Source organism: Aquimarina rhabdastrellae, from assembly GCA_947387485.1.
Taxonomy (GTDB): Bacteria; Bacteroidota; Bacteroidia; order Flavobacteriales; family Flavobacteriaceae; genus Aquimarina.
Map to the genome: position 1 here is coordinate 461,373 of CANDNT010000001.1, position 230,686 is coordinate 692,058.

Genomic DNA, 230,686 nt, shown 5'->3' on the forward strand with positions numbered 1-230,686 from the left:
TCTTTAATTTAATTCCAAATGGATTTTCAAAGTCTTTCCCCATTAAAATCAATCCTCCTCTAGGTCCTCTTAAAGTTTTATGTGTAGTTGTTGTTACTACATGACAATGTGGTATTGGGTCAGAAATTAATCCTTTTGCTATTAATCCAGCAGGATGCGCAATATCTGCCATCAAAATTGCACCTACGCTATCTGCGATTTCTCTAAAACGTTTATAATCGATATCACGTGAATACGCAGACGCTCCAGCAATAATCATTTTAGGTTGCTCTGCTGTAGCTACTTCTTGAATCTTATCATAATTTAACATTCCTGTTTCTTCTTCTACACCGTAGAATACAGGATTATATAATTTACCAGAAAAGTTTACAGGTGATCCATGAGTTAAGTGTCCTCCATGAGATAAATCAAATCCTAAAATCTTATCTCCAGGTTTTAAACATGCTGCAAAAACAGCTGTATTTGCTTGAGATCCCGAGTGAGGTTGCACATTTGCATATGCTGCTCCAAAAAGTTCTTTGGCTCTATCTATAGCAAGTTGCTCAACTTCGTCTACCACATAACATCCACCATAATATCTTTTACCAGGGTAACCTTCTGCATATTTATTTGTTAATACAGAGCCAGCAGCTTCCATTACTTGTTCACTAACAAAGTTTTCTGAAGCAATCAACTCTAATCCATTTATTTGGCGTTCTTTTTCCTCTTGAATTAAATCAAATATAAGTTCGTCGCGTTGCATTTTTTTCTTTTTTATAATATCGAAGATTCAAAAATAGGAAATCCATTCATTAAATGAGTTGAAAAATTATATATTTGATAGGAATATTTTATCCATTAATTATTAAAAATAGTTCAATGCCCATAACAGCCAATAATCCCGATAGAAAAACCTGGATTGAAACACCTGAGCATACTGATTTCCCTATACAAAACATTCCGTTTGGAGTTTTCCTTACTAGAGACGATATTATTACTATAGGTACACGTATAGGTGATACTGCAATTGATCTAGGAGCACTTCATCAATTAGGTTATTTTGAAGGTATTCCTCTTACTGATGATATTTTCCTTCAAGATTCCTTAAACGACTTCATTTCTGATGGTAAAAAGACCTGGAGATTAGTTCGTAATAGAATAGCCGATATATTTGATAATACAAATCCTAGTTTAAGAGATAATGAAGACCATCGTAAAGTAGTTCTCTTCTCTTTAGACGAAATCGAGATGCAGTTACCTGTTCAAGTAGGTGATTATACAGATTTTTATAGTAGTAAAGAACACGCTACTAATGTAGGTACGATGTTTAGAGATCCAGAAAATGCTTTATTACCTAACTGGTTACACATTCCTGTAGCATATCACGGTCGTAGTAGTTCTATTATTCCTTCTGGAATTCCTGTTCATCGCCCTCAAGGTCAAAAATTACCTAACGGTGCAACAGAACCTATTTTTGGACCATCTCGTTTAGTTGATTTTGAATTAGAAATGGCTTTTATTACTACAGATGCAAACCATTTAGGAGAACCTATTCCTATAGAAGAAGCCGAAGATTATATTTTTGGTCTAGTTCTTTTTAATGATTGGAGTGCTCGTGATATTCAAAAATGGGAATATGTCCCTTTAGGGCCATTCTTAGCCAAAAACTTTGCTTCTTCGATCTCTTGTTGGATTGTTACTTTGGATGCTTTAGAACCATATCGTACAGAAAGCCCTAAGCCTATCAAACCTGTATTACCTTATTTACAATATGAAGGAAAAAAGAGCTTTGATATCAACTTAGAAGTTAGTATTCAACCTGAAGGAAAAGCTGAAACTGTTGTTTCTACATCTAATTTCAAACATATGTATTGGAATATGGCACAACAATTAGCACATCATACTGTTAATGGTTGTCCTGTTAACTCTGGTGATATGATGGGTAGCGGTACTATTTCTGGTCCTACACCTGATTCTTATGGTTCTATGCTAGAATTATCATGGAGAGGTGAAAAACCTGTAAAGTTAAATGAAGGTGGTGATCGTAAATTTATCGAAGATAATGATACAGTAATCATTCGTGGTCATTGTGAGAAAAATGGTGTACGCATAGGTTTTGGAGAAGTATCTACAAAACTGCTTCCTATCTTTAAAAAATAAAACTATTGTTTTAGATCATATTAAGATTAAACCTTGAACATTAATTGTTCAAGGTTTTTTTATTTAATTTTGGCATCGTAATTGAATCATGAGTATGACTATTACTCATAAGCCCAAATTTTATGAAAAAACAACTACTCCTATTTTATATTTCTATTTGCTTTTTAGTTTCTTGTAGTAGCGTAAAACAAACTGAAAAGGCTTTAAATACAGGGAACTATGACGAAGCTATTGCTATTGCTATTCAAAAACTACGTACTAATAAGGCCAAAAAGAACAAGCAACCTTATATTCAAATGTTAGAACAGGCTTATGCAAAAGTTGTAACTCGTGATATAGATCATATCACTTATCTTAAAAAAGAGGGTAATAATGCTAATCTTGAGCGTATCTATAATGCCTATCTAAAATTACAACATCGTCAAGAACAAATTAAACCTTTACTACCACTACATTTAATTGAGCAAAATAGAAATGCTAATTTTAAAATGGTAAATTATACTCAAGATCTTCTTGATACTAAAAAGGCTTTGTCTACTTATTTATACAATAATGCATTATCCGTATTAAATAATGCTCGCAATAAAAATGATTATCGCTTGGCTTATGATGATTTTAAATATTTGGATAATATCACACCTAACTATAAAGATGTTCGCCAATTAATTGACGAAGCTCATTATAAGGGTACTGACTTTGTTATTGTAGCCATGAGTAATCAAACGGATATGATTATTCCTGAGCGATTAGAAAGTGATTTACTTAATTTTAGTACATATGGGCTTAATGATCTATGGACTGTTTATCATAGTCAAGAAGCTCCACAAACATCTTATGATTATCGCATGAACGTAGATTTACGTGAAATCAACATATCTCCCGAGCGTATTAGAGAGCGCTATCTAGAAAAAGAGAAAGTGATCAAAGATGGTTGGGAATATCTACTAGATGAAAATGGTGACCCTGTACTAGATGAAAATGGTAAGAAAATAAAAGTTGACAAAACAAAAAAGGTGTATTGTGAATACTTTGAATTTATTCAATCCAAAGCGGTTAATGTAGTAGGTAATGTGAATTACATTAATCTGCGTTCTCAACAATTACTAGATAATTTCCCATTAGCTAGTGAATTTGTCTTTGAACATACTTATGCTAATCATCGTGGAGATAAACGTGCATTAGATAAAGATTTATTACAGTTTATAACGTTAAGAGAAGTTCCTTTTCCTAGTAATGAGCAAATGGTTTATGATACTGCCGAAGATTTAAAAGCTAAATTAAAACATATTATTACTACCTATCAATTTAATAAGTAGTATAAATTATCACAATGGATTTATTTAATACCGACATACCCAGAAACTTATTACATCAAGATGGTATTGTACAGTATTATGGTCCTATTGTTTCAAAACAACAAGCCGATTCGTATTTACATCACTTATTAAATACTATTGAATGGAAAAATGATGAAGCTATTGTTTTTGGCAAACGTATCATTACTAAACGTAAAGTAGCATGGTATGGTAGTAAACCTTTTTCATATACCTATTCTAATGTTACAAAACATGCTTTACCATGGACTCCTACACTTCTAGAATTAAAAACTCTTATAGAAGAAAAAACAGGAGAAACATTTAACTCTTGCCTTTTAAATCTATATCACAATGGTTCTGAAGGTATGGCTTGGCATAGTGATGCCGAAAAAGATTTAAAAAAAGATGGTACTATAGCTTCACTAAGTTTTGGAGCGGTTAGGAAGTTCTCTTTTAAACATAAACAATCAAAAGCTACTGTTTCAACGATCTTAGATCATGGTAGTTTACTTATCATGGCTGGAACAACACAAACGCATTGGTTACATAGGTTACCTCCTACCAAAAAAGTATTGACTCCGAGAGTTAATCTTACTTTTAGAACGATTGTTTGATCATTAAATATATATATATAAAAGTTTTAATTATAAAAAAGGGATGCAAATGCATCCCTTTTCAATTTATATTTTGTTCTTATCTCTTAAACGTTAAATAAGAAATGCATTACATCTCCATCACTCACCACATAAGCTTTACCTTCAACACTTAGTTTCCCAGCTTCTTTTACTTTGGCTTCGCTTCCATATTCAATATAATCATCATATTTGATTACTTCTGCTCTAATAAATCCTTTCTCAAAGTCTGTGTGAATTACTCCTGCTGCTTGTGGTGCCGTAGAACCTATATTAATAGTCCATGCTCTTACTTCTTTCACTCCTGCTGTAAAATAAGTTTGTTGGTTCAATAATTTATAAGCTGCACGAATTAGCACAGAAGATCCTGGCTCTTCTAATCCCATATCTTGTAAGAACATTTGACGCTCTTCATAATCTTCTAACTCAGTAATATCTGCTTCTGTACCTACTGCTAATACAATAACTTCTGCATTCTCGTTTGCTACATTAGCTTTTACCTGTTCTACATAATCGTTACCAGAAACAGCCGATCCTTCGTCTACATTACATACATATAATACTGGTTTATCTGTAATAAATTGTAATGGTTTTACAAAAGCTTCATGATCATCTTCAGATACTTCTACTGCTCTAACAGAAACTCCAGACTCTAATCCTTCTTTCAGCTTTAATAAAACTTCTTGTTCTTTTATCGCTTCTTTATTTCCAGTTTTTGCAGCTCTCTTTACTTTTTCTAGTTTTTTATCTACCGTTTCTAGATCTTTTAATTGAAGTTCTATATCGATAGTTTCTTTATCTCTTATTGGGTCTACTGATCCATCTACATGCACTACATTGTCATTATCAAAACAACGTAATACATGAATAATCGCATCAGTTTCACGAATATTTCCTAAAAATTGGTTTCCTAAACCTTCACCTTTACTCGCTCCTTTTACTAACCCTGCAATATCAACAATTTCTACAGTAGCAGGAATCACGCGTTCTGGATTAACTAATTCTTCAAGTTTTTTTAATCTAGGGTCTGGTACATTTACTACTCCTATATTAGGTTCGATAGTACAAAAGGGAAAATTTGCACTCTGTGCTTTTGCATTTGATAAACAATTAAAAAGGGTGGATTTTCCTACATTTGGTAATCCTACAATTCCTGCTTTCATAATCTATAATATTGTGATACTTGCACTAAGTTATTCGTGTCTTGTTCTTTTTTTCAAGCTGCAAAGATACTTTTTATGTATGAGCTACAAAAATAGATTTTAAGTATCCTTACTGTCTCTTAAAAATATCTAGATCGATAGTATATCTGAGATACGTAATAACTCTTTATTTATCGTATGTTCTCCTTTTAATCCTGTTTCAAAATCGCATGTAGCAACTTCGTTATTAAGCAGTCCTACCATAAGGTTTTTCTTTCCGTCTAATAACAATTCTACTGCTTTTACACACAATCTACTTGCTAGCGTACGATCAAAACAAGTAGGCGTTCCTCCTCTTTGCATATGCCCTAAAACGGTAACACGTACGTCATAATCTGGTAAATTCTCGGTTACATAATCGGCTAATTCATATACGTTTTTACCTATTTTATCTCCTTCACTAACTACTACTATACTAGAAGATTTCCCAGAACGTTTACTACGTTTTAAGGATTCTAGTAAGCGATCTAATCCCAAATCTTCTTCTGGGATCAATATTTCTTCAGCCCCAGCTCCTACACCACTGTTAAGTGCTATAAAACCTGCATCACGCCCCATTACCTCAACAAAGAATAATCTATTGTGAGAACTTGCTGTATCTCTAATTTTATCAATTGCAGTTACTACTGTGTTTAATGCAGTATCATATCCTATAGTAAAATTAGTTCCTGCGATATCATTATCTATTGTTCCTGGTACTCCTATCACAGGAATATCATGCTCTTCACTAAAAATTTGCCCTCCTGTAAATGTTCCATCTCCTCCAATCAATACCATAGCATCTACACCAGCTTCTTTTAAACTATCGGCTGCACGTTGTCTTCCTTCTTTTGTACGAAATTCTTGTGATCTGGCAGATTTTAAGATAGTCCCTCCTCTACTGATTATATTTTGAACACTACGAGCATTCATCGTGATATAATCACCTTCAATCATTCCTTGATATCCTCTATAAAATCCCACACATCTAATGTGATAATATGCGCAAGTACGCACCACGGCTCTAATAGCAGCGTTCATACCAGGAGCATCTCCACCAGAAGTAATAACTCCTATTGTTTTTATTTTTTTTGCCATATATTTCTTTACTTATCGTAAAACTATCAAAGTTTTATAATATAATACTACTTCTTATTTTAAATAACTGGAATATGCTAATTGTCTTTAGGTCCAAAATTGATAAATGGTGTATCTTTTAATAGTGAATCCTTTGCTTTTATTTTGGCCGAATCAATTTTTTCTTCTTTTGCTTTTTCCTTTGCTTTCTTTTTCTTGGATTTAAAAACTTTATCCATTAATTCTCCAAAGTTATCAAAGTCTACAGAGTATGATAATCCTGCTCCTTGTTTATATCCTTCATTTTCTCCTATATACTGAATATCATTTTCTCTATTAAATATTTTTCCTCTTAATGTTCCCTCTTCATTAAATAAATATTCTACTTCTACATTACCTACGACTACAGATTCACTAACTCCTCCTACCGGAACCCCTACACGTCCATTAATCAAAATTCTATTATTGATTTGTGTAGATATGGTTACCCCAAATCTATCTGCTGTCTCTTGATCTTGTACTCGATCTCCTTGCACATAGTTTAATCCTATCTGAAATTTATCGTCTTCTCCAGAGAAAATTCCGTTTACCAAACTCGAAGCACGTTCTACTAAGTTTCCTGTAATTGCATTTTGCCCTACAGTAAGATCACTATAAAATTGTCCTTGAGTTAATAAGGATAAGGCTTGTAATTCTCTTCTTGACCTGTCATCCAACTGGTATTGAATTTCACTTTCGACTACCGAACTTAAATTAGGAAATTCAATCTGGAAGTTAAGATCTGGTTGAATTAACTCTCCTTCTAATTGTACTACTACTTCTACAGGAACTTTTCTATTTACAGAAGCATTTTCTAATAATACTGCTGGATTTGCTTCAGTTTTATATATTGCGCTCAAATCTAATACTGCTCTAGTAGGGCTACCATCCCAGTTAATACTTCCTCCAGATCGTACGCTAAATACTTTTTCTAACAGTCCTCTATACCTAAAATTGTAAACACCTTCATATGCCACAAAATCCCCCCACATATTAAATTTACCATTGGTGTTAATTTCCATCAATAATGTACCTGCTCCTCTTCCTTTAAGAGAACTTCCTGTTTCTTTATCTATCACTATTTCAACTTCGGCATCTTCGTCTACATCTAATTCAAATTGTAATTCTAACCCTTTAATTTCTTCTAATATGATTTCTTTTCCAGCTAATCTAGCTGCTTTTTCTTGAGGACTCAAAAAGTGTATAAAAGTATTATCTCCTAAACTTTCGGTATCGTTAAGCGGAATTTTAAAAACGGTTCCTTCTTCTGTCTCTGCATTTACATTAATCACTAACTCATCTGTAGGGCCTTTAATTGTTGCTTCACCACTAATAAACCCTGTTCCATAATACAAAGACTCTTCACTCTCTTGAGTATCTAAAATCATAAAATCTTCTCCGCTGATTTTAAGTCCCATATACCATTTAGAGAAACCTTCGTGTCTTATATCTCCACCTAAAAGTCCTTGAGTTCCATTCTTAGTATCTGTAAGCCTAATATCATCAAAAATAAATCGTTGATCTTTTAAGAGTACTTGTGCTGGCTTTCCAAAATTGTAATCCACATTTAAATATGGAATTTTGAGTCCTGCCCCGTCTAGTGCTAAAACTCCATCCATATCTGGGTTTGAATAATCTCCAGTGATTTTTACATCTCCTGAGACATATCCTCTCAAATCTTCTAATACGATTCCGCCTAAATCACTAAATCCTGAGATATCAAAACTATTTAAAGTAACATCTAGGTCTATCTTTTTTTGGTTATCACTTACATCTACATAACCATTTGCAGATAGTTTTTTTGTGATACCATGAATCAATTCTGTATTGACGCTGTATTGTGTTAAAGATTCACTCCCAGTAACATTTACATTTAATGTACCTAAAGGGGATTCATTTACTTTTAAATCATTGATTGTTATTGTTGAGCTAGGAAAATATCCATTCTCGTCTTGCAATACTTTTAATTCTCCTTCAACGATTCCGTATATATCAAGGTTTTCTATACTTGGCGTAATTTTATGTAAATCTACTCCTTTAAAAAGCCCTTTTATATCTTTATAATTCTTGCCTTTTAAAATTCCTTCTACTCTTACTTCTTCATCTTTATAATTAAAGGTAATTGGTTTTATTATAACATCATTAAAGTCATTCTCAAATATGATCTTATTATTCTCTTGATCATTATTAGCATTAGCAAACCATGTATAATTTTTAAATGTCAGATCAGATTTGCGAATTCCTAGCACAGACCTATTATCTTCGTTAATAGTATGATATATACTTAAATCGTATTTATCTCTATTGAGTTTACCTCCTTTAAATTCGGAGTGCATGAATAAGGTGTCTCTCAATGTCACATTAATCAAGCTAAAATCTGCTATATCATACACACCAGATTTAATACTATCAACAGCCACATACGTATTAAATAATGGGTTTTTATTATCTATCTGTACATCTATTTTATGTAAGATATTTTTAAAGGCTTTTATTTGAGGGGACTTAAAAGTTAATTTAAATTCTGATTCGTCACTTTCTACTTTTCCTCTTACAAATGTATTAGGTGCTAATTCTATTTCTGGAAAAAAGACTTCTACAATCTTATTATATACATTAAAATTAAATTCCATTAATTGGTTATCTGTAAACTCTGTAGCTTCAAAGTTTGTATATAAGCTTCCTATCGAATTGCGGAATAAATGATACACATTTTTAAACTTAAAAACTCCTTTTACATAACCATCTATAATATCTGGACTGTTTACTTTTATAGTTCTAACATTATCTTCAGAGAAACTTGATATTACATCAAAATCTTCAAAATAATAATTCCCATTTTGGTTTTTGTATAAGGTTTTAGAGAAAGATATGGTTCCGTATGCATCGTCTAATGATGATCCTTTAACATTCATTATCACATCTCCTTCAAACAAAGAAATACTATCACGTTCTACAAGGTTTAACGCATTTAAATTGGCATAATCTACATTGGCAGTAAAATCATAGTTATCTACTGTTTCTGACAAATCTGCTATACCATTGAATAAAAATTTAAGATTAGGATCGTCACATGTAAGTTTACCATCAAAAACTTCATCCTTCAGATTTCCTAATACTTTTATATTAGTATAATTATATTCATTAAACTCAAGTTTGTCTATAAACCCTTCTAATTTAGTATCTAAGCTATTTAATGTAAATCCTTTTCCGTCAACATCTAAGTTAAAGGTGGATTTTCCTAAAATCTCTTTTCCTGATAATGCTCCTAGATTAAAATCATTAACGATAAGGTTACCATTATACAAGACATTTTCTCCTTGATCTATATCACTCATTAAGACAAAGGCAGATGCCCTTCCAAGTCTAGAATGAATATCCATATCAATATCTACAGTTGTTGTTGTCACTTCTGCATTACCAGAAAACCTTACATTTCCTAATTGGTATAATTGCTTTGGTAATGAATTCCCAAGTACTTTTGGCATTAGATTTACCAAATCATAATAGTTGGTAGTTAAGTTAGAGAAATCACCTTCTAATTTAAATAAACTAGCATCCTTAATCACATTTCTAATAATCACATCTCCTTCTATGATAGATCTATCAAGTCCTTCTATATGCAGGTTTTTTAATTTGAAATTATTTAAGGTTCCTATCAATTCTGTATGACGTACTTCTAAATCATGCCCTTTTCCAAAACCTTTATAAAAAGGATATAAATCATTAGTAGAAACTTCAGCTTTGTCAAATATAGCATCGATTTGAACTTTATTTTCAAAATCACTAAAATCTCCTGGTTTAAAACTAAAATTAATTTCTCCTTCGATATTTGAACTTGGAGTCAAGAGTTGTAGCTCTTTAAAAAGCATTTCTTTAGCTGTAATTTTGAATTTGGTTTTCAAATTAGATACAGATAGGTTCCTATGATCATTAAAAGCTAATACATTAGTCTGTATAGAAAAATCTTCTCCATCAAGCAAAATCGATTCTGCATCAATAGTTATATCTTTTAATAATAGTATATCTGAGGTTTTTAAATTCTCATTAATAAAATTATAGCGTCCCTTTGTTAAATCTAAATGAGATGCTGTAAGTATAAATGGGGTTGTTGATTTAGGTTTCTTTTGTTTACTATTAAACTTTCGTATAAAAGTCATTAGATTATCACTAGATTCTTCTTTATAAACTTTCATATTCATAAAAAAATCTTCTATAGTAACATCTCCTAATTCGGCTTTTCCGCTATTAATTTTTCTAAGATTCAATACCGAGGTCTCAATACTACCTGCATAGATTAGCGTATCTTGGTGATGGTCTCTTATTAAAACTCCTCCCAAATCAACTGTTCCTGTAAATCCTAAACTTATTTTATCTACTTGAATTTCTACACCAAATTCATCTTGAAGATAATTGGTAACTTTTTTACCAATAAAAGTCTGCACACCAGACAGTGAAAACAACAATATGAGTAATAAAAATAGTAGTAGAATCCCTACTATTATTCTCAACAATATTTTCTTTAGTTTTTTGATACGCTTTATTGTTTTAACTTTGCTGACAATATTAACAATTTCTATGCCCTTTTCCACGTAATGGACAAACAAAATGTTTATATCTTAGGTATTGAGTCTTCTTGTGATGATACAGCAGCAGCTGTATTATGCAACGGAAGGATATTATCAAATGTTGTAGCTACTCAAAAAATACACGAACAATACGGTGGTGTAGTTCCAGAATTAGCTTCTAGAGCACATCAACAAAACATTGTTCCTGTAATTGATCAAGCTTTAAAACAAGCCGGAATACAAAAAGAAGATCTTAGTGCTATTGCTTTTACACGAGGGCCTGGTTTAATGGGTTCGTTATTGGTAGGGACATCTTTTGCAAAATCTCTTGCTTTAGCTCTAGACATTCCGCTGATTGATGTAAACCATATGCAAGCTCATATTTTAGCTCATTTTATAGAAGAAGATGGTTATGATGTTCCTGAATTTCCTTTCTTAGCTATGACTATAAGTGGTGGTCATACTCAAATTGTTAAAGTAACTGATCATTTTGAAATGGAAGTTATAGGAGAAACCATTGATGATGCTGTAGGTGAAGCTTATGATAAAAGTGCAAAAATATTGGGTATGCCTTATCCAGGTGGTCCTTTAATAGATAAACATGCACAAAAAGGAAATCCTAAAGCTTTTCCTTTTACAAAGCCTAGAGTACAGGGGCTTAATTTTAGTTTTAGTGGACTAAAAACTGCTATTCTTTATTTTGTTCAAAAACAGACAAAAGAAAATCCTGATTTTATAAAAGAAAACCTAGAGGATATCTGTGCTTCTATCCAATATACTATTATTAATATTCTAATTGATAAACTAAAAAAAGCTAGCAAAGAAACAGGCATTAAATCTATTGCAATTGGTGGTGGTGTTTCTGCTAATTCTGGTATTAGAAAAGCGCTTAAAGAAGGTGAATATAAATACGGTTGGAAAACCTTTGTTCCTAAATTTGAATATACCACAGATAATGCTGGAATGATTGCAATTGTGGGTTATTTAAAATATCTTAAAAAAGACTTTACTGATATGGATATTATTGCAAAAGCTCGTATAAAATTCTAATTCCTATACTATGCAGCTTTTTTATAATTCTTCATTAACTACAGAAACTACAGAGCTTGTCTTTTCTAGAGAAGAAAGTAAACATATTACCAAGGTTTTAAGAAAACGTGAAGGTGATCTGCTTTCTGTAACTAATGGTAAAGGTGATTTATTTAGTGGTGAAATTACTTTTTCTTCACCTAACAAATGTATTGCAACGATAAATCATATTAAAACTACTCAAGCAAGGCCTTATCACGTACACTTAGTTGTTGCTCCTACAAAAATGAATGATCGTTATGAATGGTTTCTCGAAAAAGCAACAGAAATAGGTATTGATGAGGTTACTCCTATTATTTGTGATCACAGTGAACGTAAAGTAATTAAAGAAGAACGTTTTGAACGTATTTTGTTAAGTGCGATGAAACAATCTTTACAATTACATTTACCTAAATTAAACTCTGCTATTTCTTTTTCTGATTTTATTTCTAAGCAGCAACAAGGTCAACTCTTTATAGCACATTGTGAAGAAACATCTAAGCGCTCGTTTAAAGACACACTAAAAAAGAATACTGATGTAACTATACTTATTGGTCCAGAAGGTGATTTTTCTTCTAAAGAAATCGAAATTGCTTTATCTAGTAATTTTATTCCTGTAACTCTAGGTAATACGCGTTTACGTACAGAAACTGCTGCTATTGTTGCTGCACATAGTATAGCTTATAGTAATGAATAACGGATCATAAAAGTTATATACGAACTATTTGACTCATCTACTAAAACATTTTATACTGCTACATTTAATGCTTTAGATTTATTGAGGTTTAAATCAAAATAATTGTTCTTGATTTTGAATAACTTTATAATAAAATAGGGTCTGAATGTAGATTCAAACCCTATATCTGTAAAAATAGTACATCAAACTTACCAGAATGATCTTGTTTACAATATTGTAGCTGTGGCTCCCATTGTTTTTAAATCATCATCTTGCGTATAAGCAATAACAGATAATTTATCAGTAGTCTTAACCCATGATGGAATTGCTATTGAAGCTTCTCCGTTTTCATTAGGTGTAACGACTACTCTATTCGCTACAATATTGGTATTTTTTAAAGTACGATTTCTATTTTCACCTCTTATTATTTTTGTAATTCGTTCATTAATCACTAATGCTAATGTTAATCGATTTGGTTTTTCTCCTTCTACATTGTAACTCAATACTATTTCGCCTTTTTCTTTTTTAACATTAGCTAATTGGATACTATTGGTCGTAGTAGTTGTCTCATATTTACGAATTGTATTATAAACTTTACTTTTATTTGATCCTACTAAGTGTTCACTCCCATTAACTACCAGTTGTGGTGTATAAATAGATCTGCTATAAAATTCGTTTGCATATTCATTTTGATATAAAGTAAAACGTTCACTACTAAAAGGATCTTTCCATCCTAATCGATTCCAATAATCTACATGATATGACAAAACATAAACTTCTTTATCTTTATTCTTCTCTTTTATTTCATCAAGAAGTGCGTCTGCAGGCGGACAACTACTACATCCTTGTGATGTAAATAACTCCAAAACTATAACTCCTTTATTATCTTGCGCTTGTGCAATAATCGTAGTAATTAAGGTTAAGATAAGTAAAAGCTTCTTCTTCATCTATTGTTTTTTTAATTACTTTTAAACTTTCATTGGTTTAGACAGCGTATCATGAATAAACTTACATATACTATAATTTTTTGCTTGTTCTTTTGGATTTCAAATGCTCAAGAAATAGCTGTTTTACAATATAAAGGTGGTGGTGATTGGTACAGTAATCCTACTGCGCTACCAAATTTGATTCGATTTTGTAATCAACATATAAATACTCGTATCAAAGAAACTCCACAAACAGTTACGCCATCAAGTATTGATCTTTTTCAATATCCTTATGTGCACATGACTGGTCATGGTAATGTTTTTTTTACAGATGAAGATATCGACAACTTAAGGAATTATCTTCTTAGTGGAGGTTTTTTACACATTGATGATAATTATGGTATGAAACCCTATCTTGAAAAAGAATTGGTTAAATTATTTCCAGATAAAAGACTCACAGAACTTCCTGCAAATCATCCTATTTTCACAGAAGGTTTTTCATTTCCTAAAGGCTTACCAAAAATTCATGAACATGATGGTAAACGTCCACAGGCATTTGGTATTTTTGATGAAGATCGCCTTGTATTACTCTTTACCTTTGAAAGTGATTTAGGCGATGGATGGGAAAATCCTGAAGTTCACAATGATCCTGCTTCGGTAAGACTTCTTGCACTGCAAATGGGTGCAAATATTATAAAATACGCATTTGAGCACTAGTCCCTTAAGTATGAGTACACAGTTACATCACGAAAACACTGCTTTTACAAAAACACAGTTTCCATTGATTTTAGTTTGTAATCAAGTAGCTTCTCCAGCTAATATTGGAAGTATTTTTAGACTTGCTGATAGTTTTGGTATACAAAAAATATTTTTCTGTGGTACCGATATTACTATTGGTGGTAAACGTATGGAACGTACTGCAAGAGCTACACATAAATATGTTTCTTATGAAGTAAAGGAATCTATTCAAGATGTTATAATTACCTTAAAAAAAGAAGCTTATAGTTTAATTGCTCTTGAGATTACAGATGATAGCATTCCTATTGATCAAATGGACTTTACTTCATTAGAAAAAATCGCATTAATCATAGGCGAAGAAAGTTTAGGTGTCGCTCCAGAAATTTTAAATCAAATGCAATGCAATACTCATATAACCATGCACGGTAATAATAGTAGTATGAATGTTGCTGCAGCAACTAGTATTGCTGTCTATGAAATCACTAAACAGTGGACGCCGAGATTAAATAAAAAATAGCTTAACTTTGAACTTATAATTTTTAATCAAATGATGAATTCAAAAACAATAGCTTATGGTATTTTAAGAGCTGTAGCCATCATTATTGGTATTCTAGGCTTGATATGGTTTTTATATAAAATCCAATCTGTGTTATTATACATCGCTTTTGCTGCAGTAATTTCTTTAATGGGAAGGCCTCTTGTATTCTTTTTTAAACGTAAATTGAAATTTGGCAATACTCTTGCTGTGATTATTGCTTTACTTCTCACCATAGCTATTTTCTTTGGAATATTTACATTGTTTATTCCTATTATAAGCGAACAAGGACAACTAATAGGTGAAATCAATATAGACCTCATAAAAAGTCAATTAGATCAATTAAATACCGAGATAAGCGATTATTTTAATATTGAAAAGTTAAGTTTTATTGAACTCATTAAACAAACCGATTTAACACAATACTTTGATTTAAAAATTATTCCTAATATCATCAATAATTTTGTTGGTGGATTTGGCTCTTTACTTATTGGTTTATTTTCAGTTCTCTTTATCTCTTTTTTCTTATTAAAAGATAGTCTATTATTAGAACGAAGCTTATTAGTTTTTGCAAAAAAAGGAGAAGAGAAAAAGTTTTCTAGAGTTTTTACTAAAATCAAAGATTTACTTTCAAGATATTTCACTGGTTTATTACTTCAGGTATTTATCCTATTTGTTTTATACACTATTTTATTTTTAATTTTTGGTGTACACAACGCTGTGGCAGTAGCTTTAATTGCTGCAATTTTTAATTTGATACCGTATGTAGGACCTCTATTTGGAGGTATTCTCGTTTTAATTCTTGCAACAACAAGTCATTTGGGTGCAGATTTTTCGACTGTGATTCTCCCTAAACTCTCTTATATTCTAATTGGATATTTTATTATTCAGTTAATTGATAACTTCTTTAATCAACCTTTTATTTTTGGAAATAGTGTTAAATCCCATCCGCTAGAAATTTTCTTAGCTATTTTAATTGGTGGATTATTATTTGGTATTGGAGGAATGATCACCGCTGTGCCTTTTTATACTGCTATCAAGGTTATTGCCAAAGAGTTTTTATCAGAATACAAGATTGTTAAACAATTAACCAAAGGATTATAATTGAATACAGCTATTTTTGATACTGCTGTTCAAGATTTTATCATTGAACACTCAGAAAAGAAGACGGATTTATCTAAGTTAATTCTGGCAGGTAGTCCATTTAAAAATATTTCTATACAAGAGTTAGCGCAACAAATTCAAAGTAGAATTAAAGCTAAACATAAGCTACCTACTTGGTATCAAAAAAAGAATATTTATTATCCTCCTACGTTAAACTTAGAACAAACTTCATCTGAAGTTACCGCAGCTTATAAAAGTAGTTTAATCTCTGGGGAACATCTTATTGATCTCACTGGTGGCTTTGGTATTGATGATTATTATTTTTCAAAATCATTTAACACTGTAATACATTGTGAACTTAATACTGATCTTAGTTCTATTGTAAAACAAAATCTAGCTCCTCTAGAAATATTCAATATAACAACAGTTTCTGGAGATAGTTTAGAAACCTTACAGCAACAAAAAACTGTTGATTGGATTTTTATCGATCCTTCTCGTAGACATGAAGCAAAAGGAAAAGTTTTCTTTCTTGAAGATTGTTTACCTAATGTACCAGCAAATCTTGAAGTTTACTATTCTCACAGTAAAAATATAATGATAAAAACCTCTCCTCTATTAGATTTAGATGCTGGGATAAAATCGTTAAATGGGGTAAAAGAAATTCACTGTATAGCTGTTAAAAATGAAGTAAAAGAACTTTTATGGATTCTAGAGAAAGAGTATGAAGGCAATACACTTATAAAGACTGTAAATCTTATTTCCGATACAAAAAAAGAAGAGTTTTCTTTTACAAGAAATGATGCCACACAAAATACTCAAATAACTTATACTTTACCTCAACAATATTTATACGAACCTAATGCTGCTATCTTAAAAAGTGGTGGTTTTTTAAATGTTGCAAAACAATTGGGCATCCCTAAATTACATCCTCATTCTCATCTCTACACTTCTCATGAACTTAGTTCTTTTCCTGGTAGAACTTTTATAATTGAAAGCTATTTACCTTATCAAAAATCAGCTTTAAAAAAATTAAATATTACCAAAGCAAATATTACAACTCGCAACTTTCCTGAAAGTGTTGCTCAGTTACGTAAAAAATTTAAAATCAAAGATGGTGGTTCATTATATATTTTCTTTACTACCGACTATCAAAACAATAAGATTGTTATTATTTGTAATAAATCAACTCAAATCTAATGAAATTTTAACCTTACTTGTAAGACATTCAATTTTATACAGGTAAAAGTTGTTTAAATCACATCTTTTCATCAATTTTGATAGTAGAAATGAATTATTTTGATGTAGGTAAAATAGTATTTTATAGTTAATCTCTACTAGTTTCATTTTGATGCCTAATGTTCCTTGTTAATTATAAATAATTCCCCCCCTATTATATACATTTTTTCTCAAAACTTACTTTGAGTCTTCCTTAGTATATCATTTTATTGCAATGAAATGATTCCTTTCTGTTTATAAATTCTAACTTATAAAAACAGCAATGAAATTTTTAACAAGAAACTTGTTAATGCTACTCTTGGCATTAATAACGCAGCTATCGTTTGCGCAAGAAAAAACAATCAATGGTAAAATAACCGATGATAAAGGGGTAGCATTACCAGGGGTGAACATCATCGTAAAAGGAACATCTATAGGTGCTCAATCTGATTTTAACGGTCTGTATACAATCACAGCACAAGAAGGCAATACTTTGGTATTTAGCTACCTTGGTTTTGCAGATCAAGAAATATCAGTAAGTGCATCAAATACTATAGATGTTCAAATGCAAGCTCAAGCATCAGAATTAGAAACTGTAGTAGTAACTGCATTAGGTATATCTCGTGAAAAAAAATCGCTTGGATATTCTACTCAAGAAGTTTCTGGTGATGATGTAAGTACCGTAAAAACCGCTAATTTTGTAAACTCATTATCAGGGAAAGCTTCTGGTCTTCAAATTAAGAGAAATACAAATTTAGGAGGTTCTACAAATATTGTTATAAGAGGTAATGCATCTTTGACTGGAAACAATCAAGCATTATTCATTATTGATGGTATTCCTGTAGGAAATACCAATACAAATTCTAGATCTCAAGAACAAGCAGGTACAGGTTATGACTATGGTAATGCCGCTTCAGATCTTAATCCCGATGATATTGAGTCTATCAATATACTAAAAGGTGCTGCCGCATCTGCTTTATATGGTGCAAGAGCGGCAAATGGTGTAATCATTATTACTACAAAAAAAGGTGGTAAAGATCCTGGAATAGGAATTACTGTTAATACAGGAATTACAATTGGTTCGATTGATAAATCAACTTTCCCTAAATATCAATCCCAATACGGTGGTGGTTACGGTCCTTATTATGGTCCTGATGAAGATAGTTATCTGGACCAAATTGATATTGACGGTGATGGTAATCTAGATTTTGTTACACCGCTTACAGAAGATGGTTCTTATGGTGCTGCTTTTAATCCTAATCTTTTAGTTTATCAATGGGATGCTTTCTATCCAGAATCTCCCAATTATTTAACTGCTACTCCATGGGTAAATGCAGCCAATGGTCCAATTGAGTTTTTTGAAACACCTGTTACTTATAATAATTCTATCTCTTTATCAAAGGGATTTGAAAATGGAAGTTTCCGCATGGGAATCACAAAATTTGATCAAGAAGGATTATTACCTAATAGTAAACTTAATCGAAAAAGCTTTTCTTTAAACGCTTCGTATAATCTTACTGATAAAATTACTGTAAGTGGTTTTGGAAACTATATTAAAACAGATACAAAAGGGCGTAACTCTACTGGTTATAATGATAATATTATGGGAATGTTTAGACAATTTTGGCAAACAAATGTTGATATAAACCAGCAAAGAGATGCTTATTTTTCTACAGGTAGAAATATTACATGGAACCCTAGTAGTTACGAAAATCCTGTTCCTATTTTTTGGGATAACCCATATTGGACACGTTATGAAAATTATCAAACAGACGAACGTAGTCGCTTTATAGGTAATGTTTCTCTAAATTATAAAATCAATGATTGGTTAGATGTTTTGGGGCGTATTACTATTGATTCATATACAGAATTACAAGAAGAACGCAGAGCTATTGGTAGTGTTCCTACTCGTTTTGGTATAGGTACAGATTCTGAAAGTGATGGTAGTATAGGTAGAATCGCAGTAGGTTCTGGGTATTCTAGAAAAGACATCGTTTTTACAGAGAATAATTATGATTTAATGCTTAATTATGATAAAGATCTATCTGAAAAATTAAATCTAAAAGGAGTTGTTGGTGTTAATATTAGACGTAATGATATTAGAACACTATTTGCTTCTACTAATGGAGGTTTAAATATTCCTAATATATATGCAATTCAAAATACCGCATCTCCATTATTATATCCTCTAGAGCGTGTTGGTAAAATAGGTATTGATGGAGTTTATGGTAGTGCTTCTTTGGGGTATGATAACTTCTTATTCTTAGATGCTACTTTAAGACGAGATCGAGTTTCTACTTTATCTACATCAGAAAGTTCATTTTATTATCCTTCTGTTTCAGGTAGTTTTGTGTTTTCTAAAATATTACAAAATGATTACATCTCTTTTGGTAAAGTTCGTTTAAATTATGCCGAGGTTGGAAATAGTCCAGAATTTGATAAAATTAATGATAGTTATGCTATCAATACAGCTTATAATGGTGCTAGTGCTAGTATCAAAGGAACAAAAAACAATCCAGATTTAAAATCTGAAAGAACTGCCAGTATAGAAGCTGGTTTAGAAATGGCTTTCTTAAAAAATAAACGTGTAGGTTTTGATTTATCATATTATAAAAACAATACTGATAATCAAATTATCCCTTTACGTGTTTCTACCGCAACAGGTTATAATTTTAAATTAATTAATGCTGGTGAAATCGAAAATCGTGGTATTGAACTTTCTTTATTTGGTAAAGTAATCGATAATAGCAATTTTAAGTGGAACATTAATCTTAACTGGAGTAAAAATACCAACGAAGTACTTTCGTTATATACAGATGCTAATGGTAACCAAATCACAAATTATCAACTAGGAAGTTTTCAAGGTGGGGTAACGATCAATGCTACTGTGGGACAACCTTATGGTACTATTCAAGGAACGGATTTCACTTATATTAACGGACAAAGAGTTGTTGATCCTTCTAATGGTCAATATATAAGATCTTCTACTTCTGATAAAGTAATCGGGAATATCAATCCTGATTGGAATGGTGGTATCAATAATAAATTCACTTATAAAGATATATCTTTTAGCTTCTTAATTGATATTCAAAAAGGTGGTAGTATTTTCTCTTTGGATCAATATTATGGTTTAGCTACTGGACTATATGAGGAAACTGCCTTTATAAATGATCTAGGTAATCCTGTTAGAAATACAATCGCTGATGGTGGTGGTTTTATAAATCCTGGGGTTAATCCTGATGGAAGTGTAAATACATCTAGAATTAGAGCAGATCGTTTTGGAGCATGGGGATATCGTAGAGGTTTACCTAATAGCGCTTTTGTCTATGATGCTAGTTATGTAAAATTAAGAGAGGTTGTCTTATCTTATAATTTACCTCAAAAGCTTTTAGCTAAGACTTTTGTTAAAAATGCAAACTTTAGTATCGTAGGATCAAATCTATGGATCATTGATAAAAACTTACCTCATGCAGATCCTGAATCAGGTTTAGGTTCAGGTAACTTACAGGGATACTCTATAGGTTCTTTACCTTCTACAAGAGATTTTGCTTTCAATCTTAAATTACAATTTTAAAATCGAATTCTTTATGAAAAAGTTCATATATATATTCACTATTATTCTTAGTGTTTCTTGTTCTTCAGATATAGAAGAACTTAATGTTAATGTAAAAGATCCAGCGGTTGTTCCTGGAGATGCTCTTTTTACTAGTGCACAAAAAGCACTTGTTGATCAAATGGTAAGCACTAATGTAAATATTAATATTTACAGACTTATCATGCAACAATGGACTCAAACTACTTATACTGACGAAAGTAATTATGATCTAGTAACTCGTACCATTCCTCAAGAACATTGGGATGTAATGTATAGAGATGTTTTAATCGATTTAAAAGATGCATATCGTATTATCGAAGAAACTCCTTTATTGACAACAGAAGATCCTGATGTAAAAACTAATAAATTGGCTATTATCGAAGTTTTAAATGTGTATACTTTTGCTGTTTTGGTTGATACCTTTGGTAATGTTCCTTATTCTGAAGCTTTGGATATAGATAATTTACTTCCTGTTTATGATGATGGTCTTACAATTTATCAAGATTTAATTACACGATTAAACAACGCGATTAATAGTATTGAAATATCAAAAGGTAGTTTTGATGTTCCTCAAGACAATATGTATCAAGGAGATACTTTTAAATGGTTTAAATTTGCCAATTCTTTAAAATTAAGATTAGGTATTACGCTTGCTGATATAGCTTCAGAAACTACTTTGGCTAGCACTACTATCGAAAGTGCAGCACCTAATGTTTTTGATAGTAATGCAGATAATGCAGCTTTAAATTATTTAAGTTCGACTCCTAATACAAATCCTTTATATGTAGATCTAGTTTTAAGTGGTCGAAAAGATTTTATACCTGCAAGTACTATTGTTGATCAAATGAATACCTTTAATGACCCTAGACGTCAATTTTATTTTACTCCATTATCAGATGGAACCTATCAAGGTGGAACGCCTGGTGCTTCTAATTCATATAGTAACTACTCTCATATAAGCGAATTAATTGCTAATGATCCTACGTTTGAAGGAACATTAATGGATTATGCAGAGGTATCTTTTCTATTGGCTGAAGCTAGCGAAAGAGGTTTTAATGTAGGTGGTACTGCCGAAACATATTATAATCAAGCAATTACTGCTTCTATATTATATTGGGGTGGATCAGCTACAGATGCTTCAAACTATTTAGCTCAACCAGAAGTTGCTTACAGTACAGCTAACGGAGATTGGAAAGAAAAAATTGGTATACAAAAATGGATAGGATTATATAATAGAGGATTTGCTGCTTGGAATTCATGGAAATTATTGGATTATCCAGTATTAGAAGCTCCTGCTGATCCAGTTTCGGAAACACCTGTTCGTTTTACATTTCCTATTGTTGAACAGACTCTAAATGGGGATAGTTATAATGCTGCCTCTACTGCTATTGGTGGTGATGCTGTAACTACTAAATTATTCTGGGACCTTAACTAGATGTTATTATTTTATAAAAACACAAAACGGCTTAAATTAATTTAAGCCGTTTTTTATTCTTCCCAGTTCATTTTCTTTACAAAAATCTGGTGTTCTATTGCATGAATAACCAGTCCTGCAATATTCTTTGAGCCTGTCTTTAATAATAAATTATTACGATGTCCTTCAACTGTTCGTGGGCTTATAAATAATTGTTCTGCTATCTCTTGAGTTGTTTTTTGTTCACAGATTAAATGTAAAATTTCTCGCTCTCTTTTCGTTAGATAGTCTTTATCAAAGTTACTTTTACTTTTGTTGTTTTTTAAAGCATCTTCTTCTATGATTTTCATTACTTTTTCATCATAATAAAAACCTTTTAATGCTACTTGATTAATTGTATGAATAACATCTTTGGGGGTTGCATTTTTCGCCAAATACGCAACCGCTCCTTGTTGAATCATATTTATAATAAAAGGTTTACTATAGTAACTTGTTAGCGCTATAATTTTAATATTAGGAAATTCTTTATGGATAACCTTCGTTGCTTCTACTCCATTAAGATCTGGCATTTTTAAATCCATCAAAATTACATCTGGTAAATTTTTACTTTGCTGTAATTGTTTAATGATATCATTTCCATTCTCTGCTTGAATACATATCTCTATATTGCTTTCTTTATTTAAAATAAAAGAAATACCCTGCCTAAACAACGTTTCGTCATCTGCTATCGCTAATCGAATAGAATTCATTTTATTATATTTTGCTGTATATTAAACTTCTAATTCCAACATTCATCTTCTCCGTTACCTATTTTAATTGTAAATTTTGTTCCTTTATTAATCTTACTGGTATAGTCTAGTTCTCCATCTAATATATCTACTCTACTTTGAATATTTTTTAGTCCTAATCCAACTTTATCTTCTAAGACTTCTTCATCAAAACCTTTTCCGTTATCCTCAAAAGAAATACATAAATTATCTTCTTCACTAACTACGATTAATCTCATTTGGGTAGCTTCTCCATGTCGTATAGCATTATTTATAAATTCTTGAACTATTCTAAAGATATGCAATTCTTTGGTCTTAGTAAATGTACTTAAGTATTTAATACTTCTTTGAATGGTGACTTTTTTACTATTTTCAAACTCATCACATAATTCTTCTAAAGCAGCTTCTAATCCAAATTTATCCAAAATAGGCGGTAATAAATTATGTGCTAAACGCCTAGAACTTTCTAATGTAAGTGTAGTAATATTCAAAATATGTTGCAAAGTATCTTCTTGTTCTTTATCAGTAAGATTACCATCTATTAATACATTAGTACTTAAACTTACTACATTAAGTTTTGAGCTTATTGCATCATGTAAATCTTGAGCAATACGTTCTCTTTCTTGCTCTTGTGTTTCAATAGTCGCTTGTAAAATCTTTTTTTGATGAGCTAATGCCAAATTAGCTTTATCTAACTCTGTCGCTATTATTTTTTTACGCGAAAAGAAAAAAAACAAAACCAATGCTACAGCCATAAATAATAATACGAATATGGCTATAATGATAATTAAGATGATTTGGGAATCTTCTTGTAATAATTCTTTCTCCATTCTATAAAAATTAGGATTTGATATAGTATATATAAAATACCATTTACTTTTAACAATAAAAAATATGTTTTTGTTGGAATTTTAACATCAAAAACTAAATTTCCTGAAGCAAAAATTAACGTACTACAAATTAGATATAAAAAGATTCCAATATTTACTATTAAAAACTCTGGAGTTCTTTTATGCAAAGATTGATAAAAATAGATAATAGAATAAACAATTAAAATAGATTGTGTAATTGTTATACCTAGTGCATTATAAATACTAAAAAGCTTTATATCAGAGAAATACTGATATACCAGAAAAAACATTACTAGACAGCTTACAAAATAGATTAATCTATTTTGTAATAATTCAAAATAAAATATTGATAAAAAAATAAATTGTATTATTAAAAAAACATTAGATAAGAATAAATTATTTTTATTTAAAATTTGTGCAAAAACTACAGTAAAAATTTCAATTAACAATATTAAAATTAGATATCTTGAATATATTTTAAAAGCCTTACTTTTTTGAGGTAAGGCTTTTAAATATAATACAGTATTAATTGCCAATAAAAAAATACCTAAATAAGCAATAATAAAAAAAATCATATTTCTTTACTCATTTAGAGGACTTTCTGGATCACAAGCAGGAGGACATGGTACAGAAAAATCAAAAATTTTCCCTCCTTCTCCTATAGTTTCATCATCATAACCAGCTATCATATCTTTGTAAGTACCGTTTACTAGTTTAGTTCCTACAATCATTAACTTTTCTTCTGGTTTAAGTTTATTATTTACTATTTTATTTTGTACTCCAGTATAGGCTCTAATAAATTCTTTCCCACCTCTATCTTCTTTAGCTTTTAATATGCTTTCTAAAGGTATGTTTAAAATACCCATCTCATCCAAAACTTCTAAAAGGTCTTCGACTGGAATTAAAAAGGCATTACATTTATTATATTTATTATAACTTGATTCTTCTTCATTCCATTCTCTTGACCATTCTTGAGCTGTTTCTAATGAAATTGTGTTTGTGATTGTTTCTTTTAATGTGTCGTTGTTACTCATTTTAATGTTTTTTAAATTACTAATTTGTCATTTATTAGTTTTCAAGATGTTAATCAAATGACTACAGCAACAATATTTTATTTTAAATAGGAATTATTAAATAGAGATTTTTTATTTTTAGTTACTGGTATTTTTTGAGCTTTTAGTCTTTTAACTCTAGTCTTATATACCCATATGGTTAATAGACTAAAACTAATTATTATATAAAAATATTCCATTTCTTAGTTTTAAAGATACTTCTTAAAAGTAGAAAAAAACGCGGTATTTTCGCACAAATACTATTAAAAAATATTTTATACTAGCATTTCATCGTATTATTCTGATTAAATAAATAAAAATTATTATTTAAATAAACAGAATTAATTTTAGCTAAAAGCTTTATTCTCTTGAATCAATAAACGTAATAGGTTTTCTACTCATTTCTGGAAACTTTTTCTTTCGTAATTCTTTTATTGTCAAAATTTCTAGATCTGGTACAACTCTTAGATTAGCTCTAAAATGTTCTTTGAGTTTTTTATGTAATGCTAGAGGAAAAGTGTCTGGTATATGTATAATAAGTTTATCTGTTCCTAAATCTCCTGTAGTAACTTCTATAATATATTCATTTAATGCTTCAAAACTGGATAAAACTTCAATAACACTTTGAGGATATAGTGTAGTTCCTTTGTACTTTATCATATGTTTTTTTCGCCCTAAAACTGGACTTAAACGCATCGTTGTTCGTTCACATATACACGCTTCTCTATGTACTTTTACAATATCTCCTGTAGTATACCTTAACAAAGGCATTGCTTTTACATCTAGTGTAGTTATGGTTAACTCCCCTGCTTCTCCATCTTTAACCGGTTGTCCATCATCATCGATCACTTCAGTTATGATTAATTCAGGATGGTGATGTCCTCCTCGATGAGCTTTACATTCTGTAAATGCTGTACTCATCTCTGTTGATGCATACGTAGAATATAATTCTATATCCCATTTATCTTTGATACGCTGTCCTAATGTATTTAAATTAAAATCCTGATCTCGAAGTGGTTCACCTATACATATAGCTGCTTTTACCGATGAGTTTTTATAATCTATATCATTAGCCTCGGCATAGGCTATCATTTTTAATAAAAACGAAGGTACAGCTATTAAATATGTAGTGTCAAAACGCTTAATCGAATCCCATTGTAATTCTGGTATTCCTGATCCAACTCTCACCATCGCTGCTCCCAATTTTTTAGTTCCTAAAAAATAAGCTAATCCAGCCATAAACCTACGATCAAGTGTTGTTGTCAATTGTACAACATCATCTTGTGTTACTCCTGCACCAGCAAAAGATATAGCTTCATTATATGCTAAACGATCAAGATCTGCATCTGTAAGCGCAAAGGTCACTGGTTTTCCTAATGTCCCTGAGGTTGTTACATAATCAACAATTTCATTTTTTGGCACACATAAAAAATCATCGTTATAATGCTGTAAATCTTCTTTGGTCGTAATAGGTATCTGTTGAAGATCATCTATAGTTTTTATAGTAGTTATATCTATATTATGAGTCTTAAACAAACGTTGATAATATGGTGAGTTAGCCTGCAAGTATTGTAAATGTTCTTGTAGCTTTTGTTCTTGTAGTTTTGTTATTTCTTCTCTTGATACCGTTTCGATCGATGGAATCATCTGCATGCTCTTTTAAATTCTTCTATAACACTTTTTAATTTTCTTCTGTAAGTTTTCTACATCTGGTTGTGTTGTAACTTCGCGTTTAAGTGCTTTTTTATATGCTATAATAGCCTTTTTATATATCTTTCTTGAATAGTAATAATCACCTATTACTTTATAAGTTTCCCAATAATTAGGATTTAGTTTTTCAAACTCAAAAATTGCTTTTTCAGTTATATTTTCTTTTTTATCGATAGCTTTTTGAATAGCTCTACTTTGTTTCCTAAATGCTTCGTAATTTTTATATGCTTTTGAGGTTACAAAAGTATCTTTAGGAATATTCAGGTTTGTTTTTGCTAATACTGAGTGCTTCTTCTTTTGGGTATTAAATTCATCAAAAACTTTATTTAAATCATAGGCTACAAATTCTCCTAATTGATATGGATTGCTTGATACCCAGACTTGTTTTTGTTCTGGTTTAAATACAATGCCATGATGCGCTAATAACTGGTTTAAAGCTTTTTCATTTCCATACCCAATAAACTTATCTTTAAGTCCTTCTCTATTGCGTAATATTTCAACAGCTCTTTTAACATCTACTTTATCATTAGTGTTTAAAAGTTCTGTCATTCGTTCGTATCTGTATTGCGAATGGCTTTCTAATATAGCTGCTGCATTACGTTCATCTTCTTTATAAGCTTTACTCTGAAAATGATTAGCACATATCAATTGTTCTTGATTAGGAACTTCGTAAACTCCAAAATTTTCTGGAGCTACTTCTATAAGTACAGCTTTTTTATCTTTTGCACTACCTACCATTATAGCTTCAGATACAAAAACTTGGCGTTTTTGTGCAATTGCAACTGCTTCTTCTATAGTCGATGCATATTGTAATATTTCTCTTGCTAAAAGCGAAATGGGTGTTTTGGCTACTAATGGAATTTTAGATTTTCCTGCATTGATCGTTACAGTAAGTCCTTCTATATTCATTCCTGAAACTACTCCTATCATTCCCGGCCAGGTATAAGACATAAACTTATGTCCTTTATCAGGTTTTACAAATGCTATTATTTTTTCTTTCGCGAAAGCATCTCCTGCATAAAAATCAAAATTTCGCCCTATAGTTAAACTACCATCTACGGTTTTATTTCCCCATACAGCAAATGAAGAACAACCAACCAAAGCTAAATCCTGTAAAGCATGCCCTATATCATGTGCTCCATGTAAATACAACATTCTTAAATAATCCTCTGCGATATAATCATAGGTATCTGCTCCAAATCTAGAAAGTCCAAAAATTTCGGTTTTATATTCTTCTTTTACATGTAAGTACATTTTTCTGTTATACCATGCTAAGAATTTTCTCAATAATTTCTGTTTAGTTTTTGAAGGTACAATTTCGCTTACTTTTGATAAAAAAATGTCTTCTTGTTTTTGAGCTAACTCTTGCGTGAGTTTTCCTGTTGCTAATCCTATTTCTAATGGATCACCTTCTACATATAGTTCCCATAAACCCTGTGCATTTTTGGTTAAGTAATTATTTGCAACTTGAAATGTAGAATCGTTATGACGAATGCGTTCTGGTACTTCTTGTGTATACTGAGTAATATCTGGTCTATCTTTTATAGATTTTGATATACCGCAAGCAAGAAATAACTGGCATAGCAGTATGCTATATAGTAGGTTTATTATTGATTTTTTAATTTTAAGCATAAGTATTTTTACTTTAGCCTTTTATTGGTTCTTTTTAATGCGAGTTTTTCTTTATAATTAAGCCATTTATCTCCCGAAACATTACGCATTAAATTATCAAAATGCCTCATGATAAATACATTATAAAGCATGGTAGCAACATTTTTGGGTCTACGAGGTAAGGCTCTCAAGGTCATAGAAAATCCTCCATCCAGATATTTTATATAATGCCAATAACGACTAGGCATGTATAAGGCATCACCGTGTTTCATATCTGCTTGTATACCTTCTGCGTATTGCAATGCTGGATATTTCTCAAAATCGGGATTATCCATATCTATTTTATCAATATTATGAATAGAAAACGGTACTTTATATAAATATTTGGTTTGCTCTGGCGAAAAAAGTGTTACACTTTTATGTCCTTGAAAATGGATGTGTAAATTATCTGGTAAATCAATGTCATAGTGCATAAAAACTTTTGATTTTCCTCCTCCAAAAAACAATGCTGGTAAGCGTTTAAAAAACTTTAATCCTATTTCTGGATATTCAAAATCATCGAGTAGTTCTGGCATGCTGTCCAAAATATTATAAAAAAACATACGTAGATCTGTAGGTTTTGTTTTTAATATTTCGATATATTCTGCCAATTTCATCTCTTTTACAGGGGCATATACACTCTCTTTACCTTTGGCTGGTTCATTATTGTATAAAGGAACCACCTGATCTCCTGATCGCTCTTGAACATAGTCTAGATTCCATTTTTTAAAAGCACCCCAATCTTTGGTCAATTCTTCTATTAAAACAGGTCGTTGGGGTTTATAATATTTTTCTATAAACTCTTCTTTGGTAATATTCTTTACTCGATCAACTGGTACTGTTTTAAATTGCCCCATGATTTATGCTTTTGTGATTTGTTCTCTTTCTTTTTCTGATGCCAAAATCTTCTTTAATAAATGCTCTTTCCCCACAATTTCTGAGCATGTTAATACTGCACTAATCGTCACTCCCAAAATACCGTGCATATTTAACCCTTGTCCTGTAAAAAACAAATTACTAATCTTTGTTCTTGGTGATAAAAACGAACGCATAGGATTGTCAGCATCTTTTTTAAACCCATACATTCCACCTTTATAACATCCTATATAATCTCTATAAGATAAAGGTGTAGATGTGTGTATTGATTTAATATGTTTTCTAATTTCAGGGAATTTCTTTTCTAATTCGATTAGGTATGCTTCTACTCTTTCTTGTTTAAAACGTTCATAATCCGCTCCTCTTTCCGTTTCATTTACCACAGTATTAAACGTATCTTCCCATTGTGCTACATCTTCATAATGCATATATGCAATCGATGTTAAATTATCTGCATATCCTGGATTTTTGGTATCTTCAGCCATAGAGATTAAATACGCTTCTGGCCAACTTTCTTCTGTATACTGGTCACTTAACCATACTCTATCAATACTTTTTGAATGATAGTAGTTTTTATTTAAATATTTGAAAGTTTTTTCTTTAAAAACCAAATAGATACTAAATGCCGAAATTACACTTTCTGTTTTTTGTATTCTATTATAATACAAGTTTCTAAAGTGCTCTTTCCCTATCATTGATAAGGTTAACTTAGGGTCTACATTTGAAATAAAACAATCTGCTGTAAAACGATCTCCTTTTACTGTACTTACTGCTTTTACATTTTTTTCTTCTATTTCAAATTGATTTACTTCTTGATATTTTAAAACTGTTCCTCCTAACTCTCGCAGACGCTTAATTAATAATTTGGCGATTTGACTTCCGCCATTTATACATCTCCAAGAACTTTCTATATATGAATTGATAGATAATGCATGAACATAAAAAGGTGTTTTTTCTGGATCTCCTGCATATAATAAGTTTGATCCTGCCAATACAGCTCTTAACTTTTCGTTCTTCGTCACACTATCTATAAATTCTTTCGCTTTAAGCGTTAATAGGTCGGTCCCATCATAACTATTACCAAATTCGAGGTTGTATAACGGAAAACGATAACACGTATCTCTAACTTTATTTACATAGCGCTGAATTCCTTCTTCTTCTTCTGGAAAGTATTGTACTAATTGTTTTACAAAATTATCGTAGCCTTGAGCATGCGGATATTCTATTTCATCTCCATCAAAGGTAATTACATCATATGCATCCATATCCATTCGGCTCAATTTGAGATCATCCATAATACCTAAGTACTGGAAATATCGATGTAAATTTTGTCCTTTATCTAATCCTCCTATGTAATGTACCCCAGTATCAAAAATACTTTTATCTCTAACAAATGTTTGTAGATTTCCTCCAAATTGATTGTTCTTTTCTAGAACACATACACGTTTTCCTTCTTTGGCCAAAATATTTGCAGAAACCAATCCTCCTAGCCCACTACCAATTATTAATACATCATAATGATTTCCCATATTAAATTCTATTCAAAACAACAATTTGATCTTCGTTATAGTGTAGTTCAAAACCATTTGGTTTTGATATGTTTTTCCCATTAGTTTTTATGATAATACGATCTACTTCTAACGATAGTAAACTTTCTAAATCTAGAGTTGTATCATCTTCTGCCAAATCTAATAAAAGTACATTAAACTTAATAGTTTCTATTGCTGTATTTTCTATATACGTTATTTTATTCCTTATTGTCGAAAAACAGTGTTGTGCTACATTTAACCTTTCTTTTTCTCTTATATATCCATACATCTTGGCATATGGTTTATACAAGCTTAAATGTATTAATTGTTGCCCGTGGTCATTACCGTAATACAACACTTTATCTTCTGTATCTACAAATGAAGCTATCTTATAATTAATATGTTTTTGATTTAAAATCTGCTTTTTAACCGCACTATAACACGTTTTATATTTATAGTTATTTAATAATGTCGTTTGATAATAGGTTACATGTTCGAGCTCATTTTGTAAATCTTGATATGCTTTTTTAAAGTATTTGCTAATCTGCTTTGTTCGTTTTGCATACCCTTCTCCATAGGTTGTATCTCCTGCTGCTATTCTTGGTAATATTTTAACGTGTATCTTTCCATTTTCTATAATAAAATCACCTTTAGGAGAAACATTAGAGTTCCCATGTATTAATACAGGTACTATATCTAATCCTAATTCTTCTGCCAGAAAAAATGATCCTTTATGAAATCTCGCCATTTTTGCAGTTTCTGTTCGGGTTCCTTCTGGAAATGCTATTAGAGAATATCCTTGTTCTACTTTTTCTTTAAGATGAGTTACCCCTTTATCTATTCCTGAAGAAACTGGATAAAAACCTGCCAAACGCACTGCTTTTCCATATATTTTTGAATTATATACAGCATCTTTTACTAAAAATATCAATTTAGGATGTAACATTCCTATCGTAAGTATATCCAAAAATGATGCATGATTAGCTATAATAATACATTGTTTATCAAAAGTTTCTCCTATTGTATTCTCTATTTTTTTACTTACAAATGGATTAGTATACAATACAGCTTTCATTAATTTGGAAACCAGCATGTGAAAAACTCCCATCTTTTTCTTTTTCTCTATCGGAATCCATGGAATGATTAACGCACTTATAGTTGATACTAAAAAGCTTCCATCTATAAAGAAATTAAAACTAAATAAGGAATGTATTGTTTGCCTTAATTTTAAAGGAGATAGTCCTTTTTTTGATCTATTGGTAATACAAACTCTAAAAAGAATAGGTTGTATTGTGTATACGACTAATACTGCTGCAAAAATCCCTATAAGAGAAACTATCGAAATAGATTTTAATGCTGGATGCTTTGCAAAAATTAAAACTCCTACACCTAGAATTGTCGTTATGACTGATAGTATAATAGATGTTTTATATGTTGTGAGTTCTTTTTTACCATAAGTATATTCTTTTATTAATCCATTGGTAATAAATATACTGTAGTCCACTCCTAATCCAAATATAAATGTCGAGATGATAATATTAAAAATATTAAAATCAATAGCCAGCATTTTCATCATTCCTAATGTAATGATCCATGTAATTGCAATAGGCAATGCTGTTATTATTGTTAATACCAAGTTTCTGTATAACAGTAACAAAATCAATAATACGGCTATCATAGAATAACCTATTAATGTGTCAAAATCATTTTTTAAATTTCCTAAAAATGTTTCGTTTAATTTTTTACGATCTATTACTATTCTATTTTTATTGGTATCAAGATCTGTTGTAATTTGCGTTGCTTGATCATGATTAACTTTTACTGCAGACATTACTGTTACAAAGTCATCTTCTATAGTAAGGTATTCATTAAGATGAAGTGTTTCTAAGTCTCCATAATCATCAAAATCTATTGTTTTTTTTGCAGTAGTTAATGTGGTATAAAAAGCAGAAAACGTTTTAGGTTTAAATCCTATTTCACTTCCTTTTGCTATTAATTGTGTGATCACATCATTTTTACGTTCTTCATTCCAAAAAGAATTCCATTTAGCAATTCGTTCTAATTGTTTTTCTTTTGAAAAAACAACTCCTCCCAAAGAACTGTAATTAATTATATTTCCTTTTTCTTTATGAACTTGTAATTCTTGATGTAATTCGTTTGTGTATCCTAAAGCTTCATCTAGTGTTTCTCCATAAGAAACCATGTAGATGGTTTTTGCACTATTATTAGTGATTCTATCTAACTTTTGTTCTGCTTCAACCAATGATTTTGGTTGATAATTCATAGTATTTAAATCACTATTAAATCCAACTTTTTTAAATAAAAACAGCCCTATTATAAAAAGTCCTATAACTCCTATTATCAATGGCTTATTTTTATCATAATTAATACCTGCAATGGTATCTATTACAGTTGTTGAATTGGCTTCTTTAGTCTTGAATCGATAAGCTTGCGGAATTATTATCAAAGCAAATACAGATGCTGTAACAACACTTATCGCTGCAAAAATCCCTAGATCTTTTAATGCTTCTGATTTTACAAAGATTAAACATAAGAAAGCTGTTGCTGTAGTTAAACTACTCATTAAAATGGGCAATGCTACATCTCTATATAACTCTTTTACATTATTATTTTTCTTAAAATGTGTAAGAATATGTAATGAATAATCTAAGGTTACCCCTAGTAATACCGAGCCTATTCCTAACGAAATTGATGAAATCTTTTGTTTAATTATATATAACGATGCTATCGCTACTAGTGCTCCCAATATAGTGGGTATAAAAATTAATATAGGTACAGTAATTTTCTTATAAAATACAACTAATATTATGAGTAGTATACTCATAGCTATGGTTACTGTAGTCTGGATATCTGTCTTAATCTGCTTTGCATTTGCAACAGCATAAAGTGTAGATCCAAAAATACTAGCAGATACACTTTCTTTGTATTTTGTATTTAATTCTTTTTTTATTTTTTCTAGTTGCTCTACAAAATAGGTATTCTTATCTGTTTCGTTGGTTGCTTGTGCTGTTGTTAAAAATAATATGACATTTTTATGATCTTTCGTAATTAAAAAACCATTGTGTAATTCAAACTCATCACCTAATTGTAATTGTGCTAGCTTTTGTAATCCTAAACTAGTAAGTTGTAAAGGATCTTTTACTATAAATCTCTTAGTAATTACTCCAGCTGGAGATAAAATGGCTTTGTAACTATAATTTATAGCTTTTTGAATTGAATCTGTCTGTATTTTTTGCTCTATGATTTTATAATCCTCATCGGTTAAAAATAAAGGTAGATTATCATAAACAAAATCATATATATCTATGACTTTTTCATCATCGATTTGTCCTTGAACATCTTTAACATACGTCGATAATTCTTTTTCTATTCTATTTACAAAGTCTTGTGCATAGTTTACTAAACTATCTGCATTTGCTTCTCCTTTGGTTTCTATATTAACAACAATCTTATCTGCAAAAGATACTGTATTTAATACTCGCTGTGTTACTTCAGATTTTTCGTTATTAGGAATTAGCTGTGTAATATCTTCTTCAAATCGTATGTGTTGCGCTAGAATTGCTATTCCTACAATAAAAGCTAAAATTAACGGCCATGCTATTAACCTGTACGTTTTTATTATGTTATATATCTTGAAAAAAATGTTTGACATATTTAATTCTTATTCCATTATTTTTTTGAAGCCTTACTCTTGAAATACACAAAAGAAAGTCCTCCTACAAAAAGAGATACAGCTGTAGCCAGTATAAAACTTCCTATTATATATTGTCCTAATCCAGTCAATACATCTTTGCTATTACGAATATCCTCAATATTCAAAGTCAAATCTGGTTCTTTTCCTAAGGCAATAGCTCCTATCATGCTACTAAAATATACTATAAAAGGTATTACAGGTGGTATACTAATATTTGAGTATACAAATGCAATTACTTTATTAAGTCTTAATGCTGTTGCCAAAGCCAAAACTGTGACTGTTTGAAATCCCCATAGCGGAATAATCCCTATAAATAAGCCTAACATAATAGCCGCTGTTTTTTTAGATGGACTATCATTACTCTTTAGTACATTTTCTTTCCAATAGCGTTTAACCCCCTTATCTTTTATCTTATAGAATAAATTACGTGGCCCATAAAATAAGATCGTTAAGGTTACCAACCATGTATTTAAAATACTAATGCGAGTAAAATCTTTGAATGGTCTAAAATGTGTTACTCTTTCATTCTCATCATATAAAACTTCAATAGGAACATTGCGAACTTCTACACGGTTCCATGCTAGTTTTACGATAACCTCAATTTCTAACTCAAATTTTGTAGTATATAAATTGAGTTTTTCTATTTCTTTAATAGGATATAATCGATATCCAGATTGCGTATCATCTAATTTGATACCTGTTTCTACATAATACCAAAAATTAGAAAATTTATTTCCAAAACTACTCTTATTAGGTACTGTAGGATCATCCATCTTTCTGGATCCTATTAATAATAATGGTTTATCGGGATTTTGTTTTTCTAAAGCTTCTAAAAAGACAGGTAAATCTTTTGGATAATGTTGTCCATCACTATCTATAGTTATCGCATAATCATAACCTAATTCTGAAGCTTTTTTAAATGCTACTCTTAATGCTACTCCTTTTCCTTTATTCTCAGAAAAGGTAATCAACTCTATTCTATTTTTATATTGTGATAAAATTTGAGGAGTCTCGTCTGTGGCTCCATCATTAACTACTATCACATTATTAGTATATGACAATACGCCATCTAAAACTCTGGTCAAAGTTTTTTGATTGTTATACGTCGGTATAATTACACAACAGTTTAACTGCTTAAAAGTTTCTGAAAAAGTATTAGTTAGGTTCACTTACTTGATTTTTGCCCAACAAAAATAACATATTCCTTGATATAGCTATCCTTATACTTATCTTTTAAAGTAATTCTAATTATGGCTATAATTAAAATTACAAAAGCCCTAATAAAAAAGATTATTAGGGCTTTTATACTATTTATGGAATTCTCTATTATCTCAATTTAACTTCCTTATTTTCAAAAGACGTTATTTCAATACTTTGAGTTTTTCCGTTTGACTTATAATAGAGTTTTAATTTATCTCTATTGATATCTATCGTTTTATCTATACTTTCTATAAGTAATGTATATGCTCCTGCTTTGGTTATAGACTGCATAGTTTTTGAGCGATTTTGAGTCATCAATCCGATATTAAGATCTTGACCATTAAAATTTTCGTTCTCAATTTTATTTTCATCAAAAACTAAAACCATATCCTCACCAACCTCAAAAGATATTGCATATTGCATATAAGGTTGTTGTGTTCTAATACCTGGTATCACAGTTTCTTTATAAACCGAAGTTAGCCTTAATTGACTTTTACAAGAACTACACATTACTAAAAGAGCTATAGCTAAAATTTGAATACCTTTCATAATTATTATTTAACGATAGCTTTTTTCACAACTTTTTTACCGCCATTTTCTACATTAACAAAGTACATCCCTGAAGCCACATTTGATAAATCAATTCCTAATGTAGTTTCCGAAGTTTTAAAATGTTTTATCACTCCACCTATCAAGTTGTATATAGTAATCGTAGATTCTCCTGATAAATCTTTTAATTTTAGTGTAAACTTTCCTTTTGATGGGTTAGGATATATACTTAGTACATCAGTTTCAAATTCATTAATAGATAATGCCTGTTGATTAACCGATACTTCCCAAACTCCTCTTCCGTAGGTTGCCACTCTTAATTTTTCTGTAGCATAATGTATTTCTATATCGTTAACAATTACGTTTGGCAATCCAGATCCATATCTTTTCCATTCTGTATCATCATCATTACTATGAAAAACACCTATATCCGATCCTACAAAAATATCTCCATTACCTCCAGTAAGATAAGCCACTTTGTTTATAGGAAAATTAGGTAAGTTTCTACTTATATTCTCCCAGTTACTTCCTCCATCTGTAGACTTATATACTTTTTGACCATTGTTATATCCACCATAACAAATATAAATCTCATTTGGATTTGTAGGATGAATTGCTACGTTTTTAATTCTTCCTCCTGATGGCTGGTTTATTGTACTCCATGATGTACCTCCGTTTGTAGTACGATGTAATCTTGACGATGCTGTTCTCGCTCCATCTATCACATATAATATTTGATTATTAGATGGTGCTATAGCAATTGCTTCTATAGATCCAGATGCTGGAGAATTTAAATTAATCCATGAATTTCCAGAGTTATTTGATTTGTAAATATCTCCAAATCCTCCATAAATCGTATTAGGATTATTAGGGTCTATTTCTAATGGCCAAACAAAAGCAGCTCCTCCTGGTGTTGATAATCTAGATGGGCCGGTGGCAAAGCCATCTGTTGTTCTTTGAATTGTTCCAAATTGACTACAAGTCCATGCGATATCAGAGTTACTATAGTTCCATAAAGCTTCTACTCCATCTGATCCATAATGTCTATTTATCCATTGATTACCATCATAATGTGTTATGTCATTATCTTGAGCGCCTGCTAATAAAAAGTTTGCATTTTGGGGAGTTCCTGCTACTTTATAATATTGTGTAATTGCTAATCCAGCAGATAAATCTGTCCATGCATTATTGGTAGTTATATCTCCTTTAAATAAACCTCCATCATTTGCAGAAAAGAGTACATCTCCATTTCCTGGCATGAATTTTAAATCATGGTGATCAGAATGCACATAAAAATATGGATTACCTTGAGTCCAATATCCATCTAAATATCGTTCCCAACTATTACCACCATTTGTAGATCTCCATCCATGAACTCCACCAACAATTATTAAATTTTTATTGTTAGGAGATATTGCTAACGTTTGATTATATCCTCCCTGAGTAGAAATACCCGAAATATTAGACATCGGAGTCCAATTGCCTCCTCCATTTGTAGATTTAAATAAAGAACCATTTCTAGTCATTACTACAATAAAATCTTCGTCTGCAGCAGTAGTTGCTATATCTAACCTTCCTGAGTTTGATATACCCGAAGATGAATTTGTCCAAGTCTCTCCATTATCTGTCGAAATGAAAAATCTACTATTAGATAAACTTGAAGCGAATAACGTTGTTGTACTTCCTTCTTTATATACGATATCATTAAATGCTCCAGATCTTTTTTCATTCCATGTATTACCACCATCAGTTGATTTATAAATCCCTGAACTAGTAGTTGCAAAAATCGTATTTACATTGCTAGGATCGATTAATAAATGTGATATGGTACTTCTATTTGCTACATTTAATTCTAATCCAGTCATGTTCCATGAGCTCCCTTTATCTGTAGATTTTAGTACCCCTATAGAACCATTTTGTCTTCCATCTGCATCTCCTGTTGCCAAATAAATTATATTAGGGTTTGATGGATCAACCACAATATCTGACACTCCTAGATTAGGTACAACATCTCCCTTAGGTATCCATGAATTACCTCCATCTGTAGAGTTCCATACTCCTCCACCTGGTGATCCTACCCAAATTTCGTTTGTATCGTTGGGGTTGAACGCTACAACATTAAGCCTTCCTAATCCTGCATAAAAAGAGGCTACGGATTCAGGAATTGCTGTAGGTCCAATTAGTGTCCATTCTGCAGCTGATTTTACTGTATTATTTTGTTCAAACTGCTTCCAATCTTGGTATGCTTTTCTAGCATCTGGAAAAGTTCCGTCATTATTAACACGACTTCTCCAGTAATATGACCATCGCTCAAATTGCTTTACAGCTCTTTGATCTTCTCTATTGGAACTTTTTTTAAGTTCATCAATTCGATCTCGTTCGGCTTCAAGGATTTCAAAATAATTTTTGTTACTATGCCTCCAATCTTGAGCTATACCAGATATAGAAGCAACCATAAGCCCTAGTAAAAGGGGTAAGTGCTTTTTTTTCATGTGATTTAGGTTAATTAGTGTTAAGTCTTAGGCTAGTAACGTCTCTTCTTTTAGTTTATTAACCTAAAATTCAAAACTTTACAAAAAATTAACATACAATCACTTAATTATTTTCAAAGTATGCAGCAATATATACTTTGATTTGCTCTGAAGAATTTTGTAGATTTTGTTCGATATATAACTTATCTTCTTTTATATTCTTTTTATATCTCGTGATTCGAGGGGCATTTTCCTGTACACTTAATCTCACGAATCTAATTTCTATATCGTTAGGGTGTTTTGCGACAACTTCCTCAATAAGTTTTGCACCTTCTTTAAAGAACTTAATTTTATCTTTTCTAGTTTTAGCAAACTTTGCTTTAAGTGTTAATGCCGCTCCATAATATACTTTTAATAATGCTTCGTTTTCTTTTATTACTGCATCTTTCGTTATAGCATACAGCTCTTCAGTTTTTTCAGCATTAAGATGAGCTACCTTATATAACTCTCTTATCTGAGTTTTATCTACTTGCTGAAAAGAACATATACTGCAAAAAAGAATTATTAAAAGTTTCATTACCTATATTTTTTTAAATGTAGTTACTACTTTTAAAGCTACAGTATCACCATAAGAACATACATTCTTTACTTTGATACTATCTTCTTTATCTGTAAATTCATTTTTTATAGTAAGAATTGGAGTTTCTTCAGGATTAATCACTGCCATAAACTTTACATTAGAAGCTTTGGTCATCAATAATGAAGTCTGCAAGCGTTCTTCTGTAAGTTCTTTTATTATTTGAAGCATACACACTCCTGGTGTTATTGGCTTATTAGGAAAATGGCCTTTAAACACATCATTTTCTGGATTTAATTTAATCACAGTTGTTTGTATATTACCTTCAATTTTTTCTGATTGCTTTTGATAAAAGTCTGTGATTAACATCTTTATTTTTTTAATAGGTGTAATTTCATTCTTAATTTGATTCCGTGATGCTGAATTGTAATTTCTTCTGCTACATTTTCATCAATCTTATCAAAGAGTATACTAAACTTTTCTTTTCGTTTAGTCGTTTGTTTGATACTATCTAATCGATTTTTAGAATCGTCGTAAAAATAGTAATTAAATCTTTTATCTGCTTTTGTTTTTACAATCCTTTCTGCTTTTGTCTCAAAAGCTTTAATTGGATCCAAAGTTTCATCTATTAACGCTTTAAAATCTTTTTTGAAAATATTAATAATGATCTTTTTATCTAAATCTTTTAGAATGTAATGAACTTTAAAATCCTCTTTATTAAATTCAAAATCAAATATCGTTCCGCCAAATTGTGTTGTAAACACTGCACGATGTAGTCCTTCTTTAATTTTTTTTATAATTAAAATTCCACTAAAATTCTGATTATATACCGCTATATCTGTTTTATATACATAATCAAACGCTGCATTTGCAAAATACGGATTTGTATATGTTACTTTTATCCCTATAGCATCTTCTTCTTGTGCATATTCAATAGGTTTACAACTACAAAACCCTAAAAGAACAACTAAATTAATGAGTAAATATCTCATCTGAAATAGGTTTGTCTATTTGTACATTTTCATATATAGTTAATGTATAATCTCCTGATTCCTCTATAGTCTTAATACTCAATGCCCAATGAGTTTTTTTACTATATACAGTCTCAAGTGAATTAAACATCTTCTTTAATCTTGGATCTTTGGGTATTGCTTTAACTATATATTCTTTTGGTGTTTCAAAAAACGACAAATCAAATCTAGTATCATCAAACATTTTTCCATTTGTCATTTCTTTTAATAATTTATTGAGTTCTTTAAACATCTTATTAGATTGAAGGTCTATTTTAGTTTTCTTTCCTTCATCATTAATAAATAGTTTTTCATCTTTATAAATTACATTATAACTATAAGGTTCTGTATAGCCCCACCTTAATTTATCTGGATATTTAATATATAATTTACCTCTACTCTCAATATCATTTGATAGGAAATCAATATGTTTTATTTGTATAAAATCGGCTGTAGCAGTTTTAAACTTTTTTGCTATATTCTCTACAGCTTCTTTAAATTCTGCTATATCTTTTGCAGCCATAGCCTTCTCTTGTGCTTGAATACTCAAAGCACTACACCATAATACACAAAATAATATTATTTTTTTCATATCCCTCTTAGTTATTTTTTATGTCTCCCGCTACTTGATAAGCTTCTATACCTAATAAAGTAGCAACATCTACAGTTTCAAAACTATGTTTTTTTAAATATACCAACAACTGTTCCAATGTTTCTCTTGTTTTAATTTGAGTATCATGAAGTAGTATTATATCACCAGATGTCAAGTTTTTTGTAATACGCTTTAAAACTTTTGTTGTTGACTTTGTCGATGTATCAAAAGATCTTTTATTCCACCCTATAACTTTATGTTTTGTAATTTTTAAGGCTCTAGCTATGTCTGGATTTGTTACTCCATAAGGAGGTCTAAACAATTGTGGTTTTTTACTAATAATACTTGCTATTGCATGATCAGTATCCAGAATTTCTTTCGAAAATTTCTTTGTATTATATAAATCTATAGTCTTGCTATGAGAATAGGTATGATTGCCTATAAGATGCCCTTCTTCTTCTATTTTTTTTAAGATATCAGGATATTTTTCGATTTGTTTTCCTATACAAAAGAAAGTAGCTTTTGCATTATACGCTTTAAGCAATTCAAGTATAGCTACTGTATTCTCATGAGGACCATCATCAAATGTTATCGCAATTGCTTTTTTTTGATATTTATCTGCTTTACAGTAACTCTTTACAAAATACTGCGAATCTATATTACATACTCCATAAACAGTAATCATTAACCATGGTACTATTACTATACTTATCATCCACCAAGAAGTTACTCCTATAAATCCTAACGAGATAAGGAGTATTAGTATACTAATACTTATGCCATTAACTAATTTTCTGATTAACATTTACGTAATAAGGCTATACTATGATTCTCTCCTCTGTAATGATTATATATCAATATATTCTTATGCTCTTGACTTTTTTTGTCATTTAATCTTAAAACATCTGGTACATTTTTATATTCAAATATTTTAGTACCAATCCAATAAGCAAATGCAGATGCTGTATGATATTCTCCTATCAAGTGTTTATAATATAATTGCTCTGTATCTTTAAATAACGTCTGCTGTAACTCTTGATAGTAATGATCAAAAGAATGATCCCCATTATTTCCTAGTACTATGGCATCAATAGCAGTTATTTCCAAATCATTTCTAGCTATAAATTCTAGAATATCTTTTTTAATTTCTTCAACAGATGCACTATACTTAATTTCTACATCTACGATCTCGGCTATATTATTAGTAGTATCCTCATTACCAATTACCATAAAGGTTGCTCCCTCTGATGCTATAGTTCCTGTTGTTGTAGAGGATAATAATTCTAAGTTATGTATTTCTTCTTTTTTTACATCTCCATTAAGTATATGAAATCTAGAAGAAGTTTTTGCGATCTCATCAATACCTCCAACCATAATATTACTATTAGGCTGTTCATCTAGCATTAATTGCGCATCAATAATAGCAGATTCAAAAGATACTGCAGATTGTACATAGGTAACATTATATGCTTTACATTTTAATCCTAAAGCTATTTGTCCTCCTACCGTATTATGCGTTGATTGTATAAATAATGTTGGTGTTAAATATTGTTCATCATCATATAATATTTTTTCAAGAAACTTTTCAGAATCTTGTCTACACCCCATTCCTGTACCTGTAATTATAGCATCAGGTTGTTCTATATTAGCTTGTTTTAATGCCATTTGAGAAGCTGTTACTCCCATCTTTACTGCTTTTGACATACGTCTCATTGCAGCTGGCTTTATAAATTCCTTATAATTGGGATCACTAGCTCTAAAAATAGATTCTTGATATGATATAATTTCTTCTAGAAATTGATCTTCTACTGTTGTGGGTTGTGCTGTTATACTCGCAATTCCCTTGATATAACATTTGCTCATGCCTTAGTAAATATTAATGTAGAACAATTACCTCCAAAACCAAATGAGTTTGATAAAATCACATTAAGCTCTTTTTCTAGACATGTTGTTTGCGGTGTCATATCTAGTGCTTCTATTGGTGTTTTAAAGTTAAGATTCGGAAAAACCATATTCTCTTGCAATGATAGTAATGAGAATACTGCTTCTACAGATGCGGCGGCTGCCAAAGTATGACCAGTAAAAGCTTTGGTTGAACTAAATACAGGAATATTTTCTTTTCCAAAAATTCGAAGCATTGCTGTCCCTTCAGACATATCGTTATTAGGTGTCGCAGTACCATGAACATTTACATAATCAATAGCATCTGGTGTTATCTCTGCTATATCTAAAGCTTCTTTCATAGCTAGATATGCACCTTCTCCTTCTGCCGAAGAAGCCGTTTGATGAAAGGCATCATTTGCATTTGCCCATCCACTTACATAGCCTAATACTTTTTTATTTTCTTTCTTAACGATTTTATCACTTTCTAAAACAATATAAGCTGCTGCTTCACCTAAGTTTAAACCTTTTCTATTTTCGTCAAAAGGAGTACACGCTTCATCAGACAAAATCATCAAGGTACCAAATCCATTAATCGTGAACTTAGACATACCATCTGTACCTCCTACGATAACACGATCTAATTTACCTGCTTTGATCATTCTAGCACCTAACATAATAGCATTAGCTGCCGAAGAACATGCTGTACTTATCGTTGTAACATAACCTCTAATACCCAAATGTCTTGCTATATCACCTGTAGTCGCCCCTGCATGTTGCGTTGCTATATATTTACGAAACTCTGGAGATTCTTGATACGTGGTATAATATCGTTCTGTCATATCCATTCCGCCTACACTAGTTCCTGAAATGAATCCTGTACGATATGCATCTATATCATCAATAGAAGCTTGTACTATAGCTTCTCTAGCTGCTATAATTCCTAACATCGAAGTACGTGACAGGTTATTGTCTTTTGCTAATCCTATTTGGGTTTCTAGTTCGGCATTACTTTTTTTGATTTCGCCCACCATAATAGCATCACGATGTCTTGTCTCGATTAAATCTAATCTTGTAATCCCTGGTTTTGCAGCTCGCAATGAACTCAAATTCTCTGCTACAGTATTTCCTATAGAAGAAATGATTCCCATTCCCGTTATGGCAATTCCTTTGCTCATTTGCTTAAAAAGTTATAGACCATTATCGTGATAATGGTCTAATGATTTACGTTATTTGATCTTTATTTTGTACGGTGTTTTGTAATGTAATCAGCCATTACTTGAACCGATTGAAATATTGCTTTTCCTTCTTTAGGATCTGTAAGCTTGATACCGTATTCTTTTTCTAATAATACAATTAATTCTAATGCATCAATAGAATCTAAGCCTAATCCGTCTCCAAACAATGGATCATTATTATCTATATCGCTTACTTCTATATCTTCTAAACTTAATTGGTCAATAATTTTTTCTTTAAGCTCTTCTACTAATTCTGCCATAATCGTTGTTATATATATCTGTTAATTCTCTTATCGTAATTTGTTTTCCTTCTTCTCTGGTTAAGTAAGTCAAAAATACGTCATATTTGTTACTATCCAAATCCACCCATCCACATATCACTTTTGTTGCTTTTTGAGTGTCCAAAAGCATCTGTGAATAGTTCATTATAAACGAACTATCAAACTTTTCGTTTACAAAAAATGCATTCTCACTTTTAAATTTATGTTTTATACTTATTTCTCCTAAAGCTATATTAGGTAGTGTATACACGAAAATAGCTGGTGACGGAAAATAATTTTCTGGATCATTTATAGTTTCTTGATGTTTTCTATCGGTAACTAAACTAGATGCTTTATTAGCAAAAACTAATGCTGTATCTTCATCTATTTCTTCATTCATCAATAGTATTTCTGAAGCTAAAAAACTAAACTTACACAGTTCGTCCATCTTATAAAATTTTGGATACTTAAGTTCTAGTTTTTTATAAATTCCTTTTGCAAAATCTTTTAGGTTATCTGAAGTTTCATCTTCGTGATATACTTCTCCATTTTTATAAACAGCTTCATTCTTTATTGCACAATAATGCTTTATGTAATATTTCTTTTCCATTAGCTATTTATTTTTTCTAAAATCAAAGCCACATTACATCCTCCAAAACCTGACGCTGTATTTAGCACACGTTGTAATGGCATTATTTTATTCTCTTTTAAAACTGTTACAGGTTCAGAAACTCCTAGTTCATCAAATCCTTTTGAAGCAAACACTTCGTTATTTAATAGACAATGTCTTGCTATAATAGTTTCGATTAAAGCAGATGCTCCTAGTGTATGTCCATAATACCCCTTAAAACTGTTTAATGGTACTTTTAATAAATTTGCTCTACTAAATGCAATTGACTCCATCTCATCATTAAAAGGAGTGGCTGTTCCATGTGCCGAGATATAATCTATAGCTTCACTTTCTATATTGGCTTCTTTTAATGCTTTGGTAATACTTAAAAACAATCCTTCTCCAGTACGTGATGGTCCAGAAATATGATTAGCATCATTTACCGAGGCATCTCCTGTCAATACTACATTGGTTTCTTCTATTTTATTTGAAGATACCCAAAGCGCTGCCGCAGCTTCTCCTAAACTTACTCCTGTTCTATTTTTGCTAAAAGGTTTACAAGGCTGATCACTTACTGCTTGAAAAGAGAAAAATCCAGAAAGTGTAAATGCTGTTAAAACATCTCCTCCTATCACTATCACATCATCATATTGTTCTGCTTGAATCATTCGCTTAGCTACAGCAACTGCAAGACCTCCAGAAATACATGCATTTGATAGTATTATAGGCGTATTCTTTAATGTAAAATACGATTCGATAGTATTAGACAAACTAGTTAAATACGCATTTTCTGATTGCATATCTATAGCCAACTGATCTACATTACCTTTTGTAGTCGCTATAATTACTCCTGTTTTGTGAATATCTAAACTCGGATTTTTTTCTAATAACTTTTTAACTGCTAGCAACATCATTTGTTCTAAGCGAGTATAAGCTAAAAGATCATATTGTAGACTTAATTCCTCAAGTTTATCATCTGCTATTTTTGCACCATAAAAAGATGTTCTATGCAAATTAGTATCGTCTTGTTCAGTAATACCTGATATATTATTTCTGAGTTTAGCTATATTCTCTTCAGAAGTAAACCCTAAGGGAGATATAATCACATCAGAATTTAAATATGCTCTTCTCATAATAATCCTACTTTACGTTTCCAATCTTCAAAGAATTTAGGCAATGTAAGTGACATATTTCCTTCGTCATCAACAAATACCTGTATTGTTTCTCCTATACACACCAATTCTTTGTGTTGGTTATAAATTTTATATCTAAAAATCATTTTTGCAGCTGGAGTATCAACAAAAGTTGTTTCTACAATTGCAATATCTCCATATGCTAATGGTTTTTTATGTTCGCATACCGATTTTATTATAGGCGTTGAAAATCCATTAGCTTTTACATCTAAATAAGAAATTTCGTGTGCTCTACCAAAAGCTTCTCTTCCGTCCTCAAAATAGGTAATATATACTCCATGCCAAACTATACGTAATGGATCACAATCATTAAAACGTACACGCACATCATAGGTGTTCTTAATTTGGGTTTCAACCCCAGTATCAGACATTCTTCTTCTTCTCATAATAAACGATTGCTATACTCATAGTTAGCACAAAAAAGCCAACTAATAATCCTAATTCTCCTATTATATCACTTAATTTACCAGCTCTAATAAAACAATTATAAAAGGCTTCTAACCCCCAATTCATAGGCGAAATCTTAGCTACAACTTGCATGGCTTCTGGCATTGCAAAAACAGGTACCCATACGCCTCCTATTGCTGCTAAAATCACTACTAAAACTGCTCCAAAAGGTGCTGCTTGCTCGTGAGTAGTAAATACTGTCCCTAATAATAACCCTAAACCTACAGCTGCCATTCCAGAAGCCATAGTAACAGCATATAAAACTCCCAAATTAGATCCTATTTGTAATGTAGGTAATCCTAAATATGGAAAAATATACATTCCTATACCTAGAATAATGGTAAACTGTAGTATACTCACTAATACATACAATATGGCTTTTGCCAAAATAATTGTTTGGTATTTAATAGGTGTTGTTTGTAATCTTACAAAAGTACCTTGTCCTTTTTCTTTAACGATATTGAGAGATAAAGGTAATATCATAAAGAAAATAGCAAATAACGTCCATGCTGGTACATTGTGTTGTACAGAATTAGGCATTACTTCGTTCCCTGCTAATGAAGGATTAATCTCTTGATATGTTACTAATTTTTGTTTGTTTAAAGAAGTCATATGTGCCGACTCTCCTAATTCTTTTTCAAATGCTTTATAAATAGATTGTGTCTCTATTTGAGATATTAGTTTATCTACAGCAAAAGCAACTGAGCTTCTAAACGTTTCTTGTGTAACCGGATCAAAATAAAACTTAATCACCTTAGGTTTGATTTGTTGTTCTACTCTGGTTGTTAGTTCTTTTGATTCTTCTGTAACACTGCCTTCAAAATCACTAAGAATTTTATTAATATTTTCTGATATCTGCTTATCTAAATCTGAAGATAATTTCTCTGGTATAACTACTGCTAATTGGTAAGCTCCTGCTGCAACTAATTTCTCTGCTTTAGCTTCAGTAATAGTTTCTTCTTCTTGAGTAGTTATAGGATTTAAAAAAGGAATTTCTTCAAAGTTCTTTTTGATTTCATCAGATAAACTTCCCTTATCATTATCGACCAATATAATATCTATACTACTACCTCCTCCTACTTTTTTAAAGGTAGTATCTTGTAATAAAGTAATCGTGATGACCAAGATAATAGGCATTATAAATAATATACCTAATCCCCCTATATCTCTAGTAAGTAATAAGGTTTCTTTTTTTATGGAAGCTATGAGTTTATGCATAATCTCTAAACTCCTTTCCTGTTAATTCTACAAATACATCTTCAAGGTTTCTAGCATCTTGAACTTCTGCTATCAACTTGTCGGGACTACCTGAGACAATAATTTCTCCCTTATCAATAATTCCAACTCTTGTACACAGTTCTTGTGCTTCTCTTAAATGATGTGATGTATAAATGATTGTAGTTCCCGACTGATTTAATGCTTCTAGTTTTTGTGTAATCGCTTTTTTTGACTGCACATCTACTCCCACAGTTGGTTCGTCTAGAAATAATATTTCTGGTTGATGTAGGATTGCTGCAATTAAGTTAACCCTACGTTTCATCCCCCCAGAAAAAGTTCTAATTTTTTTATCTGCAAATTGTGCTAATCCTAGTGCTTCAAGGTGTGTAATTACTTTGCTCTTTAATTCTTGTTTGGCAATGCCGTACATTCCTCCAAAATACATCAAATTCTCTCTAGCGGTCAAACTAGGATACAAAGCGTATTCTTGAGGCACTACTCCTATTAGTTTTCGCAATTCATCTTTTTTTGAAGCATATGTTTTATCATTGATAAAAACCTCTCCATTTGTAGCAGATAAGAGTCCGCATAAAATCGATATCAATGTTGTTTTTCCGGCTCCATTAGGCCCCAATAAACCAAAAATCTCTCCTTTTTGAATTGTTAAAGAAACTCCTTTAAGCGATTTAAAATCTGCTCCTTTATATTGTTTTTCTAAATTATGTACTTTAATAACATCCATAATCTAGCGTATCGCTTTTTTAAGTGCTATATAAAATGTTTTTTCAGCATCTGCTATATGTTCAAGCTTATCTGCTATTTTATTATATGCATCTGTTTCTTTACTTCTGTTTTTATATAATCTTGATGCTTCTACAGCAAAATCTCTCCACTGATCTCCTATTGCCGTAAGCTCTTTTGATAACTCGATCAATTTAGGTTCTTCTAATATACCCGCTGCTTCTTGTAAAAAAGCTGCATATATAAAACGAAATCCTCCTCCACCTGTTCCTATTTCTTCTTGCATACGAACCAATTGCCCTAAATAATGATTCGTTTTTTTAACACCTACTTTCTGAGGCCATTTACGAATCTTTTTGGCTACAAACTTGATCCCTTTCACTCCTACAAAAGGAACTGGAGCTAACATATCTTTACAAGTGTGTTTAATCCCTTTGCGAATCGCTTTTTTAAGATCAAAAGTTTTAGGTAATGCTACTGGATAATAGATATGTCCTTTTGGTGCTAAAGCTCCTTTGGCAAATCTAACTTTTTCTAATTCTTTTGCTGTAAGCTTAGTAACGCCAGGCATTACTGGATCGCTTACTAAATATTGCTCGTCTTCTTTTCCATAAACCACAAGGTTATGTGCATTGAAATGAAAACGATATTCATCTGGAAAATAAGGTAAATTATAGACTCCTACTTGCAATCCTACTGGATTGTTTTTGGCTAATTCTTGATCTAATGTAGCTTGAGCTTTTTCTTTAGATGAAAATTTAATTCTTTTTATTTTAAATCCTAATCGTTTACTTACTCTAGAGAAAATAAACCCTGGCATAGGTCTATAACTAAATGCAGGTGCATAATTAACTTTTAAGAAAGGTATATAGACAAAAAATAATCCTGATCCTATCCCAAAAGCCATAGGTTCACTTAACGGTAAACCATGAAAGTTTAATAAATTTGATACTACTCCATTTTCACAATGAGCAGATTGATTATGCTTAAAATCTATTTTCAAAATTTAGGATGTTTTAATTCGCTTACAGAAATCTCAAAAACTTCTGCATAGCGTTGTAATGTTTTAGCACTTAATCGTTGAAAAGGTTTTGCTTTTAAATGACGCTTAACTCTCCATTGCCATATACCTACATAACTAGCCAAAGTAGGAATATCCATACGGTGTTCTTCCATGAAGTATGCTATAGGACTTTGTATTCCGTTTTTGATATTTGCTATGGCTTGTGCTTTTCTTTCTTCAATGTGTTCTAATGATTTATCCAAAACTATCGTCTTAGTCTCCCATCCAGAACTCAATGCTTTATCGTATTTACCATCTTTATCTACAGCATATATGACTTCTTTCATTTCTGTATCAGAGAAACAGCTTTCGTCTTGAGGTACTTCTTCTTTCTTCATATATACAATATTTAAGTAGTATTTACTTCTTTGTTAAGGATCTACTATTATTGTTTTCATTTCTGAATTGGCCAATAGTTTTCCTTCACTATTTTTTACTTCAATTTTTACGAGAGAAACATTCATGATCTCAGCAATAATATCGACTGTAGTTGTGATTTCTTCTCCTATAGCAGGTAGGTCAAAAACCTCGGCATATTTAATAGAACCTAAAAACCCTGTTTTAGGTTTATTATCTTTTCCTGCATTGCGATAGCCTCTATATCCTCTATGTAATGCTATACTTTGAGCCATATTTTCTATGAGACCTCCTTCTGTAAAATGAGTAGCATTAGCCATAGGGTTATCTGCATGAACCTTAAAACCCGAAATCACCTTATCGTCTGCATAATACAGTAATTTATCGATCATCACAAAAGGGTCTTTTTGCGGAATTAGCTTTTTAATAAAAGCTATATCTAGTATTTCTTCTTGCAATAAATTTTCCATTAGCATACCGTCATTAAAAAATAGAAATATGAGAATCTACCGCTCTCTGGAATTGCAGCTAATAGTTTATCTCCTTTTTTAAGTTTACCTGATTTACGCAATTCATCTATAATCAAATAGATGGATGCAGCTCCTACATTTCCTACATCTCTTAAATTTGTAAACCATTTTTCTTTAGGAATTGCTATTCCTTTGTCTATCATTTCATCATATAGTCTATCTCCAAAATAGAACGATGATAAATGGGGTAAAAAATAATCAATGTCATCTACATTTAAATTATACGTAGTCATTGCATCTTTCATACTTTCTACTCCTTTTATAGCTATATTCTCATCCAATATTTTCACATCTTGTTTTAGTGAAAATATGGATTGTTCTAACCATTCTTCGGGAGTGTAATCTGTCCACGGTTTAATGGATCCATCTTCAAGCTTCTCACCTCCAGCATACATACACGTTTCTAACTCATATGCATAAGAATACGCTTTCATCCATTCAATTTTAAGAGGACATTCCCCTTTAGGTTCACTTTCTAATAAAAAAGCACCTGCTCCATCTGATAACATCCATCTTAAAAAATCCTTTTTAAATCCAATTACAGGTGTTTCTTCAAGGTTTTTTAAATGTTTTACTTCTTCTATATATTTATGAGAGGTCATCCAGCTAGATGATCTTTCTGATCCTGTACATACTGCATTATTCTTGTCATCAGACTTAATCGCCATATAGGCATATTTTAATGCATTTACACCAGAACAACAAACACCTGCTGCCGTATTCAATTCTATACTCTTACTATCCAATAATCCATGAACCATAGCTGCATGAGATGGTAATAGATTATCTGGACCAGAAGTCCCACATGATAATAGTTCTATATCATTTTCTTTAAAATCCTTATCGCATAAATTTGCTATTGCTTCTTTAGTTATTTGTGCATTATTATGCGTTACATTATTGTCTTTGTCTAATGCATAATATCGAGTTTTTATCCCGTTATTTCTAAGCACTATTCGTCTTGCTCTAGATGGTTTATCATCTATGAGTCCTAATTTATTCTCCATATCTTCATTAGATATAGGATCATTAGGTAGAAAATGTGCTGTTCGTGTTATGTAGACATTCTTCATATAAGGATTCTTATCTCAGTCTTATTGATTGATAATATTTTATGTTCTTTTTTATGTATCTATACATTGGTAAATACGTTATCAAAAATAGTATAAACACTATAGGCATTATTAACCATATTGCAACTACCAAATATCGTCTAAAGATAGCTAATAATACTTTTCTTTTTGGTGGTGATTTTTCACCAGCTTTATAAATTATACTTGCCCACTTTTTAAAGATGCGATTTCCTCCTTGATCAGATCGAATTAAAAAAGGTTTTACTCGTACTCCATCAGAAGCAACTATATCTTCTTGCATTCCTTCATAATCACCTTTTTTAACATAATCTTTAATGATCTCTCCAAACTTACTAGCTTCATCAATATCTTTGTCTGATACTCCCGGTTTAGGAAAAACACCTAGATATTTGTTCTTTTTCCCTCTAAGCATCCAATGTACGATAGTAATCACACTTATGTGATTGATATTTCTATCGACAAAAGCAATATTACCTACTAATTTAGCTTGAGCATCTGCCAACAGTTTTTTTACTTTTTCTTGCGCTAATATCCACATATTACGCGAAGCATTAACTGTAATTACAGGTGTGTTTGCTATTAATTGTCTCCCTTCTTCACTTTTCAAAAAAGAATTAAACGGAATAGATGGTGTTAAATACCATACAGTATATCCTAGAATGATTAAATCGTATTTCTTTTTCTTTATTGTTGCTGGAAGTGCCTGATTTGGTTTAGGAATCTGTAAAAAAGTTTCTGGAAAAACTTCAAAAAACTCTTCTTTTTTCCATGGGAAATCATAAGCTTTTTCGGGTGTAATAGGTTGAAAAGTAACTGTTATAGTCTCATCATTTATCAACGGAGTCATCATATTGTTTAATATCTCTGTTAATTGTCCTGTTTGACTATAGTATAATACTAAAACATTGCACATAGTTTTAAGATTTTAAGTCATTCCAATAATCATAAAAATTAAACCATTGTAATGGATATTTTCCTATCATAATCTCTAAGTTTCTTATGTATTCCATAAGTACTTTACTAGGTTTATATTCCATATCTTCACGTGGTTCTCTAGCATAAAAATGATAATGACTAGAGGTTTCTTTCATGATATATAAGAACAATATAGGTAGTTTCTTTCTAGCTGCCAATTTATATGGGCCAGAAGGAAATTTTACTGGTTTTCCTAAAAAATCTTTTTCAATAAATTGTACACCTTCTACATACCTGTCTGCTGCAAAAATAATGACTTCATTATTTTCTAAGACATCATTCATCTCAAATATATGAGACATATCATCTTTAATGACAATAAATTTTAGTGTTGCTCCATGAGAAGTAGCTCCTGTAAATTTTTGTAGTTCTTCACTTTCTTGATCTGTAACTAAAAGATTTACTGTAGCTTCGTTTTTAAATTCAGCTTTTTCAAAAAAGAATCTAGCTACATTAAAGTTTCCTAAATGTGCGCTAAATAATATACCTCCTTTTCCTTTACCAAATAGTTCATCTATCTTATCAATACCGTCAAAATCAAAAGTAAATTGATCTTTATATCCTGCTGATATAGCAAATCGATCTATCAACGTTTGACCAAAACAATAATAATTTTTATAAATGCTTATAATTGTTTTAAAAAGAGAATAGCCTAGTCTCTTTCTAAAATAATAATAACTGGTTCTAGTTGTTGAAAAAGAAAATAATAGATAATATGAGGATACAAAGATCAGTACAAAATATGCTGATTTTACTCCTAATTTCTCTATTAAAAAAGCGAATATTTTATAGCCTAATGGTGTTCCTTTAGACTTCCCCTCCCACTGTTGTGCCATCTATTAAAGATTAGCTATTCACTTTATTCTCGATAAGGTCATAGAAATTTTGGAAGTTTTCAACTCCGACAAAATCCTCACCTACAAGTTTTACTCCAAAAGTAGCTTCTATAGCTACCACCAAATCAACATAATCTAAACTATCTAAATCTAAAGTTTCTTTTAAATTAGCTTCTGGGCTTATTTCTTCTATCTCTACTTCAAATTCTTCTACTAAAAACTCGTTTACTTTTTCTATTATTAGGTTAGATTCCATGTGTTATTAATTCGTAATTATTTTCCTCTTATACTTTTTTTACAACGATTGCTGAATTTGTCCCTCCAAATCCAAATGAATTCGATAAAAATGCGTTAATCTCGTGTGCTGTAGTTTCTTTTGCTATATTCAATTTAGCCGAATCTTCATCTGCTTCTTCTAGATTGATATTAGGTGCTACAAATGAATTATTCATCATAATCATTGAGTATATAATCTCACTAGCTCCTGCCATCCAGCATTCATGCCCTGTCATCGATTTTGTTGAACTTACAAATGGTTTTGATGCTCCAAAAACTTCATCTATAGCCTTTGCTTCATTTGCATCTCCTATAGGTGTAGATGTAGCATGAGCATTTACATATTGTATTTCGTCTGCTTTCATCTCAGCCTGATCAATAGCTCTTTTCATCGCTCTTGCAGGTCCTTCTTGATTAGGGGTAGAAATATGTTCTCCATTTGATGAAAATCCATATCCTACTATTTCTCCTAATATAGTAGCTCCTCTAGCTATAGCACTTTCATATGTTTCTAAAAACACTGCTGCACCACCTCCACTAGGAACTAACCCATCTCTATTTTTATCAAAAGGTCTTGATGCTTTAGTAGGATCATTTTCATTAGTAGAAAATACTCCTAATCCATCAAAACTTGCAAAAGCATACTTATTAATTTCTTGAGCTCCTCCACAAATCGCATAATCTTGTAATCCTTGTTTGATTAAAAGGTATGCCATTCCTATAGAATGTGATCCACTAGCACACGCTGCACTTATGGTAAAATTAACTCCTTTAAGCTTAAATACAGTCGACAAATTCATAGTTACTGTAGAATTCATCGATTTAAATACAGCTCCAGATCCTACTAGGGTTGTATCTTTTTTGGCTCTGATCTTATCTATTGATTCCATCACAGACTCCGCAGTACTATCATTACCAAATAGTACACCAATTTCTTTGGTATCTAAAAATTCTTGATCAATTCCTGCTTGTTCAAACGCTTCTTTTGCTGCTATATACGCGTATTCTGATTCTGAACCAAAACTAATGCGTTGTCTTCTACTAAGTTCTTTTTTAAGATTAGGTTTAGGTACAGCTCCTGTAAGTGCAGAACGGTATCCAAACTCTTTTCGAGTTGGATCATAAATTATTCCAGAGGTTCCGTTATACAAAGATTTTTTAACCTCTTCTACATTAGTACCTATACATGAATAGATTCCCATTCCTGTAATTACGACTCTTCTCATATAACTATCTAAGAATAAATTCCTCCGTTAATATTAATTACTTCTCCTGTTATATATGATGCCTTTTTTGAGGCTAAGAAAGCTACTAAATCAGCTACTTCTTCTGCTTCACCAAATCGGTTAACCGGAATCATACGTTTTAGTTCTTTTTCATCCATCTCTGCAGTCATATCTGTTTTAATAAATCCTGGAGCAACTGCATTAACGGTTATCTTTCGTTTTGCTATTTCTTGTGCCAGAGCTTTTGTCGCTGCGACTAAAGCACCCTTGGCAGCCGAATAATTAGTTTGCCCTGCTGTTCCTTTTACTCCAGAAACAGAAACCAAATTAATAATTCTTCCATAGCGATTGGTTAACATTTTTTGTACTAAATGATTTGTTACATTATAAAAACCATTTAAACTTATATTTAAAACATCATGCCAATCTTCTGGTTTCATCCACATAAACAATCCGTCTCTTGTAATCCCAGCGTTATTGATTATTACTTCTATAGTAGCATCTGGATTAGCTTCAGACCATTGATCTAATACTTTATGAGTTTCTTCTTGATTAGCTACATTAAATTTTAATAATGTGCATGATCCTCCTTCAGCTTCGATTAACGTTTTTGTTTCGTTTGCCGCATCATCATTTGATTGATAATTCACTAGTATAGGATATTCAAGTTCTTTGGCTAATTTTATAGCTACTGCTCTACCTATTCCTCTAGAACCACCTGTAACAAGAGCGTATTTCATTGATTTTTGATTGTTTATATTTTTATCTATAATCTTTTTCTAAAACTACAAGAGAGCTAAAATAGACTTTTATTACTTATCTTAAAAAAAACTCTCTGTAATTTGTTATTTTATTATAGTATTATCTATTCGACATTCACAAATTTATGGGCATACTTATACCACTTATCATTTAAAATTGAACCGTCAGTTTTAAGAAATCCCCAGTCTTTATAAGGAGAGTTTATTCTGGTCAATTTTGAACTAAAACCATTATTTGCATTAACATGAAAACCTAAATCGGCACGTGATACTACATAAATAGCTTTTGTTATTTCTTTTCCTTCAAGATTAACAAATCCCCATAATTCATTATTACTGTTTCTATAGGGTAATAATCCTTCATTACTTACATAAGCAATATCAAAATATTTATGATCTATAATAAGATTTCCTTTAACATCTATTAATCCCCATCCTCTTTTATATACTCCAGCATAACCATTTAACGAGGCTCTACCTTTTTTATATTGAGGTGTGATTACCCACTCACCTTTATTATTAATAAAACCTACTTTGCCTTTAACTACTGCTGGAGCAATTCCATTTATTTCTCTAAAATCCCATAACTTACTTACATCTTTTAGATACATAAACTCATTCTTTGCATTAACTAAGCCAAAATCTCCATCTTGAGTAATTACTCTAGCTACTCCATTGTAAAAGTTTCCTACTTCTTTGTATTTAACTTCAACTATAATAGTACCTTTATTATCAATAACACCCCATTTATCATCAAAAGTTTTTACTCTCGCATAACCATTCTTGAAACTTCTTATAATTCCATATTTAGGTTCTACTACAAACTTTCCATTTTTATCAATTACTCCTACACCTTTTTCTGTTCTCATCAAAGCAACACCATCTTTAGAAAATGGATATCGTTTTACACCTTCTGGCATAGTAAGTTTTTCTCCTTTTATATTGATATAAAACCAATCCTTTTTGATATGTACAAATCCTATACCGCTTTTAAAAGCTTTACCTCCATCAAACTGAGGTTTAATAATCCATTTACCAGATTTGTCAATATACCCCCATTTTTTATTCTCTTTGGATAAGACTAAAGCTAGCCCTTCAGAAAAACTTTTTGCATCTTTAAATTGAGGTTCAATTTCATACGTTCCTTGAGTATTGATATAGCCAAAAAGCTTTTTCTCTTTTACAGCTGCCAATTCCTGGGCTTGTATTAGCGTATTGACCCCTATTAAAATAATACTTAATAGAATAGTCTTTATTTTCATGATTGACGAGATTATAGAATGAAGCTTATTAATAAGCCTCATTCTCTTTTAAATAGTCTTTTACTTTCTGTACAAAAGGGTAAGTAATATAATCTTCTGTAAATGGAGGTACAATTGCCTTAATATCTTTTAATAATCTTTGAGTTCGTGAAGAAAGTTTATCTCCAAAATCAAGATATTCTAAAGCTTGTACTATTGTCATCAATTCTATAGCCAAAACTTCAAAAGTATTCTCTATTACAGTTTTGGTAATATTTGCAGCATTAGTTCCCATACTTACGATATCTTGATTATCGTTATTATTAGGTATACTATGCACATACATAGGATTTGACAATGTTTGATTCTCTGCTGTTGTAGAAACTGCTGTAAATTGTACACCTTGCATTCCAAAATTGAATCCTAACTTTCCTAGGTTTACAAATGGAGGCAAGATATCATTAATTTTAGCATTTAATAAGTAGTTCAATTGACGTTCTGCCAGCATTGACATTTTTGTAACTACTAACTTTAATTTATCCATTTCTAAAGAAACATAATCTCCATGGAAATTTCCTCCATGATAAACATGTTTAGTCGAAACATCTATTATAGGATTGTCGTTTGCAGAGTTTAATTCTTCTATCAATATTCTTCCTACATGATTTATAGTATCATGTACTGGTCCTAGAATTTGAGGTACACATCTTAAAGAATAGTACTCTTGTACTTTTTCTTTAAAATAAGTATCGTTTTGATTACCTGAATATAAATGTTCATTACGATCTCTAGTTAACTCACTATCTTCTAGGTGAGCTCTCATTCTTTTGGCAACTTGTTGTTGTCCTATATGTAGCTTACTATGATTTAATTCTATTGATAAGTGATCATCATAAGCTTGTACTATCTCGTTTATTACTGAAGAACAACAGATTGACCAGTCTAACAATTTTTGAGCATTGATAACATTAACAATACCTATACCTGTCATTGCAGAAGTACCATTAATTAAAGCTAAACCTTCTCTAATCTTTATTTCAATAGGTTTAATATCTAGTTCTTCAAAAACTTCTTTGGTAGCTCTTCTCTCTCCTTTATAAAATACTTCTCCTTCTCCTATTAATACTAATGCTAAGTGTGCCAACTGAACCAAATCACCACTAGCTCCTACACCACCGTGTTCAAATATTAACGGAATTACATCATGATTAATAAGCTCTTTTAATGCGTTTACTACTGTAGTATTAACTCCTGATTTCCCTAAAGAAAGGGTATTCATTCTCGCTAGCATTAATGCTTTTACATAAGCTGGCTCTATAGGTTTACCTGTACCCGAAGAATGACTTCTTATCAAGTTAAACTGTAAGGCTATTTGATCTTCTTCGTCAATTTTATACTGAGCCATAGGACCAAAACCTGTATTTACTCCATAAATGACTTTATTTTTTGAGAATTCTTCTAAAAATTTATAGCTCTCTTCTACTCTATCTATAATTGACTGATCAATGGTAAGCTTTTCATTATTAAATATAACACGAACAAAATCGTTTATCTCCAGCTTATTTTTTACTGTTAGCATTTTTAATTTAAGTAGTTTTTCTTCAATATTTCTTAAAATATTAAACTTTAGTGATTATTTTTACGGACAAATGTAACGTATTTACCTTATCTTTTAAAATTATGAAAAAAGAAATTGTTGATATACTTGTTATCGGAGCGGGTCCATCTGGTAGTGTAAGCTCTGCATACTTAAATAAAAACGGTATCAACGTTAAGGTTGTAGAAAAATCAAAATTTCCTAGATATCAAATAGGAGAAAGTTTAATTCCTAGATGTATGGATAACTTTGAAGAAGCGGGGCTATTAGAAGCTTTAAAACTTCAAGATTATCAAGTAAAAAGTGGTGCTCGATTCATTAGAGGTGAAAAAGACAAAGGTGTTTTTGACTTTGGTAAAAAACATGGTGAAGGATGGGATTGGACATGGCAAGTACCTAGAGATCATTTTGATAATGTCTTGATTACTGAAGCTCAAAAGCAAGGTGTTCAAGTTGATTTTGAAACTGAAGTTATCGATATACAATTTAACGGTACAGATTCTATTACTACTGTAAAAAACGCTCAAGGAGAATTAAAAGAAATCGAAGCTAAATTTGTTATTGATTCTAGTGGTTATGGCCGTGTAGTAGCTAGTAAACTTGGATTAGAAGCTCCTTCTCAATTAGCAGAACATGGTTCTATATTCACTCAAATTAAAGATGTACGAAGACCTGAAGGTAGTGAAGGTACTTTAATTACTTTTGAAGTACTAGCTCCAGAAGTTTGGTTTTGGTACATTCCTTTCTCAAACGGAAATACAAGTGTAGGTTTTGTAGGTCCTATGGAATGGATTAATTCTTTTGAAGGTTCTACTACAGCAATCTTTGAAGAAATGCTAAAAAAAGCTACACATTATTACGATCAATTTAAAGATTTACCTTTATTATTTGAACCTTATAAAGTTGAAAACATTGCTAAAAATGTAACTAAATTATATGGTGATGGTTTCGTTCTTACTGGAAACAGTGCTGAGTTCTTAGATCCTATCTTTTCTTCTGGTGTTTCTTTTGCCACAGAATCTGGAATCTTAGCTGCAAAATTAGCTTTAAAACAAGCGCAAGGTGAAGATGTAGATTGGCAAGTTGATTTTGTTGATTATATTAAGAAAGGTGTTGATGTTTTTACTTCTTATGTAAAAGAATGGTATAATGGCAACTTACAAGAAATAATCTTTCACGATAAAGAAAACGTAGAAATCAAAAAACAAATTTGTGCTGTTCTTGCAGGTTACGTTTGGGATAACACCAATCCTTTTGTTAAAAAACATAATCGCCTTATTCGTAACGTAGCACAATTAGTTGCCATGGAAAAAACGATGGACCCTGCTGATTCTTAAAAGAATACTATAATTTATATATAACAAAAAAAAGCTTAATCTAGTGGATTAAGCTTTTTTTCAATATATCTATTTCTTTTATTTTTTAACGGATACTTTCACTAAAAAATCTTTACCTTCACCATCATATCCTTCTATTACCATCTCTGAATCGGATAATCTAACAATATCACTAGTTCTTATTTTTTCTATTTGAGTTCCTTTAAATTTACGTGTATTAAAAATGGATTCTTTTTCTACGTTTCCTGTTTTATCATCTATAATATACGCAGTTAAATAACCTCCCGATCTATCCAAATGCAAATGAGGAACTTGCCCATCTATTAAGTTCATATTTTTAACATTATCTAAAAACAATAAATAATGTTTATCTTGATACGATAGATAAGAAAATGACATTCCTCCTTCTCCTCTATTGGCTCCAGATTGTCTTTTAGGTAATCGTTTCATCCAAATCACACCATTATCTTTATTAATTTTAGCAGCAAAAATATCTTTATAAAAAAAATGCACTGAACCATTTACTGAACTATTTGTAGAATAAACTTCTTCACCTAAAATAACTAAATCTCCATCAGCATCTATAACTATTTTGCTTAATCCAAGATTCAAAAAACCTAATGTATTTTTTCTATTGTACTTTTTTCTATTTTTACTATCTATCCAAGTTTTATTCTTATCAAAAACGTCAGAAGAAAGTTTGAAACTTTTAAAATCTTCAATACCATTTTCATTTAATTTAACAATTCCTATTGCTGTAGTACCTATCGCTTCATCTTCTATTACCTTGTTCTTATCTTTTAATGATCCTAAAACATAGATATTAGAAGCTTCATCTTCATAAAAATTCAAGTTAGCTATATATTCTTCTTTACTATCTATTTCATAAATTTTCACTTCTTCACTTCCTTCTTTTAGAATCAATATTTTATGATAAAAAGAGATTTCTTTTTTATGTTCTCCATTATTTCTAATTGATACTATTGCGTAGAAATTATTATTTGCATCAATCATAATATCTTGTTCAAACTGATCCCTATATGAAAAAGGCATTACTACATCTTGTTCTCTTAAAACGGTTAATTCTTTATCAAAAACATGTATTCTTTTTAAATTTCTTTTATCTTTCTTATCTTTATTTTTTATTCCGTAGAAAATTAAAAATTTTGATTCATCCTCAGTAATTTCATAAGCATATCTATCTCTTCTTATTTTTCCTTCATTTTTTATAATCACTTTTGATTCTTCTATACTCAAAGTTTCTAAAGAGATCATCTGAATCTCTAAACTTTCAATTTTATTCTTTTTATCCCATTTATTATAAAATAAAACTATTTTATCGCCCAACTGCTTAATTCTATCAATTCGTTTATCAAAAAATTTTTTCTCAATGACGCTTTCTTCAATTTTCAATGTTTCTGAATTATATTTATTCAATATTAAATCATCATCTTTTCTATTGAAAACAACAATTTTACCCTCATATTCAAAAACATTTTTAAAATTCCTTGCTGTTTTATCATATCCTTCTCCAACTTGAATTTCAAAACTTTTTGAAAATTCTACTTCTTTCTCTTGCGCAATTATTGATATTGAACATACCAATAGTACAGTCATTAATAATTTATGTAATGATTGATTCATATTATATGGTTTAATTAATTATTTTAATAGTTAAGTTTTCTCCTTCTGTATCAAACCGTATTGATGTTTTAGTTCTTTAATTACAGATTAAGAATTGTTTTTATAGTTTTTATACTATATATATTTAAAATTGAAATACTATATAGTAGCTATATTCCTTAATATAGTTTCAGAAGAGATTTTCAGGTAAGTGTTTGATCTTAATGTTTTTTTTTATGATGATTTTTTAAAGTGTCAAAGATATCATTTTCTACTTTATACCACTAGCTATTATATTAAATGATCTCGATTCATTAATTTAAAATACTATGCAAGCATAATATTTTAAAAGATTATTGTAAATTTAGCCTATACAAAACAGAAAAATCATGAGTTATACAGATAAAATGCTTCGTGATGGAGCTCTTGAAGGAAAAAATATTGTTGTTACCGGTGGTGGTAGTGGTCTAGGAAAATCTATGACACGATATTTTTTGGAACTAGGCGCAAAAGTTGCCATTACTTCTCGTAATCTAGAAAAACTTGAAAAAACTGCTAAAGAACTTGAAGAAGAAACAGGAGGAACATGTATTCCGTTACAATGCGATGTAAGACATTATGACCAAGTTGAAGCCATGAGAGACAAAGCTCTTGAAGCTTTAGGTAAAATTGATGTATTATTAAATAATGCTGCAGGAAACTTTATCTCTCCTACAGAACGTTTATCTGCAAATGCTTTTGACACTATTATAGATATTGTATTAAAAGGAACTAAGAATTGTACCTTAGCTTTTGGAAAACATTGGATCGATACTAAGCAAACAAATACTAGTGTATTAAACATTGTTACTACTTATGCATGGACAGGTTCTGCATATGTAGTACCTAGTGCTACTGCAAAAGCAGGTGTTTTGGCAATGACTCGTTCTCTTGCTGTAGAATGGGCAAAATACGGAATGCGTTTTAACGCTATAGCTCCTGGTCCATTCCCTACAAAAGGTGCATGGGATCGTTTATTACCTGGAGAATTAAAAGAAAAATTCGATTTAGCAAAAAAAGTACCTTTAAAACGTGTAGGAGATCATCAAGAATTAGCAAATATGGCAGCTTACTTAGTATCAGATTTCTCGGCTTATGTTAATGGTGAAGTTATCACTATAGATGGTGGGGAATGGTTAAAAGGTGCTGGTCAATTTAATCTTCTAGATCAAATTCCTGAAGAAATGTGGGATATGCTAGAAATGATGATTCGAGCGAAAAAAGGAAAATAATTATTCAAATATGAATAAGTTTTTTTAATAAAAATACACTGTTAACCCGCTAAAAGAGACTATAAAAACAACTATAGTCTCTTTTTTATAACAAACTGTTAATACTTTTCATTTTTATAATGTATAATTAATTGTATTTTTACCTCTTAAATCCAAATCTTCCTCTATGGGTAAAATTATAGCAATCGCCAATCAAAAAGGTGGTGTTGGAAAAACAACCACTTCAGTTAATTTAGCAGCATCTCTAGGAGTACTAGAGAAAAAAGTTCTAATTATCGATGCCGACCCCCAGGCAAACGCAACATCTGGATTAGGGATTGACGTAGAAAGTGTAGAAAAAGGTACTTACCAAATATTGGAGCATACCGTTAAGCCTTCAGAGGCTATTTTGGAAACAACATCTCCTAATGTAGATATTATACCTGCACATATAGACTTGGTTGCCATTGAAATCGAATTGGTAGATAAAGAAAATAGAGAGTATATGTTAAAAACAGCTCTAGAAGAAGTTATCGATACGTATGATTATATACTTATTGACTGTGCTCCTTCTTTAGGGTTATTAACACTTAATGCTTTAACCGCAGCAAATTCTGTTGCCATTCCTATTCAATGTGAGTATTTTGCATTAGAAGGTTTAGGTAAACTTTTAAATACTATCAAAGGTGTTCAAAAAGTGCATAATAAAGAATTAGATATTGAAGGTTTATTACTTACAATGTATGATTCTCGTTTACGCCTTTCTAACCAAGTTGTTGAAGAAGTACAAAAGCACTTTAACGAGATGGTATTTAAAACGATTATTCAACGTAATATTCGTTTGAGTGAAGCACCTAGTTATGGAGAAAGTATTATTAATTATGATGCTGCTAGTAAAGGTGCTAGTAATTACTTAAGTTTGGCACAAGAAATTATAACAAAAAATAGTTAGTACGAAATAATCATATGGCGAAAGCAGTTAAAAAGCAAGCACTAGGAAGAGGATTATCTGCATTATTAAAGGATCCGGAAAATGATATTAAATCTGCCGATGATAAAAATGCAGATAAAGTTGTAGGGAATATTATCGAATTAGAACTTGATAGTATTGAAGTTAACCCCTTTCAGCCTCGTACCAGCTTTAATGAAGAAGCGTTACAGCAATTAGCAACTTCTATCAAAGAATTAGGAGTTATACAACCTATTACTGTACGTAAATTAGATTTTAATAAATATCAATTAGTAAGTGGAGAGCGCCGTTATAGAGCTTCAAAATTACTTGGACTTAAAACAGTTCCTGCTTATATAAGAATAGCAAACGATAATGAGTCATTAACTATGGCTCTTGTCGAGAATATTCAACGTCAAGATTTAGATCCTATTGAGGTTGCTTTATCTTATCAACGTTTAATTGACGAAATTCAACTTACACAAGAACAATTAAGTGATCGTGTAGGTAAAAAACGTTCTACTATTGCCAATTACCTTCGTTTATTAAAACTTGATCCTATTATCCAGACTGGAATGCGAGATGGTTTTATTTCTATGGGGCACGGTAGAGCTCTTATCAATATTGATGATACTCAAGTACAACTTGAAATATATGAAAAGGTATTGAGTAATGGTTTATCAGTAAGAGATACAGAAAACCTTGTTAGAGCGTTAAATAGTGACGAAAAAATAAAAACACCTATTGGTAAAAAATCTGGTACTCCAGAATATATAAAAGATGGATTAAAGGATTTTGCAGAATACTTTGGTGCAAAAATTGATGTAAAGGTTTCTAGTCGAGGAAGCGGAAAATTAATTATTCCTTTTGCTTCTGAAGAAGACTTTAAACGTTTAAAGAAATTAATTAGTAGTGAAAATTAAATCGTATTACATCCTATTTATCGCTGTATTTTTTTCGATCACACTTTCTGCACAAGAAAATGAGGATTTAAAAATTACTACCGAAGATGTTGCTGTAAAAAGCAATAAAAAAATAAGACCTTATAACCCTTTAGCTCCATCCAAAGCAGCTTTTTATTCTGCTGTATTGCCTGGGCTTGGTCAAGCATACAATAAACAGTATTGGAAAATACCTCTTGTTTATGGTGCTCTGGGTGCTGGTGCTTATTTCTATATCGAAAACACTAATAATTATAACGAAATAAGAGATATTTATAAACGTCGTCTTGCTGGTTTTAGAGACGATCGTTTTATTGCTTCAGATGGAACCGAATTGGTTACCGAAGAAGGATTAATATCTTTACAAAGGCGTTATAAAAGAGATCAAGAACTATCTGTATTAGTTACAGTTGGTCTTTATGTACTTAATATTGTTGATGCAAACGTTGCTGCACATTTACAACAATACAATATTAGTAAAGATTTATCTCTAAAACCGCAAATCCAATTTGATCAGTTTGATTACAAACCTAATTATGGATTAACGCTTAACTTTAACTTTTAATCTTATTACCTCTTAGACTTTAAAAAATGAAAATTGCATTATTAGGCTACGGAAAAATGGGTAAAACCATAGAAAAAATTGCTCTTGAACGAGGGCATTCAATCGTACTTAAAATTGATAGAGATCAAAAAGACTATGATGTTTCTGAAGCTGATGTTGCAATTGATTTTAGTATTCCTTCTGCTGCTGTAGCTAATTTAACACGTTGTTTTAATGCTGGAGTTCCTGTTATATCAGGTACTACAGGTTGGTTAGATCACTACGATGAGATGGTTGCATTGTGTAAAGAAAAAGATGGAAGTTTTATTTATGCTTCTAATTTTAGTCTAGGTGTCAATTTATTTTTTGAACTTAATAAAAAATTGGCTGCCATGATGAATCCATTAGATAACTATGATGTTGCTATGGAGGAAATACATCATACACAAAAATTAGATGCTCCTAGTGGTACTGCTATTACCTTGGCCGAAGGAATTATTGAAAACAGTAATCACGACGCATGGGCTTTGGATAACGATACAGCAAATGCTATTCCTATCGTAGCCAAACGTATTGAAAATGTACCTGGAACACATACTGTAACTTATGCCTCAGAAGTTGATCGTATCGATATAACTCATACAGCTCATAACCGTAATGGTTTTGCATTAGGAGCTGTTGTAGCTGCAGAATGGATTCAAGATAAAAAAGGAGTTTTCTCTATGAAGGATGTATTAGGCCTGTAACATATTTTAATTGTAACGGTTTATAGAAATAAGATACTTATTATAAAAAATATATCGAATGACACTTACAGAATGGTTAATATTTTTCCTTGTAATACAAGTAATTCATTGCTTAGGAACTTGGAAATTATATGTAAAAGCAGGTAGAAAAGCTTGGGAAGCTGCAGTTCCTGTATATAATGCTGTTATCCTTACAAAAATCATTAATCGACCATGGTGGTGGACAATTTTATTGTTTATTCCAGTTATTAATGTAATTATGTTTCCTGTTTTTTGGGTAGAAACTATTAGAAGTTTTGGAAAGAACTCTACAACAGATACTTTCTTAGTTATACTTACTCTAGGGTTTTATATTTATTATATCAATTATACACAAGATGTTACTTATATTCAAGATCGTGATTTAAAACCTAAAACTAGTACTGGAGAATGGGTTAGTTCTATTGTTTTTGCAGTAGTTGCAGCAACAATTGTGCATACTTATTTTATGCAACCTTACACCATTCCTACTCCATCTCTTGAACGTACTTTATTAGTAGGAGATTATCTTTTTGTAAGTAAATTTCATTATGGAGCTCGTACTCCTATGACAGCAGTATCATTTCCTATGGTACATGATACTATACCTGTAATAAAAACTAAATCTTATTTAAGTCGTCCTCAATATCCATATTTTAGATTACCTGGGTTTCAGGATATCAAAAGAAATGATATTGTAGTATTTAGTTGGCCTACAGATACTGTATCTAAGTTTTATGTACAAACTGATAAGAATTATTATAAACCTATCGATAAAAAATCAAACTATGTAAAGCGTTGTGTTGGATTACCTGGAGATACGTTATCAGTTGTTGACGGTTATGTACATATTAATGGAAAGAAAAACGATCTACCAGATCGTGCTAAACTTCAATTCTCATATGATGTAGTTTCAAAAGGTCAAGGTTTTAATCCTAGATTCTTAAAAGAGCGTTACAAAATCAGTGAAAAGATTTATAGAACTGGAGAAAATACTTATGTATTCCTTTCCATCTCTGATGAAGCTTTAGAAAAGTTCAAGAAACATCCTAATGTAGCCAAAATCACACGTCGTATTGCTGCTAAAGGGGTTACAGATGGTTCTTTCCCTCAGCATAAAAATTACGACTGGAATGTAGATAATTTTGGTCCTTTATACATACCTAAAGCAGGAACTTCTACACCTATTACCATAGAAAATATTCCTTTATACAAACGATTAATTGAAGTTTATGAAGGTTCTGAAATAGGAATTGCTAATAAAATTACAACAAACGGTAATCAAGTTTTATTAAATGGTGAACCTATCACTAGTTATACTTTCAAACAAGATTACTATTGGATGATGGGAGATAATAGACATGATTCTCTTGATGCTAGAGCTTTTGGTTTTACTCCATTTAATCATGTTGTAGGTAAACCTGTATTTATCTGGATGAGTCTTGATCCTAGTGCAAGCGGATTTAATAAAATTCGTTGGGAACGTTTATTTACTACAGTTAGTGGTAGTGGTGAACCTAAATCTTATCTATATTTTTTCTTGGCAGCTTTAGCCATTTGGATTGGATACAGTCAATATCGTAAACGTAAAAAAGCAGCTTAATACTGCTTTTTTTCACTATAAATTTAAGTACTTTGAAATCTATTGTATTACACCCTACTTATTTTGGTTCTATAGCTCAATATGTAGCTATGACTAATGCAGATGAAATCATTTTTGAGAATGAAGATAATTACCAAAAACAAACCTATAGAAATCGTATGTATGTTTATGGTGCTAATGGTAAATTATTACTTAATATTCCTATTAGACATAAAGGGAAAGGTTCTCGTCAAAAATATAAAGATGTTCGTATAGAGAATGATTTTCAATGGCAAAAGCTCCATTGGAAATCGTTAGAAACAGCTTATCGTACGTCTCCTTTTTTTGAGTATTATGAAGATGAATTAAGACCTCTTTTTGAAAAGAAGAAGGAATTTTTATTAGATTTTAATTACGAGTGTATGCAGGTTATTCTTGATTGCTTACAACTTGAAGTATCGTATACCAAAACACAAGAATATGCTATTGAAATAGCATCACCACATACTGATTTAAGACCTATTGTTAATGCCAAACATCTTACGTTTGAATTAGAAAAATATACTCAGGTGTTTGATACTAAACACGGTTTTTTAACTGATCTGTGTATACTAGACCTCTTATTTAATGAAGGGACTAATGCTCTTCCTTATCTAGAAAAGCAATCGATAACATTATAATGAAAAAGCGAATCTTAATTGATTCGCTTTTTTATTTATTGCTTCCATGACAAACACGTAATACTACTTGTTTATATTCTCTAAATATCATCTACTTTTATGATTATTTCAAAATTACGGAAGCATGACTTACAAATCAATTTGGAATACTTCATATTCAAATTCTTCTCAACTCACAAAACCCACCAATATAGTTCAGTTACTTAGTGAACAAGACATTACTACAATTAAATCTTTACTTAAAGATGTCATTCTTTCATTCATCAAAAGCAAAGAACATCACTTAGGTTTAAAAATTTTTATAGATAAAACTTTACGAAATGACGCTATTTCAAGAATTATCGACTCACCTCCTTCTAAGGATTGTTCTCTAGAAGATTGGTCTCAACAATTATTTAAAGATGAAAAATTTGGCATGGTATTAAATGCTTTAGAAACTTACGATAATTCTTTTTCGGAAAAAGCTGCTAACATTGTACAACCACTATTACAAAAAGCAGGTTTACCTTTAGGAGGACTATCCTTTCTATGTTTTATCGGTAATTATGGTTTTACTCCTTTTGGTATACATAAAGAAGCTTCTGGTGAAGAAGGTTTTTTATTTCATCTAGGACCTGAAGTTAAACAATTTTATACATGGGATGATCCCAATTATAATAAGATTAAACATAATACTCAAGTTTTTCATGATGTAGAAGGTATGCTTCCTACTGCAACCTGTTATGAATTGGCACCAGGAGATGCTATGTTTATTCCTCATCAAGTTTTTCATATAGCTAATTCTTCTGAATTCTCTATTAGCTTTGTTATGGATTATGTGAAGCCTTCAAAAGATAAATTAGATAATCTACTTGCTCAAAAAGTAGTTGAAATGTCATTAAAAACCTCTTCTTCTTATGTAGAGACAATACCCTTAGAAGCATCATCATCTTCGTGGAGTTCGTATATTGACTCAAATCAATTTCAACATAAAATAAATCTTGCTTTACAACATCACATTTATTCTTTAAAAAGTAATGCTGGTCTTATTAACCCTTCTGTTCTTAATACCAAAATAAGCTTTCCTTCTCCTCCTTTTACAATTAAAGGGAAATCTACATTTCCTATATTCTATATGCAAAGTACTATTAACATTATTACTTTATTTATGAGAGGACATAGCTTTAATTATAAAAATGTTCCACAGTTGATTAAGTTAATTTCAAAATTAAATACTGGAGAACAAATTCCTTATGAAGAATTACTTAGTAGTTTATCAAATACCTATGAATTATCAGAGATTTTTGGTTTAATAGATGATCTTTTACGAACAGAAACAATTACAGTAATTTAATAATAAGAAAAGCCATCTAATATAGATGGCTTTTGATTTTAATGCTATACGCTATGTCTAGCTTAATAATTTCTCTAATTCTTTATAACTCATTTCTTCTTGAGTTCCTTCTGTCATATTCTTTACTGTAAACGAGTTTTTCTCTATTTCTGAAGTTCCTGCCAAAATAACAAATGGAATATTACGCTTATTAGCGTGCCCCATTTGTTTCTTCATTTTTGCCGAACTAGGATACAATTCAGCAGTTATACCATTAGTACGTAATGCTCTTACCGCTTTCATACAATACATAGCTTCTTCATCTCCAAAATTGATAAACAAAGCTTTTGTATTAGGGGCTACTGTTTCTGGAAATAATTCTAGTTCTTCTATAACTAGATAAATTCTATCTAAACCAAACGAAATTCCAATTCCGCTCATATTCTTTAATCCAAAAACTCCAGTAAGATCATCATAACGTCCTCCTCCACCTATAGACCCCATTTTCACTCCTTCTGGTGCTCCTACTTCAAAAATAGCTCCAGTATAGTAATTAAGTCCACGAGCCAGCGTTACATCAAGATCTAAAGTAGCAGTTTGTAATGGCATTTCTGAAACTGCATTTAAAATAAATTGCAATTCTTCTACGCCTTTTAGTCCTTCTTCAGAACTAGCTAACAATGTTTTTAACTGTTCAATCTTTGTTGAAGCATCTCCATCAAAATTAAATAACGGCTGCACTTTAGCTATAGCTTCTTCAGAGATTCCTTTATTAAGCATTTCTTTCTTTACTCCATCCTCTCCTATTTTATCCAACTTGTCTAGCGCTACTGTAAAATCGATAAGCTTATCACTAGCCCCAATAACTTCTGCTATACCTGATAAGATTTTACGATTGTTCATTTTTATGGTTACACCTTCTAATTTTAGTTGTGTAAAAACTGCATCATATAACTGAACAAATTCTACTTCTTGCCATAAAGAATTACTTCCTACTACATCTGCATCACATTGATAAAACTCTCTAAAACGTCCTTTTTGAGGTCTATCTGCTCTCCATACAGGTTGAATTTGATATCTTTTAAATGGAAACTCTAATTCGTTTTGATGTTGCACTACATATCTAGCAAATGGTACGGTTAGATCATACTTTAGTGCTTTCTCTGATAATGAATTAGAAAATTTTGCCAAGTTTCCTTCTGCCAAAGCTGATAAATCTGCTTTTTTAACTTTATCTCCACTATTTAGGATTTTGAAAATCAATCGGTCTCCTTCTTCTCCATATTTTCCTAATAAAGTATCGCTATTTTCAAAACTTGGTGTCTCTATAGGATGAAAACCAAACAATTGAAATTGTTCTTTAATGGTATTCATAATATACGAGCGCTTTGCCACCTCTACTGGTGAAAAATCTCGTGTTCCTTGAGGGATTTTCGGTTTCTGTGCCATATCTTTAATTAAGACTGCAAATATCGAAAAAAGAGCTAAAATTCTTATGGATTCTCTTTACTTTTATAAGCACACATAAAAATTTATTTTTTTAAGTAACTTTTATATCATTTTTGAGTCTTATACATAAATTATTAATCTGAGCTATTATGTTTTCTCTCTTTCGCGAAAATGTTCGTATTGCATTTGATTCTATAAAGGGTCAAGTTTTACGTACTTCTCTTACTGTTTTTATTATTGCCATTGGTATTGCTGCTTTAGTAGGTATTTTAACTGCTGTAGGAGGTTTAGAGAGTACTATTTCTGGAGATTTTGCTTCTATGGGAGCAAATACTTTTTCGCTACAGCGTTATCAATTTAGAACAGTACAAAGAGGGCAACGAGAAAAAATTAACCCTAAGATTAGTTATCGCAACGCAAAAGAATTTAATGAACGTTTTCAATTCCCTACAGCTCAAACATCTATCGCTTTTACAGGAACTCGAACTGCAGAAATTAAATATGAAAGTGAAAAAACAGATCCCGAAGTTAGAGTTTTAGGTATCAATGAAAATTACCTTGATAACTCGGGTATCGAAGTTGAAAACGGACGTAATTTCACCTTTTTTGATGTTAAAAATAATAATCATGTTTGTATTATAGGTTCTGATCTAGCTAACGGAATTTTAAAAAACGTCAATCCTATTAATAAAACAATCAGCATACGTGGTGTTAAGTTTAAGGTTATCGGAGTTTTAAAAAGCAAAGGATCTACTTTTGGAAACAATCAAGATCTTAGAGTCATGATTCCATTACAAGTAGCTCGTTCTATATACACACTGGCGAATATCAATTATAATATTAGCGTTAAGGTTGCCGATAAAGCCTATCTTGAAGGTGCTCAAGATGAAGCTATCATTACTTTTAGAAACATACGAGGATTAAGCCCTGTAGAGAAGAATAATTTTGGGATGGAACGCAGTGATGATTTATTAAATCGTATTGCTAATATTACACAGTACTTATATTTTGCAGCATGGATCATTAGTATCATTACCATTTTTGGTTCTTCAATAGCTTTAATGAATATCATGCTCGTTTCTGTAACCGAAAGGACACGAGAGATAGGTATTCGTAAATCATTAGGTGCAAAGCGTAATACTATCGCTTTTCAGTTCTTTATGGAGACTTTAATTATCGGGCAAATTGGTGGTGTAGTAGGAATTGCCTTAGGTATACTTTTTGGAAGTATTGTAGGTGCTGCTGCTAATTTTGTGTTTACAATGCCTTGGGAAGCCATTATTTGGGCTACTGTAATCACTATCATCGTTGCTATTATTGCTGGTAGCTATCCAGCATTAAAAGCTTCTAAACAAGATCCTATCGAATCTCTTAGATATGAATAGATAATATCTATTTATCCTAAAACATTATATAAAAAATAAAGGCTAGTGTACTAACAAATAACACTAGCCTTTTTCGTGGGTATATATAAATAAAAAACTAACTCTACTTTATATTATAAATCACTATTGAATAAAACATGTTACATATTGATCTAATAGTAACTTAAAGGTTATTCTAAGATATCTTCATTAAAAACATAATCTTTATAATTAACCTTAAATAAGATACTGTAAAGAGATGGTATAAAAAGTAAGGTTATCATTGTTCCAAATAATAATCCTATCATAATACTTACAGACATTCCTTCCCACATTTCTCCTCCACTTAAATACAACGGAATCAATCCTAAAATTGTAGTAAATGTGGCTAATAAAATAGGTCTAAATCGCTGTAAACATGCTGCTATGACTGCATCTTGAACATTACGTTTTAATGTTTCCTGCTCTATCTCTATCCTGTCAATTAGTACAATTGCATTATTAATAACAATACCCGCCAAAGAAATTACTCCTAAAAATGGCATAAACCCAAAAGGTTCTCTAAATACTAATAATCCAATAATAACACCTATTAACGCCAACGGTATAGTAAGTGTTACCATAGCCATTTTTCTAAAAGAATTAAATTGAATAATCAATAGCAATAATATTATAAATCCAGAAAGTGGTAATTTTGCTATTACTGATCCCATACTGTCTTTGGTTTGTTCTGCATCTCCTCCTAAAGTATAATAATATCCATCTGGCCAATCTCTTACTTGCTCCTCTAGCCACGGTGTCACTTCATTCATTATCAATGAAGCATTTCCTCCATCTCTCAACTCACTAGAAACGTTAATAGTTCTATCTATATCCAGTCGTTTTATTTTTGCGTATTGCCATTCTGGAATTATAGTTGCTACCTGTAATAATGGAACACTTTTTCCAGAATTTTGAGCATAAATGTTTAAAGACTCTAATGAGGCTAATGATTGTTGCTGTACAGCATCACTACGCATTAATATAGGAATTGATTTATCGTCTTCTCGATATTCTCCTGTTTGAAATCCATCTAGTACAGTTTGAAGAGATGTCGCTATATCTTGATTACTAACACCTGCTAACTGTGCTCTATTTTGATCAATCTTTACTAAAAACTTTTTACTCTTAGGTCCCCAATCGTCTTTGATATTCTTGGTACCTTGTACCTGTGCTAGCTTAGTTTTTATTGTTCCTGCAATTTCGGATAACACATCGGGATCTTCTCCTGATACTTTTATTTCGATAGGTGTTCCTCCACCACCACTACTAAGTGAACTTACTTTTATATCTGCGTTAGGAAAATTATTAAAACTAAATTTATCCAATTTGTTAATCATTTGATTATTCATAACAAAAGAAGATGTATTAACTAATATATGTGCATAACTAGAATTTGCCTCATCCTGAGAATAACCTAAATCATAAGATTCTGGCCCTTGTCCTATATATGATGACCAATCTACAATTCCTCCTGATGCTACAGCATCAACTTGAAGTGAATCTGCCATATATTGTTCAATTTCTTTAACAATTGCTGTCGTTCTTTCTATCTTAGTTCCTTCAGGTAAATTGATATCTACTGTAATCATGTTACGAGCACTATCTGGAAAGAATACAAACTCAATATATCTGAAACAATATATAGAAACTGCAAATAAAAATGTAATTCCTCCTATGACACTCCACTTATGTGCTAATGCTCCTAATATTAAATTTTTATACCCTTTCTTTAATGTCCCAATAATTCTATCTATAAGAGAAGGCTTTCGTTCTGCTTTGGGAGTTACTTTTAAAAATAAATAACAGAATAAGGTAATTACAGTTAGAGCTATAATCCATGATGACAGTAGTGCTATTGTAATTACCACGAATATTGGCCCTACAATTTCTCCCATTACAGTAGGTGATAAATAAAACGCTAAAAATGCTGCAGATGTTGTTAATGTTGAAATCAACAGAGGCATCCATAATTCTGCAAAAGCCTCTATAGCTGCAGTTTTCTTTTCTATACCTTGCTCAAGTTTTACAATTATTGTTTCTGCTACCACAATAGCATTATCGACCAGTAATCCTAACGCCATAATTAATGCCGCCAATGTTACCTGATTTAATCCCATATTAATCACTCCCATAATCATAAGTGTCATTATGATTACTATAGGAATCAAACTAGCGATGACAAAACCTGTACGCATTCCTAGAAATACAAGCATTACCAACAGTACTATAACTATAGATTGTATAAGATTACTCACAAAGTTATTTACCTCATGATTTATAAAATCATCTAAAGAAGATACTCTTGTTAGCTCTAAACCTACAGGTAATTTCTTTTTCCATTGGTTTACAATAACATTTACTTCTTCTCCTAATGCTATTACATTTGCATTTTCTTTAAGATTTATATGTAATGAAATTGCGTCTTTACCATTTACTCTTACCTTTTGATTAGGTGGATCTATATAAGCTTTACGTATAGTCGTAATATCACCTAATTCTATAAGCTGTGTACCACTAGTTCCTACAGGAATTAACATTCTTCTAATATCATCAACTGTATTAAAATTCCCTGTTGGTTCTAGAATAATGCGTTCATCTCCTACATTAATTTCCCCTCCAGAATTTAAGATATTAGTCGCTGCAATTGTTTGTTGTAGCTTTGATGCCGACAGTCCATATTCTTTTAATCGAGTATTATCAAACTCAACAAAAACACGTTCATCCTGTACTCCTCCTAGAACTACTTTTGCGGCATTAGGTAATTTAATAAGATCATCTTTAATATCATCTGCAAACTCTTTCATTTCTGCATATGAATATCCATCTGATGTTAATCCTACTACAATTCCATATACATCACCTATTCCATCATCATTCAATCTAGGTCTAACATTAGAAGGTAACCCTCTTATTCCGTCTAATTTTCTACGCAATCTATCCCATACTGCTTGCATTTTTGCTTTGGGTACCTCATCTTTAAGTGTTACGGATACTACAGATAATCCTGTTCTTGAATTACTTGTTATTTTCTTTAATTCGGGTAATTCTTGTGCTACTTTTTCAATTTTATCCGTTACTAATAGTTCAACCCTATTAGGACTTGCTCCAGGAAACTCGGTAACTATACTTGCTACACGAATCGTGAAAGGAGGCATACTATCTCTTGAAAGTCCAGAATACATCACAATACCTAATAGTACTATTGTAACCAAGACCATGATAGTGATTCTATTTTTTTCTATAGAAAACTTTGCTAAATTCATAAATCAACTGGTTTTGTATCCTTTATAGTTTAACTTCTTGACCATCTAATAATGTTTGTAACCCCGCTGTTGCAATTTTTTGCCCTTCGGTTAATCCAGATAATACTTCAAATCCTTCTTGAGTCAATTCTCCTAATGTTATATATTGCTTTTTTACTGTTGCAGTATTTTCTATATCATTAATCACAAATACAAAACGGCCTTTACTATCTTCTCCTACAGCGTTTGTAGGAATGACCATGCGTTTATCATTTATTTTCTTATTCCTAAAATCAAAGGTCACATTAGCAGACATTCCGCTTTTGATTTCACTTGTAGGATTAAGGATCATCACACGTACTGGGTAAGTTGCGGTATTGGTATTTACAGCTGGTGCAACCTCTGTTACTTTGGCTTTAAATGTTTTTTGATTTAATGAAGAGAAGCTTACTTCTACTTCCATCCCTTCTTTTATCACATTAATTACGCTTTCTGGTATCCCTAAAGCGATTTCCATATCTCTACCTGCATTTAGTGTAGCTACAGTTTGACCTGCACTTACATTTTCTTCTATTTCTGAAGTCACCGCTGCTATAACTCCATCTTCTGGAGCATATATATATCCATAACGTACTTGTTCTTCTTGAATAGATACACTTCGCTTAGCCGATTCATAGCTTTCTTTGGCTGTTTTGTATGCATTTTTAGCCGATTCAAAATTACTTAGAGAGGCACTTCCTTTCTCGTATAATTTTCTTGTACGATCTAAGCTTAATTTTGAAGTATTCATCTGTGATGCGCCACTATTAAGTTGTGTCACTGCTTGTTCTAATGATAATCTAGCTTGTACATTATCAAGTTTTGCTAATAACTGGCCTTTATTTACTTTTTGACCTAGTTTGATATCAAATTGAGAAATGATACCGCTATTGCGAAAACTGAGTTTGATAATTTTATCTGTTTCTGCTGTACCGCTAAATGTTCGTTCTTTCTCCTTTCCAGAAAATGTTACTTCCGTGTATTTTACAGGTCTTAAAAACTTTTCTTCTTTTTTCTTTTCTTTAGCACAAGAGTATATTAGTACTAATGAGAAAACTCCTATCAAAATGTGTGAAAGTTTCTTCATCTTATATCTATTCTTTAATTGTTTTTGTTGGTATATTCTAAAAAGCGTTGTATAAACTTATCGTTCTCTTCTTTTGTACTTAACAAGAAATAGTGATTAAGCAAACGTTCTATACTCAAGACATTTATCAAGTAGTTATAAGTTGCATTAGTTCTTGCTAGTTGCGCGTTCAGGTAATTGTTTTGTGCATCTATAAGTTGTGTAACATTTACTGCTCCATTTGAATATGAAACCTGTGTTAACTCTAAGCTTTCTTTTGCTGTATCTTCAGAAACTTTTGACAATTCTATATTAGAAATTTGATTAACTACATTAAATACATTTGTCCTTATATTGGCTTTAATACCTAATTCTGTATTCTCTTTATTAATTCCTAATTGTTCTTTTTGAATGATTGCTGTTTGTCTTCTAATATTAGTTTGTGTTTTATTGAAGATAGGTAAGGATACATTTACTCCTACATTGTAATTACTATTCAATAATTCAGGAAAATTAGCGGGTGCGGAACTTCCTTTTCCACTACGGCTAAAAGTTCGATTATAAGTACCTTGCAATGCTACTGTGGGCAAAAATCGTCCATATCCATTAAGCTTTATATTACGCTCTGTAGCTTCTAGATTATATCCTAATGATTTTAACTCTGGTGCATTGGATAAAGCTTCTTCTATTAAAAACTCAATAAACGGCTCTCTTAATCTAGGATCATCTAGTAATCTAGCCATTTCATCATAATTATAATCTTTAAATACTTCGTCATTAAGTGCGACATCTTCAATAACAATTTCTGTATTTACTGGATTATTCATCAGTTGATTTAACGAAATTAAACTTTGATTTAACTGATTCGCAGCTTCTATCATACTCTGGGTATTTTGAGCTTTTTGACTTCGAAAACGCAAAACATCTGATTTACTCGATTCTCCTGTTTCAAAATTTTGCTCTGCAAGAAGTAGGTTCTTTTTGGTTAAGTTTAAATTACGTAACTGAATTTTTGCATTAGATTTTAATATTAATGTATTAAAATACGCATTGGCAACATCAAAGATTGTATTAAGCTGTTGTGCATTAAAATCTTCTTGTCTTGCTTTTAATAAACTTTTTTGTACTGAAATATTAGCATTGACTCCTTCTGCAAAAATTGTTTGCTCTAAAGACACACTTCCTGTGGTTTGAAATTCTGGTTGTTGTCCGTTACTTACTTCTGCCAACTCTGGATCTGTATATCTTCCTCCCGCAGTAGCTGTTACACTAGGTAAATATTCACTTTTTGCTGTTTTTACATCCTGACCACTAATATCAATATCTTTTCTACCAGATTGTAAACTTAAGTTCTTATCTAAAGCTTGCTCTATTGCTTTTATTAAATTATAGCTTTTCCCCGCAGGAATATTTTCAAAACCACCAATAAAATCTGTATTTGTTATTAAGCTATACTTTAAAGGAACTCCTATCGATTTTGCTGTATTATAATTAACTGTTAATCGTGGTTCTGTATTAATGAATACCGATAAATCTGCTAATGGTGTTCCATTTACATAGGCTTCGATACTTAATGCTATTCTTCTAAAAAATTGTTCTAAACTCTCTTCTGGTTGATTAGTAGCCATAATACCTTCTTCTACCTGATCTATACCATTAATAGTTAGAGAAGGAATCTTTTTCTCGATAAGTATATCTGCTAGAGTTTTCACCTCCTCTTTAGTCAAAAAGAAGCCTCCTGCAAGATACACTGCATCTACTCCATCTAGATTAGAGCTAATGTCTTCTAGTGTTTTATACGATATTAACTTATACGTTCCGTTTAATTCTTTGAAAGCTGTATCAAACTTTTCTTTAAAAGGTAATACTGCTATAGCTTCTTCTTCTATTATAATTCCTAATTTTTTAAATTTAGTTAGCTCTTTTAACTTGATAAAATCTTCTTTAAATGATGCTGGCTGAATTAAATAGGTAAAGTTTGTAATTCCTGAAGTTTCATTTGAATAATCTATATCTTCAAAATCTCTATTTACTGCTCCAAATAATATAGTTGGCTTTTTATATACCTCTTGAGCATTTATTATTTTATTATTTAGAATTCCAAATGCTAATATTATATCGGTATTATTTTCTATTAACTTTTGGTAATTATGCTTAGCTAAATTTATGTCTAGATTATTAGACAAAAAACTCTCTTGAGGGAAATTAATTTTGGCATCTTCTCCTACAACTGCCTTAATTTCTTCATGCAAGCGCATTAATAATGGTGTTAATCGAGGAGCTTTTTGGTCTACCAACACACCTATATTGTATTCTTTTTGGTTTTGAGTATATCCCAAAAAAACACAAATCATAAACACAAATGATAAGTAGTTCTTCATTATATATCTAATTTACTTGAAGTTTCTTTTTTTGTTTTCAATTCTTTATTACGCCGCTATAAGCGGTAATATAAAAAGACACCATCTATGTGGGGTATTGTGATTTATAGGGGAATTTTATATAAATTGATTTCGATGGTGTCCTTATAAATCTTTTTATTTTATAATGATTTTTATAGTATCTAATCTTGGTATATTTCATTTTTTGGATCAAAAAAACATTTGTTTTCATTTATCCAAAACCAACAACAACACTAAAATTCAAACTATTAACCTCTATCCAAGATACAAAAAATGTACGATTATTTATTCTCAGATAATATTAAGTTTCAAATGTTTATTGTCAAATTGTTCTTTCTTTTATACGTTTACAATGTAAGGTTACACTGAATTAAAAGCTACTCTACATTTTTTTCTTTTGCAGTTGTATATTATTCTCTTATCAATAAATTTATCTACTTTGATAGATCGCTTCTTAATTGCTTTTTTTGTTAATTTTTCTATTTTTTCAATCGTTTTATTTTCGATAATAGTACTATTTAATATAGTTGTTATTCTTCCAATATTTACATTCTTCATCTTTTGAAATAAGAAATTGTTTACTTTTAAATCTACTATAACTTAATAGTGCAACCTTTGCTAAGGCAATTTGTAAAATCATCAAGTATTACTTTACATTAATTACTTTATAACTAACTTATTCCTTATATTTTATTTCGATTTCTAGTCTAGAAAAGGACTCTATATTTATTAAATATACACTTGTATTTAATATTGGTTTGCAAATGTATTAGCAACAAACACAATCTCCATTGCCATTTGGCAAAAAGCACATATTATTTAGTTTTTAATTCTTTTCTTAATCGACTAAATGAAGTATTGGTTATCCCCAGATATGAAGCTATATCTGAGTGTGGTATTATATTTTCTAAAAGGTGGTATTTTTTTCTAAAATTAAGCAATCTCTCTTTGGCTGTTAAAGTTGCCATTCCTACTTCTTTATCTACTTTATTCAAAATTTCAACTTCTAACAAAGAGGATCCCCATTTAAAAACCTCCATGTTTTTCATAATTAATTCTTCAAATTTAACAGATTCACATGCTGCCACTTTAATAGTAGTAAGTGCTTTTATATAAATAATTGATGTTCCGCTTGAAACTCTTGTTGGACTTGGAGAAAGTATCTCTCCTGCTTTAAAAAATGAGATCGTTACTTCTTGCCCATCCCTACCTATCACATAACTTTTACAAAACCCTTCAAGTAGAAAAAAATCTCTTACGACTAAATTATTTTTTCCTACAAAAACATTGTTTTTAGCTATTTCTTCTACCTTATATAAATCATATATCTGATCAGATGCTTGTTTTGAAACAGGTATAATCGAGTTAATAATCTTTTCTATATTTTCTTTATAAGATCCCATAACAAAGTCTTAAGGTATTATTTTCATGCTATTAAAACCATTTCAATCCAAAATGATTTTTTACTTTCTATAAGACTTCAAATTTTAAAACTCATTACAAGTTTTTAATATTATTTTTTAATACTCACTCATATATTTACTTTTCTCTTCTCCCAAAACTGATTTTTCTATTGCAATTATCTTATGATTAAATAGAGGTTTTTTAGTTAAATACCATTTAAGTTGTAATCCTACTTCTGTAAATTTAAATCCAGCTGCAGTAGCCGATGCTATATTACTATGTTTTGCATATACATGAGCTCTAAAACGATTTGAAAATTGATATCCTAATTTTCCTTCTATCCTAAAGGTTGTAGATTTTTCTTGATCTTCTATAAATTGATATCCAGCTGCAGCATTAACTCCATAATACCAGTAAGCCTTTTTTTCTGAACTATTCTTTATCAAATCAGCAAACACTTCTACTACATTAAATCTCGAGGGACTAAAATAGATTGTAGGTACTTGATCTTTAAATGTTATATATTGATAATTAATTCCCACTTTGGTACTGGGACGTCTCAATACCTTATAATATAATGAAGTGAATAAAAGGTTTCTTTTATTATCGTCTGATTGTGTTGTGTAGATATATTGTGTATACCATCCTAGATTAAAATTGGTATTTAGATTATAATTCAAAATAAAATTATCCATCATAATTTCTCTATCCAATAGTGCTGCGTTAAATTCTTGTATTTCTCTTTTATATCCCAATTCTAAATTTTGCAATCTAAAAGGTTTCATTTTAAGAAATACTTCTCCCAAAACATTTGAATATGAGTTTGTCGTTGCTTCGGCTTTAATAATTCCTAATCTACCTGTAAGTAACATTCCTTTATAAAGTTTATACTTTCCTCCAATAATCATTGTATGTGATGTGGCATCATCATTTGTTACTTCATTTTTTGTATTTCGGTAAGAGTAACTTCCTTCTAATAAAAATCGTGTAGAAAAAGGTACTTCTGATCTCACTAAAAAACTCCAGGCTTTGTTATCACCATTATCTATAGTATATGATGTTTTTTGCTCTATAAACGGGCTGTAATTTAGATTCAGTTTTTCAATTAATCCTTGTGCATCTATTTGTTTAGGAAAATGCTTTAATGTTTTATATGCGTATTCATAACTTTTGTAGGGGTCATCAACAGCTCTATAAGCATTTGCTATCCCTAGATTACCATCAAACGAAGTTGAATCATTTTGAAGTATTTTTTTATAATTTGCTATACTCGTTTTAAAATCACTAGTATACATTCCTAATGAAGATTCCATTGCTAAAACTCTAGGGTTATCGGGATATTTAGCAAATAATTTGTCTATTTCTTGTTTGGTCTTTACATATTTACCATTCCATGTTAGCGCTTGTATATATCGTTCTTGACTATTTAAAAGTGTTACGGTATCTTCTGGATGCTTATACGCTTGATCAAGAGCCTTTTTTGCTGTTTTTAAAGCCACTTTTTCTTTATGTTCTTTGTGTGCTATTAAAGATAAACCAGCTAATGCAGCTATACTATCTTTAGCATTTTTTGCCAAAGCTTTATAAATAACTCCTGCTTCTTTAGTTTTATTCATTAATAAATACACATTAATTTTATTTAATTGTGTATCTCTGTCTCCAGGAAAATCTTCTAGGTTTTTATCCATTAAAGTCAAAGCATCTTCATATCGCCTATCTCTTACATAAGTTCCTGCATATCCCAATCGTATATACTTTCTAGAAATCATTGCGTTAGGGTTCCCTTTTTGTAGTGCTAATGCATTATTAACGAGTAATAATGCTTTTTCATATTCTTTAAGATTGGATAACGTATTTGCATATCCTAGTACAGCAGGAAAACTAGTATCGTCTTCTGCTACTATTAGCTCATAAAATGCTTTAGCTTTTACAAATTCTTTATTCCATAATAATGATTCTGCATAGTTTAATTTTATTTCAAAATCGTTAGGGTATTCACTTCTTAATTGGGTAAAAATAGTCACTGCTGTTGTAGCTTCTCCAGATAAACCTACAGCTCTACCATAACATAATCGAGCTGTTTTATTTTGTGGATATTCTTGCAATACTTCTTCAAAAAATGTCTTTGCCAAAACATACTTTCCTGTTTCAAGATATTTAAATCCTTTTTCCATATTTTGTGTATACCCTGTATAAAAAAATAGCCATGTAATACATAGTAAAATAAGCCTCTTATCAATCATATGATATTCGTTTTGATTTTTATGATTTGTTCTGTAAAAAAGTTATTTAAGTAGGGGTAATTCTTTATTAAAATATGATTTTATTAAGGTACTAATTCTTTCTAATTTACACTTCATTTTCTTCAATTTTTATGCAATTACAATTTGAAGTACTTTTCCTACTAAAAAACTTATAAATAGTTTTAAAAACATCTCTAAAATACACTATTAATCGATAATCTACATATTTTTTTGTTCAAACCGCATAAAGTTTACGGACAAACCGTTGAGCAAATCCAAAAAAGCATCTTAATTTTACAACAGTCTGATATACAACATAAACAATATATAAATCGCCCCCTTATTGATCGTATTATTTATGAATATCGCTATCAGATATTAGTGTAATTATTAACCCTTAAAAAAACCAAAACTATAATCCCTTTTTGCCCTTAATTAAATTTAAAAAACCCTACTTATGAATTCAAAAACTACCGGAATTATAATTCCTTGTTATAATGAGGCTGAACGTCTCCCTATAGAGGAATTCAAAAAATTTATATCTACCTACAATTCTTATTATTTATGCTTTGTAAATGATGGTAGCAGTGATCGCACAGGCGAGTTACTCAATTTACTAGAAAGACAGCACCCAAAAAAAATCAAAGCTTTACATCTAGAAGTAAATCAAGGTAAAGCTGCCGCAGTAAGAGCTGGTGCTCATTATTTTAATAACTTTTCTTATATCGATAATATCGCTTTTATAGATGCCGATTTATCAACATCATTAACAGAATTAGACTCTTTAGTATCAAAACTCAATAAAGATACCAAACTCTCTATGATTTTTGGATCAAGAAAAGGTGAAGACGCTGGTCAAATCGAACGTAGTCTAATGAGAAAGGTATTTTCTGGCATCGTAGGTTTTGTAATTAAGTCCATATTAGGGCTTCCTATACAAGACACTCAATGCGGTGCCAAAGTATTTAAGAAAGAAATTGTTCCAGAAGTATATACTCAAAGTTTTTTAAGTCGTTGGCTATTTGATGTTGAAATCTTTTTAAGATTAAAAAATCATCTAGGTAGCCACAAATTGGTACAATCCATAAGAGAAGAACCTCTAGAAAATTGGGTTGAAGTAGATGGTTCAAAATTGTCTTTTAAAGATTCTTTATTGATCCCTCTTAATTTACTTGTGATTTGGCTTGCTTATTTTAAAATACAATTCAATCATTGGACAGTATCAGATATTTATTCACTTAAAACAAACTACTTTATGGTACAATAACTACGCTCTGTCTAAACAAATCCCCCATTAAGCGAATTTTTAACGTAAACCCATGATTCTTAAGCAAATTTATATTGGTATTAACCTCATAAAAATGAATCTCATGGCTTTAACTATAGAAAATAACCACGGAATTTTTGAAATAAATGGAAAAATTCATTCAGAAAATGTAAGATCCTTACAAAATTATTTTGAATGTCTTATTGACATTTCTGACTCTCTCATCATATCTATTGAAAATGTAAAAAAAATAGATATCTCTGGTGTAAATGCCCTAGGAATGCTTTATAAAAAAGCTATGAAAGGCAACAAAGCACTTTCTATTATAGGTAAGGATAATAAAAACATTCAGAGTGTATTTAAACACACCAAAATGAATTTTATTCTTAAAAATGATTTTGTCTAATCCTTAACCTAATGACGATAATGAACGATTTACGTATAACCAATAATCTAGGAACGTATGAAATAGAAGGAGAATTTACATCTAAGAATTCTCTACTGGTACGAGAGAAATTTAATTACCTACTCGATCACTATGAAGAAGTAGTGATGTGTTTAGGTAAAGTAAAAAAAATTGACAAGTCTGCGCTATGTGTGCTTTTGGATATTTATTCTAAAGCAAAAAGAAGAAGTAAAGTACTTTTTGTATTGGGTAAAAAAAACAAGTACATCAGCGATATGTTTACCAAAAGTCAAATGAATTATATCTTCAAAAATGATTATTACTAACATTGCTAATTCGATTATAAAAGTATTAACTCCTGAGCAAAAATTTATGATCAGTGTAATTATTGTTAATGCGGGTAATTACTTTTATAATCTTATACTCGGTAGGGTTTTAGGTCCTGAACAATTTGCAGATGCTGCGGTATTAATAACCTTGTTATTGGTACTATCATTTGCTGCTATGACATTTCAACTGGCCACGGCTAAGTTCTCGGTAATTTTTTCAAATGACACCTTTTCTTCTTTTATAAATGCTATTTATAAATATGCAACTATAATAGGATTGGCTATAAGTGCTTGTATAATTCTATTTTCAGAAAAATTAAAAGTGTTATTTAATACGCAATCTTCGATGATGTTTATCATTTTTGGGATAGGTATTCCTATTTATTTTGTGATGAGTGTTAATAGAGGAATATTTCAAGGAAAGAAAAAATTTGATCATCTTGCTATTACTTATCAAAGTGAGATGTTAAGTCGATTAATTCTTACTTTAATTCTTATTTTCACTTTATCATTCTCTACATCATCTACACTGATTGCAATCGGAATTGCGCTATCTTTTATTTTTGGATTAATCCCCTTTAAAAAGGTAAATATCTCATTTAATATAAAAAGTGGTTTATCGCATCTTGATAAAAAAAGAGTAACCAGTTTTTTTGTTTTAACTGCATTTTACGAATTAACCCAAATCATTATTAATAATAGTGATATTTTAATGGTTAAGCATTATTTTGATTCTTATAATGCTGGGTTATATGCATCGTTAGCCTTGATAGGTCGTGTAGTTTATTTTGTTGCTTGGATGTTTGTTATGTTATTACTACCCAAAGTTGTACAAAAACAAAAAGATGGAGAAAAACATGTTTCTATATTAATCAAATATGTTTGTTATATCACCATACTATCTACTGCAATTGTTTTAGGTTGTTATTTATTCCCTGAATTTGTTATTAAACTTATGTTTGGAGAAGAATTTGTCTTTATAGCACCTTTATTATGGAAATATGCTGTAGCTACTTCTCTTTTTGCGATCTCTAATATTTTTGCATATTACTTTTTATCTCTAGACAAATACATTCCTGTTATTCTCTCAGGTATTTTAGGAATCACTCAAATTGCCCTTATTGCATTTTATCACGATAGTTTACAACAAGTTGTGACTATGCAAATCATAGCTATGGCAGTTTTATTGGTAACCCAGATCTTATTCTTCAAAAGTGCTCATAACAACAAAAAAGCACAAAAATCAAAAGCACTTCCTAACTAAAAAATTGTATTATGAAATTAGCTATAGTAACTTCATTCCCGCCTAGTAAAGTAACCCTAAATGAATATGGGTATCATTTACTTAAAAATTTTAGAACAAAAGATAACATTGATGAAATTGTTCTTCTTACAGATGTTTCTGCCACACAAGCTGATTTGAATTTTGAAGAAAAAGGATGCAAAATCACAGTAAAATCATGTTGGAAATTTAACGGCTACTTTAATGTTTTAAATATTCTAAAAGCGATAAAAGAAACTAAGCCTGATGGCGTTTTATTCAATCTTCAATTCATGAAGTTTGGAGATAAAAAAATTCCTGCTGCTTTAGGGTTGCTCACTCCTATGCTTTGTAAAATAAAAAACATACCTTCCGTTGTTCTCTTGCATAACATTATGGAACAGGTTGATCTTAAAAAAGCAGGATTTACACAAAACAAAATTCTTCAGAAAATATATAATTTTATTGGTACAAGTCTTACTAGACTTATCCTTTCATCTAATATGGTTGCTGTAACCATGCAAAAATATGTAGAAATCTTAGAACAAAAATATCATGCTAAAAATGTGGTTCTTATTCCTCATGGAACTTTTGAAGTTCCTGAGCGACCTGACTACTCATTGCCTTCTGGTCCTTTAAAAGTAATGACCTTTGGCAAATTTGGAACGTACAAAAAGGTAGAAATTCTAATCGAAGCTGTACGAAAAGTACGTTTATGGACAAAAACTGATATCGAGATTGTTATTGCGGGTACAGATAATCCTAATGTAAAAGGATATCTTAAAGGTGTTCAAGAGCGTTATAAAGATGTGCCTCAAATTACTTTTACGGGCTATGTAAAAGAAGAAGATGTACCGCAATTATTTAGAGATAGTGCCATGGTAGTATTTCCTTATACGTCTACTACGGGTAGTTCTGGTGTTTTACATCAAGCTGGTAGTTATGGTAAAGCTGTTGTCATGCCTAAATTAGGTGATCTAGAACTTCTAGTTAAAGAAGAAGGTTACAGTGGCGAATTCTTTAATCCGCTTAGTATTGATAGTCTCGCTATGGCCATAGAAAAGATTATTGTTGACGAAGCTTATAGGATTCAATTAGGTGAAATAAATTACAGCGCAGCTACTGCATTGCCTATGTCTGCAATTACCGATCTCTATTTACAACATTTTACGGCTATAATCGATAAGAAAAATGCGCTTCTTCTAGAAGAAGCTACTGCTTAGCAATATACTTAAACGCTGGTTTCTTATTTCCGTTGTGATCTAAGAAACCAAAGTGTTTTTGTTTGTGTTTCCTCCACGGTAAACTTCCTACTACACTTGACGGAACATTATCAAAATCGTATAACGTCCACGACATAAACTGAAGATTATATCGTTTTATTTTTTCTTGCATTACTTGATGGTACTTTGCTTGTTTTTCTTCTGTAATGCCAAAAGGACTCCATAATCCTCTATTTGAAGACAATCCATATTCTTGCATTACCAATGGTTTATTCGTTGCTATTTTTAACTTTCTATAATGCTGATCAAAATCATTAAGTTGTAAATAATAGTGAAAAGAAATAAAATCAACTTTATCTTTTAGGAGTGCTGCAGCTTCTGCCGTTGCCCAACCAATAGTTATCAAATGATTGGGATCGTATTTTTTTAATTGCGTCATCGTCATTTCAAGCCAGGCTAAGACATTTTTCTCTCCTCTATTCTTGAAATCCAAATCGGGTTCATTTTTTATATCCCAAGCTAATATAGCTTCGTGATTTTTAAATCTTGAAACAATTTGTTCTACATGTCGATGTGTTAATGTCCAATCTAATACAGAATAGTCTCCATAAAAATCAAATAGAGTTATCACTACTTTTAGCTCTTGCTCAAATGCTATGTCTAATACTTTTTTAAGTTTTTGTAGTTTTTCTTCAACTAAAACTGCTTTTCCAAAGTCTTCGTACTGAATAAATATTCGTATGCTATTTAATTGTGCTTCTTTAATTATTTTAAAATCTTGAGCTATTATTTCTTCATCAAAATCATCTCCAAACATATCCCAAGGACTTTTTTGTGGATAGTAATTGATTCCTTGAATTTCAAAAGGTTTATTATTTACATATATCTTTCCTTCTTTCACTTTCGCGAAAGCATTAACCTCAATACTATCAGCTTGTTTTTGCAAAGGTTCTCTTATCATATGTCTTATCCTCCAAAAACCATCTTCAAGCAACATTAAAACTTTATAATTAGCAGTATCTAGAGCTTCTATCGCTAGTTTTTTATCTTTATAAACTCTTCTGTATTGCTCCACTTGATGATCTGTAAATACGATCAATTGTCCATCTGCACTATAAAAATCAAGTTCTGGATGATGTGTTAATGTTGTATTTTCGATAGCAATTCCTTTTTTCTTATTATCGTTAATATACTTAAGGAGTTTTTTTCGAGAATTATCGGTATAGAAATCTTGCAATCCAAAAGAATCATTTGTTTTATATGCTATATTACGTACATACCATGCATCTAAATAATCTTGTTGTATTTCATATTGCGTTTGCTTTTCCATAGGTCTTCCTGGATTGGCTAAAGATTTCCATTTAACCTTGGGCAAATACACATCTTCATTTTTAACCTCAACATGTAACATAGCCGATCGATCTGCTCCTGTTTTAAAATAACTCAAGATTTTACTAATCGACATAATGACTAGAACATTTATTACTAAAAACGTAATAATTAATAATCCTCTATAAATATTTTTATTAATAGATTTTACCATAATTCTATTTGTTCTATTTTTTTTACTATCCCCAAAGCTTCTATACGGAAACTATATCTTCCATTAGGATAAAAATCTTCTAATAAGTCAAATACAACTTTCCCCTTAAGAGAGGTATCTACCTTATAATCAAATAATTTATTTTCTTGATATATATACATTTTTACTACAGCTCCATCTGGAATAATCTGTTTCATAAAACTTCTAAGTGGCCCTACTGTTATTTCTCTACCTGATTTTTTAATTACTACATCATAATCTGTTTCTAATGGTTTATAGTTCACTACAATTTCATCACTCTTTCCCATTCCTGTTACATAGGCTCTAATCTTCCAAGTTTCTTCATGATCTGGATGCAATATTTCTGCTCTAGCGACACCATTTATAGTTAATCCTGGTGTTTTAAGTAATTTTCCTTCTTTATTTTCTATAAAAAAAGTCACATAAGTACCATCTGTTACTATATTCTCATATTGATCTCTTATTACAGAAGTACTTAAAACACTAATTTGATTTCCATCTGCAAACTCATGTTCTCTAGTAATTTTTATCGTAAAATCTATCGCATTGTCTGGATATACTACTGTCATAAATTCTTTTGAATCTGCATCTTTACATTCGGCAGAAACTAATATCCTACCTGATTTCTTATAGGAAAAGATATTCTTCCATGCTATCAGATCTTTAGTTTCTAAATCATTTGTAGTAATATTTTCTAGAAATTGATGTTTAATCAATGTTGGTGTCCCTTCAGCTATAGGGTTATCTAGAGAATCTGTAGGTACTGTAACCATCATTGCATAATCTCTACCTCCTGCTACAATACTTGGCGGTCCTAAATACGATTCCATTTTTGTTTTTGTAGCTTCATTGGCGATAACAGTTAGTTCTCCATTAAATAATCTTTTTCCAGATTGCATTAATTGCCATGAAATAATGCCTTTATGTCGTGTAAAATGTTCTGGAAAGGTAAATTGTAGTGTACTTCCTTTTTGTACTGGTACTACTGATGTAATACCATAAGAACCTTCTATCATCAACACTACATTTTTTATTTGATTACCCCCAAATTCAAAAAGAATAGGTTCATTTGCTATAAATACTTTTTGAACAGTAAGTAGTGTTATCTCTTTTGTATTGCTATTCTCATTTGCATAACTGTAATACAACACTATTATCATACTGCATAACAATACTACTGGCAATTGATATGTTCTTAACGCTATCTTCATTTATTTAGGATTACCTATATAATTATTGACCTCTATTTTTATATAGCTATATCCATCACCTTTAATAGGTTGAAGTTGTTCTCCTGGATGAGACCAATCTCGATCTGGAACAATTTCTCTTGCTATCATGGTATTGGGTAATCCATTGATAAAACTTTTGGTTATATCACTATTAAGTACCGTTACTATAGGTACTCTTTTTAGGTCATATTCAAAAAACTGTTTGCGTTGTGGTCTTATTCCTTCTTTGATAAATAAATGATCTACCCAAATCAATTCTTTTTTATCATTATAATACGAGATTAATAATTGAGGAATTGTTACTTCTTGAAAACCAAAATTAAACAGCATTCCTCTAATTACATTTTTATCTATTTCTAAATCATTTATAGACACACTTTTATACAAATCAGTTATCGCTACATTTCCTGCTCCTTGTAACACAAAGTTTGTAGGTTGTTTTTCGAGCTCTATAGGTGTAAATTCATCTGGATTAAATACTTCTGGAATTTCATCTTCTATATCACTCCAAGCAATCCCTTCAAAATTGATTTTAAAACTGGTTATTTCTCTAGGCATTAATTTATGCTTGATATGGTATTTTGCATTATGATTTGCTAACTCTACACTCTTATCATCATATAAAATTCCTTTTAAAACTACATCTGCAGGGGTATTATCTACATTTTGTAATTCTCCTACAATAGCATATCGATTGTGATAATGAATTAACTTTGCATTGAGTATCTCTAATACAGGTTGCTTTAAGACATCTTCGTGATATGTTTGTTCTGTAGTTACACGTCTACGTCCATGATTATAAAAAGCCGTTATATTTTTTGAGAAGAATTGATCTGGCGGAATATCCAAATCAAAACTTGTAGGTTTGATATACCAATCCCCTCCTCTTTCTATCAATTCATGTTGATATTGTTTTTGTATATTTTCTAAAGGCGTCACCCAATTGGTCAATATTTTAGCCTTTGCTGTAGAATCTGTTTTATGTGTAATTTTGATCTCAATATCATTCATTTTTGCATACGAACTCATTAATCCGTCAGATACTGCTACCTCTAGCATATACTGTGATAATGTTTGCCCTTCTTCTGGATCGATATAAGAATGTGCTTTCTTAAACATTTTAAAGTCAAGTGCATCATAGTATGCTTTAATTACATTAGTAGCTGTTAATTGTGTTTCATTTTTGATATAAAAAAGATAGGTACCATACCCCATAATGATCAATATAAAAACTATCCATAGATGCAGTATGTTAAGTAAACCTGATGAGAATTTGTCATAGTTATTTTTAAAATTACGATATACTGGTAATCTAATTTCTTTAATCTTAAGCGTTCTATACCACATCATTTGTATGTTCAACACAAACGCCACCACTACGGTGAGTAACGGAATAATTCCCCACATTAATTTTAAAACTAGAGGCGCATCTTCATAAGGTAATATCGTAGATAACGGAGGTACATTGAGTTTCTCCCAGACCATAATGCCATTCTCTAACATGGGTAATCGTTGCCATCCACTGAAATATAATATGGGGTCATAAAACTTATCGTTTGAAAAGATATATTTTAAATTGTATTTCTCTGGAACTGTTAAAAATTGTTGTAAAGACCCTATTCCTTCTACACCTCTAAACTTTGAGTTTTCTAGACGTTCTATAGCTCTTGTAGTTAACTCTGGTAATCTTCTTGCCGAATGGTAATTACCATCTACCGTCATAGCCGTAGTTTGTGCAGATAACCATGCCATTTGATCTCCAAAACCTAAGGTCAAAAACCGCCATTTATCATGTTGATCCTGTTTAAGAAAATTGACTATGGGCAACATATTTATTTTTTGAGGCTGTAATGGTCTAAAATATCCTAAACTCATCGTAAAAACCCCCATAATAACATAAAACCCGACCAAAAGCCCTCCTATAATTCTATGATATACTGCTCCATACTTTCTTTGAATCAACCGTTTCATATCTCCTTCTACAAACCGATATGCAAATTCTCCAAATAAAGGTAGAGACATAATAGATCCCCATAAGGTAAACCTATCTAGCGTAAGTATATTAAAGGCATTATCTCCTAACAGTATTTTGGGAACAGGTGTCGTTCCTCCTGTACCTAAAACAAATAACATTGTTATCGATAATCCAAAAAACAGATAACGCTTACTATAATAGCGATAAAAAATGTACGGAAAGAAGAATAACAATACTCCCCACGGTATTAAGAAGAATACCAATCCCGAAGATGTCACTTCTAAAAAATTATCTCTTGATCCATGTGGTATCGGGACCTGTGTTATAGGGTTATTTTTTGTGTTAATCCAATATGGTAAAATACAGGTAACAATTAGTACTAACGAACCTGCCCCAAATTTTACAATACGCCAAAAATGTTCAAAAAAAGTAGTCAAAAAGATTCTGAAGGTGACATCTTTCATCCGCTTTACCTTTTCTCTAGAAGCATCCATCAATACCATACCTATCAATGGAAAAATAAAAAATACCATCCCAAAAATAGGAGTTACATGGTGAGAAGTAACTGTTACTGATAATAGCGAAAAAGAAGTTATCAAATAACGATATTTACCTGTTTTGAGCCATTGATAAATTTCTGGTAAACAATGCATCAAAACAGAGATACCCACAATACTCGGTAATTGCCCAAATACATGTAATGTTTCTACAAACGAAGATGAAAATACCGCTAACAATGCCGCATATCCGGCTGCTTTTCTACTAGACGTTATTAAAAGTGAAAATCGATATACTCCAGTTATAAATAAAATAATACCGATGATAGCTACAGTAAAAAGTCCAAATTTCAACCCTGATACATACGATAATAGCCCTATAGTTTGATGTACTAATGGCGGATATCCCATTACTGTAAATCCTGTATACCAACTATAGCTCCATGGTTCAAACCAACTTGAAGCGTAATGATTTCCAAAAAATAAATGAATCAACGCATCATAAGTATATTCTAAAGTGTAAAAGATACTGGTTCCATGAAAAGATACCCCTATTAACAATGCACTAATGATATACTTATTAGCCTTATCCCCCATCTAAGTTGCTGTTGTGTTAGTTGTTACAATACTTAAATATACAACAAAGCACATCGATTAAACAAATCTATATCTATAGAGTTTTTCCTTTCATCGATAGTTTTTATCTAACTGACGAAAATTCCCACATCCACCTCCATCTCCTACCTATTTTTGGAGTGTAATCTTAAAATGATAAAGCATTATGAAGAAAGGAATTATCATACCATGTTATAACGAAGCCGATAGATTGAATATAGATGCTTATTTAAAATTTTTACAACTTGATAACAATTACTATGTATGTTTTGTTAATGATGGCAGTAAAGATCAAACCATTAATATACTCAAAGGATTACAAAAACGCTTCTCTCATAAGGTTAGCGTGATTGATATCAAAAAAAACAGAGGTAAAGCTGCTGCTGTAAGAGCAGGTTCTAGATATTTATATAGTAGAGGTGATATCGAATATATAGGATATATAGACGCTGACTTATCTACTGATTTTGATGATTTTGATGACTTAACAAAAACCTTAGATTCAAAAAAAAACTTAGACATGGTTTTTGGTTCAAGGGCTAAATCTGGGACAAAGTCCATCAAAAAAGATTCTTCTAGAGCTATCATTTCCAAAATTATAAATCTATTAGTAAGATGTATTATTCTATTACCTATATATGACACCCAATGTGGAGCAAAAGTTTATCGTACTCATTTAGTCCCCATTCTTTTTAAAAGAAAATTTCTAAGCAGATGGTTATTTGATGTAGAAATGTTTATACGATTAAAAAGGCATTATGGCAGAAAAGCTACTATGAGAAGTATTTTTGAACAACCTCTTAAAAGATGGATTCATGTAGAAGATTCAAAACTAGGTATAAAAGATGCTCTCGAAATCCCTATGCGTTTGTGTTCTATTTGGTTTCAGTATATCATACTTGATCAAGTAAACATTAAACTTCAAAATACAACCCCAGAACTTAACATTACAATATATGATACCCCAAGTATGGCCTGATTTGTAACGTTTACCCCATAATCTAGAAAAAGCAGAGAAGGTTCTCTGCTTTTGTCATTTGTAATATTTAACCATAATAAAAAAGGGAGTTTTACCTGTTTATTCTCCGTTGTTTTCCTCTGTCATATTTCAACTCCTCCTTATAATTTTACACAAAATTTTTAATCACTTACAAATCAATTTTTTAATCATGAAAAACAAATTAACCATCAGTTATCCTTTGTTTTTATTAGGACTTATTTTTTGTTTTATTAGTTGTACTAAAGATCACGTAGAAATTGTTTCTAATGCAGAAACACTTCCTTCTACACTCGTTAAATCAATCGACGAGTATCATTCTTTATTAGCAAAGAATCCAGATCAACTTGTCAATAGCCATGAAGAGCTACTTATTAAAATCAAGAAAAATGAATTATTACATGAGTATCTTTATAAAGATCAAAAGATCCTTATTGACTTTTTAAACAGCGTACGTTTTACAAAAAAAGGTTTAACAAACATTCAATTTAGCTTATTAGAAAAACACTTTCCTGATGTATCAGAAAAACTCACAAAAGAACTCGTTATCGAATTAGGATTTGATCCTGATCATTTCTTAGATATTTTTGATAATTATGGTGGCTGTGATGGCTACGGAAATTGTGGAAACGAAGGTGGTCTAAATTGTAAAATCGCTCTTTGTAATCCTTATTTGGTACCTGATTACTACCTTAATTTAGAAGAAATAATTAGATCAAACTATAATTACATTCAAGATTTTATCTCACCAAACAATGATCTTAAAGATCTTACTTTACCATCAAGACGATCAAACGAATGGTTTTTTAAACACTTTGACCTAGGTAAATTAAACTTTGAAGAAAAAGACCTTAATTGGTTACAAGAAAACATTAAAAAAGATCAAATCATGATTTTTGGAAATCAAGTAACTCATGATGGAGAACCTATACAAATAGCTTCTTTAATCTTTACAAAAAATTTGGATCGACCTGAGATTTTTAAAGAAGTTCCTGGTATCATTATCGATTGGAGATATGAATTAATGTGCGGTTATAGATTCTCTGGTACTTTTCCTAATATAGGATCTTGTAACTGTTGGCTAACTTTTAATTGTTTTCCAAAATTATCTGCTGGTTGTAAATGGAAATGTGATTTCATAGAGTGGAAAGAAATTATACCTGATCTTATCTATGAAATCCCTGATGATCCATGCTGGGTATGCGATGATTTAGATATTTTAAAAGAACTTTCTATCGATCATATTCGTATAGACCAACCTATTATAGATATCGAAAGGCTAATCAAATTTCAATAACACTCATCTAATTTGTACATTGAATGTTGCTAGAAGTCAATCTTTATAGGTTGGCTTCTTTTTTATTAAATCGTATTTTGGTCATATGATTACATCCAATGCTCACCAACAAAACATTAATCGTGCTTTACATTATATTGATACTCATCTCGAAGAAGATTTATCATTAACAAAAGTAGCGAGTCAAACCTATTATTCTCCATATCATTTTCACAAGCTTTTTAAAGCAATTGTTAATGAATCTTTATATACTTATATTAAACGAAAACGTATTGAAAAAGCTGCTGCTACCTTAATGCGTAGAAAAGAAATTCCTATTGCAGAAATAGCCTTGCGTTTTAATTTTGAATCTATAGCCTCATTTTCAAAAGCATTTAAAAAGTTTTATGGTATTGCTCCATTACATTTTAGAACCAAAGCACCTAGTAATTTAGCTCAGTTAGTTCGCAAGAATGGACAAGCTATTTCTTTTATCGAGCCATACATTTGTGCATCAATAATTAATTCACAAACAAAAATGGAAACTCAAATTAAAGTTTTGGATACTATCCATATGGCTAGTATTACACACATAGGAAAATCTGAACCACTACAACAATCTTTCTACAAACTTATTGAATGGGGGAAATCCGAAGGGCATATCACTTCTCCAGATTTTAAAATGGGTATGGTTTATCATGATAGCTATAAAATCACCGATCCTTCAAAAGTTAGGCACAGTGTTTCTTTAATCACTACTCAACCTATCAAAGCAAATGGTATTATAGATAGTTTAACAATCCAACAAGATACTTATCTTATTATCTCGTTAGTCATACCTCCTTCTCAATTTACACAAGCATGGAAAGATGCATTTGTATGGGCTACGGAGCATGGATATAAACCTTCTGGCAATAAATGTTTTGAGATATATCATAACGATTTCAATCAACATCCAGAAAAAAAATGTATTGTTGATTTACACATTCCCATACTGACTTCATAATACAGTTTATTTAATTTTCAAAACTGTTATATTCATTTTCGGTCTCAATTTTACAACTTGTATAAATCATATGAAATAGCTTTAATTTAAGTATATTTAGCTCTTAAATGATATAAAAATGAGCTGGATAAAAGAAATTTCATATGATGAAGCCACTGGGCAATTAAAAAAAATATACGACCGTGTAAAGGGCCCTAATAATACTATTGACAATGTACTTTCTATACATAGTTTACGCCCTCATACACTTGTAGGTCATATGAGTTTATATAAAAACGTACTGCATAATGCTAATAATACATTACCTAAATGGTATTTAGAAACCTTAGGAACATATGTTAGTACTCTTAATCAATGTGATTATTGTGTACAGCATCATTCGGCAGGACTTAAACGTTTATTAAACGATGATCGTCGTTATGAGCAATTCGTTACCTGTATTCAAAATGATAATTTTGATACTGTTTTTGAAGGCAGATTATTAGCTGGATTACATTATGCAAAGCAGCTTACGCTATCTCATACAACAATTACAGAAGAAACTATTCAAGATTTAAGAATTAAAGGTTTTGATGATGGTGAGATTCTAGAAGTAAATCAATTGGTAAGCTATTTTAATTATGTCAATCGCACAGTAGTAGGTTTGGGGGTTGATACAGCAGGAGATATTTTAGGACTTTCGCCTAATGATAGTACTGATGCAGAAAATTGGAGTCATTCTTAACAAAAATACAAAGCCCCAATTGTTTTATCACAATTGGGGCTTCTATTTATAGTATTGTTTTACTCTAATTTTTAGGATATAAAAATGATTTTACAACTTCAAAATCAACAGTTCCATCTTTTTTAACATCATAAACGATAAACAATTCTCCCCAATACGTACCATCTGTAAAATCGGCAATAATCCATTTATGATTTAATAAACGTACTTTATTTATATGCATTTTTCCTTCCATACCTACAAAAGGAACAATCGCATTATCTTCTCCAGCTTTGTTATAACTTAAAATTTGATCGCTAATGGTATTTGCTAATTTTATAGCTTCATATCCTTGATCTTCAAAATACGCTGCAGCATCTTCATTGCTATCTAACGAAAAATATGTTAAATCAAGATTAGCCGAAATCAAAGAATCTATTTCTTTTTTATGTGTCTCTACTTTTTCTTCAAGAGATGTTATCTTTTTATCATAAACTTCTGATGCTTTTTTTGCATTCATAAACTGAAATAAGATATACAGTAATGCAAAAACAAAAAGATACATAAAAATTTTACCTTTCATAATTGGGGTGCTTATTTATAAATTGATTTGTAAATTATCGTAGGCTATATATACATTTTCTGGTAATTCTGCTTGAATCTCTTCATGAAAACCATATAAATGACTGATATGCGTTAAATAGGCTCGTTCTGGTTGTATTTTTTCTATAAAAGCTAACGCTTCTTCTTCATTAAAATGAGAATGATGCTCTTCTTTGCGCAAAGCATTAACTACTAAAACCTTAACTCCTTTTAATTTTTCTAGTTCAGTTTCATCTACACTTTTAACATCTGTGAGGTATGCAAAATCTTTAAACCTAAAACCATAGACTTGAAGTTTTCCATGCCAAACATTAATAGGAATAACGTCCAGATTCCCCAGCGTAAATGGTTGGTCAGTTAGTAAATTTTCTACTACGCTGGGAGCCCCTGGATATTTATTTTCAGAACTAAAAATATAAGCAAATCTAGTTCTCAAAGAATCCAATACGCGTTCATGTGCATAGATAGGAATGTCCCCTTGTTTAAAAAAGAAAGGTCTTATGTCGTCCAATCCCATGGTGTGATCTGCATGCTCATGAGTAAAAACGATACCATCAATTTTACGTACTTGATTGGTCAACATTTGTTGTCTAAAATCAGGACCACAATCAATTACATACGTATAATCATCCCAAGAAATCAATACAGAAACTCTCAATCTCTTATCTCTTGGATCTGTACTCATACATACAGGATGGTCACTACCTATTACAGGAATTCCTTGTGATGTACCAGTACCGAGAAAAGTTATCGTCATAAAAATATATATACAAGCAAATGTACTTATATTTTTTTGTAGCTGAAAGTCTCATCTTCAACTAAGATCGTATTTATTGTAAAACCGTATGCAATTTTACGGCTCACATAATTTTATTTTCGCTAGAGTATGCTTACCTTTACCCCACAGTAAATAGATTAAAAAAAAGCCTTTTTTACTATGCCTATAACCATAATTGGAGATAAGGAATTTGAATCTGCTCCATCCATAAAAAGTAAAGCGCTTCGTATAAATTTGAACGAAAATATATATGGAACCTTTGCAGAAATTGGCGCCGGACAAGAAACCGTTCGTAATTTTTTTAGAGCAGGAGGTGCTTCTGGTACAATTGCCAAAGCAATGAGTGCTTATGACAAAGATTTTAGTGATGCTATTTATGGTATCGAAGACGACAGACGTTATGTAACTGAAGCTCGTCTTAAAAAAATGCTTAATTATGAGATAGAACTTATAGAAGAGCGTATTACTAGAGACAAACATCCTAATAAATTGTTCTTTAGTTATGCTAATACAGTTGCTACTATTGATTTTGCAAAAAAATATAAAGGCCATGGATGGGTTGGTATTCGCTACCAAACTACTCCAGATGAAGATTATAACGAAATTACATTGCATATTCGTTTTCACGAAAATGATGCGAAGTTGCAACAAATGACCTTAGGTACTCTAGGAGTAAACCTTATTTATGGTGCCTATTATAAATATGACAATCCTAAAAAGTTACTTAGATATCTATATGATCATCTTGATAAAGATCAAATAGAAATTGATACTATTAACTTTTCTGGACCTCGTTTTAAAAATGTAGACAACCGTTTAATGAGTCTTGAACTTGTTAAAAACGGAATGACAGAAGCCGTAATGTTTGGTCCTGATGGAAATAACATTCTTCCTGCTCGTATTTTATATAAAAAGAACATCTTAGCTCTTAGAGGTAGTTTTAGACCTGTAACCAAAGTAAACATGGATATCTATGAAAAAGCTTTGGATATGTTCTTACAAGAAAATAAAGTAGAAAAGGAAAAAACCGAAGTTATTTTTGAAATTACTTTATCAAACTTACGTGCCGAAGGTGAAATTGATGAAGTTGACTTTATGGCAAGAGCACAATTGCTTTGTTCTCTAGGTCAAACGGTAATGATTTCTAATTTCCAACAATACTATCGTGTAGTTGATTATTTCTCTAATTATACCAAAGCTCGTATGGCTCTTGCAATGGGAGTTAACAACTTGATCGAGATATTTGATGAGAAATATTACCGTCATTTAAGTGGTGGTATTCTTGAAGCCTTTGGTAAATTATTCTTTAAAGATCTTAAGGTATATATGTATCCACTTAAAGATCATGAAACTGGAGATCTCACTACTAGCGATAACCTTAAAGTACATCCTAGAATGAAAGAACTTTACAAGTTCTTTAAATACAACGGTAAGCTTCAAGATATTCTAGATTATGACGAAAGTATCATGAATATATACTCAAGAGAAGTTTTACAACAAATTCATGATGGTACACCTGGATGGGAAGAATTACTTCCTGATGGTATTGCTGATATTATTAAAGAAAAAAATCTTTTTGGTTATTCTTCACAAAAACAAGTCATTGAATAATCAACTATTATTATAAGCTAAAAAAAAGACTTCTATTTAAGAAGTCTTTTTTTTAGCACAAATTCTTATAAAATTTGAGCAGCATGCTCTTTAGTTTTAACTTTTGTAATTACATCTACTATAATACCGTTTTCATCAATAACAAAGGTTGTTCTATGAATACCGTCATATTCTCTCCCCATAAATTTCTTAGGCCCCCAAACACCAAAAGCTTCAATTACCTTTTTATCTTCATCTGCTAATAATGGATAAGGCAATTCTTGTTTGTTTTTAAAATTTTGTTGACGTTTTGCACTATCTGCACTTACTCCTATTATCTCATATCCTTGTGCTTGAAACGTTTGGTAATTATCTCTTAAATTACATGCTTCCGCAGTACACCCTGGCGTACTCGCTTTAGGGTAAAAGAAAACCACTAATTTCTTTCCTTTAAAATCACTTAAAGTAATTGTATTTCCGTCTTGATCCAATGCCGAAAAATCTGGAGCAGCATCTCCTGCTTTTAATGTTGTCATAGCTATATTTTGATTTCATGTTGCCAACTTATTCCTATTCGCAACTATCTTTTTTATATTTTAGCAACAAAAGTACTAAATAATGACTAAGCAAGAAAAGGTTGATTTTACAATTCAAAAACTACAAGAACTCTATCCAGAAATTCCAGTTCCGTTAGATCACAAAGATCCTTATACCTTATTAATTGCTGTTTTAATGAGTGCACAAAGTACAGATGTGAGAGTAAATCAAATTACTCCATTATTATTTGAACGTGCAGATAATCCTTATGATATGATTAAATTATCTGTAGAAGAAATACGCGAAATCATAAAACCTGTTGGCCTTAGTCCTATGAAATCTAAAGGTATTCATGGTTTATCCAAAATTTTAATCGAAAAGCATAATGGTAAAGTCCCTAAAACTTTTGAAGCACTTGAAGAACTTCCTGCTGTAGGTCATAAAACTGCAGGAGTAGTATTATCTCAGGCTTTTGATATTCCAGCTTTCCCTGTAGATACCCATATCCATAGATTAATGTACCGATGGGGTTTTAGTAATGGTAAAAATGTAACACAAACTGAAAAAGACGCAAAGCGATTATTTCCTAAAAAATTGTGGAATGATCTACATTTACAGATCATTTGGTATGGAAGGGATTATTCTCCTGCACGTGGATGGGATCTTGACAAAGATATTATTACTAAAACAATAGGTCGAAAATCTGTTATTAATGATTATTTAAAATCTAAAAAATAAACTTTAAGTTTATTTTATAAAATATTGTATTTAGCAACTGTTATTGTTTCACAAAAACAACAGTTGCTTTTTTTACACACCTATATTACAATGGTTTAACCTCAAAACTATTACTCTTATTATCATTATTATAGTATTCTTTAAAAAAGCTTTTTAAACCTAAACTGACTTTTATCAGTTTTTATACAGGTATTTTCAAATACTTTTGTTTCAACCTAAAATCATAAAACAAATTAAACTTAATTTCATATGAAAAATATACTAGTTATGGTATTCGTTATTTGCTCATTTGCAAGTAATGCACAATACAAAAGTATGAATGAAGCTATAAACTATGCTGGTAAACAACGTATGTTATCACAACGTATAGCTAAATCATTTTTAATGATTGCCTCAGATATTCAAATTGATAAATATCAACAAGAATTAGATCACAGTATGGCTGAGTTTGGAGAGACGCATTACAAACTAAAAAAATACTTTGCCGACGATGAAAAAGTAAATGCTGAGATGGAAAAAGTAGAACGTATCTGGTTCAATTTCAGAGAAACTGCTAATTCTCACGTGTATACTAAAATCAAATGTAATAGTATTTTAAATTTTTCTACGTTTTTATTAGAAGCTACTCAAAATGTAATGAATACACTTACTAATAGTTCTAAATCCAAAATCGAAAAAATTGTAGATAAATCTGGTTCTTTACGCATGCTATCTCAAAAAATTGGCGTCTATTATGTAGCTTCTCACTTAAAACTACCTACAGAAAATATCGAAGGTAATTTTGATGACGCTATCAAAGTATTAGATCAGAGACTTAGTGAATTAAAAAGTGCTAATACTGTTAATACAGAAGAAATTAATTCAAAATTAAAAAGAGCATCTATCGATTGGTCCTTTGTAAAGAAGAGTTTAAAACTTGAAAAAAACCTAAAACCAGCAACTATAGGTGTTACACTAGATACTTTTATGATGGAAATGGATGAAATAACTGGATTATACGCCAAAATACCATCCCCAAAATAAAAAACTCGTTATTTTTTCACAATAAATACTTGTATTTATCATAAAAACAGTATATTCGCAAGCATTTTTTTTATGCCCGAAAATATTAAAAACTTAACCCTATATCAATTATGAAAAAAAACTTATTCTTAGCATTTACACTTATTATCACAACGTCATTTACATCATTTGCACAGTTTAAAAACTTAAACGACGCCATTAACCATGCTGGTAAACAACGTATGTTATCACAACGAATTGCAAAATCATTCTTGATGATTGCAGCTGATATTAATATCGAAAAATACAAAGGAGAACTTGATAATAGTATGGCTCAATTTGAAGAAGCACACCATAACCTAAAGCGTTACTTTGAAAAGGATCAAAAAATGAACCCTGCAATGGAAAAAGTAGAACGTATCTGGTTTAACTTTAGAGAAACTGTAAGTTCTACTGCTTATACTAAAGTAAAATGTAACAGCGTTTTAAGTTCTTCAGCATTTTTACTTAAAGCTACAGAAGAGGTAGTAGCTCTATCTGCAACAGGAGATAAATCAAAAGTTGGTAAAATTGTTGATATGTCAGGTTCTTTGCGTATGTTATCTCAACAAATCGGTTTATTTTATGTAGCATCTTACCTTGAATTACCCTCTGATCAAATTAAAATTAAATTTGATGGTGCAATCAAAACTATAGATAAAAGGTTAGTAAACTTAATCGGTGAAAAAGTTACTAATACAAACGAAATCGCTTCTAAATTAAGAAGAGCTTCTCAAAACTGGGCTTTCGCCAAAAGAAATTTAAAATTATCAGAGAACTTAAAGCCTGCTACTGTAGGAGTTACTTTAAATTCTTTTATGAGAGAAATGGATGATATTACAGCTTTATACACGCACATCCCTACTCCTCAATAACATATAGATTATTTCAAATAATCACTTTCTAAATAAAAGAAGGCATCTAAAAGTAATTTAGATGCCTTCTTTATATTATATACAATCCAATCGTTGTTCTATTACTAATAAAAAAGACTGCTATTTCTAGCAGTCTCATTTTCAAAGTTTAGTTTAAAAGTATTTCAAACTTCAATTGCTTATAGTCTATAACACTTAATGCTTTTGAATAGTTTAATAAAAAGTCTATTGTTGTCTTTTTTGGTACAAGTTCGCGCTCCTCAAAAGAAGATAAAAAGTAATTGTTTGTCATATATGTAAGATATTGTTGTTTATCAGTTTATTATAATGAATAACGAAGAAAAATCTCACATATTGTATGCTAACTACAAAATAATCTGTTATTTAAGCTGTTAAAACTATATTGTGTTTTTCTATTACTTTACGTAAGTTAATTAAAGCATAACGCATTCTTCCTAAAGCAGTATTAATACTTACTCCTGTTTTTTCTGAAATTTCCTTAAAGCTCATGTCCTTATACATACGCATCATCAACACTTCTTTTTGATCATCAGGTAATTCCTTAATCAATTTTCTTACATCATCTTCAACTTGGTCTTTGATCAAACGCTTTTCTGCATTAAGACTTCCATCACTTATAATAGAAAAAATACTGAACTCACCGTTATCTTCAAACTTAGGCATACGGTTATCCTTCCTAAAATGATCTATGATTAAATTATGAGCGATACGCATTACCCATGGTAGAAACTTACCTTCTTCGTTATATCTTCCTTTTTTTAATGTGTTGATCACTTTAATAAATGTATCTTGAAAAATATCTTCAGAGATATCGCGATCAAAAACCTTAGAATAAATAAAACTGTAAATACGTTGTTTGTGCCTTTCGATTAAGATGGCCAAAGCATTTTCTTGACCTTTAATGTAGTTACTTACTAGTACTGCATCAGAAAGATTTGTGTACTTCATACTATTACTTTTTATAAGCTAACAATTGTAGACTTGGGTTACTCAAATACGTTTTAAAAAGTAATAATATGCTATAGGCAGTTGTAGTTTTAAAATGTGTTAATCAGTTGCTAAGATAAAAACTATATTGAGAAATCAAATGTTTTTTGTTAATTTTTTTAACGTAGCTTCTCTTTAAATATGCTTTTCTATACTCCTTTTGATTAGTTATCTTTGCCCCTCTTAGGTTAATTTTATATAGATGATTAAAGATATAGCGACTGTAGATCCCAAAGAAAATATTCTTATTAAAGGAGCTAAACTTCATAACTTAAAAAATATTGATGTAGTTATTCCTCGTAATAAACTTGTGGTGATCACAGGACTATCTGGATCAGGAAAATCCAGTTTGGCATTTGATACATTATATGCAGAAGGACAGCGTAGATATGTAGAAAGTCTATCCTCATATGCTCGTCAATTCTTAGGTCGTTTAAACAAACCTAAAGTTGATTATATAAAAGGTATCGCTCCTGCAATTGCTATAGAACAAAAAGTAAATTCGACCAATCCTAGGTCTACAGTAGGTACTACGACAGAAATTTATGATTATCTAAAATTACTTTATGCTAGAATAGGAAAAACGTACTCTCCTATTTCTAATCAAGAAGTAAAAAAAGATACTGTTACTGATGTCATCGAATATATCAAAACCTTTGAAGAGAGAACAAAACTACTCCTTCTCGCTCCTATTATCATCGAAGAAGGTCGAACTATAGAAGAAAAACTTAAAGTATTACAACAACAAGGATATGCACGTATCAAAATAAACGATACTGTATTCAGAATTGACGATACTTATACTATCGCAGAAAAAGACACTGTTTACCTTGTTGTAGATCGTATTGTTAAACATGATGACGAAGATTTTTTCAATCGTCTTGCTGATGCGACAAGTACTGCTTTTTATGAAGGTAAAGGCACTTGCTTTATCGAATCACTTAGTGATGGAGCATTACGTCAATTCAGTAATAAATTTGAGTTAGACGGAATGACATTTCTTGAGCCTAATACTCACCTTTTTAGTTTTAATAATCCTTATGGAGCATGCCCTACATGCGAAGGTTATGGTGATGTTATTGGTATTGATGAAGATTTAGTTATTCCTAATACAGCATTGAGTATTTATGATGGTGCTGTTGCGCCATGGAAAGGTGAAAGCATGAGTTGGTACAAAGATCAACTCGTTAAACATGCTTATAAATTTGATTTCCCTATACATAAACCCTATTTCGAATTAACTGAAAAGGACAAAGCTCTATTATGGGAAGGAAATGATTTGTTTGAAGGAATTAATCCGTTCTTTGAAGAGCTTGAAGCTAAAGCGTATAAGATTCAAAATCGCGTAATGCTTTCTCGTTACCGCGGTAAGACTAAATGTACTAGTTGTAAAGGGAAACGTTTACGTCCTGAAGCAAATTATGTTAAAGTAGGCGGAACAACATTATCTGATCTAGTGGAGAGTCCGTTAAGCGAATTGGTAGTGTTTTTCAAAAACCTTGAATTAAACGATTATGATGCTCAAATCGCCAAACGCTTATTAAAAGAAATCAATTCTCGCTTAGAATTTTTACGTAATGTAGGTTTACAATATTTAACCTTAAATAGAAAATCTAATACCTTATCTGGTGGTGAATCTCAACGTATCAACTTAGCCACTTCTTTGGGTAGTAGTCTTGTAGGTTCTATGTATATTCTTGATGAACCTAGTATAGGTTTACATCCAAAAGACACCGAAAAACTTATTAAAGTACTCCTCTCGCTAAGAGATTTAGGTAATACTGTTATCGTTGTAGAACATGACGAAGACATTATGAAAGCTGCCGACGAGATTATTGATATAGGTCCAGAAGCAGGAACTTATGGTGGTCATGTAGTTGCTACAGGTTCGTTTGACAAAATCATTTGTGCAGATTCTTTAACTGCCAAATATCTTAACGAAGAATTACGTATTGAAGTCCCTGAAACCAGACGTAAATTTAAATACCATATCGATATTGAAGGTGCTAGAGAAAATAACCTTAAAAATATCGATGTTACTTTGCCTCTAGGAGTTTTTACCGCTATTACTGGAGTATCTGGAAGTGGAAAAAGTACTTTAATCAAAAAAATAGTCTATCCAGCTATTCAAAAAGAAATAGGCGGTTACGGAGAGAAAGCAGGTGAATTTACTGCAATTAAAGGTAATTATAGTAATATCAAACATGTAGAATTTGTTGATCAAAATCCTATAGGTCGCTCTTCTCGCTCTAACCCTGTTACTTATATCAAAGCTTATGATGATATTCGTAATCTATTAGCATCACAAAAACTGTCCTCGATTCGCAATTATAAAGCCAAGCATTTTTCTTTTAATGTTGATGGTGGGCGTTGCGAAACTTGTAAAGGAGAAGGTGAAGTTACTATCGAAATGCAATTCATGGCAGATGTTCATCTAGAATGTGAAACTTGTGGTGGTAAACGATTTAAAAAAGATGTCTTAGAAGTTACTTTTGAAGGTAAAAATATCGATGACATTCTTTGTTTAACCATTGATGATGCTATTGATTTCTTTAGTACACATAAACAAACTAAGATTATCAAAAAGCTTCAACCATTACAAGATGTAGGATTAGGTTATGTACAATTGGGTCAGAGTTCTTCTACCCTTTCTGGTGGTGAAGCACAACGTATTAAACTAGCTTCATTCTTAGTCAAAGGAAATACCAAAGAAAAAGCTTTATTTATTTTTGACGAACCTACAACAGGGCTTCATTTTCATGATATTCAAAAACTGCTTATTTCGTTTAATGAATTGATTGCAAAAGGACATTCGATTATTGTTATTGAGCATAATCTTGATTTGATTAAATGTGCCGATTATATTATTGATTTAGGTCCAGAAGGTGGTAATAACGGTGGTAACATAGTTGCTTTTGGAACTCCCGAAGAGGTTACAAAAATTGAAACTTCATATACTGCGCAATATTTAAAAGATAAATTATAATATCACGTTAAAATACAAATTACTTTTAACAGAATTATAATATCCTTTGGCGTAAGCATTATAGTAATTAGCGGCTAATTATATAGTAACCAAAATATGCTAAAATTATGTCGCTAACAGCCGATCTAAAAGCTCATGCAGATCAATCTGCTCAAAAAATACCACAAGAATTGCAAACAATAATGAAAAGTGCAACACAAGAACTTGTTGACATTAACATTATTGATGGTACATTAAAAACTGGAGATCAACTTCCTGAAATTAGTTTACCTAATAGTAAGGGAAAGCTTATTAATATTAATGAATTATTGCAACAGGGCAAAATTGTTCTTACATTTTATCGTGGTGGTTGGTGTCCTTATTGCAATCTGGAATTAAAAGCTTTACAAGAAGCATTACCACAAATCAAAGCTCAAGGAGCACAATTAATAGCTATCACTCCAGAGACTCCAGATAATTCTTTATCAACCGCAGAAAAAAATGCTCTAGATTTTGAGATCTTAACAGATGCTTCAAATCAAGTAGCCAGACAACTGGGATTGGTTTTTAAACTTCCTGAAAATTTAATCGAAGTGTATTTAAATTTTGGAATTGATTTAATAAAAAGTAATGGCGATAATTCTCAAGAATTACCACTTGCAGCTACTTATATAATCGATACCGATGGTAAAGTAATTTATGATTTCATCAATGTAGATTACAAGCTTAGAGCAGATCCAGAAAACATACTTACTGTTTTACAATAGATTAACTATTTATAAAGTATCATTTTTATTCATTGCTCATTTTTGGCACGTGATTTGAGAATTACCTGTCAACTCAATTAAACCAAAAAGAGCTCGCTAAGGTTTTATTATAAAACTCATGGATTATGAAAAAAATGATACTTTTTATTTGTATACTATTCACTATACATAGTAATGCAGCTACACTAAATACATCGACTGTTATCGATCATCCTCAATATAAAGACACTCCGGTTTCTTTTATGACTAATGAGGTTATTTTTAATGTTTTTGCTGACGGAACTTTTGATTTCCAAATTCCAGAATATCATTCTCATGCTAGAATATATAGTGATATTCCTCAAGCTCCTACTCGAGTAAGATCAAGAAGATATTATGATCCTTTTCATATCACTACAAATCATCATGGCGACATTATTAGTATTGGTAATATTTATATCAAATACGATAAGCATTATCGCGTAAGAAAAATTGGAAATATTGATATTCGTTATCATAAACACCGATTATCACAGATAGGTGGCTTATTTATTCATTACCATAGAAATGGGGCTATTAAATATGTAGATGGTAATGTCTATTATTTAAACTGTGGTTATTGTGGTTCTTATAATTGTACTGCAGTTCATGAAGTTTATTATCCAAAACCTTATCCTAAAAAACATCGCCGCAAACACAAGCATAAAAAACATCATCATAAACATAAAAAACACAAGCACAAACACAAGCACAAACACCATCACAAAAAGCATAAGCATCACAAACACTAGATGTTTTATAAGTTTGAATTAGATTAGTTTTCGCAGCCCTATTACTCATTTTTTAAGCATGGTTTGAGTAATGGGGCTTTTGTATTGTACTACAATCAATTAAAATATTTCACTTTTATTTTTAATAAAAAAAACACTTTACTTTTTTCAAAATGTTGTCAATCTTACAATAAAAAACCACAACTGTTTATAATTGTATAAAAATGCATTTATCCTCTTAAACAAAATCACTTTTAACAATTTTAAGCTGATTATAATTTTATATTTGAATCTTACTTTTATTAATTTAAACCCCTAGCTATGATTCTTATTAGATTCAAAAAACTAGTGTTAGCTACGATAACCTTGCTAACAATAATAAGTTGCGGAAAGGAGGAAAAATCATTTAACACCACACTTGATTCTCCTTCAAAAAATATCAAAATTGATTTTTGGTTACAACAAGACGGCTCTCCTGCATATAGCGTTGCGCATAAAAACAGTACCGTTATTGATACTTCGACTATCAGTTTTGATTTTAAAGATCAAAATTCTCTAAATAAAGATTTAGAAATTGTTAATACGACAACTACTACTCAAGACGAGACATGGGAAATGCCTTGGGGAGAACAAAAAGACGTTCGCAATCATTACAACGAAATGGTTGTTCACCTAAAGGAAAAACAAGCTCCACATCGCTTATTTAATGTCTATTTTAGATCTTATGATGATGGTGTAGCTTTACGTTATGAATTCCCAAAACAAGAAGGTGTTAACGAAGTTGTTATTCTTGATGAACATACACAATTCAATCTTACAGGAAATCATAAAACATGGTGGATTCCTGGTGATTGGGATATTTATGAACACTTATATACCGAGTCTGATTTTACAGCTATCGATGCTTTATCAAAAGCTAATCACCCTTCTTTGGGGCAAACTTATATTCCAGAAAACGCAGTAAACACTCCTGTTACTATGCGTACAAAAGATGGTTTGCATTTAAGTTTTCATGAAGCAAACCTTACTGATTATGCAGGAATGACGCTTAAAATTGATCCTAAAAACCTTTCGATGACTAGTGAGTTAGTAGGTTCTGATCGTTTAGGGTATAAAGTAAAACGTGAATTGCCTTTTAAAACTCCATGGAGAACAATTCAAATTAGTGAAGATGCTGCTGGATTAATCGCTTCAAAATTAATCCCTAACCTTAATGAACCTAATAAACTAGGTGATGTTTCTTGGTTTAAACCTATGAAATATGTTGGAATCTGGTGGGAAATGCACTTAGGTAAATCTAGTTGGGATTTGGCTAGTGGTAAACATGGTGCTACTACAGAAAACACAAAAAGACATATTGATTTTGCTGCTGCAAATAACATTGGTGGTGTTCTTGTAGAAGGTTGGAATACTGGATGGGAACACTGGATTGGTTTTGAAGATCGCGAAGGTGTTTTTGATTTTGTAACACCTTATCCTGATTATGATTTAAAAGAGTTAGCAAAATACAGTAAAGAAAAAGGTGTTGAAATCATTATGCATCACGAAACGTCTGCTGCTCCTAGAACATATGACCAACAAATGGATAAAGCTTATGCGCTTATGGATACTTTGGGTATTCGTTCTGTAAAAACAGGTTATGTAGGAAAAATTATTCCTAAAGGAGAATATCATCACGGACAATGGATGGTAAATCATTATCGTAGAGCACTTGAGACTGCTGCAAAATATAATGTAGCTATTAATGCTCACGAACCTATTAAGGCAACAGGAATTCGTAGAACTTACCCTAATGCTATTTCTAGAGAAGGATTACGCGGTCAAGAGTTTAATGCTTGGTCTGCAGATGGTGGTAACCCTCCTAGTCACCTACCTACAGTAGCTTTTACTCGTATGCTTGCTGGGCCTATTGACTTTACTCCTGGTGTATTTAATATCAAATTAGCTCCATATAAAGACAAAAATCAAATCAATACTACACTAGCTCATCAATTAGCTTTATATGTAGTGATCTACAGTCCTATTCAAATGGCATGTGATTTGATCGAAAACTATGAAAACCAACCTGCTTTTCAGTTTATTCGTGATGTAGCAGTAGATTGGTCTCAAACTAAAGTATTAAATGGAGAAGTTGGTGATTTTGTTACTATTGCTCGTCAAGATCGTAACAGTGGTAACTGGTTCTTAGGTAGTATTACAGATGAGAACGCTCGTGATATTACTATTGATTTTAGTTTCTTAGACCCAAACAAATCTTATAATGTCATCGTTTATAAAGATGGCAAAGATGCACATTGGGATAACAACCCTACAAGTATCGCTATTGAAACTATTACAGTAAATGCTAACGCTAAAGAAACTTTCCACTTAGCAACTGGAGGTGGTTTAGCAATTAGCTTGATTGAGAAAAAATAAGGTTAACCTTTATATTATATAAAAAGAGCCAACGATAAAAGTATCGTTGGCTCTTTTGTGTCATTATAAAATTATTAGCGCCTTTTTTTATCAATATTTAAATCATAATTGATATGCTGTGTTCCATGAACATTTTTATCAAATACAATATTTATATCATAAGTTACTCCGTATTTTTTTACAACCTCATCTACTCTATTTTTATTCTCTCTTGCTATTTTTATTCCGCTATTATATCTATTTAAAGAACCAAATGCCATTGTTAATGTACCCAAACTTATACTCATTATAATAAGAGGCACTACAGAAATAATTCCTCCCTCAAACGCATATTTACCCATATAATATCCTAGATATATAATCAATACACTAATACTAAAGAATAACCCAAAATTAAAATACGATTCTATTTGTGTTCTTTTAATTTGTTGGTACTTAACATTAACCTCTATTATTTTTTGCTCTAGTTTCTTATCCAATATTATTCTAGAACAAATTCTGTTAAATTCTGGTTTTCTATTGGTTAAACTACAGGTAGTTCCTTCTTGTAATGTTACTATTTGATTATCGCATAAATGACAATGTCTAGCTAATTCAACCATATCTATTCGTTTTTATACGATAATACTTCTTTCTATTTAAATTTCAAATAGTTGGTCTTAAATCTTATTCTTTTAATTGATCTAGGTGTTTCTTATATAGCTTTTTATAATATGCTACTGCATTTTCATTTGCCATTTCTTCTTTTTGTTGTTCTAGTTTTTTTAACGCCAACTCAAAATACTTTTTTGCTTTCTTTTTTTCATTTAATTTGGATAAGCTTACACCTATTTTATCATAAAATTGCGATTGCATAGCATATGCTTCTGTTGCCATTGTATATAGGGTTACTGCTTCAGTATATTGCTTTTGTTCTTCTAGAAAAGATCCAAAATCATGATAATCATCTATCGATGGTTGGTTTTCATATCCTGTCCATGCAGAAAGTTGTTTATAAAAGCTTTTAAAACCATTTGCTACGTTTGCAGATTGTAATATTTCATGTTTTTGCTGTTGTGAAATCTTCCACTTTTTGGATAATTCTAGTAATCCATTATGTATACTTTCTGTAGGTGTTGTTGCGTGATCAAATCCTCTATACGTGTTAAAATACCAATCAAAATGAGTTGATTTATGTTGTTTCATTACCGAATCCAGTTTTTTTGCTGGTGGCAAAAACATTTGATCTACATTACCATCTGTACCCATTGTAGTAAATACAAACTTAACTTTCTTTATTATTTCTTTTAGGTTTCTATTTAGTTTAAGAAAAATCTCTTCGTCATCAATCTGTAGATTAGGGCTAATCGCTATATAAGCATTAAATAAGTCTGGTTGATCTACAATACTATTTAGAATAAACGTTCCGCCTAACGAATGTCCTATTGCTATTTTAAACGTATTTGCATTGTATTTCTCTTTGATTAAAGGATAGACTTCTTCTTGCAAATGATTTTCAAGTAATTTTGCTCCTCCTAGACTAGGTATCTTCCAATTTTCGTTTACAGGTGCTGGAGTTAATTCATATTGTCTTCGTTCTGCATTAATACCTACTACTATACTTTTAGGCAATCGTTTAATTTCAATTAAATAATCGATTATCGAACTGGTTAATTTAAAATAAGGATTCCATTGTGCATCAAAAACATAAATAACTGGTAATGCTTTTGTATTATCAAAATCTTTGGGAAGGTGAACTTTAATGGTACGTTCTTCTTTAAAATGTGATGATGTGATCTTGTGTACTTTATCTTCTAAAGATTGTGCATTGGCATATATACCATATAGACAAAAAAATGCAATTATTATTGCTCTCATATACTTTAATTGTTTTGAGCAAAATTAATGGCTTACTCTATTTTAAAATTGGTAAAAAGGGACACTAAACTACATATCACTCGAATGTCTCTCCTTGTTTTTTTCTTTAAATTCTATTTTAAAATTTCTATTAACTCAAAACTTAAATCTTTATTTTCTTGCCAAATTATTAGATAAACTCCCTCCCCTTTTTTAATGTTAATATTATTATTCACTGATTCTTTAGCATAAGCTATACATTCATCCAAAATTGTATCATTATTATTTTTTGTTACAAAAATTCTAGTTGAATTTGTTGCAAAAAACAATTTATCAAAATCTACTTTAAAACCTCCAAACCCCTTTGCACTTATTTCACTTTCTAAAACTAATGGAATATCAATTATTGTTGTTTTTCTCCACTATGATTTAATTTTGACCAAACTAAATCGTATAACCATTCTCCTTCATCAGCAATTCCTTTAAGACCACCCGTACTAACAAAATAATCTTTTTCATGTCCTATTTTAGTAATAATCGTTTTCAATAATTTTGTCCAATCTGTTTGCCAAGCATTTCCAGAATTATAAAAAGTACAAAACTCTTCTTTTCTTTTATTCAGTCTATTTGTAATCTCTATAGCTATTTTTGACATATTCTTATTTATATAGTATTTAATTCTATTTAAATGTCCAAAAGGTATCTTCACTCCCTAGATGTACTACATCTTTAAAAAAGGCTTTAGGGTTAATTCCTGTAAGTTTTTTAAAGTGTTGTATAAATTGTGCTTGGTCATAATACTCATTATCCAAGGCTACTGTTGTAAAAGAAGCGTCTTTATTAAACAATAGATAATCGTTTAAGGCTTTTCTAAACTGTACGATATCTATAAACTCTTTGGTAGAACAACATAAGTGTTTTTTAAATAAACGCAATATTGTTTTTCTATGCAATTGTGTGGTTTCTGCTAATTCTTGTACTGTTATTTTTTTTGAATCTAATATCAGAGCTATACATCTTATTAAAGCTTCTTCTTGAAATGCATTGTATTTACTTTCAAAAAAATCATCCAGAATAGTCACCTTTTCAGTTATAGTGGTTGCGGCATAAACTAACTCACATATTACTGTAAATTCGTTACCATAATAATTAAATGATTTGTCTACAGTATCTTGAGTTATATTACATAAAGTATCTTCTATAAAATGATTAATTCCTAGTTCTTGAAATACTATACCTATCTTATTAAACGGAGGATGAATCGTTGCTGTTCTTACTCTTTTTTGCACTCCCGAATAGATAAAGCTAAATGCTGAATCATTATCTGGAACTGTTTCGGCATGAAATGGAGTAAATACCGTTTTGGAATTTTTATATATCGTTAACGCATTTTTAGTATTGGGATAAAACGCCATATGTTTGCATGATGCTTCTTTGGACGCTTCATGAAAATAATAATATGAAATATAGTTTCGTAAAAACGTTTTATTTGGTTTTTGAGTAATAAATGTTTCTTGATTCAACTTATTTATTGGTATTATTAAAGCCAGTGCTTTAATACGGTTTCTTCTCAAAAATACATATTATCCTTTAATTCATTAATTGCTTAAATCATCTCTTAAATTTTACTATTCCTTTATGATACAATGCTAATCCCATTTGAAGTATTTGTTTTAATGTTTCAATCGGAATATCTTTATTTGGATCTATACTAAAACGCTTCATTTTAGCTCTATTTCCAGCTTCGAGTTTAGGATGTTCTAAATGAGTTCCTTCTACCATTAATACATAAGGTTCTTTCGTTTTTTTATCTATCCATAAATAGCAAAATGGCTTTTTGTAATAACAGAAGCAGGGCATTCCCCACTTCTGTGTTTCTATAATATTATCATCCTGCTCAAGAATAATACGTCGTAATGCCAATAAACAACTACGATTAGGTTCTTCTTGTTGGGTATAATATATAGTTGGTTCTTGAGTCATTTGATTTATTCTTTTACCGCTACCAGAATATCTACTTCTGCATCGTTTGGGTTTTGAGCTCTTTGATCATATACTTCAAAATCTACCGTATAACTTCGATTTAATTCCTTATCCATCTCCCATATTTTCATCCATTCATTAAAAACGACTCCTTGATTAAGGTCACCTTTACCGGTAATTTTTATATACATTCCTCCTTCAAAAGATTTTCCTTCCATGCCTTCTGGTATCTCCTCTAGCTCACTTACTTTACAACCGATGATAGTTGTATAATAACCTTTATAATCACTTTCGTAATCTGTATACATTCCATATACCGTATCGTCAATTCTATTGGGTATTTGTCTTACCAATTTTTCCTTCACAAATCTATTCCATAATGCTGGAATATCTTGAGCTGCTTTACCATTCTCGTTTGTTGTTCTTACTGTGATTCCAATAACCTTAAAAGGCTCTATTTTTGTATGTTGCATATTTGCTTTTTTGATTCTGTACAAAAATACATCGACCTTGTGTCAACAGTATGTCAGGGGTATTTTACAATTTTTGACTTTTCTTTTTAAAAAAATTTTTACGGAAAAACCATAAATCTAACTTTTACATAACGTATAAATAATATCTATACCGTAGCTGAGTTATATCTTTACATCGAGATATTTCATTTCTCAGTTATATGCGTTGAATTATACTATTAGTTATGAAATCGTATTAGACAATAGTATCGTTTGAATTAAATTTTTACTTTAAGAACTAACCTCTAATGCGGCATTAGAGGTTTTTCTTTTACATTCTTCCATGTATTCTTGTAATGTCATGGGGTGTGGTTCAAAACAACTGTGTAACCGCTGTATATTTTGTATACAATCTAGTCTAAAGGATCTAAAATCATTTCGTTTTCTACAAAATGCAATCAATATCCAATTTTCTTGAGTCGTGTATAAAGCAAATGGTTCTATAATACGATCTGTAACTATATCCTCTAATGATTTATAGCTCATGTTTACCAATTCAAAATTGGCTATACAGGATTGTATCTGTATTAAGTAATTACTCGTTTTTTCTTCTTCTAGATTATTTCTTACGTAGATTCTCTTGGTTAAAAACTCTATTTGATCACGTTGAGATGACTTTAATACTGATTTAATTTTGGTAATTGCATTTGTATACTGAGTGATTAACGATGCTTCTTTATTTTTAAGTATCAGGTGTTCTGCGACTAACAATGCATTAGCTTCTTCTTCGGTAAACATTACAGGTGGTAAGGTATATCCATCCATCATGGTATATCCTTTACCCTCTTCGGTTATTATAGGAACTCCAGATTGTTCCAGCGTTTTTATATCACGATAAATAGTGCGAATACTTACTTGATGTTTTTCTGCCAAATCCCGTGCAGTAACCAATCGATTGGCTTGTAATTGTATAAGGATTGCTGTAAGACGTGCTAATCTAGGTTTATCTGCTGACATGATTTATTTAAAAAGATTAAGGTATGGTTTTTCTTTAATTAAAAAATCTATTTTATTCAAAAAACAATTCTCCAATTTCTATTTCTTTTTTATCATCTTCTAATCTTATTATAATAACTTCTTCTTTTTCATTCTCTTTACCATAATTAAGAAACATAGTTGCTTTAAGAATAGTAGGTCCGGATATTTTCTGCTTTGTATCTGCAAAATAATTAGCCATAACTTTATATGTTCCTGATATAGCTTTTTTAAGCATAAACTCTTCTGGACCGAATCCACTTGTCATATCATTAGACATTCTTCCTCCTATTTTTGTTAGTTTATTGCTATAAAAAGCTTTCTCTCCTTTAGGGTCGATAACCCATAAGTCAATATCTGTATCATTGTGATTCCAATCTATAACTATTCTTATGTCTACAGGTAATCCTGTAAAGTTTTCTTTTTGTTCTTTACTTAATTTTAATTTGTTTTTATAGGTATTGAGTAATCGTGTTAGTTCTATATATGCTATTTGTTCAATACCATGAAACCTAAAACTTTGTTCTTTTTCTAATAACTCACCATTATAAATTTTAAATAATAAATCAAAACTCTTTTGTATGGCACCTACTTTTTCATAGGCCAATGCTAAATCTCTATATGATTGAGGATCTTCTGGTCTTAATTCTAGTACTTTTTCATATGCTTTAACAGCTAAATCATATTGTTTAAAATAAGTTAATTTATATCCTAAAGCTTTTATCAATTCATAATTATCTAATTCAATTTCTATAAGATTAGTCAATATCATGATTGCTATATCTGGTGCATTTTTCTTATCAAAGAAATCTGCAACATCCAGATAAAATGTAGGCATTTCATTATACGCTATCCTAATTTTATTATATGTATAATATGCTTTAGCAATTGATTTTTCTTTAGCCAAGAGCTTAATGTAAGGTACTTTAGGATTCCAAGCTTTTAGTGTTATCGATTGTTCATTTTTTTCATTAGTAACAGCATAACCAAGAGTTCTTTTTTCTCTTCTAACCTCTTGAGCTACTATAACAACTTCTTCTAATTCACTCGAAGCTGAATTTAATCTAATGTTCAGGGTATTCTCTCTTCTCACTGCTTGAGTTATAGCACTAAAACCTACATAAGAAAACTCTAAAACATCACCTTCTATTACTGTTATCGTATAACGTCCATCAAAATCAGTTTGTGTACCTATCGTTGTTCCTTTTACCACTACATTTACCCCTGGTAAAGCTACTCCTGTCTCATCCAAAACAACACCACTTATCGTTTTTGTATTTGCATTATCTCTAACACTATTTCTAGTATTAGTACTATCTCTATCTTCTCCTATTAAGAATTCATCTTGTTCTGATTCAACATTTTTTTCAAAATAATTTGAATCATACCAACTTTGGATCGCCAGGTAATCCCTAATAAGATTCTTTCTCTTTCGTTGTATTCTTTCTTGTTCTTTAATTTCATTTACAGTTATAGCTTCAATACGTCTTTTGTATTCTGCTCTTAAATCTTTGGGAGGTTCTATTCTATATCGTACATAATCTTCTATTCTATCTAAAATTATCATTGAAGTATATGCTGTAATTAAATGATAATGTTTCCCTAAATTAATAATAGCTTGTTTTTGAGCTATTTTATCTTTCATTAATGACTTAAGTTTTTGTTTAGCCCATAAACGTTTTACTTCTTCTGTTCCTTCTCCAATCTTAATCATCACTGTTGTACTATCTGTAACTCTACCTTGATATCCAAAATATAAAGTTATGGGTCCTTCTTTTAAAAACTTACCACTTAAAGTAAAATCAGCATCTACATTTGTTGGTTGATTAGGATAAACTTCTTTGATTACTTTGCTATGTTTTGCTCTTATAAATTGATATGTTTCTCGTTTTAATAGTGTTATAGCTTCTTTACTAGATTTACGTATTAGATTAATATAATTTCCTCCTGTAATTGTTGAAATCTCTTTTAGTTTACTATGATCTGCTGAAACTACAGTATTAATAGCATAAATAGGTTTCTTATTTTCTGCTCTAAAAGCACCTAAATTTGATAATCCGTCTGTAAATAATAATATCTCGTCTGTAGTTATCTTTAAATCCTTAAAAACCTCATACGAAGTACCTCCATCATAAACCACTTGTTTTATTTGAGTTTTTAATTGTTCCCAATTTCCGTTAGTTATAGTATAAATTCTATCTTGCTGTTTTTTATTACTAAAAGTGACCCATCGCACTTCAACATTTGCTAAGTATTGAAAATAATCATGTAATAACTCTAATTCTTGATCTAGATTGCGATCTTTCATAGAAAATGAAGCATCCCATAATATCGTAATCTTTTTAGGTTTATTTTTTAACCTTGTCTGCGGTTGTAATATTTTATACAAATGGAAATAATCACCATAAGTTAATACTTCATCCTGAATTGAATCCTTATCTATTTTGATTACAATAGGTTTATTAGCATTATATTTTTCTCTCGATAATTTAGTTTGATATACTTCTTTCCTTTTTTTAAATACCAAATCATAGGAATTCTTATTCTCTATTCTAGGTTTAACCTTTGTAAATGCTTGTATATCTAGTTTAAAATGTTCTAAAGGAGTTGTTATCCCTAATGGAAGTTCATATACCTGAGAAGTTTCTACTGTATGTAATGTTTGTTCAAAGGTAAGTACAATACGTTTATAACTTTTAGGTAGTATAGGGTAAATACGAGCTTTATAATTATTTCCTTGGACTTTCTCCAATAACCCAGGGTCTATATTCTGTCTTACCGTACTTTCAAATGCAACACGAGCTTGCTCTTTTTCTACAACAACTGCCTCTCTTAACTCCTCTCCTACCTCCATTGCAAATTTAGATACTGTTTGTCCTTCACTTAAAGGAAATACTAATTCTCCTTCGAGTGTACGATCTAATTCGTTATAGAATTTCATATCATAAGTAGTCGTAGCATAATTACCTATAATCTTTACAGCAACCTTAAGATGCGTAAGTTTTAGATCTTTCTCTTCTGCTATTGTTACTCTTGGTGTAAGTTGAGCCTGTATATAATTACTTACTATTAAGGTAAGAAAAAGTAATACTTGTTTCATAAGATTGCTGTTTTTTGGTTATTCTAAAATACAGTAATTCTTATGTCTTTTAAAAGTACCATTGAGCAAACTTGTATTTTGAGTGTGTGAAGTTGTCTTTTATTTAATCGTAATTATTAAAGATAATATTTCCTATTGTTTCAGTTTCCCAATATTCTATTTGCTGTATTTCAGATTTATCTAATAAAACTAAATATTCTTTCTTTATCTTTTCATTTAAAAAATCCACATATAAATATTCAAAATATTTATTTATTACCTGAATAATATGCTTAGGTAGATCATAAAATTCATTAAAAGGAAAATCGACCTTTTTAATTCCACAATAATATGGATAACATGAATTAATTCCTATATGGTGTTTTTCTATGTCTGAAAACAATGAAATCACATAATAATTACTATCAACTTTTGGTTCTAAAAGAGTTATTCTTCGATACAAGTTTAGCTTTTTAAATTCACTAGCTATTCTTTCTATTTCTTTTTTTTCTATCTGCGGAGGTGGAGATATACCTATTCTCCAAAACCCCGTAATTCCCTTAGGTAATACCTTTTCCATTTAATCTATTTAATCAGATTAGCAACAATCCCAATAAAAATAAGCTTTTGAAAAATCCTTTTTAATCAAGCTTTCTTTATCGATAAAAATATGAGCGATACCACTATCACCAAACATGATATAATCATCTACATCTATTTGCAGTAGTTGAATATCATTTTCTTGCTCTTTACTATATTCTCTAGGATCATATTGTGTAAAATCTGCATATCCTCCAATTTTATGACCTGTTGCATCAAAATAGTTATTAAATTCATTCTCTTCTTCTTCTTTTAATTGTTCTATAAAATCCCAATAACCAATACCATTGAAAAGAAAATCAAATTGAGAATCCTCTGAACTCCCTTTATCTATTCCTTTTTCAAAATGAAGTTTGTGAAGTTTATCTATAGGGATTTCTTCATAATCCTTAATCGTTAAAAAAGAAAAGTCTTTCAATGAAGGTTCATTTAAAGTTTCTTTTTCATGATATATTATTTTAACATCTTCATCATACCACTCTGTAGCCGAAAAAAAGAGTTGAAGAATTCCATCAGTTGGAAAAAAATCTATTTTAGGTATTTCCTCAAAATTTATTTGAGCTAACATTACCATAGGTTTTTCATTCTTATCTTTCGGATATTGTTTATTAATAGGAAAAAAAGGTTTTCCTAAAAACTTACTCTCTGTCAGTTTCAAATCATCATTTAAAGGATTTTCTTCTCGAGGATTAGCTTTAATACGAATGCAAGTTCTTTCATAAGCTTTTAAAGCTGTTTCATATTTCTTTAGAATTTTGGGTATCATTAATTATTCGCTTTTAGATTAATTTACAAATCTCTAAGTTCCTCCATTAAACTTTCCTGAACAAGCATTTTCTTTTTTTTCTCCCTTTCACCATCAATATTCACCACTTCTTATTTAAATCAATCCTCAATTTTGGATAAGTACTCACTATTTCTATATGTCTTTTAAACCTAATTTATACGGTTTAATTTGATAAAAAAGGTACTACCATAAATAAAATAACAGCTTTCCTTAAAAAACACACTAAAAAACACATTTAACTAAAAATCAAGTATTTACACCTGTGTTTTTGTTCCTTATAGCAAAGTAATTTTAACCTACAATTACAACGAAATCAAACATTAATACTTAAAAATCAAAACAATGAGTACTACAACAGAACAAAAAGTAATTCATGCTAGCTATTTTATCGGGATACCAGGTATTCGTGGTGGTGTAACACAAACAACTAACCTTATTATTGACACTTTAAACAGAGAAGTAATAGGTACTAGTCAAGTTTCTCAATCTACAAATCCACCATTAGATGTACAAAGTAATTTGTATGGAGAGTTTACTTATATGACCGTAATGCACGGACATAGTCGTATTCTACTCACAGCTACTGGTTATCCAAAAAATGAAATTTGGCCATTAGTGATGGGAGTTCCTACGCCACTTTTTCCTGCCAACTTAAAACTACGTATGGTACTTGACGAAGATTGGAAAAGAGGTATTGCTACCTATTCTTACAGAGATCGTGATGGTCAGATGGTAGAAATGATAAACATACCTGTTATCGCTACCAATATCTCAACAGTTGAAGTTCCAGAAGAGGCAGCTGTAGCGCAATAAACAACTATTAATCAAACCTTAATTATATAATCATGAGTACTACAACATTAGAACAACAACAAGGAACTAAAGAAGGAGCTACATTTGCGCCATTAATGCAATCCACTTATTTTTCTGAAAACGGGGAATTCCGTGTATTAGAGGATATCAACCGAGTAGAAAATACATCGGGAGCAAACGGAAGAGTTTGGTTAGTATTTACTAGTGATCTAAGCTGGCCTGGTCCTCAAGAACGCTTAATCGGAGGTCCTAGAGAAATTCCTGTACGATACGGAATTAGAGGTATTCCTTTAGACAGTATCAAAGTTCAAATTACTGAAGCTTTTAATAAGGCAATCGATTTATTACACAAAACTAACTGTGGAGATCGCTTTGTAGGTAATATCAATTTATATTGGCCACTTACTGCTCCTGGATTCAATCCTGAGCCTAATTATATTTTTGAAACAAATTGCCATGCGGTAATTACTGTAGGAGCTTTTACTGGTCGTGTACAGTATGATCATCCTACTGCATCATAAGTTATATTTCAACTATTTATTATACAAAAGCGAAACCAAATTATGGTTTCGCTTTTCTTTATTTTATAATAAACGCTACTGTATTAAAATTGATACCTGGCACTTATTCCTAAATTAATCTCAAAGTCATCATAATAATCTCCAAAACCTATTTCTGGTCGTAGATCTAATGATAATAACAACGGAAAATCAAAATAGTATTCTATACCAATAGTTCCTGTAAGTGCAGCAAATACCTCACTGTCTTCGGTATGTAAAAAATCATCGTCAAAATCGATATACCCTATACTTGCTCCTGGTCCTGTATACCAATTAAAATTTCCTTTGATAGGAAATACCCATTGATAAAACCCAAGTGCTCTAATCGCATCATAATGATCATCATCTTCCCAGGCTAAGCCAAATTCTAATCGATTGTCTGTTCCTAGAGCTCTTTGATACGAAATCTCTGCACCAAAACCATCATGTGAACCTATTCGCAATCCAATTGCATTTTCTGAAATATGTTGAGCTTTAGCTTCGGTAGAAAATAAAGCCACAGTAATTAGAAATATACCTAATAAGTAATGTTTTAAAACGGAATTCATTTGAGTCATAACTTTTGTTGTTTTTTTAGAATGTAAAACTAAACAGATATATAACGTTATTCTTATGTTTTAAATGTTAAACAAATCTTAAATAAACTGCTTTTTTATGGTTTCACTTTTTGTGTTTTACGGTTTTTTATGTGCCATAACATGAAATATGTTTTTTCAAAAACCACAACTAACTTTGAATCAATAAAATAAATCATTAATTCAAAACTATTTATTATGTGGAATGTTTTAAACCTACAGCGCTTACACACTAGTGAAGATGAAAAATCAGGTTTCAGATCTGGATGTCACGATTCTCAAATCAGTGCAGATCCATGCTGCGACTCACAAATTAGTGTTGCTTAACCGCTTGTCAAGCAAAAGAAATCCAAGAATGATCGCAAACATTCTTGGATTTTTTACTTCACCCTTTTCCACTTATTGCATTACTACAACCACTAAACTTCACATCTATGAGTCCTAATATCGAAAGACGTATTACCAAAGGAAACTTGTCTCCTTTCTTATTTAATCATCCGTTATACTACACTAGCTTAGGTGATTATCAAATTCAAGATACTAGCTATCATAATATAGTAGCGACAACACTCCCAGAAGATTGGAACTTTAAACGTAGAGCTGTATGGTATGTAGCACAACCTAAAGCAAATACCTTAATTCCACACGGTTTTAAAATTCATATTTCTTTATTATCCAAACTCGTTCCTCAAGCCTTACCCAAAATAGTTGAAATTTTAATTTCTCATCGTGTCGCTTTTAAAATGCTAGTTGATCCAGTAATACATGATTATTTTAACGGACAGGCTTGTAGTAAAGTTTCTTCGGGAAAGTTTATTACTATTTATCCTCCTTCTACCGCTGCTTTTAAAACCTTATTACATGATTTACATCAGGTTACTGCTACTTTTTATGGTCCTTATATTTTAAGTGATAAACCATATGCTGATAGTAAATGTTTATTTTATCGCTATGGTAGTTTTATAGGAACTACAAAAAAAGATGTACAAGGAGATCGAGAAGCAGACTATTTTGATACAGCACAAACGATTAAAGATACCCGTACTCCTTATTTTCAATTACCAGAAGGTATTGCTGATCCTTTTGAAACTGCTGTAAATTATCCAGAAACATCACTATTACATAATCGATACGAAGTAACTGAAGCTGTATCTGATCACTCTAATAAAGGTGGTGTTTATCTAGCTATAGATACACATACTCAAGAAAAAGTAATTATTAAAGAGGCTCGTCCGTTTATTAATGAAAACCGAAAAGGACAAAAAGATACGATCAAAGGCTTATTACATGAGGAACATATATTAAACCGTTTATCTCAAACAAAAGTTGTCCCTAGAGTCATTGATTCTTTTTATGAATGGGAACATCGTTTTCTGGTTCTTGAATTTATAGAATATTATAATTTGAGTAGTTATGCCGATTGGGAAAAACACAATATCATCATAAAAGGTTATGCTACTGATCGTGATATCACTACATTTTGTAATCGCTATTTAACACTATTACAAAACATTATTGCTACAGTAGAAAAAATACATCAAAAAGGGATTGTTATTGGCGATCTCGCTCCACAAAACATTTTATATCACAAAGATGATTTAAGTGTTAAGCTTATCGACTTTGAAGGTACTTATGATACTGTTGAGGATCAATTTTATACACAAATTACCACTAGAGGTTTTACTGTAAATACTAATACTAAACCTCAGTTTAGTAATGATTGGAAAGCTGTTAGTTTTATAGCTATTCATTTATTGCTTCCGATATGTCATATCTTTGCGTTAAACCCAGAAGCCAAGGATCGTTACCTTACTTCGTTAATTGAGGCTCATAGATTACCTAAAGAATTACTACGGTTAATTTCGCTTTTAGCTAAAGACATTTATCAAGCCAAAATATTTATACGTCAACTACAAACTGAAGGTTTTACGATACCTCAAAAAGCAATTCAAATTCCTTTATTATCTACTCTATTAACATCAACTGTAAAAGGAATCCAAGATCACATTCTCACGTTTATACAACAACCTCATCCTACTACCTTTTTTCCTGTTAACTATAGAGCTTATACAGCTAACTCCTTATGTGTTGCTTATGGTATATCTGGTATTGCTCATTTTTTAAACGCAACTTCATCTAATATTAATACCACTATAGCACAAACTTTATTGCAACAGCTTTCGTCTACAGATTTAAAACAGTATCCTCCTGGTTTATTTATTGGTACTGCTGGTATAGCTCAGACTTTATTTTCTTTAGGTCATACCGCTAAAGCGAAAGAGGCTATGGATTGGGCCTATACTTCTCCTTTACGTAATCAAAGTGCTGATATTTTTAACGGTGCCGCTGGATGGGGGTTGACGAGTTTATTTTTTTATCATCAAACAAAAAACTCTTTTTATCTTCAAAAAGCACAAGAAGCTGCTACAATTATTAAACAACACCTTTGTACCGATAAAGAAGGTATCTATTTAAAAAATACTGATGGGGAACAATATTCTGGTTTATTGCATGGTAATAGTGGTTTAGCCTTGTTTTATTTAAGATTATTTGAAACTACACAGGATCAAAAAGATTTAACGCTAGCCAAGCAGCTTCTGGATTATGAATATCAAAAAGCCGAATATATAGAGAATCGTCTAGCATGGCGAAAGAGTTATCGCGGTAAAGTAAAATATCCATATATGCGTTTAGGCTCTGTGGGAATAGGTATGGTATCCATTCGTTTTTATGAAGTATTAAACGATAAAAAATATCTCGATTGGTCAGAAAAAATAGTTCATGCAATTCAAGGTAAATATTGTTTACTTCCTGGATTATTTATTGGTATGACTGGTCAAGGTGAATTCTTATTGGATATGTATCGTATTACTGCAAATTCATCTTATTTAAAAGAAGCTCATGCTATTGCAGATAGAATTCTTTTATATAGGTATAATGCTCTCACTGGTATAGCATTTCCCGGTGAAGAACTAGCTCGTTTATGTACCGATTACGGCACTGGGTCTTCTGGTATAGGTCTTTTTCTTCATCGTTTAGTCCATAAAGGTGCTATCAACGTACCTTATTTTGATCCTTATCTAGAAAAAGATATTACTGATTTAGCTTCTACATCTTTTGTAACCGAAAATCAAATCATTTAACTCATGTTGACTACAATTCCTATTCTTGATCCTTCTATTGCCATAAAAAGACATGATACTTCTTGTAGTACGTATATGGGTATGGTAAAGAAGTTGCAATCAGATTTCAATTTTAAAGCTTCAGAAAAAGCTAATGATATTACCAAACAATCAGATTTTATTTCGATTTATGATACTACGATTCCGTTTTATCAAAAAGCTTTTCCTGCCATTTATAAAGACTATGTTCCATTGTATTTTTCGTTATGGAAATTACGTGTAAAGGATGTCGCTACTATACAAAACTTACACCAAGATGGCGGTATTCATTATTTTTCTAAAAACGGTTATGCTTCTAGAATGCTTACGTTATGGACGAATATTTATAAAGATGATTTCAAAAAATTAAACCAAACTGATCTGGGTATTTTTGTCGTAAATAACCAATATCCTAATCATCAAGAACTCTATGAAACTTTGGCTACTCGTGATAGACACTTTTTTCAGCATAGTCCTAACACCCTTCATACAATACAACAATTAGGTGCTGCTCCAGTGCATTATGATTTACATCGCTTAAAACCTACTTCGTTTTCTTATACTCCTGGTACAAGTATACAGTTTAATAGCCATTTGTTACATGGGTCAACTCCATTATCTCAACCACTAGAGCGTTTGCCTAAAAGTGTGCTCGATCGCTATCGTGTCTCTTTGACTAGTGTATGGATTCGTAAAGATGATTTACAAACTGCTATTTTACACACTCCAGAAAAGGATTATGATGTGTTTTACTTATCCACTTTTCCTATCTCACAATGGAAAGAAATTAGAAAAAGATATCCTAATGCATGTGCCAAAGAACATCGCAGAATTCATCATATCAAGACACTTATTACTCATGCTTTAAACTCAAGATTATAATCAAACTTATATTATTATGAACTCACATGTAACTACTACTGTAAATATTGCTTCGTGGATGCAAGAACAACGCGCTCTTATCGGAGATAAAAAATTGAATCAATTGTGTATTACAGGATCGCACGATTCTGGTATGTATAAAATGTCTATAGGCGGAACTATAGGCGCTCATGAGTGTAATACAGTCACACAATCATATGATATTCTCGGGCAACTTAATTTAGGTATGCGCTACTTTGATATTCGCCCAGTAATTGCTAGTGGAAAATATTATACTGGACATTATACAAAAGTACTTTCTACTAGTTGGCAAGGTGCAAATGGAGAATCTATTCAAGATATCGTATCTAATATCAATACCTTTACGGCTTCGCATAACGAACTTATCATTCTTAATTTATCTCATTCTTTAAACACAGATTTGGGAAATACCAATTATCAATCTTTTACTCAAAAAGAATGGGAAGGGCTATTTGCTGAGTTATTAAAGATTAATCATCTTTTTACCATTGACGTTGCTGCTCTTACTGAGCAAACACTTAATTTTTTTATAGGAAATCAACAGGCTGCTGTTCTTATCATTGTAGAAAACACTGATGTATCACTGCAAAATTATATTGGTAAAGGTTTTTATTCATACAGTGCTTTTAATGCCTATAATAGCTATGCAGATACAAATGATGTCAATGCTATGATTGCAGATCAATTAAAGAAAATGAAAGAAGAATGTGCAAAACATCGCTATTTCTTATTATCATGGACATTGACTCAAGATGCAAGTCAAGCTGTAAGTTGTGCTTTACCTGTCTTTGCTGGATCAAGTATAAAACAACTTGCCAATGAGGCTAATGATAAATTAAAATCGGTACTAGAACATAGCATTTCAAAAACAGAATTTCCTAATATCATTTATTGTGATGATATTACAAGTTCACTTCAAACCGAAATCGCTATGTATATTAATTCGTTTTTATATGCTTGATAAACAAATCTCTCAAAATTTATTATGAATTTTGAGGGATTTATTACTATTCAATTATGAAGTTTACATTTACTGTACTTTCAACTTTTATTTTTTCAAAATCAATATTTAATGATTCTGTACTAGCTTCTTGTATTGAAGAAAAGCTTCTAACATTAACGCCTAATGCTTTTCCTCTCAATCTATGAGTTATATTCATATTTGAATCAGAAATATAGATTGCTTTTCCTAAGTTTTGATTCAATGGTTTTAATAAAGATTCTGCTTGTAATTTTGCTTTAGTAATAGCTTTTTGTTTCAATTTTATTTTTAGATCTTCTATTTTTGAATATTCTGCGCTATCAATGTAAACATTAGCTATATCAATAGCTTCTAATCCTAATATGACCTTACCTACTGTTTTAGCATCATAGACTAGTAACTCATAATTTTTATTCTTTTTAGTTTCTTTTATATAAGAAGCTCTTTCCATTTCTCTGTTTCGGCAAAATCTTTTATTACTAAATTTCTTTTAAGAAGGAAATTCTTCATATAATTTTTCAAGAAAATCCTATCTGCTGTTTTACCTAAAAGACCTAACGGAGCTTCATAATCAAATACATCTATCATTATCGTTCCTTCTGCTATATTCTTAAAGTAATGCTCGTGGCGAAATCTCTTGAATATTCCTTTTAACATTTCGTCTACAAAATATTTTGGATATTCATATTCAGTTATTTTTGATGTTAACTTTTGATAAACCCCTAAATGTTTAGCTTTCCATGTTACTGTTTCATTTAGTCCTATCAAACCTTTGGTTTTTCCCGAAATAGCAGTTTCATGAGTAGATTCAGTCGATTTCATATGCAAATCAATACTTCTAGAAAGATCAAAAACAATTTTTCTATCAGCTTTAATTATTGTCTCTAATTCTATTCTAGGCATGAGTTTCTTTTATACAGTATTTAAGTTATTTCTTTTCTATAAAAGGTTCGTTTATTCTATCTCCTCTTGTTGTTGGTTGTGAAATAACAATAAATTCTAAATCTTCTAACGTATTGTTTTTTATTCTATGCATTTTTTTGGGAGTTATATGTATCCCTTCACCTTTATTTATTTCAAATATTTCATTTTCAACTTCAAAAGTTGCTGTTCCATTTATTATATAGAAAAACTGCTCAGCATGATTATGATAATGCTTCACTTCTGAAGTATTAGGAGGCATTAATTCTTCTATAACACTTAAATTTTTAGAGCTAACAAAATGCCATCCACTACAATTAGCACCCCAATTATAGTGCTCACTATTCTCTTTAGATATTTTCATTTTGTATTTATTACTATAATTCTCTCTTTATAGAAAAGAGTTATTTATCATTTATTAAGTTTATTCCTCTAAAAAACGAACTTCATTTAAAATCAATCCCGAGCCAGGTACGATATGTTCTAAGGTTATTTTTTCTTGAGTAGGATCCAGTGTCTTTTTAATAAAATCAAGCGTTACTTTACCACTACCTAAATCAAATAATACTCCCATCATCAAACGTATTTGATTACGTTTAAATCCTGCTCCTCTTACTCTCAACACATAACTATTTTCTGGAAAAAAATTAGCCGTGTATATCGTATTCTTAACAATCTCACATGTAAGAATCTCTCCCGTCGTGATTGTATGTTCATTGGGTCTATGACAATAGGATCTATAATCGTGTTTTCCTACAAATAATGCTGCCGCTTCTTGCATTAATATGATATCAAGATCATTCATATAATTGTACATAAACGGCGCACAAAATGGATGGAATTTTTCTCCAAAAGCAAATAGATATAAATATTCTTTTACTTTGGGATGTTGTATGATATTAAATTTTGCATCTGTTTCTTTAATAGTTAATGCTCTAATATCTTGTGGTAAGTTTTTATTAAATAACGGAAAAAAACTTTCTATATCTAATGGTTCTTGTTCAACAAACAACTCTATAGCCGTTTGATTTGCAGATACTTTTGCATCTGTTCTCCCTGTAGCTAATATTTTATAACGTCTATCTTCCAGTACATAAGAAAGTGTTCGCTCAACCATACGTTGTAACGTATTGACTTGAGGTTGCTTTTGCCACCCATGAAATCTAAATCCTAAGTATTGTAATTCTATAATGTAGTAAAAACGTTTGCGTTGCATTCCCTTTATTTAAGATCGCAAAGATGCTAAAATCACTTTGATCCTACAAGACAGTTCAATAAGCTATTCATTTTTATAATTTCTATGGTATTTACTGCTATTTATTACTTCTTAGCTGCAACCGTAAAAGCCATCTCTTTCATACCTTTAAATAATTTAAAACCAATCAAATAACATATCATGAAAACAAAAAAAACTTTTTTATCAATCCTTTTTTTATGTGCTATAGTATTCCATATGCATTCACAACTTTATAGTTACCCTTATCACGATGATATAAACGATTATAATATTGTTGCTAATTATAGCTTATGGGGAGTTCCAGAAGGGATGACTAATGAGCCTATCCATCCCTATACTTTGGATTATTTGTATAGAGCATTCCCCGAAGATGTTATTCCTAATTATGAATATTCAAAAAGAGGAGTTCCTTTTCATAACCCTCACCTTTTAGAGTCTCATTTAGATAGTGATATACTTATTACAAAAGATACCGAAGTCTTTGTTAGATTTATAGAGAATAATGATCATTATTCTATTAGAAATGCGCTAGCATATTATACATATGATCCTAATAATCCACTTACAGATTCTCCCAGTGCAGAAGATATTACAATTATTTTCCCTAATACCACTTCAGCTAAAAAAGTATATAGAGGTGCGCTCCAACCAGGAGATAAAATAAGTATAGGTCACTTTCCAGCAAATACTGCCATAGGCTTTCTTGTAATACGATATGGATGGAGTTTTTATGGCAATGGTGAAAATTCTTCTAGTAATTTTTTACGTTTTGGTTATAATGTTTATAGTACTCCTGCTATACATCAAAAGGTACTAGACGATAAAGAAGAAAGATATGGTTTAATAGATCCTGTTCCTCAAAAATACATTTTCTTATCAGATCCTCTTAAAGATCAACTATTAATGTTCATTGAGACTGCAACGACTCCTGATCAAGGAATACATAACTATTCTGCAGATGCTAATGATTTTAATGATAATATTTTTGCTATTTCTACCTCGACCCCCGAAGCGCTAAAAAAAGACAATTTTTATGCTTTAAATCAGGTGCAAATTCCTTCTGTATCTTCGGGTAATGATGGTGGTTTAGAAAGTAATGGTGATCTAGCTTCTCTTATTGCTCAACGTAATCACACTCGTAGTACAACCAACTCTTATGCTAATACACAAAAGACACAATATACTTTTGATCGTACTGTTACAGTCAAAAATAATTCGGTTAATGCTGGGCTTGATATCTATTTTTCTGATACTGGTTTACAAGGAACTGAGACATCCTATGTTTCTACTCCTTCAGACCTTATTCAAATCACTAATGCAAATGCTGTTTTTGCCATTGACTATTATCAAGATCAACAACGTGTAGGTGTAGGTTTGGCTACACAAACCTCTAATCACGTTTATAATCATACCAAGACTATTTGCGACCGCCTTAATGGATCTTCTGTTCAACAACTAACGACAACCATGCTTAACGGTCATCAAATTATCCACCCTATTATAAGAAAAGCTAATGGTGCTACCGAATATGTACTAAGTTTCTCTGTTATAGATAAAGGTACTTCTTATGAATTACATAGTTTCTGGAATATTGATCAATATCCAACAGGTGATTATAAAAATTTTCAATTCTGGGGGAATTCAACTGCTCAAGTCAAAGCATTAGCCACTCATACGTTAAATACACTACAACAAGAAAAACCTATAACTAGTGCTATAGCGACAGATGCTATTCCTAGTGTTATTGTTCAAAGTGGTATTTATCACAATGGTAAATTACATCTTTCTTTATTAAATACTTCTGGAGCATCTACAGCTAATATACAGTCAACTATTCGCCGTACAGAAACTGCTACTGCTACCGAAGCTTTTTTTGAAACGATATCACTTACTGGCGACTCTCAAGAATATATTACTGTCGATGTCAATACACTTTTTGATGCGGGGATTGCTATTCATAATGATATAGATACTAATTATGATACCTTATATCTTGCAGATGGCCCATGGGGTATTGACTATCTTAAAGATCAAGTTCAATTAAATAATTTCACTGTTAATTCAGACCTCAATATACCTACATCCAACTCTTTTAAAATTGAACGTAATATTATTACTCAAGGACAACTTAAAGAGACCTTTAACGTCTTTAGAACTATTCTTCCAGGAGATCAAACTTTCAATAGCAGTTCGTATGAAGCTATTTCTTTTGACGTATTAAATGATAAGCCTCTTGAGGTTATTTTAGTAACAGAAGGTTTATCAAATTGGAATAATCGTATGCGAGTTACTATTCCGCCTAATACTGTTAAACAGACTATAACGCTTCCTTTTTCTTCTTTTAAAGATGGTAATCAACAAACTTCAGTTATACAAAGTATAAAAAGTATTGTTTTTTCTACTCATGGAAATTATCAGTCTTTTTCACCTTTTGCAATAGAAATTGATAATGTACAATTCTTGAAGAATCAAAATTTAACTACTCTTGCCATTAACAACACAAAATCTCATGATAAAACTAGTGTATATCCTAATCCATTTATCTCTAAAACTACGATTAAAATTCCTGAAGAAATTCAATCAAATTTTTCTTTACAGGTATATACCATTACTGGTCAACTTGTTTATCAAGAAGTTTTTAAAACTAAAAAAACTGCTATTGACTTTCGTACACAACTCAAACCAGGAACTTATTTGTATAGCATAGATGATCAAAGTAAAAAGTATACTGGTTCTTTTATCATCATCAAATAATAGTCTTTTAATCTATATTCAAAATACAAGGAGAGAACACAAATGTTCTCTCCTTTTTAGTATTTAAAGAGTATACAATTTAATACCTTCTTATAAGCAAAAGATGAAATAAGTTTTTTGAAAAAACTAAGAATGAAGGAACTTGTTTGTGTTTCATCTTTAACAAAATGCTTAATTATTTCTTATAAACAGGTTTAAGTTTGAGAATATCAATTGTCTTGTATACTGATTAGTTAAAACTACTATTTATAAACCGTAATAATATTATGGGAAAATTAATTTTATATTAATATCCCTACAATCTATTTAACATACTATATTTTAAGCCTATACCTGTAAAAATTCATTTAAATAGAAAGTTTCACATTTCATACTTGTTAATAAATAGATAATATTCTCTTTACATAAAAACCTCAAAATAATTACATTTTTGCCATGAAGATATATTCTACTAAATCACAACACTACTACTTTGATAGTTTAGTTAGTAAGTTTATTCTATAGTTATTTACTGCTATCATAAAAATGAAAAACTACGTTTTAATTAACGTAGTTTTTTTATATAAAATCTCTTTATTAATTTTTAATTAGCCCAAAAGAAGAGATTTACCCCATCTAATCTCTTCTTTTTTGGCCAAAATTAGGTATTACATCTGTATATTATTTTAATCAATTATAGTCCCCATTCTATAATTAAAATAATCAACACTGTCGTCATATAGCTGCAAAATACATCATGTAATCCTTTTTCAAATTCAAATGCTTATGTTATTATCTATTAGCAATACTAAATGTAGTAAAAAAATCACATAATTCCAAAACGGTTAAACCGTATATTTAATTTATTTACAATAAGTTAACAACTTAACAAATAATTAATAGTAAAATATTATGTACATTACAAAGTGTATTTCTTCCCCCAAGAATGTAATTTTTTACATCACATAAATCATTTAAACCAAAACTTAACCATGAAAAAAATCTACTCAATTTTAGCCTTACTTGTTCCTTTGCTTACTTACAGTCAACATCCATTAGAAGGAGAATGGTTTTTACATTATATAGAAACCAACGGGATCAAAACTTATATTCCTAATACAACGAATAATCAACCTAATATCATATTTACTTCTGAAGTTTCAAATTTAACATCAAACTTAATATTAAGAGGATTAAGTACTTGTAATGAGTTTTTTGGAGAGTATACACTTTCTGATACTGCTGAAATAAACTTAGCTTCAATTAATCAAACTCTTGCTGTTTGTTCAGATAATCAAGTCAGTACTTTTGACTCTAACTATTTATCTATCTTAAGTGATCAAACTCCATTTTCATACGTATTATCCAATACAAATACTTCATTGACTTTAACGGCTTCAAATGGAAGCTTATTAGTTTATGGGAACGAAGTATTAAGTACTCCACGATTTAATCAACAACATACAAAGTTACGTATTAGTCCAAATCCAATTAGAAGTTATATTGACATTTATACAAATTACCCTAAGCAACAACTTTCATACTCAATCTATACCTTATCAGGAAAACGAGTTATAACTAAAACGATTTCAAATAATAAAATAAATGTTTCACAACTTAATACGGGTATTTATTTTTTGTCTATGACATCTCCTCAAATAGGAAAACGTACATTTAAAATTGTAAAACAATAACATAAAAAAAGGAGGTTAAACCTCCTTTTTTACTTTAACAACATTCTGATGTTAAATCAACTTGTATATCTTCAAGTTCTATTTTTGATAATAATTTTAATTGATCATTTCCAAACAAACTATCTAAAACATGTAACTCAGTTTTTAAATCATCTGTTTTATAATTTTTATAATCAACAAATCTTAATCCATTAATATTTCTAGCATTATAAGCTTCTCTAAATCGTATTCCTCCTCCATTAACTGCGTACTTATAGGCTAAAAAATCTACCGTATATTTATCCTTATGTATCCAATACATAAATTCATCTTCATAGTCTGTTCCTCCTCCTTCTTGATTAAAACTTACTTCAATTTCATAATATGGATTATTATTAATTATAGTTTCTCCTACTAGTTTTTTATTTACTGCTTGAGCATTCAATCCATAAGGTAGATAGGCAAAATAATGAACAGAATTTACACCATCACTGACTCTTGTAATTAAAGAATCTGGCACTTTAATTATACTATCATTAACACTACGCTCTAATCCATTATTACTTAATTTATCATGTATTGTTCTTACAGAGTCTTTTATGATTCGTTCTAATAAATATTTTCCATTTTCATGAGTTCCTAAATATTTCTTTTTTCTAAATACAAACGCTTTTTTTGAATGCTCATATTTAGTTCCTCCTGCTTCTAATATAGTCTTGTCAATTATATCCTGTGCTGTAAGTTTTTCTTCTTTTTTAGAATTACATGCCATTAGACCTAATATAATTGAAACACCAATTATTATCTTTTTCATATACTTTATTTTGGGGGTTAAAATACGTGTTAATCGGCGTAAAAAATATCATAATTTTGTTAATATTTTATTAGCAAATGATAAAATTGATTTTTTTAATGTCAAAAAGATCTCTATTTTGCGATAGAAAAAAATTATACCCCCATGAGATACTTAATTTTAATTTTATTCTTGTGTCTTTCACGCCCTGCTATGGCGCAAGACACTACTGTTTATGATAAAGTCTTAACCGCTTTTTCAGAACAGTTTAATGCTGAAAATGTAACTGGCGTACATGATTTATATTCTAACGAAATGAAAGAATATATGCCATTAGAAAATGCAACCCAATTTATTAATGGTATGCATAAACAATTTGGAAACATCAAAAGTCACAAATTTGTAAGTGCTCAAGAAGGTGTTCATATTTACCATATTGTTTTTGATAAAGGAACTTTATCTTTAGAATTACAAATTGATGCTGTTCATAAAATTACAGGTATTGTTTTTGACGAATTATAAATACTTTTTCATTTAAGCTTTGTATTTTTGTAGCCTTTCCTAAATACATTTCGATTTTAGTTCTAGTTTTTTAGGGTAAATAAATTTTATTAAAATCCATTAATGAAGAAAAAAAATAATACCATAAATATACTCAATCGTAAAGCTAAATTTGAATACGAATTTTTAGATCGTTACACTGCAGGTATTGTTCTTGCTGGTACCGAAATAAAATCAATTCGTGATGGAAAAGCTTCTATAGCAGAAAGTTTTTGCGAATTCAATAACAATGAATTATTTGTTATTAATATGCATATTGAAGAATATTCACATGCAACTTATTTTAATCATCGTCCTAAAAACGAACGCAAATTACTTTTAAATCGAAAAGAATTAAGAAAATTGGAAAAAGAAGTAAAAAATTCAGGCTTAACTATTATTCCAACACGATTATACATTAATGATAAAGGACTTGCCAAAGTTGATATCGTTCTCGCAAGAGGTAAAAAGATGTATGACAAACGACAAACAATGAAAGATAGAGATAACAAAAGAGATCTCGATCGCGTAAAAAAAGCATATAACTAAAAAAACCGAGCTTATTGCTCGGTTTTTTTATGATGTCTTAGCATCCATAATTTAATATATCTCATCATGACAGAATACGATTGTATATATGCAATCACAAAACCTACTACTCCATCTCTAAAACCTTGTTGTAAAATATAATGTTTAAAGAAACTCCACATAGGTTTTAAGATGAAATGATATGGCGTTAATAATCCTGTTTTTTTATCATAATCATTAGCCTGCCATGTTGCATAACGATTTAACTTTTTCATATGCGCATCTAATGTCGTATAAGTATTATGATAAAATCTATTTTTTAAAAATACCAGTCTTCCATCTGTTTCAATTTCTTCATGAACTTGCTTATCTTCATATCGACAGTGATCTCTCATAAACAATCGTATCACTTTATCGTTTTGCCATCCACTGAATCTTACACGTTTACCCATAAAGTGATTACGTCTTTTGATCCAATATCCTGTAATATTATCTTTTCCTGGTTCTTCTTCTAAAACTTTAATAATTTCAGTTTTCAATTCTGGTGTAACGCGCTCATCTGCATCAACTAAAAGAATCCATTCATGAGTAGCTTGTGGTATCGCCCAATTCTTTTGTGAAGCTGGATAATCAAATTCTCTTTGTAATATAAAATCTGTATATTGTTTTGCTATTTCAACAGTAGTATCTGTACTATACGAATCAACTACCATAATTTCATCTGCAAAAGTCACAGATTCTAGAACCTCCTTGATATTATGAGCTTCATTAAAAGTAGGTATTATAGCAGTTATTTTTTGCTTATTTTTTGATTTTGTATCGATGACTAATTCATTTTTTGGGGGTGCAAATTTAAAGTTTTTACCTAAGAAATCTTGAAGATCTGGCATAAAAAAACGAGGTTCAAAATAGGTATAGAATTTTAACGATAATGATCTTAATTCTTTTCTATCTTGAGTTGTGTATACATAAGGTATATGATCTGCTAAATGTACTGACATATGCTTTTTTCCATCTTCAAACATATTCCAATCTTTCTTAACTATCCAAGGTGAAAAAATGGTAAAAGTTGGTTTATCTAGAGCTTTTGCCATATTAACTGCTCCTCCTTCATTACCTATCAAAGCATCACATTGAGATAACAAAGCTATAAACTCTCTTAAACTTTTTCCAAAAACGTTAAAATACGTTTGTTGCTGTGTTTGTGAGTTAGTTAAATCATATATTTTTTTTGCATCTGCTTCTTGGCTCGGTATATAATTATATAAAATAGAAGCCTTTGTACCTCTAGCTACCTCATCAATCACCATAGCCATTTTTTCAAAAGGTAATGTCTTTTCTTTTTCACTACCTAAAACACTTATCATTATTAAAGGAGATTCATTAGAAATACCATTACTCTCTAAGTATTTTTTAGCATTCTCTTTTTCTTCTTTAGTAAGATAAATTTTAGGTTGTTTTATGCGCTTTACTATTTCTTCTTCATCAAATACAAGTCGTAATCTATTCTCTATAGCTGTACTTGCATTAGTTAACGCATCTAGTTCACGATCAATCGTTTTGGTATATAAAAATTGAGTATACCATTTTTTAAAAGAAATTTTTTCTTTTGCTTTAGAAAAATAGGTAATAATATTACTCTCTAGCTTTCCATATGCATCAATCACCATATCATATTGTTCATTCTTTATCTGCTTCAAAAAACTATAAAAAGCTTTTCTACTTTCTCTATATTCTGGTAAAAAATGAATTACATTACCCAAATTAGGATGTTCTTTTATTACAGGTAAAGTGCTAGAATTGACTAAATAATCTATAGTTGCATTAGGATATTTCTCTTTCAAGGCTTCACATATGATTGTACTGGTTAGCACGTCTCCTATCATTTTTTGTTGAATCACTAATATTTTCATAGACTATTATAACTTTATAAAAATGCTAAGCCTACATATAAAGTATTGTTTATATATAGGCTTTTGTAATATTATATACTTTTCTTTTCTATTATACAGCTACGTCATATTCACGTAACGCATCATTTAAAGAAGTTTTTTTGTTGGTACTCTCTTTTCTCTTACCTATAATTAACGCACATGGCACATTGTATGTTCCTGCAGCAAACTCTTTTGCATAGCTTCCTGGAATAACTACTGATCTAGCAGGCACTATACCTTTCATTTCAACAGGTTCATCTCCTGTTACATCTATAATCTTTGTAGACGCTGTAAGCACAACATTCGCTCCTAAAACGGCTTCTTTCTCAACTTTTACACCTTCTACAACTATACATCTAGATCCTATAAAAGCATTATCTTCAATAATTACAGGTGCTGCTTGTAATGGTTCCAAAACACCACCTATACCAACTCCTCCACTCAAATGTACATTTTTTCCTATTTGAGCACAACTTCCTACTGTAGCCCATGTATCAACCATAGTTCCCTCGTCTACATATGCTCCTATATTAACATAACTAGGCATTAAGATAGTTCCTGCTGAAATATATGCTCCATGTCTAGCTACAGCATTAGGAACTACTCTTATTCCTTTTGCTTCATATCCTCTTTTTAATGGAATTTTATCGTGGTATTCAAAAATTCCCGCTTCTAATGTTTCCATTTTTTGAATAGGGAAATATAATACCACTGCTTTTTTTACCCATTCGTTTACTTGCCAACCTCCTTCTACTGGTTCTGCAACACGTAATTCTCCACTATCCAAAAGTGAAACTACCTCGCGAATAGCATTTTGTGTACTATCTTCTTTTAATAAGGATCTATCTTCCCATGCTTTTTCAATAAGCTCTTGCAATTGATTCATTATCTTTTTTTGTGGTAAAGATAAGGCTTCAATTGAATTATTTATAATTCAGTTCTATAAAATACTATTCATTTCTAGTATTAATTTTGACTATATTTAATTGAAATCACTCAATATTTCTATTCTTCCAATATAAATTCTATTTTTGCAAAAAATTTTTCATGGCACGTATTCTAGCTATAGATTATGGAAGTAAGAGATGTGGAATTGCTGTTACTGATGAATCTCAAATTATTGCCTCTGGTTTAACTACTGTTGATACTAAAGTTCTTTTGGATTGGCTAAAAGAATATACTTCAAAAGAAGAAGTTGAGCTTTTTATCATAGGTGAACCCAAACGTCTTCATGGTGAAGCGTCTCAAAGTGAAGCTTTAATTAAACCATTCATCAAAAAACTCAATACTACTTTTTCAATTCCGATTAAAAGAATTGATGAACGTTTTACTTCAAAAATAGCATTTAACACTATGCTTGCTAGTGGAATATCAAAGAAGAAAAGACAAAATAAAGCACTAGTAGATCAAATTAGTGCTACTATAATACTTCAAGATTATTTATATAACCGATAATTTTCTTGAAATAATCAATATTACATTAATTCATTTTAGATAATATCACATGGTTTTACCAATTGTTGCATACGGAGATCCTGTATTAAGAAAAAAAGCAAAAGACATCACCAAAGATTATCCAAACTTTACAGAGTTACTAGATAATATGTTTGAAACAATGTATAATGCTCATGGTGTAGGATTAGCTGCTCCACAAATAGGTTTACTTATTCGTTTATTCATTGTGGATGCAGAACCTTTTGCCGAAGATGATGAAATCTCTGAAGAAGAAGCTGCTGTTTTAAAAACATTAAAAAAACCTTTTATTAATCCTGAAATTATTGAAGAAACAGGTGAAGAATGGGCTTTTAATGAAGGATGTTTGAGTATTCCGGATATTAGAGAAGATGTTTTTAGAAAAGAAACTATAAAAATTCGTTATTACGATATTAATTTTAACGAACATGTAGAAACTTATAGTGGTCTTGCTGCTCGTGTAATTCAACACGAATACGACCATATTGAAGGAATTTTATTCACTGATAAACTATCTAGTTTAAAAAAGCGTTTAATCAAAGGAAAATTAAATAACATTTCTTCAGGAAAAATACGTGTTGATTATCGTATGCGCTTTCCTTTAGCAAAAAAAGGACGTTAATTTTTTTTGATTTTTAATGGCAAACTATTGATATTTGCCGCCTTGAATAAAAAATATTTAGAATTTAAAGATATATGAGTTTAGATAAAATTTTAGCTATTTCAGGTAAACCTGGATTATATGAATTAAAAGCACAAACTCGTGGAGGTTTTGTTGCAGAATCATTGGCTGACGGAAAACGTACTGCTATAAATATGCGCCATAACGTGAGTGTATTGAGTGAAATCGCTATTTATACTTACACAGAAGAGATGCCTTTAAGAGAAGTATTTAATCGTATTAAAGAGAAAGAAAACGGAGCTCAAACCATTAGTCATAAAGAATCAAAAGATAAACTTACTGCTTATTTTAGTGAAATTCTTCCTGACTATGATGTAGATCGTGTTTACCCTAGTGATATTAAAAAAGTAGTGCAATGGTACAACATTTTACACGGAAAAGGATTTACCGATTTCTCTGAACCTGAAACAGCTACAGCAGCTACTCAAGAAGAAGAATAACACTTATTTTCTTATACTAAAATGGTTACTTGATACAAGTAACCATTTTTTATTGATACTATTTTAACATCAAACTTCTACTTTACTGTATATTATTTTTGATTAGTCTACGTTATCATTACAACTAATTATATCTATACGTTATGATTCATTACAAATCAAAAACAACCAATTCAAATTTTTCTTTATACTTAAGCGTCCTATTTTTTTGCTTATTTTTCAATTCATCTTTTTCACAAGAAATAGCAGAAAACGCTATAGGTTTACGCCTAGGTGATAATGATGGTTTTGGTGCTGAAATATCATATCAACGTGCAATCTTTTCTAATAATCGTTTAGAATTCAACTTGGGTTGGAGAGATAAGCGTGATTTTGATGCGATAAGATCTGTAGGTGTTTATCAATGGGTTTTTCCTATCGAGGGGAATTTTAATTGGTTTGTAGGTCCCGGAGTTGGTGTAGGGTTAATTGATGTTGATGAAGATCGAATTGATCGCAACGATGATGAAGTTTTTGCACTTATTGCAGGTGACATCGGTATTGAATATCATTTTGATTTCCCTTTACTTATTTCGTTAGATTTTAGACCAGAGATAAATTTCAACAATTATGATGATGATCTTAATTTTGATATTGCTCTAGGTTTCCGTTATCAATTTTAAAATAAGGTTTAATCTTTCATAAACTTTTTTAAATAAATTCCAATAAAACTAATCACTCTTAGATTCTTTTCTTTTTTATATTTTGGGGTCGCATTAAATTAACTTAAACCCCTATTTTAAATGAAAAAAAGATTCCCCTTAATTCCTTTTTTATTATTCTTAATGCTATCTACATTTAGCATTTCATGTTCTGGTGATGACGACGAGACTACAGATGGAAATAATAATACTAATGATAATGAAATTGTTGCTATCGAATGTGGTACAGAAGGTATGATCTCTAATACTACTGTTTGTAATACTCAAGTTGGAGATTATGAATTAGCTTATGCGTTACCTCAAGGTACTCCAAAACGATTAGCTGTATATTTTCATGGTGACGGATCAGAAAGACCTAATTTATCTGGTTTATTTGCTCAAACAGAGTTTGCTCAGGCAAACGATGTTATCCTTCTTGCCATTCATGCAAATACTTATAAAGATACTGATAGAGGTCCTATACGCAGCTGGGCAAAGAAAAATGGTGCAGAAGGTGTTACTGATGTAATTGATGCTTTTGTTAATCTTTATGATTTGCCTACAAATAATATGTTTTTTATAGGTGTATCAGGTGGTGCTTGGTATCTTACCGATGATTTTATTCCAGCTACTGGTCATCTTTATCAAGGTTCTTATCATATAGCTTGTGGTGCAAATAATCCAGAGGATCGTGATTTTGTATGGGATCCTACAACTCAAACCGATTTTACATCAAAAATCTTTATCAATTATGATTATGGTTCTGGAGATTTCTTAGTACCGTCTATCGAACGTAGTATTGAGTATTATCGCAATAAAGGTTTTACTGTTTTTACTCCTGATCCATTAGGTGGTGAAGGACATTGTGGTACGCCATTTAACACTAACGCAGTTGATTTTTGGGCTCAATATTTATAATACTTTATTATATTATACAAGAAAGGCTAATCAAATAATTGATTAGCCTTTCTTCTTTTTATCTTTTTATCACTATGCTATAATTTCCATAGCTTCTTCATATAAAGCTACATATTTAGGAACAATCTTATGTATATCAAATTGAGAAGCTTCAGTAAAGGCATTCTTTTTAAACTGCTCTAATACATCTTCATCTCTTAATATATTAATTCCATTTTGAGCCATTTCGGTAATATTTCCAACTTCACTTAAAAATCCTGATACACCATTCTTATTAACTTCAGATAATCCACCTGCATTAGTAGAAATTACTGGTACGTGATTAACCATAGCTTCAAGTGCTGCTAACCCAAAACTCTCTCTTTCTGATGGTAATAAAAATAAATCAGAAAAACATAGAATTTTATCGATCTCATTACTATTTCCTAAAAATAAGACCTTATCACAGATACCTAACGCTTTTGCTTGTTCTTCTGCTCCTTCTCTTTCTGGACCATCACCTACCATAATTAACTTAGATGGAATTTCTTTTTGTATTTGATGATAAATAGCAACTACATCATTAATACGTTTTACTTTTCTAAAATTACTAATATGAGTAATAATACGTTCTTCTGGTTTAGCCATTAGATCCCTTTTACAATCTGTAAAATGTACATCGTGCTTCTCCATATCAATAAAATTAGGGACTACCTTTATTTCTTTATTGATATCAAACAAACGTAAGGTATCTTCTTTTAAACTGTCAGAAACAGATGTTACAACATCACTATTATTAATACTAAAAGTTACTGCTGGCTTATAAAAAGGATGATTCCCTACTAATGTAATGTCTGTACCATGTAATGTAGTGACCATAGGAATATCTATACTTTCTTCTTTAAGCATTTGTTTTGCCATATATCCTGCATAAGCATGCGGAATAGCGTAATGCACGTGTAAAACATCTATTTGATGTTCTTTAATAGTATTTACCAATTTGCTAGATAATGCTAATTCATATGGTTGATAATGAAATAGTGGATATTCTGGTACACTTACTTCATGAAAATGAATATTAGGGTTTAATAAATCTAATCTTACTGGCTGCTTATACGTAATAAAATGAACTTCATGATTTAGTTTAGCAAGTGCTATACCTAATTCTGTTGCTACTACTCCACTCCCACCAAAAGTAGGATAACATACTATCGCAATTTTCACACGTTTAAATTTTAATGACAATCAATTAACCTTAAAATTAAGGGGATTATAAGAATTCCTTAATTCGTCTACAAATTACATTAAAATTACAATTGCTTCCTGTTAAAAAAGTTGTTAAATCATTATCAATTTATATTACCTCTAAAATGTATTTCTCTAAGCATTTCAAAAACAAAGTCTAAGAAGTCTATTTATATTAAAAATCTTTTTGACATTCTTTTTCGGTATCTAAATTCTCTAATCTTTTTGTCCTACTAAAAAAACGTTTAGCTTTGCATGTGAATATACTTGGATAATAAAAATCTTATTTTTTTGTTATTCAAATCAAATTAAACAACGTTATTATGATTATAACACCTAGAACACGTGGTTTTATATGTTTGACAGCTCATCCAAAAGGTTGTGAGCAAAATGTACTCAATCAAATTGAATACATCAAATCTAAAGGAGCTATCGATGGTCCTAAAAAGGTTTTAGTAATCGGAGCTTCAACTGGTTTTGGTTTAGCTTCTAGAATTACTAGTGCGTTTGGTTCTGAAGCTTCTACTATAGGAGTTTATTTTGAAAAACCACCTGCAAAAGGTAAAACAGCTTCTCCTGGATGGTATAATACAGCTGCATTTGAAACTGAAGCTCATAAAGCTAATTTATATGCAAAAAGTATTAATGGTGATGCTTTTTCTAATGAAATAAAAGAACAAACTATAGCACTTATTAAAGAAGATCTAGGTCAAGTTGATTTAGTTATATATAGTTTAGCCTCTCCTGTTCGTACTCACCCTGTTACTGGTAAACGTCATAAATCTGTATTAAAACCTATAGGACAACCTTTTAAAAATAAAACTGTAGACTTCCATACTGGAGTTGTATCAGATATAGCTATAGATCCATGTACAGAAGAGGATATCCAAAATACTGTTACAGTAATGGGTGGTGAAGATTGGAAAATGTGGATGGATGCTCTAAAAGCAGCAGATGTTTTAGCTCTAAAAGCTACAACTGTGGCATATTCTTATATCGGGCCAGAAGTTACAGAACCTGTATATCGTAAAGGAACTATAGGTAAAGCAAAAGAAGATTTAGAAGCTACTGCTTTTAAAATAAATGATAGTTTAAAAGATTTAAATGGTCAAGCTTATGTTTCTGTTAACAAAGCACTAGTAACACAAGCGAGTTCTGCTATTCCTGTAATTCCATTATATATTTCATTATTATATAAAATAATGAAAACTAATAATGTTCATGAAGGTTGTATCGAACAGATTCAACGTTTATTTAGTGAACGTTTATATCATGGTGGAGTTGTTCCTACAGATAATGAAGGACGTATTCGTATTGACGATTGGGAAATGCGTGAAGATATTCAAGCCAAAGTAAAAGAATTATGGGATCAAGCTACAAGCGAAAACTTAGCACAACTAGGAGATCTAGAAGGTTATGCTAATGATTTCTTTAATTTATTTGGTTTTAAAGTAGAAGGTGTTGATTATGATGCTGAAGCAGATGAAATAGTAAATATCCCAGGTCTACAAGAATAATATTAAAAAAATCTAGTTTTTTAATATATCATATTGAGCTTCAAGTAATTCTTATTTGAAGCTCTTTTCTTTAGATACAACTGATGTTAATTAAATACTACTAGTAGTAAAATTAATATTTCTAACTATTTCAAGTCGAATAATACTTTTTTAATTAAACGTTCATTATTGTTATTTTAATACTATTTTTATCTAAAAACAAATGTTTTTGATAATTTAGGGTGATTAAATAATAAAATATTTATCTATTTTTAGCTAAATTCATCATTATTCACAACTATGTTCTTAAAAAAAACACTCTTAAAACCTATTAAAAAAAATGAACTTAATACCACCTCAAAAAAAATATTCTTTATTAACTCTATTATAAATAATCTAATAGTATTTGCTTTTTTTACGACAATACAAAATTTAAAGCAAAATTGTCATACTATTACAAAATATAGCGTATTCCATCAATGGAATGTTAATTTCATAGTTTGCAAAAATAAGCCAATAAAATCATGGTTATCCCCTAAAGAACAAGATTTTATATTACATCAATGCATCTTTATTTTATGAATTATATCTAAACATATATAATTTAAAGAAGGGAGTTTTTGGATATAGATTTTATGGATTTTAACAATATGATTTTAAACTTATGACCACACAAAAGATTATTACTTTACAAGAAACTATTGATTTTTTCTCAAAGATTACAACTTTATTAAAAGAGGCTATTCCTAATCAAGTAACTATTAACTCTGCTTCTAATAAATGTACTATTACTCCTTTTTCATCATCGGTTTCTCAAATTTGGATTAAACTTGATATTTCTGCAAAAGAATTAATTGTAGGAAGAGGATTTTTTAAAGAGCATTTTTCTGTAGATAAAGATGAAATTACAAAGGGTTTTTCAACATTTATTGATCATCTTATTATAAAACAACGAAGAATTGATTATTTCTTAGGTAACTCTATTTACCAAAGTGATTATGAAATCTATAGAAAAGGAAATGGTTATGTAAAATATGGTACAGTAGAATTTGCCAATTATAACACCACTACAAAAAAGAGAAAAAAAACAATTTCATTTGATCCCATTTTAAATAAAAGGGAACATAAAACACTATTAAAAAATATTCATGAGCTATAAGTTTCTATAAGCGAAATTTATATAGCATATGTTATTCTTAAAAGTATTAGATTTGAAAAAACCATAACAATAAAATTTATGTCATTATCTATTTTAGATTGGGGAATCATTATTGGTTTCTTTCTCGTGTTTACCATAATAGGTATTATCTTATCCAAACAAGCTGGTAAAAGTGCAAAAGATTTCTTTTTATCAGGTCGCAACATGCCTTGGTGGCTTTTAGGTATTTCTATGGTTGCTACTACCTTTTCTGCAGATACGCCTAACTTGGTTACTGATATTGTAAGACAAAATGGTATTTCTGGAAATTGGGTTTGGTGGGCATTTCTATTAACCGGGATGCTTACTGTTTTTGTTTATGCAAAATTATGGAGGCGCTCAGATGTTTTAACTGATCTAGAATTTTATGAAATACGATATAGTGGCAAAGCAGCAGCTTTTTTAAGAGGTTTTAGAGCCTTATATCTGGGTGTATTTTTTAATGTTATGATTATGGCAAATGTATGCCTTGCCGCTATTAAAATAGGTGGAGTCTTATTTGGTCTTCAACCTTGGGAATGTGTTCTTTATGCATCCATAATCACTGTGATATACAGTACTTTTGGAGGTTTAAAAGGTGTTATCATTACCGATTTCATTCAGTTTATTATTGCTATGGTAGGATCGGTTGCCGCTGCATATTACCTTATAAATACAACAGAAATTGGTGGTTTAGATAATCTCTTAACACAATCTAATGTTGCTGATAAATTAGATTTTTTACCCGATTTTAATGATTCTAAATCTTTAATTACACTCTTAATCATACCGTTGGCAGTACAATGGTGGAGTGTATGGTATCCAGGTGCAGAACCTGGTGGTGGTGGTTATATTGCCCAACGTATGCTTTCTGCCAAAGATGAGAAACATGCTATTGGTGCTACCTTATTGTTTAATATTGCGCATTATGCCTTACGTCCTTGGCCATGGATATTAATTGCTCTTGCTTCATTGGTTATCTTTCCAGAATTATCAAATATTCAAGAAGTATTTCCTCATTTGGATTCCTCTATTATTGGGCATGATTTAGCTTATTCTGCTATGCTTACCAAACTACCTAGTGGTTTATTAGGTCTTGTTGTAGCATCTTTAATAGCAGCTTTTATGAGTACTATCTCTACTCATCTCAATTGGGGATCATCTTATATAGCAATTGATTTCTATAAACGTTTTATCAATCCTCAAGTTACCGAAAAAAAATTAGTTAATATTGGTCGTTTATCCACTATTGGATTAATGATTCTTGCAGCATTATTTTCTTTAAAGCTTAGAAATGCACTAAGCACTTTTGAAATCTTACTACAAATTGGTGCTGGTACAGGTCTTATCTTTATTCTACGATGGTTTTGGTGGCGTATTAATGCTTATAGCGAAATTACAGGGATGATTGTTTCTTTTATTCTTGCTATTTGGTTTGAATTCTTTCATGAACCTGTATTCGGAGTTCAATTAGAAGGGTATCAAGAATTGTTATATGGTGTAGCTTTAACTACAATTTCATGGCTTGTAGTCACTTTGTTAACGCAACCTACAGATGTAAAAGTATTAGCTTCTTTTTATAATAAAGTGAAACCTTATGGTAATGGATGGAATGGATTTAAATCTAAAGCTGAATCTAAAAAAATCGCTCTAACTAAAGCTTCAGATAATTTTACCAAAGATCTAGCTTCTATGCTTATGGGAGTAATTTTGGTCTACTGTGCTCTATTTGCTACTGGTTATTTTATCTATGGAAACATAACTCATGGGCTTATTTTAAGCGGAATAGCATTAATTGCTACTTATCTTCTTATTAAACTTAAAAAATAAAAACGATATAAAATCATATTCAAAATCAAAATTCAATCATGGGAATATTCAATAAAATTTTAGGGAATGCAAGCGAAGTTTCATCTGAAAAATTAAACGAAAAGTATGGCAGATTACTTTCATCAAATGAACAGATAGAGCTGGGCTTCAAATTATTAAGAGATACTTTTATGTTCACCAATAAAAGACTCCTTTTAATAGATGTACAAGGTCTTACTGGAAGTAAAGTAGAATATAAATCTATGCCTTATAAAAGCATCTCTAGATTCTCCTTAGAAACTGCTGGTACGTTTGATCTAGATGCCGAATTAAAAATCTGGATATCAAGTGCTGATCAACCTGCCATAAGTAAAAAATTCAACAAAAGTGTTGATGTCTATATGGTTCAACGCTTTCTAGCTGATAAAGTATTATAATTTTCACAAAAAAGAGCTATTAAGTTAAACTTAACAGCTCTTTTTTTAGTTTTTATATGATGTTATTGATAGCCTATAATTTATATCCAATACTTAATTGAATATTTCTACTTTGTCCATCAATATCTAATGACGGCATATCATTTTCAAACACATTTGTAAGTCCTAAAGCATATCTAAGATCTACAAAAAAGTTTTCGAAAACATCTACTCCTACACCAACAACACCTGCAAAATCAAAAGTAGAATTATCAAAGGCGTCTAATTTATCTTCCCATTCCCATATTTTTAAACCTACCTGAGGTCCTGCATGGACATTAAATGTATTAGTTACATTATATTTTAAGATTATAGGTAATTGTAAATAATTTGTTCTCAAGTTCTTTTCTTTATTTCCTTGAGCCGAATATTGTAATTCTGGTTGAAGACTCCATTTATCAGATAAGTTATATTCTGCCAAGAAACCTACAACTAATCCATACCTATTCTCATCTAGATCACCTGTAAGATTATCTGAATCAATTGAACTTGCATTTACCCCGATACGCATTCCATATTTTGATCCTTGTGCTTGTATTGTATATACACCAAACATTAAGGTTATAAGCCCAAATAATAAAGATTTTTTCATAATTTCAAAATGTTGTTTAGTTTAACAAGTTTACTACAATCTATCGAGTAATCAAAATGGTTTAAAAACAATTTTATTATTAAAAAACTGTATATCAACACCTTTCTTTTTTACTCTTATTATAAAGTGATTTAATAATTCCGTCTGATAATCCTATTTTAGGTACATGAATTTTTCGTGCACCACTCCATTTCATTGCAGATAAATAAATCCTAGCAGCAGGAATAATTACATCTGCTCTATCTGGATTTAATTTTAATTGCCATATACGGTCTTCGTAACTTAGTGAATTTAACAACTTATAATAAGAACTTAGATATAAATATGATAATGATTTTCCTGCTCCTTCTTTACCACTATTTTTAATAATGTTATTAATATTCCCTCCTGACCCTATTAAGGATAATTCTTGATATGATGCAGTATGTTCTTTAATCCATTTTTCTGCTTCTTCCCATGTTTCTGCTTTTACATGATCATTAAGCAATCTCACAGTACCTAATTTAAAAGATTTTGAAGCTATAGTCTTACCAGAATGAAATACTGTAAACTCAGTGCTTCCTCCTCCTACATCAACATAAAGATAAGAAGCATCTGTTTGTATCAATTCATTAAGATTGGTCATTGCAATAATAGCAGCTTCTTCTTTACCATCTATAATATCTATCTTTATACCTGTCTTTTCTTTAATGAGTTCAACTACTTCTTTACCGTTTGTAGCCTCACGCATTGCAGAAGTAGCACAAGCTCTATACATTTTAACGCCATGTACTTTCATCAATAATTGATACGATTGCATAGCGTCAATCATTCGTTCTATATTAGCTTCAGATATTTTATTTGCTGTAAACACATCTGCTCCTAATCGTATAGGTACACGTATTAAGCTTGTCTTTTTAAAACGAGCATCTTTTCCTTCTTCTTCTGTTACGCTACTTATTAATAATCGTATTGCATTTGAACCAATATCTATGGCTCCATATTTTTCAATTCTTAACAAAATATTCTACTTCTTTGTTTTCTTTAAATAATATTCATAAGTCGCTAATTGCGATCTTATTTCCTCTTCATCGTTTTGTATATAGCTATTCTCTAGCGTTCCGTTTAAACTTCTCGCCTTTACATTATCACTCCAACAGATGGTAAAGGTATCAATTAATTCTTCTTTTATATCTTTATCATAAATAGGGCAAGAAATTTCTACTCTTCTATCCAAATTACGAGTCATCCAATCTGCAGATGAAATATAAACTAAAGGATTTCCTCCATTTTTAAATATATATAATCTAGGATGTTCTAAAAATTTATCGACAACACTTATTACTCTTATGTTTTCACTCATTCCCTTAACACCTGGAATAAGACAACATATTCCTCTTACAATCAATTCAATTTTAACTCCAGCATTACTCGCTTCGTATAATTTATCAATCATATCATAGTCACTTAAACTATTCAATTTAAGCTGAATTCCAGATGCCTTTCCTTCTTTACAATTCTTTATTTCCTTTTTTATAAGCTTTTTCAGAGAATTGCGCGTATAATGTGGTGAAACTAATAAGTGTTTATATCTATTTACTTTGTAATTGATTTCAAAAAACTTAAATACTTTATTGGCGTCTTTTAAAATAGATTGATTGGCTGTAAATAAAGTATAATCTGTATATACCTTGGCTGTAGATTCATTAAAATTACCCGTACTTATAAAACCATATCGTTTCATCTTGCCATTTTCTTCTCGCTCAATAATACAGGCTTTACAATGTACTTTTAATCCAGCTACACCAAAAATTAATTGTACTCCTTCTCTTTGCATTTGTTCTGCATAACGAATGTTTGCTTCTTCATCAAATCGTGCTTGTAATTCTATTTGTACAATTACCTTCTTACCATTCTTAACTGCATTGATTAACGAACTTGCTATATGCGATATACCTGCTAGTCTATAGATTGTAATCTTTATAACTTTTACCTTGGGATCAATTGCCGCTTCTCTTAAAAATTTTACTGTGTAAGAGAATGTATGGTATGGTGTATATTGTAAATAATCTTTTTTAGCTATCTTATCTAATAATCCTCCTTGCAAACTCAATCCTCTTATTCGTAAAGGCTTAATAGGTTGATAGATTAATTCTTTTTTACCCATATCGGGAAATCTCATATAATCCCTTCTATTGTGATAACGTCCTCCAGGTATAATACTATCGGTATCATTAATTCCCATCTTATTCATCAAGAAATTTAATGTTTCGCTATCCATCGTTTTGTCATAAACAAAACGTACAGGCTCTCCATCTCTTCTTGATTTAACACTACTGGATATTTTTTCTATAAAACTCTTACTTAAATCACTATCTATATCTAATTGTGCATCTCTAGTGATTTTAATCATATGTGAAGTTACCGATTCGTAATCAAAAATACTAAAGATTGTACGCATACAATAACGTATTAGATCATCTAGTATAATGATGTATTTTTTACCATCAATTTCTGGCAATACTACAAATCGTTCTACATTTTTAGGAATTTCTATCAGGGCATATATTCTACCATCTATCGCATTATTTATCTCAAGATCTGGATCATTATCTTTAAGTTTCAGTTTAACCGCAAGATATGCTCCACTATCTTTTAAATGAGGAAACTCTTCTAATCCGTTAAGGATAATTGTTCCTAAAGCTGGGCTTACTTTTGTTATAAAATAATTGAGAATATAATCACTATGTTCTTCAGAAACTTCATCTTCATTAATGATAAAAATATCATGTTTTTTAAGCTCTTGTGTGATTTTTTGAATTGTTTTTAAACTCCTAGATTGCTGTTTGATTACTATATCTGTAATTTGATCTAGTAATTCTCTAGCAGGAATACCTCCTAACACATTTCTACCTTCTTTACCTGCCTGATCGATACGTTTAACTGTTGCATATCTCACCTTAAAGAATTCATCTAAGTTATTAGAAAATATCCCTATAAAACGCAATCGTTCTAATAGTGGAACATTTTCATCTGCAGCTTCTTGTAACACTCTTGCATTGAACTGAAGCCAACTTAATTCTCTATTAATGTATCTATCATTTATGGTTTGCATCATTATCTTAAGGTTTTAGGGAAGAGTGTAAAAAGAGTGTGTCCAGCATTAATATTTTTCCATGAATCTTGTTCAAATCGAATACCTACTACTCCAGTTGTAGGCACATTATCCAAAAGCTGATCTCCATACATATTAGCTATGGATGTAAAGGCATGATTATGCCCAAAAACCATAAGGTGTGTAATTTCATCGGGACAATTATGTATTTCATCAAGTACTTGTTTTCCTTGAAAGTCATATAGATTGTGTTTTAATTCAAAAATGGTTTTATCTATCTTGAAATCTTCAAAAATAAGTGCTGCTGTTTCTTGAGTACGTTTGGCATCACTACACCATATTTGATCCACTTGTTTAATATATTTATGTAATTCTTTTGCTATTAAACCTGCATCATTTATTCCTCTTGAACTTAAAGGTCTCTCATGATCAATTACATCAAACTTCCATGAAGATTTTGCATGACGTATAAGATATAAATACTTCATAAATTACGTTTTTTTAATACTATTATGCTGTGGACAGTAATCTTATACAAGTTTAAGCATTCACCATTAGATTTCTTAATAAAATCAAGAAAAATTACGCAAAATATACAGGTTATTTTCAGTTATTTAAAGTTTATATTTCTCTTTAATTGTAGGTAATTCTTACATGAAAACAATAATATAGTATCACAAAATCGTTTTATCGTATTAATAAAGAATTAGATCGAAAAACTAATTCTTTTCTATTTTATCAAACACTATATCCATATGTTTGCTACGGTTTTCCCCTCCAATATTAAATATTTTACCCCTAGTAACTTGATGTTAATAAAATTACAAGCATTTTAAATAATGCTTGCAGGGATGCTGTAATGAAAAGAGATACTACTATTTATTGGAATCATACTAGGGCTAAGTTTTTTATACTTATATACCTATGTATAAGTTTTTCTTCTATACTTGATGCACAAGTAATCACTCCATTGAGTAAAAGAAAAGAATTAACTCTCAAAGGAGATTTTACTTTTTTGTCTAATACTGTTTTGGGCAAAATAAATAATGATCAAAAAACTGATCCATTTAATCCTAATAACAGTTATAATAAAGGTGGGATTAATAATCAATTTCAAATGGGTTATATTGACATTGATAATGATCCAAAGACCTTCAATTCTAGTAGTGCAACTTTGCAATTTGATTCTAATTGTATTCAAATTAAACACGTAGGTCTCTACTGGACTGCTGTTTATGCTGATTCAATCAGAAAGCATGATATTTCGTCTGTTCGTATTAAACTTCCTAATGATAGTACCTATACACAATTAAAAGACGCTGCCATTCTTCATGACGGAATGAATAATCAATTATCAACTGCCAAAGCTTATACTTGTTATAAGGATATTACTCATCTTATCACTCAACAAAAAGATCCTAATGGTATTTATACTGTTGCTAATATTGCTAGTTCTACATCGCATAGCAATACTTCTCAAGAAATCGGTAATGAATTAGCTGGTGGATGGACTATGGTTGTTATTTATGAAGATCCAAATAAAAGTAGAAAACGTTTTTATGTTTATGATGGTTACGTTAATGTTTCATCTAAATCTGATCCTGTCGTATTTAATTTTGATGGGTTTAAAACCATTCCTAAAGGTACTGTAAAAAGTAAGCTAGGTATTATTTCGTACGAAGGTGATAAAGGAATTCAAGGTGATGCTCTAGAGATGTTTTCTAATGCAGAGAATACCTATAAATATCTCCATACGCTAAATAATCCTAAACTTAATTTCTTTAATTCGAGTATCACCAAAAACGGGTCACATATCCTATCTAGACAACCTGCTAGTCAAAATACGTTGGGATATGATGCTGATATTTTTGATATAAAAAACAATGAAAACCAACTCATTACTAACAACCAAACCCAAACTAGCTTCAGACTTTCTACTAAAAATGACGGCTTTGTAACCACCGCTGTTGCTTTTAGTATAGAAGTCTATGAACCTACACTGGATATCGTTAAATCTATACATACCATAGATCACAACGAAATTCCAAGCTCTCATCAAATTTTACCTGGAGAAGAATTGTTATGTACACTTAGCGTGAATAATAATGGTAATGACGATGCTGTACATACAACTATTCAAGAAGTCTTTCCTTCTTTTATCGAATTTAATCCTAACACGGTTAGTGTTCCTAAAAACAGTAGAATCGATTATCAGTTTGATCCTATCAAAAATCAAATCACTTTTAAAATTCCTAATAAGCTTTTAAAATATAATTCTAAAGCCTTTAAAATTTCTTATAAAATACGCATAACAGATAATTGTTCTTTATTAACTAATAATCCTTCGATAGATTTAAGTGCTAGCTCTGTTACTGCTACTTATAAAGGTGCAAAAAATACGTCTCTCAAAAATGCTATAGCATATAATGACTATTCTACATGTCATTTACCTTTATCTAATATGACAAAAATGGATCTTATTATAGATACTATTTCTTGTGAAACTCCATTAGTAGATCAAAATCCTGATCTTTTTTATACTTCTTTAGATGATGATCAAACTCAATCAATATTCCCAGGAAAAACTCATGTAGAAAACAATACTCTTAGAGATTTAATTGATCTTAATACTATATACTTTGATTTTGATCACTGGGAAATTACTCCCAAAGCAAAAAAGGAACTAGATAAAATAGTGACTTTAATGCGAGATGATTTTCCTAATATGATCATCAAAATAGAAACACATACAGATCAACGTGGTTCTACAGCATATAATCAAAAACTCTCTCAAAAAAGAGCTTCCTCTATTTATTACTATTTAACAGCAAATCAAATAGAATCAAAAAGGATTATTTCTTATGTCGGTATGGGCGAATCAAAGCCTATTATAGATTGTCAAGATCAAAACTGTACTGAAGCTCAATTTGAAAAAAACAGACGTTCAAATTTTATTATAGTAGCACAATAATTAAGGTGCTAGCCTTACATACTCCCATTTTGTTTCTGTTTCTTCTGTAAGTTTATTTATGCTAAAAAGTATTCTATCATGTAGTCTATTAGGCCTACCTTGCCAGAACTCTATGCTTACAGGTGAAACTCTATATCCACCCCAATGTGGTGGTTTAGGAATTTCTTTTCCTTCATATTTAGCTTCTAGCATTTTTAGTTTATCGTCTAAGATACTTCTAGATGTAATTATTTCACTTTGATCTGAGGTCCATGCGCCTAATTGACTACCTCTAGGTCGAGATTTATAATATGAAATACTCTCTTCTTCTGTAGTCTTGGCTATAGTTCCTTTAATTATTACCTGACGTTCTAGATTAGGCCAAAAAAACGAAATACAAACGTTTGCATTCTTTGCTATTGCTTGTGCTTTATCCGATGAATAGTTTGTATAAAATACAAATCCTCTTTCATCATACTGCTTTAATAAGACAATTCTAGATTTTGGGTAGCCATCTACTCCTATTGTAGAAAAAGTCATTGCATTTGCTTCTTCTACTCCTCCTGCATCTTCTACTTCCTTAAACCATTGTGTAAACAATTCAAACGGAGAAGCTGGAAGATTTTCTTCTTTTAAAAAATATTTCTCGTAAGATCTTCTATAATCTTTTAAATCTCTATCCATCTTAAAACGTCTATATATAATTTAGCTATCAAAATTCAAAAACTTTTCCGTCATCTGCAACTTCTACTTTGTCAAAAACCGTCTCTGCTTCTTCTTTAAATAAAGAAATGTCTCCGTATCGTGTAGAATAATGACCTAAAACTAATGTACCTACTTCAGCTTTTTTTGCTATAGTTGCCGCTTCAACAGCCGAGCTATGTCCTGTAGTCTCACATAAGTGCTTATGCGATTCTAAAAAAGTAGATTCATGATAAAGTGCAGTAACACCTTTAATCAAAGGAACTTTTGCTTCGTCATATTTAGTATCACTACAAAAAGCATAACTTTTTATAGGATTAGGTTCCTCTGTAAGTTCTTCGTTTTTTACTATAGTTCCATCATCCAAGGTAATATCCTTACCTTTTTTAATCGATCTATAATAAGCTTTATCAATATTATAGTTAAGTACTTTACTTAAAATTAACCTTCGATCTCCTTCTTTCTCTTTAAATAAAAAACCGTTACAGTACACACGATGTTGTAAAGGAATAGTTGTTACAGAAACGTGTTCATCTTCATGAATAACTTCAGATTCTTTGCTAGTTAATTCATGGAAATGTAATGGATAATCTGTCCATGAATTCGAAAGTTTTAATTGCAATACAATAGCTTCTTTAATCCCTTTGGGACCATAGATATGTAAAGGAGCATCTCTTTTTAATAGTCTAAATGTTGAAATCAGCCCTATTAAACCATAGAAATGATCCCCATGCAAATGAGAAATAAAGATATGCTTTATACGAGAAAACTTGATCTTATGTCTTCTCAATTGCACTTGTGTTCCTTCTCCACAGTCTATTAGAAATATTTGATTATTAATTTCTAAAACTTGGGCAGTAGGATTGGTAAATGTTCGGGGTGTGGCCGAATAACAGCCTAATATTGTTACTCTCAAAGTATGTCTTTTTATACTAATCGAGTGCTATCTAAAGAGTTTATTAATACTTAAAATAGTGCGTTTAAAAACTTGCTATGTTGGCTAATAACTCGACATAGCGTTCTGCAGAAAACTTACGATATCCTGTTGTTCCTATTACATCTCCTTTCTCATTGAGTACCATTATTACAGGAAATACTTTTCTCTTATTATAGCGCTCAGCTAGCTTATTATTTTTTTCTTTTTGTTCTTTGGTTAAACGATTTTTCTTTCTTTTTGGAAAATCTGCTTTTAGCAATACAAAATTTTCTTTGGCATATGATTTAAAAACTTCTGTAGAAAGAATATTCTTTTCTAGCTTTTTACACGGTGGGCACCAGTCTGATCCGGTAAATAATAAAACTATTTTTTTGTTTTCTGATATCGCTATTTCTTTAGCTTCATCAATATCTGTATGCCATTCTTGTGCAGTGCTTACAGTAAAGTTTAACAATAGTAAGATTAGGGGAATGAAAATTTTACTCATTATGATGGTTACTTATTAAAATGGATAATGATTAAGACGTAGGCATCATATAAACTTTACAGCTTTAATACTCTTTTTTAAAAGCCTAAATCTCTTTCTATCTCTTCCATTTCAATAAGATCATAAGCTTCTTGAAGTGTTGGCACTATGGTAACTTCCTCAGGTGCTTCTTCATAGCTTATTTTATTGGTAACTATTACAAATGAGTGTTTCTCATTTTTATGTTTTTTTGAAAGTTGCAAAAATTCTGAAATATCTTGAGTTGTAATTGCTGCTAACGAAAATAAATTCACGATTACATTATCTTGAGAAAATGTATCATATTTTTCGTTCATAGCTTTTACCAATTCTACAATTGATAATTTTTCTTGTGTAATAATAGTAGTCGTTCCGTTCTTGTCAAATATCATAATAACTATTTTTTAATTTTTGATGCTAATAAGTAAATTACAGCCATTCGCACTGCTACCCCATTCTCTACCTGATCCAAAATAATGGCTTGTTTTGAATCTGCTACATCACTGGTAATTTCTACTCCGCGATTAATCGGTCCAGGGTGCATTATCACAATTTCTTTATCTAAACTATTTAATAGTTCTTTTGTTACTCCATATTGTTGTGCATATTCTCTAGTAGATGGAAAATAACTAATTTCCATACGTTCATTCTGCACACGTAGCATATTTGCTACATCACACCATTCAAGTGCTTTTCTTAAATCTAACTCTACTTCAACACCTAGTTTTTCAATATATCTAGGTATTAATGTTTTAGGTCCACATACTTTTACTTGTGCTCCTTGTAGCTTTAATGCAAAAATATTTGATAATGCTACTCTAGAATGTAATATATCACCTACTATTACCACTTTTTTACCAGATACATCTCCTAATCGTTCTCTTATAGAATACGAATCTAATAGGGCTTGTGTAGGATGTTCATGTGCTCCATCTCCTGCATTAACAATACTAGCATCTACATGTTTTGATAAAAAGATTCCTGCTCCAGGATTAGGATGTCTCATCACCACCATGTCTACTTTCATAGATAAGATATTGTTTACCGTATCTATAAGTGTTTCTCCTTTTTTTACAGAAGACGATGCTGCCGAAAAATTAATAACATCTGCTGATAGTCGTTTTTCTGCTAATTCAAAAGAAAGCCGAGTACGTGTACTATTTTCAAAAAACAAATTTGCAATAGTAATGTCTCTTAGCGAAGGAACCTTTTTAATAGGACGATTAATTACTTCTTTAAAATGATCAGCTGTTTCAAAAATAAGTTGTATATCTTTTTCCTTAAGATATTTAATCCCTAATAAGTGATTCACACTTAATTCACTCATATTCTTTTAATTATTTATTAGAAAAACTGCATCTTCTCCTTGCACTTCTTCCCAATATACTTTTACTTTTTCTTGATTAATAGCATCTACTTGCCTACCTCTATAACTAGGCTGAATTGGTAAATGCCTGCTAAAACGTCTATCTATAAGTGTCAATAACTCTATTTCTTTTGGTCTACCAAAAGATTGTATTGCTGTTAATGCAGCTCTTATACTACGCCCTGTATATAATACATCGTCTATAAATACTACATTCTTATCTTCTACAATAAAATCAATATGAGTCTTATTAGCTTCTAGTGGTTTATCTCCCCTTCTAAAATCATCTCTATAAAATGTAATATCTAGATAACCTAGTTTTATATTAGGTATCTGATAATCATTTTCTAAAAAATTCTTGATTCTATTGGCTAGATAGGTTCCTCTAGGCTGAATCCCAATCAGTACAGTTTCTTTAAAATCTGAATGATTTTCAATTAATTGACAAGCCAACCTATGCAGGATAATGTGTATCTCTTTTGTGGTAAGAAGCTGTTTTTGACTCATAGTATCCAAATAGATATTTGGTATACAAAAATACATAAAAAAGTGATAGCTCTCTTAGCTTTTGCTTGATAAAGTTGACTGCTATTTTCTTTTCTAATTAAAATTTGTGGAGAGTTCTTATACCTTTTCTATCTATCGAATTAGCTTTCGCAGTGGTACTGGCATATCTACACCTTCAGAAATAAAACGCTTATGTACTCGTTCTTTAAGTTTACATTTCATTCTAAACTCTTGAAACGGTTCTGATATCCATACATATGCTCTAATATGTATATAATCTTCATGAATATCAATTACTCGCACTTGTACAGCTTCTTTGGTATGATCTCCTACATTATAGTCTAAGATATATTCTAATTCTTTTGCTTCTTCTTGTATTATTTTTCTTGCCAAATCCACATCGGCATACATTCCGATTTTAAAATTATTAAAACTCAATACTTTACTATCTTGTATTGTGTGATTTAAAACAGATTCTGTACTTATAATAGAATTAGGTATAATTAATCGTTTGTTCTCAAAAGTATTAATTACCGTATGCCTCAAGGTTATATCATCTACAATTCCTACTCGTTCTGTATCAAGTTTGATATAATCCCCTACTCTAAATGGTTTAAAAATCACAATGAAAACTCCCGCAATTAAATTCGATATTGCTGCTTGTGCAGCAAAACCAATAATTGCAGCTAAGATTCCTGCCCCTGAGAAAATTAGTGTAGCTTGCCGTCTTAAAAACGGTACTGTTGCTATAATCACGAGACAAGCCATTATCATAAATAAAAACTTGATTGAATTCTTTGCAAACTTTAAGCTTGTTACTCCAAACTGATCTTTCTTTTCTCTCGATACTAAATATCGTACTAAGAAAAACCGAAATATTTTAGACAATATCCAACCTATTATCAATAAGATCATACTGTAAAGAAAAATTCCTTCAATATGATCGATATTTATATATTTCAGCAAAAAATCAGTCATCCCTTTTGCACTATGCTATTTATGCTTTTATTTTAAAACAATGTAGGTTGCCCCTCATCATCTTCGTCTTTTTCCTCACCTTTCTCCTCTGCTCCATTTTCGCTAGTATTTGTTTTACTAAATTCTGAAAAAGCAATAGGTTCTCCTGTTACTCTTTCTTCTTCTACAACTTCAATTTCTTCTGTAGGAACAGGTTCTGGTTCTTCATAAGGTAACGAATCTAATAAATTGATCTGTCTAACTTTATCAGTCGTCAATTGATTTCCTAAAGCTTTTATTCCTTTAATCGAAATAAACTCTTCTAGGTTAATTTCACTATTTGGTTTCTGATCTTTACCTCTTATCTTAGTATAAACTACTTCTGCCATAGGTCTATAATCTGAAGACACTATTTCTAATTGTGACTTAGGATGATCTGTTATAAAATATTCTTCTTTATCTGGGTTTTCAATTAAAAATCGCTTTACATAGTAACGCTCTTTTTCTCCCTCCCAATAAATTACAGAAATAGGTTTTTTAGGATTCCATTTTTCTAAGACAATCATGTCATTATCAAAATGCAATGTCATTTCTGGTACTATGGTCTTAAGGTATCCTTTTTGAGTAATGATCAATAAACGATCTTCTCCTCTAAATTCTCCTAGAAGCTCTCCTCTACCATCTACATTTAATCGTCTTACAGTATCATCAAACCAAATCTTTCTTGGTTTTAAAGTAGAAACTCCTTGTTCTTTAAGTTCTACTTTTTTCACCACATATTTGGTTACCACATTACCTTTTACTCCTCTTCCTTTGATCAAGAGATTAGCAAAATCAAGATCAAACTTTAATTTCTTAATACTACCTGCTTGACGTAAATACACCGTAACTAGCTCTGCTTCTCCATTAGGATTAGCTGAGAAATACAACAATTTTGACCCTTTTTTACCTTGAGTAAGATCGTATTCTTTATCTCTAGTTATACTGGTTACTGCAAAACGTTTAACATAAGCTCCTCCACCTCTACCATCTTGATAAATGGCATTATAGATCGTACGTTTATCTTTTTTCTTAAAGACCGCTACGTGAATAATATCTTTTCCTATAAAAGTTTTGGAATCTACTCTAGTTACCATCATCTTACCACTAGCGGTAAAACAAATGATATCATCTATATCTGCACAATCTGTTACATATTCATCTTTACGTAACGAAGTTCCTATAAATCCTTCTGCTCGATTTACATATAATTTCGTATTACGAATCACCACTTTGGTGGCTTCTATATCGTCAAAGATTCTAATTTCTGTTTTTCGATCTTTATCTTTACCGTAAGTAGTTTTTAAATGTTTGAAGTAATCAATTGCATATGTTATCAAATGCTCTAAATGATGTTTTACTTCTGCAATTTGATCTTCTAAAGCTTCTATTTTTTGTTGTGCTTTATCAATATCAAACTTAGAAATACGCTTGATTCGTATCTCTGTTAATCGTGTTATATCTTCTTCGGTTATAGCACGTTTTAAATGTGTAATATGTGGTTGTAATCCTTTATCAATTGCTTTAATAACCCCATCCCATGTTTCTTCTTCTTCAATATCACGATAAATACGATTTTCTATAAAGATACGCTCTAAAGAAGCAAAATGCCATTGTTCTTGTAATTCATTTAATTGAATCTCAAGCTCTCTTTTCAGTAAATTAACCGTATTATCTGTTGATCTTCTTAAAATTTCTGATACTCCTATAAAATTAGGTCTATTATCTTCGATCACACAGCCTAATGGCGAAATGGATACTTCGCAATTGGTAAATGCATATAAAGCATCTATGGTTTTATCTGGTGAGATATTATTAGGGAGATGAATCAATATTTCAACCTCTGCAGCTGTATTGTCTTCTATCTTCTTAATTTTAATCTTTCCTTTTTCGTTTGCTTTTAATATCGAGTCAATTAAGGAAGTTGTCGTCGTACTAAAAGGTATTTCACTTATACGTAATGTATGTTTATCAGATTGTTCTATCCTAGCTCTTACACGGGCTTTACCTCCTCTTAATCCATCATTATAGTTGGTAAAGTCTGCAATACCCGAAGTAGGAAAATCTGGTAAAATCGTAAATCGCTTTCCTTGTAAATGCTTTATGGAAGCATCTATAAGTTCGTTAAAGTTATGTGGTAAAATTTTAGTACTCAATCCTACTGCAATACCTTCGGCTCCTTGTGCTAATAGTAATGGGAATTTTACTGGAAGGTTTATAGGTTCGTTTTTACGACCATCATAAGATAATTGCCACTCTGTTACTTTGGGATTATAAACTACTTCAAGAGCAAATTTGGATAAACGTGCTTCTATATAACGTGAAGCTGCTGCTCTATCTCCTGTAAGGATATTACCCCAGTTACCTTGCATATCGATCAATAAGTCTTTTTGACCGATTTGCACCATAGCATCAGAGATACTCGCATCACCATGAGGATGATATTGCATGGTGTGTCCTACAATATTTGCTACCTTATTATAACGTCCATCATCAAGATCTTTCATCGAGTGTAATATACGACGTTGTACAGGCTTAAAACCATCTTCAATGGCAGGAACAGCACGTTCAAGAATTACATAAGAAGCATAATCTAGAAACCAGTCTTTATACATACCGGTAACTTTGGTAATTACTTCTTGAGGTTCATTGAAGGCTTCGTTATTTAATTCTTCGTTTTCGTTTTCCAATTCCATATACCTTGAGGGCTGACTTTATGTAGGTTATTATGCTTTTATATCTTCTTCTGTATCTAACTCAACTTTGAGGTTATCAATGATAAATCGTTGTCGATCTGGAGTGTTTTTTCCCATATAGAAAGAAAGTAGTTCTTCTATAGTTTTTTCTTTATCTAGCATCACAGGGTCTAATCGTATATCATCTCCAATAAAATGAACAAATTCATCTGGTGATATTTCTCCAAGTCCCTTAAATCGTGTGATCTCTGGTTTACCTCTTTTGGAGAGTTTTGCTATAGCATCTTTTCGTTCTTGCTCTGAATAACAATAGATGGTTTCTTTCTTATTTCTAACTCTAAAAAGCGGTGTTTGCAGTATATACAAATGTCCTTCTTTAATCAATTCTGGAAAAAACTGAAGAAAGAACGTAATCAATAATAAACGTATGTGCATTCCATCAACATCGGCATCGGTTGCAATTACAATATTGTTGTATCGCAAATCCTCCATAGATTCTTCTATATTTAATGCCGCTTGTAAAAGATTGAATTCTTCATTTTCGTATACAATCTTTTTGGTCATATTATAACAGTTTAAGGGCTTACCTCTTAAACTGAATACTGCTTGTGTATTTACATTTCTAGATTTTGTAATCGATCCACTTGCCGAGTCTCCCTCGGTGATAAATAAAGTACTTTCTAGATAATTTTCTTTTTTAGTATCTGTAAGGTGGATTCTACAATCTCTTAATTTTTTATTATGCAGACTCGCTTTTTTAGCACGATCTTTTGCTAGTTTTCTTATTCCAGAAAGTTCTTTACGTTCTCTTTCTGCTTGAAGAATTTTACGTTGTAGTTTTTCGGCAGTTTCTTGATTACGATGTAAAAAGTTATCTAACTTATTTTTTACAAAATCATTGATATATGTACGTACTGTAGGTAATTCTCCTCCCATTTCTGTCGACCCCAATTTGGTTTTGGTCTGACTTTCAAAAACGGGTTCCATTACTTTAATACTTATTGCAGAAACTATAGATTTACGTATATCACTAGCTTCGTAGTTTTTATTAAAAAACTCTCTTAGTGTTTTTACTACAGCCTCTCTATATGCTGCCTGATGTGTTCCTCCTTGTGTAGTATGTTGTCCGTTAACAAATGAGTGATATTCTTCGCTATACTGAGTCCTACTATGTGTTAACGCTATCTCAATATCATCGCCTCTAAGGTGAATAATATCATATAAACGATCATCTTCTTTGATACTATCTGATAAGAGATCTTTTAATCCATCTTTGGACACAAATTTTTCTCCATTAAAAACTATGGTTAATCCTGGATTAAGATATACATAGTTTTTAAGCATTTTCTCTACATACTCATTTCGATATTTATAGTTTTTAAATATCGTTTCGTCTGGAATGAAAGATACTTTTGTTCCCTTACGTCGCGATGTTTCTTCTAGCAATTCTTGATTGGTAAGATTACCTATTTCAAACTCTGCCGAAGCAGATTTACCATCACGAGTAGATTCTACTCTAAAATAGGTTGATAAAGCATTTACTGCCTTTGTACCAACTCCATTTAACCCAACCGATTTCTTAAATGCCCTAGAGTCGTATTTACCCCCTGTATTCATTTTGGAAACCACATCAACCACTTTTCCTAAAGGAATTCCACGACCATAATCTCTAACGATCACTTTATTGCCTTGTATAGAAATATCGATAGTTTTACCGGTTCCCATTACAAACTCATCGATAGAGTTATCGATAACTTCTTTTAAGAGAATATATATACCATCATCTGCAGATGATCCATCTCCTAATTTACCAATATACATCCCCGGTCGCATACGGATATGCTCTTTCCAGTCGAGTGAACGTATATTGTCTTCGGTATATTGTGTAGTTTGATCCATAAAATATCAGGTAGAATGCTTGCTAATATAAGGTTTAGCTTCCTAATTTAAAACCCCTTAGGTTATAATTTAATTAACAACGCTTATTTCCCTTTTCTTAATCACTATAAAACAACAATTTAACTTACAATTATTTCTTTTTTTAATTAAAAAGCCGATATAAAACACTATTTTCCTGATCTATTACTCAATTACAAAAAAGAGTCAATAATTTTGTATGACAAAACTACTGACTCTCACATAAACCTATTTTCTATTACCTATAGAAAATTTCCAAAACGTTCTATTGCTCTTATAAGCATTCTTGATCTTCTGTAATTCATGTCTAGCATATAATCATGTACTCTGTTTAATAATAACTGTATAAGTTCATTATGAGGATATTTCTTTCTCAATTTATATAAGCTTTCTGGTAATCTTCTAAGACTTCGCGAAGTTTCAACACCGGTATACTTACTTAATTTATTAATATATCTATATCCAAATTCTTTTGTAGGTTCTATCATTGTACCTTCTCCAAAGTCATTCCAAGTAATCACTTGAACAAAATCAACACATGGTCTATCATCCATAAATGATAAGGTTTCTGTAAAAGCATTTTCATGTTCAATTTCCCAATTTAAATTATCTACCTGATCGCCCCAGCCACCTTCATCATAAAATGCATTAAATCCAGGATACACAGCTCCAACAGCAATATCTAATTCGACAAATTTTATCGATGCACAATTTGCAACTACATAATCATAATATGCTTGTTGTGTGTTTAAATGTCCTTTATCGACCCAAGAATACTCTCCAGCATTTAATCCTCCTACTCTTTCTGTTGCGCCCCATAATGTTAATATAGCTGGCGAAGTATCAAAAGTGGTTAAAATATCACTCCAAGATTCTGGAGAAGTTACATTTTCTGGACCAAAAATCGATAATACATTCTTACCGTTTATCTTTTGATAATTAGGACTTATAAAGTAATTGTTTTCTACATATTCAAAATCATCTTTAATAATTTGAATGGCTTCTGCCGAAGCTTTTTGCTCTGTACTAAATTGTACTACTCTATCTTCATACATAATAGAGAATTCTAAATCAGTTTCTTCAATTTTTGAAATAAACGATTCTGTACTATTTTTAATAGCTGCATAATCATTTATATCTCTACTTCCGTACCAATCAAAAATAACTCCATCTACTCCTGCCATTTTCATCAACAACAAATGATATTCTTGTAATTGAGGATCATTTGAAGAATATGGTCCTACTTTGGGATAATAATATGATGCGATTTGTCTTTTCCCATTTTCTATAATATCAGGATTTTGATTGGCCATTGTCCAATGCATTCCCCATTCTCCATCATAATCCTTACTCTGAAACCATGGCATATAATGCACGTAAACTTTTTTGGCATTAGTTTTAGGTACTCTTTTAGCATTTGGCTTTTTATACGTCTTAGTGTAAAGATTATCAATTTCTATCTCTAGAATAGAGTCCAACTCTTGATCTGAGTAACGTTCTTCTTGTTGTTCTTCAACATTTAATTCGTTTTTTGTCAACTGCACCTCGTTTACCTCTTCTTTTGTACAACTATAGCATACAATAAGAAGAAATAGTACTACGATTTGCAGGTTGAGCACATTGTTTTTCATTTTACTGATTTTGTTACGTTTATACAGTAAAGCTATTGAAAAAGATTAGCTCTTAACAATCAGTAAAAATCGGTTTTACAGGTAGAATTCTATTTTTACGGTGTTTTTACTGTTTTTCCGCAAAAACTTTGTTGTTGTTAATTCAAAAAAGTACACTTATTTATTCTAAATTAAGCTTCAACCATATCCTCAAGGGGAATTTCCCCCTACAGCATACCGTCTTTCCCCTATTTTTATTCAGGGTATTCTATCCTAAGGTGGTATATATTGGTAAGTTTCCGTTTAAAAACCTTCTTGATTTGTTGTATTTCTTTAAAAGTGATATCTGCATTTAAAAATTGACCATCTTCCATTTGTTTATTGATAATCTTCTCAACGAAACTATCAATTAAACTACTAGTAGGGTTTTTTAAACTTTTTGAAGCTGCTTCTACACTATCACTCATCATCAATATCGCTGTTTCTTTTGAAAAAGGTTTAGGTCCAGGATATCTAAAGTCTTCTATATCTACATGTGCATTAGTTTCTTTTTCTTTGCTATAAAAATAATATACCGTACTGGTTCCATGATGTGTACGGATAAAATCTATAACACGATCTGGTAGTTTGTATTTTTTTGCTATTTCTATACCTTTAATCACATGCCCTATAATGATTTGTGCGCTTTCTCTAGGAGATAACACATCGTGTGGATTTACAGATACTGCCTGATTTTCTGTATAATACGTAGGATTAGACATTTTACCAATATCATGGTATAATGCTCCTACACGCACGAGCATTGCATTTGCTCCAATTTCATTTGCAGCGGCTTCGGCTATATTTGCTACGTTTAAAGAGTGGTGAAATGTTCCTGGTGCACGTTCTGATAATTCTTTTAATAGTCTAGAATTGGTATCACTTAACTCTAATAAAGATACATCTGATACTAATCCAAAAACTTTTTCGTAGGCATAAATTAATGGATGTACCATTAGGGTAGCTAATCCTCCTAAAACAAATAATCCTATTGTAAATACCTCTATGTTTTCTATATTACCTTCGTGTATGATGTGAAATGCAACATAAGATGTGATATAAATTAAGGTAATTTGTCCAACCGATATAAATAAGTTTGCCCTTTTATAAGATTCTGATATCGTTAAAATTGTTACTATCCCTGCAATAATTTGCAAGAACATATATTCATAACTATTAGGTACTACAAATCCTAAAATTAATACAGTAATCACATGGGTAAATAATCCCAATCGTGAATCAAAAAAAGCTTTTAATATTAATGGTAAAATACATAGCGGAATGATATATACGTAATCTATATGATATTTGACAACCAAAGTCGTAATCAATATCATCATCAAAAGGTTAAAAATGATGAATGTAACCTTAGTATTATTTTCAAAAATATCTGTTCTGTATTTACGAATAAATAATAATAACATCAATAGTGCTAATGACACTAATAGACTGTATCCAAAAACAATCCAATAATAGTTTTTTTCACTCCATACCTGTGATTCGTATTCTGCTTTAAGCGAAGTCAATATCTGGAGTTTTTCTCCTTCAACTACTTCTCCTTTGGCTATAATTCTCCTATCTTTTTTTATACTTCCTCTAGTGATTAAAAGCTTACTTAACTCTGCTTCTAATTCACTCTCTGTAAGCTTTTTATTTAAGGATACATTAGGTCTAACTATATCATAAAACAATGCAATAAATTCATTTTTAACGCTATTAAATTCACTTTCTGCAATACGCTGATCTATAAGTCTTGTTAATGTTTTTGTAGTATAAAGTTGTTTGTATTTGATTTTTTTTGCTTGATTCTTTTTACTTAAAAAAAGTTCTCTTTCTGGTTGGTATGAATACGACTCTGTCAATACCCCATATTGATAAATCTCATTAAGTATTCTTTGTGCAAATCGCTTTGCATCTACTTCAACTTCGGTTTCTTTAAGTATTGCTAAGTTTTTATCAAATGCTGTATTTAATTCTTGTTTTGCATGATTTGCAACTGCAATATCAAATTCGAAATACGGTAAGGTATTATTGATTATTTGTTCTTCTTCCTGAGCTATTTCTTCAGGAGTTTTGGCTATAGCAAAATCAAAAGGGGCATATAAATTCTCATATTGCCAAGGTTTCCCTTTTACAATTTCATATTTAAAAATCCCTCCTTTCGGAAAAAGATATACAATAAGTATAATTGTAGTTATAAAGAGGAATACCTTGTAAATCAAGGACTGATTTTTGTAAAATCGATTTATATAATCTTTCATTCAGTTTAAAATATCACCACTTCAAAAGTAGTAAAAAATTAAACAGTAATACACTTATAAGAACTTAGGGGCTCAAGTAGTGTTTTTCCTGTAAAAATTCCTTAAATTCGCAAAAAAACATTACTAAAGTTCAATAAAACCATATATATGAGTAAAGAAGTTGTTATCGTATCAGCCGCACGTACTCCCATAGGAAGCTTTATGGGAAGTCTTTCTACAGTACCTGCAACACAGTTGGGGGCTACCGCTATAAAAGGAGCCTTAGAAAAAATTAATCTTGACCCTGCATTGGTTCAAGAAGTTTTTATGGGAAATGTGGTTCAAGCTGGTAACGGTCAAGCTCCTGCTCGTCAAGCTGCTTTGGGTGCTGGTATAGGAATTAATGTTCCTTGTACTACTGTAAACAAAGTATGTGCTAGTGGTATGAAAGCTGTAATGCATGCTGCTCAAACAATTGCATTAGGTGATGCTGATATTGTTGTTGCGGGTGGTATGGAAAACATGAGTATGATTCCACATTATGTACGTTTGAGAAACGGACACAAATTTGGTTCTCAAACACTTGAAGATGGAATGCAACGTGATGGCCTGGTTGATGCTTATGACCAAAACGCTATGGGTGTTTGTGCTGATATGTGTGCTACAGAGCACGAATTTAGCCGTGAAGATCAGGATGCTTATGCAATCCAATCTTATGAGCGTTCTGCAAAAGCATGGAGCGAAGGTAAATTTGCCGACGAAGTTGTTCCTGTTGCTGTTCCTCAACGCCGTGGAGAGCCTGTTATGGTTACAGAAGATGAAGAATATAAAAACGTAAAAATGGAAAAAATTCCTGCTTTACGTCCTGCATTTACAAAAGAAGGTACTGTTACTGCTGCCAATGCTTCTACTATTAATGATGGTGCTGGTGCTGTTGTAGTAATGAGTGCTGATAAAGCAAAAGAATTAGGGTTAACTCCTCTTGTAAAAATTACTGGTTATGCTGATGCTGCTCAAGAGCCTAAGTGGTTTACTACTGCTCCTGCAAAAGCTTTACCTAAGGCTTTAGACAAGGCTGGTGTTGCTCTTGATCAAGTAGATTTCTTTGAATTTAACGAAGCTTTCTCAGTTGTAGGGTTAGCTAATATGAAAATTTTGGGTCTTAATGATACTAATACTAATGTTAATGGTGGTGCTGTTTCTTTAGGTCATCCTCTTGGATGTTCTGGAGTGCGTATCTTGATTACATTAATGAGTGTATTGGCTCAAAATGATGCAAAAGTAGGAGCTGCTGCTATTTGTAATGGTGGTGGTGGAGCTTCGGCTATGGTAATCGAACGTCAATAGACTGATTATCACAACGAATTTAAAGATCTATAATTTAAACAGAATATGCAATACGGCATCTGTAATTTAAGTATTGTTGCTTTGAGATTAGAACCTAAAGATACTAGTGAAATGGTTTCTCAGGTTTTATATGGTGAGCATTTTAAAGTGTTAGAACAACGCAAAAAATGGAGTCGCATACGTCTTGCCTTTGATAAATATGAGGGTTGGATCGATAATAAACAATACTTAGAAGTTACTGAAGAAGATTATAAAAATTTTGATAAGATGTCGCCTCAATTAGTAGGCGACCTTATCGATTTTGTGAGTACTCAAGACAATCAATTGATTCCTATTCCTCTTGGTGCCTCGTTGGCTCCTTTAACATACTTAAATCATCAGTATGAGGGAACGATCATTACTGGTGTTCAACCTAAAGAACAATTGATCGAAACTGCATTTTTATTTTTAAATGCACCTTATTTATGGGGAGGTAAAACACATTTTGGTCTTGATTGTAGTGGTTTTACTCAAATGGTTTACCGCTTAAATGGTCATAAAATTAAACGTGATGCTTCTCAACAAGCAACACAAGGTGAGGCTTTAAGTTTTATTGAAGAAAGTGAACCTGGTGATTTAGCCTTTTTTGATGATGATGAAGGTAATATCATTCATGTTGGGATCATTATGCAAGATCATTATATCATTCATGCGCATGGTAAAGTGCGTGTTGATCGTATTGATCATACAGGTATCTTTAATGCCGAAAAACGTACTCACACTCACAAACTAAGAGTTATCAAAAGAATTGTGTAGTAATCTATTTACTACCTTTTCTTTTTTTAGGTTTAGGTATATTTCCTATTAAATCGCTATTTTCTTTTATCATAGTAGCTATTTTTCTCGCTTCTATTTCAAATGTATCACTGTCTTCTGGTAGTATTAACCAACTCTTTATTCCATACATTTGTATAGTTCTTAAACTAGGTAATACCTCTTTTAACTTTTCATGTCTATCTTTTGTAGTAGCCAGCCATATTCCATTATCTTCTATATGCTTATCATTGCATTTTAAAACAAACATTATCTTATCTCCTATATAATAAGCATCTACACCAAACATCTTTTTATCTATTAATGTGATAGGATATAATTCTTCTAGAAAAAATGGATACGTCATTTCTTATGGTTATAATCTACTTTAATCAAAATATTCGTTATCGTTTGTATGCTTATTATTCACTATCAAAAAGCGGGTACTATGTCTGCATGCATATAATATGTTGCTAAAGCTTCAGTCATTCCTGTTAAGGTTCTTAACTCTTGTATATCTTCTTTAGTATTTAAAAGTACAAAAGATTCCTGACCATCCTCATCTATATGAAAGTTATTCCAATACAACTCTAATAACGTTCCTGTATCTTCTCTATAAGTACAGTCAAATAACTCTCTTTTTGTATTAATTGCTCTATCCCAATAATACTTTTTTGTTTGACTATAATCATATCTTCCATCGGCTTCTTTATAACCATGACCGATAATATCATTATTAGGAGCTATTAAAGCTAGATCTATTCCTGTTAAATTGCCTTCTATTCTATAATGGTATTTTCGTTCTAATTTATAGTCCAAAAACAATTCATATTCTACAATATTAATCCATTGTTCTTTATTTAATTGATATGATTTAATAATATCCTGATGTTCTTCATTTTCTTGATTATAATGGTTTATCCCCATTAAATCTCCTCTATAATAGATTTCTTCTTTATGTTCTTTTTCTTGTATATAAAATACTTTTAGGTATTCTTCACAGTTTTTTAATTGCTGTATAGTTAAATCATTCCCAATTACATCTTTATATTTAATATCGTATATCATCTACATAAATTTGGTAGTATATGTTTTAAAAATACTCATTATGCTCTAATTCTATTTCATTTTATAAATAAATCAATCTTTCTATTTAATTTGTATGATTCGTTCTTCTATACTAATTACATCTTGAGATTTGATTTCTTTAGTTTCTATACTATAGGTTGTCCATCCTGTATTACCATGAACTCTACTAGCCGTCCATACTTCTGTTGTAAGTTTAGGTAATTTTTCTCTATCGGGTTTATTTTCTCCAAAAACACCCAATCGTTCTAGATAGTCATAGGTTACTTTTGTAAGTTGATCAGAATCTACTTCTTGATACATTCTAAGCACTACGTTATCCTCTTCTGCATTGATCTCGTCTAAACTAAAAGTCACTTCTGCATCAAAAGGTTTTCCTCCTAAATTATTAGCAAATTCGATCTGTCCTTTTAGTTCTTCTTTTAAAGTATAATGTACACCATGAAATGTATAAAACTGTATAGCATCTTTAATAGCATTGGCTTCAATAGCTTCTTTACTATCATATGTAACCATCATTTTATTAAGTACTTGTTCTAATCCCGATACTTCTTTTAGCTTTTCTCTTAGTGGTTCTATCGTTTTCTTTATGTAATCCCTAACTTCTTCCCAATTAATTACTTCTTCTACTGCACCATATTCATCTGTTTTTATTAAAACCGAGATATTTTCTGACATCTTAGCTATTTCTCTTTCAAATTCATTTGTGGTATCAATCTTATAGTTTTTATATAACCATTCTATAGTATAACTATTTGCTGTAGAATCTTTAATCGTGATATCTACTTCGTATTTTATCATCGACCTAGCAGTCGTATCTTTCTCTTTTATTTTATACTTTTCGTAACTTATATCAAATGTCTGCTTATCTCCTACGCTCCAGTACCCAATAACTTGTGCCGTTGAATCCTTGACGTTGATCTGACAAAAAGCATCAAAAAATGATCCTATTAGGATTAAACTCATTATAACTTTCTTCATGTTTTCTTAATATTCCTTACTCTTTATTTCAAACTTAAAATCTACATTTTCTACCTTAAATAAAGTTTCGTTATCAACCTTATTAAAGATAAATTCCAGTGTAGGCTCCCACCCACTATCTTGTAATGTTTCTCCTCCTAAAATTGTTACAGTATATCTTCCATTTTCCATAGTCATTTTAGGTCTAATACCATTTGATAGTAGCGTTTTTATACCTTCTTCTGTTGTCCATTGCTTTAAATAAGGAACTGTAAGTAGGTAAATTTCGCCACTTAAAACCTCTAAAACATAACCTGTTTTCTTAAATTGTAAGTCATGTTTTTGCTCTTTAAATATCGACTGATTCTCTTTTGTTTGAAAAAATATATGGTATGGATAATTTACAACACCTGATAACGGGATTAAAACACCTTTTTCTACTGCCAAATCACCACTGGCGTTGCTTGTAAATTCGCTTATTAAATCATCTGATAATTCTTGCTCCAATTTGAATTTGGACAAATTTACAGGATCACATAAGAAGAAGTAATCCCATAAATCGTTTAAGCATGCTGTATATTTCAATTGTTATTTTGATATGGTTAATGCTATAGTTCTTTGATTGTTTTGTATGTTATTCTTTAACCCTTTGACGGTATTCTGCTTTTTATAAACTTAAATTGTCCGTTATGATTTGATTCATGTTCACATACATGAAACCATTTACAATAGTTATTTGTTGGTCCCCAAGGCCATTTTTCATCTACTGTCATTAACCATTCATCATCTCGTTTTGCAAACTCTTCTAGGGTATGCGCTCTTACTGTATCTAGCTTTTCTAAATAAAATTCTAAAGTATTTCCTTTGATCTTTTTACGTGCTTTATCTCCTAATCCAGAAGCTACACTCCATTCTTTTTTATCTTTTGCACTCCAATTCCCCCATCTTTTTCCTTCAAATGTGTGTATTTGATAGAATCTTTCTGTTGCAGCCAAATGCCATAACATAGCACCAATAGTATTAGCTTTATCATCCACCAAAAAATCCAAGTCTTTAACACTCATTCCTTTTACTGGCATCAAAATTACACTTCGCATCCAATTCATCATAGATACTAAGGTTCCTATTTGAGGACTATATCCTTCTTTAGGTCCTATAATATTCATATCGTTTTGACTCATCAAGGGAGTCGCTGATATATCTTGTGTTCCCATTAGTAATCCTGTAGTACCTAATGTAGCTAACGAAGCTTTCTTGATAAACTTTCTTCGGTCAAATTGTTCTTTGTTGATGTTCATTATTGTTTTGATTTTTGTTAATACTAAAAAGAAATCTGTTGTTTTATATTCTTGATTATTTTCTTTTGTAAATCTCTTTTATTTTATTTGAGGCAGCCTCTAATAAGTCGATATCCATCCTATCACTCATTTTAATAAGGTAAATTAGTATATCTGCCATTTCTTTACCTATTGCCTCTTTATCTCTTTTGGGATCTTCTTGGTTTCTTAACCTTATGGTATCATCCCATTGAAAATGTTCTAGCAATTCTGCACTTTCAAGCATTATTGATTTAGCCAGATCTCCAGGTTGGGCATCAACCCATCCTTTATCTTTATCCATTTGAGAAATCTGTTCTTTTAATGCATTATACTTCATTAACTATTATATTTTACTTGTGTTACATTTTTTATTGTTTTAGAACAATATTTAGAGTACTTACTTTGCTTTAGCAATTTCAATATGCTTAGGTATTTTCGTTCTCTCTAAAAATCCTCTGATTTTCTTATCTGGTGTTCTACTTTCATAAGAATCTTTAATATATGGTCTAGCGCCATCTCCTGGAGAAAACTCTTCTTGTAGATATTCTTGTTCGTCTTTTGTCAATTCTCTAATAGTACCATCTTCATTGACATACACATATTTAAATTCTTTAATGGATTCCATATAGTATTATAGTTTTTTAATCTGCGTAGACTTCTCTCGTATAAAAAAGAATAAACTCTTCTATAATCTCATTCATACGTTCTTCGGTAATTCTTTTATTATTTTTTCTAAACATTTCGTATATAGGAAGTACATCATCAGACATTATAAAATATTCGTATTGCTCTTTTTTGAATAACTGAAGCTCATCATAGGTCATTATTCGTTTTTTAATCAAATTACCTTTATGAATTTCTAAAAACTCATAAAGGTTGTCATCGCTATCCTTCTCTTCTCCATTTAATTCGATGATACCAGAAAACCATTCGTATTTATTATTAGGGAATACCTCTTTGAGTACTGATTTTGTTTTGAATTTAGTATTCGTCAGCATTTCCATTTCTTTAATAAATAATTGTTTTTCTCTTATTTCGAATGTCGCTATATATCCTCTCCATAAAGCCGTATAACTCACTACTATTTTGGGTTTCTTTTCAGGAAATACTCTAAAATACTTTTCTAATATCTCTTCTTCTAGATAAAACTTTTTCCCTTCATAAAGTAGTGTATCCGAAATTTGACGTGTCATGGAGCTTATATTAATTCTCGTTTTTTTAGTATCTAAGCTTTATTGGCTCATCTATGTTAAAAAAACTTAGCAGGTCTATTTGGCTCTAAAATAACAAATTATTGATTATTTATACTTGTTGCTTTTTGAATTAACTATTACCCACAAAATAACCTTAGCTTTTATTAACCTTTATTGTATAAGTTGTAATTTACTCTTTACTTACCGTATTTTGTATTATCAATGTTTGAAATTCTTGGTTGTTTTGAAACGGAATTAGATGTCCTGCTTTTTCTAGTGGAATTAATTGTTTTTCTGGCGCTTCTAACTGATTATAATATTTTTCTGTTAAGGCATAGTTACATTGATAGTCTTGTTTTCCTATTATAAAAGATATAGGACAATCCAGTTTTTTAGCAGATACTAATAAATTGTCTTGACTTGCCTCTTTAAATAATGGTAACCATATTTTTGCCCATGATAATACCTGTTTCTTAAATGCTTTCTTTTTTGCAAAACGTTTTCCATCAAAATCAAATAACCATTTTCTTGCATAATACAATTGCTCGCTATTTTTAAATGGAATTTGTACTTGGGTTAATTCGTTTATTGCTTTTGTATTTCTATCTGAATTTGCTTTTTCTAAAAGCACTTTTAAAGTTAATCTTTCACTTTCTGTTTGATGAACCATAGGATTAACTGCTATAAAATTTGTGATAAGTTCTGGATGGTTTTTTGCCATAAAAAAACCTAATGTAGTTCCATAAGAATGTCCAACAAGTGTGAGTTTATCTTTTTTAAACTTTTTAAGAAGATATTGTACTAGTGCATACGTATCTTGTTGAAATAACTCTTGCGTAAGCAAAACTTTGTTTTTAGTTTTTATCTTAGTCGTTTGACCAGACTGCCTTTGATCCCATAACACTACCACAAACTCTGTTTGTAATTTACCAAACATACGATCCATTTGCTTTAATACAGAATCTCCTGGGCCCCCATTTAAATATAAGAGTATTGGTTTTTCTTCGTCATTACCTTTTATCCTGATATATTGTTTACTGTTATTGATAGTAACTAGCTCTGTGGTATCTATGGGTTGAATAAACGGTGTTGTAGCTCTTAAAGCATATGTTATATTAGCTAATAACACACACCATAAGAACAGCATTGGTAAATGATTTTTCATTTTATTGGCTATAAGAATTTGCCAAAGGGAATCAATAATTATTCCAATTTAAAATATTACTCTTGTTGTAGCCAATTAAATTTTCCATCTTTCCAATATACAAATCCACCTCCACAACTTTCTGAAGCATGAATATAAATTGCATCATAACTTAGCTTAACTTTTTTGCTTTCTGGAACATCCTTAAATACTATAAAATCATCTTCATAATTAGACCATAACACCTCTCCGCTTTCTACTTTTTTAAATATTCCTACCCAATTATAATCTGTAATATCAAATGGATCGTTCTCTTTTCCTAAAAAGTGTAATTCTCTTTTTTGTTGACTATAATTGATAATAACAATTTTGGTAGTACTGTCTTTATCGTTAAGTAGTATTGCTATGTCGTTTATTTTATCATTAAAAAAATCACCTGTTATATAATAAGGTGATTTTTCATGAGCTATACTATATTGTTGTAAATCTGGGTGATTAACAATTTTGTTTACAATGGTTTTTAATCCATTTGACTTGTTTTGCAAATATCCATTAAAAACATATCCTAATTTGGCATTAGAAATAAAAACTGGATCGTTTTTAAAAGTAATTTTAACCCAAGCTCCCTTAATTATTTTACCATTATCTAATACTGTTTGCGTCTTTTTCGTATTTTCTACAATTGATACTTCTGCTCCAAAATATAATTTACCTATTTTTTCTCCATCTACATTAGGTTGATTTCTTAGTATAAGTCCATTTTCGGCTGTTACAATAAATGTTTCTTGGCTATAACCATAACTAAAAACTATAAGTAATAGTAATAATAAAAGAATATTCGTTTTTTTCATATTGATGAGAATACAGCTCGATTATATAGGTTAAGCTAGTCTATATTATTTTAACAAATCTATTGATTTTACTAATTTATTAGAGTGTCCTTATATTTTCTGATAATATAGTCATCAACTAAATTATTATAACATATCATTTTCCATTGAATTATACACCCCATTCCAAAGCTTTCTATATTATACTTCTTTAATGATTTCTCTAATTCTTCATCATAACCAATTCCAAACTGAAAAAATTTAATTTCATCATTTTTTAAATCAATCAAAAAACGGTTTTCCATTTCTTCACAAGTTTCCAGGTCACGATATATTGATAGTTTCTTTTGTATTCGTTTAAATTCATATATTTGAAAGGTAACAGATAGATTTAGAATAAAACTAATTCCAAATCCTACAAGCATTATTTTAGTTATTACTTTTTTCCATCTCTTTAAAGGGTAATAACATACTATACATAAAACACCTAATCCAAAAAATAATTTAGCATATCTTATTTCTGAAAAAACATATCTCTTAGAGAAAATCTCTTGATTATTAAAAATTAGTAATCCTATTGAAACAATTGCTAATAACAGTGATGTATAGCTTATAAGTCTTTTCAATTGATATTAAATGTTTTGATCATAAAATTAATTAATCATTTGAACTGACAATATTCTTTTAACAAGAAATGATTAATTTTTAAACAAAAAAATATCCAACAATTGCAATGTAACTATTGGATATTCTTTTAAGTAATATATATATCGTATTATTCAGACCAATATACTAGGTTTACTTCTACAAAACCGTCTTCGTTTTCGGCAGCGCTGTTCACCTCAACGATTGTACTTGATGCTCCATCAAAATAACCATCCATTACACCAAATAAATACGTACCTTCTGGTAAATCTTCGATGATATCCACATACTCTCTGTATGGATTGTCTGGATAGTAATATCTTCCTGTGTCAAGGTTTTGAGCATAGAATTGGCTTAAATCGTGAGAACCTACAGGGTTTCCATAATCGTCAACGATATTGATTTGAGCTTCGTAACGTGCACTACTCTTTTGAGTTGTTTTTGTTAATTGTGCTGCTGTCTCGTTTACTACTAAATCATTTTCTGACTGACATGAAGCTAACATAGCGATTGCTGCTCCAAAAACTATCAATTTTTTACGTAACATGAATTAAGTTTTAATTTATGCTTAAAATTAATTAATACTTGTCAAAAATATGTTTTCTTTATGTTAAGATTACTGTTTTTTGGGTAATTTCATATCATCATTAAACTCTGGTAATAAATTCTTCACATTGGTATTATCCAGATTGGTAGCATCTACAAAATACCATCGTTTCCCTTTATTTTTTGAAATCGCCAATAAATACGTAGTTCTTTTATCTTCTGTCCCTTGTACATCACTTATAATTGTTTGTGGTACTAAACAGTGTATTTCTTTTCCTGCAGTATATATCTTTTCTGGTTCACCTATACTGACTTCTTTAAATTGTATTCCCTGACTTTTTAATTGTTGCATCCCTCCTGCTACAGTTGCTATCATTTGCTTTTTTCCTCCCATCATTTCTACAATACGCGGATAGGTATATTTTGCTAAGGTTTCATAATCTTGCGTTACCATTGCTTTACACAACTCATTCCCTTGCTTGGTAATGTTATCACTATATTGATTTTGTCCATAGGTCATTCCGCTTATAAGGAATGTGATTACTACGATTAGTTGTTTGATCATTTAGTTTTGATTTTCTTTAGACTAGAAAGATACCATATTTATTATGGAAAATGTTATATTGATTATTTTAAACTTATAGAACATCAACAAAAAACATACAAACTATTAAATATTAACAAACCGAATTGATACCCATAATTTTAATCTAAATGCAACACAAATCAATTAATTATTATTTTCTTTACATACTCAGAGTTATCTTCTAAATAAATTTTCAATAAATACATTCCAGAATTTAGATTATGTTTCTTCAAAAAGAATGTTGAATTAACCTCTATTTTTTCTATTAATTTACCATGTAGATTATATATTTTGGCTAAACGAATTCTACTTTTTGATTTAAGATAGAATTGGTTAGTACTTGGATTGGGATATATTAATCCCCCTTTTTCAAAATCATTATTAACTAATGATAAACTATTAGTTAGTATATTAAGTTGATGTATCGCTCTATTTTCATAACGGTCAGTAGCTATAATATTTATTGAGAAATTATCTTGAAATTCAATAGTACCTGTTATTTCACCAGTTAAAGGATTAATATGTAGCCCACAAGGTAAATTATCTGAGCTATAGGTAATTTCTTGCCCTTCGGGTTCAGTAAAGGCATTACTAGGTAACTGGTAATTAAATGGATTTGTATGAAAATTAAAATCAGCTAAATTTCCGTTAGCTATAGGAGCTTCGTCTGTACCTACTTTTATCCAAAAAGTATCAGTATAAGATGAGTTTCCATCGGTTATCGAAATACTGATTTCACTCTCCCCTGACACATTAGTAGAAAAACTTCCTCCTAAATCTACCAGTTCAAATAAAGAGAAGTTAAAAACAGACATTTCAGATGGATTAATAAAACTTGAATTTGTAGATGTAAAACTGTATGTATTATTATTTACATTATAGTTATCTAAAAAATCTTTATCCATACGGATACTAGATGTACTTTCGCCCAAATCATATCTGTAGTTTTTTATTTTACTAAAAAAAACATCTTCTTCAGGATAATTATAAAACCAAAATGCTACTTCTTCTATCTCATTACCATCTGATATTTCTATATTAATTTTTGTTTCTCCTACTTTGTTTGTCGAAGTTATTTTTAATTCATTATTTTTGATTTCTATATTTGAAGATGGAACTATTAACTCATTTGAACTGGCAATACAATAAGAAAAATTCCCTGAAAATGAAGGGTCATTATGTGAAATAACAAAGGGAGTTATGATTTCTGCTGTATTAGTAACTCTTTTAAAAATGCTTTTAATAGTTGGAACTTCAAAATTTGATATATTAAAATATACTTTATCTCCACCTCCTGTATTCTTTTTGTAAATCCCCAAAATTGAATTGTCAGATCTAACAATTATATTATTACTAGTAGGCATGTTAATAAACAGATGATCTAATTCTGATTCTACTTTCCAATTTATACCATCCAAAGTAGATATTAATCTTTTTTCTCTTCTCTTTAAAGTTGTTCCATCTACTACATCTTGATAAGGTTTTATGCTCGTAGTTAACCATAACCTGTCATTCACTACAAAATGATTTCTGCTAAATCTTAAATTAACATCATACGGAAAAATATTTTTTTGCCATGTAGCCCCATCATCATCAGAAATATAAATTCCATTTTTGTTTACTTCAACTCCAAATTCATCATCTGTACCACCTGTAAGAATTAGTTTCCCATTAATAGAAACTACTTGAGGTAAAAAGAAATGAGGAAAATCTGTTGATAACTCATTTGTAACTAGCGTCCAATTTAATCCATCTACACTAGACCAGACATCATTATGAGAAGTATTACCATTATTCTCACCTCCAATCATATAGAGTTTATTGTTATGCACTAAGAGTTCACCTCTGCTTCTTCCAGGAAATGGCGCATTGTAATGATTCCAACTTATTCCATTATCAATTGAATAAGATACACGGCTACTTCCTCCCATTGATAAAACACCTCCAACATTATAAAAAACACCATTAAAAATGGTAAAATTACTTTTGTTTGTTAAAGTGCCATCATTAAGCACGACAATAGACCATGTTTCCCCATTATCTTCAGATTTTATTAGTTTAAATTCTGTTGTAGGACTACTAATAATACTACCTCTACCACCAAATAGATATAAATCGTTTTGGTGTTCAAATATTTCAAAAGAATTAGGTAAAACTATATCAGACAATGGAAATTGTCCTAAAATCATATTATAGAAAAACAAGAAAAACAAGATTAATATTTTTCTGATTTTTATATTCGCTAATATTATAATTTTCTCTTTCATTGTAATTGTTTTAAAAAATAACCTTTAAAAATAATACGATATCGTTTTAAAAACAATAAAGCAGATCACAATGAGATCAATCTTATTGTTTCTAATTATTTGATAATAAATTCAAAATAGCGACTTTTGATTTATTTTTTTCACTCAACAACTAATTTTACTTTTACATTTAGCGTTTTACATTTTAGATTTACAACATTAGTATTTTACCAAACGTTTGGTAATTAAAAAACTTTTTATACTTTTATACTATGAGACCACAAAAAGTATTAGACAAAGAAATTCTAGAAGGTTTAACCAAAGTCTTTCGCTCTAAAGGATATGAAGGAGCTAGCTTAAAAGAGCTATCAGAGGCTACTGGTTTAAAAAAAGCTAGTCTGTATCATAGATTCCCTAACGGAAAACAAGAAATGGCTAATGCTGTATTGAATCATTTAGGTAATTGGGTAGAAGAAAATGTCTTTAATACACTTTTAGATGAAAATCTAACACCTTCTAATCGACTAAAAAATGGCTTATTTCAGATTAAAACTTTATACGATAAAGGGCACAATTCCTGTATTTTTCGTGCACTGTCTATGGAATCTGGATTAGAATTATTTGAAAAACAAATCATGCAAGGTATGAATAAATGGATAGCGGTTTTTAGTGAGCTTGGATTAGCTTTTGGCCTACAGGAAGACATCGCGCAAAAAAAAGCATTACAGGCATTAGTTGAAATTCAAGGTAGTCTTGTGGTTACTAAAATCATGAGAGATATCTCAATTTTTGAAAATACCTTAAAAAATATTGAACAAGAATATCTTAGGTAAAAATTTGCTTAAGTATTTTACCAAACGTTCTGTAATTAAATAAAATAATTAGAAATGGAAAAATTAGCAATCGTAGTATTATCAGATCCAAAAGCAGGAGCAGAAGAATCTTTAGGAAGATTATTCAATTCACTCACCACAGCTTATGAATACAAAAATGCTGGTAAAGAAGTTAAAATAATATTTCAAGGAACAGGAACTAGATGGCCTGAGGTTTTAAAAGATGAGACTCATCCTGCTTATAAACTTTTTAACGAAGTAAGAGATGTTGTCGCAGGAGTTTCTGATGCTTGTGCAAAAGTGTGGGGAGCCGATCCTTCTGGTTTTGATTTATTAGGTGATAATAAAATCCCTAACATTCCCGGAGTTCCTAGCTTTTTAAACTTACAGAAACAAGGGTTTCAGATCATAATTTTTTAAATCGCTCATTGAGATATATCAAACTTATACATTAAATTATGGGAACAGTTTTTAATAATGGTGAACTAGAAATTCAAAAGCAATTAGGAGTCATAGATGTAGCTCAAAATATTAGTAAGATGATATCAAACCAGATCATTAAAGGAGCTATTCCTTTTATTGAGAGGCAAACAATTGCTGTTGTTAGTAGTTTGGATCCTCAAGGAAATGTTTGGATTTCTTTATTAATAGGTGATTTTGGTTTTACCAAAGTTGTTCATCCAAAAGAAATCTATTTTGATATATCTCAAATACGTAGCGTTACTAATGATATATTTTATACAAATATTAAAAAAGTGCCTAAAATTGGTACCTTATTTATAGAACTAGCTACTAGAAGAAGAATTAGAATTAATGGTGATGTATTACAAGAAAAAGAAAAAATCACCGTAAATGTTACCGAATCTTATCCTAATTGTCCTAAATATATTCAGCAACGAGGAGTTGAAAAATCTGAAATAACTAATGAGTTACATTCCTCACAAAGTTTTGGTACAAAACTTACTGCTTCGCAAAAAGAGTGGATACAAAATGCCGATACTATGTTTGTAGGAAGTGCTGGTTTGGATAATAAGCTAGATGCTTCTCATAGAGGTGGTCCTAAAGGCTTTGTTGAAATAGATCAAGACGATATCTTAAGTATCCCTGATTATCAAGGCAATAATTTATATAATACTTTAGGTAATTTAACCGAAAATCCAAAGGGTGGATTATTATTTATCGACTTTAAAAACAAAAGTACACTTCAATTAACTGGTGAAGTCTCAATGGTTTTTGATCAAAATAGTCATGAAGAACTAGATAAATCAACAGGAACAGGTAGATTTTGGTATTTTAAGGTTCATAAATGGATAGAAACCAAAAATCATCACACTGTTGATTGGAATTTCATCAGCTATTCCCCTTTTAATCCATAATTAAAAATATACATTTATTAAAACTATGCATTGAACTAATGAACATAGTAAAACGACTATCGATTTTTGAATTAATTTGATTACTATCTGTCACTGAACTGAGTCGAAGTGACGAATTTTACTCATCTGTTAATAAATCTCTTATTTTAAATTTTTAGATTTAGTATTTTACATTTTGACTTATCGGTCATTGAGTAGAGTCGAAGTGACTTTGCTATTAATAAATTCCATGGCTAACCGATTTTCTAAAATTTCTAATCTTGTGGATCATCTTTAGATAAACCATACTCGATTTGAAGTCTAGGTTTACTTCCTAGATGTTTTGGATCATTATTAGTTATTGTTTCTATTTTGATTTTTGTAGCATCACTTTGCTTTAACAAATATTCCGAAATATATTTTATACGTTCTTTATTATAATTTGTAGAAACAGAATCTACATAAGATCTTCCTACTAACGCTAATGATGCTTGTGTAACTGTCAAAGAATCACTTCCTATTTTTGTATTCACAAATGTTTCAAATAATGCTAAGTTTTTCTCGTAATCCTTCTGATATTCCTTAAAAAACTGTTCTCCCATTTTAGCTCTAGCTAAAGCTTCTTTTTGCAAATCTTCATCAACATAATATTTAAGGTTGATTGATAACCCTGGCTTCTTATTTTCTAGTTTTATAAGTTTATCCAGTTGCTTATAATGTTTTGGTGTGGGGATAGCATCTACATAACTAAACTTAATTTCTTCTAAATCTTTAGGGTCACCTCCTATTAGGTTTCCTAATAATTTAATAGGTTTAGAAACCGTCTTTACTATTAAATTGCTAAAAGCTTTCCATACAATTTTACCTACTTTTATTTGTGGATCATTTAGATTTCCCCTTACTGGAATATCCATATTGATTTCACCGTCTTTATCGGTCAATAAAAAGAAAGCAAATTTTAAAGGAAGATGGTAAAGTCCTTTACGCGTATTCTTAAGTTCAGCATTCTTTACTTTTAATTTATTCTCTACTTCAAGTGCCCCATCAACAATTTTTGTGGTTGAGTAATAATACATATTACCTTCTATAAGGTTATGCCCCATATAATAGTTGGTATAAATATTAAGATCTGGAAGTAGAAAATTCTCAACAGCGATATCAAGATTAAAATCTCTGGTGTAATCATTAGGATTAACCCCTAATTTTGCCACAAGGTTCCCTCTATTGTTTAGCGTCATTGTAGCATTTAGGTTGATTTTATCCATTTTGCTTGAGATATTATCTGTATCAATTACAATATCACTTAAATGATAATTAAATGGTTTTCCTGTTAAATTATCTGTATAATCCAATACACTATTTTCAACTTTTAAGTGGTTGATCGTATATTGAATAGTAGTGATACTATCTTTTTGAACCTGTTCTACTTCTGTTGTTTCTTCTACTTTAAAAATTTTGAAAAAGTTATTGCTTGATTCATTCAATTGAAAGAAGGTATATGCACCATCAAGTACTATATCATTTATTACATAATTGCTATTAGCATAATCTATTTTTTCTATACCAGTTGTTATCGTATTAGCTGCCAAAAATGTTTTATCACTTGTATCAGTCATTTTAAAGTTTTGAACTTTAGCAATTCCGTTTATTAAAGGAATAACAGAGGTACTTGCATTCGTTTCTCCATCAATATTGATTGTCGCATCTAGTTTACCTTCTAAACTATTTATTTCGGCATATTCGAGAACGTATTTATAAAATGGTTTTAAGTCTATATTTTGAGCCGTTATCTTGGCTCTATAATTACTTGTTATAGGATCTATTTTCAACTCAGATTCAATATGTCCGTCACCTGTATCAAATGCTATTTTTGCATCACTTTTTTCTTTTTGATCCCATCGTATATTAGGAATACTAAACGAAATATTATCTAGTTTAATGGTTTCCTCTATATCTTTATCTAAAAAATGTACATTAGCATTTTTTAATCTTAATGCTGATATATCGTATTTAAAAGGATCTGTTTTTGTTTCAGTTTCAATCGTATCGTTAGTTGCAAAGAAGTTTATAAGGCTATCAAAATTAAATAGGGAATCTTTTTTTATGATAGTTGCTTTTAATCCCTTTAGATCAAACTCTTCGACCACTACGGTATTATTTAGTAATTGTAGCGGTGCTAAATTTACCTCCAACGTATCAAACGACACAAAAGTATCTGTATCGTTACCTTCAAGCATTTTAAAATCATAAACTTTGGCAGTACTTGTAAAGTAGTTATATTTTAATGTATTAATAGCTATTGTTCTACCTAGTAATTCTTTGCTGTTATTAACTACATACTTTTTAACTACTATTGGTAATAGTATTAATATAACTATGATGATACCCAATATAATAATGGTAATATTTCTTGTTTTTTTTGAGGGTAATCTCATAACATATTCAATTGAAATTAGTTTACAAATATACAGTTTAAACTAAATTGAATATCGGATTATGATTTTATAATTATGATTTTTTCTAGCCAATATTTTCGAAAATATAGATAACACTTATTCAAAAAATAGAGTCGATTTTAGTTTTATTTATTCTAACGGTTTAATTACTATTTACAGAAAGGTATAGTGATCTTTATTTAATTTAATCCATTTACGCACTCTTGCTCGTGCATTTTTATATGGTGAAGAAGTATTGAGTTGAATCATTTTGCCTTTACTCCATTTATCATACCATGGAGTTTCATATAACTCTTCTTGAGTATGTTCTTCTATTAATAATAAAATACGTTCTACTGTGTTTTCTAACTGTGCTAACAATTTGGGATATGTATCATCATAAGTCGTATAGAAATGTTGTGCTAGTTTACCTAACTCATTCCATTTATATCCTGTTTCAGGGAAATCAACCTCAACTCCTTCTTTTTTTAATTTATCCCATTTTAAAACCAATTCACTCCAGCCTATCAAATAACTCACCAAGTTACAAATACTCATTTGCGTTCCTTTTGCATGCCCTTCTAGCGATTGGATAGATGTTACTTCTTCTGGTATCCGCTTTAAATCAACAACCAATTTATGATAGTCGTTTTTTATAGCTGCTAATAATTCTTCTTTGGTTTTAGGTACTGCCACTCTTTATTAAATATTGATCTTTAGTTAAAAATACATTATTTACAAGTAACGATAAACCAAAAAGCAGAAATAAATTAAGTTTATTTCTGCTTTTTATGTTTTTGATATACTGACTTAGAATGTTACATTTCCTGTATTAGACATTACACCAGTATAATGTATATCCCATTCATTATCATTAAGGTTATCTAATGACTTAAAAATTCGTTGATATAATCTTGACTGACCTTCCCCAACAACATTTTGATAATCACCATCAATTTCTATATTAAGCTTTTCTAATCTCCATCCATCAGTTCCTTTAAGCTTTATTCTTGAAGATCGTAATCCTATAGAACTTAATGTATTCAGTTCATGTTCATATATCATTAAATAAAAATCCCATCCTCCTTGTCTATCGTTATAGTCTTCTCTATTTAACGATACATATCCTGTATCATATACTCCTCCATTAGTATTAAAATATACTTTAATTTCAACCTCTCCAGTAGTTTCATCATCTATTCCTGTACCAGTTTTTGTTCCTATAGTGTAAAATATTTTATCCACACTTGCTCTAGTTATATTTTTAGCTTTAAAAGTATTTATATCTTTATTCCACAAAGTTTTGGCTTGCTCATACGATAAATTTGCATCATATCGTTTATGTAAGATAGATTTACCTTGTACTGCTATATCTTCTTTTACAATTTCATTTTGAATTGGTGCTTCTATAGCTTCTTTTTCACATGAAGTTGTTAAGATTACACTCATACTTAATAACAGATACGCCCCTAATAATTTAATAGTTTTCATTTGTTTGATTTTTAAGAAATTAGATTAGTGTTCTATAACAAGAGTATCTTTTGGCGCCTTAAGAGTACTATGTTTTATTCTGTTGACTAAAGTATAAGATGTTTCTTAAAAAAAATATTTCATCATATTTCATTTAGATAACCAGTCATAAAAAAAGGCTATTCTAGAATTTCTAAAATAGCCTTTATCGTATAGTTTATTTTCTATTAATTATCAAAATTGGCAATACAAGCTTCTATACATTTTTCTCCATCAATAGCTGCCGATATTATTCCTCCTGCATATCCCGCTCCTTCTCCGCATGGATACAATCCTTTGATCTGGGTATGCTCTAGTGTTTTATAATCTCTAGGAATACGTACTGGCGAAGATGTTCTTGATTCTGGTGCATGTACTACGGCTTCATTAGTCAAATATCCACGCATACGCTGATCAAACATTTTAAATCCTTCTTGTAATGTTTTATGTATAAACTTAGGAAACACCGTTCCCATATCACTTGAAGTTAATCCTGGTTTATAAGAAGTTTCTGGTAAGTTTGTAGATATTTTTCCTTGTGTCATATCTACCAAACGTTGTGCAGGAACACGTTGTGTTTCTCCACCAACTTTAAATGCAGTTTGTTCTATTTGTTTTTGAAAATGCATTCCTGCCAATGGCCCATATGCTGCAAACTCTTTAAAATCTTCTAATCTTAATTCTACTACAATTCCACTATTAGAAGTAGGCTGATCTCGTTTTGATGGTGACCATCCATTGGTTACTACTTCTCCAGGACTTGTTGCACATGGGGCAATCACACCTCCTGGGCACATACAAAATGAATACATTCCTCTACCGCCTACTTGTTTTACTATACTATATGGAGATGGTGGCAAATAGGGACCTCTATCTTCACATTTATATTGTATTTGATCTATCAACTGCTGACTGTGTTCAACTCGCACTCCTAACGCAAAAGCTTTGGCTTCTATCTCTATTTCTTTACGATATAACAATTCAAAAATATCTCGTGCAGAATGCCCTGTTGCCAAAATAACATTTTTTACTTCTAAGGTATCTCCTCCTTCAAGTACTACTCCATTTACAGCTCCATCTTGAATTTTAAAATCGACAACTTTGGTTTCAAATAGTACTTTTCCGCCATGAGCGATAATCTTTTCTCTAATCGCAGCTATAATAGCTGGTAATTTATTGGTACCTATATGTGGATGAGCATCTACCATAATCTTGGACGTTGCTCCAAATCCAACTAATAACTTAAGAATTCTATTAACATCTCCTCTTTTTTTGGATCGTGTATAGAGTTTACCATCACTATATGTTCCTGCTCCTCCTTCACCAAAACAATAATTAGAATTTTCGTTTACTATATGATCTCTATTGATGGCTTTTAAATCTCTACGTCTAGCCTGTACATCTTTTCCGCGTTCTAATACTATAGGTTTATATCCTAATTCTACACAACGCAATGCTGCAAATAATCCCGCTGGTCCTGCTCCTATAATGGCTATTTCTGGAGCGTTACTCACCTCTGGATATTCTGGTAAGGTAATAGTTTCGTCTACATATTCTTCATTTACATAAACTGCAACTTTCAGATTAATTTTAATTGCTTTTTGCCTTGCATCTATAGAGCGTTTAACAATTTGAACATGGGTTATTTCGTTAAACGGAATCCCATTTTTTCTTGCTATATGTCTCTTTAGTTTTTCTGGTGTAGCTGCTATTTCTGGCGAAACTTGTATTGTAAATTCGTATGGCAAAACGTTCCTTTTTTGTTCTTTCGGTGGCGCGAAGATACGATATTACTTCTATTTGTTTTTTATGTAGGTTGGGCTAATTTTATACTTTACATAAATGATTTTGGATCTGTATCATATCCTACAAATATTTTTTCTTTAAACGTTGCTCTCAATGCTTCACGTTCCTCTACACTAAAAGCATTAGGATATATACGTAACTCTTTAAAATTAGGTAACGTTAATAATGCTTTAGGAATATCTTTAATCTTATTTCCTCCTATTTCTATGTTCTCTATATTTTTAAGCGCTAATATTTCTTCTGGAAATACCTCAAATTTATTATCAGATAGCACCAATGTTTTTAGGTTTTGTAATGCTGTTATAGTTGTTGGTAATACTGTCAATTCATTAGCATTAAGATTAAGCCATGTTGTACTGGATGGTAATACTGGTATATCTTGTAGTTTGTTATTACTCAAACTTATACTAGTCAATTTGTATAATGTCGATATATTCGGAATTTCGATCAATTGATTATACTCAAGACTTAATTGTTCTAATGATGTTAGTTCCGCTATTTCTTCTGGTAGTTGAGTTATTTTATTGTTAGATAGGTCTAAACGCTTTAATTGTTTTAATTTTTGAATAGCTGCACTAATTGTCGTAATTCGATTACTACTTAAATTAAGTTTTTGTAATTGTGGTAATTCATATAATGCTACTGGTATCTCAGATATACATTCCTTTTGCAATTCAATATCTTCAACAGCCTTTAGCTCTTGTATTTCTTCAGGAATACTTCCCCAACCTTGTCTTCCTCCTCTTATAAACTTAGTATTTACAGCATATGACTCTCCAAAAAGAATTACTCTTCCGCTAGCTAGCGTTGAAAAATCTTTAAATACCTGCACATTTTCTAATTCCCATTCTACACATAGGGTACATTCTTCATCTTCTTCTTGGGTTGCATAAAAGAGTGAATATTCTGTATCATGCCAATAATTACTAACCATCAAGAACGTATCATCCTTTTTAATGGTTTTAAATATTGAACTATCTAATAATTCTATTACTGCTATTTCTACAAATCCAATAAATAATCGTTGAAACAAATACAATTCGCCTCGTAGTTCATCTTGCCAATTAGGAATATCTTCAAAAATAAGATTTACCAATACTGTTCCATCAATTTCATATTCACCTAAATCAGGATCTAACCACTCCTCATAAGTTGTACCCGAATCTAAATACATCCAAGCTTGATCAAAAGAATGATCATCCCAACAAAAAGCAAACGTCCCGATAATTTCTTCTTCTTCGGTTATTCTCTCATAACTTTTTTCTAATACAGCTTTAAGACTTCCTAGAGTTTCATCAATAGCTATAGCTTGTAGTCGTGTTATTATTTCTGGATGTTCTTTAATCCATCGATTAGGACTTTTTTCTAATCGCTTGACACTAGCTGTTATATATTGTTGAAGTTTTATACGGTTTTGATTCATTGCTTCTTTTGATTGGATTCGTTTTATAAAGATATTTTTTTTCTAGTAATTAACAATCGAGTCTGTTTCATTTTTGAGCGTTGGTTATGGCAATCCTCACCCAATCAATGCCTTATTTATTTTGCATAAAAATCTGCTATTTTTTTATGCTGCTCTTTGATATACAATCCTTATCTTGTGTATCTTTGACAAACAAATTATAGGAATGCAGTTTAAACACCCAGAATTTCTTTACGCATTATTTGCTTTAATAATCCCTATTCTTGTTCATTTATTTCAATTACGTCGCTTTAAGAAAGTACTTTTTACCAATGTTCAATTCTTAAAACAAGTAGAAATTCAAACTCGTAAAAGTTCGCAAATCAAAAAATGGCTTACTTTATTAGCTCGTCTTTTAGCTTTTGCTGCTATAGTTCTTGCTTTTGCACAACCCTTTTTTACTTCAAAAAATAGCGCTGTTCAAACTCAGGATACCGTGATTTATCTAGACAATTCGTTTAGTATGGAAGCTAAAGGTGCTCGTGGCCCGTTATTACAACGTAGCATCCAAGAATTAATTAGTGCTATTCCTGAAGAAGAAGAAGTTTCATTATTTACTAATGATTTAAGTTTTAAAAATACCTATATCAAAGATATTCAAAATGACTTATTAGATCTTTCATACAGTGCAAATCAATTGTCATATGATGCTGCATTTCTTAAAGCCAAAACACTTTTAACTGATTCTAAAGCACAATTGAAACGCATTATTTTAATTTCGGATTTTCAACAAAAAGGAGAAACTATACAGTTTGTATCTCCTGAAAATACTCAAGTGGATCTTATTCAATTACAAGCTGAAACTACTCAAAATATTGCTATTGATACTTTATTTCTTTCAAAAAACGAAGCAAATGAACTGCTATTAAATGCACAATTAAGTACAGGGGATCAAGCTGTAGATAATGTTTCCTTGGCTTTATATAACAAAGATAATCTCATTGCAAAAACAGGTATTACCATAGCTCAAAACAGACAGGCTACTACCGAATTTATTTTACCAAAGAATACAGAGATTTTAGGAAAACTTACTATTTCTGATCCTAATATTACTTTTGACAACACTCGTTATTTCACCATGAACACTCCCGAAAAAATCAAAGTTTTGGCAATTAATGAGGTTGCAGATGATTTTATCAAACGTATTTGTACTGAAAATGAATTTGAATTAAAAACTACCAGTTTAAAACAATTAAATTATAATGATATTGCCGAAGTTAATGTTGTTTTTCTTAACGAAATAGCACAACTTCCTGTTTCTCTTATAAACACTTTACAAACGTTTATGAATTCTGGTGGTATTGTGTGTTTTGTTCCTGCTATCAACGGAAGCCTAAGTTCGTATCAACAACTTATTCCTTCTTTACAAAGAATTCAAAATCAAGAAAAAAAGATTACAACTATAGCTTTCAATCATCCGCTATATCAAGGTGTTTTTGATAAAAAAATAACTAATTTTCAATATCCAAAGGTTAACCAGTATTATACAACATCGGTAACTAACGCTATTCTTAGTTATGAAGATAGTCGCCCTTTCTTATATCAATACAATAATCTTTTTGTTTTTACTGCGGCTTTAAGTAGTGAAAATTCAAACTTTATCAATGCACCTCTTATAGTTCCCACAGTATATAATATTGCTAGACAAAGTCTACAACTTCCTCAAATAGCATATCAAATTGGTGTACCTAATCAATATGACATCAATACACAGTTACAACAAGACGAAATTTTATCATTAGTTACTACAGAGGAACAAGTGATTCCGTTACAGCAAACTTATGCTTCAAAAGTACGCATCACTACAAACGAAACTCCTGCCAAAGCCGGAATTTATGCTGTACAGAATAAAGAAGATATCTTACAGTATGTAAGTTATAACTATAATACATCAGAGAGCAAATTGAATTACCATTCACTTGAAGATACTGCAAATTATACCGTGCACGAAAATGTAACTTCCTTGTTTGACCAAATACAAGAAGACAATTCTTTGCAAGAACTTTGGAAATGGTTTGTTATTTTTGCGCTAGGATTTTTATTGATCGAAATTTTATTGTTAAAACACTTAAAATGAAAGTGCTCTTAAAAGCTGCTACTATAGTCGACTCTAAGTCGCCTTATCACAAACAAATTGTAGATATCTATATTGAAAAAGGTATCATCAAACAAATTGGTCAATCACTTACTGTCGACGACACTACACAAATAGTTGAAGTTGAAGATTTACATGTTTCTTCTGGTTGGTTTGATTCTAGTGTTTGTATTGGAGAGCCTGGATATGAAGAGCGCGAAACTGTAGCTAATGCTTTAGTTGTAGCTGCAAAAAGTGGTTTCACTCATATTGCTGTACAACCTAATAGCAATCCTATAATTGATAGTAGCACAACTTTAAGTTTCTTAAAAAATAAAGCTTGGGGTAACGCTACCGAGTTACATCCTATTGGAGCATTAACTATGCAGTCAAAAGGTATAGATCTAGCCGAACTATATGATATGCAACAACAGGGTGCTATTGCTTTTGGTGATTATAAAAAATCAATTAACAATCCTAATCTATTAAAGTTAGCCTTATTATATGCTCAAAATTTTGACGGATTAGTACAGTCTTATCCTCAAGATAATCAAATTGCAGGAAAAGGTATTGTTAACGAAGAAGAACAAAGTACATTATTAGGGTTAAAAGGTATTCCTGCTCTAGCAGAAGAATTACAAATTGCTCGTGACTTATATATTCTTGAATATACGGGAGGAAAATTACATGTTCCTACAATTTCTACAGCAAAATCTGTTGCTTTGATACGTGAAGCCAAAGCTAAAGGTTTACAAGTAAGTTGCAGTGTTGCGGTACATCATCTAGCTCTTACAGATACTTTATTACAAGAGTTTGATACCAATTATAAAGTACAACCTCCTTTACGTACACAAAATGATGTAACTGCACTTATCGCAGGTGTTAATGATGGCACTATAGATATGATCACTAGCGATCATCGTCCTATGGATATTGAACATAAAAAAGTAGAATTTGATAATGCTGCATATGGTACTATAGGTCTAGAAAGTACTTATGGTATTTGTGCTACGCTTTTAGATACTGATACCTTAGTTCGTGCATTAACTGCTGGGAAATCTATTTTTGGCATTGACAATGCTATTATTACTGAAGGAGCTATCGCAGATTTAACTTTATTTAATACACAAGGTAACACCACATTTACAACAAATGATATCTTGTCTACTTCAAAGAATTCTGCTTTTATCGATCAAAAAGTCAAAGGTCATGTTTATGGCGTTTATGCAAATCAACAATTAATTTTAAAATCATAATATTACCATGCAATCGAATTATGCCAAAGAAGGGAAAACTGCTGCAATTGTAGCTTATCTTTCAATTATAGGAACTATCATTGCTTATTTCTTAAATAATGATAGCAAAAACACTTTTGCTAATTTCCATATTAGACAAGGATTAGGTGTTTGGGTTACCTTTTATCTATTAGGTGCATTGGTCTCTATTTTTGATTCATGGATGATCTCTTTTCCTTTTTATATTTTTATCGTTGTATTAATTTTTTATGGATTAATTACAGCAATCAGAGAAGAAGAAAAACCCGTTCCATTTTTGGGTGAACGTTTTCAAGAATGGTTCAAATTTATTTAATCAACATATTATAGACTAACTTAAAGAGTTAGTCTTCCTTTTTTATATAAAAAAACAATTTACTATTGGCATTAAAGATTTTTAAATCAATCTTAAAACTCATCATTTTCTTGATGCTCACTGTGATTACGCAAATTGGTGGTATCATTTATGCTTTTGTAGAGCTTTTACCTTTACGCCGCTTTGCGCGTTATCGTTTTTTAAAAATTGTCATCTTTACTGTATTATATGCGGTAAGTACATTTTATGCAGTACCTAAAGTTGCTGCACTTTATGGAAGAGTACCTATACACGATACGCCTAATTTAAAAGCGCATTCTGTAATTACTAAATTATGTAATAGAAATTATGTTGATCCATCTCTTAATACAGTATTAAAACAAGCTGCAATTGCATTACATAGAAAACACCAAGGAATTTATCTTGTTTACTTAGATGCTAGTTTTCCTTTTTTTAATCAATTTCCGTTATTACCTCATCTTAGTCATAATGATGGAAAGAAGATCGATATTAGTTTTATCTATAAAGATCAAAATGGCAATCTTGTCAATCAAAAACCTTCTATAAGTGGTTATGGTGTTTTTGAAGCACCAACAGGAAAAGAGCATAATCAAATCATAACGTGTAAACAACAAGGTAGTTATTGGTATGATTTTACTCAATATGCTACATTGGGTACCATATATACCGATTTAGCTTTTGCTAAAAAGGCTACAAAAGACTTACTTTTGGAACTCCTTAAACGCAAAGACGTTCAAAAAATATTTATAGAACCTCATCTTAAAGATCGCTTACAACTTAAGAGTTCAAAAATTCGTTTTCAGGGTTGTAGTGCCGTTCGTCATGATGATCATATACATTTAGAAATACAATAATTATCAACTTATATGCAAACAAAAAATCTCTCTCTATATCATATTATTCAAGAACCAAAAATAAAGAAGGAACATACACCTGCTTTATTTTTATTTCACGGTTATGGTAGCGATGAAAAAGATCTGTTCTCTTTTGCTTCAGAGTTACCAGAAGAATTGTTTATCATTTCTGTTCGTGCACCTCATCCTATGCAACCTTATGGTAATGCTTGGTATGCTATTCATTGGGATGCTAGTGATGGTAAACTTAATGATGTTCCTCAAGCTATTGCGTCTAGAGATGCTATAGTTAATTTTATTGAAGAAGCCATTACTGCTTATGATTTAGATCCAACTAATATTTCCCTGTTAGGTTTTAGTCAAGGTGCAATTTTAAGTTATGCAGTAGCCTTATCATATCCAGAAAAAGTTAAGAACATTGTTGCTTTAAGCGGTTATATAAGTGCAGATTTCTTTGCAGATGGTTATACTTCAAATGATTTCTCTAAGCTTAATATTTATTGTTCTCACGGTAGTGTGGATCAAGTAATTCCTATTCAATTAGCACGTCAAACGCCTAGCTTCTTAAAATCACTAGGCATTACGACTACGCTTAACGAATTTCCGGTAGGTCATGGAGTTGCTCCTCAAAACTTTTATCAATTTAAAGAATGGTTAAGTAAGTTGATATAAACTAGAGAGACCTATAAGGTAACGAACTTTCTATTTTACAAATTCATTAACGCTCTTGAATACAAAAATACTCTTGTAACTTTTGTATTTTCGTAAAAACTACTAAACATATATGGATTTAAACTTCAATAAAAACGAAGATCATAATAAACTCTTAGTCTCTTCTCTTAGACACAAACTCGCAAAAGTGTATTTAGGCGGAGGCGAAAAAAGAATTGCCAAACTACATGCTAAAGGAAAATTAACTGCAAGAGAACGTATTGATTACCTTCTTGATACGGATACTAAATCTATCGAAATCGGTGCCTTTGCTGGTGAAGACATGTATCAAGAACACGGTGGTTGTCCTAGTGGTGGCGTAGTCGTAAAAATAGGATACATTAGTGGTAAACAGTGTATCGTAGTAGCTAATGATGCTACAGTTAAAGCTGGGGCTTGGTTTCCTATTACTGGAAAGAAAAATTTAAGAGCTCAAGAAATTGCTATCGAAAATAGATTACCAATCATTTATCTTGTAGATAGTGCTGGTGTGTATTTACCAATGCAAGATGAGATTTTTCCAGATAAAGAACATTTTGGTAGAATTTTCAGAAACAATGCTGTGATGAGCAGTATGGGTATCATACAAATCTCTGCTGTAATGGGTAGTTGTGTTGCTGGTGGTGCTTATTTACCTATCATGAGTGACGAAGCCATGATTGTAGATAAAACTGCTAGTATTTTCTTAGCCGGAAGCTATCTAGTTAAAGCTGCCATAGGTGAAACTATTGATAATGAAACTCTAGGTGGAGCTACAACACATTGTGAAATCTCTGGCGTTACCGATTATAAAGCTATAGATGATAAAGATGCACTTGATAAAATCAAAAATCTAATGTCCAAAATTGGAGATTTTGATAAAGCTGGTTTTAATCGTGTTTCTCCTAAAAAGCCTCTTAAAGATCCTAAAGAAATTTACGGTATTTTACCTAAAGCTAGACATGAACAATATGATATGATGGAAATTATCCATCGTATGGTTGATGATTCTGATTTTGAAGAATACAAAGCTGGTTATGGACAAACTATTATTACTGGATATGCTCGTATCGATGGTTGGGCTGTAGGTATTGTAGCCAACCAACGTAAAATTGTAAAAACCAAAAAAGGAGAAATGCAGTTTGGTGGTGTGATTTATTCTGATTCTGCAGATAAAGCTACTCGCTTTATAGCTAATTGTAATCAAAAGAAAATTCCGTTAGTATTCCTTCAAGATGTTACTGGTTTTATGGTTGGTAGTAAAAGTGAACATGGCGGAATCATTAAAGATGGTGCCAAAATGGTAAATGCGGTTAGTAATAGTGTTGTACCAAAATTCACTGTAGTTGTAGGTAACTCTTATGGAGCTGGAAATTATGCTATGTGTGGTAAAGCCTATGACCCTAGACTTATTTGTGCTTGGCCAAGTGCCGAACTTGCCGTAATGGGTGGTGCACAAGCAGCCAAAGTATTATTACAGATTGAAACTGCTTCTTTAAAGAAAAAAGGAGAAGAACTTTCTCCAGAAGATGAAAAAGCTTTATTTGATAAAATCAAAGCAAGATATGATAAGCAAATTTCACCATATTATGCTGCCGCTCGTATCTGGACAGATGCTATCATTGATCCTATGGAAACACGTAATTGGATTTCTATGGGTATTGAAGCTGCTAACCACGCTCCTATCGAAAAACCTTTTAATCTAGGAGTAATTCAAGTTTGATTTTGAATCTTTTTATAAAATATAGGAAAAGGCTTGAAGTATAAACTTCGAGCCTTTTTTTATGAATTATTATCTAATTTTGCTTACTAAACAATGTAATGGTATAATCAAGTAATTCTGTTCCTCCACTTTTACCGTGACCCGGAATAACAATTTCTAATTCTGGAAACGATGATTTGATCTCAGCTACAGTCTTAGGCCATGCTGTTACATTAGCATCGCCTAAATACCCTTTACTGGCTTTTACAGATTTAATTAAACATCCACCAAAGAGCGTTTTTTCTTCAGGAATATATCCTACTATATTATCTGGAGTATGCCCTGCTCCAAAATACTGTGCATATACTGGTTGTCTTCCTATCTTTAATGATAATTTATCATCAAAAACCTGTTCTGGTAAAGTCTCGACCTTATTTTCTTTTGCTAGTGCTATTGTTTGTTTGGTAGCATAAGAAGTTGCTCCTATTTCATGAAATTCTTGCAATCCTCCTAAACAATCTGTATGGTAATGCGTTACTACAACAGCCTTAATTTCTTTTTGTTGGTTTGCTGTTATCCAAGTTATCAATTCCTTTGAAGTTTTATTATCTGTAGGCGTATCAAAAACGATTGCTTCATTTTCATTTATATAAACCATTCCGTTACATGCAACCTTACCAAAATCATCAGTTTTTAAATATGAAATATGCATAAATACATTATCGCTAAGCTGCTTGATTTTTAAATTTTCTGATTCATAACTATAAACCTTTTGTTTTTTTGATGCACAACTATTACATATTATTAATAGTGCTAATAGAGATATTATTCTGCTCATAAATCAATTTTTGATTGTTATTTGAATTATTAATGTGTTTATAAGTTTCTTATTATTTTATTTTTTTCAATAGCTTTTTAGCTTCTCTAATACCACTAAGGTATGCTCCATGTACTGTACCTCTATAAGCCTTTATAGTATGCTCTCCTGCAAAGAAAATTTTATTTTTAATAGGTTTTTTAAATACGTCATAAGCTGCACTTCCTGATATTTTATCAGGGAAAGAATATGCTCCATAACTGTATTTATTATTATTCCATTTAGTTCTTAAAAAATGTCTAGGTTTTGGGATTTCTTTTCCATAAATAGTTCTAAGATGTACTATCATCTCCTCTATTAATTGTTCGTTAGTCATCTTTTCTGTCTCAATAGCATAGTCTCCAAAAGCAAATGTCATTAATGCATTAGCTTCAGTAAACTTTTTTACATTTAAAAAATAATTGAATTTTCCTTTTTCTACTGGCGTGTATCCTATGTATTGTACATCTTCATCCCAGAAAGCTTTATCCCACACTAAAAGAAATTTATTAACTGATCCCATTTCCAAATCATCAATTGCTTTTTGGGTTTCAGCAGGCAAACTAGGTTTAAACTCTATTTTTTTCTTTTTAAGAACTCCTAATGGCACTGTTACCAAAACTTTTTCAGCAGAAAAGTCACCTCGATTTGTTTTTATTATCACATTACTTTCTCTATAGTCTATACTTTCGACTACAGTATTAAATCTAATATCAATATGATGAGCTAAATAATCAGTTATCTTATCATAACCATTGGTAATGATTAAATCCTCTCCTTTAAATGCTTTATCATCATAAAAAGATGTGGAACTTAATTTATGGATATCTCCTCCTGTATCAAACTCTAAAAAAGCCGATAGCATATATGTCCATAGACGGTTTTCCTTCAGATTAGGATGCATCTTATAAAAGATATCTGCAAAACTTTCTCCTTGTTTTCCTTCTACTTCATCAAGAAAAGTATTATACCTTTCTTCTGCATTATTCAGTATTCTCTGATTGTATATTTTACCATCTTTGTCATAAGTTTTGATATTATCATCATTAGTCAAAAAGGTTTTTGTCCCAGCCTCTTTAGCTAACTTAGTTATAGGATTTTTTTTTGGTCCATGAATCCAACTTGCTCCTTCATCAAACGCAATTCCTAAACTTCTATCTGTTTTAAGTCTACCTCCAACTTTGGCTTGTGCTTCAAGAATTATTGGATTATATCCTTTTTTCTTTAAATAATGAGCAGCACTAAGTCCAGAGATTCCTGCACCTACTATAACGATTTGTTTCTTTTCTTTGATTATTGCTTTTTGTTTCAAGACACTACATGAACTCATTATTATCAATAACATTATAGATACAATCTTTTTCATTTGCACATTATCTATTTTTAATTGAGAAACCTTTATTATGAATAATAGTTATCCCATCTTTTTAATAATCTAGATTTTATAGTTTCAATTTCTTTATCATTTAGTATCTCTTTAAAATTCTCTACCCTAGAAACGATATAGTCTAAATACAACTCTTTTGATCCATCTTTTAATCTATAATTAACATTTTCCCAAACATCAAATTCTTCATGAATAGCTTTTATAAACTCTTCTCTGTTCTTTTCTTTCTGAAGATACACTGTTAATCCTCCTTCAAGCATTTGTTGAAATTGATCTGTTCCTGCTTGACCTATACAACTTATATTTCTTGCTATAGCTAAACGAATCGTCTCTTTACTCCAACCATAAGTCTCAATCAACTCTCTAATATGCCAAATCTGCTCGGCCTCATGATCTAGATCATTTGTTTTTAAAAAATTAATATATTCTGGTATCCATTTCTCATCTTTTCTTACCAGAGCCATTATAGCATGTGTTCCTGCAGGATGTGATTCATAATCTTCGCTTTCTGGAAGCCAAATCCTAGTACCTTCTTCTCCATCTGCTGTTACATTACAATATTCTATAATCAATGGAGCTAATTCTTCATGTTCAGCTACTTCTTTAAAAAACTGTTTTTCATCTAATGCTAATATTCTTTCATCTTGTTTATAGTTTATCCTAAAACTAATTTCTTCTACTGTATTATCATTGTGAAATCTGGCATTAGCTTTTTCATCTGGAAAAGCTTTTTTAATTTCTTTAACCGTCGAAATATGCATCTCCAAAATTGACCTAAGATCTTTTATAGTTAATTCAAGAGTAGAAACATCTTTATTTATTATTTTTTCGAGCGTTAACTCTTCTCCTGTATAATCAGCACCTTTATATCCAAAAGCTTTATATTGTATATTAATTGTATTCATTTTGATTCTTTATTATTTGCTTACTTAAACTTACTCTTTTTTCAGTTTTAAAAAACTCATTTATTAGCTGAAACACTAATCATACTTAGCAAAACATACAGATAATAAACTTGTAAAATTAACTTATTTACAAATTTCTATAATCTTTATAACGCTACTTTAACTTTTAAAAGTACAGTTTAACACTGAGTCAAAAATGGTTTGTTTTACATTTTCTTTCATAGAAATATTATTTATCAAAAAATCATAAAATTTTAAACAAATTACTTTAAAATTTATGTGTATTTTTATATAAACATCATTCTAATTGGCTCAACATAAAAGACATATACTTTATTTTCTTTTTATATTTATTATACCTTTCTATGTCGTATCTCAAGAGTTAAATTTAAGTTCAAATAATCGTTTTGAATCGCTCCTTAAAACTTCTAAGGAAGCTAACTTAAGTACCAAAGAACGTTCTTATTTTGCACTAGAAGCGCTAAAAATAGCTGAACAACAAAATAATCACCAAAATAAAGTCAAAGCATTACATAGCTTAGGTATTATTAATTTAAGTACTGGTAATTTTGGTAAATCATACAGTAATTTAAATGAAGCTTTACAACTTCTAAATACAGAATCCATTACAAATTTTGATCCCAAAGAAAAAGCTATGCTTTACAATTCGGCTGGGATTGCTTTAAAAAATATTAGTATTAATCATAAGGCTCTTGACTTCTATCAAGAAGCATTAAAAATTATAGATTCTATACAATGGAAAAAAGGTAAATCCATGGTTTACAATAATTTATTTGAATTATACTTTATAAAAAAAGATTTACCAAAAGCATATCAATTTCTTTCTCAAGCACATAAAATTAATCAAATAGAAAAGGATAGTACACTTTTATTTGATACTACAAATAACCTTATACTTTACCATCTAAATAGAAACTCGGATTCTGTTGATATCTATATTAAACAAGCAATAGCTTTAAGCGAAAAGTCAAATGATAATTATAACGAATCTTTCTTGTTACACAACTTAGGTAGTTTTTATGTAGAATACAATGATTTTGCAAAAGCAAGAACTTATTTAAATCAATCCTTATTGATCTCTAGAGAAAATAATTTTCAAGAAATCATTGCTCAATCACTATATGCTTATGCTAAGTTATTTTTTAAAGAACAGAATTATACACAATCTTTTTCTTATTTAAATCAAGGTAAAGCTATTTGCGAAACATTAAATATGCCTTATTTAAACGTTAATTACTTAAATCTTGAAAGCGAGCTTTATGCTCAACAAAAAAATTATAGTGCAGCATTTAATGTTCTTAAATCAAAAAACGATCTTGCTGATTCATTACAATATAGTGCTCAAATTGCAAAGAGTAATCAATTAGAAGCTTTTTACAATAATGAAATCCACATGTTTCAAAAACAATTATCCTTAAAACAACTGGAAGTTACAAAAGGTAATGATCGCTTCTATTTATTATTGGGTATAACTATTTTGTGTCTAGGATTACTCACTCTAGGGTATAGTATTTTCATTATACAAAAGAACAAGCAATTAAAACATAAAAATGAGATCATTTCACTCCAAAAAGAACGTGAAATGCAATTAAAACTAGATTATAAAAATCGTCAATTGACAACTTTATCCATTGGTAAGATTCATGAAAAAGAATATTATAACGAATTAGTTGATGGACTTAATGCTATTATCTTTTCTAAAATTCCGCTTCAAACCAAACAAAAACTGATCTCTTTAAGAAACAAAATTACTAACGAAAATTCTCATGATGTTTGGAGTAATTTCAAAACACTCTTTGAAGAAATACATCCTACCTTTTATGACAACCTTTTAGCTAAACATCCTAACCTAACTTCTAATGATTTAAAACTATGTGCTTTTATTAAATTAGGTTTTAATACAAAAGAAATTGCTTCTATTGCTCATAAAAGCATTCGTACTATTGAGTCTTCAAGATTAAAATTGAGAAAAAACTTCAATTTACCTTCAAATACACGTTTAGGTAATTACATTAAATCAAATTTTTAAAACACTGAAAATCAATTAATTAAAATAAACGGGGTATTTATTACGTAGCCTTTTTTAGCTCATCAGTAATGATACCGTAGCATCAAACAACAAAAATTTCATTTTGCATTTTAACTTTATTTCAGTTCTTAAAAACAAGCATTATGAAATCATTTTTTACATTATTCCTTTTCTACTTTCCTTTATTAATATTTTCTCAATGGCATACAGACACATCTATAAACACCTTAGTAGTCAGTACTGAAACTGATGATATGAAATCAATTCTTACTTCTAATGGTGAAACTATTGTTGTTTTTTGGAAATCTGTAGCTCCGCCAATTAATTATGAATTACGAATGCAAAAACTTAATATTGATGGTACACAGACATTGGGACCAGAAGGTGTTTTAATAAGTAATACCATTCCTATGTCAACCTTCACAGCTATATGGTCCTTATCCATAGATACCTCTAATCATATCTATATCGGATTAACTGGTACTGATGATGATTCAGGTTATGTTTATAAAGTAGATACCAACGGAAATAATCTTTGGGGAGCCTCTGGTATTTCTTTAGGATCAGGCCATATAGTTACTACAAAACCGTTACAATCTGGAGATCTTGCTGTCACATGGATTTCATCAAATGATAAAACAAAGCTGCAAAAATATTCACCATCTGGGTTGCCTATATGGTCTACTAATGTAGAAGTCACTTCCGGTACTAGTAATACCGCTCCAGCCAACCTATCTGAAAACTCTAATGGAGAAATTACTATTCTATTTCATACCTTTAATTATGGTATTAACTCTACACTTTGGGCTCAAAAATACAGTACTACTGGTACTCCTACCTGGGCGAATCCAACACAATTGTCTGATAAGACTACTGCTTTTAATAGGTCTTATAGTGTAACTCAAGATGGTGATATTATTTATCTAGGTTATTATGCATCTTCAAATAATAGATTTGATGCTTATGTTCAACGACTCGATCCTAATGGATCTTTACCATGGGGTATTAATGGTATGGATGTTGACATTAATCAAACTAGCTTTGAATTAGATACACGAATTGCTCATGCATCTGGTTCTTCATATATCTGGTCAATAACTACTTATACCGATATCAACCAATCAATGCGTGGTGAATATGTTCAAAAATTCGATAAAATTACTGGTAACAGATTATTTACAGATAATGCAAAAGAAGTTTTCGCTATTGATAATGATCAAAATGTTCACGTTGATCAATTGCTTCTAGTTCAAGATCAGCCTTTATTCCTGCATAAAAGCGGTATGGATAATGGTGCTACTCCTGTTACTCTAGGGTTGGTTTATCTAACAAGTTATGGAGATTTATCCGAAGATTTGTCTTCTATCCCTCTTGCTACTTATATAGCTCCTAAAAAACGCTATCAATTAAATAGATTTGATAACCAAGTTATTATTACGTTTATTGAAGATAAGGGAGATGGCAAAAAAATATATGCTCAAAATTTTAATGATGCTACTTTAGGCATAGAAGATATTATTAATACCAAAAGTAACTTAATATACTTAAATCCTTTTAATGATACTTTTAATCTAGAAAGTTCTACTCTTCTTAAATCAATTGTTATCTATGATACTACAGGACGTCCTATTTTAAGAGATAATGCTATTAATGCTACTAGATTTTCTATCAACACCTCTTTTTTATCACACGGAATCTATTTTGCTAAGGTTTTTTCTGAAAATAACATAACCGAATCAATTAAACTTCTTAAGGTTGATTAGCAACCAAACCTGTTAGTTTTATAGTTAGTTCATTTTACTCAAAAAGAGTCAATCATATTTTAGTACTATTTCGTTCCCATTCCCAGAGAAATTAAATATCATTGACTCTTTTTATTTTCAAAACTGTTTTCATTAAATAAAAAAAGCTTCACAAATATGTGAAGCTTTTTGAGCGGGAGACCGGGTTCGAACCGGCGACATTCAGCTTGGAAGGCTGACGCTCTACCAACTGAGCTACTCCCGCGATTGGTATTGCGGTTGCAAAGATAAGACATCTTTCTCGTTTTTTCCAAATAAAAAAGTCGTTTTTTCACTAGATTTTTTATTCGAAATCGCAATACACTTATATACAATATGTTATTTATATTTTAAATTTAGTAATTAAATTCACGCTATACTTTTGATGCAGAGAGTTCTTTATATCTAAGGCTAAAATCTTCTTGTTTCTTACATTATAAAATTAGAATTGCTTAAATTCTAATTTTATAATAATCTTCTTAATATTCATTAACCATTTATAGCTATACTTCGTAATCTATAACATATCAACTCATTAATTATATATCTCCTTTTTTATAAAGTTCTTTTTATATAATTCAAATTGCAATTATAAATTATAGGGTTTTAGCCTTTTCACTGAGACTACTAATTCTAAAAAAAGTCAATTCTTTAAAATACTATTCACAAATAATTTTAAATCTGGTAATACTTCTTTTTTAAACCAAGGATTCTTTGCTTGCCATATATTATTTCGTGGTGATGGATGTGGTAATACGTAATAATTAGGCAAATATTCTTTATAATTTTTGACAGATTCGGTTAGTGTTCTCTTTAGTCTATCTCTTAAATAATATTTTTGGGCATAATTTCCTATCAATATTATCATTTCAGGATTTTTAATCTTTTCCATCAATTGTTCATGCCATAAAGGTGCACATTCTTTTCTAGGTGGTAAATCTCCAGTCTTCCCTTTTCCTGGATAACAAAATCCCATAGGTATTAGTGCTACAAGTTTAGGGTCATAAAATTGTTCTTTAGTTATTCCTAACCATTCTCTTAAATTATTTCCACTTTTATCATCCCAAGGTATACCACTCTTGTGCACAGCAAGTCCTGGAGCTTGACCTATGATAACTATCTTACTATCCTCATGGGCAGATACTACTGGATTTACTCCTAAATCCAGGTTTTCTTTACATACCTCGCACTTTTTTATTTCTTGTAATAATTTTTTCACACTCTTTTTATTCTTAAAGATAAAAAAGAGTTGTCCTTAATAAAACAACCCTTTTAAAATTCATTTTTAAACTAACCTTATTTAGTTTTAAGCGAACTCCAATTTTTATTCGCTGTGCTTACTAATTTTGATTTGTTTTTTTCTGCTTTCCACAATTGCATTGCATCTACTTCTACATCATTTAAAAATAAATAATATGTTCCGTTATCTACTATAAATTTATTTGGATCTATTCTGAATTTAGCCCCTGCATAAATTCCAAATGCACAATATCCTCCATATGCTGGCATGTATTTTTCTGGATTCTTTTCGAACTTCTTCTTTTGTTCTTTCGAAGTAAAGTAATATGCTATACCTTCATGTATACTTTTATATTCTTTAATTCCTCTTTGAGCTAATCCTAAATCTAAATAAGATACTGGGCTATATCCTTGTAATCCTATTTTACTATCATCAATATTATTTGCTTTTTTATTTTGTGCAAAAATTCCTGTTGCAAAAAATAATGCTATGATTACTGCTAAGCTGTGTTGTTTTAAATTTTTCATTTTTCTTTTTTTATGCGTTAAAATATTCTTCGTTAATTACCTCTCCTTTATCATTCCATATTCTACGAATGATTTCATGCCAGTAAATTTTGGAATTATCTTTCATATCAAAATCGAAAGTAAATTCTGAAGCGGATACATTTCCATCTACTATTGTATGATGGTGTGTTATTCCATTTACTTTGGCTATGGCTCCTGCAAAACCTTGCATTTTTTCTACCATTTGTGCTTTGTTTGAAGTAGTTACATTGTTATAGTCTGAAGTTGTTGCTTCTTCAGCAAAAAACTGTTTTACTGCATCTACGATAGCGCCTTGTGATACTATGCGATCCATTTCTTGTACGCGTTCTTTTACATTGCTCATATTTTATTTTGTTTTGATTAGTAAAATATTACAATGCAAAGATGCGACTGAAGTCTATTTATTTTAGTACAAAAAAGACGCTACCTATTGTACTTTTTTAAGATGTATTCTGTAGGGGTAACTCCTACTTGGTGTTTAAAAAACGAAGAAAAATGATTAGGTTCTTCAAAACCTAGTTCGTGAGCTATCTCATGTATACTCACATTTTTGTTAAGCGATTCTTTTGCGCTATTGATAAGTTCTGTCCTTATTAATTGTCCTAAAGGTATATTGATTTTTTGCCTTACTTTTTTAGAAAGTGCCTTAACACTCATATTCATCTTATCTGCATAAAATCCTAGAGAATGTTCTTGTTTGTGATATAGGTGTAATAATTCAATAATATTTTGCATAAAAACATCTCTATTTTTATAATCAAAACTTGTCCTAAACTCATTAGGAGTAACTCCTATTTTATTTTTAAAAACCCTATTAAAATACGCTGGATCTTTATATCCCTTATCATAAGCTATTTCTTTAATACTCTTATCTGTAAAAGCAATATCTTTTTTACTTTCAACCAACTTTTTTCGTTGGATCATGGTATTAATAGTAATTCCCAGTTTATTTTTTATAAGGTGATTTATATTATATCCACTATTTTGTATTGCCGTAACAAGTTTATCACTATTGATGTTATTTCTATATTCAACATCAATAATGTCTTTTATATCAAAAATTATTTGGTATTCTTCCTTTTTAGCTTGAAATGGATTTTGCCAATACCATTGATCTGTAGAAATATCAATAATCGAACTTACATCATTAGAAAATACCGAGTTAGATAAATATTGCTTACACTTCTCACATTCATCAAAATTGATGTATCCCAGAGATATTAAATGCTTAAATAATACTCTAAAATCATTCGATTTAAATAGTTCTTCTGATGGGAATTCAATTCTCATCACATCAAAATCATCTGATAAGAATTTAATATACTGCCCTTTGGATAAATAGATAGCTTTATCTTGCCAATCCAAGAACGTTTCAAAATCTACTTCTATAGCACCACTACCCGATCGTATGGCTATTAAAGTATAATTCTCAATAAAATATACTTTGTTTATCTCTGCTTTAAAATGCTCAACCATGAGATGAGTCTTTGTATTAATTTAAGTAACTATAGAAATATGTTCTTCTTTATTTTCTATATATGTAAAATATGCAGCTCCAAATACTGTAATAACAAAGTATACGGCAACAAAAAAGGTTGCTATGGTACTAAAAGCATTTAGTCCAAACCAATCTTGTGTATAAAAAATCATTCCTACACCTAATAATCCTCTTAAAAGCTCTACATAAAACGCATATTTTACTCCATCCATTAGTGATGTATATCCATAAATACCCAAGAAAATGATTCCTCCATAAATTAATAGATTATTAAACGGAATATTGGCGTAATTATAAAACATAAACATCATTAAAGCTGTAGCTACAACCAAATGTAGTATAGACCAATAAATTAATAATCGAGAAGGTGTCGTATCATACTTCTGTAGTTTATATGGATCTTCTATAATTGCTATCGGATATTTTTCTTTTACATCTGCAGGTCTCCACCCTGTAGGCATAAACCAAATACGAATCTTATCTAGATAATTCTTAGTACGCCACGCATCTTGCAATAAACGCCAAAAATGCTGAAAGTTAATCAAAATTGGATTCCAAGTAGCTGCTGGTTTTAATACACCATAAACTGGCGGTACTTCATCCAATTCTTCTTGAAATGTCCCAAACATTCGATCCCATATACAAAATATAGGAGCCAAATTCTTATCTATATATTCTTCATTAATTGCATGATGAACTCTATGTTGAGATGGCGTCACAATAATATATTCTAAAAAACCTAATTTTCCTATATGTTTTGTATGATACCAGAACTGGGCGAATAAATGAATTGGAGTTAAAGTTGCAATTACATTATGCGGTATTCCTACCAAAGCAGCAGGTATTAATAATAAAGGTACATATCCTATAATATCAGAAATAGATTGACGCAATGCACATGCTAAATTAAACTCTTCACTACTGTGATGAATAACATGCTGATTCCAGAAATAATTTATTTTATGGCTTAATCGATGATTCCAATATCCTGCAAAATCTATTGCTATAAAAGCTACTACATATACTGCCCATGTCTCTTTTATTTCATAAATAGCCAAATGCTCTAATAAATATGGATACGAAACAATAATAAAGACGATACCTAACGAATCAAAAATTATACTAGTTAATCCCGAACTTAAACTTGAAATAGTATCCATAGGCCTATGCATTTGTTTTTTTACAAAATGTCCATAACCTACTTCCATTAAAACTAAAAGGATAAAGAAGGGAATTGCATATAATAATGCCTTTGCGTATAACTCCATAAATTCAGTATTTAAAGCCTAAAATACTATATTTAACATTATTTTTCTAATAAAAAAGGAAAAACACTGCCATAAATTGAAGATTATTAAATATTTCTTCATGTATTCTCTTTATACTCCGCTTCAAGAATCTCTACCATTTTTTAATTTAAAACCCTTACACAATTCACCATAATCATCTGTATAAAAACACATTACCTTAAATTATATTTTTTATACTTGTTAAAAATTGGTACCTTACAATCAGTAATCAAAATTTTAAATTATCTAATCATGTTAAAAAACATCTTAAACTTAGAAAACGTAAAGCGTCTTGAGAAAAATGAACAACGTGTTATTTCTGGAGGAAATTCATGTAATGAGTATTGCCAATTGAATTATGATCTTAGTGATTGCCCTCCTCCTCCTTATGGAATTGAGATCATGTATCACCCTTGTTGTCTTTTATTAGTAGATGAAAATGTTTGTTAATTTATAAATCATTTTACTCAATTATTCTAATCATTTAAATCTATATTCATGTTAAAAAACATTTTAAATCTTAACGGAATTCAAAAGCTTAATAAGCAAGCTCAAGCTACTATTAACGGTGGAGGCTTAACCTGTGATCATCAAGAGAATGTAAGACACTGTGCTTCTATAGACTATCCAGCATGTCCATCTCAAGATTTTCCTCCTACGGTTATGCATTATTGCTGCCTTGTTGAATTCGGTCTTGATGTTTGTATTTAATACTAGTCAATTTTTAGAATCTTAAAACTTTTAATCATGTTAAAAAATATTTTAAATCTTAACGGAATTCAAAAGCTTAATAAACAATCACAAGCTAGTATTAATGGTGGTTCTTCTTGTTATGACGAAGATTTTGAACGCAATTGTATGATGTCTGACATTCCAGAATGTCCTAATTATCCAACATCTAACATGCATCCGTGTTGTTGGATCATATTAGATCCTAATTATTGTCACTAATAATCTAAATTTATATAAAAAGGCTAATTCTTGATAATTAAGAATTAGCCTTTCATTTATATAGTTGTTTAATTATGTGCTAATACATCATCTGTAATTCTTCTCTAATTACTTCTTTTAATTTTCCATATTCCATCTTATATAAACGATCAGCTACATTAAAATATTGATCATCATGTGTTATCGCTATAATTGTTTTATCTTCTTCATTAATTAACCATGGTAAAATTTCTTTATAGAATTTCTTTCTAAAGTAAGGATCTTGATCTGCTGCCCATTCATCTAAGATTAATATATCTCTATCTTCTAACAATACCGAAATCAAGGCCAATCTTTTACGTTGTCCCATAGATAAATCAGTGGTAGAAAAACCATGATTTTCGTATTTAACCTTATCATTAATTTCAAAAATCTTAAAATACTCTTCGATTCTATCTTTATCTATATAATCAACACCATAAAACTTATCAAAAAGATGAAAATCACTAAAAATCGGAGCCATTTGTTGTTGTCCGAATATCCGAAACTGTTCTGGTTTAATTTCTTTTCCATTAAAGCTTACGCTGCTCATTTCAGCTTTATAAATTCCTAATATCGAATTGATAAATGTAGTTTTTCCGCTACCATTTCCACCATAAATAAATATCAATTCATTTCTTTCTAATCTAAAATCAATTGGTCCTACAACAAAATTTTCATTTTTACGCTCATGTGTATATTTAACATCTTTAATTTCTATATTCTTAAAGTCTGGTAAAGGTTGTGTTAACAGGTTTACAGTACTCTGCTCCACTGCTAAATCTTTAGAAATCCCAATAATTTTATCTGTAGCTATATTCGCTCTTGATAAAGTTCCAGAAAGGCTAATGATCATTTCTAATGGCTTGATTAAAAATAGGAATGCTACTGCAAAACTGATGATTACTTCTCTCTCGCTAGGAAATACTTTTGGGAAGGCTATCAACAAAATTCCTAAAAAGCAAAATGATAAAGTACTCGCTAATATAGACGTTACCGATATCTTGGTCAAAGCACTTACCTTATTTCCATAGACCTCTTCTACATTTGCAGTCGTTAGTTCTTCTAGTTCTTTGTTTTTATGCGAAAAAATACTCAATTCTTTAAATCCATCTAGTATCTGATTCAAAAGACTTACAATTCCATCCTGAAGATCTCTTGCTTTCTCTAATTGAGGATATGCTATTTTAAAGATCATTACGAACATAGATACACCTCCTATGATAATTCCGAAGGTCAATATCAACAGCTTCCATGATAACATTCCCATGTATACTAAACATGAGATAACCGTTGCTGTCGAAACTATAACATGTACTAATAAGACTAAACTTTCTGATATGATATTGATATCACTAGAAAATGCAGTGTAAATATTATCTCTAAAAGTCGATACTTTTTTGAAATTTGATTTTGTCAATAAGGTATTAAAGATTTTCTTTTTCATCCCTACCATCAACTTTTCTGATGCCTGAATCAATCCTCTAAAAAAGATGATATTAAGACACACATATCCTACTATGGATAGGGCATAAATAGCGGCATTGGCTCCTGTTGGTTCGATTGCTTCGTTAATCAAACCATTCACTTGACTGATAATATAGGTACTTAAGAGTCCTGTAATCGCTCCTAACGAAAATAAGAGACTTAATTTTAATCTGTTGGTATGTTGAAATAAAAATTTAATGATTTTCATCTAATGATCTTTTATGGGTGTAAAACAGTTTCTTGTTCTTTTAAATGGGTTATAATTTGTTGTACAAAAGGTTCTTGAAGCATTGATAAATGCGCTCCTTCTACTTGAATTTCAATTGGTAATAACTTACTAGCTTGATACCAACGATTGGTTAAATCTAGGGTTTCATTTTGTGCGGTTTGATATAATTGAATCGGTATTGCTTTTATTAGTTCTTTATATTTTGGATCGTACGTTTGTGCTGCATGTGTATGTTTGATATGTAAAGCAATAAAACGCTTGAACACAGTTCTATTGATATATGCCATATTTTGTTCCTGAATCTGATCATACACTACATCCATTTGTTCTTCAAAAGTTTTGCCTTTGAGAAGGGTTGCTTCTATCGGTTGTACTTCTTCTTGCTGATAATACGCTGCGATTAACTGATACATTTCTAGAAGATGCGTTTCTCTTGAATACTCTTCTGAAACGGTCGTTACCGCATCGGCATAAGGTTCTCCATCAAAAATAACCAATTGTGCTACTTCAAATCCTTGGTTTTGTAATTGATAGGCCATTTCGTAAGCCACCTTACTTCCGAAAGAGTATCCAGCCAAATGATAAGGTCCTTGTGGATCTATTTCCTGTATTTCTTTGATATATTGTGTTGCAATAGCTTCTACTGTTTCCAAAATAGGAGCATCGTTTTCTAATCCTTGAGCTTTGCATCCATATACTTTATACGCTTCTTCAATTCCTTGGGCTAATGCATAAAATGAAACAATATTTCCTCCCGCTCCTGGTATACAAAACAGCGATTTTTCTTGATGCTTATCTGTATTCATCAAAGTAATTGTTGTAACTATTGCTTCCTCATTGTCATCAATTACGTTCGTTATAAAACTTTTAATGGTTGGAAATTGAAACAATTGAGAAACTACAAATTCCTGTTCTAACGCAGTATTCATTTTTGCAATCAATCGAATCGCTAAAAGTGAATGTCCTCCCAATTCGAAGAAATTAGAATGAATTCCTACTTGTTCGTATGCTAAAACTTCACTCCAAATGGTTGCTAACTTCTTTTCTATCTCAGTAATCGGTGCTTCATATATAACATCTTCTGTTACTGATGCTACAACTTGTGCTGCTAATTGCTTTCGATTTACTTTTCCGTTAGCCAACATCGGAAACTGATCCATAAACACAAATGCCGACGGAATCATATATTCTGGTAATCTAGTTTGTAAGGCTTCTTGAAGTTCCTTTTGCGTAATCGAATTAGAATTAATAACATAGGCTATCAATCGTTTTTGATCTGCATCCGTCAATACAACAGCTTGTTCTACACTTTCGTTCGATACTAAGGCATTTTCTATCTCGCCTAATTCTACTCTAAATCCTCTTATTTTTAATTGATGATCTTTTCTTCCTATAAATTCAATTTCGCCATCTACAGTCCATTTTACCAAATCTCCTGTTCTATACAATATTGCATTACTTTGGTATGGATTCGCTATAAATTTCTCCTTTGTTAATTCGGGTAAATTCAAATATCCTTTGGCAAGTCCTATTCCAGAAATGCACAGTTCACCAATCACGCCTGTGGGAACAAGTTCTAAAGCATCATTCAGAACGTATACGTCATCACTACAAAAGGGTTTTCCTAACGTTATGTGATTTGACTCTATATCTATAGGTTTTAAAAGCTTTCCTATCGTAGCCTCTGTAGGTCCATAATGATTGTATACTTTACATGCTGCATTAGCTTCTCGAATACGCTCTATAATATCCTGACTCAAAGCTTCTCCTCCAAAAATCAAACTATGCTTTGGTAGCAAAATCTCTCCTCCTTCTTGCAATGCTTTCCAATGTGATGGAACAATCTTCAGACTATCCAACTTAGCTCTTTGTAAAGCTTTAACATTCATAATTTCGTCTTCATCAAAAATGCATAAGGTTCCTCCACAAACAAAGGCAGAAAATAAAATGGTATTTCCTAAATCTGCGGCTATCGATGATACTAATCCAAATCTTTTTCCTGCTGCGATATTGGTATTCGAAATAATTCCGTGGCAATAATCTGTGATTGCTCGATGCGAAATCATAGTTCCTTTTGGATTTCCCGTTGTTCCTGAAGTATAGATGATATAAATTATATCTTCTGGATCTATCTGAATCGTTACAGGTTCTTTACTAACAGTTTTTAACGCTTCTTGTGTTACCGAAAGACATATAATATCTTTATTAAAATACGCTTCATATTTAGACATTGTTACCACCACTTTCGCTCCTGTATCATTTAGCATATAATCGATACGCTGCTGCGGAAATTTAGGGTCTATTGGCACATAAGCTGCTCCAGCCTTTAGAATTCCCAGCAATCCAACCATCATATCTACAGAACGATCGATACAGACGGGCACTAAACTGCCTTTTGTAATTCCTTCAGCTTTTAATGCATGGGCAACCTGATTAGATCGTTCGTCTAATTCTTGATAGGTCAATTGTTGCCCTAAAGCTTCTACAGCTATGACATTAGGTTGCGCGATTGCTTTTGCCGTAAATTGTGCTACAAATGTTGTTTCTTCAGTTGCTTTTGTAATTACTGACGAACTGAAATTTAACAATTGTTGCTTTTCAGCTATAGTCACCATTGGTAAAGCATCTATAGCTTTTTCAGGTGAATTGAGTACTGAATTGAGTAGATTTTCAAAATGAACGCCTAATCTTTCGATAGTACTTTTCTTAAATAAAGCTGTATTATAATTCAGTTGAATAGCTAATGTTCCATCTATCTTTATTACCGTACAACTCAATTCGTATTTTGCTGTAGCATTTTGAGTTGCTATTACCTCAACTTCATGCGTTCCAAATTGAATACATTCTACTTGCTCGTTATTCTGTAATGTAAATAATGTTTGGAAAATTGGTGTTCTCCCTCGATCTCTAGTAGTAACTACTTGCTCTACAATTTTCTCAAAAGGTACTTCTTGATGTGCATAGGCATCCAAAATCGTAGCTTTTACCAATCTTAAAAGTTCTTCGAACGTTTGTGTACCTTCTATTTGGTTTCTGACTGCTATAGTATTGACAAAGAATCCTATCAATCCTGCAACTTCTTCTTGTTCTCTATTGGTAATCGGACTTCCTACAGTGATATCTTTTTCACCTGAATAGCGATATAATAACACTTTATAGATTGTTAAGAGCGTCATATATAACGTAGCTTGCTGCCCTTGTCCAAAATCTTTTAATGCTTGAGTAGTTTTTGCATCTATTGTAAAAGTATGATTAGCACCTTTATTCGTTAAAAGCTTTGGTCTCGAATAATCAATAGGTAACGACAAAGCTGTATTTCCTTCTAATTGTGTTTTCCAATAGTCAATTTTATGAGATAATTGTGTAGCATCCAAACAATTTCGCTGCCAAGCACTGTAATCTGCATATTGAATAGCTAACGGACTTAAATATGCTTCCTTTTCATTTATAAAAGCTTCTAGTTCTTTGATAACAATCGGTAAAGACCAACCATCGGCAGCAATATGATGTGCTACTAAGACTAGCACATTTGTTGTTTCGTTTAGTTGTAAAATATTGGCTCTTAACATATAATCTAAAGCTAAATCGAAAGGCTTAGCTATCACTTCTTCGATTATAGATTCCAAGTGATCATCCGTCACAGACTGTTGCTCTAATTTAAAATCCTGAGCTGTTTGAATTTGCTGATAAACTCCGTCTTCATCTTCAATATATACCGTTCGTAATACTTCATGGCGAGCCATCACCTGCTTTAACGCTTGCTCTAGTTTCGAGATTTCTAAAGTTCCTTTTATCTTCAAAACTCCTGGAATATGATACGCTATACTGCCTTGTAATTGATCCAAAAACCATAAACGTTCTTGCATAAACGATAACGGGATACGTTGTGTTCTATCAATACGCACAATCGCTGCAGCTGTTCCTGTTTCTTGCTGTTCGATATAAATCGCCAACTTCTGAATCGTATCTTTTTCGAAAACGGTTTTGATATGGATTGGTATGGCAAAATCTGATTTGATTCTAGCTACCATTCGTACCGCTAAGATCGAATGTCCTCCTAGCTCAAAGAAATTACTTGTTGTGCTTACTTGCTCAAGATTCAATAATTCGCTCCATAAAGCTGCTAGTTTTTCTTCTATCTCATTCTTAGGCGCAATATATTTTATTTCGTCTATATAGTATTCTGGTTCTGGTAATTGTTTTCGATCTACTTTACCACTGTGATTTAGCGGAAATCCCTCTAATATCACATATTGACTTGGTTGCATATAACTAGGAAGCTTTTCTCCTAATTGCTGTTGTAATACCTGAACATCTTTTACAGCTTGTCCAACTACATAGGCTATTAAACGCTTAGTTCCTATTTCATTCTCTTTTACAATCACAATGGCTTGTTCTACTTCTTGAATACTTTCTAAAGCCGCTTCAATTTCACCTAACTCTATTCGATATCCTCTAATTTTTACCTGTGCATCTTTTCTACCAATATATTCAATCGTTCCATCAGGTAACCATCGTGTTAAATCTCCTGTACGGTATAATTTTGCTCCTTGCTTAAATGGATGTGCTACAAATTTTTCAGCTGTTAATTGTGCTCTATTCAGGTATCCTTTTGCTAATTGCTGCCCTCCAATACACAATTCGCCTGTAATTCCTAAAGGTTGCTGTTCTCCTTGTCCATTAAGAATCAATAATTCGACATTATCAACTGGTTTTCCAATAGGAACATGTACTGTTTCGGCAGCCAACGGTGTGGTATCAAAATAACTGCTATAAATGGTAGCTTCTGTAGGTCCATAAATATTTTCTAACGAAGCTTTCAATCCTAATTTTCTATAATTCAGAATCAATTCCATAGGCAGTTTTTCTCCTGCCAACATCACGTATTTTAAACCACTTGCTTTCTCTATTCCGATCTGTTCTAATTCTTCTATAAATACCGAAAATAAGGACGGAACTAGATTAAAGTGTGTTATCTTTTGTGTTGCAATAGTATCAATCAACAACGGAATGTCTGTAGTACCTCCTTCGGGTAAAATTCCTAAACTTCCTCCTTGATGAATCCACCCAAATAATTCGTAGATCGATACATCAAATGTAAAAGTCGTTTTTAATAACAAACGATCCGAAGCTGTCACTGGATATCGACGATTCATTCCTTCTAATAAGGCTTGTAATGATTTGTATTGAATCATTACTCCCTTTGGTTTCCCCGTTGTTCCTGAAGTATAAATCACGTATGCTAATTGCTCTGGAGATACTACTCTATCAACTTTTGTCGAAGGAGTATTTTTTAAAGTTTCAGTTATATCTTCAAATACAATAGTTCGACAAGCTTTACTTTCTACTATGGCTTGGTATGCTGTAGTTGTAATCGCTAAACTAGCAGCGGTATCTTCTAGGATATACTGTATACGTTCTTGTGGTAATTTAGGATCAATAGGAACATAGACAGCTCCTGCTTTTAGAATTCCGAAAATGCAAAAAACTGCCTCAAGAGATCGCTCCATACATAAAGGCACAAAGGTTTCTTGTTCAACTCCATTTGCGATCAAATAATTTGCAATTTGCTTCGAACGTTCTTCTAGTTCACGATACGTAATTTCTTTCTCTTCAAATACCAATGCAATAGCTTCAGGCTGTTTGCTTACTTGTGCTTCAAATACGTCTATTATCGTCTTTGAAGTATCATATTCTAAAGCTTCAAAAGAGAATTCGTTTAATTCTTGAATTTCGTTTTGGCTAAGCATTGCTAAACCACCTATCTCTGCATTGGGTTGCGCTATTACTGCATCGATCAATTGTTCAAAATGCACTCCCAAACGCTCTATCGTTTTAGCTACAAATAATTGTGTATTGTATTCTAATGTTACTTCTAAATGATCTGCTTGCTCTGTTACGCTGACACTCAATTCAAATTTAGCAGTATTTGATTCAGCAGTTACCATCGTAATTTCACTTTCGCCTAACTGCAAGCCTTCCACTGCTTCATTGTTCTGAACCGTAAATAAAGTTTGAAAAATAGGGCTTTGACTTTGATCTCTATGCTTAACAACTCTATCTACAATTTTCTCGAAAGGTACATCTTGATGCGCATAGGCTTCTAATGTTGTATTTTTTACCTGCTGTACTAATTCCGAAAAACTTTGAGTTCCTTCTACTTGACTTCTTAAGGCAATCGTATTGACAAAAAATCCAATCAAACCTTCTATTTCTGGTTGTTCCCGATTAGCGATTGGACTTCCTACCGTAATATCACGCTCACCAGAATATCGATACAGCAAGACTTTGTAAAGGGTCAACAAGGTCATAAATAAAGTTGTTCCTTGTTCTTGACTCATTTGCTTTAACTGCTGAGTTTGTTCTTTGGAAATAGTAAAACTATACGCAGCTCCTTTATTTTGTAAAGCAATCGGACGCTTATAATCTGTAGGAATCGCCAAAGGAGTAACTCCTTTTAATTGCTGTTCCCAATATGCTATTTTTTGTGCTAATCGATCTCCCGATAAATAGTTGCGTTGCCAAATGCTATAATCCGCATATTGTACGGCTAAAGGTGTTAACGGAAGTTCCTTTTTATTTTTTATACTCTGATAAGCAGCTTCTAATTCTTTTACAAAAATCGGAATCGACCACCCGTCTGAAGCGATATGGTGCAAGACTAATACCAACAGATGTTCTTCTTTTTTAAGCTCTAGAATTCCACTACGCAACATATAGTCTTTGGATAAATCAAAAGGCTGTTCGATTATCTCTTTTATATAGATCTCTTCTTGTGTACCTACGTTAAACGATGTTGTATATGCTTTTGCTGTTTGAATATATTGATAGCCTTTTCCTTCTTCGGTTTGGATAAAAGTTCTTAAACTTTCATGTCTGTCTACTAGCAATTGTATCGCTTTCGCTAAAGCATCCGTATCTAATGTTCCTTTAATTCTTAAAATGGCAGGAATATGGTATGCTGTGCTTCCTTGCAATCGATCTATAAACCATAATCGCTCTTGTGTGAATGATAATGGTATTCTTTCAGGTCTTTCTGAAACCGTAATTGTTTCTATCCCTTGATTTCCTTGATGTTCGATCCATTTAGCTAAATGCTCCAATCTTGGATATTGAAAAACATCTTTAACATTTAATTGCTTTTCGAATGTAGTTCGAATTCTAGAAACCAATTTCACTGCTAATAAGGAATGGCCTCCTATCTCAAAGAAGTTATCATTTTTCCCTACCTGTGCCACTCCTAGTAATTCTTGCCATATTGCTGCTAAAGCTTTCTCTGTATCCGTTGCTGGAGCTACATACGTTTCTTGATTGCTACTTCCTACTGCTGGAGATGGTAAACGTTTTCTGTCTACCTTTCCATTGCCACTTAAGGGCATTTCGGATAAACTTACATAGTATTTTGGTACCATGTATTCTGGCAACAACATACTCAATTGTACCATTGCAGCTTGCTCTTCAAAAACTCCTTCATTCACTACATAGGCAACTAATTGTTTGTTTCCTGGAGTAATTTCTTTGGCTACTACTACTGCTTGTTGTACGGTATCTTGTTCTTCTAGTAAAGCTTCGATTTCTCCTAATTCTATACGGTATCCTCTTAACTTTACTTGATTGTCTTTTCTTCCTATGTATGCGATACTTCCATCAGCATTCCAACTTGCTAAATCCCCTGTCTTGTATAATCTTCCACCCGAGTTAAAAGGATCTTCTAGGAATTTCTCTTTTGTTAAATCCTCTCTATTTAGATACCCTCGCGCTACTTGGATTCCGCCTATGCATAATTCTCCTGCTACGCCTATGGGTTGTGGCTCTAATGCATCATTCAAGATATGAATCTGCGTATTGGCTACTGGGTATCCTATACTTACTTGATTTTCTATCTCAGTCGTTGTTAAATCGATCGACGTAACATCAATCGCTGCTTCGGTTGGACCGTATAAATTGTGTATTTGTATCGTTGGTAATTGTTCCCTAAAACTCTTTACCATACTACTCGTTAACGCTTCTCCACTACAGACTACATGTCGTAAACTCGTACATAATTTTGAATCTACATCTTCTAAGAATATCGATAGCATGGACGGTACAAAGTGTATGATCGTTCCTTGCTCTTTCGCAATCAATTCTTGTAAATACAATGGATCTTTGTGTCCTTCTGGTTTTGCAAATACTAACTTACATCCTGTTACCAATGGCATTGTCAATTCCCATACCGATACATCAAACGTATAGGTCGTTTTTTGTATAATAATATCCTCTGTAGTAATTGCTAAATCATCTTGCATCCACTTGAGTCGGTTACGCAATCCTTGGTGTTCACATAAAACTCCTTTAGGTCTTCCTGTCGTTCCTGATGTATATATTACATACGCCAATTGCTCTGGAGCTATGGCTGCTACCTCAAATTCTTTGGATTCTTCCTCAAAAGTTAACGTGTCCAACGTTATCACTTGGATTTCTTTACCTTCAAATTGAGTAGCAAATCGCTCTTGCGTCAATACTATTTTTGCGGCTGTATCTTCCAAAATATACCCAATACGATCTGCCGGAAACATAGGATCTATCGGTACATACGTACCTCCTGCTTTTAGAATTCCTAGTATTCCGATAAGCATCTCAAACGAACGCTCTACACTGATCGGTACTAAGGTTTCTTTGGTTACTCCTTGTTTTCTTAAATAATTCGCAAGTTGATTCGTCTTTTGATCTAAGATTTCAAAACTTATGCTTTCTCCTTCAAATACCACTGCTGTAGCTTCTGGTCTTGAGGCTACTTGTTTTGCAAATTCTTCTAATAGATTTTCTACTTCAGGATATGCTGTAGTTGTAGCATTAAATCCTGCTATTTGTCCCTTTTCAGCTTCACTTAAAATCGCTAATTGATCAATTTTTTCTTTTGGGTTGTTCAGTATCGCTGCTACTAAATATTGGAAATGTGCTCCCAATCGCTCTATACTCTCTGGCTTGAAAAGTCCTTGGCTGTATTCGATATTTACAATTAAGCCCTGACTGCTTTCCGAAATTTCTAAACTAAGATCGAATTTAGAGGTTGTTGTTTTTGTTGGAAGGATTTCTATTTGGCTTTGACCTAAAGTTACTTCTCCTACAGCTTCATTATTTTGTAATGTCAGCATTGTTTGAAAAACAGGAGTCTTGCTCTGATCTCTTTCGCTAACAATACGATCTACAATCTTCTCAAAAGGTACGTCTTGATGCTGGTATGCAGATACTGTTGTTTCTTTTACTTGTTGTAGCAAGGATTCGAAACTTTGAGTGCCTTCTACTTGACTTCGAATCGCGATCATATTGACAAAAAAGCCAACTAACCCAGAAAGTTCTGCTTGTTCTCTATTCGCAATCGGACTTCCGATCGTAATATCATTTTCTCCACTGTATCTGTACAACAAAATTGCATAGATACTCATTAAACTCATAAATAACGTACTGCCATTTTCTTGACTTACTTTCTTTAATGCGGCAGTGGTTGTGGCATCTATACTAAATTGGTGATTTGCTCCTCGCGTATCCTGAATTGCAGGTCTTACATAATCCGTCGGTATTGCTAAAGGTGTATTGTTGCTCAATTGCTGTTCCCAATACGCAAGTTTTTCTTCTAATACCGTTCCCAAAAGGTATTCTTTTTGCCATAAACTGTAATCGATATACTGAATCGGCAATTCTGGAATCACTGCTTTTGTATTAGAAATGGCTGCAGTGTAATACACTTCTAATTCTTTTACGATAATCGGAATCGACCATCCATCGGACGCTATATGATGTAATACTAGTACCAAAATATGCTCTTCTGCAGCTATTGGTAGCAAATGCGCTCGCAACATATAATCTGATCCTAAATCAAAAGGCTTTGTTAGTGCCTTATCGATACTTTTTTCTACAATATCTGTAGAGATTTCCTCTTTATCTAATTGGAAATCATCTGCCGAAATCACTTTTTGATACGGTTCTCCTTCTATTTCGGTAAAGATAGTTCGAAGACTTTCATGACGTGCTACTATTTGACGCAATGCAGCTTCGAGCATCGGTATTTCTAGAACACCTTTTAATCGTAAAACTCCTGAAATGTGATACGAACTCGATCCTTGCAATTTGTCTATAAACCACAAACGTTCTTGTGCATACGACAATCCAAATTCTTGAGTGGATGAGCGATCAACTTTCTTGATTTGGGGAATTAATTTCTGTTTGTTTTTTGCTTCTTGTGCTTGCAAGAAAGCAATCAATCCTTGCTTATGCTTTTTAAGGACTGGGAGAAAGGCTTTGTCTAAGGCAAAACCTTTCTTTATCTTAAATTTTAACTCGGTACCTTCCAAGAAAAAAGTCATTCCTTTTTTCTTGGCTTGGTACATAATTTCTATAATTTCTGTTTGCTTATGCTCCATCTTCCTTCCTTAATTCTTATAAACTGTATACATCATATGCTGATTCATCTTCGCCTTCTTCCTCTTCTATATTGAGTGCTATGTATTTTGATAAACTTGAGATTGTTGGGTATTCAAAGAGTTCTCTTACATTGATTTCTAATTCGAATGCTTCATGTAATAGAGGAATCAATCTTACGGCCAATAAAGAGTGTCCTCCGATCTCAAAGAAATTATCATTGATTCCTATTGGAGAAATGGTTAATAACTCTTCCCAAATGGCTACTAGCTTTTCTTCTATTGGGGTTTCTGGTGCTACATATTCTTGCTGTGTAATTGCTTCTGTAGAAGGTTCTGGAAGTGCTTTTCTATTTATTTTCCCATTGGGTGTTAATGGAAATTCTGTTAATTGCACATATAATTTTGGTACCATATAGACCGGCAATTGTGCTGTCAACAAGGCTTCGATTTCTTTATTTTCAATCGCTTCTTCTGTTACTACATATGCTAATAAGCGTTGTTCTCCTGTTGCATCTTCATAGACGGTTACCAAAGACTGCTGAATTGGATCTAATCGATTTAGTTTGATTTCGATTTCGCCTAATTCGATACGATAACCTCTAATTTTAACCTGATTGTCTTTTCTACCGATATATTCTATCGTTCCGTCTGCTAACCATTGTACAACATCTCCTGTTTTGTATAAACGTTCTCCTTTTTTAAATGGGTTTGGTACGAATTTTTCTGCGGTCAATTTTGGGCGGTTCCAATATCCTTTTGCGAGTTGAATTCCGCTAATACATAATTCACCTTTTACGCCTACTGCTTGTGGTTGTAACTGCTCATTCAATACATATAAATTTATATTATCAAATGGCTTCCCGATAGGAACATTTACTACTTCGGGCGAAAGTGGTGTAGTATCGTAATAACTAGTGTAAATCGTTGCTTCTGTAGGGCCGTAAATGTTTTCTAAAGTCGCTTTTAATCCTAGTTTTCTATAATTCAATACGAGTTCTAGCGGTAGTTTTTCTCCAGCTAACATCACATATTTTAAGCAATCAACTCTTTTTACTCCTAATGCTGGTAATGCTGCTACAAATACAGAGAATAAAGAAGGTACTAAATTGAAATGTGTAATTTTTAGCGTTTCTATTGTTTGTACCAATGCTGGTAAATCCGCTTCGTATCCTTTTGGTAAAATACCTAAACTTCCTCCTTGGTACATCCATCCGAATAATTCATATACAGATACATCAAAACTAAAGGTTGTTTTGAGTAATAGTCGATCTTCTGAAGTGACTGGATATTTTTGATTCATGGTCGTCAATAAAGCATGCAATGACTTATGTTGAATCATCACTCCTTTTGGTATTCCGGTTGTTCCTGAGGTATAAATGATGTACGCCAATTGCTCCTTGCTAACTTCAACTCCAACTGCTGTTGTTGGCATTTCTGAAATTGTAGTTTCCAAAATATTAACATCATAGATTTGATACGTTGTATTCGTGACAAACAATTCTTGTACTGCTGATTGTATTATCAAATGACTCGACGCTGTATCTTTTAGAATAAAATCAATACGTTCTTGTGGATAATTAGGATCGATAGGAACATAGGCTGCTCCTGTTTTTAGGATTCCTAGTATCCCCACTAACATGTCTACAGAACGTTCTACACAAATCGGAATTAAATCTTCAGCCTGAACACCTTGTTGTAATAAGTAATGTGCTAATTGATTTGACTTTTCATCCAACTCTTTATACGTCAACTGTATTTCTTCGTGAATAACCGCAATAGCCAATGGATTTTGGTCTACTTGCTTTTTGAAAATATCTAAAACAGTAGTGTCTTGTGGTAATTCTAAATAGGTTTGATTGAACGTTTCTGTGACAAGCCTATGTTCTGCTGCTGTTAAATATGAAAGTTCTTCTAGAGTTTCAGCAGTACCTATAAACTGACTCAACACGGTTTTTAATTGTGCTTCGATAGTTTCAATCTGCGCTTTGTCTATCAATGTATCATTATACATGAATTTCATTGATAATTGCTCTTGTACTAATGAGAAAGAAATCGACAATACATAATTCGTCTGCTCGTGATTGTATATATTTTCTATCTGAATTCCTTCATTAGTCCCTAAGCTGTTTTCGTCAATTGGGTAATTTTCGAATACCAATAATGTATCAAATAAAGCTTCTCGAACTCCAGATGCCGCTTGAATTTTTCCTAAGGGAACATAATTGAATTCTTCCCTTCCTATTGTATGTCCTTTTTGTAATTCTTGCAACCAATCAGCAATCGATTGTTGTTCGTCAATTTGGGTACAGACTGGAATCGTATTGATATACAGTCCAATTCTATTTTCGACACCTTCGATAGCGCTATCTCTTCCGGATACAGTAGCTCCAAAAACCACTTCATTCTGGCTACTATACCTCGATAATAAATATGCCCAAGCCCCTTGTACAACGGTATTAACTGTAATTCTGTTTGCTTTCGCGAAAGCTTCTATATTTTGTGTATCTTCTTTTGCAATGGATACATAATGCGTTGTATTTCCCATTAGGGTATTGCGCTGCGTAGTATCTTTGATAAAAGATAAGTAACTAGGTGTTTCTATTTCACTTATATATTCTTTCCAAAATGAAATTCCTTGATGTATTCCTTTTTGCTGAATCCATCGTACTTGATCTCCATAATTATCTTTAGTTTCAATAGTGATCTCTTTTCCTTCGCTATAGGTTTGATAATACTGCATAAAACTGCTCATCATCATCGACAACGACCATCCATCCCATAAAATATGGTGGTTACTTAGGATCATTTTAATCCTATTCTCTCCTAATTGAATCAAGCTAATTCTGATCAATGGAAATTCATCTATAGAGAATCCTCTTTCTTTATCTGATGCTAAAAATGTGGCTATTTTTTCATCTAAAACGTCTCCTTCATATGCTGAAAAATCAAGTCTTTCTATCGGTATTGCCACTTCTTTGTACACACATTGTATCGCTGAACTGAATACATTGTGATAGATTTTGGTTCTTAAAATGGCGTGCTTTTCTACCAAAGTCTGCCAGCTACGATTAAAAGCAACACTATCAAAATCTCCCACAAAATCACAGCCGAATTGTATCAAATATGCATCTTTTTGCGTATCGAACAAACTGTGAAATAACATTCCTTCTTGCAATGGACTTAACGGATAAATGTCTTCTATGGCTGTTTCGTGACTTTCTTCGAACTTAAATTTTGCCAATTGTTTGTACGAAATCGTACTTGGTAATCCATATTCTGAAACTGTAGTCAATGGTTCTTTGATTGCTTTACAATGTGCTATAATTTCTTGTAGGGATTGCTCAAACTTTTGAGCTAAAGCAACAATAGTTTCTTCGTTATAACGTGTACTATCATAACTCCAAGTGCATCGCAATACACCTTGTGCAATCATACTATTGATTGCTATTTTGTTATGTACTTTATTCTGAACGCTTACATCTTTTCCTTTATTTTCGGTAGCGATGCTTAATAGATCATTAGTCGGTAGCGTATTATCAAAACTCCCTAAATAATTGAATATAATCTGTTCAAAATCTGCTGTTAACTCTTGCTTAGTTGCTTCATTAGATAAGTAACGTAATACCCCATAACCAATTCCTTTATTCGGAATTGCTCTGAGCATATCTTTGGTATTCGCAATAACACTTTCTAACTCTTTTTCATCATTTCTTATTGCTAATTGCACTGGATATAATGTTGTAAACCAACCTATTGTACGGCTAATATCTATATCCTCTGTTATCATTTCTCTTCCGTGACCTTCTAATCCAATGGTTACTTTGTCTGTATCCATCCATTCGGTCAAGGTTAGCGTTAAGGCACTTAACAAGATATCATTCATTTCTGTATGATAGGCATGATGTACTTCTTGTAATAACGCTTGTGTTTTGCTTTCTTCTATTTGTACTACATATTCTTTTACTTCATTTTGTGTGCAAACTGTTTCAGTAGTTTTATCTTGTGGTAATGCTTGAATATCTTTTACCGTATTCTTCCAATATTTCAGTTCGCCTTGTAGTGTTTCGCTTGATGCATATTCCACTAATTCTTGTTGCCATTGTCGGTACGAACTCATTTTGGCTGCTAAAGATACCGCTTCATTGTTTTGTAACTGAGCAAGTATTTGATGTAAATCTTCTAATAAAATACGCCAAGAAACTCCATCGATAGCCAAGTGATGAATCGCTAAAAAAAGTTTATCATAAGCCTCGTTTTCTGCTGTTGTAATCTTTACAAATCGAACGAGATCTCCGTCATAAATCGATAAATCACGTTGATATTTTTCGCAACAAGATTCTACTGCTTCAACACTTAAACATTCTTCGGTAACAAGATTGAGCTTTTGATTTGTATAGGTTTGTGTGATGTGATCTTCTTGAGCATATAAGAATCGTAACACATCATGTTGTGCTCCTAATGTCTGAATCGCTATTGCTAAATTGGCTTCGCTTACCTCTTTGTTTATATTAAGTAATACCGATTGATTGTAATGCGAAACTGCCTCCAACTCTTGTTCAAAAAACCATTGCTGAATTGGTAACAATCCTGCTGTACCTGATAAAATCCCTTCTTCTTTCTGAATGATCAAATCTGCTTTGGTATGCTGCGCTAATTCTCTAATAGTTTGATAGGTAAAAATATCTTTTACCGTAATCAACACACCTGCTGCTTTGGCTCTACTTACTACCTGAATGGCTTTGATAGAATCTCCTCCTAATTCAAAGAAATTGGCTGTTACGCTTACTTTTTCGATTCCTAATAAACCTTCATAAACTGCTACTAATTTTTCTTCAATTTCAGTCGAAGGTGCTACATAATTTTCTTCTGATAAAGCTTCAATAGTAGGTTCAGGCAAAGCTCTTCTGTCTACTTTCCCGTTAGCCGTAATCGGAAATTCTTCTAGCATTACAAACCATTTTGGAATCATATATGCTGGTAAACGCTTTTGTAATTGAGTAACAATTTCTTCTTGAGTTATTGCTTTTTCGCTTACGATATACCCTACTAATTGTTTATTTGCAGCCGTATCTTCTTTTACCAAAACTACTGCTTGTTGTACTTCTGACAATTGTGTTATAGCGGTTTCAATCTCGCCCAATTCTATACGGAATCCTCTGATCTTAATTTGATTGTCTTTTCTTCCGATAAACGCTATATTCCCGTCTGCTAACCATCGAACTATATCTCCTGTTTTGTATAGTTTTTCATTAGGTTGAAACGGGTGTTTTATAAATTTTTCTTCTGTTGTATTTTTTTGATTCAAATATCCTGCTGCCAATCCATATCCCGAAGTATACAATTCTCCTGCTACACCTATTGGGCACGGTTGTAAGGCTTCGTCTAAAACATAGACTTGTGTCCCTTGAATTGGACTTCCGATTGGAATTGCTTGATCAAAATTAAAATCTCTTGGTACTGTATAACAACATGTAAAGGTTGTATTCTCTGTAGGTCCATATCCGTTAATCAGAGTTACTTCTGGTAATTTTTGGTATAATAACTGAATACTCGATGGCGTAAGTACATCTCCTCCAGAAAGTACATATTGCAATGACATTTCTGAAAGATCACTTTGTACCCATTGATCGAATAAGGCTGATGTTAACCAGATCGTATTTACCTGATGTTTGATAATTTCGGCATTGATCGTTGGTAAATCTACAGTATCTGAACTGTATAATGCCAGCGTTCCACCATTGAGTAAACTACACCATATCTCGAAAGTAGCTGCATCAAAAGAAATTGTTGATAATTGCAAAATGGTCGTTTGCTCATTTAATGGTAAATGATCCATCTTGCTCAATCGACTAATTCCTGAATGTGGTACCAAAGTTCCTTTAGGCTGTCCTGTTGTTCCTGAGGTATAAATTACATAGGCTATTGCCGCTGTTGTATATTCTTGCGGAATGGCTGCAACTGGTTGTGCTGCGATTTTTTCTGTTAGGGTATCTAGCAACAGTAATTGAATTTCTTCGTGTGCTTCAAATACCGAGGCTTTACTCGTTTTGGTAATTGCTATTCTCGCATGAATATCTTTTAGAATGTAATCAATACGCTCTTGTGGATATTTTGAATCAATAGGTACATACGCACTTCCTGTTTTTAAAATAGCAATGATGGCTATAATGGTATCTAGTGATCGATCGATCACTAACGGAATCATGTTTTGTTGCGGTATTCCTTGTTTAAGGATATAATGTGCTAATTGATTCGAGCGATCTTCTACTTCTTGATAGGTTATCGCTATATCTTGGTATCGTAATGCTATTGCATTAGGAGTTGCTTTAACTTGCTTTTCTAATAATGCAATTACGTGTTCTTCATCTTTTAAACTGAGTGTATCTGTGTTAAAACGCTCTACTAAAAGTTGTTGTTCTTCGCTTCCTATCAACTGTAACTTTTCTACAGATACATTTTGATCTTTTATGATTGCTGCTGTGATTTGCTCAAAATGCTTGGCAAAACGTTCTATAGTTGTAAACTTGAATAGATTGGTATTGTATTCTATCGTTATACCTAATGTATTATTGATCTCTACAATATCTAAACTCATTTCGAACTTAGCTGTTTGTTGTTCAAAAGGTGTTATGCTGATGGTGCTTTCTCCTAATCGAAGTCCTTCTACTTCTTCGTTGTTTTGTAAAGTCAATAAGGTTTGAAAAATCGGTGTACGATCCTGGCTTCGTTCTCCTTCTACACGTTCCACTATTTTCTCGAAAGGCACATCCTGATTCGCATACGCTTCGAGTGTTGCCGTTTTGACTTGCTTTAGAATAGTATCGAAATTTTGCGAACCTTCTATCTGACTTCTCAAAGCGATAGTATTGACAAAGAACCCTATCAAATCCGCTATTTCTGCTTGTTCTCTATTAGCAATTGGACTTCCTACTGTGATGTCATTTTCTCCTGTATATCGGTATAACAATATCTTATAAACACTCAATAAAGTCATAAACAATGTGCTTCTTTGAGCGGTACTGATATCTTTTAAGGCTTGCGTTGTCCCTTCTGGTAATTCAAATCTAAAAACCGCCCCATCATTTTGTTGTTCGGCTTGCCTTGGGAAATCAAGTGGCATTGCTAACGGAGTGGTTTCTTTTAATTTTTCTTCCCAATAATTAAGTTTTTGATCTAAAAGAGCTCCTGTCAAATGCGTTCGTTGCCAAATACTATAATCTGCATATTGCATTTCTAAAGGTGCTAATCTATGAGAAGTTTCATTAGCTATTGCTTGATACAATTCTTCTAGTTCTTTTACAAAAATCGGAATTGACCATCCATCTGAAGCGATATGATGCATTACCAAAATCAACTGATATGTTGTTTCTGAAAGTGCTACCAAAGTAACTCTCAACATATAGTCTGAAGCTAATTGGAATGGTTTAGCTATTTCTTTTTGCGTAAAATCAGTCAGCGAACTTTCTTTTTCTATTGCTTGTAATGTTGTTTGCTGTATTTCGAAATGATCTCCGTCTAAAATGTGTTGATATCCTTTGCCTTCATGTTCTTTGATGACAGTACGCAGTACTTCATGTCTCCATACAATTGCTTTGATAGCCTGTTGAAGTATTGCTATATCTAGTGTTCCTTCTAATTTCAGAATCGCAGGCATATGATACGCTACGCTGCCTTGCAATTGATCTATAAACCATAAACGTTCTTGTGTAAACGACAACGGAATATAATCGGGTCTTTCGACTTTTGTGATCGTTGGTAAAATAGAAACCTCTGCTGTATCAATATACGCCGCTAATTGTGCCAAAGTATCTTTTTCAAAAATCACTTTTACACTTGGCGCTACACTAAATGTAGTTCGAATTCTAGAAACCAATTTCACCGCTAATAAGGAATGGCCTCCTATCTCAAAGAAGTTATCATTTTTCCCTACCTGTGCTACTCCTAATAATTCTTGCCATATTGCTGCTAAAGCTTTCTCTGTATCCGTTGCTGGGGCTACATACGCTTCTTGATTGCTACTTCCTACTGCTGGAGATGGTAAACGTTTTCTGTCTACTTTTCCATTGCCGCTTAAGGGCATTTCGGTCAAGCTTACATAGTATTTTGGCACCATGTATTCTGGTAACAACGTACTCAATTGTTCCATTGCAGCTTGCTCTTCAAAAACGCCTTCATTCACTACATAGGCAACTAATTGTTTGTTTCCTGGAGTGATCCCTTTGGCTACTACAACTGCTTGTTGTACGGTATCTTGCTCTTCTAGTAAAGCTTCGATTTCTCCTAATTCAATGCGATACCCTCTTAACTTTACTTGATTGTCTTTTCTTCCAATGTATGCGATACTTCCATCCGCATTCCAACTTGCTAAATCCCCTGTCTTGTATAATCTTCCACCTGAGTT

192 protein-coding genes and 1 tRNA gene (2 of these 193 only partly in view) are annotated in these 230,686 nt (G+C 31.1%); 74 read left to right on the top strand and 119 right to left on the bottom strand.

Annotated elements, in window-relative coordinates; translation table 11 throughout:
• On the bottom strand, positions 1 to 742 hold the 5' portion of the coding sequence (gene glyA / locus ACYEKI_RS02090; RefSeq protein WP_459209496.1) for a serine hydroxymethyltransferase. 533 nt of this gene lie to the left of the window's left edge; only the first 742 of its 1,275 coding nucleotides appear in the window; its start codon is at positions 740 to 742; the stop codon falls past the left edge of the window.
• A gap of 116 nt (positions 743 to 858) precedes the next feature.
• Here glyA and fahA point away from each other — a divergent pair, with 116 nt between their 5' ends.
• The 3 genes from fahA (at position 859) to ACYEKI_RS02105 (ending at position 4,069) form a co-directional block, all read left to right on the top strand.
• Positions 859 to 2,139, top strand: a complete 1,281-nt coding sequence (gene fahA, locus ACYEKI_RS02095) for a fumarylacetoacetase (RefSeq protein WP_459209497.1) — start codon at positions 859 to 861, stop codon at positions 2,137 to 2,139.
• A 122-nt stretch (positions 2,140 to 2,261) separates the two neighbouring features.
• Positions 2,262 to 3,455: a hypothetical protein gene (locus tag ACYEKI_RS02100; RefSeq protein ID WP_459209498.1), complete on the top strand. Its 1,194-nt coding sequence runs from the start codon at positions 2,262 to 2,264 to the stop codon at positions 3,453 to 3,455.
• Between the two features lie 14 nt (positions 3,456 to 3,469).
• Entirely contained in the window at positions 3,470 to 4,069 is a 600-nt protein-coding gene (locus ACYEKI_RS02105; RefSeq protein ID WP_459209499.1) for an alpha-ketoglutarate-dependent dioxygenase AlkB family protein, read from the top strand.
• Between the two features lie 86 nt (positions 4,070 to 4,155).
• On the opposite strand, the gene ychF is transcribed toward ACYEKI_RS02105, so the two are convergent.
• The 3 genes from ychF to ACYEKI_RS02120 all read right to left on the bottom strand — a co-directional run bounded on the left by ychF (position 4,156) and on the right by ACYEKI_RS02120 (position 10,829).
• On the bottom strand, positions 4,156 to 5,250 hold the full coding sequence (ychF, locus tag ACYEKI_RS02110) for a redox-regulated ATPase YchF (RefSeq protein WP_459209500.1): 1,095 nt from the start codon (positions 5,248 to 5,250) through the stop codon (positions 4,156 to 4,158).
• A gap of 129 nt (positions 5,251 to 5,379) precedes the next feature.
• Positions 5,380 to 6,366: a 6-phosphofructokinase gene (pfkA, locus tag ACYEKI_RS02115; RefSeq protein ID WP_459209501.1), complete on the bottom strand. Its 987-nt coding sequence runs from the start codon at positions 6,364 to 6,366 to the stop codon at positions 5,380 to 5,382.
• Positions 6,367 to 6,443: 77 nt separating this feature from the next.
• Complete coding sequence (locus ACYEKI_RS02120; protein WP_459209502.1) at positions 6,444 to 10,829, bottom strand: translocation/assembly module TamB domain-containing protein; 4,386 nt, start codon at positions 10,827 to 10,829, stop codon at positions 6,444 to 6,446.
• Between the two features lie 150 nt (positions 10,830 to 10,979).
• Here ACYEKI_RS02120 and tsaD point away from each other — a divergent pair, with 150 nt between their 5' ends.
• Positions 10,980 to 12,002, top strand: coding sequence for a tRNA (adenosine(37)-N6)-threonylcarbamoyltransferase complex transferase subunit TsaD (gene tsaD, locus ACYEKI_RS02125; RefSeq protein ID WP_459209503.1), 1,023 nt, complete (start codon positions 10,980 to 10,982; stop codon positions 12,000 to 12,002).
• A 10-nt stretch (positions 12,003 to 12,012) separates the two neighbouring features.
• On the top strand, positions 12,013 to 12,717 hold the full coding sequence (locus tag ACYEKI_RS02130; protein ID WP_459209504.1) for a 16S rRNA (uracil(1498)-N(3))-methyltransferase: 705 nt from the start codon (positions 12,013 to 12,015) through the stop codon (positions 12,715 to 12,717).
• Positions 12,718 to 12,923: 206 nt separating this feature from the next.
• Here ACYEKI_RS02130 and ACYEKI_RS02135 read toward each other — a convergent pair whose 3' ends face one another.
• Positions 12,924 to 13,643 (bottom strand): DUF1223 domain-containing protein, encoded by a 720-nt coding sequence (locus ACYEKI_RS02135; RefSeq protein ID WP_459209505.1) that lies wholly within the window; start codon positions 13,641 to 13,643, stop codon positions 12,924 to 12,926.
• 51 nt (positions 13,644 to 13,694) lie between these two features.
• Between ACYEKI_RS02135 and ACYEKI_RS02140 the strand changes: the two genes are divergently transcribed.
• From ACYEKI_RS02140 to ACYEKI_RS02165, 6 genes are all read left to right on the top strand, one after another.
• A complete protein-coding gene (locus ACYEKI_RS02140) occupies positions 13,695 to 14,339 on the top strand; it encodes a DUF4159 domain-containing protein (protein WP_459209506.1) in 645 nt (214 codons plus the stop codon).
• 10 nt (positions 14,340 to 14,349) lie between these two features.
• Entirely contained in the window at positions 14,350 to 14,877 is a 528-nt protein-coding gene (locus tag ACYEKI_RS02145) for a TrmH family RNA methyltransferase (RefSeq protein ID WP_459209507.1), read from the top strand.
• A gap of 33 nt (positions 14,878 to 14,910) precedes the next feature.
• Positions 14,911 to 15,999 carry an AI-2E family transporter gene (locus ACYEKI_RS02150; protein ID WP_459209983.1) on the top strand — a complete coding sequence of 363 codons (1,089 nt, stop codon included), beginning with the start codon at positions 14,911 to 14,913 and terminating at the stop codon, positions 15,997 to 15,999.
• Positions 16,000 to 17,196 (top strand): THUMP-like domain-containing protein, encoded by a 1,197-nt coding sequence (locus tag ACYEKI_RS02155; protein ID WP_459209508.1) that lies wholly within the window; start codon positions 16,000 to 16,002, stop codon positions 17,194 to 17,196.
• A 301-nt stretch (positions 17,197 to 17,497) separates the two neighbouring features.
• The gene (locus tag ACYEKI_RS02160) at positions 17,498 to 20,788 is read left to right on the top strand and encodes a SusC/RagA family TonB-linked outer membrane protein (RefSeq protein ID WP_459209509.1); all 3,291 of its coding nucleotides are present in this window, start codon (positions 17,498 to 17,500) and stop codon (positions 20,786 to 20,788) included.
• 13 nt (positions 20,789 to 20,801) lie between these two features.
• Positions 20,802 to 22,244 (top strand): SusD/RagB family nutrient-binding outer membrane lipoprotein, encoded by a 1,443-nt coding sequence (locus tag ACYEKI_RS02165; RefSeq protein WP_459209510.1) that lies wholly within the window; start codon positions 20,802 to 20,804, stop codon positions 22,242 to 22,244.
• A gap of 53 nt (positions 22,245 to 22,297) precedes the next feature.
• Here the strand turns inward: ACYEKI_RS02165 and ACYEKI_RS02170 are convergent, their stop codons facing one another.
• The 35 genes from ACYEKI_RS02170 to ACYEKI_RS02340 form a co-directional block, all read right to left on the bottom strand.
• Positions 22,298 to 22,972, bottom strand: a complete 675-nt coding sequence (locus ACYEKI_RS02170; protein ID WP_459209511.1) for a response regulator — start codon at positions 22,970 to 22,972, stop codon at positions 22,298 to 22,300.
• Positions 22,973 to 23,001: 29 nt separating this feature from the next.
• Entirely contained in the window at positions 23,002 to 23,820 is an 819-nt protein-coding gene (locus ACYEKI_RS02175) for a sensor histidine kinase (RefSeq protein WP_459209512.1), read from the bottom strand.
• 602 nt (positions 23,821 to 24,422) lie between these two features.
• Positions 24,423 to 24,875: a hypothetical protein gene (locus ACYEKI_RS02180; protein ID WP_459209513.1), complete on the bottom strand. Its 453-nt coding sequence runs from the start codon at positions 24,873 to 24,875 to the stop codon at positions 24,423 to 24,425.
• A 378-nt stretch (positions 24,876 to 25,253) separates the two neighbouring features.
• The gene (locus ACYEKI_RS02185) at positions 25,254 to 26,540 is read right to left on the bottom strand and encodes a phenylacetate--CoA ligase family protein (RefSeq protein WP_459209514.1); all 1,287 of its coding nucleotides are present in this window, start codon (positions 26,538 to 26,540) and stop codon (positions 25,254 to 25,256) included.
• A gap of 12 nt (positions 26,541 to 26,552) precedes the next feature.
• A complete protein-coding gene (locus tag ACYEKI_RS02190) occupies positions 26,553 to 28,235 on the bottom strand; it encodes a C45 family autoproteolytic acyltransferase/hydolase (protein WP_459209515.1) in 1,683 nt (560 codons plus the stop codon).
• An 8-nt stretch (positions 28,236 to 28,243) separates the two neighbouring features.
• Complete coding sequence (locus tag ACYEKI_RS02195) at positions 28,244 to 29,110, bottom strand: cupin-like domain-containing protein (RefSeq protein WP_459209516.1); 867 nt, start codon at positions 29,108 to 29,110, stop codon at positions 28,244 to 28,246.
• A 3-nt stretch (positions 29,111 to 29,113) separates the two neighbouring features.
• Positions 29,114 to 30,658, bottom strand: coding sequence for a phytoene desaturase family protein (locus tag ACYEKI_RS02200; RefSeq protein WP_459209517.1), 1,545 nt, complete (start codon positions 30,656 to 30,658; stop codon positions 29,114 to 29,116).
• Position 30,659: 1 nt separating this feature from the next.
• A complete protein-coding gene (locus ACYEKI_RS02205; RefSeq protein ID WP_459209518.1) occupies positions 30,660 to 34,331 on the bottom strand; it encodes an MMPL family transporter in 3,672 nt (1,223 codons plus the stop codon).
• A 17-nt stretch (positions 34,332 to 34,348) separates the two neighbouring features.
• Positions 34,349 to 35,542 (bottom strand): DUF2062 domain-containing protein, encoded by a 1,194-nt coding sequence (locus ACYEKI_RS02210; protein WP_459209519.1) that lies wholly within the window; start codon positions 35,540 to 35,542, stop codon positions 34,349 to 34,351.
• A 157-nt stretch (positions 35,543 to 35,699) separates the two neighbouring features.
• Entirely contained in the window at positions 35,700 to 36,122 is a 423-nt protein-coding gene (locus ACYEKI_RS02215; RefSeq protein ID WP_459209520.1) for a hypothetical protein, read from the bottom strand.
• A gap of 5 nt (positions 36,123 to 36,127) precedes the next feature.
• Entirely contained in the window at positions 36,128 to 38,614 is a 2,487-nt protein-coding gene (locus tag ACYEKI_RS02220) for a T9SS type A sorting domain-containing protein (RefSeq protein ID WP_459209521.1), read from the bottom strand.
• Positions 38,615 to 38,717: 103 nt separating this feature from the next.
• Positions 38,718 to 39,170 carry a hypothetical protein gene (locus tag ACYEKI_RS02225; protein WP_459209522.1) on the bottom strand — a complete coding sequence of 151 codons (453 nt, stop codon included), beginning with the start codon at positions 39,168 to 39,170 and terminating at the stop codon, positions 38,718 to 38,720.
• Positions 39,171 to 39,173: 3 nt separating this feature from the next.
• A complete protein-coding gene (locus ACYEKI_RS02230; protein WP_459209523.1) occupies positions 39,174 to 39,539 on the bottom strand; it encodes a 3-hydroxyacyl-ACP dehydratase in 366 nt (121 codons plus the stop codon).
• Positions 39,540 to 39,541: 2 nt separating this feature from the next.
• Positions 39,542 to 40,162 carry a hypothetical protein gene (locus ACYEKI_RS02235; protein WP_459209524.1) on the bottom strand — a complete coding sequence of 207 codons (621 nt, stop codon included), beginning with the start codon at positions 40,160 to 40,162 and terminating at the stop codon, positions 39,542 to 39,544.
• A complete protein-coding gene (locus ACYEKI_RS02240) occupies positions 40,143 to 40,772 on the bottom strand; it encodes a LolA family protein (RefSeq protein WP_459209525.1) in 630 nt (209 codons plus the stop codon). The genes ACYEKI_RS02235 and ACYEKI_RS02240 overlap by 20 nt, the downstream gene beginning before the upstream one ends.
• A gap of 7 nt (positions 40,773 to 40,779) precedes the next feature.
• Positions 40,780 to 41,577 (bottom strand): polysaccharide deacetylase family protein, encoded by a 798-nt coding sequence (locus ACYEKI_RS02245; RefSeq protein ID WP_459209526.1) that lies wholly within the window; start codon positions 41,575 to 41,577, stop codon positions 40,780 to 40,782.
• On the bottom strand, positions 41,571 to 42,635 hold the full coding sequence (locus tag ACYEKI_RS02250) for a beta-ketoacyl synthase chain length factor (protein WP_459209527.1): 1,065 nt from the start codon (positions 42,633 to 42,635) through the stop codon (positions 41,571 to 41,573). Before ACYEKI_RS02250 ends, ACYEKI_RS02245 begins: the two co-directional genes overlap by 7 nt.
• Positions 42,632 to 43,831 carry a beta-ketoacyl-[acyl-carrier-protein] synthase family protein gene (locus tag ACYEKI_RS02255; RefSeq protein WP_459209528.1) on the bottom strand — a complete coding sequence of 400 codons (1,200 nt, stop codon included), beginning with the start codon at positions 43,829 to 43,831 and terminating at the stop codon, positions 42,632 to 42,634. Before ACYEKI_RS02255 ends, ACYEKI_RS02250 begins: the two co-directional genes overlap by 4 nt.
• Positions 43,832 to 43,893: 62 nt before the next feature.
• A complete protein-coding gene (locus ACYEKI_RS02260) occupies positions 43,894 to 44,151 on the bottom strand; it encodes a phosphopantetheine-binding protein (RefSeq protein ID WP_459209529.1) in 258 nt (85 codons plus the stop codon).
• Positions 44,126 to 44,761, bottom strand: coding sequence for a 3-oxoacyl-ACP synthase (locus tag ACYEKI_RS02265; protein ID WP_459209530.1), 636 nt, complete (start codon positions 44,759 to 44,761; stop codon positions 44,126 to 44,128). Before ACYEKI_RS02265 ends, ACYEKI_RS02260 begins: the two co-directional genes overlap by 26 nt.
• Positions 44,761 to 45,894, bottom strand: a complete 1,134-nt coding sequence (locus tag ACYEKI_RS02270) for a beta-ketoacyl synthase N-terminal-like domain-containing protein (RefSeq protein WP_459209531.1) — start codon at positions 45,892 to 45,894, stop codon at positions 44,761 to 44,763. The genes ACYEKI_RS02265 and ACYEKI_RS02270 overlap by 1 nt, the downstream gene beginning before the upstream one ends.
• A complete protein-coding gene (locus ACYEKI_RS02275) occupies positions 45,891 to 46,340 on the bottom strand; it encodes an acyl-CoA thioesterase (RefSeq protein ID WP_459209532.1) in 450 nt (149 codons plus the stop codon). Before ACYEKI_RS02275 ends, ACYEKI_RS02270 begins: the two co-directional genes overlap by 4 nt.
• Complete coding sequence (locus ACYEKI_RS02280) at positions 46,318 to 47,619, bottom strand: ABC transporter permease (RefSeq protein ID WP_459209533.1); 1,302 nt, start codon at positions 47,617 to 47,619, stop codon at positions 46,318 to 46,320. Before ACYEKI_RS02280 ends, ACYEKI_RS02275 begins: the two co-directional genes overlap by 23 nt.
• The gene (locus ACYEKI_RS02285; RefSeq protein ID WP_459209534.1) at positions 47,612 to 48,361 is read right to left on the bottom strand and encodes an ABC transporter ATP-binding protein; all 750 of its coding nucleotides are present in this window, start codon (positions 48,359 to 48,361) and stop codon (positions 47,612 to 47,614) included. Before ACYEKI_RS02285 ends, ACYEKI_RS02280 begins: the two co-directional genes overlap by 8 nt.
• Before the next feature lie 3 nt (positions 48,362 to 48,364).
• A complete protein-coding gene (locus ACYEKI_RS02290) occupies positions 48,365 to 49,363 on the bottom strand; it encodes a BtrH N-terminal domain-containing protein (RefSeq protein ID WP_459209535.1) in 999 nt (332 codons plus the stop codon).
• Positions 49,360 to 49,761 carry a helix-turn-helix domain-containing protein gene (locus ACYEKI_RS02295; protein ID WP_459209536.1) on the bottom strand — a complete coding sequence of 134 codons (402 nt, stop codon included), beginning with the start codon at positions 49,759 to 49,761 and terminating at the stop codon, positions 49,360 to 49,362. The genes ACYEKI_RS02290 and ACYEKI_RS02295 overlap by 4 nt, the downstream gene beginning before the upstream one ends.
• A 33-nt stretch (positions 49,762 to 49,794) precedes the next feature.
• Positions 49,795 to 50,250 (bottom strand): hypothetical protein, encoded by a 456-nt coding sequence (locus tag ACYEKI_RS02300; RefSeq protein WP_459209537.1) that lies wholly within the window; start codon positions 50,248 to 50,250, stop codon positions 49,795 to 49,797.
• Complete coding sequence (locus ACYEKI_RS02305) at positions 50,250 to 51,383, bottom strand: beta-ketoacyl-ACP synthase III (protein WP_459209538.1); 1,134 nt, start codon at positions 51,381 to 51,383, stop codon at positions 50,250 to 50,252. Before ACYEKI_RS02305 ends, ACYEKI_RS02300 begins: the two co-directional genes overlap by 1 nt.
• Before the next feature lie 10 nt (positions 51,384 to 51,393).
• On the bottom strand, positions 51,394 to 52,317 hold the full coding sequence (locus ACYEKI_RS02310; protein ID WP_459209539.1) for a dialkylrecorsinol condensing enzyme DarA: 924 nt from the start codon (positions 52,315 to 52,317) through the stop codon (positions 51,394 to 51,396).
• A 4-nt stretch (positions 52,318 to 52,321) separates the two neighbouring features.
• The gene (locus tag ACYEKI_RS02315; RefSeq protein ID WP_459209540.1) at positions 52,322 to 53,215 is read right to left on the bottom strand and encodes an LpxL/LpxP family acyltransferase; all 894 of its coding nucleotides are present in this window, start codon (positions 53,213 to 53,215) and stop codon (positions 52,322 to 52,324) included.
• A 10-nt stretch (positions 53,216 to 53,225) separates the two neighbouring features.
• Positions 53,226 to 53,471, bottom strand: coding sequence for a phosphopantetheine-binding protein (locus ACYEKI_RS02320; RefSeq protein WP_459209541.1), 246 nt, complete (start codon positions 53,469 to 53,471; stop codon positions 53,226 to 53,228).
• A 28-nt stretch (positions 53,472 to 53,499) separates the two neighbouring features.
• Complete coding sequence (locus ACYEKI_RS02325; protein ID WP_459209542.1) at positions 53,500 to 54,717, bottom strand: beta-ketoacyl-[acyl-carrier-protein] synthase family protein; 1,218 nt, start codon at positions 54,715 to 54,717, stop codon at positions 53,500 to 53,502.
• Between the two features lie 8 nt (positions 54,718 to 54,725).
• The gene (fabG, locus tag ACYEKI_RS02330; protein ID WP_459209543.1) at positions 54,726 to 55,457 is read right to left on the bottom strand and encodes a 3-oxoacyl-ACP reductase FabG; all 732 of its coding nucleotides are present in this window, start codon (positions 55,455 to 55,457) and stop codon (positions 54,726 to 54,728) included.
• A 125-nt stretch (positions 55,458 to 55,582) separates the two neighbouring features.
• Complete coding sequence (locus tag ACYEKI_RS02335; protein ID WP_459209544.1) at positions 55,583 to 56,740, bottom strand: WG repeat-containing protein; 1,158 nt, start codon at positions 56,738 to 56,740, stop codon at positions 55,583 to 55,585.
• Positions 56,741 to 56,768: 28 nt separating this feature from the next.
• On the bottom strand, positions 56,769 to 58,298 hold the full coding sequence (locus ACYEKI_RS02340; RefSeq protein ID WP_459209545.1) for an HAL/PAL/TAL family ammonia-lyase: 1,530 nt from the start codon (positions 58,296 to 58,298) through the stop codon (positions 56,769 to 56,771).
• 101 nt (positions 58,299 to 58,399) lie between these two features.
• Between ACYEKI_RS02340 and ACYEKI_RS02345 the strand changes: the two genes are divergently transcribed.
• Positions 58,400 to 59,653, top strand: a complete 1,254-nt coding sequence (locus ACYEKI_RS02345) for an NAD(P)/FAD-dependent oxidoreductase (protein WP_459209546.1) — start codon at positions 58,400 to 58,402, stop codon at positions 59,651 to 59,653.
• Between the two features lie 78 nt (positions 59,654 to 59,731).
• Here the strand turns inward: ACYEKI_RS02345 and ACYEKI_RS02350 are convergent, their stop codons facing one another.
• Positions 59,732 to 61,297, bottom strand: coding sequence for a hypothetical protein (locus ACYEKI_RS02350; RefSeq protein WP_459209547.1), 1,566 nt, complete (start codon positions 61,295 to 61,297; stop codon positions 59,732 to 59,734).
• Positions 61,298 to 61,665: 368 nt separating this feature from the next.
• Between ACYEKI_RS02350 and ACYEKI_RS02355 the strand changes: the two genes are divergently transcribed.
• The 8 genes from ACYEKI_RS02355 to ACYEKI_RS02390 all read left to right on the top strand — a co-directional run bounded on the left by ACYEKI_RS02355 (position 61,666) and on the right by ACYEKI_RS02390 (position 69,319).
• Complete coding sequence (locus tag ACYEKI_RS02355; RefSeq protein WP_459209548.1) at positions 61,666 to 62,547, top strand: SDR family oxidoreductase; 882 nt, start codon at positions 61,666 to 61,668, stop codon at positions 62,545 to 62,547.
• A gap of 166 nt (positions 62,548 to 62,713) precedes the next feature.
• Positions 62,714 to 63,478: a ParA family protein gene (locus tag ACYEKI_RS02360; protein WP_459209549.1), complete on the top strand. Its 765-nt coding sequence runs from the start codon at positions 62,714 to 62,716 to the stop codon at positions 63,476 to 63,478.
• A gap of 14 nt (positions 63,479 to 63,492) precedes the next feature.
• On the top strand, positions 63,493 to 64,398 hold the full coding sequence (locus ACYEKI_RS02365; protein ID WP_459209550.1) for a ParB/RepB/Spo0J family partition protein: 906 nt from the start codon (positions 63,493 to 63,495) through the stop codon (positions 64,396 to 64,398).
• Positions 64,388 to 64,981: a DUF5683 domain-containing protein gene (locus tag ACYEKI_RS02370; RefSeq protein WP_459209551.1), complete on the top strand. Its 594-nt coding sequence runs from the start codon at positions 64,388 to 64,390 to the stop codon at positions 64,979 to 64,981. The genes ACYEKI_RS02365 and ACYEKI_RS02370 overlap by 11 nt, the downstream gene beginning before the upstream one ends.
• Before the next feature lie 26 nt (positions 64,982 to 65,007).
• Positions 65,008 to 65,706 (top strand): 4-hydroxy-tetrahydrodipicolinate reductase, encoded by a 699-nt coding sequence (gene dapB, locus ACYEKI_RS02375; RefSeq protein ID WP_459209552.1) that lies wholly within the window; start codon positions 65,008 to 65,010, stop codon positions 65,704 to 65,706.
• Positions 65,707 to 65,764: 58 nt separating this feature from the next.
• Positions 65,765 to 67,327, top strand: a complete 1,563-nt coding sequence (lepB, locus tag ACYEKI_RS02380) for a signal peptidase I (protein WP_459209553.1) — start codon at positions 65,765 to 65,767, stop codon at positions 67,325 to 67,327.
• Positions 67,328 to 67,359: 32 nt separating this feature from the next.
• Positions 67,360 to 67,986: a WbqC family protein gene (locus ACYEKI_RS02385; RefSeq protein ID WP_459209554.1), complete on the top strand. Its 627-nt coding sequence runs from the start codon at positions 67,360 to 67,362 to the stop codon at positions 67,984 to 67,986.
• 124 nt (positions 67,987 to 68,110) lie between these two features.
• Complete coding sequence (locus ACYEKI_RS02390; RefSeq protein ID WP_459209555.1) at positions 68,111 to 69,319, top strand: RNA methylase; 1,209 nt, start codon at positions 68,111 to 68,113, stop codon at positions 69,317 to 69,319.
• Positions 69,320 to 69,376: 57 nt separating this feature from the next.
• On the opposite strand, the gene hisS is transcribed toward ACYEKI_RS02390, so the two are convergent.
• Positions 69,377 to 70,747 (bottom strand): histidine--tRNA ligase, encoded by a 1,371-nt coding sequence (gene hisS / locus ACYEKI_RS02395; protein WP_459209556.1) that lies wholly within the window; start codon positions 70,745 to 70,747, stop codon positions 69,377 to 69,379.
• A gap of 149 nt (positions 70,748 to 70,896) precedes the next feature.
• Here hisS and ACYEKI_RS02400 point away from each other — a divergent pair, with 149 nt between their 5' ends.
• A complete protein-coding gene (locus ACYEKI_RS02400) occupies positions 70,897 to 72,132 on the top strand; it encodes an ABC transporter permease (RefSeq protein ID WP_459209557.1) in 1,236 nt (411 codons plus the stop codon).
• A 170-nt stretch (positions 72,133 to 72,302) separates the two neighbouring features.
• Here the strand turns inward: ACYEKI_RS02400 and ACYEKI_RS02405 are convergent, their stop codons facing one another.
• The 5 genes from ACYEKI_RS02405 to ACYEKI_RS02425 all read right to left on the bottom strand — a co-directional run bounded on the left by ACYEKI_RS02405 (position 72,303) and on the right by ACYEKI_RS02425 (position 82,549).
• Positions 72,303 to 75,416 (bottom strand): efflux RND transporter permease subunit, encoded by a 3,114-nt coding sequence (locus ACYEKI_RS02405; RefSeq protein ID WP_459209558.1) that lies wholly within the window; start codon positions 75,414 to 75,416, stop codon positions 72,303 to 72,305.
• A gap of 22 nt (positions 75,417 to 75,438) precedes the next feature.
• Complete coding sequence (locus ACYEKI_RS02410) at positions 75,439 to 76,521, bottom strand: efflux RND transporter periplasmic adaptor subunit (RefSeq protein WP_459209559.1); 1,083 nt, start codon at positions 76,519 to 76,521, stop codon at positions 75,439 to 75,441.
• Positions 76,522 to 76,535: 14 nt separating this feature from the next.
• Positions 76,536 to 78,881: a TolC family protein gene (locus ACYEKI_RS02415; protein WP_459209560.1), complete on the bottom strand. Its 2,346-nt coding sequence runs from the start codon at positions 78,879 to 78,881 to the stop codon at positions 76,536 to 76,538.
• An 836-nt stretch (positions 78,882 to 79,717) separates the two neighbouring features.
• Positions 79,718 to 80,305 carry a Crp/Fnr family transcriptional regulator gene (locus ACYEKI_RS02420; protein ID WP_459209561.1) on the bottom strand — a complete coding sequence of 196 codons (588 nt, stop codon included), beginning with the start codon at positions 80,303 to 80,305 and terminating at the stop codon, positions 79,718 to 79,720.
• Between the two features lie 117 nt (positions 80,306 to 80,422).
• Positions 80,423 to 82,549 (bottom strand): tetratricopeptide repeat protein, encoded by a 2,127-nt coding sequence (locus ACYEKI_RS02425; RefSeq protein ID WP_459209562.1) that lies wholly within the window; start codon positions 82,547 to 82,549, stop codon positions 80,423 to 80,425.
• A 457-nt stretch (positions 82,550 to 83,006) separates the two neighbouring features.
• Here ACYEKI_RS02425 and ACYEKI_RS02430 point away from each other — a divergent pair, with 457 nt between their 5' ends.
• From ACYEKI_RS02430 to ACYEKI_RS02450, 5 genes are all read left to right on the top strand, one after another.
• Entirely contained in the window at positions 83,007 to 83,816 is an 810-nt protein-coding gene (locus ACYEKI_RS02430) for a glycosyltransferase (protein ID WP_459209563.1), read from the top strand.
• Between the two features lie 103 nt (positions 83,817 to 83,919).
• Positions 83,920 to 84,222, top strand: coding sequence for an STAS domain-containing protein (locus ACYEKI_RS02435; protein ID WP_459209564.1), 303 nt, complete (start codon positions 83,920 to 83,922; stop codon positions 84,220 to 84,222).
• 20 nt (positions 84,223 to 84,242) lie between these two features.
• Positions 84,243 to 84,548, top strand: a complete 306-nt coding sequence (locus tag ACYEKI_RS02440; RefSeq protein ID WP_459209565.1) for an STAS domain-containing protein — start codon at positions 84,243 to 84,245, stop codon at positions 84,546 to 84,548.
• Positions 84,535 to 85,815, top strand: coding sequence for an oligosaccharide flippase family protein (locus ACYEKI_RS02445; protein ID WP_459209566.1), 1,281 nt, complete (start codon positions 84,535 to 84,537; stop codon positions 85,813 to 85,815). The genes ACYEKI_RS02440 and ACYEKI_RS02445 overlap by 14 nt, the downstream gene beginning before the upstream one ends.
• An 11-nt stretch (positions 85,816 to 85,826) precedes the next feature.
• Positions 85,827 to 87,035, top strand: coding sequence for a glycosyltransferase (locus ACYEKI_RS02450; RefSeq protein ID WP_459209567.1), 1,209 nt, complete (start codon positions 85,827 to 85,829; stop codon positions 87,033 to 87,035).
• Here the strand turns inward: ACYEKI_RS02450 and ACYEKI_RS02455 are convergent.
• The 3 genes from ACYEKI_RS02455 to ACYEKI_RS02465 form a co-directional block, all read right to left on the bottom strand.
• Positions 87,025 to 88,500 (bottom strand): glycoside hydrolase family 2 TIM barrel-domain containing protein, encoded by a 1,476-nt coding sequence (locus tag ACYEKI_RS02455; protein ID WP_459209568.1) that lies wholly within the window; start codon positions 88,498 to 88,500, stop codon positions 87,025 to 87,027. The two genes, ACYEKI_RS02450 and ACYEKI_RS02455, sit on opposite strands and share 11 nt — an antisense overlap.
• A 71-nt stretch (positions 88,501 to 88,571) precedes the next feature.
• Complete coding sequence (locus ACYEKI_RS02460; RefSeq protein WP_459209569.1) at positions 88,572 to 89,810, bottom strand: hypothetical protein; 1,239 nt, start codon at positions 89,808 to 89,810, stop codon at positions 88,572 to 88,574.
• On the bottom strand, positions 89,811 to 92,900 hold the full coding sequence (locus ACYEKI_RS02465; protein WP_459209570.1) for a hypothetical protein: 3,090 nt from the start codon (positions 92,898 to 92,900) through the stop codon (positions 89,811 to 89,813). It abuts the gene before it with no gap.
• A 184-nt stretch (positions 92,901 to 93,084) separates the two neighbouring features.
• On the opposite strand from ACYEKI_RS02465, the gene ACYEKI_RS02470 reads away from it, so the two are divergent.
• The 4 genes from ACYEKI_RS02470 to ACYEKI_RS02485 all read left to right on the top strand — a co-directional run bounded on the left by ACYEKI_RS02470 (position 93,085) and on the right by ACYEKI_RS02485 (position 96,921).
• Positions 93,085 to 93,897, top strand: coding sequence for a glycosyltransferase (locus ACYEKI_RS02470; RefSeq protein ID WP_459209571.1), 813 nt, complete (start codon positions 93,085 to 93,087; stop codon positions 93,895 to 93,897).
• A gap of 190 nt (positions 93,898 to 94,087) precedes the next feature.
• Entirely contained in the window at positions 94,088 to 95,212 is a 1,125-nt protein-coding gene (locus tag ACYEKI_RS02475; RefSeq protein ID WP_459209572.1) for a hypothetical protein, read from the top strand.
• Positions 95,213 to 95,297: 85 nt separating this feature from the next.
• On the top strand, positions 95,298 to 96,197 hold the full coding sequence (locus ACYEKI_RS02480) for an AraC family transcriptional regulator (protein WP_459209573.1): 900 nt from the start codon (positions 95,298 to 95,300) through the stop codon (positions 96,195 to 96,197).
• A 118-nt stretch (positions 96,198 to 96,315) separates the two neighbouring features.
• Complete coding sequence (locus ACYEKI_RS02485) at positions 96,316 to 96,921, top strand: carboxymuconolactone decarboxylase family protein (protein ID WP_459209574.1); 606 nt, start codon at positions 96,316 to 96,318, stop codon at positions 96,919 to 96,921.
• 64 nt (positions 96,922 to 96,985) lie between these two features.
• Here ACYEKI_RS02485 and ACYEKI_RS02490 read toward each other — a convergent pair whose 3' ends face one another.
• Together ACYEKI_RS02490 and ACYEKI_RS02495 are read right to left on the bottom strand one after the other, a co-directional pair.
• Positions 96,986 to 97,483: a hypothetical protein gene (locus tag ACYEKI_RS02490; protein WP_459209575.1), complete on the bottom strand. Its 498-nt coding sequence runs from the start codon at positions 97,481 to 97,483 to the stop codon at positions 96,986 to 96,988.
• A 15-nt stretch (positions 97,484 to 97,498) separates the two neighbouring features.
• Entirely contained in the window at positions 97,499 to 98,260 is a 762-nt protein-coding gene (locus tag ACYEKI_RS02495; RefSeq protein ID WP_459209576.1) for an MBL fold metallo-hydrolase, read from the bottom strand.
• Between the two features lie 180 nt (positions 98,261 to 98,440).
• Here ACYEKI_RS02495 and ACYEKI_RS02500 point away from each other — a divergent pair, with 180 nt between their 5' ends.
• Positions 98,441 to 99,892, top strand: coding sequence for a TonB-dependent receptor (locus ACYEKI_RS02500; protein WP_459209577.1), 1,452 nt, complete (start codon positions 98,441 to 98,443; stop codon positions 99,890 to 99,892).
• Between the two features lie 65 nt (positions 99,893 to 99,957).
• Here ACYEKI_RS02500 and bcp read toward each other — a convergent pair whose 3' ends face one another.
• Positions 99,958 to 100,407: a thioredoxin-dependent thiol peroxidase gene (gene bcp, locus ACYEKI_RS02505; protein WP_459209578.1), complete on the bottom strand. Its 450-nt coding sequence runs from the start codon at positions 100,405 to 100,407 to the stop codon at positions 99,958 to 99,960.
• A gap of 82 nt (positions 100,408 to 100,489) precedes the next feature.
• On the opposite strand from bcp, the gene ACYEKI_RS02510 reads away from it, so the two are divergent.
• From ACYEKI_RS02510 to ACYEKI_RS02520, 3 genes are all read left to right on the top strand, one after another.
• Positions 100,490 to 101,146 (top strand): endonuclease III domain-containing protein, encoded by a 657-nt coding sequence (locus ACYEKI_RS02510; RefSeq protein ID WP_459209579.1) that lies wholly within the window; start codon positions 100,490 to 100,492, stop codon positions 101,144 to 101,146.
• A 249-nt stretch (positions 101,147 to 101,395) separates the two neighbouring features.
• The gene (locus ACYEKI_RS02515; protein WP_459209580.1) at positions 101,396 to 102,169 is read left to right on the top strand and encodes a type IV pili methyl-accepting chemotaxis transducer N-terminal domain-containing protein; all 774 of its coding nucleotides are present in this window, start codon (positions 101,396 to 101,398) and stop codon (positions 102,167 to 102,169) included.
• Positions 102,170 to 102,279: 110 nt separating this feature from the next.
• On the top strand, positions 102,280 to 103,062 hold the full coding sequence (locus ACYEKI_RS02520; RefSeq protein WP_459209581.1) for a type IV pili methyl-accepting chemotaxis transducer N-terminal domain-containing protein: 783 nt from the start codon (positions 102,280 to 102,282) through the stop codon (positions 103,060 to 103,062).
• Positions 103,063 to 103,446: 384 nt separating this feature from the next.
• Here the strand turns inward: ACYEKI_RS02520 and ACYEKI_RS02525 are convergent, their stop codons facing one another.
• Positions 103,447 to 104,031 (bottom strand): RNA polymerase sigma factor, encoded by a 585-nt coding sequence (locus ACYEKI_RS02525; protein WP_459209582.1) that lies wholly within the window; start codon positions 104,029 to 104,031, stop codon positions 103,447 to 103,449.
• 241 nt (positions 104,032 to 104,272) lie between these two features.
• On the opposite strand from ACYEKI_RS02525, the gene uvrA reads away from it, so the two are divergent.
• The 4 genes from uvrA to ACYEKI_RS02545 all read left to right on the top strand — a co-directional run bounded on the left by uvrA (position 104,273) and on the right by ACYEKI_RS02545 (position 110,966).
• On the top strand, positions 104,273 to 107,056 hold the full coding sequence (uvrA, locus tag ACYEKI_RS02530; protein WP_459209583.1) for an excinuclease ABC subunit UvrA: 2,784 nt from the start codon (positions 104,273 to 104,275) through the stop codon (positions 107,054 to 107,056).
• 107 nt (positions 107,057 to 107,163) lie between these two features.
• Positions 107,164 to 107,802 (top strand): peroxiredoxin-like family protein, encoded by a 639-nt coding sequence (locus ACYEKI_RS02535; RefSeq protein ID WP_459209584.1) that lies wholly within the window; start codon positions 107,164 to 107,166, stop codon positions 107,800 to 107,802.
• Positions 107,803 to 107,927: 125 nt separating this feature from the next.
• A complete protein-coding gene (locus ACYEKI_RS02540; protein ID WP_459209585.1) occupies positions 107,928 to 108,572 on the top strand; it encodes a hypothetical protein in 645 nt (214 codons plus the stop codon).
• Positions 108,573 to 108,872: 300 nt separating this feature from the next.
• On the top strand, positions 108,873 to 110,966 hold the full coding sequence (locus ACYEKI_RS02545; RefSeq protein WP_459209586.1) for a glycoside hydrolase family 97 protein: 2,094 nt from the start codon (positions 108,873 to 108,875) through the stop codon (positions 110,964 to 110,966).
• A gap of 74 nt (positions 110,967 to 111,040) precedes the next feature.
• Here the strand turns inward: ACYEKI_RS02545 and ACYEKI_RS02550 are convergent, their stop codons facing one another.
• From ACYEKI_RS02550 to ACYEKI_RS02595, 10 genes are all read right to left on the bottom strand, one after another.
• Entirely contained in the window at positions 111,041 to 111,568 is a 528-nt protein-coding gene (locus ACYEKI_RS02550; protein WP_459209587.1) for a hypothetical protein, read from the bottom strand.
• 64 nt (positions 111,569 to 111,632) lie between these two features.
• Positions 111,633 to 112,823, bottom strand: coding sequence for an alpha/beta hydrolase-fold protein (locus ACYEKI_RS02555; protein WP_459209588.1), 1,191 nt, complete (start codon positions 112,821 to 112,823; stop codon positions 111,633 to 111,635).
• A gap of 382 nt (positions 112,824 to 113,205) precedes the next feature.
• Complete coding sequence (locus tag ACYEKI_RS02560) at positions 113,206 to 113,457, bottom strand: hypothetical protein (protein WP_459209589.1); 252 nt, start codon at positions 113,455 to 113,457, stop codon at positions 113,206 to 113,208.
• A 25-nt stretch (positions 113,458 to 113,482) separates the two neighbouring features.
• Positions 113,483 to 114,376 carry a helix-turn-helix domain-containing protein gene (locus ACYEKI_RS02565; protein ID WP_459209590.1) on the bottom strand — a complete coding sequence of 298 codons (894 nt, stop codon included), beginning with the start codon at positions 114,374 to 114,376 and terminating at the stop codon, positions 113,483 to 113,485.
• A 37-nt stretch (positions 114,377 to 114,413) separates the two neighbouring features.
• Positions 114,414 to 114,785 carry a DUF1801 domain-containing protein gene (locus tag ACYEKI_RS02570; protein ID WP_459209591.1) on the bottom strand — a complete coding sequence of 124 codons (372 nt, stop codon included), beginning with the start codon at positions 114,783 to 114,785 and terminating at the stop codon, positions 114,414 to 114,416.
• Between the two features lie 5 nt (positions 114,786 to 114,790).
• A complete protein-coding gene (locus ACYEKI_RS02575; RefSeq protein ID WP_459209592.1) occupies positions 114,791 to 115,258 on the bottom strand; it encodes a GyrI-like domain-containing protein in 468 nt (155 codons plus the stop codon).
• Positions 115,259 to 115,528: 270 nt separating this feature from the next.
• Positions 115,529 to 116,254 (bottom strand): helix-turn-helix transcriptional regulator, encoded by a 726-nt coding sequence (locus ACYEKI_RS02580; RefSeq protein WP_459209593.1) that lies wholly within the window; start codon positions 116,252 to 116,254, stop codon positions 115,529 to 115,531.
• A gap of 52 nt (positions 116,255 to 116,306) precedes the next feature.
• Positions 116,307 to 119,372, bottom strand: a complete 3,066-nt coding sequence (locus ACYEKI_RS02585) for a VIT domain-containing protein (protein WP_459209594.1) — start codon at positions 119,370 to 119,372, stop codon at positions 116,307 to 116,309.
• 103 nt (positions 119,373 to 119,475) lie between these two features.
• Positions 119,476 to 119,931: a hypothetical protein gene (locus tag ACYEKI_RS02590; RefSeq protein ID WP_459209595.1), complete on the bottom strand. Its 456-nt coding sequence runs from the start codon at positions 119,929 to 119,931 to the stop codon at positions 119,476 to 119,478.
• Between the two features lie 18 nt (positions 119,932 to 119,949).
• Positions 119,950 to 120,717 carry a YwqG family protein gene (locus tag ACYEKI_RS02595; protein WP_459209596.1) on the bottom strand — a complete coding sequence of 256 codons (768 nt, stop codon included), beginning with the start codon at positions 120,715 to 120,717 and terminating at the stop codon, positions 119,950 to 119,952.
• A 363-nt stretch (positions 120,718 to 121,080) separates the two neighbouring features.
• On the opposite strand from ACYEKI_RS02595, the gene ACYEKI_RS02600 reads away from it, so the two are divergent.
• Both ACYEKI_RS02600 and ACYEKI_RS02605 read left to right on the top strand, forming a co-directional pair.
• Positions 121,081 to 121,551, top strand: coding sequence for a DUF1842 domain-containing protein (locus ACYEKI_RS02600; RefSeq protein ID WP_459209597.1), 471 nt, complete (start codon positions 121,081 to 121,083; stop codon positions 121,549 to 121,551).
• Positions 121,552 to 121,583: 32 nt separating this feature from the next.
• Positions 121,584 to 122,072 (top strand): hypothetical protein, encoded by a 489-nt coding sequence (locus ACYEKI_RS02605; RefSeq protein ID WP_459209598.1) that lies wholly within the window; start codon positions 121,584 to 121,586, stop codon positions 122,070 to 122,072.
• Between the two features lie 83 nt (positions 122,073 to 122,155).
• Here the strand turns inward: ACYEKI_RS02605 and ACYEKI_RS02610 are convergent, their stop codons facing one another.
• Positions 122,156 to 122,668: a hypothetical protein gene (locus ACYEKI_RS02610; RefSeq protein ID WP_459209599.1), complete on the bottom strand. Its 513-nt coding sequence runs from the start codon at positions 122,666 to 122,668 to the stop codon at positions 122,156 to 122,158.
• Between the two features lie 216 nt (positions 122,669 to 122,884).
• Here ACYEKI_RS02610 and ACYEKI_RS02615 point away from each other — a divergent pair, with 216 nt between their 5' ends.
• The 4 genes from ACYEKI_RS02615 (at position 122,885) to ACYEKI_RS02630 (ending at position 127,711) form a co-directional block, all read left to right on the top strand.
• Positions 122,885 to 123,013, top strand: a complete 129-nt coding sequence (locus ACYEKI_RS02615; RefSeq protein ID WP_459209600.1) for a SapB/AmfS family lanthipeptide — start codon at positions 122,885 to 122,887, stop codon at positions 123,011 to 123,013.
• Positions 123,014 to 123,120: 107 nt separating this feature from the next.
• Positions 123,121 to 125,829: a class III lanthionine synthetase LanKC gene (gene lanKC / locus ACYEKI_RS02620; RefSeq protein ID WP_459209601.1), complete on the top strand. Its 2,709-nt coding sequence runs from the start codon at positions 123,121 to 123,123 to the stop codon at positions 125,827 to 125,829.
• 3 nt (positions 125,830 to 125,832) lie between these two features.
• The gene (locus ACYEKI_RS02625) at positions 125,833 to 126,729 is read left to right on the top strand and encodes a hypothetical protein (RefSeq protein ID WP_459209602.1); all 897 of its coding nucleotides are present in this window, start codon (positions 125,833 to 125,835) and stop codon (positions 126,727 to 126,729) included.
• A 16-nt stretch (positions 126,730 to 126,745) separates the two neighbouring features.
• Complete coding sequence (locus ACYEKI_RS02630; RefSeq protein WP_459209603.1) at positions 126,746 to 127,711, top strand: PI-PLC domain-containing protein; 966 nt, start codon at positions 126,746 to 126,748, stop codon at positions 127,709 to 127,711.
• A 46-nt stretch (positions 127,712 to 127,757) separates the two neighbouring features.
• Here the strand turns inward: ACYEKI_RS02630 and ACYEKI_RS02635 are convergent, their stop codons facing one another.
• The 4 genes from ACYEKI_RS02635 to ACYEKI_RS02650 are packed head-to-tail and all read right to left on the bottom strand — an operon-like array spanning position 127,758 to position 129,869.
• Complete coding sequence (locus ACYEKI_RS02635) at positions 127,758 to 128,183, bottom strand: SIMPL domain-containing protein (RefSeq protein WP_459209604.1); 426 nt, start codon at positions 128,181 to 128,183, stop codon at positions 127,758 to 127,760.
• A complete protein-coding gene (locus tag ACYEKI_RS02640) occupies positions 128,162 to 128,635 on the bottom strand; it encodes an SRPBCC family protein (protein ID WP_459209605.1) in 474 nt (157 codons plus the stop codon). Before ACYEKI_RS02640 ends, ACYEKI_RS02635 begins: the two co-directional genes overlap by 22 nt.
• Positions 128,636 to 128,660: 25 nt before the next feature.
• Positions 128,661 to 129,017: a cupin domain-containing protein gene (locus ACYEKI_RS02645; protein WP_459209606.1), complete on the bottom strand. Its 357-nt coding sequence runs from the start codon at positions 129,015 to 129,017 to the stop codon at positions 128,661 to 128,663.
• Positions 129,018 to 129,077: 60 nt separating this feature from the next.
• Positions 129,078 to 129,869, bottom strand: coding sequence for a tRNA pseudouridine synthase A (locus ACYEKI_RS02650; RefSeq protein ID WP_459209607.1), 792 nt, complete (start codon positions 129,867 to 129,869; stop codon positions 129,078 to 129,080).
• A gap of 180 nt (positions 129,870 to 130,049) precedes the next feature.
• Between ACYEKI_RS02650 and ACYEKI_RS02655 the strand changes: the two genes are divergently transcribed.
• Together ACYEKI_RS02655 and ACYEKI_RS02660 are read left to right on the top strand one after the other, a co-directional pair.
• Positions 130,050 to 132,644: a T9SS type A sorting domain-containing protein gene (locus tag ACYEKI_RS02655; protein WP_459209608.1), complete on the top strand. Its 2,595-nt coding sequence runs from the start codon at positions 130,050 to 130,052 to the stop codon at positions 132,642 to 132,644.
• Positions 132,645 to 133,615: 971 nt separating this feature from the next.
• The gene (locus tag ACYEKI_RS02660) at positions 133,616 to 134,317 is read left to right on the top strand and encodes a T9SS type A sorting domain-containing protein (protein WP_459209609.1); all 702 of its coding nucleotides are present in this window, start codon (positions 133,616 to 133,618) and stop codon (positions 134,315 to 134,317) included.
• Positions 134,318 to 134,351: 34 nt separating this feature from the next.
• Here ACYEKI_RS02660 and ACYEKI_RS02665 read toward each other — a convergent pair whose 3' ends face one another.
• A complete protein-coding gene (locus ACYEKI_RS02665) occupies positions 134,352 to 135,110 on the bottom strand; it encodes a DUF6503 family protein (RefSeq protein ID WP_459209610.1) in 759 nt (252 codons plus the stop codon).
• A gap of 144 nt (positions 135,111 to 135,254) precedes the next feature.
• Here ACYEKI_RS02665 and ACYEKI_RS02670 point away from each other — a divergent pair, with 144 nt between their 5' ends.
• A complete protein-coding gene (locus tag ACYEKI_RS02670) occupies positions 135,255 to 135,611 on the top strand; it encodes a DUF3887 domain-containing protein (protein WP_459209611.1) in 357 nt (118 codons plus the stop codon).
• A 102-nt stretch (positions 135,612 to 135,713) separates the two neighbouring features.
• The gene (gene smpB, locus ACYEKI_RS02675) at positions 135,714 to 136,178 is read left to right on the top strand and encodes an SsrA-binding protein SmpB (RefSeq protein ID WP_459209612.1); all 465 of its coding nucleotides are present in this window, start codon (positions 135,714 to 135,716) and stop codon (positions 136,176 to 136,178) included.
• Between the two features lie 11 nt (positions 136,179 to 136,189).
• Here smpB and ACYEKI_RS02680 read toward each other — a convergent pair whose 3' ends face one another.
• Both ACYEKI_RS02680 and ACYEKI_RS02685 read right to left on the bottom strand, forming a co-directional pair.
• On the bottom strand, positions 136,190 to 138,070 hold the full coding sequence (locus ACYEKI_RS02680; RefSeq protein WP_459209613.1) for a glycosyltransferase family 9 protein: 1,881 nt from the start codon (positions 138,068 to 138,070) through the stop codon (positions 136,190 to 136,192).
• 91 nt (positions 138,071 to 138,161) lie between these two features.
• Positions 138,162 to 138,977, bottom strand: coding sequence for a 2,3,4,5-tetrahydropyridine-2,6-dicarboxylate N-succinyltransferase (locus tag ACYEKI_RS02685; RefSeq protein WP_459209614.1), 816 nt, complete (start codon positions 138,975 to 138,977; stop codon positions 138,162 to 138,164).
• Between the two features lie 161 nt (positions 138,978 to 139,138).
• On the opposite strand from ACYEKI_RS02685, the gene ruvX reads away from it, so the two are divergent.
• The 5 genes from ruvX to ACYEKI_RS02710 all read left to right on the top strand — a co-directional run bounded on the left by ruvX (position 139,139) and on the right by ACYEKI_RS02710 (position 142,284).
• Positions 139,139 to 139,546 (top strand): Holliday junction resolvase RuvX, encoded by a 408-nt coding sequence (ruvX, locus tag ACYEKI_RS02690; RefSeq protein WP_459209615.1) that lies wholly within the window; start codon positions 139,139 to 139,141, stop codon positions 139,544 to 139,546.
• Positions 139,547 to 139,595: 49 nt separating this feature from the next.
• Complete coding sequence (gene def / locus ACYEKI_RS02695) at positions 139,596 to 140,186, top strand: peptide deformylase (RefSeq protein WP_459209616.1); 591 nt, start codon at positions 139,596 to 139,598, stop codon at positions 140,184 to 140,186.
• Between the two features lie 74 nt (positions 140,187 to 140,260).
• Positions 140,261 to 140,686, top strand: a complete 426-nt coding sequence (locus tag ACYEKI_RS02700; protein WP_459209617.1) for a DUF5606 family protein — start codon at positions 140,261 to 140,263, stop codon at positions 140,684 to 140,686.
• Between the two features lie 143 nt (positions 140,687 to 140,829).
• Positions 140,830 to 141,348: a hypothetical protein gene (locus tag ACYEKI_RS02705; protein ID WP_459209618.1), complete on the top strand. Its 519-nt coding sequence runs from the start codon at positions 140,830 to 140,832 to the stop codon at positions 141,346 to 141,348.
• 120 nt (positions 141,349 to 141,468) lie between these two features.
• Entirely contained in the window at positions 141,469 to 142,284 is an 816-nt protein-coding gene (locus ACYEKI_RS02710; protein ID WP_459209619.1) for a hypothetical protein, read from the top strand.
• A gap of 72 nt (positions 142,285 to 142,356) precedes the next feature.
• Here ACYEKI_RS02710 and bshA read toward each other — a convergent pair whose 3' ends face one another.
• Positions 142,357 to 143,487, bottom strand: a complete 1,131-nt coding sequence (gene bshA / locus ACYEKI_RS02715) for an N-acetyl-alpha-D-glucosaminyl L-malate synthase BshA (protein WP_459209620.1) — start codon at positions 143,485 to 143,487, stop codon at positions 142,357 to 142,359.
• 344 nt (positions 143,488 to 143,831) lie between these two features.
• On the opposite strand from bshA, the gene fabV reads away from it, so the two are divergent.
• From fabV to ACYEKI_RS02735, 4 genes are all read left to right on the top strand, one after another.
• Positions 143,832 to 145,025: an enoyl-ACP reductase FabV gene (gene fabV / locus ACYEKI_RS02720; protein WP_459209621.1), complete on the top strand. Its 1,194-nt coding sequence runs from the start codon at positions 143,832 to 143,834 to the stop codon at positions 145,023 to 145,025.
• A 643-nt stretch (positions 145,026 to 145,668) separates the two neighbouring features.
• A complete protein-coding gene (locus ACYEKI_RS02725) occupies positions 145,669 to 146,163 on the top strand; it encodes a hypothetical protein (RefSeq protein ID WP_459209622.1) in 495 nt (164 codons plus the stop codon).
• 78 nt (positions 146,164 to 146,241) lie between these two features.
• Positions 146,242 to 148,011, top strand: a complete 1,770-nt coding sequence (locus ACYEKI_RS02730; RefSeq protein WP_459209623.1) for a sodium:solute symporter family protein — start codon at positions 146,242 to 146,244, stop codon at positions 148,009 to 148,011.
• Positions 148,012 to 148,049: 38 nt separating this feature from the next.
• Positions 148,050 to 148,427 (top strand): PH domain-containing protein, encoded by a 378-nt coding sequence (locus tag ACYEKI_RS02735; RefSeq protein WP_459209624.1) that lies wholly within the window; start codon positions 148,050 to 148,052, stop codon positions 148,425 to 148,427.
• 73 nt (positions 148,428 to 148,500) lie between these two features.
• Here ACYEKI_RS02735 and ACYEKI_RS02740 read toward each other — a convergent pair whose 3' ends face one another.
• The 4 genes from ACYEKI_RS02740 to ACYEKI_RS02755 all read right to left on the bottom strand — a co-directional run bounded on the left by ACYEKI_RS02740 (position 148,501) and on the right by ACYEKI_RS02755 (position 152,640).
• The gene (locus ACYEKI_RS02740; protein WP_459209625.1) at positions 148,501 to 149,058 is read right to left on the bottom strand and encodes a porin family protein; all 558 of its coding nucleotides are present in this window, start codon (positions 149,056 to 149,058) and stop codon (positions 148,501 to 148,503) included.
• A 94-nt stretch (positions 149,059 to 149,152) separates the two neighbouring features.
• The gene (locus ACYEKI_RS02745; RefSeq protein WP_459209626.1) at positions 149,153 to 150,058 is read right to left on the bottom strand and encodes a Ppx/GppA phosphatase family protein; all 906 of its coding nucleotides are present in this window, start codon (positions 150,056 to 150,058) and stop codon (positions 149,153 to 149,155) included.
• A 6-nt stretch (positions 150,059 to 150,064) separates the two neighbouring features.
• Entirely contained in the window at positions 150,065 to 152,152 is a 2,088-nt protein-coding gene (gene ppk1, locus ACYEKI_RS02750) for a polyphosphate kinase 1 (RefSeq protein ID WP_459209984.1), read from the bottom strand.
• 2 nt (positions 152,153 to 152,154) lie between these two features.
• Positions 152,155 to 152,640 (bottom strand): SixA phosphatase family protein, encoded by a 486-nt coding sequence (locus ACYEKI_RS02755; RefSeq protein ID WP_459209627.1) that lies wholly within the window; start codon positions 152,638 to 152,640, stop codon positions 152,155 to 152,157.
• 371 nt (positions 152,641 to 153,011) lie between these two features.
• Between ACYEKI_RS02755 and ACYEKI_RS02760 the strand changes: the two genes are divergently transcribed.
• Positions 153,012 to 155,123, top strand: a complete 2,112-nt coding sequence (locus tag ACYEKI_RS02760; protein WP_459209628.1) for an OmpA family protein — start codon at positions 153,012 to 153,014, stop codon at positions 155,121 to 155,123.
• On the opposite strand, the gene pdxH is transcribed toward ACYEKI_RS02760, so the two are convergent.
• The 11 genes from pdxH to ACYEKI_RS02815 all read right to left on the bottom strand — a co-directional run bounded on the left by pdxH (position 155,124) and on the right by ACYEKI_RS02815 (position 168,638).
• On the bottom strand, positions 155,124 to 155,786 hold the full coding sequence (pdxH, locus tag ACYEKI_RS02765; protein ID WP_459209629.1) for a pyridoxamine 5'-phosphate oxidase: 663 nt from the start codon (positions 155,784 to 155,786) through the stop codon (positions 155,124 to 155,126). It lies immediately after the preceding gene.
• A gap of 28 nt (positions 155,787 to 155,814) precedes the next feature.
• A complete protein-coding gene (locus ACYEKI_RS02770; RefSeq protein ID WP_459209630.1) occupies positions 155,815 to 156,720 on the bottom strand; it encodes a ribonuclease Z in 906 nt (301 codons plus the stop codon).
• Positions 156,721 to 156,784: 64 nt separating this feature from the next.
• On the bottom strand, positions 156,785 to 157,228 hold the full coding sequence (locus ACYEKI_RS02775) for a thioredoxin family protein (RefSeq protein ID WP_459209631.1): 444 nt from the start codon (positions 157,226 to 157,228) through the stop codon (positions 156,785 to 156,787).
• Between the two features lie 77 nt (positions 157,229 to 157,305).
• Positions 157,306 to 157,638: a ribonuclease Z gene (locus ACYEKI_RS02780; protein WP_459209632.1), complete on the bottom strand. Its 333-nt coding sequence runs from the start codon at positions 157,636 to 157,638 to the stop codon at positions 157,306 to 157,308.
• Positions 157,639 to 157,643: 5 nt separating this feature from the next.
• Positions 157,644 to 158,573 (bottom strand): aspartate carbamoyltransferase catalytic subunit, encoded by a 930-nt coding sequence (locus ACYEKI_RS02785; protein ID WP_459209633.1) that lies wholly within the window; start codon positions 158,571 to 158,573, stop codon positions 157,644 to 157,646.
• Between the two features lie 6 nt (positions 158,574 to 158,579).
• Positions 158,580 to 159,119: a bifunctional pyr operon transcriptional regulator/uracil phosphoribosyltransferase PyrR gene (gene pyrR, locus ACYEKI_RS02790; RefSeq protein ID WP_459209634.1), complete on the bottom strand. Its 540-nt coding sequence runs from the start codon at positions 159,117 to 159,119 to the stop codon at positions 158,580 to 158,582.
• Between the two features lie 132 nt (positions 159,120 to 159,251).
• Positions 159,252 to 160,007, bottom strand: a complete 756-nt coding sequence (locus ACYEKI_RS02795) for a mechanosensitive ion channel family protein (protein ID WP_459209635.1) — start codon at positions 160,005 to 160,007, stop codon at positions 159,252 to 159,254.
• Between the two features lie 122 nt (positions 160,008 to 160,129).
• Positions 160,130 to 162,811, bottom strand: coding sequence for a DNA gyrase/topoisomerase IV subunit A (locus ACYEKI_RS02800; RefSeq protein WP_459209636.1), 2,682 nt, complete (start codon positions 162,809 to 162,811; stop codon positions 160,130 to 160,132).
• Between the two features lie 30 nt (positions 162,812 to 162,841).
• Positions 162,842 to 164,710, bottom strand: a complete 1,869-nt coding sequence (locus tag ACYEKI_RS02805; RefSeq protein ID WP_459209637.1) for a DNA topoisomerase IV subunit B — start codon at positions 164,708 to 164,710, stop codon at positions 162,842 to 162,844.
• 260 nt (positions 164,711 to 164,970) lie between these two features.
• Positions 164,971 to 166,359 carry a glycoside hydrolase family 71/99-like protein gene (locus ACYEKI_RS02810; RefSeq protein WP_459209638.1) on the bottom strand — a complete coding sequence of 463 codons (1,389 nt, stop codon included), beginning with the start codon at positions 166,357 to 166,359 and terminating at the stop codon, positions 164,971 to 164,973.
• A 233-nt stretch (positions 166,360 to 166,592) separates the two neighbouring features.
• The gene (locus ACYEKI_RS02815) at positions 166,593 to 168,638 is read right to left on the bottom strand and encodes an HD family phosphohydrolase (protein ID WP_459209639.1); all 2,046 of its coding nucleotides are present in this window, start codon (positions 168,636 to 168,638) and stop codon (positions 166,593 to 166,595) included.
• A 147-nt stretch (positions 168,639 to 168,785) separates the two neighbouring features.
• Between ACYEKI_RS02815 and ACYEKI_RS02820 the strand changes: the two genes are divergently transcribed.
• On the top strand, positions 168,786 to 169,964 hold the full coding sequence (locus ACYEKI_RS02820; RefSeq protein ID WP_459209640.1) for an acetyl-CoA C-acyltransferase: 1,179 nt from the start codon (positions 168,786 to 168,788) through the stop codon (positions 169,962 to 169,964).
• Between the two features lie 45 nt (positions 169,965 to 170,009).
• Positions 170,010 to 170,759, top strand: a complete 750-nt coding sequence (locus ACYEKI_RS02825) for a C40 family peptidase (RefSeq protein ID WP_459209641.1) — start codon at positions 170,010 to 170,012, stop codon at positions 170,757 to 170,759.
• Between the two features lie 4 nt (positions 170,760 to 170,763).
• Here the strand turns inward: ACYEKI_RS02825 and ACYEKI_RS02830 are convergent, their stop codons facing one another.
• From ACYEKI_RS02830 to ACYEKI_RS02895, 14 genes are all read right to left on the bottom strand, one after another.
• On the bottom strand, positions 170,764 to 171,123 hold the full coding sequence (locus tag ACYEKI_RS02830; protein WP_459209642.1) for a hypothetical protein: 360 nt from the start codon (positions 171,121 to 171,123) through the stop codon (positions 170,764 to 170,766).
• A 65-nt stretch (positions 171,124 to 171,188) separates the two neighbouring features.
• Positions 171,189 to 171,824, bottom strand: coding sequence for a hypothetical protein (locus ACYEKI_RS02835; protein WP_459209643.1), 636 nt, complete (start codon positions 171,822 to 171,824; stop codon positions 171,189 to 171,191).
• Between the two features lie 81 nt (positions 171,825 to 171,905).
• Positions 171,906 to 172,823 (bottom strand): hypothetical protein, encoded by a 918-nt coding sequence (locus ACYEKI_RS02840; RefSeq protein ID WP_459209644.1) that lies wholly within the window; start codon positions 172,821 to 172,823, stop codon positions 171,906 to 171,908.
• 6 nt (positions 172,824 to 172,829) lie between these two features.
• On the bottom strand, positions 172,830 to 173,387 hold the full coding sequence (locus tag ACYEKI_RS02845; RefSeq protein WP_459209645.1) for a hypothetical protein: 558 nt from the start codon (positions 173,385 to 173,387) through the stop codon (positions 172,830 to 172,832).
• A gap of 56 nt (positions 173,388 to 173,443) precedes the next feature.
• A complete protein-coding gene (locus ACYEKI_RS02850) occupies positions 173,444 to 174,100 on the bottom strand; it encodes a DinB family protein (protein WP_459209646.1) in 657 nt (218 codons plus the stop codon).
• Positions 174,101 to 174,155: 55 nt separating this feature from the next.
• Entirely contained in the window at positions 174,156 to 174,458 is a 303-nt protein-coding gene (locus ACYEKI_RS02855; protein WP_459209647.1) for a MazG-like family protein, read from the bottom strand.
• A 60-nt stretch (positions 174,459 to 174,518) separates the two neighbouring features.
• Positions 174,519 to 174,746, bottom strand: coding sequence for a hypothetical protein (locus tag ACYEKI_RS02860; protein WP_459209648.1), 228 nt, complete (start codon positions 174,744 to 174,746; stop codon positions 174,519 to 174,521).
• 16 nt (positions 174,747 to 174,762) lie between these two features.
• Positions 174,763 to 175,314, bottom strand: a complete 552-nt coding sequence (locus ACYEKI_RS02865) for a hypothetical protein (RefSeq protein WP_459209649.1) — start codon at positions 175,312 to 175,314, stop codon at positions 174,763 to 174,765.
• A 190-nt stretch (positions 175,315 to 175,504) separates the two neighbouring features.
• Positions 175,505 to 176,479 (bottom strand): alpha/beta fold hydrolase, encoded by a 975-nt coding sequence (locus ACYEKI_RS02870; protein ID WP_459209650.1) that lies wholly within the window; start codon positions 176,477 to 176,479, stop codon positions 175,505 to 175,507.
• A gap of 56 nt (positions 176,480 to 176,535) precedes the next feature.
• Entirely contained in the window at positions 176,536 to 177,309 is a 774-nt protein-coding gene (locus ACYEKI_RS02875) for an SH3 domain-containing protein (protein ID WP_459209651.1), read from the bottom strand.
• A gap of 71 nt (positions 177,310 to 177,380) precedes the next feature.
• Positions 177,381 to 177,914, bottom strand: coding sequence for an FEKKY domain-containing protein (locus ACYEKI_RS02880; RefSeq protein WP_459209652.1), 534 nt, complete (start codon positions 177,912 to 177,914; stop codon positions 177,381 to 177,383).
• A 149-nt stretch (positions 177,915 to 178,063) separates the two neighbouring features.
• Positions 178,064 to 178,480, bottom strand: a complete 417-nt coding sequence (locus ACYEKI_RS02885; RefSeq protein WP_459209653.1) for a hypothetical protein — start codon at positions 178,478 to 178,480, stop codon at positions 178,064 to 178,066.
• 69 nt (positions 178,481 to 178,549) lie between these two features.
• Positions 178,550 to 179,044 (bottom strand): hypothetical protein, encoded by a 495-nt coding sequence (locus tag ACYEKI_RS02890; RefSeq protein WP_459209654.1) that lies wholly within the window; start codon positions 179,042 to 179,044, stop codon positions 178,550 to 178,552.
• A gap of 161 nt (positions 179,045 to 179,205) precedes the next feature.
• Positions 179,206 to 181,332, bottom strand: coding sequence for a T9SS type A sorting domain-containing protein (locus ACYEKI_RS02895; protein WP_459209655.1), 2,127 nt, complete (start codon positions 181,330 to 181,332; stop codon positions 179,206 to 179,208).
• A gap of 251 nt (positions 181,333 to 181,583) precedes the next feature.
• Here ACYEKI_RS02895 and ACYEKI_RS02900 point away from each other — a divergent pair, with 251 nt between their 5' ends.
• The 3 genes from ACYEKI_RS02900 to ACYEKI_RS02910 are packed head-to-tail and all read left to right on the top strand — an operon-like array spanning position 181,584 to position 183,520.
• A complete protein-coding gene (locus ACYEKI_RS02900) occupies positions 181,584 to 182,144 on the top strand; it encodes a TetR/AcrR family transcriptional regulator (protein ID WP_459209656.1) in 561 nt (186 codons plus the stop codon).
• Between the two features lie 54 nt (positions 182,145 to 182,198).
• Positions 182,199 to 182,564 (top strand): DsrE family protein, encoded by a 366-nt coding sequence (locus tag ACYEKI_RS02905; protein ID WP_459209657.1) that lies wholly within the window; start codon positions 182,199 to 182,201, stop codon positions 182,562 to 182,564.
• A 38-nt stretch (positions 182,565 to 182,602) separates the two neighbouring features.
• Complete coding sequence (locus ACYEKI_RS02910) at positions 182,603 to 183,520, top strand: pyridoxamine 5'-phosphate oxidase family protein (RefSeq protein ID WP_459209658.1); 918 nt, start codon at positions 182,603 to 182,605, stop codon at positions 183,518 to 183,520.
• A gap of 254 nt (positions 183,521 to 183,774) precedes the next feature.
• Here the strand turns inward: ACYEKI_RS02910 and ACYEKI_RS02915 are convergent, their stop codons facing one another.
• The 5 genes from ACYEKI_RS02915 to ACYEKI_RS02935 all read right to left on the bottom strand — a co-directional run bounded on the left by ACYEKI_RS02915 (position 183,775) and on the right by ACYEKI_RS02935 (position 190,672).
• Positions 183,775 to 185,934, bottom strand: a complete 2,160-nt coding sequence (locus tag ACYEKI_RS02915; protein ID WP_459209659.1) for a DUF748 domain-containing protein — start codon at positions 185,932 to 185,934, stop codon at positions 183,775 to 183,777.
• A 174-nt stretch (positions 185,935 to 186,108) separates the two neighbouring features.
• A complete protein-coding gene (locus tag ACYEKI_RS02920; protein WP_459209660.1) occupies positions 186,109 to 186,630 on the bottom strand; it encodes a ClbS/DfsB family four-helix bundle protein in 522 nt (173 codons plus the stop codon).
• 114 nt (positions 186,631 to 186,744) lie between these two features.
• Positions 186,745 to 187,425 (bottom strand): hypothetical protein, encoded by a 681-nt coding sequence (locus ACYEKI_RS02925; protein WP_459209661.1) that lies wholly within the window; start codon positions 187,423 to 187,425, stop codon positions 186,745 to 186,747.
• 206 nt (positions 187,426 to 187,631) lie between these two features.
• A complete protein-coding gene (locus ACYEKI_RS02930) occupies positions 187,632 to 189,191 on the bottom strand; it encodes an NAD(P)/FAD-dependent oxidoreductase (protein ID WP_459209662.1) in 1,560 nt (519 codons plus the stop codon).
• Positions 189,192 to 189,277: 86 nt separating this feature from the next.
• Complete coding sequence (locus ACYEKI_RS02935) at positions 189,278 to 190,672, bottom strand: leucine-rich repeat domain-containing protein (protein ID WP_459209663.1); 1,395 nt, start codon at positions 190,670 to 190,672, stop codon at positions 189,278 to 189,280.
• A gap of 205 nt (positions 190,673 to 190,877) precedes the next feature.
• On the opposite strand from ACYEKI_RS02935, the gene ACYEKI_RS02940 reads away from it, so the two are divergent.
• From ACYEKI_RS02940 to ACYEKI_RS02965, 6 genes are all read left to right on the top strand, one after another.
• Complete coding sequence (locus ACYEKI_RS02940; protein WP_459209664.1) at positions 190,878 to 192,788, top strand: BatA domain-containing protein; 1,911 nt, start codon at positions 190,878 to 190,880, stop codon at positions 192,786 to 192,788.
• Positions 192,785 to 194,041: a dihydroorotase gene (locus ACYEKI_RS02945; RefSeq protein WP_459209665.1), complete on the top strand. Its 1,257-nt coding sequence runs from the start codon at positions 192,785 to 192,787 to the stop codon at positions 194,039 to 194,041. The genes ACYEKI_RS02940 and ACYEKI_RS02945 overlap by 4 nt, the downstream gene beginning before the upstream one ends.
• Positions 194,042 to 194,048: 7 nt before the next feature.
• Positions 194,049 to 194,375 carry a hypothetical protein gene (locus ACYEKI_RS02950; RefSeq protein ID WP_459209666.1) on the top strand — a complete coding sequence of 109 codons (327 nt, stop codon included), beginning with the start codon at positions 194,049 to 194,051 and terminating at the stop codon, positions 194,373 to 194,375.
• 65 nt (positions 194,376 to 194,440) lie between these two features.
• The gene (locus ACYEKI_RS02955) at positions 194,441 to 195,250 is read left to right on the top strand and encodes a hypothetical protein (RefSeq protein ID WP_459209667.1); all 810 of its coding nucleotides are present in this window, start codon (positions 194,441 to 194,443) and stop codon (positions 195,248 to 195,250) included.
• Positions 195,251 to 195,262: 12 nt separating this feature from the next.
• The gene (locus tag ACYEKI_RS02960; protein WP_459209668.1) at positions 195,263 to 195,922 is read left to right on the top strand and encodes an alpha/beta hydrolase; all 660 of its coding nucleotides are present in this window, start codon (positions 195,263 to 195,265) and stop codon (positions 195,920 to 195,922) included.
• Between the two features lie 112 nt (positions 195,923 to 196,034).
• Positions 196,035 to 197,663 carry an acyl-CoA carboxylase subunit beta gene (locus tag ACYEKI_RS02965; protein ID WP_459209669.1) on the top strand — a complete coding sequence of 543 codons (1,629 nt, stop codon included), beginning with the start codon at positions 196,035 to 196,037 and terminating at the stop codon, positions 197,661 to 197,663.
• A gap of 73 nt (positions 197,664 to 197,736) precedes the next feature.
• On the opposite strand, the gene bla is transcribed toward ACYEKI_RS02965, so the two are convergent.
• Genes bla through ACYEKI_RS02980 form a run of 3 tightly spaced genes read right to left on the bottom strand, consistent with a single transcriptional unit; the run spans position 197,737 to position 200,790 of the window.
• Positions 197,737 to 198,480, bottom strand: coding sequence for a subclass B1 metallo-beta-lactamase (bla, locus tag ACYEKI_RS02970; RefSeq protein WP_459209670.1), 744 nt, complete (start codon positions 198,478 to 198,480; stop codon positions 197,737 to 197,739).
• 52 nt (positions 198,481 to 198,532) lie between these two features.
• Positions 198,533 to 199,864, bottom strand: a complete 1,332-nt coding sequence (locus tag ACYEKI_RS02975) for a flavin monoamine oxidase family protein (protein WP_459209671.1) — start codon at positions 199,862 to 199,864, stop codon at positions 198,533 to 198,535.
• Positions 199,865 to 199,899: 35 nt separating this feature from the next.
• A complete protein-coding gene (locus ACYEKI_RS02980; protein ID WP_459209672.1) occupies positions 199,900 to 200,790 on the bottom strand; it encodes a hypothetical protein in 891 nt (296 codons plus the stop codon).
• Positions 200,791 to 201,097: 307 nt separating this feature from the next.
• Here ACYEKI_RS02980 and ACYEKI_RS02985 point away from each other — a divergent pair, with 307 nt between their 5' ends.
• A complete protein-coding gene (locus ACYEKI_RS02985; RefSeq protein WP_459209673.1) occupies positions 201,098 to 202,840 on the top strand; it encodes a tetratricopeptide repeat protein in 1,743 nt (580 codons plus the stop codon).
• Positions 202,841 to 202,983: 143 nt separating this feature from the next.
• Positions 202,984 to 204,603 carry a T9SS sorting signal type C domain-containing protein gene (locus tag ACYEKI_RS02990; protein ID WP_459209674.1) on the top strand — a complete coding sequence of 540 codons (1,620 nt, stop codon included), beginning with the start codon at positions 202,984 to 202,986 and terminating at the stop codon, positions 204,601 to 204,603.
• A gap of 171 nt (positions 204,604 to 204,774) precedes the next feature.
• On the opposite strand, the gene ACYEKI_RS02995 is transcribed toward ACYEKI_RS02990, so the two are convergent.
• The 6 genes from ACYEKI_RS02995 to ACYEKI_RS03020 all read right to left on the bottom strand — a co-directional run bounded on the left by ACYEKI_RS02995 (position 204,775) and on the right by ACYEKI_RS03020 (position 209,175).
• Positions 204,775 to 204,847: transfer RNA gene (locus tag ACYEKI_RS02995), tRNA-Gly, on the bottom strand.
• A 417-nt stretch (positions 204,848 to 205,264) separates the two neighbouring features.
• Entirely contained in the window at positions 205,265 to 205,840 is a 576-nt protein-coding gene (locus tag ACYEKI_RS03000; RefSeq protein ID WP_459209675.1) for a uracil-DNA glycosylase family protein, read from the bottom strand.
• Between the two features lie 77 nt (positions 205,841 to 205,917).
• Entirely contained in the window at positions 205,918 to 206,388 is a 471-nt protein-coding gene (locus ACYEKI_RS03005; RefSeq protein ID WP_459209676.1) for a YHS domain-containing (seleno)protein, read from the bottom strand.
• Positions 206,389 to 206,398: 10 nt separating this feature from the next.
• Complete coding sequence (locus ACYEKI_RS03010) at positions 206,399 to 206,752, bottom strand: hypothetical protein (protein ID WP_459209677.1); 354 nt, start codon at positions 206,750 to 206,752, stop codon at positions 206,399 to 206,401.
• Positions 206,753 to 206,832: 80 nt separating this feature from the next.
• Positions 206,833 to 207,885, bottom strand: a complete 1,053-nt coding sequence (locus tag ACYEKI_RS03015; RefSeq protein WP_459209678.1) for a helix-turn-helix domain-containing protein — start codon at positions 207,883 to 207,885, stop codon at positions 206,833 to 206,835.
• 21 nt (positions 207,886 to 207,906) lie between these two features.
• Positions 207,907 to 209,175, bottom strand: a complete 1,269-nt coding sequence (locus tag ACYEKI_RS03020; protein ID WP_459209679.1) for a sterol desaturase family protein — start codon at positions 209,173 to 209,175, stop codon at positions 207,907 to 207,909.
• A gap of 273 nt (positions 209,176 to 209,448) precedes the next feature.
• Between ACYEKI_RS03020 and ACYEKI_RS03025 the strand changes: the two genes are divergently transcribed.
• The 3 genes from ACYEKI_RS03025 to ACYEKI_RS03035 are packed head-to-tail and all read left to right on the top strand — an operon-like array spanning position 209,449 to position 210,147.
• Positions 209,449 to 209,646 carry a hypothetical protein gene (locus ACYEKI_RS03025; RefSeq protein ID WP_459209680.1) on the top strand — a complete coding sequence of 66 codons (198 nt, stop codon included), beginning with the start codon at positions 209,449 to 209,451 and terminating at the stop codon, positions 209,644 to 209,646.
• 48 nt (positions 209,647 to 209,694) lie between these two features.
• Positions 209,695 to 209,907 carry a hypothetical protein gene (locus ACYEKI_RS03030; protein WP_459209681.1) on the top strand — a complete coding sequence of 71 codons (213 nt, stop codon included), beginning with the start codon at positions 209,695 to 209,697 and terminating at the stop codon, positions 209,905 to 209,907.
• A gap of 36 nt (positions 209,908 to 209,943) precedes the next feature.
• Positions 209,944 to 210,147 carry a hypothetical protein gene (locus ACYEKI_RS03035; protein ID WP_459209682.1) on the top strand — a complete coding sequence of 68 codons (204 nt, stop codon included), beginning with the start codon at positions 209,944 to 209,946 and terminating at the stop codon, positions 210,145 to 210,147.
• Between the two features lie 79 nt (positions 210,148 to 210,226).
• Here ACYEKI_RS03035 and ACYEKI_RS03040 read toward each other — a convergent pair whose 3' ends face one another.
• The 3 genes in view from ACYEKI_RS03040 to ACYEKI_RS03050 are tightly spaced (at most 16 nt apart) and all read right to left on the bottom strand, a layout consistent with a single transcriptional unit that may run on beyond the window.
• Positions 210,227 to 211,861, bottom strand: a complete 1,635-nt coding sequence (locus ACYEKI_RS03040) for a cyclic peptide export ABC transporter (RefSeq protein WP_459209683.1) — start codon at positions 211,859 to 211,861, stop codon at positions 210,227 to 210,229.
• A gap of 11 nt (positions 211,862 to 211,872) precedes the next feature.
• Positions 211,873 to 222,285, bottom strand: a complete 10,413-nt coding sequence (locus ACYEKI_RS03045; RefSeq protein WP_459209684.1) for an amino acid adenylation domain-containing protein — start codon at positions 222,283 to 222,285, stop codon at positions 211,873 to 211,875.
• Between the two features lie 16 nt (positions 222,286 to 222,301).
• A protein-coding gene (locus ACYEKI_RS03050; protein WP_459209685.1) for an amino acid adenylation domain-containing protein crosses the window boundary here: on the bottom strand, positions 222,302 to 230,686 show its 3' portion. 2,691 nt of this gene lie beyond the right edge of the window; only the last 8,385 of its 11,076 coding nucleotides appear in the window; its start codon lies off the right edge, out of view — the gene reads right to left on this strand; it ends in the stop codon at positions 222,302 to 222,304.

Coding starts and splice junctions, on each gene's coding strand:
- ACYEKI_RS02870 (WP_459209650.1), bottom strand. CDS start 176,479: ATGAAAAATCATTTACCAATGCTGTTCTTATGGTGTGTGTTATTAGCT.
- ACYEKI_RS02260 (WP_459209529.1), bottom strand. CDS start 44,151: ATGGCAGAATTAGTAGAAGAGCTTAAAGAAAAAATTATTGACCAATTA.
- ACYEKI_RS02390 (WP_459209555.1), top strand. CDS start 68,111: ATGACTTACAAATCAATTTGGAATACTTCATATTCAAATTCTTCTCAA.
- ACYEKI_RS02645 (WP_459209606.1), bottom strand. CDS start 129,017: ATGAAAATATCTAAAGAGAATAGTGAGCACTATAATTGGGGTGCTAAT.
- ACYEKI_RS02275 (WP_459209532.1), bottom strand. CDS start 46,340: ATGAGAAGAAGAAGAATGTCTGATACTGGGGTTGAAACCCAAATTAAG.
- ACYEKI_RS02900 (WP_459209656.1), top strand. CDS start 181,584: ATGAGACCACAAAAAGTATTAGACAAAGAAATTCTAGAAGGTTTAACC.
- ACYEKI_RS02660 (WP_459209609.1), top strand. CDS start 133,616: ATGAAAAAAATCTACTCAATTTTAGCCTTACTTGTTCCTTTGCTTACT.
- ACYEKI_RS02805 (WP_459209637.1), bottom strand. CDS start 164,710: ATGGATCAAACTACACAATATACCGAAGACAATATACGTTCACTCGAC.
- ACYEKI_RS02460 (WP_459209569.1), bottom strand. CDS start 89,810: ATGAAGATAGCGTTAAGAACATATCAATTGCCAGTAGTATTGTTATGC.
- ppk1 (WP_459209984.1), bottom strand. CDS start 152,152: ATGCAAACCATAAATGATAGATACATTAATAGAGAATTAAGTTGGCTT.
- ACYEKI_RS02100 (WP_459209498.1), top strand. CDS start 2,262: ATGAAAAAACAACTACTCCTATTTTATATTTCTATTTGCTTTTTAGTT.
- ACYEKI_RS02975 (WP_459209671.1), bottom strand. CDS start 199,864: ATGAAAAAGATTGTATCTATAATGTTATTGATAATAATGAGTTCATGT.
- ACYEKI_RS02775 (WP_459209631.1), bottom strand. CDS start 157,228: ATGAGTAAAATTTTCATTCCCCTAATCTTACTATTGTTAAACTTTACT.
- ACYEKI_RS03030 (WP_459209681.1), top strand. CDS start 209,695: ATGTTAAAAAACATTTTAAATCTTAACGGAATTCAAAAGCTTAATAAG.
- ACYEKI_RS02785 (WP_459209633.1), bottom strand. CDS start 158,573: ATGAGTGAATTAAGTGTGAATCACTTATTAGGGATTAAATATCTTAAG.
- ACYEKI_RS02555 (WP_459209588.1), bottom strand. CDS start 112,823: ATGAGAGCAATAATAATTGCATTTTTTTGTCTATATGGTATATATGCC.
- ACYEKI_RS02510 (WP_459209579.1), top strand. CDS start 100,490: ATGACTAAGCAAGAAAAGGTTGATTTTACAATTCAAAAACTACAAGAA.
- ACYEKI_RS02725 (WP_459209622.1), top strand. CDS start 145,669: ATGACCACACAAAAGATTATTACTTTACAAGAAACTATTGATTTTTTC.
- ACYEKI_RS02980 (WP_459209672.1), bottom strand. CDS start 200,790: ATGAATACAATTAATATACAATATAAAGCTTTTGGATATAAAGGTGCT.
- ACYEKI_RS02345 (WP_459209546.1), top strand. CDS start 58,400: ATGAAAAAAGAAATTGTTGATATACTTGTTATCGGAGCGGGTCCATCT.
- ACYEKI_RS02185 (WP_459209514.1), bottom strand. CDS start 26,540: ATGATTCCATCGATCGAAACGGTATCAAGAGAAGAAATAACAAAACTA.
- ACYEKI_RS02270 (WP_459209531.1), bottom strand. CDS start 45,894: ATGAGAAGAGCATATTTAAATTCTGATGTGATTATATCTCCCTTAGGG.
- smpB (WP_459209612.1), top strand. CDS start 135,714: ATGAAGAAAAAAAATAATACCATAAATATACTCAATCGTAAAGCTAAA.
- ACYEKI_RS02160 (WP_459209509.1), top strand. CDS start 17,498: ATGAAATTTTTAACAAGAAACTTGTTAATGCTACTCTTGGCATTAATA.
- ACYEKI_RS02535 (WP_459209584.1), top strand. CDS start 107,164: ATGTCGCTAACAGCCGATCTAAAAGCTCATGCAGATCAATCTGCTCAA.
- ACYEKI_RS02250 (WP_459209527.1), bottom strand. CDS start 42,635: ATGAGCAAATGTTATATCAAGGGAATTGCGAGTATAACAGCACAACCC.
- ACYEKI_RS02810 (WP_459209638.1), bottom strand. CDS start 166,359: ATGAAAAACAATGTGCTCAACCTGCAAATCGTAGTACTATTTCTTCTT.
- ACYEKI_RS02905 (WP_459209657.1), top strand. CDS start 182,199: ATGGAAAAATTAGCAATCGTAGTATTATCAGATCCAAAAGCAGGAGCA.
- ACYEKI_RS02680 (WP_459209613.1), bottom strand. CDS start 138,070: ATGAAAATATTAGTGATTCAACAAAAAATGATAGGAGACGTGCTAACC.
- ACYEKI_RS02590 (WP_459209595.1), bottom strand. CDS start 119,931: ATGGAAAAGGTATTACCTAAGGGAATTACGGGGTTTTGGAGAATAGGT.
- ACYEKI_RS02145 (WP_459209507.1), top strand. CDS start 14,350: ATGAGTACACAGTTACATCACGAAAACACTGCTTTTACAAAAACACAG.
- ACYEKI_RS02425 (WP_459209562.1), bottom strand. CDS start 82,549: ATGATTGATAAGAGGCTTATTTTACTATGTATTACATGGCTATTTTTT.
- ACYEKI_RS02895 (WP_459209655.1), bottom strand. CDS start 181,332: ATGAAAGAGAAAATTATAATATTAGCGAATATAAAAATCAGAAAAATA.
- ACYEKI_RS02285 (WP_459209534.1), bottom strand. CDS start 48,361: ATGGATGTTATTAAAGTACATAATTTAGAAAAACAATATAAAGGAGCA.
- ACYEKI_RS02875 (WP_459209651.1), bottom strand. CDS start 177,309: ATGAAAAAAACGAATATTCTTTTATTATTACTATTACTTATAGTTTTT.
- ACYEKI_RS02450 (WP_459209567.1), top strand. CDS start 85,827: ATGAAATTAGCTATAGTAACTTCATTCCCGCCTAGTAAAGTAACCCTA.
- ACYEKI_RS02430 (WP_459209563.1), top strand. CDS start 83,007: ATGAATTCAAAAACTACCGGAATTATAATTCCTTGTTATAATGAGGCT.
- pdxH (WP_459209629.1), bottom strand. CDS start 155,786: ATGGATAGAGATTTAAAAGATTATAGAAGATCTTACGAGAAATATTTT.
- ACYEKI_RS02105 (WP_459209499.1), top strand. CDS start 3,470: ATGGATTTATTTAATACCGACATACCCAGAAACTTATTACATCAAGAT.
- ACYEKI_RS02780 (WP_459209632.1), bottom strand. CDS start 157,638: ATGATATTTGACAAGAACGGAACGACTACTATTATTACACAAGAAAAA.
- ACYEKI_RS02195 (WP_459209516.1), bottom strand. CDS start 29,110: ATGGGGCAATTTAAAACAGTACCAGTTGATCGAGTAAAGAATATTACC.
- ACYEKI_RS02830 (WP_459209642.1), bottom strand. CDS start 171,123: ATGACGTATCCATTTTTTCTAGAAGAATTATATCCTATCACATTAATA.
- ACYEKI_RS02435 (WP_459209564.1), top strand. CDS start 83,920: ATGGCTTTAACTATAGAAAATAACCACGGAATTTTTGAAATAAATGGA.
- hisS (WP_459209556.1), bottom strand. CDS start 70,747: ATGGCACAGAAACCGAAAATCCCTCAAGGAACACGAGATTTTTCACCA.
- ACYEKI_RS03040 (WP_459209683.1), bottom strand. CDS start 211,861: ATGAAAATCATTAAATTTTTATTTCAACATACCAACAGATTAAAATTA.
- ACYEKI_RS02910 (WP_459209658.1), top strand. CDS start 182,603: ATGGGAACAGTTTTTAATAATGGTGAACTAGAAATTCAAAAGCAATTA.
- ACYEKI_RS02865 (WP_459209649.1), bottom strand. CDS start 175,314: ATGACACGTCAAATTTCGGATACACTACTTTATGAAGGGAAAAAGTTT.
- ACYEKI_RS02340 (WP_459209545.1), bottom strand. CDS start 58,298: ATGCTAACAGTAAAAAATAAGCTGGAGATAAACGATTTTGTTCGTGTT.
- ACYEKI_RS02855 (WP_459209647.1), bottom strand. CDS start 174,458: ATGAAGTATAATGCATTAAAAGAACAGATTTCTCAAATGGATAAAGAT.
- ACYEKI_RS02225 (WP_459209522.1), bottom strand. CDS start 39,170: ATGAAACTTTTAATAATTCTTTTTTGCAGTATATGTTCTTTTCAGCAA.
- ACYEKI_RS02570 (WP_459209591.1), bottom strand. CDS start 114,785: ATGACTCAAGAACCAACTATATATTATACCCAACAAGAAGAACCTAAT.
- fabV (WP_459209621.1), top strand. CDS start 143,832: ATGATTATAACACCTAGAACACGTGGTTTTATATGTTTGACAGCTCAT.
- ACYEKI_RS02440 (WP_459209565.1), top strand. CDS start 84,243: ATGAACGATTTACGTATAACCAATAATCTAGGAACGTATGAAATAGAA.
- ACYEKI_RS02860 (WP_459209648.1), bottom strand. CDS start 174,746: ATGGAATCCATTAAAGAATTTAAATATGTGTATGTCAATGAAGATGGT.
- ACYEKI_RS02465 (WP_459209570.1), bottom strand. CDS start 92,900: ATGGGGGATAAGGCTAATAAGTATATCATTAGTGCATTGTTAATAGGG.
- ACYEKI_RS02265 (WP_459209530.1), bottom strand. CDS start 44,761: ATGGAAAAGAAATATTACATAAAGCATTATTGTGCAATAAAGAATGAA.
- ACYEKI_RS03045 (WP_459209684.1), bottom strand. CDS start 222,285: ATGGAGCATAAGCAAACAGAAATTATAGAAATTATGTACCAAGCCAAG.
- ACYEKI_RS02705 (WP_459209618.1), top strand. CDS start 140,830: ATGATTCATTACAAATCAAAAACAACCAATTCAAATTTTTCTTTATAC.
- ACYEKI_RS02490 (WP_459209575.1), bottom strand. CDS start 97,483: ATGAAAGGTAAAATTTTTATGTATCTTTTTGTTTTTGCATTACTGTAT.
- ACYEKI_RS02360 (WP_459209549.1), top strand. CDS start 62,714: ATGGGTAAAATTATAGCAATCGCCAATCAAAAAGGTGGTGTTGGAAAA.
- ACYEKI_RS02170 (WP_459209511.1), bottom strand. CDS start 22,972: ATGAATTCTATTCGATTAGCGATAGCAGATGACGAAACGTTGTTTAGG.
- ACYEKI_RS02595 (WP_459209596.1), bottom strand. CDS start 120,717: ATGATACCCAAAATTCTAAAGAAATATGAAACAGCTTTAAAAGCTTAT.
- dapB (WP_459209552.1), top strand. CDS start 65,008: ATGAAAATTGCATTATTAGGCTACGGAAAAATGGGTAAAACCATAGAA.
- ACYEKI_RS02650 (WP_459209607.1), bottom strand. CDS start 129,869: ATGCAACGCAAACGTTTTTACTACATTATAGAATTACAATACTTAGGA.
- pfkA (WP_459209501.1), bottom strand. CDS start 6,366: ATGGCAAAAAAAATAAAAACAATAGGAGTTATTACTTCTGGTGGAGAT.
- ACYEKI_RS02710 (WP_459209619.1), top strand. CDS start 141,469: ATGAAAAAAAGATTCCCCTTAATTCCTTTTTTATTATTCTTAATGCTA.
- ACYEKI_RS02235 (WP_459209524.1), bottom strand. CDS start 40,162: ATGAGATATTTACTCATTAATTTAGTTGTTCTTTTAGGGTTTTGTAGT.
- ACYEKI_RS02365 (WP_459209550.1), top strand. CDS start 63,493: ATGGCGAAAGCAGTTAAAAAGCAAGCACTAGGAAGAGGATTATCTGCA.
- ACYEKI_RS02480 (WP_459209573.1), top strand. CDS start 95,298: ATGATTACATCCAATGCTCACCAACAAAACATTAATCGTGCTTTACAT.
- ACYEKI_RS02625 (WP_459209602.1), top strand. CDS start 125,833: ATGTTGACTACAATTCCTATTCTTGATCCTTCTATTGCCATAAAAAGA.
- pyrR (WP_459209634.1), bottom strand. CDS start 159,119: ATGAGTCAAAAACAGCTTCTTACCACAAAAGAGATACACATTATCCTG.
- ACYEKI_RS03005 (WP_459209676.1), bottom strand. CDS start 206,388: ATGAAAAATTTAAAACAACACAGCTTAGCAGTAATCATAGCATTATTT.
- ACYEKI_RS02325 (WP_459209542.1), bottom strand. CDS start 54,717: ATGAGAAGAGTCGTAATTACAGGAATGGGAATCTATTCATGTATAGGT.
- ACYEKI_RS02740 (WP_459209625.1), bottom strand. CDS start 149,058: ATGAAAAAATCTTTATTATTTGGGCTTATAACCTTAATGTTTGGTGTA.
- ACYEKI_RS02540 (WP_459209585.1), top strand. CDS start 107,928: ATGAAAAAAATGATACTTTTTATTTGTATACTATTCACTATACATAGT.
- ACYEKI_RS02890 (WP_459209654.1), bottom strand. CDS start 179,044: ATGATCAAACAACTAATCGTAGTAATCACATTCCTTATAAGCGGAATG.
- ACYEKI_RS02190 (WP_459209515.1), bottom strand. CDS start 28,235: ATGCTTAAAATTAAAAAATCAATAATAAACCTACTATATAGCATACTG.
- ACYEKI_RS02655 (WP_459209608.1), top strand. CDS start 130,050: ATGAAAACAAAAAAAACTTTTTTATCAATCCTTTTTTTATGTGCTATA.
- ACYEKI_RS02205 (WP_459209518.1), bottom strand. CDS start 34,331: ATGTCAAACATTTTTTTCAAGATATATAACATAATAAAAACGTACAGG.
- ACYEKI_RS02255 (WP_459209528.1), bottom strand. CDS start 43,831: ATGAGCAAAGGAATTGCCATAACGGGAATGGGAATCATTTCTTCTATA.
- ACYEKI_RS02940 (WP_459209664.1), top strand. CDS start 190,878: ATGCAGTTTAAACACCCAGAATTTCTTTACGCATTATTTGCTTTAATA.
- ACYEKI_RS02730 (WP_459209623.1), top strand. CDS start 146,242: ATGTCATTATCTATTTTAGATTGGGGAATCATTATTGGTTTCTTTCTC.
- ACYEKI_RS03035 (WP_459209682.1), top strand. CDS start 209,944: ATGTTAAAAAATATTTTAAATCTTAACGGAATTCAAAAGCTTAATAAA.
- ACYEKI_RS02600 (WP_459209597.1), top strand. CDS start 121,081: ATGAGTACTACAACAGAACAAAAAGTAATTCATGCTAGCTATTTTATC.
- ACYEKI_RS02990 (WP_459209674.1), top strand. CDS start 202,984: ATGAAATCATTTTTTACATTATTCCTTTTCTACTTTCCTTTATTAATA.
- ACYEKI_RS02165 (WP_459209510.1), top strand. CDS start 20,802: ATGAAAAAGTTCATATATATATTCACTATTATTCTTAGTGTTTCTTGT.
- fahA (WP_459209497.1), top strand. CDS start 859: ATGCCCATAACAGCCAATAATCCCGATAGAAAAACCTGGATTGAAACA.
- ACYEKI_RS02445 (WP_459209566.1), top strand. CDS start 84,535: ATGATTATTACTAACATTGCTAATTCGATTATAAAAGTATTAACTCCT.
- ACYEKI_RS02150 (WP_459209983.1), top strand. CDS start 14,911: ATGAATTCAAAAACAATAGCTTATGGTATTTTAAGAGCTGTAGCCATC.
- ACYEKI_RS03015 (WP_459209678.1), bottom strand. CDS start 207,885: ATGGTTGAGCATTTTAAAGCAGAGATAAACAAAGTATATTTTATTGAG.
- ACYEKI_RS02200 (WP_459209517.1), bottom strand. CDS start 30,658: ATGGGAAATCATTATGATGTATTAATAATTGGTAGTGGGCTAGGAGGA.
- ACYEKI_RS02295 (WP_459209536.1), bottom strand. CDS start 49,761: ATGAAGAAAGAAGAAGTACCTCAAGACGAAAGCTGTTTCTCTGATACA.
- ACYEKI_RS02305 (WP_459209538.1), bottom strand. CDS start 51,383: ATGAAGAATGTCTACATAACACGAACAGCACATTTTCTACCTAATGAT.
- ACYEKI_RS02825 (WP_459209641.1), top strand. CDS start 170,010: ATGCAATACGGCATCTGTAATTTAAGTATTGTTGCTTTGAGATTAGAA.
- ACYEKI_RS02470 (WP_459209571.1), top strand. CDS start 93,085: ATGAAGAAAGGAATTATCATACCATGTTATAACGAAGCCGATAGATTG.
- ychF (WP_459209500.1), bottom strand. CDS start 5,250: ATGAAAGCAGGAATTGTAGGATTACCAAATGTAGGAAAATCCACCCTT.
- ACYEKI_RS02960 (WP_459209668.1), top strand. CDS start 195,263: ATGCAAACAAAAAATCTCTCTCTATATCATATTATTCAAGAACCAAAA.
- ACYEKI_RS02315 (WP_459209540.1), bottom strand. CDS start 53,215: ATGGCACAACAGTGGGAGGGGAAGTCTAAAGGAACACCATTAGGCTAT.
- ACYEKI_RS02335 (WP_459209544.1), bottom strand. CDS start 56,740: ATGAAAATAAAGACTATTCTATTAAGTATTATTTTAATAGGGGTCAAT.
- ACYEKI_RS02945 (WP_459209665.1), top strand. CDS start 192,785: ATGAAAGTGCTCTTAAAAGCTGCTACTATAGTCGACTCTAAGTCGCCT.
- ACYEKI_RS02560 (WP_459209589.1), bottom strand. CDS start 113,457: ATGTCAAAAATAGCTATAGAGATTACAAATAGACTGAATAAAAGAAAA.
- ACYEKI_RS02815 (WP_459209639.1), bottom strand. CDS start 168,638: ATGAAAGATTATATAAATCGATTTTACAAAAATCAGTCCTTGATTTAC.
- ACYEKI_RS02640 (WP_459209605.1), bottom strand. CDS start 128,635: ATGCCTAGAATAGAATTAGAGACAATAATTAAAGCTGATAGAAAAATT.
- ACYEKI_RS02835 (WP_459209643.1), bottom strand. CDS start 171,824: ATGATATACGATATTAAATATAAAGATGTAATTGGGAATGATTTAACT.
- bcp (WP_459209578.1), bottom strand. CDS start 100,407: ATGACAACATTAAAAGCAGGAGATGCTGCTCCAGATTTTTCGGCATTG.
- ACYEKI_RS02915 (WP_459209659.1), bottom strand. CDS start 185,934: ATGAGATTACCCTCAAAAAAAACAAGAAATATTACCATTATTATATTG.
- ACYEKI_RS03020 (WP_459209679.1), bottom strand. CDS start 209,175: ATGGAGTTATACGCAAAGGCATTATTATATGCAATTCCCTTCTTTATC.
- bla (WP_459209670.1), bottom strand. CDS start 198,480: ATGAGCAGAATAATATCTCTATTAGCACTATTAATAATATGTAATAGT.
- ACYEKI_RS02575 (WP_459209592.1), bottom strand. CDS start 115,258: ATGCAACATACAAAAATAGAGCCTTTTAAGGTTATTGGAATCACAGTA.
- ACYEKI_RS02670 (WP_459209611.1), top strand. CDS start 135,255: ATGAGATACTTAATTTTAATTTTATTCTTGTGTCTTTCACGCCCTGCT.
- ACYEKI_RS02130 (WP_459209504.1), top strand. CDS start 12,013: ATGCAGCTTTTTTATAATTCTTCATTAACTACAGAAACTACAGAGCTT.
- ACYEKI_RS02935 (WP_459209663.1), bottom strand. CDS start 190,672: ATGAATCAAAACCGTATAAAACTTCAACAATATATAACAGCTAGTGTC.
- ACYEKI_RS02455 (WP_459209568.1), bottom strand. CDS start 88,500: ATGTCGATTAGTAAAATCTTGAGTTATTTTAAAACAGGAGCAGATCGA.
- ACYEKI_RS02515 (WP_459209580.1), top strand. CDS start 101,396: ATGAAAAATATACTAGTTATGGTATTCGTTATTTGCTCATTTGCAAGT.
- ACYEKI_RS02220 (WP_459209521.1), bottom strand. CDS start 38,614: ATGAAAAAAAAGCACTTACCCCTTTTACTAGGGCTTATGGTTGCTTCT.
- ACYEKI_RS02800 (WP_459209636.1), bottom strand. CDS start 162,811: ATGGAATTGGAAAACGAAAACGAAGAATTAAATAACGAAGCCTTCAAT.
- ACYEKI_RS02215 (WP_459209520.1), bottom strand. CDS start 36,122: ATGAAAGGTATTCAAATTTTAGCTATAGCTCTTTTAGTAATGTGTAGT.
- ACYEKI_RS02965 (WP_459209669.1), top strand. CDS start 196,035: ATGGATTTAAACTTCAATAAAAACGAAGATCATAATAAACTCTTAGTC.
- ACYEKI_RS02230 (WP_459209523.1), bottom strand. CDS start 39,539: ATGTTAATCACAGACTTTTATCAAAAGCAATCAGAAAAAATTGAAGGT.
- ACYEKI_RS02615 (WP_459209600.1), top strand. CDS start 122,885: ATGTGGAATGTTTTAAACCTACAGCGCTTACACACTAGTGAAGATGAA.
- ACYEKI_RS02550 (WP_459209587.1), bottom strand. CDS start 111,568: ATGGTTGAATTAGCTAGACATTGTCATTTATGCGATAATCAAATAGTA.
- ACYEKI_RS02735 (WP_459209624.1), top strand. CDS start 148,050: ATGGGAATATTCAATAAAATTTTAGGGAATGCAAGCGAAGTTTCATCT.
- ACYEKI_RS02140 (WP_459209506.1), top strand. CDS start 13,695: ATGAATAAACTTACATATACTATAATTTTTTGCTTGTTCTTTTGGATT.
- ACYEKI_RS02400 (WP_459209557.1), top strand. CDS start 70,897: ATGTTTTCTCTCTTTCGCGAAAATGTTCGTATTGCATTTGATTCTATA.
- ACYEKI_RS02485 (WP_459209574.1), top strand. CDS start 96,316: ATGAGCTGGATAAAAGAAATTTCATATGATGAAGCCACTGGGCAATTA.
- ACYEKI_RS02495 (WP_459209576.1), bottom strand. CDS start 98,260: ATGACGATAACTTTTCTCGGTACTGGTACATCACAAGGAATTCCTGTA.
- ACYEKI_RS03010 (WP_459209677.1), bottom strand. CDS start 206,752: ATGAGCAATGTAAAAGAACGCGTACAAGAAATGGATCGCATAGTATCA.
- ACYEKI_RS02760 (WP_459209628.1), top strand. CDS start 153,012: ATGAAAAGAGATACTACTATTTATTGGAATCATACTAGGGCTAAGTTT.
- ACYEKI_RS02525 (WP_459209582.1), bottom strand. CDS start 104,031: ATGAAGTACACAAATCTTTCTGATGCAGTACTAGTAAGTAACTACATT.
- ACYEKI_RS02925 (WP_459209661.1), bottom strand. CDS start 187,425: ATGAAAACTATTAAATTATTAGGGGCGTATCTGTTATTAAGTATGAGT.
- ACYEKI_RS02840 (WP_459209644.1), bottom strand. CDS start 172,823: ATGAAGAAAGTTATAATGAGTTTAATCCTAATAGGATCATTTTTTGAT.
- ACYEKI_RS02355 (WP_459209548.1), top strand. CDS start 61,666: ATGAGTTATACAGATAAAATGCTTCGTGATGGAGCTCTTGAAGGAAAA.
- ACYEKI_RS02605 (WP_459209598.1), top strand. CDS start 121,584: ATGAGTACTACAACATTAGAACAACAACAAGGAACTAAAGAAGGAGCT.
- ACYEKI_RS02280 (WP_459209533.1), bottom strand. CDS start 47,619: ATGCATAAACTCATAGCTTCCATAAAAAAAGAAACCTTATTACTTACT.
- ACYEKI_RS03025 (WP_459209680.1), top strand. CDS start 209,449: ATGTTAAAAAACATCTTAAACTTAGAAAACGTAAAGCGTCTTGAGAAA.
- lepB (WP_459209553.1), top strand. CDS start 65,765: ATGACACTTACAGAATGGTTAATATTTTTCCTTGTAATACAAGTAATT.
- ACYEKI_RS02885 (WP_459209653.1), bottom strand. CDS start 178,480: ATGTTACGTAAAAAATTGATAGTTTTTGGAGCAGCAATCGCTATGTTA.
- def (WP_459209616.1), top strand. CDS start 139,596: ATGGTTTTACCAATTGTTGCATACGGAGATCCTGTATTAAGAAAAAAA.
- ACYEKI_RS02630 (WP_459209603.1), top strand. CDS start 126,746: ATGAACTCACATGTAACTACTACTGTAAATATTGCTTCGTGGATGCAA.
- ACYEKI_RS02665 (WP_459209610.1), bottom strand. CDS start 135,110: ATGAAAAAGATAATAATTGGTGTTTCAATTATATTAGGTCTAATGGCA.
- ACYEKI_RS02420 (WP_459209561.1), bottom strand. CDS start 80,305: ATGGGATCTTATAAAGAAAATATAGAAAAGATTATTAACTCGATTATA.
- tsaD (WP_459209503.1), top strand. CDS start 10,980: ATGGACAAACAAAATGTTTATATCTTAGGTATTGAGTCTTCTTGTGAT.
- ACYEKI_RS02320 (WP_459209541.1), bottom strand. CDS start 53,471: ATGGAATCTAACCTAATAATAGAAAAAGTAAACGAGTTTTTAGTAGAA.
- ACYEKI_RS02850 (WP_459209646.1), bottom strand. CDS start 174,100: ATGAACATCAACAAAGAACAATTTGACCGAAGAAAGTTTATCAAGAAA.
- ACYEKI_RS02500 (WP_459209577.1), top strand. CDS start 98,441: ATGCCTATAACCATAATTGGAGATAAGGAATTTGAATCTGCTCCATCC.
- fabG (WP_459209543.1), bottom strand. CDS start 55,457: ATGAAATACGCTCTTGTTACAGGTGGTTCTAGAGGAATAGGTAGAGCA.
- ACYEKI_RS02520 (WP_459209581.1), top strand. CDS start 102,280: ATGAAAAAAAACTTATTCTTAGCATTTACACTTATTATCACAACGTCA.
- ACYEKI_RS02585 (WP_459209594.1), bottom strand. CDS start 119,372: ATGAAACAAGTATTACTTTTTCTTACCTTAATAGTAAGTAATTATATA.
- ACYEKI_RS02950 (WP_459209666.1), top strand. CDS start 194,049: ATGCAATCGAATTATGCCAAAGAAGGGAAAACTGCTGCAATTGTAGCT.
- ACYEKI_RS02700 (WP_459209617.1), top strand. CDS start 140,261: ATGAGTTTAGATAAAATTTTAGCTATTTCAGGTAAACCTGGATTATAT.
- ACYEKI_RS02545 (WP_459209586.1), top strand. CDS start 108,873: ATGATTCTTATTAGATTCAAAAAACTAGTGTTAGCTACGATAACCTTG.
- ACYEKI_RS02310 (WP_459209539.1), bottom strand. CDS start 52,317: ATGTGCAATGTTTTAGTATTATACTATAGTCAAACAGGACAATTAACA.
- lanKC (WP_459209601.1), top strand. CDS start 123,121: ATGAGTCCTAATATCGAAAGACGTATTACCAAAGGAAACTTGTCTCCT.
- ACYEKI_RS02240 (WP_459209525.1), bottom strand. CDS start 40,772: ATGAAAAAAATAATATTATTTTGTGTATTATGGTGTAGTGCTTTGAGT.
- ACYEKI_RS02245 (WP_459209526.1), bottom strand. CDS start 41,577: ATGTTAATCAGAAAATTAGTTAATGGCATAAGTATTAGTATACTAATA.
- ACYEKI_RS02580 (WP_459209593.1), bottom strand. CDS start 116,254: ATGTCAGCAGATAAACCTAGATTAGCACGTCTTACAGCAATCCTTATA.
- ACYEKI_RS02175 (WP_459209512.1), bottom strand. CDS start 23,820: ATGGAGAAAGAATTATTACAAGAAGATTCCCAAATCATCTTAATTATC.
- ACYEKI_RS02820 (WP_459209640.1), top strand. CDS start 168,786: ATGAGTAAAGAAGTTGTTATCGTATCAGCCGCACGTACTCCCATAGGA.
- ACYEKI_RS02755 (WP_459209627.1), bottom strand. CDS start 152,640: ATGAAGTATTTATATCTTATACGTCATGCAAAATCTTCATGGAAGTTT.
- ACYEKI_RS02685 (WP_459209614.1), bottom strand. CDS start 138,977: ATGAATCAATTGCAAGAGCTTATTGAAAAAGCATGGGAAGATAGATCC.
- ACYEKI_RS02350 (WP_459209547.1), bottom strand. CDS start 61,297: ATGAATCAATCATTACATAAATTATTAATGACTGTACTATTGGTATGT.
- ACYEKI_RS02410 (WP_459209559.1), bottom strand. CDS start 76,521: ATGAAGAAACTTTCACACATTTTGATAGGAGTTTTCTCATTAGTACTA.
- ACYEKI_RS02300 (WP_459209537.1), bottom strand. CDS start 50,250: ATGGAAAATTTATTGCAAGAAGAAATACTAGATATAGCTTTTATTAAA.
- ACYEKI_RS02475 (WP_459209572.1), top strand. CDS start 94,088: ATGAAAAACAAATTAACCATCAGTTATCCTTTGTTTTTATTAGGACTT.
- ACYEKI_RS02415 (WP_459209560.1), bottom strand. CDS start 78,881: ATGAAGAACTACTTATCATTTGTGTTTATGATTTGTGTTTTTTTGGGA.
- ruvX (WP_459209615.1), top strand. CDS start 139,139: ATGGCACGTATTCTAGCTATAGATTATGGAAGTAAGAGATGTGGAATT.
- ACYEKI_RS02405 (WP_459209558.1), bottom strand. CDS start 75,416: ATGAATTTAGCAAAGTTTTCTATAGAAAAAAATAGAATCACTATCATG.
- ACYEKI_RS02180 (WP_459209513.1), bottom strand. CDS start 24,875: ATGAGTAACAACGACACATTAAAAGAAACAATCACAAACACAATTTCA.
- ACYEKI_RS02135 (WP_459209505.1), bottom strand. CDS start 13,643: ATGAAGAAGAAGCTTTTACTTATCTTAACCTTAATTACTACGATTATT.
- ACYEKI_RS02635 (WP_459209604.1), bottom strand. CDS start 128,183: ATGGAAAGAGCTTCTTATATAAAAGAAACTAAAAAGAATAAAAATTAT.
- uvrA (WP_459209583.1), top strand. CDS start 104,273: ATGATTAAAGATATAGCGACTGTAGATCCCAAAGAAAATATTCTTATT.
- ACYEKI_RS02610 (WP_459209599.1), bottom strand. CDS start 122,668: ATGACTCAAATGAATTCCGTTTTAAAACATTACTTATTAGGTATATTT.